The sequence below is a fragment of the Paraburkholderia sp. FW306-02-B genome (genome assembly GCF_058782725.1).
The window spans coordinates 4,403,707-4,634,392 of record NZ_JBYSXZ010000001.1 but is presented as its reverse complement, the minus strand read 5'-3'; the positions used below and the strand labels follow the sequence as shown (position 1 = coordinate 4,634,392).

The 230,686-nt window shown below is 62.9% G+C and carries 200 protein-coding genes, 1 tRNA gene, 3 pseudogenes and 2 riboswitches (2 of these 206 running past the window's edge); of the genes and pseudogenes, 120 read left to right on the top strand and 84 right to left on the bottom strand.

The annotated features are described in order from the left end of the window. From mnmE to AC3WOG_RS20825, 3 genes are all read left to right on the top strand, one after another. On the top strand, positions 1 to 406 hold the 3' portion of the coding sequence (gene mnmE / locus AC3WOG_RS20835; RefSeq protein WP_492579676.1) for a tRNA uridine-5-carboxymethylaminomethyl(34) synthesis GTPase MnmE. 995 nt of this gene lie to the left of the window's left edge; 406 of the gene's 1,401 nt are visible here — the last part of the coding sequence; its start codon lies off the left edge, out of view; its stop codon occupies positions 404 to 406. A gap of 174 nt (positions 407 to 580) precedes the next feature. Further along, positions 581 to 1,795, top strand: a complete 1,215-nt coding sequence (locus AC3WOG_RS20830) for a tyrosine-type recombinase/integrase (RefSeq protein WP_492579675.1) — start codon at positions 581 to 583, stop codon at positions 1,793 to 1,795. Positions 1,796 to 2,043: 248 nt separating this feature from the next. Then, complete coding sequence (locus tag AC3WOG_RS20825; RefSeq protein ID WP_492579674.1) at positions 2,044 to 2,205, top strand: hypothetical protein; 162 nt, start codon at positions 2,044 to 2,046, stop codon at positions 2,203 to 2,205. 96 nt (positions 2,206 to 2,301) lie between these two features. Here the strand turns inward: AC3WOG_RS20825 and AC3WOG_RS20820 are convergent, their stop codons facing one another. Continuing rightward, complete coding sequence (locus tag AC3WOG_RS20820; RefSeq protein ID WP_492579673.1) at positions 2,302 to 2,631, bottom strand: ecotin precursor; 330 nt, start codon at positions 2,629 to 2,631, stop codon at positions 2,302 to 2,304. Positions 2,632 to 2,930: 299 nt separating this feature from the next. Here AC3WOG_RS20820 and AC3WOG_RS20815 point away from each other — a divergent pair, with 299 nt between their 5' ends. From AC3WOG_RS20815 to AC3WOG_RS20785, 7 genes are all read left to right on the top strand, one after another. Then, a complete protein-coding gene (locus AC3WOG_RS20815; protein WP_492579672.1) occupies positions 2,931 to 4,556 on the top strand; it encodes a methyl-accepting chemotaxis protein in 1,626 nt (541 codons plus the stop codon). A gap of 47 nt (positions 4,557 to 4,603) precedes the next feature. After that, on the top strand, positions 4,604 to 5,065 hold the full coding sequence (locus AC3WOG_RS20810) for a chemotaxis protein CheW (protein ID WP_492579671.1): 462 nt from the start codon (positions 4,604 to 4,606) through the stop codon (positions 5,063 to 5,065). Continuing rightward, a complete protein-coding gene (locus AC3WOG_RS20805) occupies positions 5,062 to 6,444 on the top strand; it encodes a CheR family methyltransferase (RefSeq protein ID WP_492579670.1) in 1,383 nt (460 codons plus the stop codon). The genes AC3WOG_RS20810 and AC3WOG_RS20805 overlap by 4 nt, the downstream gene beginning before the upstream one ends. Further along, the gene (locus AC3WOG_RS20800; RefSeq protein ID WP_492579669.1) at positions 6,437 to 7,111 is read left to right on the top strand and encodes a chemotaxis protein CheW; all 675 of its coding nucleotides are present in this window, start codon (positions 6,437 to 6,439) and stop codon (positions 7,109 to 7,111) included. The genes AC3WOG_RS20805 and AC3WOG_RS20800 overlap by 8 nt, the downstream gene beginning before the upstream one ends. Next, entirely contained in the window at positions 7,108 to 9,471 is a 2,364-nt protein-coding gene (locus AC3WOG_RS20795) for a hybrid sensor histidine kinase/response regulator (RefSeq protein ID WP_492579668.1), read from the top strand. Before AC3WOG_RS20800 ends, AC3WOG_RS20795 begins: the two co-directional genes overlap by 4 nt. A gap of 17 nt (positions 9,472 to 9,488) precedes the next feature. After that, positions 9,489 to 10,505: a chemotaxis response regulator protein-glutamate methylesterase gene (locus tag AC3WOG_RS20790; RefSeq protein WP_492579667.1), complete on the top strand. Its 1,017-nt coding sequence runs from the start codon at positions 9,489 to 9,491 to the stop codon at positions 10,503 to 10,505. A 62-nt stretch (positions 10,506 to 10,567) separates the two neighbouring features. Beyond that, positions 10,568 to 11,680 carry a diguanylate cyclase gene (locus AC3WOG_RS20785; protein ID WP_492579666.1) on the top strand — a complete coding sequence of 371 codons (1,113 nt, stop codon included), beginning with the start codon at positions 10,568 to 10,570 and terminating at the stop codon, positions 11,678 to 11,680. A gap of 87 nt (positions 11,681 to 11,767) precedes the next feature. Here the strand turns inward: AC3WOG_RS20785 and mdeB are convergent, their stop codons facing one another. After that, on the bottom strand, positions 11,768 to 14,500 hold the full coding sequence (gene mdeB / locus AC3WOG_RS20780; protein WP_492579665.1) for an alpha-ketoglutarate dehydrogenase: 2,733 nt from the start codon (positions 14,498 to 14,500) through the stop codon (positions 11,768 to 11,770). 152 nt (positions 14,501 to 14,652) lie between these two features. Here mdeB and AC3WOG_RS20775 point away from each other — a divergent pair, with 152 nt between their 5' ends. Continuing rightward, a complete protein-coding gene (locus AC3WOG_RS20775; RefSeq protein WP_492579664.1) occupies positions 14,653 to 15,180 on the top strand; it encodes an Lrp/AsnC family transcriptional regulator in 528 nt (175 codons plus the stop codon). Here AC3WOG_RS20775 and AC3WOG_RS20770 read toward each other — a convergent pair. Next, a complete protein-coding gene (locus tag AC3WOG_RS20770; protein ID WP_492579663.1) occupies positions 15,177 to 15,989 on the bottom strand; it encodes an SDR family NAD(P)-dependent oxidoreductase in 813 nt (270 codons plus the stop codon). The two genes, AC3WOG_RS20775 and AC3WOG_RS20770, sit on opposite strands and share 4 nt — an antisense overlap. A gap of 180 nt (positions 15,990 to 16,169) precedes the next feature. Between AC3WOG_RS20770 and AC3WOG_RS20765 the strand changes: the two genes are divergently transcribed. Together AC3WOG_RS20765 and AC3WOG_RS20760 are read left to right on the top strand one after the other, a co-directional pair. Continuing rightward, on the top strand, positions 16,170 to 17,105 hold the full coding sequence (locus AC3WOG_RS20765; RefSeq protein WP_492579662.1) for a GlxA family transcriptional regulator: 936 nt from the start codon (positions 16,170 to 16,172) through the stop codon (positions 17,103 to 17,105). Between the two features lie 71 nt (positions 17,106 to 17,176). After that, complete coding sequence (locus AC3WOG_RS20760; RefSeq protein WP_492579852.1) at positions 17,177 to 17,602, top strand: HIT family protein; 426 nt, start codon at positions 17,177 to 17,179, stop codon at positions 17,600 to 17,602. A 57-nt stretch (positions 17,603 to 17,659) separates the two neighbouring features. On the opposite strand, the gene AC3WOG_RS20755 is transcribed toward AC3WOG_RS20760, so the two are convergent. Further along, positions 17,660 to 17,863: a hypothetical protein gene (locus AC3WOG_RS20755; protein WP_492579661.1), complete on the bottom strand. Its 204-nt coding sequence runs from the start codon at positions 17,861 to 17,863 to the stop codon at positions 17,660 to 17,662. A 192-nt stretch (positions 17,864 to 18,055) separates the two neighbouring features. Then, positions 18,056 to 18,235, bottom strand: coding sequence for a hypothetical protein (locus AC3WOG_RS20750; RefSeq protein ID WP_492579660.1), 180 nt, complete (start codon positions 18,233 to 18,235; stop codon positions 18,056 to 18,058). 264 nt (positions 18,236 to 18,499) lie between these two features. Here AC3WOG_RS20750 and speG point away from each other — a divergent pair, with 264 nt between their 5' ends. Further along, positions 18,500 to 19,042, top strand: coding sequence for a spermidine N1-acetyltransferase (gene speG, locus AC3WOG_RS20745; protein ID WP_492579659.1), 543 nt, complete (start codon positions 18,500 to 18,502; stop codon positions 19,040 to 19,042). A 454-nt stretch (positions 19,043 to 19,496) separates the two neighbouring features. Then, on the top strand, positions 19,497 to 19,835 hold the full coding sequence (gene sap1, locus AC3WOG_RS20740; protein ID WP_492579658.1) for a surface attachment protein Sap1: 339 nt from the start codon (positions 19,497 to 19,499) through the stop codon (positions 19,833 to 19,835). A gap of 249 nt (positions 19,836 to 20,084) precedes the next feature. Here the strand turns inward: sap1 and AC3WOG_RS20735 are convergent, their stop codons facing one another. From AC3WOG_RS20735 to AC3WOG_RS20715, 5 genes are all read right to left on the bottom strand, one after another. After that, entirely contained in the window at positions 20,085 to 21,818 is a 1,734-nt protein-coding gene (locus AC3WOG_RS20735; protein WP_492579657.1) for an IlvD/Edd family dehydratase, read from the bottom strand. A 53-nt stretch (positions 21,819 to 21,871) separates the two neighbouring features. Beyond that, on the bottom strand, positions 21,872 to 22,876 hold the full coding sequence (araH, locus tag AC3WOG_RS20730) for an L-arabinose ABC transporter permease AraH (protein ID WP_341313804.1): 1,005 nt from the start codon (positions 22,874 to 22,876) through the stop codon (positions 21,872 to 21,874). Positions 22,877 to 22,917: 41 nt separating this feature from the next. After that, a complete protein-coding gene (gene araG, locus AC3WOG_RS20725; protein ID WP_492579656.1) occupies positions 22,918 to 24,456 on the bottom strand; it encodes an L-arabinose ABC transporter ATP-binding protein AraG in 1,539 nt (512 codons plus the stop codon). An 85-nt stretch (positions 24,457 to 24,541) separates the two neighbouring features. Beyond that, a complete protein-coding gene (locus AC3WOG_RS20720) occupies positions 24,542 to 25,546 on the bottom strand; it encodes an arabinose ABC transporter substrate-binding protein (protein WP_492579655.1) in 1,005 nt (334 codons plus the stop codon). 115 nt (positions 25,547 to 25,661) lie between these two features. Further along, positions 25,662 to 27,110 carry an aldehyde dehydrogenase family protein gene (locus AC3WOG_RS20715; RefSeq protein WP_492579654.1) on the bottom strand — a complete coding sequence of 483 codons (1,449 nt, stop codon included), beginning with the start codon at positions 27,108 to 27,110 and terminating at the stop codon, positions 25,662 to 25,664. A gap of 166 nt (positions 27,111 to 27,276) precedes the next feature. Here AC3WOG_RS20715 and AC3WOG_RS20710 point away from each other — a divergent pair, with 166 nt between their 5' ends. Then, on the top strand, positions 27,277 to 28,254 hold the full coding sequence (locus tag AC3WOG_RS20710; RefSeq protein WP_492579653.1) for a LysR family transcriptional regulator: 978 nt from the start codon (positions 27,277 to 27,279) through the stop codon (positions 28,252 to 28,254). 232 nt (positions 28,255 to 28,486) lie between these two features. Continuing rightward, entirely contained in the window at positions 28,487 to 29,041 is a 555-nt protein-coding gene (locus tag AC3WOG_RS20705) for a YaeQ family protein (RefSeq protein ID WP_492579851.1), read from the top strand. Between the two features lie 75 nt (positions 29,042 to 29,116). Here AC3WOG_RS20705 and AC3WOG_RS20700 read toward each other — a convergent pair whose 3' ends face one another. Then, positions 29,117 to 29,542, bottom strand: a complete 426-nt coding sequence (locus tag AC3WOG_RS20700; protein WP_492579652.1) for a VOC family protein — start codon at positions 29,540 to 29,542, stop codon at positions 29,117 to 29,119. Between the two features lie 433 nt (positions 29,543 to 29,975). On the opposite strand from AC3WOG_RS20700, the gene ada reads away from it, so the two are divergent. The 4 genes from ada (at position 29,976) to AC3WOG_RS20680 (ending at position 34,703) form a co-directional block, all read left to right on the top strand. Further along, entirely contained in the window at positions 29,976 to 31,136 is a 1,161-nt protein-coding gene (gene ada, locus AC3WOG_RS20695; RefSeq protein ID WP_492579651.1) for a bifunctional DNA-binding transcriptional regulator/O6-methylguanine-DNA methyltransferase Ada, read from the top strand. Next, positions 31,133 to 32,050 (top strand): DNA-3-methyladenine glycosylase family protein, encoded by a 918-nt coding sequence (locus tag AC3WOG_RS20690; RefSeq protein WP_492579650.1) that lies wholly within the window; start codon positions 31,133 to 31,135, stop codon positions 32,048 to 32,050. The genes ada and AC3WOG_RS20690 overlap by 4 nt, the downstream gene beginning before the upstream one ends. A gap of 322 nt (positions 32,051 to 32,372) precedes the next feature. Beyond that, a complete protein-coding gene (gene gshA, locus AC3WOG_RS20685; protein ID WP_492579649.1) occupies positions 32,373 to 33,989 on the top strand; it encodes a glutamate--cysteine ligase in 1,617 nt (538 codons plus the stop codon). Positions 33,990 to 34,202: 213 nt separating this feature from the next. Continuing rightward, positions 34,203 to 34,703, top strand: coding sequence for a hypothetical protein (locus AC3WOG_RS20680; protein WP_492579648.1), 501 nt, complete (start codon positions 34,203 to 34,205; stop codon positions 34,701 to 34,703). An 88-nt stretch (positions 34,704 to 34,791) separates the two neighbouring features. Here AC3WOG_RS20680 and AC3WOG_RS20675 read toward each other — a convergent pair whose 3' ends face one another. Then, entirely contained in the window at positions 34,792 to 36,354 is a 1,563-nt protein-coding gene (locus tag AC3WOG_RS20675) for a DHA2 family efflux MFS transporter permease subunit (protein WP_492579647.1), read from the bottom strand. A gap of 135 nt (positions 36,355 to 36,489) precedes the next feature. After that, positions 36,490 to 37,032, bottom strand: a complete 543-nt coding sequence (locus AC3WOG_RS20670; protein ID WP_492579646.1) for a MarR family winged helix-turn-helix transcriptional regulator — start codon at positions 37,030 to 37,032, stop codon at positions 36,490 to 36,492. A gap of 251 nt (positions 37,033 to 37,283) precedes the next feature. On the opposite strand from AC3WOG_RS20670, the gene AC3WOG_RS20665 reads away from it, so the two are divergent. Beyond that, complete coding sequence (locus AC3WOG_RS20665) at positions 37,284 to 37,637, top strand: hypothetical protein (protein ID WP_492579850.1); 354 nt, start codon at positions 37,284 to 37,286, stop codon at positions 37,635 to 37,637. 540 nt (positions 37,638 to 38,177) lie between these two features. On the opposite strand, the gene AC3WOG_RS20660 is transcribed toward AC3WOG_RS20665, so the two are convergent. Then, the gene (locus AC3WOG_RS20660) at positions 38,178 to 39,308 is read right to left on the bottom strand and encodes an IS110 family RNA-guided transposase (RefSeq protein ID WP_492579645.1); all 1,131 of its coding nucleotides are present in this window, start codon (positions 39,306 to 39,308) and stop codon (positions 38,178 to 38,180) included. Positions 39,309 to 40,298: 990 nt separating this feature from the next. Here AC3WOG_RS20660 and AC3WOG_RS20655 point away from each other — a divergent pair. Further along, the gene (locus AC3WOG_RS20655; RefSeq protein WP_492579644.1) at positions 40,299 to 41,840 is read left to right on the top strand and encodes an efflux transporter outer membrane subunit; all 1,542 of its coding nucleotides are present in this window, start codon (positions 40,299 to 40,301) and stop codon (positions 41,838 to 41,840) included. A 228-nt stretch (positions 41,841 to 42,068) separates the two neighbouring features. Here the strand turns inward: AC3WOG_RS20655 and AC3WOG_RS20650 are convergent, their stop codons facing one another. From AC3WOG_RS20650 to gspG, 8 genes are all read right to left on the bottom strand, one after another. Further along, the gene (locus tag AC3WOG_RS20650) at positions 42,069 to 42,848 is read right to left on the bottom strand and encodes a type II secretion system protein N (protein WP_492579643.1); all 780 of its coding nucleotides are present in this window, start codon (positions 42,846 to 42,848) and stop codon (positions 42,069 to 42,071) included. A gap of 22 nt (positions 42,849 to 42,870) precedes the next feature. Beyond that, positions 42,871 to 43,374: a type II secretion system protein M gene (locus tag AC3WOG_RS20645; protein WP_492579642.1), complete on the bottom strand. Its 504-nt coding sequence runs from the start codon at positions 43,372 to 43,374 to the stop codon at positions 42,871 to 42,873. After that, positions 43,371 to 44,780, bottom strand: a complete 1,410-nt coding sequence (gene gspL / locus AC3WOG_RS20640; protein ID WP_492579641.1) for a type II secretion system protein GspL — start codon at positions 44,778 to 44,780, stop codon at positions 43,371 to 43,373. Before gspL ends, AC3WOG_RS20645 begins: the two co-directional genes overlap by 4 nt. A gap of 28 nt (positions 44,781 to 44,808) precedes the next feature. Further along, entirely contained in the window at positions 44,809 to 46,113 is a 1,305-nt protein-coding gene (gene gspK / locus AC3WOG_RS20635) for a type II secretion system minor pseudopilin GspK (protein ID WP_492579849.1), read from the bottom strand. Between the two features lie 521 nt (positions 46,114 to 46,634). Then, complete coding sequence (locus AC3WOG_RS20630) at positions 46,635 to 47,312, bottom strand: PulJ/GspJ family protein (RefSeq protein ID WP_492579640.1); 678 nt, start codon at positions 47,310 to 47,312, stop codon at positions 46,635 to 46,637. Further along, the gene (gene gspI, locus AC3WOG_RS20625; protein ID WP_492579639.1) at positions 47,290 to 47,694 is read right to left on the bottom strand and encodes a type II secretion system minor pseudopilin GspI; all 405 of its coding nucleotides are present in this window, start codon (positions 47,692 to 47,694) and stop codon (positions 47,290 to 47,292) included. The genes AC3WOG_RS20630 and gspI overlap by 23 nt, the downstream gene beginning before the upstream one ends. Before the next feature lies 1 nt (position 47,695). Next, a complete protein-coding gene (locus AC3WOG_RS20620) occupies positions 47,696 to 48,205 on the bottom strand; it encodes a GspH/FimT family pseudopilin (RefSeq protein WP_492579848.1) in 510 nt (169 codons plus the stop codon). A 148-nt stretch (positions 48,206 to 48,353) separates the two neighbouring features. Beyond that, entirely contained in the window at positions 48,354 to 48,818 is a 465-nt protein-coding gene (gspG, locus tag AC3WOG_RS20615) for a type II secretion system major pseudopilin GspG (protein ID WP_492579638.1), read from the bottom strand. Positions 48,819 to 49,066: 248 nt separating this feature from the next. Between gspG and AC3WOG_RS20610 the strand changes: the two genes are divergently transcribed. Continuing rightward, on the top strand, positions 49,067 to 49,480 hold the full coding sequence (locus tag AC3WOG_RS20610; protein ID WP_492579637.1) for a type II secretion system protein N: 414 nt from the start codon (positions 49,067 to 49,069) through the stop codon (positions 49,478 to 49,480). A gap of 97 nt (positions 49,481 to 49,577) precedes the next feature. Here AC3WOG_RS20610 and gspF read toward each other — a convergent pair whose 3' ends face one another. The 3 genes from gspF to gspD are packed head-to-tail and all read right to left on the bottom strand — an operon-like array spanning position 49,578 to position 54,668. Next, complete coding sequence (gspF, locus tag AC3WOG_RS20605; RefSeq protein ID WP_492579636.1) at positions 49,578 to 50,795, bottom strand: type II secretion system inner membrane protein GspF; 1,218 nt, start codon at positions 50,793 to 50,795, stop codon at positions 49,578 to 49,580. Positions 50,796 to 50,799: 4 nt separating this feature from the next. Continuing rightward, positions 50,800 to 52,368, bottom strand: coding sequence for a type II secretion system ATPase GspE (gene gspE, locus AC3WOG_RS20600; RefSeq protein WP_492579635.1), 1,569 nt, complete (start codon positions 52,366 to 52,368; stop codon positions 50,800 to 50,802). Continuing rightward, the gene (gspD, locus tag AC3WOG_RS20595) at positions 52,365 to 54,668 is read right to left on the bottom strand and encodes a type II secretion system secretin GspD (RefSeq protein WP_492579634.1); all 2,304 of its coding nucleotides are present in this window, start codon (positions 54,666 to 54,668) and stop codon (positions 52,365 to 52,367) included. The genes gspE and gspD overlap by 4 nt, the downstream gene beginning before the upstream one ends. A gap of 516 nt (positions 54,669 to 55,184) precedes the next feature. On the opposite strand from gspD, the gene AC3WOG_RS20590 reads away from it, so the two are divergent. Together AC3WOG_RS20590 and AC3WOG_RS20585 are read left to right on the top strand one after the other, a co-directional pair. After that, entirely contained in the window at positions 55,185 to 55,631 is a 447-nt protein-coding gene (locus AC3WOG_RS20590) for a lytic transglycosylase domain-containing protein (protein WP_492579633.1), read from the top strand. A gap of 209 nt (positions 55,632 to 55,840) precedes the next feature. Continuing rightward, a complete protein-coding gene (locus AC3WOG_RS20585) occupies positions 55,841 to 57,151 on the top strand; it encodes a GTP-binding protein (RefSeq protein WP_492579632.1) in 1,311 nt (436 codons plus the stop codon). 118 nt (positions 57,152 to 57,269) lie between these two features. On the opposite strand, the gene AC3WOG_RS20580 is transcribed toward AC3WOG_RS20585, so the two are convergent. Beyond that, the gene (locus AC3WOG_RS20580; RefSeq protein WP_006050811.1) at positions 57,270 to 57,548 is read right to left on the bottom strand and encodes an HU family DNA-binding protein; all 279 of its coding nucleotides are present in this window, start codon (positions 57,546 to 57,548) and stop codon (positions 57,270 to 57,272) included. Positions 57,549 to 57,962: 414 nt separating this feature from the next. Between AC3WOG_RS20580 and mnmC the strand changes: the two genes are divergently transcribed. The 7 genes from mnmC to AC3WOG_RS20545 all read left to right on the top strand — a co-directional run bounded on the left by mnmC (position 57,963) and on the right by AC3WOG_RS20545 (position 67,137). Next, positions 57,963 to 59,930 carry a bifunctional tRNA (5-methylaminomethyl-2-thiouridine)(34)-methyltransferase MnmC2/FAD-dependent 5-carboxymethylaminomethyl-2-thiouridine(34) oxidoreductase MnmC1 gene (mnmC, locus tag AC3WOG_RS20575; RefSeq protein WP_492579631.1) on the top strand — a complete coding sequence of 656 codons (1,968 nt, stop codon included), beginning with the start codon at positions 57,963 to 57,965 and terminating at the stop codon, positions 59,928 to 59,930. Between the two features lie 846 nt (positions 59,931 to 60,776). Next, the gene (locus tag AC3WOG_RS20570; RefSeq protein WP_492579630.1) at positions 60,777 to 61,982 is read left to right on the top strand and encodes a cation:proton antiporter; all 1,206 of its coding nucleotides are present in this window, start codon (positions 60,777 to 60,779) and stop codon (positions 61,980 to 61,982) included. Between the two features lie 104 nt (positions 61,983 to 62,086). After that, positions 62,087 to 63,202 (top strand): YbdK family carboxylate-amine ligase, encoded by a 1,116-nt coding sequence (locus tag AC3WOG_RS20565; RefSeq protein WP_492579629.1) that lies wholly within the window; start codon positions 62,087 to 62,089, stop codon positions 63,200 to 63,202. Positions 63,203 to 63,739: 537 nt separating this feature from the next. Continuing rightward, a complete protein-coding gene (locus AC3WOG_RS20560) occupies positions 63,740 to 64,378 on the top strand; it encodes a MarR family winged helix-turn-helix transcriptional regulator (protein ID WP_492579628.1) in 639 nt (212 codons plus the stop codon). A gap of 126 nt (positions 64,379 to 64,504) precedes the next feature. Then, on the top strand, positions 64,505 to 65,218 hold the full coding sequence (locus tag AC3WOG_RS20555; protein WP_492579627.1) for a glutamine amidotransferase: 714 nt from the start codon (positions 64,505 to 64,507) through the stop codon (positions 65,216 to 65,218). Positions 65,219 to 65,291: 73 nt separating this feature from the next. Continuing rightward, a complete protein-coding gene (locus AC3WOG_RS20550; protein WP_492579626.1) occupies positions 65,292 to 66,404 on the top strand; it encodes an NADH:flavin oxidoreductase/NADH oxidase in 1,113 nt (370 codons plus the stop codon). A 220-nt stretch (positions 66,405 to 66,624) separates the two neighbouring features. Next, a complete protein-coding gene (locus tag AC3WOG_RS20545) occupies positions 66,625 to 67,137 on the top strand; it encodes an SET domain-containing protein (protein ID WP_492579625.1) in 513 nt (170 codons plus the stop codon). A 48-nt stretch (positions 67,138 to 67,185) separates the two neighbouring features. Here AC3WOG_RS20545 and AC3WOG_RS20540 read toward each other — a convergent pair whose 3' ends face one another. Together AC3WOG_RS20540 and AC3WOG_RS20535 are read right to left on the bottom strand one after the other, a co-directional pair. Then, entirely contained in the window at positions 67,186 to 68,694 is a 1,509-nt protein-coding gene (locus tag AC3WOG_RS20540) for a sensor histidine kinase (protein WP_492579624.1), read from the bottom strand. Between the two features lie 134 nt (positions 68,695 to 68,828). After that, positions 68,829 to 69,515, bottom strand: a complete 687-nt coding sequence (locus AC3WOG_RS20535) for a response regulator (RefSeq protein ID WP_492579623.1) — start codon at positions 69,513 to 69,515, stop codon at positions 68,829 to 68,831. 161 nt (positions 69,516 to 69,676) lie between these two features. Here AC3WOG_RS20535 and AC3WOG_RS20530 point away from each other — a divergent pair, with 161 nt between their 5' ends. Then, the gene (locus AC3WOG_RS20530; protein ID WP_341313837.1) at positions 69,677 to 69,901 is read left to right on the top strand and encodes a DUF3717 domain-containing protein; all 225 of its coding nucleotides are present in this window, start codon (positions 69,677 to 69,679) and stop codon (positions 69,899 to 69,901) included. 87 nt (positions 69,902 to 69,988) lie between these two features. On the opposite strand, the gene AC3WOG_RS20525 is transcribed toward AC3WOG_RS20530, so the two are convergent. Continuing rightward, positions 69,989 to 70,279 (bottom strand): 4a-hydroxytetrahydrobiopterin dehydratase, encoded by a 291-nt coding sequence (locus tag AC3WOG_RS20525; RefSeq protein ID WP_492579622.1) that lies wholly within the window; start codon positions 70,277 to 70,279, stop codon positions 69,989 to 69,991. Positions 70,280 to 70,382: 103 nt separating this feature from the next. After that, a complete protein-coding gene (gene phhA, locus AC3WOG_RS20520) occupies positions 70,383 to 71,273 on the bottom strand; it encodes a phenylalanine 4-monooxygenase (protein ID WP_492579621.1) in 891 nt (296 codons plus the stop codon). Between the two features lie 147 nt (positions 71,274 to 71,420). Between phhA and AC3WOG_RS20515 the strand changes: the two genes are divergently transcribed. Next, positions 71,421 to 71,912 (top strand): Lrp/AsnC family transcriptional regulator, encoded by a 492-nt coding sequence (locus tag AC3WOG_RS20515; RefSeq protein WP_341313840.1) that lies wholly within the window; start codon positions 71,421 to 71,423, stop codon positions 71,910 to 71,912. Positions 71,913 to 72,011: 99 nt separating this feature from the next. Here AC3WOG_RS20515 and AC3WOG_RS20510 read toward each other — a convergent pair whose 3' ends face one another. Next, positions 72,012 to 72,548, bottom strand: coding sequence for a class IV adenylate cyclase (locus tag AC3WOG_RS20510; protein WP_492579620.1), 537 nt, complete (start codon positions 72,546 to 72,548; stop codon positions 72,012 to 72,014). A 270-nt stretch (positions 72,549 to 72,818) separates the two neighbouring features. Beyond that, entirely contained in the window at positions 72,819 to 73,718 is a 900-nt protein-coding gene (locus AC3WOG_RS20505; RefSeq protein ID WP_492579619.1) for a LysR family transcriptional regulator, read from the bottom strand. 131 nt (positions 73,719 to 73,849) lie between these two features. Between AC3WOG_RS20505 and AC3WOG_RS20500 the strand changes: the two genes are divergently transcribed. The 26 genes from AC3WOG_RS20500 to AC3WOG_RS20375 all read left to right on the top strand — a co-directional run bounded on the left by AC3WOG_RS20500 (position 73,850) and on the right by AC3WOG_RS20375 (position 105,463). Then, a complete protein-coding gene (locus tag AC3WOG_RS20500; protein ID WP_492579847.1) occupies positions 73,850 to 75,388 on the top strand; it encodes a CoA-acylating methylmalonate-semialdehyde dehydrogenase in 1,539 nt (512 codons plus the stop codon). A gap of 857 nt (positions 75,389 to 76,245) precedes the next feature. After that, positions 76,246 to 77,961, top strand: a complete 1,716-nt coding sequence (locus AC3WOG_RS20495; RefSeq protein WP_492579618.1) for a GMC family oxidoreductase — start codon at positions 76,246 to 76,248, stop codon at positions 77,959 to 77,961. 302 nt (positions 77,962 to 78,263) lie between these two features. Then, a complete protein-coding gene (locus tag AC3WOG_RS20490) occupies positions 78,264 to 79,043 on the top strand; it encodes an ABC transporter ATP-binding protein (protein ID WP_492579617.1) in 780 nt (259 codons plus the stop codon). Continuing rightward, a complete protein-coding gene (locus tag AC3WOG_RS20485; protein WP_492579616.1) occupies positions 79,040 to 79,798 on the top strand; it encodes an ABC transporter ATP-binding protein in 759 nt (252 codons plus the stop codon). The genes AC3WOG_RS20490 and AC3WOG_RS20485 overlap by 4 nt, the downstream gene beginning before the upstream one ends. 53 nt (positions 79,799 to 79,851) lie before the next feature. Further along, positions 79,852 to 81,066, top strand: coding sequence for an ABC transporter substrate-binding protein (locus AC3WOG_RS20480; RefSeq protein WP_492579615.1), 1,215 nt, complete (start codon positions 79,852 to 79,854; stop codon positions 81,064 to 81,066). A 177-nt stretch (positions 81,067 to 81,243) separates the two neighbouring features. Next, positions 81,244 to 82,128 (top strand): branched-chain amino acid ABC transporter permease, encoded by an 885-nt coding sequence (locus tag AC3WOG_RS20475; protein ID WP_492579614.1) that lies wholly within the window; start codon positions 81,244 to 81,246, stop codon positions 82,126 to 82,128. Then, the gene (locus AC3WOG_RS20470) at positions 82,128 to 83,099 is read left to right on the top strand and encodes a branched-chain amino acid ABC transporter permease (RefSeq protein WP_492579846.1); all 972 of its coding nucleotides are present in this window, start codon (positions 82,128 to 82,130) and stop codon (positions 83,097 to 83,099) included. The genes AC3WOG_RS20475 and AC3WOG_RS20470 overlap by 1 nt, the downstream gene beginning before the upstream one ends. Positions 83,100 to 83,598: 499 nt before the next feature. Then, entirely contained in the window at positions 83,599 to 84,765 is a 1,167-nt protein-coding gene (locus tag AC3WOG_RS20465; protein WP_492579613.1) for an ABC transporter substrate-binding protein, read from the top strand. 413 nt (positions 84,766 to 85,178) lie between these two features. Beyond that, positions 85,179 to 86,339, top strand: a complete 1,161-nt coding sequence (locus AC3WOG_RS20460; protein WP_492579612.1) for an ABC transporter substrate-binding protein — start codon at positions 85,179 to 85,181, stop codon at positions 86,337 to 86,339. 205 nt (positions 86,340 to 86,544) lie between these two features. Beyond that, a complete protein-coding gene (locus AC3WOG_RS20455) occupies positions 86,545 to 87,600 on the top strand; it encodes a branched-chain amino acid ABC transporter permease (protein WP_492579611.1) in 1,056 nt (351 codons plus the stop codon). 4 nt (positions 87,601 to 87,604) lie between these two features. After that, the gene (locus AC3WOG_RS20450; protein WP_492579610.1) at positions 87,605 to 89,389 is read left to right on the top strand and encodes a branched-chain amino acid ABC transporter ATP-binding protein/permease; all 1,785 of its coding nucleotides are present in this window, start codon (positions 87,605 to 87,607) and stop codon (positions 89,387 to 89,389) included. An 11-nt stretch (positions 89,390 to 89,400) separates the two neighbouring features. After that, positions 89,401 to 90,153, top strand: coding sequence for an ABC transporter ATP-binding protein (locus tag AC3WOG_RS20445; protein WP_492579609.1), 753 nt, complete (start codon positions 89,401 to 89,403; stop codon positions 90,151 to 90,153). A gap of 177 nt (positions 90,154 to 90,330) precedes the next feature. Beyond that, positions 90,331 to 92,292: a tRNA uridine-5-carboxymethylaminomethyl(34) synthesis enzyme MnmG gene (gene mnmG / locus AC3WOG_RS20440; RefSeq protein WP_492579608.1), complete on the top strand. Its 1,962-nt coding sequence runs from the start codon at positions 90,331 to 90,333 to the stop codon at positions 92,290 to 92,292. Further along, positions 92,289 to 92,972, top strand: coding sequence for a 16S rRNA (guanine(527)-N(7))-methyltransferase RsmG (gene rsmG / locus AC3WOG_RS20435; RefSeq protein ID WP_492579607.1), 684 nt, complete (start codon positions 92,289 to 92,291; stop codon positions 92,970 to 92,972). The genes mnmG and rsmG overlap by 4 nt, the downstream gene beginning before the upstream one ends. An 87-nt stretch (positions 92,973 to 93,059) precedes the next feature. Next, positions 93,060 to 93,851: a ParA family protein gene (locus tag AC3WOG_RS20430; protein ID WP_492579606.1), complete on the top strand. Its 792-nt coding sequence runs from the start codon at positions 93,060 to 93,062 to the stop codon at positions 93,849 to 93,851. Positions 93,852 to 93,869: 18 nt separating this feature from the next. Then, entirely contained in the window at positions 93,870 to 94,757 is an 888-nt protein-coding gene (locus AC3WOG_RS20425) for a ParB/RepB/Spo0J family partition protein (RefSeq protein WP_492579605.1), read from the top strand. A gap of 924 nt (positions 94,758 to 95,681) precedes the next feature. Further along, positions 95,682 to 96,227, top strand: coding sequence for an ATP synthase subunit I (locus tag AC3WOG_RS20420; RefSeq protein ID WP_492579604.1), 546 nt, complete (start codon positions 95,682 to 95,684; stop codon positions 96,225 to 96,227). A gap of 161 nt (positions 96,228 to 96,388) precedes the next feature. Beyond that, a complete protein-coding gene (gene atpB, locus AC3WOG_RS20415) occupies positions 96,389 to 97,240 on the top strand; it encodes a F0F1 ATP synthase subunit A (protein WP_492579603.1) in 852 nt (283 codons plus the stop codon). An 82-nt stretch (positions 97,241 to 97,322) separates the two neighbouring features. Continuing rightward, positions 97,323 to 97,592 (top strand): F0F1 ATP synthase subunit C, encoded by a 270-nt coding sequence (gene atpE, locus AC3WOG_RS20410; RefSeq protein ID WP_007180033.1) that lies wholly within the window; start codon positions 97,323 to 97,325, stop codon positions 97,590 to 97,592. Positions 97,593 to 97,730: 138 nt separating this feature from the next. Then, positions 97,731 to 98,201 carry a F0F1 ATP synthase subunit B gene (locus AC3WOG_RS20405; protein WP_492579602.1) on the top strand — a complete coding sequence of 157 codons (471 nt, stop codon included), beginning with the start codon at positions 97,731 to 97,733 and terminating at the stop codon, positions 98,199 to 98,201. Between the two features lie 2 nt (positions 98,202 to 98,203). Further along, entirely contained in the window at positions 98,204 to 98,743 is a 540-nt protein-coding gene (locus AC3WOG_RS20400; protein WP_492579601.1) for a F0F1 ATP synthase subunit delta, read from the top strand. 58 nt (positions 98,744 to 98,801) lie between these two features. Then, positions 98,802 to 100,343, top strand: a complete 1,542-nt coding sequence (gene atpA / locus AC3WOG_RS20395; protein WP_492579600.1) for a F0F1 ATP synthase subunit alpha — start codon at positions 98,802 to 98,804, stop codon at positions 100,341 to 100,343. A gap of 139 nt (positions 100,344 to 100,482) precedes the next feature. Next, positions 100,483 to 101,367: a F0F1 ATP synthase subunit gamma gene (gene atpG, locus AC3WOG_RS20390; protein WP_492579599.1), complete on the top strand. Its 885-nt coding sequence runs from the start codon at positions 100,483 to 100,485 to the stop codon at positions 101,365 to 101,367. A 115-nt stretch (positions 101,368 to 101,482) separates the two neighbouring features. Beyond that, a complete protein-coding gene (gene atpD / locus AC3WOG_RS20385; RefSeq protein ID WP_095417889.1) occupies positions 101,483 to 102,877 on the top strand; it encodes a F0F1 ATP synthase subunit beta in 1,395 nt (464 codons plus the stop codon). A gap of 107 nt (positions 102,878 to 102,984) precedes the next feature. Beyond that, complete coding sequence (locus AC3WOG_RS20380) at positions 102,985 to 103,410, top strand: F0F1 ATP synthase subunit epsilon (RefSeq protein ID WP_410832283.1); 426 nt, start codon at positions 102,985 to 102,987, stop codon at positions 103,408 to 103,410. Positions 103,411 to 103,732: 322 nt separating this feature from the next. Beyond that, the gene (locus AC3WOG_RS20375; RefSeq protein ID WP_492579598.1) at positions 103,733 to 105,463 is read left to right on the top strand and encodes an AMP-binding protein; all 1,731 of its coding nucleotides are present in this window, start codon (positions 103,733 to 103,735) and stop codon (positions 105,461 to 105,463) included. Between the two features lie 844 nt (positions 105,464 to 106,307). On the opposite strand, the gene AC3WOG_RS20370 is transcribed toward AC3WOG_RS20375, so the two are convergent. Continuing rightward, positions 106,308 to 107,105, bottom strand: coding sequence for a transporter substrate-binding domain-containing protein (locus tag AC3WOG_RS20370; protein ID WP_492579597.1), 798 nt, complete (start codon positions 107,103 to 107,105; stop codon positions 106,308 to 106,310). A 217-nt stretch (positions 107,106 to 107,322) separates the two neighbouring features. On the opposite strand from AC3WOG_RS20370, the gene hemE reads away from it, so the two are divergent. From hemE to AC3WOG_RS20355, 3 genes are all read left to right on the top strand, one after another. After that, the gene (gene hemE / locus AC3WOG_RS20365; RefSeq protein WP_492579596.1) at positions 107,323 to 108,423 is read left to right on the top strand and encodes a uroporphyrinogen decarboxylase; all 1,101 of its coding nucleotides are present in this window, start codon (positions 107,323 to 107,325) and stop codon (positions 108,421 to 108,423) included. Between the two features lie 464 nt (positions 108,424 to 108,887). Then, positions 108,888 to 111,134, top strand: a complete 2,247-nt coding sequence (locus AC3WOG_RS20360; protein WP_492579595.1) for a primosomal protein N' — start codon at positions 108,888 to 108,890, stop codon at positions 111,132 to 111,134. Between the two features lie 171 nt (positions 111,135 to 111,305). Continuing rightward, complete coding sequence (locus AC3WOG_RS20355) at positions 111,306 to 112,727, top strand: YeiH family protein (protein ID WP_492579594.1); 1,422 nt, start codon at positions 111,306 to 111,308, stop codon at positions 112,725 to 112,727. 358 nt (positions 112,728 to 113,085) lie between these two features. On the opposite strand, the gene AC3WOG_RS20350 is transcribed toward AC3WOG_RS20355, so the two are convergent. Continuing rightward, entirely contained in the window at positions 113,086 to 113,256 is a 171-nt protein-coding gene (locus tag AC3WOG_RS20350) for a hypothetical protein (RefSeq protein ID WP_492579593.1), read from the bottom strand. A gap of 312 nt (positions 113,257 to 113,568) precedes the next feature. Between AC3WOG_RS20350 and putA the strand changes: the two genes are divergently transcribed. Next, positions 113,569 to 117,498, top strand: coding sequence for a trifunctional transcriptional regulator/proline dehydrogenase/L-glutamate gamma-semialdehyde dehydrogenase (gene putA, locus AC3WOG_RS20345; protein WP_492579592.1), 3,930 nt, complete (start codon positions 113,569 to 113,571; stop codon positions 117,496 to 117,498). A gap of 87 nt (positions 117,499 to 117,585) precedes the next feature. Next, the gene (locus AC3WOG_RS20340; protein ID WP_341313870.1) at positions 117,586 to 118,734 is read left to right on the top strand and encodes a branched-chain amino acid ABC transporter substrate-binding protein; all 1,149 of its coding nucleotides are present in this window, start codon (positions 117,586 to 117,588) and stop codon (positions 118,732 to 118,734) included. Between the two features lie 140 nt (positions 118,735 to 118,874). Here the strand turns inward: AC3WOG_RS20340 and AC3WOG_RS20335 are convergent, their stop codons facing one another. The 7 genes from AC3WOG_RS20335 to AC3WOG_RS20305 all read right to left on the bottom strand — a co-directional run bounded on the left by AC3WOG_RS20335 (position 118,875) and on the right by AC3WOG_RS20305 (position 129,047). Further along, positions 118,875 to 120,584 carry a thiamine pyrophosphate-binding protein gene (locus tag AC3WOG_RS20335; protein WP_492579591.1) on the bottom strand — a complete coding sequence of 570 codons (1,710 nt, stop codon included), beginning with the start codon at positions 120,582 to 120,584 and terminating at the stop codon, positions 118,875 to 118,877. A 250-nt stretch (positions 120,585 to 120,834) separates the two neighbouring features. Then, positions 120,835 to 122,223 (bottom strand): L-serine ammonia-lyase, encoded by a 1,389-nt coding sequence (locus AC3WOG_RS20330; RefSeq protein ID WP_492579590.1) that lies wholly within the window; start codon positions 122,221 to 122,223, stop codon positions 120,835 to 120,837. Between the two features lie 27 nt (positions 122,224 to 122,250). After that, positions 122,251 to 123,381, bottom strand: a complete 1,131-nt coding sequence (locus AC3WOG_RS20325; protein WP_492579589.1) for an alginate lyase family protein — start codon at positions 123,379 to 123,381, stop codon at positions 122,251 to 122,253. A 125-nt stretch (positions 123,382 to 123,506) separates the two neighbouring features. Next, entirely contained in the window at positions 123,507 to 126,437 is a 2,931-nt protein-coding gene (gene gcvP, locus AC3WOG_RS20320; RefSeq protein WP_492579588.1) for an aminomethyl-transferring glycine dehydrogenase, read from the bottom strand. Between the two features lie 72 nt (positions 126,438 to 126,509). Continuing rightward, entirely contained in the window at positions 126,510 to 126,890 is a 381-nt protein-coding gene (gene gcvH, locus AC3WOG_RS20315; RefSeq protein ID WP_492579587.1) for a glycine cleavage system protein GcvH, read from the bottom strand. A gap of 171 nt (positions 126,891 to 127,061) precedes the next feature. Continuing rightward, positions 127,062 to 128,180, bottom strand: coding sequence for a glycine cleavage system aminomethyltransferase GcvT (gene gcvT, locus AC3WOG_RS20310; protein WP_492579586.1), 1,119 nt, complete (start codon positions 128,178 to 128,180; stop codon positions 127,062 to 127,064). An 80-nt stretch (positions 128,181 to 128,260) separates the two neighbouring features. Further along, a riboswitch (glycine riboswitch) is annotated at positions 128,261 to 128,418 on the bottom strand. A 22-nt stretch (positions 128,419 to 128,440) separates the two neighbouring features. After that, a riboswitch (glycine riboswitch) is annotated at positions 128,441 to 128,542 on the bottom strand. Positions 128,543 to 128,690: 148 nt separating this feature from the next. Continuing rightward, positions 128,691 to 129,047, bottom strand: coding sequence for a hypothetical protein (locus AC3WOG_RS20305; protein ID WP_492579585.1), 357 nt, complete (start codon positions 129,045 to 129,047; stop codon positions 128,691 to 128,693). 1,012 nt (positions 129,048 to 130,059) lie between these two features. On the opposite strand from AC3WOG_RS20305, the gene AC3WOG_RS20300 reads away from it, so the two are divergent. After that, positions 130,060 to 131,190 carry an IS110 family RNA-guided transposase gene (locus AC3WOG_RS20300; protein ID WP_492579583.1) on the top strand — a complete coding sequence of 377 codons (1,131 nt, stop codon included), beginning with the start codon at positions 130,060 to 130,062 and terminating at the stop codon, positions 131,188 to 131,190. Between the two features lie 455 nt (positions 131,191 to 131,645). On the opposite strand, the gene AC3WOG_RS20295 is transcribed toward AC3WOG_RS20300, so the two are convergent. Beyond that, positions 131,646 to 132,695: an oxidoreductase gene (locus tag AC3WOG_RS20295; protein WP_492579581.1), complete on the bottom strand. Its 1,050-nt coding sequence runs from the start codon at positions 132,693 to 132,695 to the stop codon at positions 131,646 to 131,648. Positions 132,696 to 133,278: 583 nt separating this feature from the next. Here AC3WOG_RS20295 and AC3WOG_RS20290 point away from each other — a divergent pair. Together AC3WOG_RS20290 and AC3WOG_RS20285 are read left to right on the top strand one after the other, a co-directional pair. After that, the gene (locus AC3WOG_RS20290; protein WP_492579580.1) at positions 133,279 to 135,369 is read left to right on the top strand and encodes a UvrD-helicase domain-containing protein; all 2,091 of its coding nucleotides are present in this window, start codon (positions 133,279 to 133,281) and stop codon (positions 135,367 to 135,369) included. A gap of 119 nt (positions 135,370 to 135,488) precedes the next feature. Further along, positions 135,489 to 136,079, top strand: a complete 591-nt coding sequence (locus tag AC3WOG_RS20285) for a hypothetical protein (protein WP_492579579.1) — start codon at positions 135,489 to 135,491, stop codon at positions 136,077 to 136,079. Between the two features lie 84 nt (positions 136,080 to 136,163). Here the strand turns inward: AC3WOG_RS20285 and AC3WOG_RS20280 are convergent, their stop codons facing one another. After that, positions 136,164 to 137,069, bottom strand: coding sequence for a c-type cytochrome (locus AC3WOG_RS20280; RefSeq protein ID WP_492579578.1), 906 nt, complete (start codon positions 137,067 to 137,069; stop codon positions 136,164 to 136,166). 296 nt (positions 137,070 to 137,365) lie between these two features. On the opposite strand from AC3WOG_RS20280, the gene AC3WOG_RS20275 reads away from it, so the two are divergent. Next, positions 137,366 to 137,441: transfer RNA gene (locus AC3WOG_RS20275), tRNA-Arg, on the top strand. A 65-nt stretch (positions 137,442 to 137,506) separates the two neighbouring features. Here AC3WOG_RS20275 and AC3WOG_RS20270 read toward each other — a convergent pair. Further along, positions 137,507 to 137,764 (bottom strand): annotated as a pseudogene (locus AC3WOG_RS20270) (tyrosine-type recombinase/integrase); the annotation flags it as partial. Here AC3WOG_RS20270 and AC3WOG_RS20265 point away from each other — a divergent pair. After that, positions 137,759 to 138,097: pseudogene (locus AC3WOG_RS20265) on the top strand (phage portal protein); the annotation flags it as partial. The pseudogenes AC3WOG_RS20270 and AC3WOG_RS20265 overlap by 6 nt on opposite strands. Positions 138,098 to 138,108: 11 nt before the next feature. Here AC3WOG_RS20265 and AC3WOG_RS20260 read toward each other — a convergent pair. Next, a complete protein-coding gene (locus AC3WOG_RS20260; protein WP_492579577.1) occupies positions 138,109 to 138,333 on the bottom strand; it encodes a hypothetical protein in 225 nt (74 codons plus the stop codon). A 1,811-nt stretch (positions 138,334 to 140,144) separates the two neighbouring features. Beyond that, positions 140,145 to 141,275 (bottom strand): alpha/beta fold hydrolase, encoded by a 1,131-nt coding sequence (locus tag AC3WOG_RS20255; protein WP_492579845.1) that lies wholly within the window; start codon positions 141,273 to 141,275, stop codon positions 140,145 to 140,147. A 493-nt stretch (positions 141,276 to 141,768) separates the two neighbouring features. On the opposite strand from AC3WOG_RS20255, the gene AC3WOG_RS20250 reads away from it, so the two are divergent. Both AC3WOG_RS20250 and AC3WOG_RS20245 read left to right on the top strand, forming a co-directional pair. Further along, the gene (locus tag AC3WOG_RS20250) at positions 141,769 to 142,350 is read left to right on the top strand and encodes a TetR/AcrR family transcriptional regulator (protein ID WP_492579576.1); all 582 of its coding nucleotides are present in this window, start codon (positions 141,769 to 141,771) and stop codon (positions 142,348 to 142,350) included. 246 nt (positions 142,351 to 142,596) lie between these two features. Continuing rightward, positions 142,597 to 143,118 carry a DUF2867 domain-containing protein gene (locus tag AC3WOG_RS20245; RefSeq protein WP_492579575.1) on the top strand — a complete coding sequence of 174 codons (522 nt, stop codon included), beginning with the start codon at positions 142,597 to 142,599 and terminating at the stop codon, positions 143,116 to 143,118. A gap of 145 nt (positions 143,119 to 143,263) precedes the next feature. On the opposite strand, the gene AC3WOG_RS20240 is transcribed toward AC3WOG_RS20245, so the two are convergent. Together AC3WOG_RS20240 and AC3WOG_RS20235 are read right to left on the bottom strand one after the other, a co-directional pair. Further along, on the bottom strand, positions 143,264 to 144,733 hold the full coding sequence (locus tag AC3WOG_RS20240) for an aldehyde dehydrogenase family protein (protein WP_492579574.1): 1,470 nt from the start codon (positions 144,731 to 144,733) through the stop codon (positions 143,264 to 143,266). A 117-nt stretch (positions 144,734 to 144,850) separates the two neighbouring features. Next, positions 144,851 to 145,549 (bottom strand): glutathione S-transferase, encoded by a 699-nt coding sequence (locus tag AC3WOG_RS20235; RefSeq protein ID WP_492579573.1) that lies wholly within the window; start codon positions 145,547 to 145,549, stop codon positions 144,851 to 144,853. Positions 145,550 to 145,673: 124 nt separating this feature from the next. Here AC3WOG_RS20235 and AC3WOG_RS20230 point away from each other — a divergent pair, with 124 nt between their 5' ends. After that, a complete protein-coding gene (locus tag AC3WOG_RS20230) occupies positions 145,674 to 146,249 on the top strand; it encodes a TetR/AcrR family transcriptional regulator (RefSeq protein ID WP_492579572.1) in 576 nt (191 codons plus the stop codon). 536 nt (positions 146,250 to 146,785) lie between these two features. Here the strand turns inward: AC3WOG_RS20230 and AC3WOG_RS20225 are convergent. Further along, positions 146,786 to 147,847 (bottom strand): HAD family hydrolase, encoded by a 1,062-nt coding sequence (locus tag AC3WOG_RS20225; protein ID WP_492579571.1) that lies wholly within the window; start codon positions 147,845 to 147,847, stop codon positions 146,786 to 146,788. A 539-nt stretch (positions 147,848 to 148,386) separates the two neighbouring features. Here AC3WOG_RS20225 and AC3WOG_RS20220 point away from each other — a divergent pair. Further along, positions 148,387 to 148,596, top strand: coding sequence for a hypothetical protein (locus AC3WOG_RS20220; protein WP_492579570.1), 210 nt, complete (start codon positions 148,387 to 148,389; stop codon positions 148,594 to 148,596). A gap of 253 nt (positions 148,597 to 148,849) precedes the next feature. On the opposite strand, the gene AC3WOG_RS20215 is transcribed toward AC3WOG_RS20220, so the two are convergent. From AC3WOG_RS20215 to AC3WOG_RS20170, 10 genes are all read right to left on the bottom strand, one after another. Continuing rightward, on the bottom strand, positions 148,850 to 149,587 hold the full coding sequence (locus AC3WOG_RS20215) for a class I SAM-dependent methyltransferase (protein ID WP_492579569.1): 738 nt from the start codon (positions 149,585 to 149,587) through the stop codon (positions 148,850 to 148,852). A gap of 4 nt (positions 149,588 to 149,591) precedes the next feature. Next, a complete protein-coding gene (locus AC3WOG_RS20210) occupies positions 149,592 to 150,377 on the bottom strand; it encodes a phytanoyl-CoA dioxygenase family protein (protein ID WP_492579568.1) in 786 nt (261 codons plus the stop codon). A gap of 34 nt (positions 150,378 to 150,411) precedes the next feature. Continuing rightward, positions 150,412 to 150,936 (bottom strand): GNAT family N-acetyltransferase, encoded by a 525-nt coding sequence (locus AC3WOG_RS20205; protein ID WP_492579566.1) that lies wholly within the window; start codon positions 150,934 to 150,936, stop codon positions 150,412 to 150,414. Beyond that, on the bottom strand, positions 150,933 to 151,910 hold the full coding sequence (locus AC3WOG_RS20200; RefSeq protein WP_492579565.1) for a hypothetical protein: 978 nt from the start codon (positions 151,908 to 151,910) through the stop codon (positions 150,933 to 150,935). The genes AC3WOG_RS20205 and AC3WOG_RS20200 overlap by 4 nt, the downstream gene beginning before the upstream one ends. Beyond that, positions 151,907 to 152,605 carry a WbqC family protein gene (locus AC3WOG_RS20195; RefSeq protein WP_492579564.1) on the bottom strand — a complete coding sequence of 233 codons (699 nt, stop codon included), beginning with the start codon at positions 152,603 to 152,605 and terminating at the stop codon, positions 151,907 to 151,909. Before AC3WOG_RS20195 ends, AC3WOG_RS20200 begins: the two co-directional genes overlap by 4 nt. Positions 152,606 to 152,610: 5 nt before the next feature. Beyond that, the gene (vioA, locus tag AC3WOG_RS20190) at positions 152,611 to 153,756 is read right to left on the bottom strand and encodes a dTDP-4-amino-4,6-dideoxy-D-glucose aminotransferase VioA (RefSeq protein WP_341313908.1); all 1,146 of its coding nucleotides are present in this window, start codon (positions 153,754 to 153,756) and stop codon (positions 152,611 to 152,613) included. Further along, positions 153,753 to 156,140 carry a tetratricopeptide repeat protein gene (locus AC3WOG_RS20185; protein WP_492579563.1) on the bottom strand — a complete coding sequence of 796 codons (2,388 nt, stop codon included), beginning with the start codon at positions 156,138 to 156,140 and terminating at the stop codon, positions 153,753 to 153,755. Before AC3WOG_RS20185 ends, vioA begins: the two co-directional genes overlap by 4 nt. Before the next feature lie 257 nt (positions 156,141 to 156,397). Next, positions 156,398 to 156,712 carry a flagellar protein FliT gene (locus AC3WOG_RS20180; RefSeq protein WP_492579561.1) on the bottom strand — a complete coding sequence of 105 codons (315 nt, stop codon included), beginning with the start codon at positions 156,710 to 156,712 and terminating at the stop codon, positions 156,398 to 156,400. A gap of 4 nt (positions 156,713 to 156,716) precedes the next feature. After that, entirely contained in the window at positions 156,717 to 158,222 is a 1,506-nt protein-coding gene (gene fliD, locus AC3WOG_RS20175) for a flagellar filament capping protein FliD (protein WP_492579560.1), read from the bottom strand. A 156-nt stretch (positions 158,223 to 158,378) separates the two neighbouring features. Further along, positions 158,379 to 159,527: a flagellin gene (locus AC3WOG_RS20170; RefSeq protein ID WP_492579559.1), complete on the bottom strand. Its 1,149-nt coding sequence runs from the start codon at positions 159,525 to 159,527 to the stop codon at positions 158,379 to 158,381. A gap of 267 nt (positions 159,528 to 159,794) precedes the next feature. On the opposite strand from AC3WOG_RS20170, the gene AC3WOG_RS20165 reads away from it, so the two are divergent. Both AC3WOG_RS20165 and rpsU read left to right on the top strand, forming a co-directional pair. Beyond that, positions 159,795 to 160,736: an aldo/keto reductase gene (locus AC3WOG_RS20165; RefSeq protein WP_492579558.1), complete on the top strand. Its 942-nt coding sequence runs from the start codon at positions 159,795 to 159,797 to the stop codon at positions 160,734 to 160,736. Positions 160,737 to 161,093: 357 nt separating this feature from the next. Beyond that, positions 161,094 to 161,306, top strand: coding sequence for a 30S ribosomal protein S21 (gene rpsU, locus AC3WOG_RS20160; protein WP_006050883.1), 213 nt, complete (start codon positions 161,094 to 161,096; stop codon positions 161,304 to 161,306). A gap of 221 nt (positions 161,307 to 161,527) precedes the next feature. Here rpsU and AC3WOG_RS20155 read toward each other — a convergent pair whose 3' ends face one another. Further along, complete coding sequence (locus AC3WOG_RS20155; protein WP_492579557.1) at positions 161,528 to 162,124, bottom strand: DNA-3-methyladenine glycosylase I; 597 nt, start codon at positions 162,122 to 162,124, stop codon at positions 161,528 to 161,530. 140 nt (positions 162,125 to 162,264) lie between these two features. Between AC3WOG_RS20155 and AC3WOG_RS20150 the strand changes: the two genes are divergently transcribed. Next, a complete protein-coding gene (locus tag AC3WOG_RS20150) occupies positions 162,265 to 163,146 on the top strand; it encodes a glucosamine kinase nucleotide-binding domain-containing protein (RefSeq protein ID WP_492579556.1) in 882 nt (293 codons plus the stop codon). Positions 163,147 to 163,232: 86 nt separating this feature from the next. Further along, positions 163,233 to 164,054: a Cof-type HAD-IIB family hydrolase gene (locus AC3WOG_RS20145; RefSeq protein WP_492579555.1), complete on the top strand. Its 822-nt coding sequence runs from the start codon at positions 163,233 to 163,235 to the stop codon at positions 164,052 to 164,054. A gap of 92 nt (positions 164,055 to 164,146) precedes the next feature. Here the strand turns inward: AC3WOG_RS20145 and AC3WOG_RS20140 are convergent, their stop codons facing one another. Together AC3WOG_RS20140 and aqpZ are read right to left on the bottom strand one after the other, a co-directional pair. Then, on the bottom strand, positions 164,147 to 164,842 hold the full coding sequence (locus AC3WOG_RS20140) for a histidine phosphatase family protein (protein WP_492579554.1): 696 nt from the start codon (positions 164,840 to 164,842) through the stop codon (positions 164,147 to 164,149). A gap of 142 nt (positions 164,843 to 164,984) precedes the next feature. Then, positions 164,985 to 165,724, bottom strand: a pseudogene (aqpZ, locus tag AC3WOG_RS20135) (aquaporin Z). A gap of 291 nt (positions 165,725 to 166,015) precedes the next feature. Here aqpZ and AC3WOG_RS20130 point away from each other — a divergent pair. Further along, complete coding sequence (locus AC3WOG_RS20130; RefSeq protein ID WP_341313919.1) at positions 166,016 to 166,318, top strand: H-NS histone family protein; 303 nt, start codon at positions 166,016 to 166,018, stop codon at positions 166,316 to 166,318. A gap of 293 nt (positions 166,319 to 166,611) precedes the next feature. Here AC3WOG_RS20130 and AC3WOG_RS20125 read toward each other — a convergent pair whose 3' ends face one another. Further along, positions 166,612 to 167,676 (bottom strand): glycosyltransferase family 4 protein, encoded by a 1,065-nt coding sequence (locus AC3WOG_RS20125; RefSeq protein ID WP_492579553.1) that lies wholly within the window; start codon positions 167,674 to 167,676, stop codon positions 166,612 to 166,614. Positions 167,677 to 168,392: 716 nt separating this feature from the next. On the opposite strand from AC3WOG_RS20125, the gene flhD reads away from it, so the two are divergent. The 20 genes from flhD to AC3WOG_RS20025 all read left to right on the top strand — a co-directional run bounded on the left by flhD (position 168,393) and on the right by AC3WOG_RS20025 (position 190,710). After that, the gene (gene flhD, locus AC3WOG_RS20120) at positions 168,393 to 168,713 is read left to right on the top strand and encodes a flagellar transcriptional regulator FlhD (RefSeq protein WP_006050893.1); all 321 of its coding nucleotides are present in this window, start codon (positions 168,393 to 168,395) and stop codon (positions 168,711 to 168,713) included. 51 nt (positions 168,714 to 168,764) lie between these two features. Beyond that, complete coding sequence (gene flhC, locus AC3WOG_RS20115; protein WP_341313921.1) at positions 168,765 to 169,325, top strand: flagellar transcriptional regulator FlhC; 561 nt, start codon at positions 168,765 to 168,767, stop codon at positions 169,323 to 169,325. Positions 169,326 to 169,540: 215 nt separating this feature from the next. Beyond that, a complete protein-coding gene (gene motA / locus AC3WOG_RS20110) occupies positions 169,541 to 170,401 on the top strand; it encodes a flagellar motor stator protein MotA (protein WP_408140147.1) in 861 nt (286 codons plus the stop codon). A gap of 21 nt (positions 170,402 to 170,422) precedes the next feature. Then, on the top strand, positions 170,423 to 171,424 hold the full coding sequence (motB, locus tag AC3WOG_RS20105; protein ID WP_492579552.1) for a flagellar motor protein MotB: 1,002 nt from the start codon (positions 170,423 to 170,425) through the stop codon (positions 171,422 to 171,424). An 81-nt stretch (positions 171,425 to 171,505) separates the two neighbouring features. Continuing rightward, entirely contained in the window at positions 171,506 to 171,883 is a 378-nt protein-coding gene (locus AC3WOG_RS20100; RefSeq protein WP_492579551.1) for a response regulator, read from the top strand. Positions 171,884 to 171,981: 98 nt separating this feature from the next. Further along, positions 171,982 to 174,309 (top strand): chemotaxis protein CheA, encoded by a 2,328-nt coding sequence (gene cheA / locus AC3WOG_RS20095; RefSeq protein WP_492579550.1) that lies wholly within the window; start codon positions 171,982 to 171,984, stop codon positions 174,307 to 174,309. Between the two features lie 60 nt (positions 174,310 to 174,369). Next, positions 174,370 to 174,906: a chemotaxis protein CheW gene (gene cheW / locus AC3WOG_RS20090; RefSeq protein WP_492579549.1), complete on the top strand. Its 537-nt coding sequence runs from the start codon at positions 174,370 to 174,372 to the stop codon at positions 174,904 to 174,906. Between the two features lie 43 nt (positions 174,907 to 174,949). Further along, positions 174,950 to 176,785 carry a methyl-accepting chemotaxis protein gene (locus tag AC3WOG_RS20085; RefSeq protein ID WP_492579548.1) on the top strand — a complete coding sequence of 612 codons (1,836 nt, stop codon included), beginning with the start codon at positions 174,950 to 174,952 and terminating at the stop codon, positions 176,783 to 176,785. A 204-nt stretch (positions 176,786 to 176,989) separates the two neighbouring features. Further along, complete coding sequence (locus tag AC3WOG_RS20080; RefSeq protein WP_492579547.1) at positions 176,990 to 177,970, top strand: CheR family methyltransferase; 981 nt, start codon at positions 176,990 to 176,992, stop codon at positions 177,968 to 177,970. Continuing rightward, on the top strand, positions 177,967 to 178,785 hold the full coding sequence (gene cheD, locus AC3WOG_RS20075) for a chemoreceptor glutamine deamidase CheD (RefSeq protein ID WP_492579546.1): 819 nt from the start codon (positions 177,967 to 177,969) through the stop codon (positions 178,783 to 178,785). The genes AC3WOG_RS20080 and cheD overlap by 4 nt, the downstream gene beginning before the upstream one ends. 5 nt (positions 178,786 to 178,790) lie before the next feature. Next, positions 178,791 to 179,885: a protein-glutamate methylesterase/protein-glutamine glutaminase gene (locus tag AC3WOG_RS20070; protein WP_492579545.1), complete on the top strand. Its 1,095-nt coding sequence runs from the start codon at positions 178,791 to 178,793 to the stop codon at positions 179,883 to 179,885. Positions 179,886 to 179,946: 61 nt separating this feature from the next. Next, complete coding sequence (gene cheY / locus AC3WOG_RS20065; protein ID WP_492579544.1) at positions 179,947 to 180,342, top strand: chemotaxis response regulator CheY; 396 nt, start codon at positions 179,947 to 179,949, stop codon at positions 180,340 to 180,342. A 1-nt stretch (position 180,343) separates the two neighbouring features. Further along, positions 180,344 to 181,054, top strand: coding sequence for a protein phosphatase CheZ (gene cheZ, locus AC3WOG_RS20060; RefSeq protein ID WP_492579543.1), 711 nt, complete (start codon positions 180,344 to 180,346; stop codon positions 181,052 to 181,054). A 269-nt stretch (positions 181,055 to 181,323) separates the two neighbouring features. After that, on the top strand, positions 181,324 to 181,866 hold the full coding sequence (locus tag AC3WOG_RS20055) for a DUF2844 domain-containing protein (RefSeq protein ID WP_492579542.1): 543 nt from the start codon (positions 181,324 to 181,326) through the stop codon (positions 181,864 to 181,866). A 15-nt stretch (positions 181,867 to 181,881) separates the two neighbouring features. Then, complete coding sequence (locus AC3WOG_RS20050) at positions 181,882 to 183,198, top strand: DUF3443 domain-containing protein (protein WP_492579541.1); 1,317 nt, start codon at positions 181,882 to 181,884, stop codon at positions 183,196 to 183,198. A gap of 312 nt (positions 183,199 to 183,510) precedes the next feature. Then, a complete protein-coding gene (flhB, locus tag AC3WOG_RS20045) occupies positions 183,511 to 184,722 on the top strand; it encodes a flagellar biosynthesis protein FlhB (protein WP_492579540.1) in 1,212 nt (403 codons plus the stop codon). Then, positions 184,719 to 186,821 (top strand): flagellar biosynthesis protein FlhA, encoded by a 2,103-nt coding sequence (gene flhA, locus AC3WOG_RS20040; protein WP_492579539.1) that lies wholly within the window; start codon positions 184,719 to 184,721, stop codon positions 186,819 to 186,821. Before flhB ends, flhA begins: the two co-directional genes overlap by 4 nt. Positions 186,822 to 187,195: 374 nt before the next feature. Then, entirely contained in the window at positions 187,196 to 189,085 is a 1,890-nt protein-coding gene (gene flhF, locus AC3WOG_RS20035) for a flagellar biosynthesis GTPase FlhF (protein WP_492579538.1), read from the top strand. Continuing rightward, positions 189,078 to 189,947: a MinD/ParA family ATP-binding protein gene (locus AC3WOG_RS20030; protein WP_492579537.1), complete on the top strand. Its 870-nt coding sequence runs from the start codon at positions 189,078 to 189,080 to the stop codon at positions 189,945 to 189,947. The genes flhF and AC3WOG_RS20030 overlap by 8 nt, the downstream gene beginning before the upstream one ends. Positions 189,948 to 189,975: 28 nt before the next feature. Next, entirely contained in the window at positions 189,976 to 190,710 is a 735-nt protein-coding gene (locus AC3WOG_RS20025) for an RNA polymerase sigma factor FliA (RefSeq protein ID WP_408499384.1), read from the top strand. Between the two features lie 48 nt (positions 190,711 to 190,758). Here the strand turns inward: AC3WOG_RS20025 and AC3WOG_RS20020 are convergent, their stop codons facing one another. From AC3WOG_RS20020 to flgA, 5 genes are all read right to left on the bottom strand, one after another. After that, positions 190,759 to 191,169, bottom strand: coding sequence for a type II toxin-antitoxin system HicB family antitoxin (locus tag AC3WOG_RS20020; RefSeq protein WP_492579536.1), 411 nt, complete (start codon positions 191,167 to 191,169; stop codon positions 190,759 to 190,761). Further along, positions 191,166 to 191,348, bottom strand: a complete 183-nt coding sequence (locus AC3WOG_RS20015) for a type II toxin-antitoxin system HicA family toxin (RefSeq protein ID WP_492579535.1) — start codon at positions 191,346 to 191,348, stop codon at positions 191,166 to 191,168. Before AC3WOG_RS20015 ends, AC3WOG_RS20020 begins: the two co-directional genes overlap by 4 nt. A gap of 318 nt (positions 191,349 to 191,666) precedes the next feature. Further along, entirely contained in the window at positions 191,667 to 192,113 is a 447-nt protein-coding gene (locus AC3WOG_RS20010) for a flagella synthesis protein FlgN (RefSeq protein WP_492579534.1), read from the bottom strand. Positions 192,114 to 192,207: 94 nt separating this feature from the next. Next, positions 192,208 to 192,564 (bottom strand): flagellar biosynthesis anti-sigma factor FlgM, encoded by a 357-nt coding sequence (gene flgM, locus AC3WOG_RS20005; RefSeq protein WP_492579533.1) that lies wholly within the window; start codon positions 192,562 to 192,564, stop codon positions 192,208 to 192,210. A 174-nt stretch (positions 192,565 to 192,738) separates the two neighbouring features. Continuing rightward, a complete protein-coding gene (flgA, locus tag AC3WOG_RS20000) occupies positions 192,739 to 194,253 on the bottom strand; it encodes a flagellar basal body P-ring formation chaperone FlgA (protein WP_492579532.1) in 1,515 nt (504 codons plus the stop codon). 227 nt (positions 194,254 to 194,480) lie between these two features. Here flgA and flgB point away from each other — a divergent pair, with 227 nt between their 5' ends. The 12 genes from flgB (at position 194,481) to flgL (ending at position 206,894) form a co-directional block, all read left to right on the top strand. After that, on the top strand, positions 194,481 to 194,975 hold the full coding sequence (gene flgB / locus AC3WOG_RS19995) for a flagellar basal body rod protein FlgB (protein WP_492579531.1): 495 nt from the start codon (positions 194,481 to 194,483) through the stop codon (positions 194,973 to 194,975). Between the two features lie 123 nt (positions 194,976 to 195,098). Further along, a complete protein-coding gene (gene flgC, locus AC3WOG_RS19990; protein ID WP_492579530.1) occupies positions 195,099 to 195,524 on the top strand; it encodes a flagellar basal body rod protein FlgC in 426 nt (141 codons plus the stop codon). 10 nt (positions 195,525 to 195,534) lie between these two features. After that, positions 195,535 to 196,266, top strand: coding sequence for a flagellar hook assembly protein FlgD (locus AC3WOG_RS19985; RefSeq protein ID WP_492579529.1), 732 nt, complete (start codon positions 195,535 to 195,537; stop codon positions 196,264 to 196,266). 43 nt (positions 196,267 to 196,309) lie between these two features. Beyond that, on the top strand, positions 196,310 to 197,815 hold the full coding sequence (locus tag AC3WOG_RS19980) for a flagellar hook protein FlgE (protein ID WP_492579528.1): 1,506 nt from the start codon (positions 196,310 to 196,312) through the stop codon (positions 197,813 to 197,815). Between the two features lie 20 nt (positions 197,816 to 197,835). Continuing rightward, positions 197,836 to 198,594 (top strand): flagellar basal-body rod protein FlgF, encoded by a 759-nt coding sequence (flgF, locus tag AC3WOG_RS19975; RefSeq protein WP_492579527.1) that lies wholly within the window; start codon positions 197,836 to 197,838, stop codon positions 198,592 to 198,594. Positions 198,595 to 198,653: 59 nt separating this feature from the next. Beyond that, positions 198,654 to 199,442 carry a flagellar basal-body rod protein FlgG gene (gene flgG / locus AC3WOG_RS19970; RefSeq protein ID WP_492579526.1) on the top strand — a complete coding sequence of 263 codons (789 nt, stop codon included), beginning with the start codon at positions 198,654 to 198,656 and terminating at the stop codon, positions 199,440 to 199,442. 30 nt (positions 199,443 to 199,472) lie between these two features. Next, positions 199,473 to 200,171 (top strand): flagellar basal body L-ring protein FlgH, encoded by a 699-nt coding sequence (flgH, locus tag AC3WOG_RS19965; RefSeq protein ID WP_492579525.1) that lies wholly within the window; start codon positions 199,473 to 199,475, stop codon positions 200,169 to 200,171. A gap of 2 nt (positions 200,172 to 200,173) precedes the next feature. Beyond that, positions 200,174 to 201,376 (top strand): flagellar basal body P-ring protein FlgI, encoded by a 1,203-nt coding sequence (locus AC3WOG_RS19960; protein ID WP_492579524.1) that lies wholly within the window; start codon positions 200,174 to 200,176, stop codon positions 201,374 to 201,376. Between the two features lie 12 nt (positions 201,377 to 201,388). Further along, a complete protein-coding gene (gene flgJ / locus AC3WOG_RS19955) occupies positions 201,389 to 202,366 on the top strand; it encodes a flagellar assembly peptidoglycan hydrolase FlgJ (protein WP_492579523.1) in 978 nt (325 codons plus the stop codon). Positions 202,367 to 202,798: 432 nt separating this feature from the next. Beyond that, entirely contained in the window at positions 202,799 to 203,578 is a 780-nt protein-coding gene (locus AC3WOG_RS19950) for a flagellar brake protein (protein ID WP_492579522.1), read from the top strand. A 96-nt stretch (positions 203,579 to 203,674) separates the two neighbouring features. Then, positions 203,675 to 205,651 carry a flagellar hook-associated protein FlgK gene (gene flgK / locus AC3WOG_RS19945; protein ID WP_492579521.1) on the top strand — a complete coding sequence of 659 codons (1,977 nt, stop codon included), beginning with the start codon at positions 203,675 to 203,677 and terminating at the stop codon, positions 205,649 to 205,651. 10 nt (positions 205,652 to 205,661) lie between these two features. Then, positions 205,662 to 206,894, top strand: a complete 1,233-nt coding sequence (gene flgL, locus AC3WOG_RS19940; protein ID WP_492579520.1) for a flagellar hook-associated protein FlgL — start codon at positions 205,662 to 205,664, stop codon at positions 206,892 to 206,894. Positions 206,895 to 206,990: 96 nt separating this feature from the next. Here the strand turns inward: flgL and fliR are convergent, their stop codons facing one another. The 13 genes from fliR to fliF all read right to left on the bottom strand — a co-directional run bounded on the left by fliR (position 206,991) and on the right by fliF (position 220,069). Next, complete coding sequence (fliR, locus tag AC3WOG_RS19935; RefSeq protein WP_492579519.1) at positions 206,991 to 207,773, bottom strand: flagellar biosynthetic protein FliR; 783 nt, start codon at positions 207,771 to 207,773, stop codon at positions 206,991 to 206,993. A 37-nt stretch (positions 207,774 to 207,810) separates the two neighbouring features. Beyond that, entirely contained in the window at positions 207,811 to 208,080 is a 270-nt protein-coding gene (fliQ, locus tag AC3WOG_RS19930) for a flagellar biosynthesis protein FliQ (RefSeq protein WP_011490196.1), read from the bottom strand. A 72-nt stretch (positions 208,081 to 208,152) separates the two neighbouring features. Beyond that, positions 208,153 to 208,932, bottom strand: coding sequence for a flagellar type III secretion system pore protein FliP (fliP, locus tag AC3WOG_RS19925; RefSeq protein ID WP_492579518.1), 780 nt, complete (start codon positions 208,930 to 208,932; stop codon positions 208,153 to 208,155). 44 nt (positions 208,933 to 208,976) lie between these two features. Continuing rightward, positions 208,977 to 209,588: a flagellar biosynthetic protein FliO gene (gene fliO, locus AC3WOG_RS19920; RefSeq protein WP_492579517.1), complete on the bottom strand. Its 612-nt coding sequence runs from the start codon at positions 209,586 to 209,588 to the stop codon at positions 208,977 to 208,979. Then, positions 209,585 to 210,043 carry a flagellar motor switch protein FliN gene (gene fliN / locus AC3WOG_RS19915; protein ID WP_492579516.1) on the bottom strand — a complete coding sequence of 153 codons (459 nt, stop codon included), beginning with the start codon at positions 210,041 to 210,043 and terminating at the stop codon, positions 209,585 to 209,587. Before fliN ends, fliO begins: the two co-directional genes overlap by 4 nt. Continuing rightward, the gene (fliM, locus tag AC3WOG_RS19910; RefSeq protein ID WP_492579515.1) at positions 210,036 to 211,034 is read right to left on the bottom strand and encodes a flagellar motor switch protein FliM; all 999 of its coding nucleotides are present in this window, start codon (positions 211,032 to 211,034) and stop codon (positions 210,036 to 210,038) included. Before fliM ends, fliN begins: the two co-directional genes overlap by 8 nt. A 65-nt stretch (positions 211,035 to 211,099) precedes the next feature. After that, positions 211,100 to 211,606, bottom strand: a complete 507-nt coding sequence (gene fliL, locus AC3WOG_RS19905; RefSeq protein WP_492579514.1) for a flagellar basal body-associated protein FliL — start codon at positions 211,604 to 211,606, stop codon at positions 211,100 to 211,102. Between the two features lie 1,279 nt (positions 211,607 to 212,885). Continuing rightward, the gene (locus AC3WOG_RS19900; protein ID WP_492579513.1) at positions 212,886 to 214,436 is read right to left on the bottom strand and encodes a flagellar hook-length control protein FliK; all 1,551 of its coding nucleotides are present in this window, start codon (positions 214,434 to 214,436) and stop codon (positions 212,886 to 212,888) included. Positions 214,437 to 214,498: 62 nt separating this feature from the next. Beyond that, positions 214,499 to 214,948 (bottom strand): flagellar export protein FliJ, encoded by a 450-nt coding sequence (gene fliJ, locus AC3WOG_RS19895; protein WP_492579512.1) that lies wholly within the window; start codon positions 214,946 to 214,948, stop codon positions 214,499 to 214,501. A gap of 2 nt (positions 214,949 to 214,950) precedes the next feature. Next, a complete protein-coding gene (gene fliI, locus AC3WOG_RS19890) occupies positions 214,951 to 216,621 on the bottom strand; it encodes a flagellar protein export ATPase FliI (RefSeq protein ID WP_492579511.1) in 1,671 nt (556 codons plus the stop codon). Then, complete coding sequence (fliH, locus tag AC3WOG_RS19885) at positions 216,615 to 217,298, bottom strand: flagellar assembly protein FliH (RefSeq protein WP_492579510.1); 684 nt, start codon at positions 217,296 to 217,298, stop codon at positions 216,615 to 216,617. Before fliH ends, fliI begins: the two co-directional genes overlap by 7 nt. Continuing rightward, a complete protein-coding gene (gene fliG, locus AC3WOG_RS19880; protein WP_492579509.1) occupies positions 217,285 to 218,280 on the bottom strand; it encodes a flagellar motor switch protein FliG in 996 nt (331 codons plus the stop codon). Before fliG ends, fliH begins: the two co-directional genes overlap by 14 nt. Next, positions 218,270 to 220,069: a flagellar basal-body MS-ring/collar protein FliF gene (gene fliF, locus AC3WOG_RS19875; protein WP_492579508.1), complete on the bottom strand. Its 1,800-nt coding sequence runs from the start codon at positions 220,067 to 220,069 to the stop codon at positions 218,270 to 218,272. The genes fliG and fliF overlap by 11 nt, the downstream gene beginning before the upstream one ends. A 235-nt stretch (positions 220,070 to 220,304) precedes the next feature. On the opposite strand from fliF, the gene fliE reads away from it, so the two are divergent. The 5 genes from fliE (at position 220,305) to AC3WOG_RS19850 (ending at position 223,493) form a co-directional block, all read left to right on the top strand. Further along, the gene (gene fliE / locus AC3WOG_RS19870; protein ID WP_492579507.1) at positions 220,305 to 220,655 is read left to right on the top strand and encodes a flagellar hook-basal body complex protein FliE; all 351 of its coding nucleotides are present in this window, start codon (positions 220,305 to 220,307) and stop codon (positions 220,653 to 220,655) included. 233 nt (positions 220,656 to 220,888) lie between these two features. Then, complete coding sequence (fliS, locus tag AC3WOG_RS19865; RefSeq protein WP_492579506.1) at positions 220,889 to 221,323, top strand: flagellar export chaperone FliS; 435 nt, start codon at positions 220,889 to 220,891, stop codon at positions 221,321 to 221,323. Next, entirely contained in the window at positions 221,320 to 221,646 is a 327-nt protein-coding gene (locus tag AC3WOG_RS19860) for a flagellar protein FliT (RefSeq protein ID WP_492579505.1), read from the top strand. Before fliS ends, AC3WOG_RS19860 begins: the two co-directional genes overlap by 4 nt. A gap of 81 nt (positions 221,647 to 221,727) precedes the next feature. Next, entirely contained in the window at positions 221,728 to 223,128 is a 1,401-nt protein-coding gene (gene fliK / locus AC3WOG_RS19855; protein ID WP_492579504.1) for a flagellar hook-length control protein FliK, read from the top strand. Further along, complete coding sequence (locus tag AC3WOG_RS19850) at positions 223,128 to 223,493, top strand: EscU/YscU/HrcU family type III secretion system export apparatus switch protein (RefSeq protein WP_492579503.1); 366 nt, start codon at positions 223,128 to 223,130, stop codon at positions 223,491 to 223,493. The genes fliK and AC3WOG_RS19850 overlap by 1 nt, the downstream gene beginning before the upstream one ends. Positions 223,494 to 223,594: 101 nt before the next feature. Here AC3WOG_RS19850 and AC3WOG_RS19845 read toward each other — a convergent pair whose 3' ends face one another. Then, positions 223,595 to 225,013 (bottom strand): coniferyl aldehyde dehydrogenase, encoded by a 1,419-nt coding sequence (locus AC3WOG_RS19845; protein WP_492579502.1) that lies wholly within the window; start codon positions 225,011 to 225,013, stop codon positions 223,595 to 223,597. A gap of 75 nt (positions 225,014 to 225,088) precedes the next feature. Then, positions 225,089 to 226,774 (bottom strand): isovaleryl-CoA dehydrogenase, encoded by a 1,686-nt coding sequence (locus AC3WOG_RS19840; RefSeq protein ID WP_492579501.1) that lies wholly within the window; start codon positions 226,772 to 226,774, stop codon positions 225,089 to 225,091. Positions 226,775 to 227,081: 307 nt separating this feature from the next. Here AC3WOG_RS19840 and AC3WOG_RS19835 point away from each other — a divergent pair, with 307 nt between their 5' ends. After that, positions 227,082 to 228,740, top strand: coding sequence for a GMC family oxidoreductase (locus AC3WOG_RS19835; RefSeq protein WP_492579500.1), 1,659 nt, complete (start codon positions 227,082 to 227,084; stop codon positions 228,738 to 228,740). A 125-nt stretch (positions 228,741 to 228,865) separates the two neighbouring features. On the opposite strand, the gene AC3WOG_RS19830 is transcribed toward AC3WOG_RS19835, so the two are convergent. Then, the gene (locus AC3WOG_RS19830) at positions 228,866 to 229,816 is read right to left on the bottom strand and encodes a LysR family transcriptional regulator (RefSeq protein WP_492579499.1); all 951 of its coding nucleotides are present in this window, start codon (positions 229,814 to 229,816) and stop codon (positions 228,866 to 228,868) included. A 113-nt stretch (positions 229,817 to 229,929) separates the two neighbouring features. Between AC3WOG_RS19830 and AC3WOG_RS19825 the strand changes: the two genes are divergently transcribed. Beyond that, complete coding sequence (locus tag AC3WOG_RS19825) at positions 229,930 to 230,388, top strand: CidA/LrgA family protein (RefSeq protein WP_492579498.1); 459 nt, start codon at positions 229,930 to 229,932, stop codon at positions 230,386 to 230,388. Positions 230,389 to 230,436: 48 nt separating this feature from the next. Further along, positions 230,437 to 230,686, top strand: partial view of an LrgB family protein gene (locus AC3WOG_RS19820; protein ID WP_492579497.1) — the 5' end (the start) only. The gene runs 473 nt beyond the window's last position; the window shows 250 of its 723 coding nt (coding positions 1–250); its start codon is at positions 230,437 to 230,439; the stop codon falls past the right edge of the window.

The following is a 230,686-nucleotide window of genomic DNA, read 5'->3' as shown; positions in this document are numbered from 1 at the left end:
CGGCGTGCCGGTGGTGAGAGTGCTGAACAAAACCGATCTGACCGGCCTCGCGCCGGAAGTGAAATCGCTCGCCGCGGCCACGGACATCGATCTGAGCGAGGTACGCCTGTCAGCGAAACAGGGCGACGGCGTCGCGCTGCTGCGCGAAGAACTACTGCGGATCGCCGGCTGGCAAGCCGGCGCGGAGAGCGTCTATCTCGCGCGCGAACGGCATCTGATTGCGCTGCGCGCGGCACAGGAGCATCTGGCGACGGCGGCCGCGCACGCCGATCAGAACTCTCAGGCGCTGGATCTGTTCGCAGAAGAACTGCGCCTCGCACAGGACCAGTTGAACTCGATCACCGGCGAATTCAGTTCGGACGACTTGCTCGGAGTGATTTTTAGCAGGTTCTGTATCGGCAAGTAAACGGCTTCCGGAATTTTCGCGGAAAGCCTTGATAGAACGGCAACATAAGCCTAATCGCGCACCCTTTCTGAAAACGTATTGGCCAGCTTCGTTGGCCCAAAACTGCGCGAATCTTTGGTACACAGAGGGTACACGGTTTAAAATCGCCACAGTCCGTGGATCAACGATTCGACAATGCCAAGACTAGCCGCTCCCCTAACCGAAGCCCAGATACGTGCACTAGAACCGCGCGAGACCCGATACTCCGTGGCAGACGGCAACGGCCTCGTGATCGAAGTCATGACGACCGGCACAAAGGTCTGGCGCTTCCGCTATTCGCTGAACGGCAAGCGGCAGCCTCTCGCTACGATCGGCGACTACAGAATGATCTCGCTGCGGGTCGCGCGCGCGAAGGCGCAGAAGTACGCCGAGATGGTCGCAAGCGGTATCTCACCCGTTGCTACGGCACGCAGGGACCGCGGTGCGGAAGGAAAGGCAGATGTTCTGCGGGAGGGTGCAGAGCTTTATCTCGCGACGGAGATGGCCGGCAAGTCGGAAGAATATCGGCGTACAACGCGGCGAGCGCTGGAAAAAGACGTCTTGCCGGCCATTGGCGCCAAGCCGATAAAAGCCGTGACTGCCGACGACATCCTCGCGATATGCGACAGGATCAAAAGCCGTGGCTCGCCCAAAATGGCGCTGCACACGCGCAACGTGGTGAAGCGGCTCTATGAGTATCTGATCGCTCGACAACTCGCAACGACAAACCCGGCGCAGATCATTCCGGCTCGCTCGATAGCAACATCGGACAGCCGCACCCGCGTTCTCTCTCCAGACGAAATCGGCTCAATGCTCAGATCGATTTACGCATCGAGTATCCGACGACCGTTGAAGTTAGCGCTACACCTGCTGGTACTGACGATGGTTCGGAAATCCGAACTCGTCGAGTCGAGATGGTCCGAATTCGACCTGGATGCCGCGCTATGGAAGATTCCGGCCGCACGGATGCGGCAGGACCGGGATCATGACGTGTATCTCCCGCACCAGGCGGTTGCGATGCTTCGAGAGCTTCGCAGCAGCATGGCGAGTCGAAATTTCGTATTCCCGACCGTGAGGGGCGACGACCGCCCCATCGCGAAGAGCACCCTTAATCAAGCCGTCAAGGCACTCGGGCTCGACGTGGAACATTTCGTCTTGCATGACTTTCGGCGCACCGCGTCGACACACTTGCGCGAGATGGGGCAGCCCTCAGACGCGATCGAAAAGACCTTGGCGCGTGCGATCAAGGACACTGAGCGTGTCGACGGTGAGGAGGATGCCGCCGAACGGCGCCGGACCTTGCAGCTTTGGGCAGACTTCGTCGATACCCAGATCCAGGACGGCCGAAAAGTAAGAGTCGCCCCGTTCTGAGGGCCTTAGGCCGGCCTCGCATTACCCGCCTAACAGAAGGCAGTGCTGGTGCGGTAGTTTGGTACACAACACTTTGCAACTCATGCACAAACTACTGTATATAAATGAAAAATTTGTTTTACACTAGGTTCTGTATCTCAAGATAACAGTCACGTTTGAATTTCTCCGCTGCCATCTCACAACGCCCTTTTCTCCCGCCGCCCATCGCCTAAACTGAAGCATTGGCGCAACCCGATACGGAGGCTCCCATGTCTGAATCGTTGATGGCTTATTTGCTGGGACCCCTGGTGATGCTAGTGGTCGGCGTTGCGATCTGGGCGGCGTCGCACTATAGCCGCAAGACAAGGCCAGAGCGCCTCGAGCGCTGGCTCGATACGCACTACGCGGAATGGTTGCATCACAAACACTGAGCGACGCAGGAAATGAAAAGGCCGTCGCGCGCTGCGACGGCCTTTCTGTGTAGCGCGCGCAAGCATCAGCTGCGCACGCCAACTCGCACCACCTGCTTACCACCCCGGCTGAGGCTGCTCCGGATAACCGTAATACTGTCCGGGCGGCGGCGCACCGCACGCGACGTACGCGCGCTGGTACTGGTCATAGCAGTATCCCGGCGGCGGCCCCGCGTAGACCGGCGCCGGCTGATACACCGGTTGCGCGTACACAGGCTGCTGGTAAGCAACCACAGGCGCCGGATTCAAAGCGGACGTCACCACGGCGCCGAGCAGCGCACCGCCGATCAGCGCGCCGACCACATCGCCGCCATTGCCATGAGCCGAAGCTTGCCCCGCCGCGCTCAGACTCCCGACCATCAACAACGCCACTGCAATCTTTTTCATCTCTGACTCCCGCCGTTTAGGCATGGAACAGATTGTGGATGGCGTGCGTGGAAATAGATGCTGCAAGTGGTAACGGGGGATTACCGGTGTAACGTCGGGGCCCGCTCCTCAAAGCCTTGCTGCAGCAGCTGCAAGCCCCACCCAAACCCACCTCCACTCCTCCGATCAATGTAGAATTCGCCGCATAACCCGTCGGGAAAATCTGACGAATGCAAAGCTTTCCGACCCTACAATTCCGCTGACAAATCAGCGCCGACAAACGGGTGTCGAGATCAAGCCAAAATGTAAGGGGCGTGCGCGTGAAACAATGGACCATCCGGCAACGGATTCTGTGCAGCTTCGGCATCGTGTTGATCGTGATGCTGGCAATGGCGATTGTCACCTTCGAACAACTCGGCGGCATCGACCGCGACGCGAAGAGTCAGCAGCAAGACTCCATGCCCGGCATCTACATCTCCACCGCGATGCGCGCCGCGTGGTTCGAGAACTACACGATCACGCAGCGCCTCCTCTATGTGGATGAGGATCCGGACTCGGTCAAACGCGACACCACGCGCCTGACCGAAACCCAGCAGACGCTTCAGAAGCTCCTCAACGACTACGCCAGTACCATCTTCCGCCAGACCGACCGCGACCTCTTCAACGATTTGCGGCAGCAGCACACGCAGTACATCCCCATCCAGGCATCGCTGCTGAACTCACTGCCGGGTTCGAAAGAGAACGCTGCGCGTATCTTCAACACGCAACTCACGCCGGTTTGGGAAACCGGCCGGGTGGCAGTGCTCAAGATCGTCGACGATAACAAGAGCGTCGCCGACCAATCCGCCGAGAACATCCGCAAGTCGGTCGAAACCACCCGCATCGTGCTGCTCGTGATGCTGCTGATCGCCGCGGTCGCCGCCGTGCTGGCCGGTTACTGGCTGTTGCGCGCGGTCACCACGCCGATGGCCAAGGTGCTGCAAGTCGTCGACATCATGCGCACCGGCGATCTCACGCAACGTCTGCAACTGAACCGCGCCGATGAAATCGGCGCGCTCGAAGCCGGCTTCAACCGGATGACCGACGAACTGACCGCACTGGTCGGCCAGGCGCAGAAGTCGGCGGTGCAGGTCACCACATCGGTCACGGAAATCGCCGCGACATCGCGCGAACAGCAAGCCACGGCGAACGAAACCGCCGCGACCACGACCGAGATCGGCGCGACCTCGCGCGAAATCTTCGCGACCTCACGTGATCTGCTGCGCACGATGAACGAAGTCTCCGAAGTCGCCGGCCAATCGGCCGCGCTCGCGGGCACCGGCCACGCCGGCCTGACGCGCATGGAAGAAACCATGCGCCTCGTGATGGAAGCGGCCGGCTCGGTCAACGCGAAGCTGGCGATCCTCAACGAGAAGGCCAGCAACATCAACCAGGTCGTCGCCACCATCACCAAAGTCGCGGACCAGACCAACCTGCTCTCGCTGAACGCTGCAATCGAAGCGGAAAAAGCCGGCGAATATGGCCGCGGCTTCGCGGTCGTGGCGACGGAAATTCGCCGCCTCGCCGATCAGACTGCCGTGGCGACCTACGACATCGAGCAGATGGTCAAGGAGATCCAGTCGGCGGTGGCCGCGGGCGTAATGGGCATGGACAAGTTCTCGGAGGAAGTGCGGCGCGGCATGCTCGACGTGCAGAACGTCGGCGGCCATCTCACGCAGATCATCCAGCAGGTGCAGGCGCTCGCGCCGCGCTTCTCGATGGTCAACGAGGGCATGCAGACGCAAGCCACCGGCGCCGAGCAGATCACCCAGGCGCTGACGCAGTTGTCGGAGGCCGCGCAGCAAACGGCCGAATCGTTGCGCCAGTCGACCCAGGCCATCGACGATCTGACGCACGTCGCCAATAGTCTGCGCACCGGCGTATCGCGCTTCAAGGTGACGGCCTGACGCGCCGCGGCGGGCTCATTGAAACCAATACCCGCGCCCACACGCCGATGCTCTTCATCCTCTTCACGCTCGATAGCGAACGCTATGTGATCGACGCGACGCAGGTAGAGCGCCTGATGCCGCTCGCCCCGCAACCGCCGAAGACGATTCCCGGCGCGCCGCCGTGGGTCGCGGGCGTGCTCGAGCACGAAGGCGCGCCGCTGCCGGTGATCGACTTGCCGGCGCTCGCGCTCGGCCGCCCCGCCGCCCAGTTGATGTCGACCCGCGTCGTGCTGGTGCGCTATCCGCACGCTGGCACAGTGCGCCTGCTCGCGCTACTGCTTGAAGGCGCGACGCGCACGATCCGGCTCGAAACCGATGCATTCCACGACACCGGCATCGACACGCCGCACGCGCGCTATCTCGGCCCCGTCGCGAGCGAAGCGGGCGGTCTGGTGCAGTGGATTCGCGTCGAGCATCTGCTGCCCGACGACGTCAAAGCGCTGCTGTTTCCCGAGGCACACGCATGAACGCGCATCATCAGAACGCGCCGCTCTATCGGCGCTTTGCGGATCTGCTGCAGCGGACCATCGGGCTCGACGCGGCGTCGGTCGGTCATAGCGCGATCGAGCGCGCGGTCGATCTGCACGCCGCCGCCTGGTGCGCGGACGGTCACGCCGACGCCACGCTCGACGACTACTGGGAAGCGGCGCAGGCGTCGCCCGCGATGGTGCAGGCGCTGGTCGAAACGGTCGTCGTGCCGGAGACCTGGTTCTATCGCGACGCCGACGCGTTCAAGGCGCTTGCGCGGCTCGCGCATGAACGCCTGTATCAGCGCGGCACGGCGATGCCGCTGCGCATCCTGAGCCTGCCGTGCTCGACCGGGGAAGAGCCGTACACGATCGCGATGACCCTGCTCGACGCGGGCATCGACGCCGCGCACCTGCGCATCGACGCGATGGATATCAGCGAACGTTCGCTCGCCCTCGCGCAGCATGCCGTGTACGGCCGCAATTCGTTTCGCGGCAATGCATTCCCGTTTCGCGACGTCCATTTCATCCGCACCGAAGACGGCTGGCGTCTCGCGCCGCGCATCGTCGAAGCCGTGCGATTCTCGCGCGCGAATCTGATGCAACTCGATACGGCGGCGCTCGGCGTCTACGACTTCGTGTTCTGCCGCAACGTGCTGATTTACTTCGGCCGCGAAGCGCAGCAAACGGCGTTGCAAGCGCTCAATAGCGTGCTCGCCGAAAACGGCACGCTGTTCGTCGGGCCGTCCGAAACCGGGCTGTTGATGCGCTACGGCATGCAGTCCGCGAAGATTTCGTTGGCGTTTGCATTCCATCGCGCCGCGCCCGCTGAAGCGCAGCGCGGCGGTGGCGAGCGGCACACCGCGCCGCTCGCCACCGCCGCGGCTCTCGCCATGACGCATTCGTTCGTACCCGCGCTTGCGCCGGTGCAAGTGTTCTCCGCACAGCCTTTCGCGTGGCCCGATCCGGTTGCACGCACGCCGTTCAATGGCGTTGCGCTGCAAACGCCGATGCCGTCAAAAACCGTCCCGCCGCCAGCGGATCACACACCGCCGACCACCACCGCACGCGACACTTTGCAAGCCGCGCACGCGTTGGCGGATGCTGGCCGCCTCACCGAAGCCGCCCATGCGATCACCGCGTATCTCGAACACCACGCGCCGCACGCCGACGCGTTCTACCTGCTCGGCGTCCTCGCCGACGCCAGCGGCGACGTGAACCAGGCGCGCGGCCACTATCGCAAGGCGCTGTACCTCGATCCGCAGCACGCGGAAGCGTTGGCGCATCTGGCGACGCTGCTCGAACTCGAAGGCGACCGCGCCGGCGCGCGTCTGCTGATGCAACGCGCGTCGCGTGCCCAAGGAGCGCAACGTGGCTGACGATCGCACGGTGGCGTTCGACGCTTGCTGGAATCGCATTGGCGTGCGCGGCGATTCGTCGTGCGAACGTCTTGTCGAATATGTACGTTGCCTGAACTGCCCGGTGTTCGAAACCGCGGCGGCCAGGTTGCTGGAGCGCCCGATTCCGCTCGTGGATCTCGCGCAGCATGACGTCAGCGCGCCCACGCAGCACACCACGCAAGGCGCGTCCGAATCGTTCCTCATCTTCCGCATCGGCGACGAATGGCTCGCGCTGCCCACGCCGATCTTCAAGCGTATCGTGCAGACGCGGCCGATTCATACGTTGCCGCATCGGCAGCATCGCGCGGTGCTGGGCGTCGTCAATGTGCAGGGTGAATTGCTGGTGTGCCTGTCGCTCGCGCATCTGCTCGGTTTCGAGCCGGACACCGCGGCACGCGACGACAAAGCACATCACGATCTGCCGCGCCTGCTGGTGGTCTCGCGCGCTGAAGAGCACGCGGTGTTTCCCGTCGACCAGGTCGACGGCGTGCATCGGATCGCGCTGTCCACGTTCTGCCCGCCGCCCGCGACGCTCTCGCACGCCGCCGCGTCGCATACGCGCGCGGTCGCGCCGTGGCGCGGCATGACGGTCGGCCTGCTCGACGCCGACGCGCTGTTCGACACCTTGAACCGGAGTCTCGGATGACGGACCCACGCCGCCCGTCGCTGATCGATCTGTTCCGCGAAGAAGCGCGGACCCAGGCGCGCGTGCTCAACGACGGCCTGCTCGCCCTCGACCGCGCGCCGCGCGATGCCGCCGCGCTGGAGGCCTGCATGCGCGCCGCCCATTCGCTGAAGGGCGCGGCGCGCATCGTCGGCGTGCAGGTCGGCGTCGACCTCGCCCACGCGATGGAGGATTGCTTCGTCGCCGCGCAGGAAGGGCGCGCCTTGCTCGACGCCGCGTGGATCGATGAACTGCTGCGTGGCGTCGATCTGGTCGCACGGATCGGCAACGATGAAGACGAGTCGGCGCGTGACGCGGTCAGCGCGTGCGTGGCGTCGTTGCAGGCGCGGATGGCGGGTGTCGTGCCGCATGGCGCGGCGACGCGGCGCGACGTGCCGCCGGCGGCCGTCTCCCCGCCGCTGGAAGCGCTCGCACCGCAGACCGCTTCCACTCACGATGACGCCGCGGTCAACCTGCTAGCCGACGCCCTGCGCGCGGAAGCGCCGCCTGCGGAAGCCGCACAGTTAGCCGCACTGGCAACCACGCCGGCAACCAGCTTAGCCACAGGCGACATCGCCAGCCCGGTGAGCGAATCCGGCCGCATGCTGCGCGTGCGCGCCGACAACCTCGACCGCCTGCTGTCCTTGTCCGGCGAATCGCTGGTCGAATCGCGCTGGCTCAAACCGTTCGCGCAATCGATGCTGCGCGTCAAGCGCGTCCAACGCGACAGCAACCGCGCCTTGGATCAGCTGCACGAAACGCTCGCCGACCTGCAACTCGATCCGCGCGCGCACGCCGCGCTCGAAGCGCTACGTCGTCTGACCGCGGAATCGCAGCATCTGCTCGCCGAACGTCTCGCCGATCTGGAGAGCTTCGACCGCCGCTCGACGCATCTGTCGCAACAGCTTTACGACGCCGCCTTGCAATGCCGGATGCGCCCATTCGGCGATGGCACCAGCGGTCTCGCGCGCATGGTGCGCGACGTCGCGCGTTCGCTCGGCAAGAAGGTCCGCTGGCAACTGGTCGGCGAATCGACCCAGGTGGACCGCGATATCCTCGATCTGCTCGAAGCGCCGCTCGGCCACATGCTGCGTAACGCGATCGACCACGGCATCGAGGCGCCCGCTGTGCGCATCGCGCGCGGCAAGCCGGAGGAAGGCACGCTCACACTCGACGCGCGCCACACCGCCGGCGCGTTGCTCATCACCGTATCCGACGACGGCGCGGGCATCGATCTCGATGCATTGCGTGCGTCGATCGTCCGCAAGAAACTGGCGAGCACGGAAACCGCCGCGCGTCTGTCGGACGCCGAGTTGCTCGACTTTCTCCTGCTGCCGGGTTTCTCGTTGCGCGACCAGGTCACCGACGTGTCGGGCCGCGGCGTCGGTCTCGACGCGGTGCACGACGTCGTCAAGCGCGTGCGCGGCGCGGTGCGCATCACGCACGAACCCGGCCTCGGCACGCGCGTGCAGTTGCAGTTGCCGCTCACGCTCTCGGTGATTCGCAGCCTGCTGGTCGAAGTCGCGGGCGAGCCGTACGCGGTGCCGCTCGCGCATGTGAACCGCACGCTGCACGTGAGCCGCGCAGATATCGAATTGCTCGAAGGCCATCAGCACATTGCCTTCGACGGCCGCCGCATCGGCGTCGTCACCGCGCATCAGATTCTCGACACCGCGCCGCTCGCCAATGAAGCCGACACCGTCAGCGTGATTGTGATCGGTGACGGTGCGCAGACCTACGGCGTGGTGGTCGATCGCTTTCTCGGCGAGCGGATGCTGGTCGTGCAACCGCTCGACACGCGCCTCGGCAAGATCAGGAACATCACTGCCGGCGCGCTGATGGAAAACGGCGATCCGGTGCTGATCGCCGATGTCGACGACTGGCTGCGCTCGGTCGAAAGGCTCGTCGCCGGCGGCGATCTGCAACACGCGCAGCACGGTGCGGCGCCCACGGCGCAGCGCGTCACGCGGCGCGTGCTGGTGGTCGACGATTCGCTCACCGTGCGCGAGCTCGAGCGCAAGCTGCTGGCCACACGCGGCTACGACGTGACGATCGCCGTCGACGGCATGGACGGCTGGAACGCGGTGCGCAGCGAGCGCTTCGACCTCGTCATCACCGACATCGACATGCCGCGGATGGACGGCATCGAACTCGTCAACTTCATCAAACGCGATCCGCAGTTGCAAGCGCTGCCGGTGATGATCGTCTCGTACAAGGATCGTGAAGAAGACCGCCGCGCCGGTCTGAACGCGGGCGCGGATTACTATCTGGCAAAAGGCAGTTTCCATGACGAAGCCCTGCTCGACGCAGTGCGTGATTTGATCGGCGAGGCTTACGGTTAAACCCACGGGTAAAACGGATGAAAATCGGAATCGTCAATGACTTGCCGCTTGCTGTCGAGGCGCTGCGCCGCGCGCTCGCGGCGCGCCACGACTACGAAGTGCTGTGGGTCGCGCAGGACGGCCAGCAAGCGGTCGATTTCTGCACCGCGCAGCGGCCCGACATCGTGCTGATGGACCTCGTGATGCCGAACGTGGACGGCGTCGAGGCCACCCGTCGCATCATGGCGCGCGCGCCTTGCGCGATCCTGATCGTGACCGTCGACGTGGGCGCGAACGCGTGGCGCGTCTACGAAGCGATGGGCGCGGGCGCGCTCGACGCGGTCGATACGCCGTCGCTGAGCGGCCCGGACGCACACAAGAGCATCGCCACGCTGATCGCGAAGATCGATTGCATCGATGCTTTGGTCAAGGAGCGCAATGCGCCCGGCACCGCGGCCGCGTCGAGCCCTAAGAGCGAAACACGTCGCGACACGCCGCTGGTCGCGATCGGCGCGTCCGCGGGCGGCCCGTCTGCACTGGCCACGTTGCTCGCCGGATTGCCGAAGGATTTCGCGGCGGCCATCGTTATCGTGCAGCACGTCGACGCGGCGTTTGCCGCCGGCATGGCCGACTGGCTGAATCAGCAGTCGGCGCTGCCGGTGCGGATCGCGCGCGAAGGCGACCGGCCGCAAGCGGGCGTCGTGCTGCTCGCCGCCACCGACGATCACCTTCACCTGAAGCTGCCCAACGTGCTCGGCTATACCCGTGTGCCGGAAGAGACGCCTTACCGGCCTTCCGTCGACGTGTTCTTTCATAGCGTGGTCGCGCGCTGGCCGGCGCGGGCGATCGGCCTGCTGCTGACCGGCATGGGCCGCGACGGCGCGATCGGACTCAAGGCGATGCGCACCAAGGGCTATCACACGATCGCCCAGGACGAGGCGACCTGCGCCGTCTACGGTATGCCGAAGGCGGCTGCGGCGCTCGACGCGGCCGCCGCGATCCTGCCGTTGCCACGTATTGCCGCGGCGCTGGTAACCGCGGTCGCCGCGCAATAGCCGCGTTCACGCCTACATTGAGCGCCGCTTCGATTCACTGACATTCATTCTGGCTGACCATCATGGACACTCGCAAACCGCACCAGGACGCCACCGCGCCGGACCTCGCAGAAGACGCCGCGACCGCGCCAGCGCACGCGCACGCGGTGGACGCGCCGAATCACGCAGTCGACGCGTTGGCCCGCATCCTCGCCAATCCGCCCGCGGCCGAGTGCCCGATCATGGTGTTGCTGGTCGACGATCAGGCGATCATCGCCGAGGCGATCCGTCAGGCGCTGGCCGGCGAACCGAGCGTCGATTTCCACTACTGCGCGTCGCCCGAAGAGGCGGTGCACTGTGCCGAGGAAACCCGTGCAACGGTGATCCTGCAAGATCTCGTCATGCCGGGCACCGACGGCCTCACGCTCGTGCGGCAATACCGGCAGAATCCGGCCACGCGCGATATTCCGATCATCGTGTTGTCGACCAAGGAACAGCCGCTCGTGAAAAGCGCGGCGTTCGCCGCCGGCGCCAACGACTATCTGGTGAAGCTGCCGGATCGCATCGAGTTGATCGCGCGGATTCGCTATCACTCGCGCTCGTATCTGAACCTCCTGCAACGCGACGAGGCGTATAAGGCGCTGCGCCAGTCGCAACAGCAATTGCTCGCGACAAATCTGGAATTGCAGCGGCTCACGCATTCGGACGGCTTGACGGGCTTGTCGAATCGCCGTTACCTAGATCAGTATCTGGCCGCCGAGTGGCGTCGCGGCACGCGCGATCAGGCCGGCCTCGGCTTTCTGATGATCGATGTGGATAACTTCAAGGCGTACAACGACACCTACGGACACGTGGCCGGCGACGAAGTCCTCAAGCGTATCGCGCGCACTGTCGAGTCCTGCCTCGGACGCTCGTCGGATCTCGCGGCGCGATTTGGTGGTGAAGAGTTTGCGATCGTGGTGCCGGGTACATCGTCGGGCGGATTGCGTTTGCTGGCCGAAAAGATCCGCCTCGCGATCGAGGCGCTGCAGATTCCGCATGCGGGATCGGCGAGCGGCGTCGTGACGATCAGCATCGGCGCGGCGATAATCGTGCCGTCCGCGTCCGACCCCGTGACGACGCTTATCGAAGCTGCCGACGTCGGGCTGTATCGTGCGAAGCGGGACGGGAAGAATCAGGTGGCGGTGAGCGATTGACCCGGTGCACGCGCAGTTGCAGCGCCGCTGGATCGCAACGCGCCCGGGCATCTCGCCGGGCGCGTTTTCATTTGAAGCGGCGTTGCTTCAGCATTGCCATGAAGCGGCGCCCACGGGCATCTCGCCGCGATATTTCTTGCGCGCTTCGGCGAGCACGTTGGCCTCGAGCGCGCCCTCGTCCATCAGTGCCTTCAACGCCGCGATCACGATCGCCGTGCGGTCCACTTCGAAGAACTCGCGCAACGCCTGACGCGTGTCGCTGCGGCCGAAGCCATCGGTGCCGAGCGTCACGTAGCGGCGCGGCACATAGGCGCGAATCAGTTCGGGCACCGCGCGGACATAGTCGGTCGCGGCGATCACCGGGCCTTTGGACGCCTCGAGCGCTTTCGTCACATACGGCGCTTCCGTCGTCTCGCCGTGGCGCGCAAGGTGTTCCGACGTCATACCGTCGCGCTGCAACTCGGTGAAGCTGGTCACGCTCCACACGGCGGCTTCGATCTGCCAGTCGTCCTTCAGCATCTGCTGCGCTGCGATGACTTCGCCGAGAATCGCGCCCGCGCCGAGCAGTTGCACTTGCGAAGACGCCGCCTGATTAGCCAGCGGATAAATGCCCTTCAGGATGCCTTCGCGCGCCGCGTCCAGATCGCCGCCGGGCGCCGAAGGCTGCGCGTAGTTCTCATTCATCACCGTCACGTAATAGAACACGTCGCGCTGTTGTTCGACCATCTCGCGCATGCCCTCGGCGACGATCGCGGCGACTTCATACGCGAACGCCGGATCGTACGCGCGGCAGTTCGGAATCGTCGATGCCGCCAGATGGCTCGTGCCGTCCTGATGCTGCAAACCCTCTCCGCCAAGCGTCGTCTTGCCCGAGGTCGCGCCGATCAGGAACCCTCTTGCGCGTTGATCCGCAGCGGCCCAGATCAGATCGCCGATGCGCTGGAAGCCGAACATCGAGTAGTAGATGTAGAACGGCAGCATCGGCAGGTTGTGCACGCTGTACGAGGTCGCCGCCGCAATCCACGACGACACCGCGCCCGCCTCCGAAATCCCTTCCTCGAGAATCTGCCCTTTAGTGTCCTCGCGGTAGTACAGCATCGAACCGAGGTCCTCCGGCTCGTACAACTGCCCGAGCGGCGAATAAATACCGACCTGACGGAACATGTTCGCCATGCCGAAGGTGCGTGCCTCATCGGCGACGATCGGCACCACGCGCGGGCCCACTTCGTTGTCCTTGAGCAGCGCGGTCAGCATCCGGACCAGCGCCATCGTCGTGGACATTTCGCGGCCGTTCGAATCCAGCGCGAATTGCCCCCAGGAGGACCTCGGCGGGACGATCAGCCCCTTCGATGCAACTCTCCGCCTTCTGGGCAGATAGCCTCCCAGGGCAGCCCGGCGAGCATGCAGGTATTGCATCTCCGGGCTGTCGTCCGCTGGCTTGTAAAACTTCACCTGTTCGACGTCCTCATCCGTGAGCGGCAGGCGGAAGCGGTCGCGAAACGCCTTGAGGTTGTCGAAGCCGAGTTTCTTTTGCTGATGCGTGGTCATCCGGCCCTGGCCCGAGGCGCCCATGCCGAAACCCTTCATTGTCTTCGCGAGAATCACCGTCGGCTGGCCGCGATGCGCGAGCGCCTTCGCATACGCCGCATGCAGCTTGCGCACGTCGTGGCCGCCGCGGCGCAGGCGGTCGATGTCGTCGTCGGAGAGCTGCGCGGCGAGCGCCGCGAGCGCCGGGTTCTGGCCGAAGAAGCGTTCGCGGTTGTACGCGCCGTCGTTCGCCGAGAAAGTCTGGAACTGCCCGTCGACGGTGTGCGCGAACGCGCGCAGCAACGCGCCGGTGCGGTCGCGTGAAAACAGCGCGTCCCAGTCCGAACCCCAGATCACCTTGATCACGTTCCAGCCGGCGCCGATGAAATGCGCCTCGAGTTCGTCGATGATGCGGCCGTTGCTGCGCACCGGACCATCCAATCGTTGCAGATTGCAGTTGATCACGAACACGAGGTTATCGAGCCCCTCGCGGGCGGCCAGCGACAACGCGCCGGTCGATTCCGGCTCGTCCATCTCGCCGTCGCCAAAGAAGCCCCACACCTTGCGCCCGTCCGTCTCCGCGAGGCCGCGGTTGGCGAGGTAGCGCATGAAGCGCGCCTGGTAAATCGCGTTGATCGGGCCGATGCCCATCGAGCCGGTCGGGAACTGCCAGAAGTCCGGCATGAGCCACGGATGCGGATACGAGCACAGCCCTGGCCCGGCAATCTCGCGGCGGTAGTGTTGCAGGTGCTGCTCGCCCAAAAATCCTTCGAGATAGGCCCGTGCATAGACGCCCGGCGACGAATGCGGCTGGAAGTAGACGAGATCGCCCGTGCCCTCCTCTCTGCCCGGCGCCGCAGCCCGGAAGAAATGGTTGAAGCCGACCTCGAACAGATCTGCCGCCGACGCATAGCTCGCGATATGGCCGCCGAGTTCGCCGTATGCCTGGTTTGCGCGCACCACCATCGCCAGCGCATTCCAGCGCAGCGCGGCGGCGAGGCGCTCTTCGAGTTCGAGATTGCCCGGATAACGCGGCTGCTGCTCGAGCGGGATCGTGTTCTGGTACGGCGTGACATTGGTCCGCGCCGATTCCACGCCGAGCGACAGCGCATGCGCTGCAAGCTTGTCGAACAGGAACTGCGCGCGATCGCGGCCGACGTGCGCGACCACTGCATCGAGCGCCTCCAGCCATTCGGTGGTTTCCTGCGGGTCGGTGTCGTCACGTTCCGCACCTTCCATGTGTTGAGCATTCAGAGACCGCACCTGGTCGCTACCGCTGGACAAATCCGTCATGGCACCACTCCCACAAGGAGGCGTTCGGCTCGACATCGAGTGAAATAATGGTACCCATCCGTCCGCAAAATGAGCGTCTCATTTGCTTGTGATCTCGCGCTGGGATAGGCTATTTATTCCGAATTTCGCACCCATCACGGAATATTTCATCTATGACCACGCCACCCAGACGGCTCGACCGCACCGACATCGGCATCCTGAGCCAGTTGCAGCAGAACGCGCGCATTACCAACGCGGATCTGGCGCGCTCGGTGAATCTGTCGCCGACGCCCTGCTTCAATCGCGTGCGCGCGCTCGAAAAACTCGGCCTGTTCAAGCAGCAGGTCACGTTGCTGAACCCGGAGCCGCTCGGGCTGCGCATCAACGTGTTCATTCAGGTGAGTCTGGAGAAGCAGGTGGAAGACGCGCTGCAGCGTTTCGAGCAGGCGATTGCGGAGCGCCCCGAGGTGATGGAGTGCTACCTGATGACGGGTGACGCCGACTATCTCTTGCGCGTCGTGATGCCGGACATGCAGACGCTGGAGCGCTTCATCGTCGATCATCTGACGAAGATTCCGGGCATTTCGAACATCCGCTCCAGCTTTGCCTTGAAACAGGTGCGCTACAAAACGGCGCTGCCGCTGCCGTCGTCGGGACTGACGCTGGTCGATCCCGACGACGTCGCGACCGACTGGCGTTAAACCGCCGTTGAAGCACGCGTATAGCGTTGGGCCGGCACCTTGTGCGAGAGGTTCGGTTGCAGTTGCAGGCGTGCGCTGTTGAAGCGCTCCCAATCGGCCACGTCCGGCAGCGACGGGATCGTCACCAGTTCACCTTGATCGAGGGCCACGAGCGCGGCGTCCACCATATCCTCGGCGCTCATCACGATCTGCGCGGGCAGATGCTCGACCGCGAGGCCGGCACGGTCCCAGAACGCGGTGCTGGTGGCGCCGGGCAGCACGGCTTGCAATTGCACGCCCTTGCCGCCGACTTCATGATGCAGCGACTGCGTCAGATTCAACACGTAGGCTTTGGTGCCGCTATAGGTGCCGTTCAGCGTCTCCGGCGACAGCGCGACGATCGACGAGATATTGATCACGATACCGTTCGCCCGCTCGACGAAGCCCGGTACCGCCGCCGCGGTGAGACGCGTAAGGGCCGTCACGTTCAGCTCGATCATCTTGTCGAGTTCGTCGACGTCCGAGTCGATCAGCGACGCCGTCGCGCCGACGCCCGCGTTGTTGACCAGCATCGTGATACTGCTATCCGTGCGCAGGCGCTCTTCGATGCGGCGCGTGTCGGCCTTGACGGTCAGATCGGCAGCGACGATATCGACGTGTCGGCCGGTCTCACGGGTGAGGCGCTCCGCCACGGCGGTCAGGCCTTTTACGTTGCGCGCCACCAGAATCAGGTCGTAGCCGCGCCGCGCGAGGCGGTCCGCGTAAACGGCGCCGATGCCGGACGATGCGCCCGTGATCAATGCCGTGCCTTTGTTTGCTTGCGTTGCCATGGAAACTCTCCTTGCGGGCGGTAGGCGTTGACGCTTGCGCCCTGATCGTTGAATGGGAAAACCGATGACTCCCCGCAGCCGCCGCTTTGCTCGAGGCGATCTTGCGGTGTTGACGAGCGAAGTCTAGACGCGTAGCCTGTTGTCTCAAATGTCGTATTTCCCTCGTTTTAGGACATCGCGATGAAACGTATCGGCGTGGTGGTTTTCCCCGGCTTCCAGATCCTCGATATGGTCGCGATCTCCGTCTTCGAGCTGGCGAACATGGAAGCGCCGCAGCCGGAGTACGAGGTGGAAGTCATCTCCGAGCACGGCGGGCTGGTGCGCAGTTCGTCCGGCGCGCAGATCGCGACGCAGCCGTTCGGCGATCCGTCGTACGACACGGTGGTCGTCACGGGTGCGCTGCTGATCGAGCCGTCATCGCCGGGGTTGCTGGCCTTTCTGGGCGAGGCGCTGGCCGCCTCCCGCCGCACGACCAGCATCTGCACCGGCGCCTTCGTGCTGGCCGAAGCGGGCATTCTCGACGGCCGGCACGCCACGACCCACTGGCGCTTCGCCCGCGAATTGCAGCAGCGCTTTCCCGAGGTGCGTATGGATGAAGACCGCATCTTTATCGTCGACGGATCGGTGTGGACGTCGGCCGGCATGACCGCGTGTATCGATCTGTGTCTGGCGCTCGTCGAAAACGATCTTGGCGTCGACGTCTCGCGCGCGATCGCCAGGAAAATGGTGGTCTATCACCGGCGCGCCGGCGGACAATCGCAGTTCTCGGCCATGCTCGATCTGGAACCCAAATCCGATCGGATACAGGACGCGCTCTCGTACGCCAGGACTCATTTACGCGAGCCGCTGACGGTCGAACAGCTCGCCGACGTCGCGCATCTGAGTCCGCGCCAGTTCAGCCGCGCCTTTCGCGATGAGACGCGGCAGTCGCCGGCAAAGGCCATCGAGGCGCTGCGCGTGGAAGCCGCGCGCTCGATGCTCGAAGCCGGCCGTCATTCGATGGAAGCGGTTGCCGCCGAAACCGGCTTTATCGATACCGAACGGATGCGGCGCGCGTTTCTGCGTGCGTTCGGCCAGCCGCCGCAAGCGATCAAACGGGCGGCGCGCGCGTTGTAACAGATGTGGTGGACAATACCGGCGAGAGCGGCAAAACCCTGATTCGTACCGGCAACCAGAGAGGACGCGTGATGAACTACGACGACAGCAATCCCTTCGCAAGGATTCTGCGTGGCGAACTACCCTGCATCAAAGTCGCGGAAACCGACGCGGCGCTCGCCTTCATGGACCTGATGCCGCAAGCCGACGGTCACGTGCTGGTCGTGCCGAAGGAGGCGGTGGTGGAGATTTTCGAGCTGTCGGACGCGTCGGTGGTCGCTTGCATGCGTATGACGCAGAAGCTGGCCATCGCCCTGCGCGCGGCCTTGCGCCCGGACGGCATGTTCATCGGACAGTTCAACGGCGGCGCCGCGGGACAAACCGTGCCGCACGTGCATTTTCACGTGATCCCCCGCTGGGAGGGAGAGCCGTTGCGCATGCACGCACGCGACGTCGCCGATGCCGCCACGCTCGAAGCGCTCGCCAAACGCATTCGCGAGCATTGGCGCGCGGACTGAGCGAGGCTCAGGCAGTGGCGCGCGCAAAAAAACCCCGCGTACAGCGGGTCGGGTCAATCACCGGTGGTATGGCGTCGGACGGTGATGCGGCGGGCGATGGTGATGATGGTGATACGGCACGCGGCGGCAATGCTTCACCAGACGGCCATGCACCCACACGCGCTTGCACACCACACGCGAACGCGAATGCGCCTCGGCGGTCGCCGGCACGAAAGCCGTGGTGGTGGCCGCCAGCAGCATCAATGAAATCAATTTGCGCACGAAACCTCCTGTTCGACGGGTCGCTATTTTAAGACGGCCGGTCGAAGATGTGCAGTTCAGGCACATAGGAAGGCGCAATAAGATCAAGCGCCGCGCGTTACAGCGTTTCGCGGCGCTGGGCAACATCGGGGAAAGGACGAGTCGGCAAATGCCATGCTGAAGGCATAACGTAGCGAACCGCGCCGCAACGGCTCAAGGACGATTCCGCATGCGACGCAACGGATGCCGCCAGTCAATACGGTGAGGCCGTACATCCATGTGTCGCAACTCCTGCTGATGCCTATGCTCTTGCCACAATTCGTCGGAGAAAAGGAACGCGACGATCACGAGCGGCACGACCAGAAACGCGCCCAGTATCAGTTGCTCGATCATGGTGGCCTCCGATCGCAAGTGCATGATTTCATTGTAGAGCAGCATGCGTACCCACACGGTGTCACACCGCCCATAATTTCGCGATAACCCGCCTGCAACAATGCGACGCCCTGCCCTCGCCGAATCCGCGCGCCGTCTCGCTCTTTGCAAAATCGCGCTGCTGCGGCTGCATGCGTTGCAAGAACTCCCTGCGCTGCGGCCGGACTAACAGAAACGCGCGCCTCGGCTCGCCTATTCAAACGAATAAGTCTCAAGGGGAATCCAATGACTACCGAACGCAGCAACGACCTCACGTTGCGCCCGCTCGAGCGAACCGATCTGCGGTTCGTCCACGAAGTGAACAACAACGCGAAAATCATGCGTTACTGGTTCGAAGAGCCATACGAAACGTTCTCCGAATTGACCCAACTGTACGACCAGCACGTGCACGATCAACGCGAACGGCGCTTCGTCGCCATCGATAACGCCGGTGAAACCATTGGCGTTGTAGAGCTGATCGAACTGGACTACATCCACCGGCGCGGTGAGTTCCAGATCATCATCGCGCCGCATGCACAGGGCCGCGGTTACGCCACCCTCGCCACCCGGCTCGCGATCGACTACGCGTTTTCAGTGCTGAATCTGCGCAAGATCTATCTGATCGTCGATACGTCGAACACGGCCGCCATCCATGTCTATGAGAAGTGCGGTTTCAAGCATGAGGCCGAGCTGATCGAAGAGTTTTTTGGCAATGGCCGGTATCACAACGCCTTGCGCATGTGCATGTTTCAGTCCGAGTTCTTCGCGACCCATCAGCGCGGCGATTGAGCCGCTGTCTCGCACGGCGCGCGCCGGCGCGTCGCCCGTGCGCGCCCGGTTGGCAGGCCTGGCACCGTTTATCTTCTGCACGTACACCGTTATTTCGCGATTTTTCTTTAGTCGGTTGAATGACTTTGTGTGCAATGCACCAAGTCCAGGCGTTAATTGTATTAATTCGCTTAATTGGCGCTGCGCGTTTACGCGAATACGAACCGCAAAGCTTTACTGGTTAAAGCGGTGCGCCCTGCCCATCTTTTAGTTATCCGTTTCAATCCTGCGTCTTTAAGACTTTGCCCGCCGGTTAACGAGGTGCGGCGGCGGGTGCGACAATTCGCCGCTGTTGCGACCGCACACAAGATGTGCTTGTCGTTCGCTCGCGTTCTTCTAAAGTGCAACATGCGGGTTCGACGTTAAAGTTAAATACATAGCTAACCTGAGTAATAAACCCGCACCGGAGGAACATATGAAATCGCGAATTGCCCTTCTTTTCGCCATTGCGGGTTTGGCTGCCGCATCCGTTCAAGCGCAAGACGTTGTCGTCAAGCCGCAGCAAACCATCCAGTTCAAGGCGAATGCGTATGGCTGCCTGTCGAAGGATAAGCTCGACGCCGCCGATCAGCATGCGCAAGCCGGTGAACAGCAAAAGATGCAGGAATTCTTCTCCGGATACCAGTGCATTTCAACGCCGGAAAATTCGAGTTTCCGCGTGGTCCGCGTGGTTGGGCATGACGTCGAATTCGTGAATGCCGCTAATAGCGATACGCAAGGCCTCTGGGCTAACGATCGATTCATCAAGCAATAAGCGCCCGCGCTCCGGTGAAACGCCGGACGCGGTTCGTTCTGTCAATCCTCTGACTTTAAAAGCCGGAGGCGGTGAATCTGTGAGTAATAAATCGGCTGGGCGGATTGCCCGGCCGTTTTTATTGGTGGCTCCGGCCTGATTGCTGAAGCGCATTAAAAAAACCGATGCGGATTGTCGGTCCGCATCGGCAGCACGCCTTCTCGCAAAGCGCAGGAACAACCGTCAAACGGTCAAACGGTCAAACGTCGATCAATGCGAATCGCGCGGCACCGGCGCGCCGCTCGATCCCACCAGGAAGTCGAGATCCGCGCCTTGATCCGCTTGCAGCACGTGTTCGACGTAGAGCTTGTAGTAGCCGCGCTTCGGCGGTTCCGGCGGCTGCCAAGCGGCGCGGCGGCGCGCCAGTTCGGCGTCGGAGACATCCAGATGCAGGCGCCGTACTTCGACGTCGAGCTCGATCATGTCGCCAGTCTGCACGAACGCGAGCGGCCCGCCTGCCGCCGCTTCCGGCGACACGTGCAACACCACCGCGCCGTATGCCGTGCCGCTCATGCGTCCGTCGGAAATGCGCACCATGTCCGTAATGCCCTTTTGCAGCACCTTCTTCGGCAGCGGCATGTTGCCGACTTCGGCAAAGCCCGGATAGCCCTTCGGCCCCGCGCCCTTGAGCACCATGATGCAGTGCTCGTCGATCTCGAGCGACTCGTCGTCGATCTTCGCGTGCAATTCCTCGATGTTCTCGAACACCACCGCGCGTCCGCGATGCTTCAGCAGATGCGCTGTGGCCGCCGACGGCTTGATCACCGCGCCGTTCGGCGCCAGGTTGCCCTTCAGCACCGCAATGCCCGCCTTCGGCTTGAATGGCTCCGCGAAAGTCGTGATGACCTTCTCGTCATGGTTCGGCGCGTTGCGCACGTTGTCCCAAATCGTCTTGCCGTTGACGGTCAGCGCTTCGCGATGCAGCAGCCCTTGCTCGCCGAGTTGCTTGAGCACGGCCGGCAGACCACCCGCGTAGTAAAAGTCCTCCATCAAATATTCACCTGACGGCTGCAGATTCACCAGACACGGCACGTTCGATCCCAGCTCCCAATCTTCCAGCGAAAGTTCGACGCCGATCCGCTTAGCCAGCGCGATCAGATGGACGACCGCGTTGGTCGAGCCGCCGATCGCCGCATTCGTGCGGATCGCGTTTTCGAACGCCTGGCGCGTGAGGATCTTGTCCATCGTCAGATCCTCGCGAACCATCTCGACGATGCGCCGTCCAGCGAGATGCGCGAGCACTTGCCGGCGTGCATCGACGGCGGGGATCGCCGCGTTGTGCGGCAAGCCCATGCCGAGCGATTCGACCATCGAGGCCATCGTCGATGCCGTGCCCATGGTCATGCAATGGCCGCGCGAGCGGTTCATGCACGACTCGGCTTCGGTGAATTCCTCCTGCGTCATCGAGCCGGCGCGTACTTCCTCCGACATTTGCCAGACGCCCGTACCTGAGCCGATATGTTTGCCGCGAAAACGACCGTTCAGCATCGGCCCGCCCGACACCGCGAGCGACGGCAGATTGCACGAGGCCGCGCCCATCAGCAGCGCCGGCGTGGTCTTGTCGCAGCCGACCAGCAGAATCACGCCGTCCATCGGATTGCCGCGAATCGACTCCTCGACATCCATCGACGCGAGGTTGCGAAACAGCATCGCGGTTGGCCGTAGATTGGTCTCGCCGAGCGACATCACCGGAAACTCCAACGGCAAGCCACCCGCTTCGTGCACGCCTTTTTTCACGTACTCGGCGAGCTCGCGAAAATGCGCGTTGCACGGCGTCAGTTCGGACCACGTATTGCAGATGCCGATCACCGGACGCCCGTCGAATTCGTCGTGCGGAATGCCCTGGTTTTTCATCCACGAGCGATGCAGAAAGCCGTCGCGGTCCTTGAGGCCGAACCACGCCTGGCTGCGCAGCGGCTTTTTAGTCTGGTTCGAATCAGCCATGAAATCTCCTGTTGGCAAACATCTAGAGGGGGGCGCCTAGCCCCGGGCGCGCGTCAGTGCACGCGCTTGCTGCGGCGGTACTGATCGAACAGCACCGCGAGCAGCAGAATCCCGCCGCGAATCAGGTATTGATAGAAGGTCGGCACATTCATCAGACTCATGGCGTCCTGCACGGAGCCCATGATCAGCACGCCGACCAGCACACCGGAAATCGTCGCGACGCCGCCCGTCAACGATACGCCACCGAGCACGCATGCGGAAATCACGCCGAGTTCGAGCCCGACCGACGTTTTCGGGTCGCCCAGACTCATCCGCGAGGCAAGCATCACGCCGGCAAAGCCGGTGACGAGCCCTTGCAATACGAACACTGTGATCTTGATGCGCGTGACCGGCAAGCCCGCGAGCAACGCCGCCTCGCTATTGCCGCCGACAGCGAGCACGTTCTTGCCGAACACGGTTTTCTTCAGCAGAAAACCGAACAGTACGAAGCCGACGATGTTGCTCCAGATCGGATACGAAATGCCGAGGAACGCGCCGCCGCCGAGGTCGAAGAAACGCTCTTCGGAGATCATTACCGCATCGCCGTTCGACGTGATGAACGCGAGGCCGCGCACGACCTCCATCATCGCGAGCGTGACGATCAGCGAGTTGATCTTGTAGCGCGCGACCAGTACGCCGTTCACGAGCCCGACCGCGCCGCCCGCGAGCACACCGGCTGCCACGCCGAGCAGCACGCTGTGCGTCGCGGTAATCAAGGTGGAGGCGACCACGCCCGCGAACGCAACGATCGACGCGACCGACAAATCCACTTCGCCCAGCGCAAGCACGAACATCATCGTCACGGAGATCGAGCCGATTAGCGTGACGGACAGCAGCAAGCCCTGGATATTTCGCGAACTCAGGAAATCGGGCACGGTGAACGATAAAGCCGCGAACAGGATGATGAACACCATCACGATGCCGGACTTGTTGATCAGATCCCACGTGCGCGCCGCGCGTGCGCCTAGACCCGCGGAGGCGACGGCTGGAGTAGAGGAGTCGGTGGAAGGTGTGTGCATGATGTCTATTCCGTTTTCAATGGCGCGATTCAGTTGGCGGCTTAGCGAGGCAGGGCGAGTTTGATCAATGCGTCGGGCGTGGCCTGCGCCTTCGGCAGGTCGCCGACGACACAGCCTTCCTTCATCACGATCACGCGATCCGCGACGCCGATCACTTCCGCCAGATCGCTCGACACGACGATCACGGTGCGGCCCGCTTCGGCAAGCCCATACAGCAAGCCGTAAATCTCGCTGCGCGCGCCGACGTCGATGCCGCGCGTGGGTTCATCCATCAGGAACACGTCGATGTCTTCGGCGAGCCAGCGCGACAGAATCACCTTCTGCTGATTGCCGCCGGAGAGCGTGCCGATCGGCGTCTCGCCGTTACGTGTCTTGATCGCGAGCTTGCCGATGAACTCTCTGGCCGTTTGCGCTTCCTTGCGGCCGTTGAGCACGTTGAAGCGGCTGAAGTGACGGCGGCAACTGATGTTGAGGTTGTCCGAGACGGAGGCGATCGACACGATGCCTTCCTGCTTGCGATCTTCCGGACACAACGCGACGCCCGCGCGGACCGCATCGCGCGGCGTGGTGAAACGCACGCGCTTACCCTTGAGCGTGATCTCGCCTGCGGTCGGTTTCTCGGCGCCATAGATCAGCTTCATCAACTCGGAACGGCCGGCGCCGACCAGTCCGAAGAAGCCGAGAATTTCACCTTTACGTGCCGCAAAAGTAGCCGGTTCGCGCAGGCCGCGTCCCATCAAACCTTTGACGTCGAGTTGCACGTCGCCGATATCGCGCGAGCGGTAGCCGTACACGTCGGCGATCGAACGGCCCACCATGCAGCTGATCAATCGATCGCGATCGAGTCCGGTACCTGCGTCGAACGTATCGATGCGGCGGCCGTCGCGAAACACCGTCACGCGATCGCACAGTTCGTAGACCTCATCCATTCGATGCGTGACGTAGACGATCGCGCGGCCCTCGGCCTTCAGCGCACGAATGATCCGGAACAACTGCGCGGTTTCACGCGACGACAAGGAACTGGTCGGCTCATCGAATGCAATCACGCGTGCATCGCGCATCAGCGCCTTGCCGATTTCGATCATTTGCCGCTGACCGATCGACAGATTCTTGACCTGCTGCGCCGGATCGATCTTTTCACCGAGCCGTTCGAGTTCGCGAACAGCCCGTGCAACCAGCGCTTTTTCGTCCAGCACGCCGAAACGATTGGGCAGGGCGCCGAGCATCAGGTTTTCCGCGACTGTCAGCTCCGGCACCAGATGCAGTTCCTGATAGATGATCGCGACGCCCGCCGCGATGGCCGCCTTGGTGGTGATGAACTGCTGCTCGACGCCGTCGAGCGACAAGGTGCCCGCGGCCGGCTGATTCACACCGGATAGCACCTTGAGCAGCGTCGATTTGCCGGCGCCGTTTTCGCCCATCAAGCCGTGCACTTCGCCGCGGCGCACGTCGAGCGACACCTGATCGAGCGCGAGTACGCCAGGAAAGCGCACGGTGATGCCGTCGAGTTGCAGATATGGCTCGGCGGGCGAGGGCGCTTGCGCGGAAAGCGCCGCTTCGTCAGTGTGGGAAACCGTCATCGAAAGCCTCTAGCTGGGGACAACCTGTGCGGGCCGATTTCGCGTAAGCGCGATTCGGCCCGCCACGTGCAGACTCGAATCCCGCTTAAATTCCGAGCTCTTTACGCACGTCCTGCCAATTGCCGCGCACCATCAGCTTGCCGGTGGTCTGCGTATCGGCGGGCGGCTGCTTGCCGTCCTTGATCCACCCGACGAGGTTCTCCGTGCTCTCCTTGCCGTGCATCGTCGAGCTCACGGCGATCGTGCCGTAGAAGCCCGTCGGTTCCTTCTTCTGGAATTCGGCGAAGGCCTCGCCCGCACCGTTGATGCCGACGCCGATCACGTCCGTCGCCGGAATGTGCAGTTGCTCAGTGGCGCGCACGCCGCCCAGCACGCTTTCCTCGTTGAGCGCGAAGACCACCCACTTCTTGATGTTCGGATGCTGCGCCAGCACCGGCGACGACGCGTTGAAACCGCCTTCGTCGTCGGTGGTCTTTTGCGGCGCGTCGAAGATGTTTTCCTTCTTGAAGCCGCCGGCGAGCAGCGTTTGCGTGGCGCCGTCGGTGCGCAATTTCGCGGTCGGCAATTCGTAGTTCGTGATGCGCAGCGCGCCGACTTCTTCCGGCTTCCAGCCGCGGCGCTTCATTTCATCGGAGATCGCCGTGCCGACCTGATTGCCGATCTTGAACGCGGACATGCCAAGGTGCGGGACGTTCGGCAGCGGCTTGCCGGTCGAGTCGACCAGTTGATCGTCGACGGTGACGAACTTCATGTTGTAGCGCTTCGCGCGCGCCTGAATCGCCGGTCCGAGGCGCACGTCGGGCGCGCAGATCACGAAGCCTTTGGCGCCTTGTGCGCCGAGGTTATCGATTGCCGCCAGCACTTTTTCGCCGTCCGGCGTGCCGATGTTGACCACCGAGAAGCCGTCCTTCTGGCCGAGCGCGGTGGCCGCTTTCTGTTCGTTGATGAACCAGGCCTGCTCCGGCATCTTCACGAGGAAGCCGACTTTGAGCGGCTGATCGGCACGCGCGGAAAGTTGCGCGGCAAAGGGTGCGGCGAGGGCGGCGGCGGCCATCGCGGATAGGGTCAAACGGCGAAGCTTGCTGGTCATCTCTGTCTCCTGAGGTTGAAAAGCTGCATTGATTTCGTTTAGTAGCAGCGGGGTCATGCGCGCCGGCGTCAGCCGGGTCGTGGATAGGCGCTCGGATGCGCGAATGTCATATCGATCAGCCCGCGACGTAGGCCGTTTTCACGGCCGTCCAGAACGCCGTGTCGGTTGCGCCGTAGGCCGATGCTTTGCGGCCGCCGGCGGGCGCGTGATGCTCGACGGCGGTGGTCGGCAGGTTGATCGTCACAAGGCCGCTATGCACGTGGCGCCGGAAATGCCGCGCGCGGGCAAGCGAGCGCGTGCAGATGCCGGCACATAGGCCGTAGGCGGTGTCGTTGGCGAGATGCAACGCGTGGTCGTAATCGTCGGCGCTCAGCACGACGGCAAGCGGCCCGAAAATTTCTTCGCGCGCGATGCGGTGCTCGGGTTCACCGATGAACAGCGCGGGTTCGAAAAAGTAGCCGCGCGTCGCGCGTTCCAACTGCCGGCCGCCGCGCAGCCATTGCGCGCCCTCCTGTTGACCGATGCGCACGTAGTCGAGATTGCGCTCCAGCTGCGCGGCGTTCGCGACCGGGCCGATATCGGTGCCGTGCTTCAACGCGTGATCGACGGTTAGCCTGGCGAGCTTCGCCTGCAACGCATCCACGAACGGCTCGAACACCGCGCGTTCGACAATCAATCGCGACGCTGCGGTGCTGCGTTGGCCAGTCGAGCCATATGCGCCGCTCAAGGCGGCCTCGATGGCGCCGTCGAAGTCGGCATCGGCGAGCACCACAAACGGATTCTTGCCGCCCATTTCCAGCTGCACGCGCGCCTGCCGGGCGGCGGCGGCTTGCAGAACCCGCGTGCCGGTTTCCGCCGAACCGGTGAAGCTGATCGCCGCTACCAGCGGATGCGCCGCAATCCGCGCGCCGACCTGCCGGCCGCTGCCCATCACGAGATTGAACACGCCTGCGGGCATTCCGGCGCGGCTGATGATCGTCGCCAGCGCCGCCGCGCATCCAGGCGCCGATTCGGCCGGCTTGAAGACGACGCAATTGCCGTGGGCGAGGGCGGCGCCGATCTTCGCCGCAGGGGTCGCCAGCGGCGCGCTCCACGGCGCGATGATGCCGACCACGCCGAGCGGCTCGCGCGTCACGTCGATTTCGACGCCGGCGCGCGCCGAGGCCATCGGCTCGGCGAACGCGCGCAACGCCTCGGTGGCGAAAAACTTGAAGATCTGGCCGGCGCGCGTCGCTTCGGCCAAGGCTTCCGGCAAGGTCTTGCCGACTTCACGCGCCAGCAACCGGCCCAGCTCGTCGCGGCGCGCCAGCATCTCGCTGCCGATCGCATCGAGCGCATCCGCGCGGCGCTGCACCGAACCCAGCGACCATTCACGGAACGCCGCGCTCGCCGCTTCGATGGCGGTATCGGTCTGCCGCGCATCGGCGCGCACATAGTCGCCGACCGGTTCGTCGAGGTCCGATGGATTGAGCGACACGCCGGTGGTCGCGCCCGTCTCCCAGCCGCCGTTGATGTAGTGGCGGAACGGACTTGCAACGAGAGGGACGAGCGGATCGCGATTCATCGAAAGCAGGAGGCCACATGAGGAAGCTCGGAAAGTTCACGAATGGTATGAGCCGCCCCAATAACTTTCCAATCCCTTTTTGGGCCATCGCGATATCAATTCCGGTATGGCATGATGAGGCCTTCGCCCCGACAGACGGCTTCGAGGCGCTTTATGGAGACAGGCCATGACCCGCAGCTACTCGAACTGGTTCGTGCGCGCGCGGCTGAAGACGCGGCAGTTGCTGTTGCTCGCGGCGATGGAAGAGGAGGGCAACGTCCGGCGCGCGGCCGACGTGCTCGGCATGACGCAGCCCGCCGCCTCACGCCTTCTGAAAGAGCTGGAAGACATGCTGGAGGTGAGCCTGTTCGACCGCACGCCGCACGGCATGCACGCTACGCTGTACGGCGAAGTGATGATCCGCCACGCGCGCATGGTGCTGTCGAACCTGAGCCACGCGCACGACGAAATTTCGGCCTTGCGCGCCGGTCTGGCGGGCCAGGTGCGCATCGGCGTGATTGCCGCCGCCGCCGCGACGATGGTGCCGCGCGCGATCGCCAGCGTGAAAGAGCGCTATCCGCAGTTGCAAATCTGGGCGGAGGTGGAAACCTCCGACGTGATGCTGCCCCTGATCGCCGAGGGCGAACTGGATATCATGGTCGGTCGCGTATTGGAGCGGCAAAATCAGTTCAAAACCGAAGTTCGCTATGAACCGCTCGCCGACGAACCGCTGTGCGTGGTCGCGCGTCCCGGCCATCCTCTCGAAAATGAGACAGGTTTGACACTGCGGGCAATCGTCAACGCGAGCTGGGTTTTGCATCCGCCAGGCAGTGTTTTGCGCCATCGCTTCGATCTGATGTTTTCGCAAATCGGGCTGAATCCGCCGCAAAACGTGGTCAATACCAACAATTTTCTGGCGATTTCGAGCTTGCTGCTACAAAGCGACATGCTGGCGGTTTTGCCCGACGAAGTGGCGCGTCAATACCAACAGTACGGTGTTCTGAAGCGGATGCCGATCGATTTACCGTGCAGGATGGATACATTCGGTATCATCACGCGCCAGTCCCACCTGCTTTCGCCGGCGGCCTCCGTGGTGCTCGAAGCCTTGCGGGAAGCCGCTGCAGAGGTGTACGGCACCTCCTTCGAGCCGGCAGTGGCGCGGTAAATGCTTCTCCCGTTGCAGAAAGCAGCCGGTAGCGCCGTCAGAATGCGAAATCCAGACGGCGCGCCGCGGCCCGTGGGCCGTATTCTCCGCTGCGATTCGAACCACAGCGGGGCGCCGGCGTTCGGCGCGGGAGGAGCAAGCGATGTACAAACAACACGGTAAGCGGCAACGAGCCGTCGACGATTCTTTTTCTGTTCGCTCCGGTGGAGCGAACGCCTGGTATAGCAACGGCATGGCTCTCAAATCGACGATTTACAAGGCGGAACTCCAGATCGCCAACATGGACCGGCACTACTACGCCGACCATTCGCTGACGATCGCCCGCCATCCCTCCGAAACGGACGAGCGCATGATGGTGCGCGTCGCCGCGTTTGCGCTGTTCGCGCAGGAACGCCTCGAATTCTGCAAAGGTTTGTCGGATGTCGACGAACCGGACCTGTGGCAGAAGGATCTGACCGGCGCAATCGAAACCTGGATCGAAGTCGGCCAGCCCGACGAACGGCGCATCGCCAAAGCGAGCGGCCGCGCGAACGAAGTGATCGTGATCGCCTACGGCGGCCGCGCCTCGGACATCTGGTGGCAAGGCGTGAAGAACAAGGTCGAACGCATGCGCAATGTGACGGTGTGGACGCTCGGTGAAGACGTCGCCGCCGCGCTCGGCTCGCTCGCCGAACGGACCATGCGTCTGCAATGCACCGTGCAGGACGGCGAAGCATGGCTCGGCAGCGCCGAGGCGGACGCGGTGCAGATCAAATGGACGGTGTTGAAGGCGCCGGCCAACGCTTGATAACGCCAGGTGCGTTTGCTGGTTGCGCTTGACCCCTACGTTTGAGCGTCGTCCGCAACGGCTGCGGGGCGTTCGTTAGAGCGAAGTCACACGCGCCGCTTCCGGCGGCCCTTTCAGCTCGACCATATTGCCCTCCGGATCGAACAGATACAGCGACGGCCCAAAGCCGTCCGCGCCGTAGCGCAGCGCCGTTTCGCCAAGCCGCGCGCCGTGTTCGGTCAGATGCGCCTTGAGCGCGTCGGCGTCGAACGGTTCGATCCGCAAACACACGTGATCCATGTTGCGTCCCGCGCCGGGCGTGCCGTTTTCGGCATGGTCGAGTTTTGCGCCGACCTGCAACAGGTCGATCAACGAGCGCCCGGCGCGCAATTGCGTCAAGCCCAGATCGCGCTGCTCCTTCTCGACGCTGCAACCGAGCACGTCGCAATAGAAGCGCGACATCCGCTCGACGTCCGCAGCCCGAATGACGATGTGATCGATCTCACGAATGTGGATTTTCATCTCGAACGCCTCCTGGATAGTTCGCTGGACGGGTGAATAGCCAGTGTAGGAGGAAAGGGAGGGCGCCGCCGTGACAGCGGCGTGTGATCGGCCGTGAATCACCCGCAAAGGGGCAGATCAGGAGGGGCAGACGAAAGATGCGGACGAAAACGCGGACGAAAAAAAGCCCGCTCTATGTGGAGCGGGCTGAATCCATATCAGGAGGAGACATGGAGGAGACAAGTACTAATATACACATCGGCTTGGTGCGACGCAATAACTTTTTAAGGGAAAACCCGATATCGCGCCAAATTGTCGCACTTTGCAGTGAAACGAGCGCCTGGTGGCACTTCCAGCCTACGAGGAAGCGCAATGACAGAGCAAGAACCGGAGCGTAGTGTGTCGGCATGCGGCCTACATTGGTGAGCATCGACACAGTCATTCCGGGACCATCATGAACCGCACCGACCACACCGCCACCACCGGTTGGACCAGCGACGCCGACCGCTGGGACGCCGTCACCCGCCGCGACCCGCAGGCCGACGGCGCGTTCTTCTACGGCGTCAAAACCACCGGCGTGTTCTGCCGTCCGTCGTGCGCGTCGCGCCAGCCGCGCCGTGAAAACGTCGATTTCTTCGTCGACGCAGACGCTGCGCGCGCCGCGGGTTACCGCGATTGCAAGCGCTGCCAGCCCGGCGGCCTGCCGCGCGAACTGGAGATCGTGAATCGCGCCTGCGCCGCGCTGGACGCCGATCCGCAACAACGCCTCACGCTCGCGCAGCTGAGCGACGCTGTGCATATCAGCCCGTTTCACTTGCAGCGTCTGTTCAAACGCGTGGTGGGCGTATCGCCGCGTCAGTATCAGGCCGCGCAGCGGGGCGCCGCGTTGCGCGATGCGCTCCAGCGCGGCTCGGACGTCACCCGCGCCACGCTCGACGCCGGCTTCGGCTCACCGTCGCGGATGTACGACAGCGCGTCGGCCGAATTGGGCATGGCGCCGTCCGCGTTTCGCCGCAAGGGCGCCGGATTGACCGTGCGCTACGCCAGCGCGCCGACCCCGCTCGGCTTCGTGCTGATTGCCGCCACCGACAAAGGCATCTGCAAGATCGGTTTCGGTGACGATGCGGCGGCGCTCGCCGACGACCTGCGCAGCGAGTTTGCCAATGCCGAACTGATCGACGATCCGGCGCGGCTTGCACCGTTCATCGCCCAGGTGGACGCCTATTTGCGCGGCACGCGCCAGCACTTCGATCTGCCGCTCGATATCGCCGCAACCGCGTTCCGGCAACGCGTGTGGGACGCGCTGCGGCGCATTCCGTACGGCGAGACGCGCAGCTATTCGGACATCGCCGAAGCCGTCGGTTCACCTCGCGCCGTACGCGCGGTGGCAAGCGCTTGCGCGACGAATCCGGTCGCGCTGGCGATCCCTTGCCATCGCGTGGTGCAGAAGAGCGGGGCGCTGGCGGGCTATCGTTGGGGCCTGCCGCGTAAGGCTGCGTTGCTCGACAACGAAGCGCAGCATGCACACGACGATCACGACGCGGCCGACCGCGAGCGCGAACGCGAGATCGCCACCATTGCCGTCATCACCTCCAACCTGGACCACGCCGCGTGAGCACGCTTGACGACGTCGCAACACTCGAACTGCCGTTCAAACCACCCTTCGACTGGCCCCGGCTGCTGCGCTTTTTCGGCGGACGCGCGACGCCGGGCGTCGAAGCCGTCGAAGACGGCGCCTACCGCCGCGCGATCGATTGGGCCGGCGACAGCGGCACGCTGACGGTGCGCCTGCATCCGCGCAAACGCTGCATCGTCGCGAGCATCGAGGGGCCTGTGAGCCGTCACGCCGACGCGCTCGCCGTGCCGATCGCGAAGATGTTCGACCTGCACGCCGATCCGAAAAAAATCGGTACGGAACTCGCCGCCGACCCGTGGCTCGCGCCATTGATCGAAGCCGTGCCGGGTCTTCGCGTGCCCGGTGCGTGGTCGGGCTTCGAACTGGTGGTGCGCGCGATCGTCGGCCAGCAGGTCAGCGTGAAGGCGGCGACCACCATCATCGGCCGGCTGGTGCAGCGCGCCGGCGAACGCATCGAGGGTCATCCGCACGAGAACACCGCGTGGCGCTTCCCGACACCCGCCGCACTGGCGGCCGTGGATCTGGAGAAGATCGGCATGCCGGGTAAACGCGTAGCCGCGTTGCAAGGCTTCGCGCACGCGGTGGCTTCAGGCGACGTGCCGCTCGACAGCAGCGTGGCCGACGCCACCAGCCTGCGCGCCGCGTTGCTCGCACTGCCTGGCATCGGCCCATGGACGGTCGAGTACGTCGCGATGCGCGCGTGGCGCGACGCCGACGCGTGGCCCGCATGGGACCTCGTGCTGATGCAGGCGATCTGCGCGCGCGACCCGTCGCTCGTGCGGCCCACCCAGCAGCGCACCCGCACCGACGCGTGGCGGCCGTGGCGTGCGTATGCGGCGATGCATCTGTGGAACGAGGTGGCGGACCGGGCGGGAGCCGCGCGCGGCGGGTAAAGGGTCTGTGAGCCTGTGCACGCCGTGCATGCAAGCGGTGTCGTGCGAGGTTGCGCAAGCCGCGCAGCTTGGGGAGAAACTTGGGGAGAAGCGCGGATCGCGCGTCGCGCGTTTGGCAAATAGAGTGACGAGGCACGCGGCGGGCCGATTCGGCCGAAAAATAGACGAGCTGGAGTGCCTCGAAGCGGCCTCAAGCAGCCACCGTGGCGAGATGTTAAAGTGCCCGCTACCTGAAAATTCCGCCGAACGTTGTCGACCGCGCAGTGCTGCATCGAATGCAGAGAAGCGGCACATGGCGGCCGACAACGCCCGACTTGCATCAATGCCAAACAACACACCTTCCCGCACGACCGACGCGTTCTCGCACCGCTTGTCCGTGCTGACTTCCGGCCCGCAGCGCGACGCGCTGATTCGCGGCCTGCGCGGCATCGAAAGGGAGAGCCTGCGCGTGACGCACCACGGCCAGCTCGCGCTGACCCCGCATCCACGCGCGCTCGGCTCGGCGCTCACGCATCCATCGCTCACCACCGACTATTCCGAAGCGCTGCTCGAACTGATCACGCCGGCGGAGCATGATGCCGCGATCACCCTCGAGAAACTCGATACGCTGCATCGTTTTGTCTACGCAGAGCTCGGCGACGAAATTCTGTGGAACAACTCGATGCCAGGCCTGTTGCCTGAACAGGACGAGGGCATTCCGATTGCGCGGTACGGCACCTCGAATATCGGCAAACTGAAGTACGTGTACCGTGTCGGCCTGGCGCTCCGTTACGGCCGCGCGATGCAGTGCATTGCTGGTATCCACTACAACTATTCGCTGAACGAAGAAGTGTGGCGGCTATTGCATGCCGACCAGCAATCCACGGCGAACGCCGTCGATTTCCAGTCCGAACGTTATCTCGCGCTGATCCGCAATTTCCGCCGCACCAACTGGCTGCTGATGTATCTGTTCGGCGCGTCGCCGGCGCTGGACCGCCGATTCCTGCGCGATCGAAAACACACGCTTGAGACCTTCGACGCCGACACGCTGTACCGCCCGTACGCGACCAGCCTGCGCATGAGCGATCTCGGTTATTCGAACACCACGGCGCAAGCCGCGCTGCACGCCGACTACGACACGCTGCCAGGCTACCTCGACGCGCTCGCGAAGGCCGTGAGCCAGCCTTATCCCGCGTACGAGGCGATCGGCACGCAGCGCAATGGCGAGTGGGTGCAGATCAACACGAACGTGCTGCAGATCGAAAACGAGTTCTACTCGACGATCCGGCCCAAGCGCGTCACGTATCCCGGCGAGCGTCCACTGCATGCGCTGGCCGCGCGTGGCGTGCAATACGTCGAAGTGCGCTGCATGGATATCGATCCGTTCGAGCCGACCGGCATTTCGCTGGAAACCGCACGTTTTCTCGATGCATACCTGCTGGTCTGCGCCCTCGAAGACAGCGCGCTGCTGCCGCCTGACGCCTACGCCGAAGCCAATCGGAACTTCGGCCGCGTGACGATGGAAGGGCGCAAACCGGCGCTCGAACTGACGCGCGACGGCCAGGCGGTTGCGATGACCGATTGGGCAAACGAACTGCTTGTCAAGATCGACAGGGCTGCGGCTACGCTCGACGCCTTGCAGGGCGGCGATGCGCACGCTCGCGCCGTGGCGGTTCAGAGGGCGAAACTGGCGGACCCGTCGCTGACGCCGTCGGCGCGCGTGCTGCGAGGCATGCGCGACAAGCAGCAGAGCTTCCTTGCATTTGGCCTTGAGCAAAGCGAAGCGCACGCCGCGTATTTTCGCGCGCGTCCGCTGGATGCTGCGCAAATGGAGGAATTCGCCGAACTCGCCGCACGGTCGCTTGCAGAGCAGGCCAAGCTCGAACAGGAAGAAGTGGGTTCGTTCGACGCATTCGTCGCGGCTTACCGGGCGTATACGTTGAACCGCTTCAGCGTCTGAACGGCGAGTATCCAGGATGTGGAAAAGGCGGCCTTCAAGGCCGCCTTTTTTATCGTTCGCAGGTAACGTCTACGCGAGCGGGCTGGGGCTTAACCGGCGCAAATCGGCAAAATTTCCGCATGCGTTGACGATTCGCTGGCGCATATGAAACACCGTGCCGACGTCGAGGTCCAACCTACGTGACACACTCCAGAGAGAGGAGGAATCAACGTGATGAAAAAAGGTCTGTTGGCCGTGCTGTGCGTTGCGGCGGCGGGGTGCTCGACGCAAGGGCAGGTCGATCCGGACGTCATGCAGATTGCGACGGCGCCGTTGACGTGTTCGAGCAAAGCCGAGTGCGACGCATGGTGGCAACGTGCGCAGACGTGGGTGACGGGTCATTCAAAATACAAGGTCGAATTCGCCACAGACACGCTGATCCAGACCGAGGGTCCAGACGGCGGAAAGCGTGCGTTGGCGTACCAGATTACGCGTGCACCGAATCCCGATGGCACATCGACGATTGGCTTTGCGGCGCATTGCGACGGCACGCTCGGCTGCAAACCGAACCCATGGGAAGCGGGCGCCGACTTCAAGCAGTATGTGCGCGGCACAACAACCGGCGCGCCGCAGAACGGAGCGAAACCCTCGCAACCGGCACCATCGGCGATGCACCCGGACGTATCACAGGGGCAATCGATCCCGGGAACGAATAGTGAGTCGATAACGCAGTAAAAGGCGAGGCAAAAAGCGCGCGACGCCCGAAAAGTACCACCGGAAGTACCGTTCGGCGCGCGCAGCGCCGCCGCAGGCAAAAAAAATCTCAATGCCCCATAGAAGGCCCAGCCCCTTTGCGCGGCTTAGTAATCCAAACAAGCATTGCCAACACAACAAACGCCGCACAAGAGATCCGAAAAAAATCATTCGTGGCCATCATATAAGCCTGAGCCGTGACGATCTGATTCAACTGCGCGGTGACGCCATCCCCGGAGAGCCCAATCCCGGCCAACGCATTCGTATAAGAATTGGTATTAGCCGTATAAACATTCACCGAATCAGTCAACATCGCATGATGATAAATCGTATCGTTCTCCCAATACGTAGTACTGACAGCCGTCCCAATCGCCCCCGACAAAGTCCGAAAGAAATTAGACAAACCCGAAGCACTGGCGAGCCGCTCATCCGACACGCTGGACAGCGTAATAGTGGTCATCGGCACAAAGAAGCAGGCGACCCCAATGCCTTGCACCAACCGAGGCCAGATCACGTGATTAAACGGCACATCGAGGGTAAAAGTGGAATTCCAGAACGACACAAAAGCAAACACGATGAATGCAAAACTCGCCACCACCCGCAGGTTGAGCCGATGCATATTCCGCCCGATCAAGGGCGACAAAAACAGCGCGAGCAAGCCGACCGGAGCGGTCGCGAGGCCAGCAAGCCCGGCGGTATAGCCCATCACCGTCTGCAGCCAGAGCGGGAAAATCACCACTGACCCGAAGAACGCCATAAAGCCGAACGAGATAATCAACACGCCGAGCGCGAAGTTTCGGTCCTTGAACAACGAGAGATCGACAACAGGTTCTTTCTCGGTCATCTCCCACACCAGCATGAACGCGATCGACACCACCGCGATAATCCCCAGCGCGACGATAAACGTCGAGTTGAACCAGTCGCGATCCTTGCCCAGGTCTAGCATCATCTGCAGGCACGACACGCCGATCACGAGCAACGCAAGGCCCACCGCATCGATGCGCTGTTTGGTGATTTTCGTCTCACGGCCGCGCAGCAGCAGGAACGCGCACACCGCCGAGAAAATCCCGATCGGCACGTTGATGTAGAAGATCCACGGCCACGTGTAGTTGTCGGTGATATAGCCGCCCATCACGGGGCCGAAAATCGGCGCGCAAATCACGGTCATCGCCCAGAGACCCAACGCGAGCCCGCGCTTTTCCGGCGGATAGGAGCGCATCAGGATTGTCTGCGAGAGCGGGACCATTGGCCCGGAGACGAGTCCCTGCACGAGCCGGAACGCGATCAGCGACTCGAAGTTATGCGCGAAGCCGCACAGCGCCGACGCGATCGTGAAGAGCAGCACCGACAAGGTAAAGAGCCGCACTTCGCCGACGCGCCGCGCGAGCCAGCCGGTCAGCGGCACCGCGATCGCCGAGGCCACCGAATAGGATGAAATGACCCAGGTGCCCTGGCTGGTCGCCACGCCGAGGCTGCCGGAAATGGTCGGCACGGCGACGTTCGCAATCGATGTGTCGAGCACTTCCATGAAAGTGCCGAGTGCGAGTCCGACGGTGAGCAAGGCCAGCGCACCGCCTTTAAGCGGAACGGGTTCGGCGGCGGGTAGGGCAGCGGCGGGAGCCGTGGCAGCCATGTGTATTTCTCCTCAGCTGGGAAAGCTTGTCGCGGCATCTTTATCGCGCATGCCGAATGGTGCGCTTACATGCCGGATCACCCTCTGCCCAGACAGATATTTGCAAATGACGACGCCTTCAAAAGCGCCGCTTGGTTACTGCTCGCCGTATTCCGGCGGCGTCGCTTCTGGTGATTCTTCCGATGATTCCTGCGATGGCCCCAGCCCGCACGCAGCGCTCGTTCCTCCGCTGATGCCGTTGGCGATAAAACGGCCTAGCAGGTCGAGCAGGGTGGCGTGGTCTGCCGCCGAAAATCCGCGCAACTGCTCGTTCAGCACGGCGGCGCCCAAGCCGGGCAATTGCCGCGCGGCCTCGTGGCCTTGCGGCGTCAGTTCCAGCTTGACCATCCGGCGATCGGCGTCGCTGCGCGTGCGGACGATAAAGCCTTTCTTTTCAAGGCGGTCCAGCAGACGGGTCATCGATCCGCTGTCGTACGACATGACCCGCGACAACTCGAACGGCGTGCTCGCGCGCTGCGCCGACAGCAGCAGGATCACGCCGATCTGCTGGGCGGTAAGCCCCAACGGTTTGACCGCGCGATCCATCCGCTCGACGAGCACGTTTCGCGCTTTCGTCAGGTAATAGCCGAGACTCGATTCGAGGTGAATCTCATCCGCGTTGTAGGGACCATCGGTCATCGTGTATCCGGGGACATCGCCAAGCAGATCGAATCTTAGCTGCCTAAGCAGACAAGTCAAATTTGATTTTGTGCGGAGCGGACGGCGGAAAAACAACACCGCCGCTGAGCGCGAGGCAAAGTATCTTGAAATTTAATTGCATAGTCAATATTATTTCAGGCAACGAGTTACGCGCGACCCGCGCCACCCGAGACCATGTTCTGACCGATTGCCTGCGCGCTGCGTGTGCGGTGTGTAAAAAGGATTCCGTGATGCTGTACCTGAAAAACACCCTTGGCGGCTTGAGCCGCTCCCTGACCGATTCCGCGCTGAGCAGCTTTCAAGGGCCGCATCGCTGGTGGAAGCTGGCGTTGTTTGCTGTACTGGTTGTGCTTCCCGGCGGGTCGGTGGGGGTGGCGGTGTTGGCCTGGTTTGAGCACCGGCGAGGGCAAAAGGGAGTTTCTTCTATGGCTGCGCCAGTGATCGGTCCGGCCGTCGCGGCGGGGAATATCGCTGCAGCGGTGACTGCCAGTCCGACTGGCGCCTGCCCGGCCCGGGGCGATGTGCCATGTCGGGCGGCTGCCGGTAAGTTGGCTCGGCACGCGAGCACCGATTCGCGTAGCTAATATTGGTTTCTGGCGGAGCCCAGTGATTATTGGGGGTTTGCGCCTTTGGCGGCGGCATTGGCTGTTTGCCTACGGTGTTGGTCTTTGCTTTCGTTTTTTATCGCCGCGGCGCTTTATCTCTGTGTGCCTGCGGTGTTGCCTTTCCTTGTTTTGTTATTGGTTTATTAGCGTTCCCCCTGTGCGGGGGAGCACCTACTTTTCTTTGCCTGCCGCAAAGAAAAGTAGGCAAAAGAAAGCGGCTCAAACCGCTGATATGACTCCCGGTGTCAATCGGGATCGGTTTTTCGGTTTCTCAAATTCATATTTACCTGAATTTCCTGAGGGCGACGTAGCAGTACATCTCGACGGTGGATCACGCTGATATCCGCGGGTTGGGTACCGCATTACAGAGGTCCGCCCAATGAGCCTGCCGCAATCTAAAGCCGCAAGTCGGATGCAATCCGTTGCGTAGCGGTGTCGCGGGTTACTCGTGTGCCGGGCTACGCCGCCTTCAGGAAACTCCTCCAGTGTCAGGTTGGGGCAACGGGGCTGGATGTTGCATCATGCCAGGCGCACCTCGTGCGGTACGGCCAGCGACATCGCGAGCCGGCTGACGTCCCAGATAAAACCTGCCAGTTCGCGGGCAACCGCGACCACCGCGATGTTCTTCTGCTTGCCGCGCGCGATGAGCTTGCGATAGCGTCGGCACAGCCGCACCTGTGCGTCCCAGGCGCGATCCACGATCGGCTTGGGGATACCTTCGTGGCGGCGCTGGATGTCGGGACTGACACGGGCCGTATGCCGGTAGCTCCAGGCCGCTTCGACGAGCAGCTTTCTCGCGTAGCTGTTGCCGTTCTTCGTGATACTGCCCTGCCGGCGCTTCTCGCCTGACGAGTGTTCCGAGGGCGTCACGCCCAGCCAGGCCATCAGCTGGCGCGGATGGGCAAAACGCGACAGGTCACCCAGCTCCGCGAGCATGCCCACGGCCGTGGTGAACTGCACGCCGCGCATGGTCTGCAGGCCCAGCACGGCCGGATAGAAGCGCCAGTTGGGGACCGCTTCGCGCAACGCGGCCTCCAGTCGCGCGCATTGAGCGAGGCGGTCCTCGATGGTGCGCCGATGTTCCTCGAACGCCAGCTGCTGCCATGCACTGTCGAATGCATGCGCGCCCAGCCAGCGCTGGTGCGCCGGTCCCCAGTCGGCACGGCCTGTATAGCGCACCCCATGCGAGAGCAGGAAAGCCTTCAGCCGTTGCCGTGCACGCTTCAGATCATCTTTGGCGCTGACCCAGGTACGCGCCAGATCGCGGAACGCTTCGTCGTCCACGCCGGGCACGTACACGGCTGACAGGTCGCCAGCGCGCAGTGAGCGCACGAGCTTCACGGCATCACGTCGATCGGTCTTCACACGTTCACCGGGCTTTCTGGGAATCAGTGATGGCGCGCACACCATGCAGTCGAAACCCTTGTTCACGAGTTGACGGTAAAGCCCGTAGCCGCACGGGCCTGCCTCGTAGACGAACCGGATGCGTGGCGCCTTTGACTGCAGGCGCTTGCACAGGCGATCGATATCGGCCTGCCTCGTACCGGTCTTGCCGAGCAGTTCAACCTCGCCCGCATCGAGTGCATAGGCAACTGTGATCGAATCCTTGTGAACGTCGCAACCGACGTACAGCGTGCTATCGTGTTCCATGCTGGCCTCCGTGCCGGAATTCGCCGGGTGCGGCCCGTCCGCACCGTGCGGCTCTGGTAGCAATGCTAACCCGCGTTTGATTCCTCACGGCAGGCCAGCCCTTGCCTCACGGGAGTCATACTGTCTAATTCTTAAGCGGGTCCCCTGGCTTGGAGGAGGCAGTGGAGCATCTGGAATCCGTGCCCTCGCGCACTCCGCGCTAGTGACAAGGCAGTCATCCTTCCGGCGGCGCTGCGCGCGCCGCAGCGGTACCTCATCAAACCACCTCCTGCTTTTGGCGCTCGCGTTTCGCCCGGCGCGTTGGCCTGCCGTTGCATCACCAACGCCCAACGTGGTACCGAAATTTCGCTCTGGGTGGGTTCGCACCTGCATAGAGCAGCGCCTCGCCGAGGCGCTACCTATGGCCCCCACCGCCCACAAACGAAGCCCCTGGTTTCTCCGGCAGACCGTTCCGACGAGCACGCAGTGCGAGGCGGGAAGAATGATGCCGGAGGCGCGTACGCGCTATCGGTGTTGAGAAGCACCGCTACGGCGCGCGCAGCGCCGCCGGAAGGATGACGGCCTTGTCACCAGCGCGGAGTGCGCGAGAGCACCGATTCCAGATGCTCCACTGCCTCCTCCAGGCCAGGGGACCCGCTTCAGAGCTAGCGGTTTGAGCCGCTTTCTTTTGCCTACTTTTCTTTGCGGCAGGCAAAGAAAAGTAGGTGCTCCCCCGCACAGGGGGAACGCTAATAAACCAATAAGAAATCAAGGAAAGGCCAACGCCGCAGGAACAACAACCAACAGCGCCGCCGCCAAAGGCAAAAAACCGGTAATAGCACGTAACCATCCCGAAACCCTAAGTAACACACCGCGAAGCCTCTGCGCATTACCCTTTCAGTTTCCCGCCCCCCCGGGGCCCATACGCTAACATTCCGGCAGAGCCATGATCTCTCCCGGCCGGCAGCGCCGCCATCGTCCGCACCACGGCGCCCAGAAGGAATCCATTGCATGCAGTTTGACCGAATCACGCGCGCGCGAACCATTACCCCTCGCGCCCTGACCCTCGCGGTGGCGGCGGCGCTCGCCAGCGTTCTGGCCGGCTGCGCGGTCGGCCCTGACTACAAGCGGCCGGCGGCGCAGATTCCCGCCTCGTACAAGGAAGCCGCGCCCGGCTGGAAAGTCGCTCAACCGGCCGATCAGCAAGACCGCGGCGACTGGTGGACCATCTACGAAGACCCTCAACTCAACACGCTCGAAGACAAGCTGAACGCCTCGAACCAGACCGTCGCCCAGTTCGCCGCCGCCTACCGGCAGGCGCGCGCGCTGGTCGGCGAGGCACGGGCGGCATATTTCCCGACCGTCGGCGCCTCGGCAGGCGCGACACGCTCCGGTAACGGTTCGTCGTCCACCAGCTCGAGCAGCTCCCGCGTCAGCAACAGCTTCACCGCGCAACTCGACGCCAGCTGGGAGCCGGATCTGTGGGGCTCGGTGAGCCGCTCGGTCAACGCCCAGAAAGCCGGTCAGCAGGGCGCCGCCGCCGATCTGGCGAACGCCCGGCTGTCCGCTCAGGCCACGCTCGCACAGACCTATTTCTCGCTGCGCACGCTCGATTCGACCCAAAAACTCCTCGACGAAACCGTCGCGGCCTATCAGCTCTCACTGCAACTCACGCAGAACAAGTACGCGGCAGGCGTCGCCGCGCGCTCCGACGTGATTCAGGCGCAAACGCAGCTGCAATCGGCGCAAGCCGCCGCGATCGACAATGGCGTGCAGCGCGCCCAGGACGAACACGCGATCGCCGTGCTGGTCGGCGAACCGGCCTCGACCTTCTCGATTCCGCCGACGCCGCTCGCCGCCACGCCGCCCGCTGTTCCCGCGCAAATGCCGTCGGCACTGCTGGAGCGACGCCCGGATATCGCGTCGGCGGAACGCAAGGCCGCGGCCGCCAATGAGCAGATCGGCGTCGCGATTGCGGCGTTCTTCCCAACGCTGACGCTGTCGGCCACCGGCGGCTTCCAAAGCTCGGTGTTCTCGCAATTGCTCACCGCACCGTCGCGCTTCTGGACGCTCGGCCCGCAACTCGCCGCAACGATCTTCGACGCCGGCTTGCGCCAGGCAAAAACCGAAGCCGCTCGCGCCACCTACGATCAGGATGTCGCAGCCTATCGTCAAACGGTGCTGGCCGCATTCCAGGATGTCGAGGACAACCTCGCGTCGCAACGCATCCTCGCACAGGAAATCGTCGTGCAGCAGCAAGCGGTGGATTCGGCCCGCCAAGCGGTGGCCATCGTCACGAACGAGTACAAGGCGGGCACGGTCGGCTACGTCAACGTGCTGACCGCGCAGACCACCGCCTTCACGGCCGAGCAAAAGCTGGAAAACATCGCCGGGCAGCGGATGGTGTCGTCGGTGGGTCTGGTGAAGGCGCTGGGCGGCGGCTGGGATGTCTCGCAAATGAATCGTGAAACCGGCGACGTAGCAGCACCTGCGTCATCCGCGACGCCCGTCGCGCAAAGTGGGACCGCGTCGCAACAGGCGCCCAGCCACTAAGCCCGCTCCTCGCGAAGACAAAAAAGAGGCATGGCCGCATTGCGCAGTCATGCCTCTTTTTTAATCGCACCGAATCCGAATCGTATTTGCTCGCACGGCGGCTGCGCGAGGCGACCCCGAGCCAGGGCGGCAAACGTGTTTCGAAACTTCGCGCTGCCCGAACCGCGGGCGCGGCGACGGCAAACGCCTCCCGGCACTTCACCCCCAGGCTCGGGCCGACCGCGCGCCTCAGTGCACGAACGTCAATGCGACCGTATCCGGCCCGCTCGGCCGCCCCAGCACATTCAGCAGTCCCGCGAGGTTATCGCGTGCTTCCGGTGCGGCACTGGCGGTCCCGCGGAACGATGTCGAGACTGCCGACACGGTGCCGTTACCGGTCAGCATCAGCGGGCCCTTGAACGTCGTCAGATCGAGCGTGGACGACGCGCCTTGCGCCTGGACTAGCAGCCGATACGACCCGAGCGGCTTGACCAGCGACACGCGCGAGCTGACGTCGTTCAGCGTCACCGTCAGCTGGCCGAACGCTTCCCTGTTGAAGCTGCGCCAGTCCGACCATGACAGCCGCACATCCCCTTGCAGATCGAGGGTATTGAACGGCGCGCCCAGGCCAGTCAGCAGCGAAGCCGGCACACCGATCGCGCCTTGTGTGACGGTCGCGCCACGCGGCGTGGCGTCGACGGTGATCGGATCGGGCATCGCTTCGCTTTGTCGCATCGTCATTCGCACCCGGCCGGTGAAGAGCGGCCAGAAAGACGTGTGCCATTCGATTCGTCCGGGCAGCAGCGTCGCCGCGCTCAGGTCGGCGCCGGCAGCGAGCATCAGTGTCGCCGAGCCGTGCCACAGCGAGCCGGCCGGATCCACAAGATTGACGTGGCCGCGGGTCTGTTTGGCGAACAGCGGGGTGATCCAGGCGGCCGGCAGTAACGCGAACATGACGGCGGCGCTCGACAGCACGGCGACCACCAGCCAGGGTAGCGCGACGCGCAGGCGCCGCATCCAGAAAGTCATGCGAGATCCTGTGACAGCACGGTCATTTGACGGTCGACGGCTGCAACGACGCCGTCAGATCCACCTGACCGTCTTCCTTGAGCGCGGTCACATGTGCCTCGGCGACCTGCACCTTGAACTGCTTGCGCGCGTCGTCGACCCAACTCGTCCACGCCGGAAACGACGCGTTTTTCATCTGGATCTGCACCGCATTGCCGATCACCTGCACCTGGGTCGCAGCGAGACCGTGATCGCTGAGCGACGCGGTCAGCGCGTCCTTTAGCGCACCGCCGGTCGGCGCGACGCCTTGAGCCGCCGCCGACAGTTGCCGAGCTTCATTCGCCTGCGCGGTCATCTGCGCCAACTGACGCTGCAGCGTCGGCAGCGATTGGCGCAGATGCGCGCGGCCGTCCTGCGCCGGCGCCCACAGCACCGACCACGCGATCACCACAGCCAACGCCCCGCCGCCCCACGTCAGCAGCGTTTTTTCGCGCTCGGTGCGCTGGTCCCAGAATCCGGCCCACGATTGGGCGAGTTCAGCTTTCATTGTCCGTTCCTGATGGTCCACTTGCCGGTGTTGCTGTCGATCGCGCCGGTCAGGCCGTTGCGCGCGAGGCGCTTCGCGAGATCGGGATCGACCTTGATCTCAGGCTTGAAGGTCACGTCGAGCCGGCGGTCGTGATAGTCGAGCGCGGCAATGCCGTTGACCGGCACCGGCGACAGCGAACGCGCGAGACCGTCTGCCAGCGACAGGAAATCGTCCGGCGACAGCTCGCCCGCCGCCACCCGCAACTGCTGCAACTGGCGCGACATCTGGTCGGGCGCATCGAGCACGACTGTCGTTTTCGGAAAGGCGTTGAGCAACAGTTCCGTCATCTGCGTGTTGATCGCGTCGCGCTGACGCGCGAGCATCAGCCACTGCACGTTCGCACCGACAATCGCGATCACGAGCGCGCCGGCCGCCAGCAGCACCGGCAGACGCAGGCGCCGCAGCGTCGCGCGATCGAGTCGCCACGGCTGGGAAGCGAACTCAAACTGGCAGAGGTCGAAGCGGCAATCCAGCGCGCGCCGCGCGAGTTGCTCGAACGGCAACGGACTGGCCCCATGCACGTGTGCGGCGAGAGCGGCGGGGCCGGTCGCACCGAGACGCGGCTCGTTGCCGGGCACTTCGGTCAGCATGTACAGCGTGACAGGGGCCGCGCCCGCCAGCGCGCCGAGGGTCGCGTTCACGGCGGTGGCCGGCACCGCCAGCCCTTCGCCTTGCACGCCGCGCGCGATCGCCAGTTCGACGCGCGGCACACCCGTTTCGATCGCGCCTTCAAGCAGCAGCGCCGGCGCGGTCTGGACCACGGCGCCGAGCACGGCGGCCACCATCGGCACCACCGGCGCGACGCCGGGCGCGGCCACCGGCGCGGCACCTGGCAACGCTGTCGCCGCGCTAGCCGAGCCTGCCAATACCGGCTCGCCAGCGTTGACCGTTTCGGCAACTTCGGCGGGCGTATCGAGCGCCACCGCTTGCGGCAGACAGCGCGTGACCGGCACGGCGCGCAAGCTGCGGTGTCCGGCAGCGGCGAAGCCTTCGCAGATGAAGCGGAACCAGCCGCGGTCGACGATCGCGAGCAACTGCCGGCCGCCCGCGACCGGTTGCGGATCGACCGCGATGTGACAGGTTTGCGGATCCTGAATCAGTTGATCCTCGACGACGTTCGGCAGTGCCTGACGCAGCCGCGGGCCACGCAGCGGCGGCAGCGTGGCGGGCATCATCAGCAGGTCGCGCGCGGCGACCATCAGCACCGTCGACGAGGCGCGCGGCAGCAACGCGAGCGCCGAGCGGCCTGCGCGTTGGGTGCGGCCCGACTTGTCGAGCAGCAGGAACGGCAGCTCCGGGAGTTGCCATTCCTGCGATGGCACCGCCGGGTCACGCGGCGGCAGTAGGACGATCAGCGTGCTCAAAGGCCACTCTCTCCGGGAAAAGCGTTATTCATAGTTGGTCCTGTACCCGCACGATACGCGTAGTGTGAGTCAATGCGTCGCGATAGACGAGGGTCGTGCGGTCCACTTCCGCGCGTTCGTGCTGCACGCGGCCGTGGATCAGAAAGTAGCTTGTGTTGACGTCGAGTTCACTTGTATCGACCGACACCGACTGTACGCCGGCGCCGCGCAAAGCGAGCTGCACGTCGCCGACGTTATGGAAAAACACCGTCTGCCGCCGCGCGACGAAGGCCTGCGCGCTCGACAGATTCATACCGGGCACGACTGCCGCGATGACTTCGGCGGAGGCCGTATTCATGTTGACCGCCGACGCTGTCGGCAGCACGGTAACGAACGGACGCAAGCGCGCAACCATCTCCGGCGTGTAGCCGGGGATGTCGAGCAGCGAATCGACGCTGGTCATTTGCAGCGGCGCGAGCGCTGCGTTGTCGTTGCTGTCTTCGAGTCCGGGGTTGTCGGTGAAATTGCCACCGCCGGTTGGGCCGCCCTGGATGGTCGGGGTGGCTGTTGCACCGGTGGTGGACGTGACGGTTTGAAAACGTGTCGCCGATTGAGCGAGGCTCACGCGCATCTGGACTGCTGTGTTTTTTGCCAACTGGCTGTTAACACCGAGCGATACGAGCAGGCGCTGGTAGGCGCCGATCTGTTCCATGTTCAGTTGCAATACGCCTGGCGCGGGGCTCGATACCAGGTTACGCAAGTTGAATTTTGCCTGGGCGTCTTCGATTGAACCTGACAGGTAGGTTTCCGCGCCTTGCTCGGCTCTGACTTCGCCGATTCGGCCCAGGAAATCCGATAGGCGTGTTTTGGCGATGGGGACGCCCCATAGGCCACCTAAGTACGTGATTCCTGCTGAGGTGTCGCCTTCTGAGCGAAGGATCAGGCGTGTCCAGTCCAATGCGCCTCGCGCTACCCATTGGGCTTGAGATAGCAGGCGCTGGTTTTCTATCCTTCGGATTTGGACTTGCTGGCGCCAGAGCATGCCGGAGACCAATATCGCTGATAGCGCGACTACTAATAAGGCGCTTATGATCGCCGCGCCTCGCTGGTTTGCCTGCGGCGCCTTGTGGTTTTTCTGTGTACCTACGGCGGTGGCTTTTTCTCTTCTTATTGGTTTATTAGCGTTCCCCCTGTGCGGGGGAGCACCTACTTTTCTTTGCCGGCCGCAAAGAAAAGTAGGCAAAAGAAAGCGGCTCAAACCGCTAATGCTAAGCGGGTCCCTCGCGCAGTCACGGTAGTGGAGCATCTGGAATCCGTGCCCTCGCACATCCGACGCCGGTGACAAGGCAGTCACGCTTCCCGCCTCGCGCTGCGCGCTCGCCGGAGCGGTCTGCAAGGGAGACCCGTGGCTTCGTTTTGGCTTGGTGGGGACCATCTGCTTTGCCTCGGCGAGGCGCCCGGCTTCTCGGTGGCATGTCGCACTAGCGTGTGCAACTGCACGCTGCGTTACTTGCGTGGAATCATGCGCCGGATCCGGCTGACGGTTTTCTGAATTACCGCTCGGCGCGCGCAGCGCCGCCGGAACGGACGACTGCCTTGTCACCAGCGCGGAGTGGGCGAGAGCACAGATTCCAGATGCTCCACTGCCTCCTCCAAGCCAGGGGACCCGCTTAAAAATTAGCGGTGTGAGCCGCTTTCTTTTGCCTACTTTTCTTTGCGGCGGCAAAGAAAAGTAGGTGCCCCCCCGCACAGGGGGAACGCTAATAAACCAATAAGAAAGCAAGGAAAGGCACCGCCGCAGGCACGCAGAGATAAAGCGCCGCGCAGGCAGCAGAGAAGAAGAGCGTCGCGGAGACAACAAAACAAAAACCATCTTCATTCTCCGACGAGAAAAACCCGCGTAACAGGCCGCGCCAACACCTTAGCCCCGATACTAACTTCAAGCCCAGTCACAGACCGCGGCAGCGGCGCATTCCCCAACTGGGGCACCTTAAGATTATTATCGTTCTCCGTAATAGCACCCTGCACATCCTTCATCTGCGCGGTCCAGCCGACCTTCGGCACATAAACGCGAGCAGAAATAGACCCCACTCCGCCCATCAAGGGCACCCCAGTCCATCCCTCACCCTCGCCACCGCGTAAAGCCCTCCGCAGATCGCCAACATTCCCCAACGGCGGCGACGCATATCGAATCACGCGTCCATCGGAAACCCGATACCGCACCACCTGCAAACGCGGCGCGCTCCCCGGTAAAATCATCTGCCGCACAATCTGCAGCACGCTGCCGCTAATCGACACGGCCGCCTGCCCAGACTCGTCATCCGACGCGGCCTGCCGCGCATCGATCCGCATCTGGTCGAACAGCTGCGCAAAGACGCGCTCGTCTTCCATCGCGCTCGTAATGGTCTGCCGCCCGCGGATGATCTGGTCAAGTCCGCGCCATGACAACACGGCGATCACCGCCATGATCGCAATCGCGACCAGCAGCTCGATCAGCGTAAAACCACGCACGCCCGATCGGCTGCGGCGCTCAGAGCGAACGGTTGTTTTCATTCGCGACCACCGTGACCATCTGAGCGAGATTGCCGGACTGCCCCGGCGTCGTCACCATCACTTCCACTCGACGAAACACCGGATTCGGCGTCGCCGTCACATGCTCGGTACAGGTCAATTCCAGATTGCCCTGCGAACAGTCAAAGCTGGTCTCGCCGACGTTCGGCCAGCCATGCGTGAGATGCAATTGCGCAAGCGTATTGTCCGCGCTCCAACCGGCCAGCAAACGCCGGTGCAAATCGGCTTCGCCGCTCGCCAGACTGCCCACCGCGCGCAACGATGCCGCCAACGCCACCGCAATGATCGTCAGCGCCACCAGCACTTCGATCATCGTAAAACCGCGCTGTCGTGCGCGACGGCTCAAACCCCTGCAACGACGCATCTTAGTGCACCTCATAGCGGCCATTGCCGGTGCCGACGATCGTCGCGCGCCCCGCCGCCGAAAACAGCGTGATCTGCACCGGCACGTCGATCGCTTCGGTGCCGAACACGACGCGGCTCGGCTGTGCATCCGAGCCGGGATAGTTGATTGTCACGCCGGTCACGCCACCTTCCCATTGGCGCGGCCCGAGCAGATCGTCATGCAGCGGACGCCAGCCGTCTTCGGTACGAAGATCGAAGCGAAAACCGCCGTCGAGCGGCTGCCAGGCGATCGGCCGCGCGCGCACCTGGGCTTCGTCGCCGGCCGATTCGAACAGCAGCGCCAAACGCTGCGCTTCTTCATTCAGATCGGTGCGCGGGTTGCGCGTCATCGTCAACGCGGTCAACGACACCAGCAAACCTGCAATTACCAGCACCACCAGCATTTCCAGCAAGGTGAAACCGGCCGCCCGCCTCGGTCCGCATTCACGCAGGCTACGCACGCGCGCGCAGGCACACGCCGCGCGCGGCATCGGCGCCGTACACGGAGTGTCCACACGGGACTTGCAAGCGGACATACGCATAGTGCCGGCCACGAACGATCAAAACCCGATGAGTCGATAAAACGCGCGGCGGATCGCTGAAGAGAAGGGCAATCCGGCGCGCCTGAAAATCAGTGCATTACTGCCACGAACCTATGTCGGCGTCGTTGCCTTCGCCGCCCGCTTTGCCGTCCGCGCCGTAACTGAACACGTCGATTTCGCCGTGCACGCCCGGATTCAGATACTGATAGCCATTGCCCCACGGATCGTTGGGCAGACGCTCGAGATAGCCGCCGTCCTTCCAGTTGTTCGGTACCGGGTCCGTGCCCGGTTTTTCGATCAGCGCGCGCAGGCCCTGCTCCTGGGTCGGATAACGGCCGTTGTCGAGACGGTAGAGTTTCAGCGCCTGCATCATTGTGCCGATGTCCTGTTTGGCGGCGACGCGCCGCGCTTCGTCCGGACGGCTCATGATCTTCGGTACGATCAACGCGGCCAGAATGCCCAGAATCGCGATCACGACCATGATTTCAATCAGCGTGAAACCGCGTTGACGGCGGCTGCGCAAACCCGCGATTTCAATACGGCGAGTGGTCGACAGTTGCATAGCTTGCTACCTCTTTTCAGGTGAAATTTTCGATCGGGCGGGATTCGCGCATTAGCAGGCACACTCGCAATCAGGGTGCCATTGAACACGCCCGGCCGGTCATTTTAATGTCATGGTGTTGAAGGGTTGCGAGAAAACGCCGGGCCGCCCCAAGTTTCTCGCCTCCCCTCGGGGGCCTGGCGCGAAGCGCCAGGTTAGGGGCACTTTCCCCCAACGCAATTTTCACAATAGTCCGTACAATGATGCGCATGAACGCTATCCAAATCCGCCTTCTGTCGCTCGCGCTGTTCGCCGTGTTCTGCGCGACGCTCACCTACTGGGTCATCACACTGTCCACGATGTCGGGCGCGCCGTTGCCCGCTGCCGCCGCGCATTCGCCGGTCTCGACCGAACAGGCGGCTACGCTGTTCGGCGGTCAGCTCGCGCGCAGCGTCAACCAGGACGTGCATCTGTTCGGCATCCTCGCTTTGCCGCAAGGCGCCGCGGCGATCGTCAGCGTGGGCGGCGAACCGCCGCATGCGGTGTCGCTCGGCAGCGCGCTGATGCAAGGCGCCAAACTCTCCGAAGTCCGCGCCCGCTCGATCATCATCGATCGCAATGGCGCGCATTCCGAAGTGTTCCTGCCGGCTAACGCGGCAGGTCCTACGATCTACGTGCGCTAAACCGACCTGTTCCGGTTCAGCAGATTGCGCGGCTGCAATAACCCGCATTAACCCGCCATAACCCGCGGTAGCCGCGCAATCAAAAAACTTCTCCGCTTTACTGCACCAGGTTGTTCAACTCGATGATCGGCAGCATCACCGCCAGCACGATCACCAGCACCACGCCCCCCATCGCCAGAATCAGCAGCGGCTCGAGCAGGCTCGTCAGGAACATCGTGCGGCGCTCCAGTTCGCGTGCTTCGCCGTCGGCTGCGCGGTCGAGCATCGTTGTCACATCGCCGGTCGCTTCGCCCGAACGGATCAGGTGAACCAGCACCGGCGGAAACGTCTTCGTGTTGCCGAGCGCGCGCGACAACGACGTGCCTTCACGCACGCGCACGATCGCATCGTCAATGTTCGCGCGCATCGCGTTGTTGCTGAGCGTTTCGGCCGCAGCTTGCAGCGCGCGCAGAATCGGCACGCCCGCTGCCGTCAGAATGCCTAGCGTGCTGGCGAAACGCACGGTGTTGTACCCGCGCACGAGTTTGCCGAGCAGCGGGGCGGTCAGCAGCCAGCGGTCGAATGCGAGGCGCGGGCCGGGTTGCTTCAAAATCGAGCGCACCAGATACACCAGCACGACCACACCGATCAGCACCGCCCACCACCAGTGCCGCACGAAACCGGACAGCGCCATCATCATGATGGTGAGAAAGGGCAGTTGCTGTTTGGTGCTGGCGAACACGTTCACCACCTGCGGCACCACGTAGCTCAGCAGAAACGTGACGATGCCGAAGGCGATGAGGGTCACGATTGCCGGGTACGTGAACGCGAGCACGATCTTCTGCTTGAGCGCGTTGCGTTGCTCGATGTAGTCGGCCAGACGCGACAGCACGAGACCGAGCTTGCCGGTATGTTCACCAGCGGCCACCAGCGCGCGATAGATTTCGGGGAAGTCACGCGGATGCTGCGTCAACGCATTCGCGAGCGAATGGCCGCCGAGCACTTCGGCGCGAATCGACGCCATCAGTTCGCGGATGTAATCGCGCTCCGATTGCTCGGTCAGCACGGCGAGCGCTTCGTCGAGCGGCAGGCCGGCGATCAGCAGGCTCGCCAGCTGGCGCGTCAGGATCGCCTGCTCGCGCTGCGACAGGCGCCGACCCAACGACAAACGTTGATTGCGCTCGCCACGCGTGCGCGTCGCGGCCGGTTCGACGACGAGCGGCGTCAGTCCTTGCGAACGCAGATTGGTCCGCGCGCCGCGCGCGCTGTCCGCGTCGAGCACGCCTTTTTGCGCCTTGCCCGCCGCGTCGATCGCTTCGAAACGAAATGCCGGCATGCGTTTATGCTCCGCCCGTCACGCGAATCACTTCTTCGAGCGACGTCAGCCCGGACGCAAGCCAGCGGTCCGAGTCTTCGCGCAGCGTGCGCATGCCTTGCGCGCGGCCGGCGGTGAGGATCTCCGCATCGGCGGCGTTGCGGTGAACCAGCGTGCGGATCTCGTCGTCGATCAGCAGCAGTTCGTACACGCCGCGCCGTCCCGCATAACCCGACTGGCCGCACTTGTCGCAGCCGACCGGATGCCAGTGCACACGGCCATCTTCTTCGACACGCTCTTCGCGGCACACCGGGCACAGGCGGCGCACCAGCCGCTGCGCCAGCACGCCGAGCAGCGACGACGCCAGCAGATACGGTTCGACGCCCATATCTGTCAGACGCGTGACGGCGGATGCCGCGTCGTTCGTGTGCAGCGTGGCCAAAACTAGGTGGCCCGTCAGCGACGCCTGCACCGCGATCTGCGCGGTTTCCAGATCGCGGATTTCGCCGATCATGATGACGTCCGGGTCCTGCCGCAGAATCGAGCGCAGCGCCCGCGCGAAGGTCATGCCGATCCGCTCGTTGACCTGCGTCTGGCCGATGCCGGACAGGTCGTATTCGATCGGGTCTTCGACCGTCATGATGTTGGTCGTCGCGGTCTCGAGCCGCGACATCGACGCGTACAGCGTGGTCGTCTTGCCCGAACCGGTCGGGCCGGTCACCAGCACGATGCCGTGTGGCCTGCCGATCAGCTTGTCGAATCTGACGAGCGTGTCGGACGCCATGCCAAGCGCTTCGAGATTCAGGCGCGACGCATCCTTTTCCAGCAGACGCAGCACCGCGCGTTCGCCGTGACCGGTAGGCAGCGTCGAGACGCGCACGTCGACCGGGCGGCCGCCGACGCGCAGCGTGATCCGGCCGTCCTGCGGCAGACGTTTCTCGGCGATGTCGAGCTGCGCCATGATCTTGATCCGCGAGATCAGCGCGCCGTGCAGTGCTTTCTTGGGCCGCACCACATCGCGCAGCGTGCCGTCGACCCGGAAGCGCACCACCGATGACGTCTCGAACGGCTCGATGTGAATATCCGATGCCTGCTCACGCGCGGCCTGCGTGAGCAGCGCGTTGATCATGCGGATGATCGGCGCGTCGTCTTCCGATTCGAGCAGATCCTCGACCTCGGGAATGTCCTGCATCAGGCGCGAGAGATCGACTTCGCCTTCCACTTCGCCGACCACCTGCGCGGCGCTGCCGTCCTGGCGCGCATACGCCTGGTTGATCGCCTGCGCGAGTTCGTCGGCGGGCAGACGTACCACGGACAACGCGCCGAAGTTGCGCGCGACTTCGGCGAGCGCGGCATCGCTGGTGCGTTCGCTGATCCAGACTTCGAGACTGTCCGCATGCTGATGCGCGACCAGAATCTGACCGCTGCGGGCGAAGCCGTACGGCACGAGGCGAGCCGCGACCGCCGACGGCGCGATGCGCTCAGCATGCTCCGCCACGACCGCGGGCGAAATCGCCGCGGCCTGTGCCGACGCACCGGCTCGCGCCGCTGCTGACGACGCAGAAGCTGACGGCGGCGTGGACGGCGTGCTCACGGCTGCACTCCGGGCGCCGCGGTGGAAGGCGCGACGGGCACAGGGTTAGCCTGGACAGCACCATTCGTCGCCGACGCGGGAGCCGACGGCGGCGGCGTCATCTGCTGGCGCCGCATCTGGTCAAGATTGAACAGGTTCATGGCGGCCGAGCCGCCCTCGGCCGGACCGATCGGCTTCGGCGGCACCACCGGGTCGTCCTTGTCCTTGATCAGGTTGTTGTCCGACTTGTATGCACCCTGCACGCCCTGGATGTAGTCGTAGCGGTTCGACGTCACGGCCTGCGCGGTATCGCGATCGCTGATGATCACGGGGCGCAGGAACACCATCAGGTTGGTCTTCTGGCGAGTCTTCTGTTCCGAGCGGAACAGCTGGCCAAGCCACGGGATATCGCCCAGCAGCGGCACCTTGCTGTTGCTGACCTGGTAGTTGTCCTGCATCAGGCCGCCCAGCACGATGATCTCGCCGTTATCGGCGAGCACCGTCGACTGGATCGAACGCTTGGTGAACTGCGGGCCGGCCGGGTTGGTCGCCACGTTGGTCGTGCCGTTCACGATCGCCGAGTCTTCCGTGTAGAGTTGCAGCTTCAAGATTCCGCCATCGGTGATCTGCGGCTTGATGTGCAGCGTCAGACCGACGTCGACGCGGTCGAACGTATTGAACGCCGAGCTCGGGGTGGCGCTCGTGAGGTTCGAATACGAACCCGTCTGGATCGGCACGTTCGTGCCGACGACGATCTTGGCTTCCTCATTGTCGAGCGTGATGAGGTTAGGCGTCGACAGCACGTTCGCGTCGGCGGTCTGCGACAGCGCCTGCAACAGCGCGCCGAGTCCCTGCACACCGAAAATGTTGTGCACCCACCCGACGTTGAGCCCCTGCTGGAGATTCTGGGTTGCGAGCGCCCCAGCGAGACCGCCAGTGGTCGCGGTCGCCGCGGCCGCCGTCAGATTGACGATGCTGTTGCCGGAGCCGGTCGCCAGGTTGGTGCCGGCAAGGACCGAACTGTTCGCAACCTGCCACTGAATGCCAAGATTGGCGTTCGTGTTCGAGTTCAGTTCGACGATCAGCGCCTCGATATAGACCTGTGCGCGCCGCGCGTCGAGCTGGTCGATCACCGCCCGCAGGTTGCGGTACACCGGGTCCGACGCCGTGATGATCAGCGAGTTGGTGGCAGAGTCCGCCTGGATCATGCCGCCCGGCTGATTGTCCTCGCTCTTCTCCTTGTCGCCGCCGAGCAGGCCGCCGGCACCGGAACCGCCGCTCGCGCCGTATGCTCCTCCCCCACCGCCGCCCATCGGCGACGCTATCGAGCTGCTCCCGAGTCCGCCGGACGGCAGCGGTGGCGTACCCGCTGTACCCGTCGAACTGCTGCCAAACGAGCCGCCGCCGCTCTGGCTGAACGAATTCGCTTCGTTCGAGCCGGTCGACGAGCTGGTCTCGCCGCCTTTGCCAAGCATCCCGCGCAGGGTCTTCGCGAGCTTCGTCGCGTCCGCGTTGCGCAGCGCCACGACGTGCATGTTGCCGGGCTGTCCGGTCGGCCCGTCGAGCTGTTTCGCGAGGGACTTCGCCGCGTTCAGCCGCCCGGCGTTCGAAGCGCGCAGCAGCAGCGAGTTGGTGCGGGGGTCGGCGGTGACCGATACCTTCAGTGTCGTGTCGGTGCTGCCGACCGAGCCCGGATCGAGCATCTTCGTGAGCTGCTGCGCGGCGTCAATCGCGTTCGCGTTTTTCAGCGGCACGACCTGGACCTGCTGGCCCGCCGCCGTATCGACACCCGCGATGATCTGCGCGATACGCCGCACGTTGTCAGCGTAATCGGTCACGACAATCGTGTTGTTGGCGGGATAAGCCGCCACCGTATTGTTCGGTGAGATCAGCGGACGCAAAACGGGCAGCAGATTATTGGCCGATTCGTTCCTCAGCTGGAACACCTGCGTGACCACCTGGTCGCCGCGCGCAACCGGCGCGTTGCCGACGTAGGTCGGCACGCCTTGCAGCTTGGCGTCGGCTTCGGGCACGACCTTCAGCACGCCGTGATCCTGCACCAGCGCGAAGCCCTGCATCCGTAAAGCAGATTGCAGGGTCTTCAGCGCCTGGTCTTCAGGCACCGCATTTTCGGACACGAGATTCAACTGACCTTTCACGCGCGGGTCGACGATGATCGTTTTGCCGGTTGCCGCGCCGATCGCCTTCGCCACCTGGTCGATGTCGGCGTTCACGAAATTGAGTGTCACCTGGGCCTGTGCTGTCTGCGCGGTGATCAATCCAGCCACCAGCAGCGCCGTTGCGACGCGACGCAATGCCATACGATTTCTTCTCATGGAATGTGGTTTCGATGTCGACAGCCGCAGCCGCCGACGGTCACGCAGTGCGGACATATGAGCAAGCCGCAGCCCCCTCGGTCTGCCAGCAGGCTTCACGGGCAATCACCGCCACGGATGCCAGCCACTCAATATCCGAAAAAAATGAACAGTAACAGTTTTTCATGTCGGATTTGTCACAAAACAAACAGCCCCGTGCGATTACTCTAAAGAGACTTCCAGATCGTTAAGTATTTGAAAGCTTTCGCGCTTCCGTGCGCGGTGCCGCATAAGTGCTTCTTTTTTAGCTGGATTATGTCGGTTAGCCAACTTGACGCTCGATTACCTGCCGGTATGATACGAGCCGTTCAGGGTACTGGTTGTAGCTTGACTACGCGGGTTTTCCCCCATGCCCGGCACACGCCCGACCAGCGCGGCTCAGCGGCTTGAAGCGACTGAAGTTTGGCCGACCGGTTACCTTACCAGACCTTACCCTTGCGATTTGCTTAGTCGTCTTGACCGATGAAACGAACCCTCGCCACTGTCGCCGCAGGACTTGCCGTGCTGACCGCAGCAGGGTCCGCGCGCGCCGACTGCTTTGATGCGGCGGCGGGGTATCAGAAGGTCAACCCCTTGATTCTGCGCGCGATTGCGTGGCAGGAGTCGCACAATCGGCCGGACGCGCAGCATAAGAACGCAAACGGCTCGACCGACTACGGGGTCATGCAGATCAATTCGGTCCATCTGCCCACGCTCGCGCAGTACGGCATCTCGCAAGGGACGCTGATGGAGCCTTGCAAGAACGTGTATATCGCCGCATGGCATCTGCGCCGCCAGATGAACAAGTACGGCAATACGTGGCAAGCAGTCGGAGCCTACCACTCCGAAACACCGGCGCTGCGTGATAAATACGCGCAGCAGATCGCCGCGATCCTGCGCAAGTGGAATCTGATGCCGGCTGCGCACTGATCGGCAGCGGTACCGGCGCAGGCCCCCAGCCAGCGCTTGTGCCCGAAGTTGTGCAAGCTCTCCATATCGGGCCCGTCACGCGGCCACTGTCCGTTTGATGCACAATGCGGCTTCGTGCTGCTGTCGGCGCATGGCCATCGTTCTGGTCAGGGAGTCATCGGACCCCGCGCCCGGCACGCCTTCCAATCCTCTTGCGTTTCCGTACTGCAATGAACCAGCCGCTATTGCCCGTCACCGTGCTCTCCGGTTTTCTGGGCGCCGGCAAGACCACGCTCCTGAACCACATCCTCGCGAATCGCGCGGGTTTGCGCGTAGCCGTGATCGTCAATGATCTGGCCGCCGTCAATATCGACGCGACCCTCGTGCGCGACGCCGCCGCGCTCTCGCATGTCGAAGAGCAACTCGTCGAATTGTCGAACGGCTGCATCTGCTGCACGCTGCGCGACGACTTGCTGATCGAGGTCAAGCGCCTGGCCAGTGAAAAGCGCTTCGACGCGATCCTGATCGAGTCGACCGGCGTGGCCGAACCGATGCCGATCGCCGAAACCTTCACCTTCGTCGACGACGACGGCGTATCGCTGTCCGACGTCGCCCGGCTCGATACGATGGTGACGGTGATCGATGCGTTCAATTTCCTGCGCGACTATGGTTCGGCCGATGCGCTCGCCGAACGCGGCATCGCCGCCACGGACGAAGATGACCGCACGCTGGTCGAATTGCTGATCGAGCAGATCGAATTCTGCGACGTGCTGGTGGTCAACAAGGCCGATCTGGTCAGCGCCGACGACCTCACGCGTTTGCAACGCATCCTCGCGCGCATCAATCCGCGCGCGGTGCAGGTGGTGAGCCGCTTCGGCGCGGTGCCGCTCGCTGAAGTGCTGAACACCGGCCGCTTCGATTTCGACGAGGCGTCGAGCGCGCCAGGCTGGTTGGCGTCGCTGAATCACGACCACGAGCACGGCCACGCTCACCACGGCGAAGCAGACGAATTCGGTATCGGCAACTTCATTTACCGCGCGCGGCGGCCATTTCATCCGGAACGTCTGTGGGCGCTGCTGCATCAGGAGTGGCAGGGCGTGTTGCGCAGCAAGGGCTTTTTCTGGCTCGCCACGCGTAACGACATCGCCGGTTCGCTGTCGCAGGCGGGCGGCGCTTGCCGACATGGTCCGGCGGGGATGTGGTGGGCCGCCCAGGAGCGCAGCGAATGGCCGGACGGCGACGACGAGCTGGCGGCCGAAATTGCCGGCGACTGGTACGGCGATCCGGACGATCTGAGCATCGGCGACCGTCGCCAGGAGCTGGTGTTGATCGGCATCGGCATCGACCCGGCCGTCTGGAAAGCGAAGTTCGACGCGTGTCTGCTGACCGATGCGGAATATGCGGCGGGACCGCAAGCGTGGCAACAGTTCGCCGACCCGTTCCCGGCATGGGGCTTCGACGAAGACGACCACGACCACGACCATCATGATCACGACCACGACGGTCATGGCCACGGCGAGATCGTGCATCGCCACGACTGAGCCCGTTTCCCCAGCCAGAAGGTTTAGCCGCGACGCCCGTCGCGGCTAAACCCAAACCGAATCGCGGACGAAAAAAAACCCGCCGTTGGCGGGTGTCAACTGCCAGGCAGTAATCTGCTTAGCGCTTGTTGACTGCGTCCTTGAACGCCTTACCAGCCGTGAACTTGACGGTCTTGGCAGCCGGGATCTTGATAGTTTCGCCGGTCTTGGGGTTACGACCCGTACGTGCTGCGCGCTTGCCCGAACCGAAGCTGCCGAAGCCGATCAACTGGACCGCGTCACCCTTCGACACAGACTTCTTGATCACTTCAAGCAACGTGTCCAGCGTCTCACCGGTTTGAGCCTTGCTGGCGCCCGTCTGACCTGCGACGGCGTCGATCAGTTCCTGTTTGTTCATTAAGGTTCCTTTCTGAGTTTAGGTTGACACGAACAGCGCGAACGCGCCGATTATACGTGCGCGCGCCGCGCCGTCGAGCAGCTGCGGCTCCGGATCCCCTCCGGACAATAGCGCCGGGCAGATGACTGTCCGGCGGCCGTGCTGCCGCTCCCTTCGCGGCGCTTGCTATGATAGCGCAGCGCAAACCCAATCAGGACAAGGGTTTCGAAGAATTAACGGTTCCGGGGCCGATACAGCAGGGAAATCGCTGTTTTTGCTGTTAGCGGGCTCGAACCGAGGGCTGAAACCCAGTATGGACGGGGCTTGGCGTTGGTTTTTGCCAACGTTCGGCGCGTCTTTTTCGCCGCCCGGCGACCTGCGCGCCCCGGTGGTAACGCTTGATCTGCTCTTCCGAGCGTCATTTTTCCGCCGCGCATGACCGATCCGCTGATCCCCGCCACCCTCGCGTTTCGCGACAACGGCACCCCTTTTTCGCCCCTTTACGACGACATCTATCACAGCGCCGTCGGCGGTCTCGAACAGGCCGAATACGTTTTCCTGCGAGGCAATGCGCTGCCGGACCGGTGGCGGGGACGCCGCATTTTCACGGTGCTCGAAACCGGCTTTGGCATGGGCATCAACTTCCTGACGACCTGGGCCGCCTGGCGCGCCGATCCCGCACGTTGCGAGCGGCTGCACTTCGTCTCGACCGAGAAGCATCCGTTCACGCGAGCCGATTTGCGCAGCGTGTACGCGAAAACGGTTTCCGATCCTTCAATTGCCGCGCTCGCAGACAAGCTGACCGAAGCGTGGCCGATGCTCGTACCCGGCACCCAACGGCTGGAATTCGAGGAAGGCCGGGTTACGCTGACACTGGTGTTCGGCGACGCCGCTGAAAGCTTGCCGACCTTGAGGCTGCGCGCCGATGCGTTCTACCTGGACGGCTTCGCGCCGGCCAGGAACCCGGAATTGTGGACACCGGCGATCTTCAAGGCCCTCGCGCGTCTGGCGGGCGAGGGCGCCACGTTCAGCACTTACAGCAGCGCGGGCGACATCAAGCGCGCACTGACGCAATGCGGCTTCGAATATCGGAAGGTGGAAGGCTTCGGCTGGAAACGGGCAATGCTGGTGGGCCACTTCGCGCCGCGCTGGCGCGTGCGCCGCTACGAGCCGCCGGCGCCGCTCGCGGTCGACGAGCGGCATGCCATTGTGATCGGCACCGGGCTCGCCGGCTGTGCGGTGATCGAGCGCCTTGCCGCGCGCGGCTGGCGCATCACGTCGCTGGAACGGCATGCATCGGTGGCGCAAGACGCGTCGGGCAACCCCGCCGGCGTATTCCATCCGATGATCTCGCGCGACGACAGCGTCGCCTCACGCATGACGCGCGCCGGTTTTCTTTACACGCTCGGACGCTGGGCGGCGCTCGAACGGCTGGGTCACCGGCCGCTACGCGGTGGCGGGGGCCTGTTGCAGATCGCCGCGAACAACGAAGAAACACGGTTGATGAGCGAGGCGCTCGCGGCATTCAACTATCCATCCGACTATGTGACACCGGTGTCGCTAGCCGAAGCACGACGCCTCGCAGGCATGCCGCTCGCGCAGAACGGCTGGCTCTTCCCGCACGGCGGCTGGATCGATCCGGCCTCGCTGTGCGCCGCGCAATGCGCGGCGGCGGGCGCGCAACTCGAACGCCGCTTCGGCGTGGACGTCGCGCGAATCGAGCGGTCGGAAAATCAATGGACGGTATTCGACGCAACAGGACACGCCGTCGCATGCGCGCCGGTGGTGATCGTCGCGAGCGCACACGATGCCGCGCGCATCGCCGGTTTGCAGCACGCGCCGACTCGCAGCATACGCGGCCAGCTGACCCTGCTGCCGCCGGGCAGCGTGCCGCCGTTGCGCATGCCGGTGATCGGCGAAGGCTACGCGGTCCCGCTCGCTGACGGCGTCACGCTAACCGGCGCCACCTACGATCTCGACGACCCCGACACCTCGCTGCGCGCGGACGGCCACCTGGAAAACCTGGAGCGTGTTGCGCAGATGCTGCCGGCGTTTCGCGACATCGTCGATCCGGCACGGGCGGCGTCGCTAGCCGGGCGCGTCGCCTTTCGCTGCGTCACGAGCGACCGGTTGCCGATGGTCGGCAACTTCGCCGACGAGGCCGCGGCAACGCGCGATGCCCAACGTCTGCGCGGCGCATGGCCGCTCGACTTGCCGCGTACCGAAGGCCTGTACGGCGCGTTCGCTTACGGTTCGCGCGGTCTGGTATGGGCGGCGCTCGGCGCGGAGTTGATCGCGTCGCAGATCGAAGGTGAACCGTGGCCGCTCGAGCGCGATCTGGCTGAAGACATCGATCCGGCGCGCTTCCTGTTGCGCGCATTGCGGCAAGGCACCCTAGGTTAGCGGCGCACCTTGCACGGGCGGCATCTAAAAAATGTTATCCACCGGAACATGTGGATAACTGCTCGGTTTACGTGCGCAACTCATGTGGAACCGTTGTGGACGTAAACGGGGTAACTTTGCCGCCGTTGGAAATCCCAAAAAGTTACCCCCGTATACCCGCCGCTGCCGCACACGCTGTGCATCCGGTTATGCGGCTGGCAAGCCGATGATTCGTTTCGGTAAACCAAGGTTATCCACAGAAACCGAGTCACCTTGTTAACTGTTACTACGTATACATACGGTAAACCAGTAAACAGAAAGGCCGTAGCCAGATCGACGTGCGTCGTCGTAGCCAAACCCCAAAAATCGGCGCGAAAAACATCGGCGCCGTCACCGCGAAAAGCCTATCTGTCGCACTCGGCGTGTACCCTGTGACGGCCCGATTCACCTGCAGAACGGTCGCTTTTTCCACCCATCGCGAAGATGACGTACGTTTTTACCGTTTTGCCAGCAAGATCGTGTGTTTTCGGTCGAGGCTGAAAAAGCTATGGCACAATCGCCGTTCTTCCCGCGTCGTGCCTCGCCTCAAGCGGCACACGCACCAACGGAACGGTGCCGGTCGATCAGAATCTGATTCAGAGTCGACGGCATTCTTTTCACCGTGCCGTGCCGGTTGCTGCGGCCGCACCCCAGAATGCGCTGCGCTCCTTGCGGCTGCGGCGCATTCAGATCATCCGATCGTTAGAAACTCGCAACGCTGGTCACGCGAAGCGATCGCGACAGTGAGCGACTCACGCGCTCACCCGTTCGCCGGTGTTTGCGCCGGTTCGTGTCGCCTGCCGTTGCAGCAAAGGAGAACCCACCACGATGAAGTCGGCGTTTTCGTTTTTTCCAGCTTGGCCACTTACGCCCGACGCCATTTTTTGGGCTGGTCTCGCATTGCTCGCCGCAGGTCTGTGCGGTGAACTTTGCTTTCGAGCCTGGCGTCTGCCGCGCATTTCCGGTTACGCGGTCATTGGTCTTGTGGCAGGCGCAGCCGGTTTCGGCGTGATCGACGCGGATTCCGCGAGCGACGCGCGGCCGCTGCTCGATGTCGCGCTCGGCCTATTGCTGTTCGAACTGGGTAGCCGGCTCGATCTGCGCTGGATTCGCCGCAATCCCTGGCTGATTCTGTCGAGCGTCGCCGAAGCCACGCTCACTTTTGCGCTTGTCTTGCCGGTTTTGCTGTTCCTGCACGTGCCGCTGATGGTGGCGACGGTGCTCGCCGCAATCGCAATGGCGACTTCGCCCGCCATGGTGATCCAGCTCAAAACCGAGTTGCGCGCCGAAGGTCAGGTCACCCAACGTTTGCTGACCTTGACCGCGCTGAACAGCATGTATGCGGTGGTGATCGAAAAGCTCGTATCGAGCTGGCTGCATCAGGAGGTTTACGGCAACGTGTATGCAACGATTCTGCAGCCGCTGTATCTGCTGGCCGGCTCGCTCGTGCTGGCCTATCTGCTGGCGCGAACCTGCACGTTTTTTTATCGCCGCCTGAACATGCAGGATGAGCATTCGTTTGTCGCACTAATCGGTCTCGTGCTGCTGGCAATCGCGATTGCCCATCTGTTCAAGCTGTCGACGATTCTTGCGCTGCTGGCCGCGGGCATCATCGTGAAGAATCTTGAAGCGCGTCCGCAATTATGGCCGCAACATTTCGGCACGGCCGGCTGGCTGTTAACCGTGATTCTGTTCGTGCTGACGCTGACTTCGTTCGAATGGAAACATATCGCGCTCGGCGGCGTCGCGGCGCTGGGCCTGATCGTTGCGCGGTTGGTCGCCAAGCTGGTGGGCGTCATGGCGTTCGCCAAACCGAGCGGCTTGAACTGGAAGCAGGGGATGGCGCTCGGTTTGTCGTTGTCGCCGATGTCCGCGCTCGCCTATCTGCTCGTCGACGATACCTACAACCTCTATCCGAATTTCGATCCGCAATTGCGGGCCATCGTGATGTGTTCGATTTTCGTGCTGCAGATTCTTGGGCCGTGGCTCGTGTATCGCAGCCTTGCTCTAGTGGGCGAACGGCGCGAAGAGTAAGCCCACACCGGTTCTCTACGCCGCATACGCTTTACCCAGACTTATTCGATTCAAAAACGGCCGGGCATCGACACGCGCCCGGCCGACCTGACTTAGGGGACGCCATGTCACTCGAACCCTTCATCGATTCGAAACCGTTCACTTTCGGTGTCGAACTCGAGATGCAGATCGTCAATACGCACGACTATGATCTGACAAAAGCCGGCTCGGATCTGCTGCGCCTCATCAAGGACGAAAAAATCCCCGGCAACATCACGCCGGAAATCACCGAAAGCATGATCGAGCTGTCGACCGGCATCTGCACGACGCATGAACAGGCCGTCGCCGATTTGCGCAAGATCCGCGACACCCTGGTCTCCGCCGCGGACCATCTGAACGTCGGCTTGTGCGGCGGCGGCACGCACGCGTTCCAGCAGTGGAGCGAGCGGCAGATTGTCGATACGCCGCGTTTTCAGTATCTGTCCGAGTTGTATGGCTACCTCGCCAAGCAGTTCACGGTGTTCGGCCAGCACGTGCACATCGGCTGCCCGAATCCGAATAGCGCGCTGTACCTGCTGCATTCGATGTCGCGCTTCATTCCACACTTCATTGCATTGTCTGCTTCGTCGCCGTTCGTGCAAGGCGTCGACACCGGTTTTCATTCGGCACGCCTGAATTCCGTGTTCGCGTTTCCGCTGTCGGGCCGCGCGCCTTTTGTGCTGACGTGGGACAGCTTCGAGGAATATTTCTCGAAAATGGTCCAGACGGGCGTGGTCAACAGCATGAAAGATTTCTACTGGGACATTCGGCCGAAGCCGGGTTTCGGCACGATCGAAGTACGCGTGATGGATACGCCGTTGTCGGTGGATCGCGCCGCGGCGATCGCCTGCTACATCCAGACGCTTGCACGGCATCTGCTGCTCGACAAACCGCTGACGCCGAAGGAAGACGATTACCTCGTCTACACGTTCAACCGCTTCGAAGCGTGCCGCTTCGGTCTGGCCGGCACCTGCATCAATCCGCAAACGGGCGAACGCAAGACGATTTCCGAGGATATCCTCGAAACACTCGACCTGATCGCGCCGCATGCAGAGGCATTGGGTTCAGGCAACGCGCTTGCCGAGATCGGCGCGATCGCACGCGGCCAGGTCAATGATGCGACGTGGTTGCGCAGCGTTGTCGAAAGGGAAAAATCCTTGCACGAAGCCGTGCGGCAGCAGTGTTTGCAGTGGCGAGCGTAGCCAGACGCAGGATTGCTTACGTTAAACTGTAAGGGAGACCCACTTCGAGCGGTTTTTTTCGTAAATTAATTTTCCAGCTCGGGGGGCTTCAGGTTTTTCTATAGTTTACGTATACAAACGTAGTAGTAGTTAACAAGCATTGCATTGGCCTGTGGACAACTGAATAATTCCCTGCAAAGTCAAAGCACTGCGTAAACCATAACCGGGCTGATCGGACGTGCATCGGCGCGGGGAAAGAAGGACAACTTCGGCAGGGGCTGGTGGGGCGAAGGGGCTTATCAAGAATCGGCACACACGCAGTCCCCCGCGTTTTCCCATGGTTATCCACAGCTTACGTTGGATAACTTAGCTGTACGATTCGCCGCTCTCGCATAGAATGTCGTTTTCGCCGCTTTGGCTTGCAGGGCGGTAAATTTTTGAGATAGTAGATTCCGTCTCGTCTGCAGTTGGGCGAGGCTACCCCACACAGGCTACGGGTGAGTTCGGCCGAGAATCGCCGGCATCGCACGCATGCTTTAAATAAACCAATCGAAGATTATGAGCGAAGGCGTATACGGAGAACAGGCAACCGGGCGAGTGACCCATAGCCTATTGCGACTGAGCACGGCGATGCGAAGCCAGGCTTGGGAATGGGCGGAAGGCGCGGGACTCACGCCGACTCAGGGTGAAATCCTGGTCTTGTTGATGCAGCGCAAGGGACCGATGCGTCTCGGCGAAATCGCCCGTGAAACGGCCCTGACCGCCGCGACCACGAGCGATGCGGTGAGCACGCTCGAAACCAAAGGCCTGGTTGAAAAGCGCCGCGCCCTCGACGACGGCCGCGCCCTGGCGGTTCGTCTGACGGCGCGTGGCCGCACGGCCGCCAAGCGCGCCGCACAATGGCCGGACTTTCTGGCCAAAGCAGTCGGCACGCTGCGTGACGAAGAGCAGTCGTTGTTCTATCGCACGCTGCTCAAGACCGTCCGCCAGCTGGAAGCGCAAGGCAACATTCCGCCGCATCGCATGTGCCTGAGCTGCACGCACTTCGAGCCCAGCAAGAATCCGAAGAAGACGCCGCATCACTGCGCGCTGCTCGATCTGAACATGGCGGATACGGATGTGCGTCTCGATTGCTCGGTGCATGAAACCGCCGACGTCGCCACCCAGAAGAAGACCTGGAAGATCTTCGCCCAATAAGGCGGCTTCTTTCGGGACAATCCGCTACACTGCGAAGCCGTGTTCCGGCAGGCGGCACATGCCGCCTGCCGGCCGGTTCGCGCCGCGTAGCGGCAAGTCTTTAGTCAACCTGAAGGTGACAGGCTGATGAATCGCGAAGTTCTGGCCATTCGCCACGTGCACTTCGAGGATCTGGGCAGTCTTGAACTGGTGCTCGGCGAGCGTGGCCGCCCGGTGCGTTATCTCGATGTCGGCTTTGCCCGTATCGAGGCGCCGAACCCGGTTGCGGCTTCGCTGATGGTGGTGCTGGGCGGCCCGATCAGCGCAACGGACGATGCGCTTTACCCGACGCTCGCGCCGCTCCTGTCGATGGTCGAAAAGCGCATTGCCGCCGGCTTGCCGACGCTGGGCATTTGCCTCGGCGCTCAATTGATCGCGCGCGCACTCGGGGCGCGCGTGTATCCCGCGGGTCATACCGAACTCGGCTGGACCCCGCTGACGCTTACCGATGCCGGCCGCGCCTCGCCGCTGCGTCATCTGGACGGCGCGCACACTTCCATGCTGCATTGGCACGGCGACACTTTCGATCTGCCCGAGCATGCCACGCGTCTTGCGTCGACGCCCGCCTGCGAAAACCAGGCGTTTGCCTGGGGCGATCACGTGCTGGGCCTGCAGTGTCATCCGGAGATTCGCGCCGACCGTTTCGAGCCATGGCTGATCGGCAATGCCGGTGAGATTGCCGGCCACGGTATCGACGCGCGCCAATTGCGGGCCGAGACCGCGCAGTTCGGTCCGGGGCTGGAAGCCGCGGCGCGCCGGATGTTCGGCGAGTGGCTCGATCAGGTCGAGTCGAAACCTTGAGCGGCGCGAGCCTGCAGTAATTCATCTGCGGTGCTATGCTCGACCGCTCTTGGGTTTTCACTGGACGTGATCCATGAGCGCGCTTTTTTCTCCGCTCACGCTGCGTAGCGTGACGCTTCCCAATCGTATCGTCGTGTCCCCGATGTGCCAGTATTCCGCCGACCGTGGCGAGGCTAACGCGTGGCACATGATCCATCTCGGCAGTCTCGCGTTATCCGGCGCCGGCATGTTGTGTATCGAGGCGACCTCGGTCGAAGCGGACGGCCGCATCACGCCGGGCGATCTCGGCCTGTGGGACGACGCGACCGAAGCCGCACTGGTGCCGGTGCTGGCCGCGGTCCGCAAGCATTCGCACATTCAGGTCACGATGCAACTCGCACACGCCGGGCGTAAAGCGTCGAGCCATGTGCCGTGGGAAGGCGGCCAACTAATCCCGGTGTCGCAAGGCGGCTGGCTGCCGCATGCGCCGTCGGCGTTGCCGCACAAGGCGGGTGAAGAGCCGCCGCTGGCGCTCGACACTGCGGGGTTAAACCGGATTCGCGAGGCGTTCGCGGCTTCTGCGCGACGCGCCGCGCGGCTCGGCATCGATGCATTGGAAGTGCATGCGGCACACGGCTATCTGCTGCATCAGTTCCTGTCGCCGATCGCCAATCAACGCAGCGACGACTACGGCGGTTCGCTTGAAAATCGCATGCGCTTTCCGCTCGAGATCTTCGAGATCGTGCGCGCCGCATTTCCCGCCGACAAACCGGTTGGCGTGCGGGTTTCCGCGACCGACTGGGTCGAAGGCGGCTGGACGCTGGAAGACACGATTGTGTTCGCGCACGAATTGGAAACGCGTGGCTGCGACTGGATCGATGTGTCGTCCGGAGGCGTCTCGCCGTTGCAGAAGATCCCGCTCGAACCGGGTTATCAGATACCGTTCGCGAAAGCCGTCAAACATGCAACGGGTCTCACCACCATCGGCGTTGGGCTGATTACCGACCCGTTCCACGCCGAGCAACTTATCGAAGCAGGCGACGCGGATCTGATCGCACTTGCCCGCGGGCTGCTCTACAACCCGCGCTGGCCGTGGCACGCCGCGGCGCAACTCGGTGCGACGGTTGAAGCGCCGCCGCAGTATTGGCGCTCTCAGCCACGCGATCAGAAAGCGCTGTTCGGCGACATTTCGTTCGGACAACGGTGAACCTGCCAGCGCGCCTCATGCGAGCACGTCTTTTTGACGGTTGAACGAAGCCGTCTTGAGCGTGTAGGATGCCGGTTGTGGCGCACGAGCGTCGCAGGTCGACGCGGCGCTCGCAAGGCGCCGCGTTTGCTATCCGCGTCAGAAAAAGCAGCGCGCCAGAGGCGGGCAATTCTGGCGGCCGTCGGAACTTCACCCCCAGTTCTTCACAAGGATTCATTCAATGAGTTCACGCAGGATCGCCGTGCGCCGTTCGGGTGTGCACGGCAAAGGCGTGTTTGCCCTCGAACCGATTGCGGCCGGCGAGCGGTTGATCGAATACAAGGGCGAGCGGATCACTTGGAAAGAAGCATTGCGTCGTCATCCGCACAATCCGGACGAACCGAATCACACCTTCTATTTCGCGCTCGACAGCGGCAAGGTGATCGACGGCAAGGTGAAAGGTAACAGCGCGCGCTGGATCAATCACTCGTGCGCGCCGAATTGCGAAGCCGAGGAGATCGACGGTCACGTGTACGTGCATGCGTTGCGCGACATCGCTGAGGGCGAGGAAGTCTTTTACGACTACGGTCTCGTGATCGACGCGCGTCAGACCAAGAAGCTCAAGAAGGAATACGAATGCCGTTGCGGCGCGCGTAAGTGCCGCGGCACGATGCTGGCGCTGCCGGAGAAAGAGAAGGTTGCCGCAAAATCGGCCAAGTCCGCCAAGGCGGCGAAGAAAGCGAAGAAGAAATAAAACACGGGCTGCCTGAAGCAAACAAAGGCAGCCCGCTGACCGCTATCGTTACAAATCGATCGGCGCCGAGTGCGCCGATTTTTTTGCCGGGAGCCGCTTGTCGGTTTCTCTGTCGGCGTCGTGCTGAACGCTGGCCGGCGCGAGCGGAATGCGCACGATAAAGCGCGCACCGCCATCCGGCGCGTCTTCGTAATGCACGCTGCCGTGATGCAGCACCATGATGTCGTGGACGATCGCGAGACCGAGACCCGCACCGCCATCCACGCCGCTGTCGCTTTGGCCGTCGCCGCGGAAGAACCGTTTGAACAGATCGGCCTGTTGCGTGAGCGGTACACCCGGCCCGTTGTCTTCGACGACGATCTCGGCCGTGCGTAGTTCGTCGATCACCGCTTGCGAAACCGTCACGGTGATGCGGCCACCGTCGAAGCGCGACGGCGGCACATACTTCAGCGCGTTATCCAGCAGATTGGCGATCACTTCGTGCAACAACACCGGATTACCGCGCACCATCAGCGGATGATCGTTGGCCGGGTCGTCGAGACGCTGGAAGCCCAGGTCGACGTGGGACGCCAACGCGCGCGGCACCCATTCCGCGCCGGTGTCGAACGCGAGCGCTGCCATGTCCACCGTGACGAACCGAGCCGCCTGTTCGCCTGGCTCGGCGCGCGCCAGCGAAAGCAACTGGTTCGACAGCCGCACGGCGCGGTCAGCCGCCGCTCGCAGTTCGCGCACCGCGGCGAGTGTCTGCTGCGGGTCGCGCGCGACCGCCGCCTGTTCCGCATGCAGCTTGACGGCGGTAAGCGGCGTGCGCAGTTGATGCGCGGCGTCGGCGATAAATTTGCGCTGGCCGTCGAGTGCGGTTTTCAGACGACCCAGCAGTGCGTTCAGCGCACCGGTGAGCGGCCGGATTTCAACCGGCACAAAGGTCTCGTCGACCGGCTCGAGCGACGTGTGGGTTTGCCGGTTCAACGAATCCGCGAGATCGGTCAGCGGATTGAGCTGCTGATTGACGACGCGCCACACGATGACCCAGCCGGCGAGCAGCAGCAGCAGCAGCGGCATCATGATCGCAACCAGAAACTCCGCGGCGATGCGAAAACGATGATGCACCGGCTGACCGACTTCGACGACGATCGGATTGCCGGTCGGCTGGTCGACGCGCACCTGGGCCACCCGCACCGTCACACCTTCGTGCTGCGTTTCGAATACGTACGCGTAGTGCATGCGACGCACACTCGTGCCTTGCAGCGGAAGGTTATGGTCGCCGGCGATTTCGGTTTCGCCGTTGCTGATCCGATAGACGAGTTGTTCGACCGGATCGGAGAACATGGCTTGCGCGAGAGGCGGCACCGTGATTCGTGCGTCGGGGCCGGCAATCTGGATCTGTTTGGAGATGGCGGTGGCGAGGTCGGCGAGCGAGCGGTCGACCACATGCTGCGTGTACTGCCACGCCAGCCAGTAAGCGATGAGGCCGCTCATCAGCGCGAGCAACGAAAGGGGAGCGGCGAGGCGCCGCAACAGCGTGCGGCGCAGACTATTGGCGGCCGGCTGGGGCATGATCGAACGCGCGGGAAAGAGGCAACGGCCAGTGTGCCGTGAAATGCCGCCGGATGCCGGCGAGCTGCGCACGGAGTGCGCGGCGCCGGCCCGGCGCCGTCAGGCCGCAACGAAGTTGGCGGTCTTCACGACGATTATGCGGCTTGGCGGATTTCCTGCAACAGGTAACCAAAGCCGCGCACCGTGACGATTTCGACACGGCAGGCCTCGAGTTTCTTACGCACCCGGTGCACGTAGACTTCGATCGCGGTATCGCCGAGATCGCCGCCGAAGTGCGTCAGATGGTCTTGCAGTTGGGCCTTGCTGACCACGCGGCCGTGACGCAGCAGCAGCATTTCGAGCACGGCGAATTCGCGCGGCGACAGCTCGAGCGGCTTGTCGTCGTTGAAGATGCGGCGATCGACGCCCGACAGACGCACACCGCCCAGCGATACTTCCGGACGCGGCATGTCGCCGTGCGGGCCACTGCGGCGCATCACCGCGCGGATGCGCGCTTCGAGTTCGGCGGGTTCGAACGGCTTCAGCAGGTAGTCGTCCGCGCCGGAATTCAGGCCTTGCACGCGGTCGTTCAACTCGTCGCGCGCGGTCAGGATGATCACCGGCGTGTGGCGATTGCTCTGACGAAAGCGCGACAGCAACGTCATACCGTCGATGCCGGGCAGGCCCAGATCGAGGATCACGAGTTCGTGGCGGTTTTGCGTGAGGGCCTGTTCGGCGAAAATGCCGTCATGGACCATGTCGACCGTGAAGCCGGCTTGTTCGAGACTGCTTTGGATGCCGCGTGCGATGGGGCGGTCATCTTCGATCAGAAGGAGTCGCATGGATTTCGCTCAAGTACAATGGGTTAGGCGTTTGGGCAAGCGGTTCGCCGGGGCGCCTGCTGCACAGCGGCGTGCGGCATGACCGTGCCGGACCAGCATGAAACGGCCATAAAGCAGCCATCGAGCAGCCATAAAGCGGCCGTGGAGCAATCACGAAAGTCATGTCCGAGATAACGATTCACGAACTGGAAGCCGCGATCAACTTCTGGCGCGCCCGCTCACCTTCGAGCGGCGACGAACTCGTTTTGTGCAAGGAGGCAAGCGCGCTCTCCAAGCCGTATGCGCTGATGATTGTACAGCGTCAGCACGTGCTATCGCCGGATCGTTTGGACGGGATTGCCCGGCAAGCGTGGGATTCTTACGTGCGCCTTAAGAATGGCCTGTAGAACTGAAGGTTTAGGCGCCGGATTGCCTGCAAAGCCCTTTCATTATCGCTGAATTCCTCTATGCGTGAATGCGCGTGAGCGCTTGTATTACGCGGTAATACTGTCGATAAATCGGGCCAGTTTGATGTCGCGCTCGGTCAAGCCATTTGCTTCGTGCGTCGACAGCGTGATCTCCACCTTGTTGTAGACATTGAACCATTCCGGGTGGTGGTCCATTTCCTGCGCCTTGATGGCCACACGCGTCATGAAGCCGAACGCTTCATTGAAGTCGGCGAACTTGAACTGGCGCTGGATCGCGTCGCGGCCGGCCACGGCTTGCCAGCCGCGCAGTTGCGCGACCTGTGTTGCGCGTTCTTCGGAAGTCAGTTTGTGAATCATGGTGCTACCTCATTGATCTGAACAGGCGCGCCGGTAGGCGTGCGCATCTGCTATTTTTTCACGGATGCCGCCAGCGCGCAGTCAGGCGATTCGGCTTTTGTCGTCAGATATCGCCATCGGCTGGCCAACCTTCCTGCGAGCCGCGCGTGATAACCTGGTCGCGCTCGAGCACGTCGCCTGCCGCGAATGCCGGCTCGGCGGCCAGCTTTGCCAGCAGCGGCGCGAAATCGGTTTGCGCGACGCCGAACAATTGCGCGAAGTCGTCGATCACGAAATAGGTTTTCTGGAACGTGTCGATGCGGTAACGGGTACGCATCACGCGTTCGAGGTCGAAGCCAAGCCGGTTCGGCGCCGCGCTTTGCTGGCTGTAGAGCGTTTCGCCTTTGCTGGATACGATCCCCGCGCCGTAGATTTTGACGCCGTTCGGACTTGCTGCGTCGCGGATCAGGCCGAATTCGACTGTGTACCAATAGAGCCGGGCGAGCAGCGGCAACGCGCCGGCGTCATGGGCGGCAAGCGCGGCGCGGCCGTACGCGTGCATATAGTCGGCGAACACCGGATTGATCAGCAGCGGCACGTGGCCGAACAGATCGTGAAAGCAGTCCGGCTCTTGCAGATAATCGAGCTGGTCCGGACGGCGCATCCACCATGTCACGGGAAAGCGGCGGTTGGCCAGGTGCTCGAAGAACACCTGATCGGGCACGAGGCCGGGCACGGCGACGATTTGCCAGCCGGTCGCGGGTGTGAGCTTTGCGTTGATTTCGTCGAACGAGGGCACGCGGTCAGCCGGCATGCCGATGCATTCGACGCCCGCCAAAAACTCGTCGCACACACGGCCTTTGAGCAACGCGGTTTGACGCGCGTAAAGCTGTTGCCACACCGCGTGATCGACCGCGCCGTAACGATCGGTCGGCTGGTCGATGGTGAAATCGGCGCGGGTTTCGAGGCCGGCGTCGAATTGCTCTTTCAGTTTGGCGGTGTTCGCTGCGGACATGGTGCTGCGCTCTACGGTGACTGCGAGGTTGAACCGGTGATGCAAGTGTAGAGCGGAGTGTGCGCGGAAAGGGCGCAATAATGGCATCTATCTATATGTATATGCAATAATCTCGCATAAAATCACGACTTCATGCGGATATCAATCATGTTGGAACTGGATCACTTCGATCTCGCGCTGCTGGACGTGCTGCAGCGCTTTGGCCGTGCCACGCATCAACAATTGGCCGAGCAGGTGCCGCTGTCGCCGTCGCAGATCGGACGGCGCTTGCAACGGCTGGAGCAGGTGGGCGTGGTGGACGGTTATCGCGTCGTGCTGCGTCCGGAGAAGCTCGGGCTCGGCGTGACGGCTTTTACGAGCCTGAAGTTGAAGCACCACGGCGATTCGATCATCGAACAATTCCAGCAACAGATCGACGTGCTGCCCGAAGTGCTCGAATGTCACGCGGTGGTCGGCGACGCCGATTATCTGCTGCGCATTGTCGCGCCGGATCTCAATGCGCTGTCGACGTTCGTGATGAAGAAGCTGATGCGCGTGCCGGGTGTCGATAGCGTGCGCTCGAATATTGTGCTGACTACATTCAAGCGCAACGGACCCCTGCCGCTTGGCCATCTATCGCCGGGCGCGACCGCTGCTTGATGCGGCGCCTTCTGCCGCAGGTTTCACCGCAGGCTTTATCGCAACCCGCGGCGGTGAAGATGGCCGTGAAGACTTAGGCAGCTTGTGCAGGCAGCTTGCTTAGGCAGTTTGTGCAGGCTCGCTGTCCGCGTTGAGCAAATCGACGTACGCCACCGCGACCAGATCCGATTCCGGCACCCCGAGGCGCGCGAACATGGCATGCGCTTCCGCATGGCCGCCTTCTTCGTCGTCATCCTGGGCGAGCACGACTTCGAGTTCGATGAAGTCGCCGAGGCCATCCACACGGTCCAGATGAATCCGTGTACGTCCGGTTAGGTACACGTGGCGCTCCTTCGTCACGATGCCGCGCGTGGTCAACGCGGTGGCGAGCAGCGAGTGCATCGCTTCGGCGTTTGTCACGGGGCTGCGCGTGTAGTACGACGCCTTCGGGCCGTCGCGGTCGTCGCGCTGATAGAAGATCAGTTCGGCCGGCGTGCCGTCGTCGAATTGGCGCAGCTTCAGGCGGCCGCGCGGCACGTCGTAGAAGAAGTCCTGCTGGCGGAAAATCAGCGGCGCGTCTGGCGCAAGCTGCGCAGCGCGCTCACGCAGTTGCTCGAAATGCTGGGCGCGGGCTTTGATTTCAATGTTGCGTGCCATGTCAGGCTCCTGTCGAAGGATGGAGTGGTCGGCGGCTGCCTGTGTTGCCAGGCGAAGCTGCCGCAAAGGACAAAGTCAAACGGAACCAAAACGTTGCGGGGTCGGCGCGTGAGCACAAACCCTCAATCTAACAAAAAGTGCGTGACGGTGTGGTTTCAGGCGAGGGCGCCCGGCCGGAGGGGACTATCGACTGTTGCCCGTACGAGGCCGCGCGAGGCGGTATGGTGCGAGGCTGTCATGAGAGCGGCTCATATCGCGCTCGCGCCGCTTCTAGGTCGCCCATTGCTGGTCGATCAGCTTCAACGCCGCCGCAATCGCGGGTTCGTCCTTGCGTTCGGCGAGCGTGATAAAACTGAGCTGGGTCGGCACGGTGACGCCTTCGACGATGGTCAACGCGTGCGCATGCGCTTCGGCGATCGCGGTAGCGTCGCGCGCGAGCGTGAGACCGACGCCTGATTTGACCAGATCGAGCATCGACGGCTCCTGATCCACTTCCGCCACCTTAACCGGTTTTACGCCTGCCTCGGCAAAGAGCCGCGATAACAATCTATTGTGCGCGGAGGCCGGCGGCGTCCAGATCCACGGCAGCGCAGCGAGTGAACGCCAGTCGCGCGCGCCTTTCACGCGATCTTTCCAGCCGGCCGGCGCCAGCACGCGGTACTGGAAGTGCGTGAGGGTGACGGCGTGGAACGCGGCGCCGTCGCGCGTATCGTCGTCGGCTGGCTGGCCGATGTAGTAACCGACGTCCAGCTCGCCGGCGCGAACCTGCTCCAGCACCCAGCCCGACATGCCGTGACGAAGGGCTGTTTCGATGTGCGGCCAGGTTTCCACCAGCTGCTTGAGAAAGCCGCCGAGGCGTAGAAAGGTCGGATCGAGAATCGTGCCGATGCGCAATCGTCCGCGTACCTCATGACGCAGCGAGGCCGCCGCGCGCTGCACGTCGCTGGCCGCGCCGAGCGCGCGTTCGGCGTGCGGCAGCAGCGCCTGGCCGTCGCGTGTCAGCGAAAGCCCGTGCGAGGTCCGGGTGAATAGCGTCACGCCGAGCGTCTCCTGCAAATGCTTGATTTGCAGGCTCACGGCCGGTTGGGTCAAATGAAGTTGCACCGCAGCACGCGTAAGGTTGCCCTCGCGTGCGACGGTGACGAAAGCCCGGAGCAGAATCAGATCCATATCCTGATATTAGCGCGGCTTATGGCGCAGTTGAGCATTACTCATTGGATTTGTCGTCCCGAAGCGCCGTAATCTTTGGCTCATCGCGCTGTGTGCAGCGGGCGAACGATTTCACAGGAAGAGGACAAAAAATGAGCGAGACATATCAGGACGAGACACTTCGGAGCGCGGCGAGCGCACGCGCGCTGACCCATTTCATCAACGGCAAGACCGTCGACGGCACGAGCGGGCGCTTCGGCGACGTCTTCAATCCGGCGGTTGGCAACGTGAGCGCGCGTGTACCGTTGGCGAGCGTTGCTGAAGTGGATGCGGCCGTCGCTGCCGCCAAGGCCGCCTTTCCCGCCTGGAGCGAAACGGCGCCGATCAAGCGGGCGCGCGTGCTGTTCAAGTTCAAGGAATTGCTCGACCGCCACCACGATGAACTTGCGGAACTGATTACGCGCGAACACGGCAAGGTGTTTTCGGACGCAAAGGGCGAAGTGATGCGCGGCATCGAGATTGTCGAGTTCGCGTGCGGCATTCCGAATCTGCTGAAGACTGACTTTACCGATCAGATTGGCGGCGGCATCGACAACTGGAATTTGCGTCAGCCGCTTGGCGTGGTTGCCGGCATTACGCCGTTCAACTTCCCGATGATGGTGCCGTGCTGGATGTTTCCGGTGGCGATTGCGTGCGGCAACACGTTCGTGCTGAAGCCGTCCGAGCGCGATCCGTCGGCATCGAACCGTTTAGCTGAATTGTTTAAAGAGGCCGGTTTGCCGGATGGCGTGTTCAACGTCGTACATGGCGACAAGGTTGCGGTCGATGCATTGCTTGCGCATCCGGACGTGAGCGCATTGTCGTTTGTCGGTTCTACGCCGATTGCCGAGTACATCTACACCGAAGGCACGAAGCGCGGTAAGCGCGTGCAGGCTCTGGGTGGCGCGAAGAATCACCTGGTGGTGATGCCGGACGCGGATCTCGACCAGGCCGTCGATGCGTTGATCGGCGCTGCGTATGGTTCGGCTGGTGAGCGCTGCATGGCGATTTCCGTGGCCGTTGCGGTTGGCCATATTGCTGATGAGTTGATCGAGCGTCTGACGCCGCGGGTGAAGAGCCTGAAGATTCTCAACGGTATGGATTCGGCAGCCGAGATGGGACCGTTGGTGACTGCTGCGCATCGGGAGAAGGTTGCCGGCTATATCGACGCCGGGGTTGCGGCTGGCGCGAAGCTGGTTGTGGATGGGCGTGGGCATCAGGTGGCCGGGCATGAGAAGGGGTTCTTTCTTGGCGGTACCTTGTTCGATGATGTCTCCACCGATATGAAGATTTATCGAGAGGAGATTTTTGGTCCGGTGCTATGTGTTGTTCGGGTGCCCGATTTTGCTTCTGCTGTCGAGCTCATTAACGCTAATGAGTTTGCTAATGGGGTTTCCTTGTTTACCTCCGATGGCGGTGTTGCCCGGGCCTTCTCCCGGCAGATCGAGATCGGGATGGTCGGGATTAATGTGCCTATTCCTGTGCCCATGGCGTGGCATTCCTTCGGTGGATGGAAGAGGTCTCTCTTCGGTGATCATCATGCCTACGGCGAAGAGGGTGTTCGGTTTTATACGAGGTATAAGAGCATCATGCAAAGGTGGCCCGATAGTATCGGGAAGGGGGCTGAGTTCACTATGCCTGTAGCTAAGTAGTTTGGTTTTTTGCCTGGGCGGCGCTGTTGGTTGTTATGCCTACGGTGTTGCCTTTCCTTGTTTTGTTGTTGGTTTATTAGCGTTCCCCCTGTGCGGGGGAGCACCTACTTTTCTTTGCCTGCCGCAAAGAAAAGTAGGCAAAAGAAAGCGGCTTTACACCGCCAGCTCGTAAGCGGGTCCCTTGGCTCGGAGGAGGTAGTGGAGCATCTGGAATCGGTGTTCTCGCGCACTCCGCGCTAGTGACAAGGCAGTCATGCTTCCCGCCTCGCACTGCGTGCTCGTCGGAACGGTCTGCCGGAGAAACCAGGGGCTTCGTTTGTGGGCGGTGGGGGCCATCGGCTGCGCCTCGGCAGGGCGCCGAAGTGATTTGCGGTTTGCGGCAAAAATAGCGCCGGGCGGTTAATACGGCGAAACGTAGAATACTGCTACGGTCTTGAGAAGTACCGCGTGGCGCTCGCATTAACGTGGCGCGGAAACGACCAGATGGTTTTATGAAGTACCGCCACGGCGCGCGCAGCGCCGCCGGAAGGATGACGGCCTTGTCACCAGCGCGGAGTGCGCGAGAACACAGATTCCAGATGCTCCACTGCCTCCTCCAAGCCAGGGGACCCGCTTAAAAACTAGCGGTGTGAGCCGCTTTCTTTTGCCTACTTTTCTTTGCGGCAGGCAAAGAAAAGTAGGTGCCCCCCCGCACAGGGGGAACGCTAATAAACCAATAACAAAGCAAGGAAAGGCAACGCCGTAGGCACACAGAGATGAAGAAAGCGCCGCAGAGGCAAAGAACAGCAAGGAAAGGCAACACCGCAGGCACACGGACACAAAGCGCCGAGCAGGCAAAAAGCTTAGGAGACAAAACCATGACCACCACAGAAAAAACATCTCTGGTTATCCGTCGCCTGGAAGGCGAATTCGACTACATCATAGTAGGCGCCGGCACGGCAGGTTGCGTGCTAGCGAACCGCCTGACCGAGGACCCGGAAATAACAGTGCTCCTATTGGAAGCAGGCGGCAAGGACGACTACCACTGGATCCACGTGCCGGTAGGCTATCTCTACTGCATAGGCAACCCTCGCACGGACTGGCTCTACAAAACCCAGCCAGAACCCGGCCTGAACGGCCGCTCCCTGTCATACCCGCGGGGCAGAGTATTAGGCGGCAGCTCATCAATAAACGGCATGATCTACATGCGCGGCCAGCGCGAAGACTACGATGAATGGGCCCGCGTGACCAACGACGCCTCCTGGTCCTGGTCCTCAGTCCTCCCCATCTTCAAACGCAGCGAAGACCATCACGCCGGCGCATCCGAATCGCATGGAGCAGGCGGCCCCTGGCGCGTCGAAAAACAACGCCTCAAATGGAAAATTCTCGAAGAGTTTTCAAAAGCCGCGCAGCAAACCGGCATCCCCGCCACGGATGACTTCAATCGCGGTGACAACACCGGAGTCGGCTACTTCGACGTCAATCAGAAACGCGGCATCCGCTGGAGTGCGTCGAAAGCATTTCTGCGTCCCGCGCTCAAACGTCCGAATCTCACGATCATCACCGGCGCACACACACAACGCGTCGTATTCGAAGGACGCCGCTGCACCGGCGTCGAATATCGCGGCGACAACACCGATTACCTCGCCAAAGCCCGCTGCGAAGTGATCCTCAGCTCAGGCGCGGTCAACTCGCCGCAATTGCTGGAACTGTCCGGCATCGGCAACGGCGCACGTCTGCAGAATCTGGGCATCGAGGTCGTCAAGGATCTGCGCGGCGTCGGCGAAAATCTGCAGGACCATTTGCAACTGCGTATGGCCTACAAGGTCGATGGCGTGCGCACGCTCAATACCGCGTCCGCACACTGGTGGGGCAAGCTGATGATCGGCGTGCAGTACGCGCTCTTCCAAAGCGGTCCTATGTCGATGTCGCCCTCGCAACTCGGCGCGTTCGCCAAATCCGATCCGGATGATCGATCGCTCACGCGTCCCGACCTCGAATACCACGTGCAGCCGCTCTCGCTCGATCGCTTCGGCGAACCGCTGCATCGCTTCAATGCGTTCACCGCGTCGGTTTGCCAGTTGCGACCGACCTCGCGCGGCAGTATTCACATTGAATCGACCGATCCTTCGGCGCCGCCGTTGATCGCACCGAACTATCTGTCGACCGATTACGACCGGCATGTCGCCGCCAACGCGCTGCGTCTCACGCGCCGTATCGCCGCTGCGCCTGCTCTCGCGCGCTATCGGCCGCAAGAGATCCTGCCCGGTATTCAGTATCAGACGGAGCAAGAGCTTCAGCAGGCCGCCGGCGCGGTCGGTACGACCATCTTTCATCCGGTCGGCACCTGCCGCATGGGTACGAGCGACGATCCGGGCGCGGTGGTCGATAACCGCTTACGCGTAATCGGTGTTGACGGGTTGCGCGTGGTCGACGCATCAGTCATGCCGACCATCACCTCGGGCAATACCAACTCGCCGACCCTGATGATCGCCGAGCGCGCCAGCGACATGATCCGCGAGGATCGCCGCGCGCGCGTGGCCGGCAGTGTCGCGCCGCAAACGAGCGGCTCGTCTTCGATGTCAGCCGTGTAACAACCGGCAGGACATCCCTGGCGAAAGCGAGCATGACAGCCCGGCGCCGAGGCCGTCGCGGGCCTCGGCCGCCCTGTGCGCGTGCATAAAGCAGGCGTCCTCCACTAAGTGCAAATCCCAATGAATGCGCTGCATCATTGGCGCGACAATGGCATCCATGCTGCGTGTGGCGCCATGGATTACCGTCCGGATTGGTGCAGCACGCCAACGAGCGCGCACGGGGTTGCCGCCGTCATCAAACGTCGCGCGGCGGTTCGCGCGGAAGATCGTAGTGCTTCGCCTTACTCCGTATGGAAGGGAACATGATTCTCGGCGATACGATTCTCGAAACGCGCGGCCTCACCCGCGAGTTCAAAGGCTTCATCGCCGTGAACGGGGTGAACCTGCGCGTGCGCCGTGGCTCGATCCATGCGCTGATCGGCCCTAATGGAGCAGGCAAGACCACCTGCTTCAATCTGCTCACCAAATTCCTCGAACCGACGGCGGGTCAGATCGTCTTTAATGGCATCGATATCACCGGGGAACGGCCGGCGCAGATTGCGCGGCGCGGCATCATCCGCTCGTTTCAGATTTCTGCTGTATTCCCACATCTGACAGCATTGCAGAACGTGCGCATCGGTTTGCAGCGCGTGCTCGGCACCGCATTTCATTTCTGGAAGAGCGAACGCACGCTGCGCCAACTCGACGATCGCGCCATGGACTTGCTCACGCAGGTCGGATTGACCGATTTCGCCGACGTGCTAACAGTAGAACTGTCCTACGGACGCAAGCGGGCGCTGGAAATCGCCACCACACTCGCGATGGAACCTGAATTGATGCTGCTCGACGAGCCGACGCAAGGCATGGGCCATGAAGACGTCGATCGCGTCACGGCGCTGATCAAAAAAGTATCGAGCGGCCGCACGATTCTGATGGTCGAGCACAACATGAACGTGATCGCCGGCATTTCCGACACGATCACCGTGCTGCAACGGGGCGAAGTGCTCGCCGAAGGCAGTTACGCCGAAGTGTCGAAGAATCCGCTCGTGATGCAAGCCTATATGGGCAGCGCCGACGCTGCGCTCGCCGGAGCCCACGCATGAATACGATTGCCGAGCGCGAAAGCCTCGAAGTGAGCGGCACGGCCGACGGGGCCCCCGCGCTGGAAATCGCGGGTTTGCAGGCGTGGTACGGCGAATCCCATATCTTGCACGGCGTCGATCTGACGGTGAACCGTGGCGAAGTCGTCACGCTGCTCGGCCGCAACGGCGCGGGCCGCACCACGACGCTGCGCGCGATCATGGGGCTCACCGGCCGCCGCACCGGCTCGATCCGCATCGGCGGACGTGAAACCATCAACCTGCCCACGCATCGCATTGCGCATTGTGGCATCGGCTATTGCCCGGAAGAACGCGGTATTTTTTCGAGCCTGTCGTGTGAAGAAAACCTGCTGCTGCCGCCGCCCGTCGGCGACACGGCGCACATGATGTCGCTCGAAGAAATCTATGCGATGTTTCCGAACCTGCACGAACGCCGCATGAGCCAGGGCACGCGTCTGTCGGGCGGCGAGCAACAGATGCTGGCGGTCGCACGCATTTTGCGCACCGGCGCGAGCCTGCTGCTCCTCGACGAAATATCCGAAGGCCTTGCGCCCGTCATCGTGCAAGCGCTCGCGCGCATGATCGTCACGCTCAAGGCGCGCGGCTACACGGTCGTGATGGTCGAACAGAATTTCCGCTTTGCCGCGCCGCTCGCCGATCGCTTCTACGTGATGGAGCACGGCGGCATCGTTGAACACTTCGAGGCGAGTGAACTCGAAAGCAAGATGCCGGTACTGCACGATCTACTGGGTGTATAAAAAAGCGCCCGATTGCCTCTGATAACCACAAGCCAGGAAACCAGGAGACAGGAATGAAAAAAAACCCACTCGCGCGGCTAGCCACACTTTGTTTCGCGGTCGCCGCCGGCGCCGCTTTGACGATGGGCAGCGCGCAGGCCGCTGACGATGCCGTGAAGATCGGCTTCGTCACCGACATGTCGGGTCTGTATGCGGATATCGACGGGCAGGGCGGTCTCGAAGCGATCCGCATGGCGGTCGCGGACTTCGGCGGCAAGGTCAACGGCAAGCCGATTACCGTGGTCTACGCCGATCACCAGAACAAGGCGGATATCGCTGCATCGCGCGCACGTGAATGGTTCGACCGCGACGGCGTCGATCTGCTGGTCGGCGGCACGAACTCGGCAACCGCGCTGTCCATGAACACGGTGGCCAGTGAAAAACACAAGGTGTACATCAGCATCGGCGCGGGCGCCGACACGCTGACCAACGAGCAATGCACGCCGTACACGATCCACTATGCGTACGACACAACAGCGCTTGCCAAGGGCACGGGCTCCGCGGTGACGAAGCAGGGCGGCAAGACGTGGTACTTCCTGACGGCTGACTACGCGTTTGGCAAGGCGCTCGAAAAGAATACCGCCGACGTGGTGAAGGCGAGCGGCGGCCAGGTGCTGGGCGAGGTGCGCCATCCGCTGTCGGCGTCGGACTTCTCGTCGTTCCTGTTGCAGGCGCAAGCATCGAAGGCGCAGATTCTGGGCCTTGCCAACGCCGGCGGCGACACGATCAACTCGATCAAGGCCGCCAAGGAATTCGGCATCACGAAGTCGATGAAGCTCGCCGCATTGCTGGTGTTCATCAACGATATCCACAGCCTGGGTCTGGAAACGACGCAGGGCCTGGTGCTGACGGACAGCTGGTACTGGAACAAGGACGCCACCACGCGCAAGTGGGCGCAGCGCTACTTCGACAAGATGAGGAAGATGCCGTCGAGCCTGCAGGCCGCCGACTATTCGGCGACCATGACGTACCTGAAGGCGGTGCAAGCGGTCGGTTCGACCGACTCCGACAAGGTGATGGCGCAACTGAAGAAGACCAGGATCGACGACTTCTACGCGAAAGGCTACATCCGTCAGGACGGCAGCATGATCCACGACGTGTACCTGATGCAGGTGAAGACGCCGGCCGAATCCAAAGAGCCGTGGGACTACTACAAGATCACCGCGACGATCCCTGGCGAGCAGGCGTTCACGACCAAGGCGGAAACGCGCTGCGCGCTGTGGAAGTAAGCGCGGACTGAAGGCTGTCTGCCTGCCTGCGTATCGCATTGCGTTGCATGCCATTGCGTAGGCGGGCAGGCGGCAAACCGTTTCACATGCCGCGCGGGGCCGGCGAATTTGCCGCCGATCGCGCGCCGGCCGGATCGTGGGTAACCGATCTCACCTTGACGATGGGTTAAGGCTTCAATGGAAATCTTTGGCGTTCCGCTACCGGCGATGCTGAGCCAGCTGCTGCTGGGGCTCGTGAACGGCTCGTTCTACGCGATTCTGAGTCTCGGGCTTGCGGTGATCTTCGGCTTGCTCAACGTGATCAACTTCGCGCACGGTGCGTTGTTCATGCTCGGCGCGATGCTCGCGTGGATGGGCTTCTCGTATTTCGGCCTGCCGTACTGGGCGATGCTGGTGCTCGCGCCGCTGATCGTCGGCGTGTTCGGGATGGTGATCGAGCGCTCGATGCTGCGCTGGCTGTATAAGCTCGATCATCTGTATGGCCTGCTGCTCACATTCGGACTGACGCTCGTCGTGGAAGGCGTATTCCGCTCGATCTACGGTTCTTCCGGCCAGCCGTACGACGTGCCGTCGGCGCTCTCCGGCGCGACCAATCTCGGCTTCATGTTCCTGCCGAACTATCGCGCGTGGGTCGTGGTGGCCTCACTGGTGGTCTGCTTCGCGACGTGGTTCGTGATCGAGAAGACGCGTCTTGGCGCCTATCTGCGCGCGGGCACCGAAAACCCGAAACTGGTCGAGGCGTTCGGCATCAACGTGCCGCTGATGATTACGCTCACCTACGGCTTCGGCGTCGCGCTTGCGGCATTTGCGGGGGTGCTCGCGGCACCCGTGATTCAGGTCTCGCCGCTGATGGGCCAGCCGATGATCATTACCGTGTTCGCAGTGGTCGTGATCGGCGGGATGGGTTCGATCATGGGCTCGATTCTCACCGGTCTGTTGCTCGGCGTGATCGAAGGGCTGACGCGCGTGTTTTACCCGGAAGCGTCGGCGACCGTCGTCTTCGTGATCATGGCGCTCGTGTTGCTGGTGCGCCCGGCGGGTCTCTTCGGCAAGGAAAAATGATGCAGAGAAAAGCGCTCTACGGTCTGCTGCTGATCGTGCTCCTCGCGGTGCCCGTGCTCGGCATCTATCCGCTGTTCGTGATGAAGGTGCTGTGTTTTGCGCTGTTCGCGGCGGCTTTCAATCTGTTGATCGGCTACACCGGCTTGTTGTCGTTCGGCCACGCGATGTTTCTCGCCTCGGCGGGCTATGTCACCGGCTATGCGATGCAGACGCTCGGTTTCTCGCCGGAGCTCGGCGTGCTGGCCGGCACCGCGTCGGCGACCTTGCTTGGATTGATCGTTGGGTTCTTCGCGATCCGCCGGCAGGGCATCTACTTCGCGATGGTGACGCTGGCGCTCGCGCAGATGGTCTACTTCGTGTTCCTGCAAGCGCCGTTCACGCACGGCGAGGACGGTCTGCAAGGCGTGCCGCGCGGCAAACTGTTCGGCTTGCTGAATCTGTCGTCCGACGTGACGCTGTACTTTGTGGTGCTCGCCGTCATGGTGCTGGCGTTCCTGCTGATCGTGCGGGTCGTGCATTCGCCGTTCGGTCAGGTGCTGGTGGCGATCAAGGAAAACGAGCCGCGCGCGGTGTCGCTCGGCTACGATACGGATCGCTTCAAGCTGCTCGCGTTCATTCTGTCGGCGGGCATTGCCGGGTTGGCAGGGTCGCTCAAGGTGCTGGTGCAGGGCTTCGAGACCCTGAGCGACGCGTACTGGACCATGTCCGGGCTGGTGATCCTGATGACGCTGGTCGGCGGCATGGGTACGTTGTTCGGGCCGCTGCTCGGCGCGGCGTTGATCGTCGCGCTCGAGGACCGGCTGGGCGATATTGGCGCCGCGCTGGCGTCGTCTACGGGCGTCGAATGGTTCCGGTCGTTGGGCGAATCGGTGACCATTGTGACCGGCGTGATTTTCATCGCATGCGTGCTGGCGTTCCGGCGCGGCATTGTTGGAGAGATCATCGCGCGGGTGCGGCCATTACGGGCGTGAAACCGGGCAGAATTCGAAATTGATTCGGGATCCGATATAAATCGGATAAGGTTGCGGTCGGCGCTGGCGGATGTCGATGCGACCGATTGGCGCGAAACGCGCCCCAATTCAGTGCCGCGGTGCACCACTAGGGTAATTGCTAGTTGTAGAGGGCCAGGTGCTCGTTTAACCTTCATGCAGTTCTGATGCACCACGAATTTTGCAGGTGGAGAACGAGGAGACAATGAGGCACTCAGTGCCCAGACGAAAGCGCTGTTGGATTGATATCCGACAGCGCTTTTTATTTTGGTTTTTCATAAAGCGCTATTCAATTCTTCCGCTAATTTGGTGACCCTTTTTTATTCACCGAATGACTCCCAATTTCGCACGCCGATACCCTGCAAAACGCTTGCAGCGCGTGGGTCCGGTCCGCTAAACTCGCTATTCACCGACCGCTGGGTCGGGATTTAAATCCGTGGATTTAAATTCAAATGAATAACGGGGTAGATAGAGGAGCGGGATGAAGTCGGCATTGCGTTGGATAAGCGCGGCATTGGTCGCCACCGGAGTGTCCGCAGCATGGAGCAGCCATGCGTTCGCGGACGTGAAAATCGGCGTCACCGTGTCGGCAACGGGCCCGGCCGCGTCGCTCGGCATTCCGGAAAAGAACACGATTGCGTTGTTGCCTAAAGAAGTGGCGGGCCAGAAAATCGACTACATCGTGCTCGACGACGCCACCGATTCGACCCAGGCAGTCAAAAACGCACGCAAGCTCACCAGCGAAGATCACGTGGATGCGCTGATCGGCTCGACCGTCGCGCCGAATTCGCTCGCCATGATCGATGTCGCGGCAGAAAGCGCCACGCCGATGATCTCGATGGCTGCGGCCGCAACCATCGTCGAACCGATGGACGCGAAGCGCGCCTGGGTCTTCAAGACGCCGCAAAACGACATTCTGATGGCCACCGCAATCGCGCAGCACATGGCGAATCACGGCGTGAAGACAGTCGCATTCGTTGGTTTTGCCGATGCCTACGGCGAAAGCTGGTTCAAGGAATTCGGCAAGGCCGCCGATCTCGCCAGGATCAAGATCGTCGCGAACGAACGTTTCGCGCGCAACGACGCGTCGGTGACCGGCCAGATTCTGAAGATCATGTCGCAGAATCCGGATGCGGTGCTGATCGCCGGCGCGGGCACGCCGGCCGCGCTGCCGCAAAAAACCCTGAAGGAACGCGGCTACAAGGGCAAGTATTATCAGACGCACGGCGTCGCCAATAACGACTTCCTGCGCGTGTGCGGCAAGGATTGCGAAGGCACCTATCTGCCGGCTGGCCCGTTGCTGGTCGCCGACCAGTTGCCTGATTCGAATCCGGTGAAGAAGACCGCGCTTGCCTACAAGCACGCATACGAAGCCACGTATGGCGCTGGCTCGGTTTCGACCTTCGGCGGTCACACATGGGATGCAGGCTTGCTGCTGCAGCGCGCGATTCCGCTGGCGTTGAAGAAGGGGCAGCCCGGTACGCCAGCCTTCCGCGAAGCGCTGCGTGCATCGCTTGAAAGCACCCAAGACAGGCCCGCTGCGCACGGCATCTTCAACATGAGCGCGAACGACCACGCTGGCCTCGACCAGCGGGCGCGCGTGATGGTGGAGATTGTCGGTGGCAAGTGGAAGCTGTCCGGCGACTGAGCGGAGGCGAAGCGATACGGAACCGAACCTGAAAGACGCGTGCAGTTGACGCGTCTTTTTTATTGTCCGCGCGCCATTGCGGTGTGGGGCGCGCGGCGGATTGACGATGGATGAGCTGTGGAAGCGGTCAGCTTCAGGACAAACCCGCATTCGGGAGAGAGTCTATTGACCGTGGATGATGCAGAACGCAATACTACTAACATGTTAGTGTTTTGTGGACGTAGGTATAGACGCGCACACGCACGAAATCGCAGTAGTGGTACGCAGCAGGGGAGTGGCACCAAAGCGGCGAGGGTATTCACGCTGAGCAGGGAAAACCATGCTTGGCATGCCTGAACCCTATAACTAGATTCAGACACCCGGTTCGTGAGCCGGATTACAGCTACGCGCTTCAAAGCGTTTGGAGACTTGCAATGAAAAAGACAAAGCAATGGGTGCGCACCGGCATCGCAATGGCGCTGATGTGCGGCGCGGGCGCTGCCTTCGCGCAGGTGAAAATCGGCGTCACGCTGTCCACGACCGGGCCGACCGCATCGCTCGGGATTCCTGAGAAGAACACGATCGCATTGCTGCCCAAAGAGATCGGCGGCAAGACGGTGCAGTACATCGTGCTTGACGATGCATCGGATACCGGCAAGGCCGTGCAGAACACCCGTAAGCTGATCGATGAAGACCACGTGGACGCTATCATCGGATCGACGACCACACCGAACTCGCTGGCGATGCTCGACCCTGCCGCGGAGGGCAAGACGCCGGTGATCTCGCTGGGGGCATCGGCCGCGATCATCTCGCCGATGGACGCCAAGCGCGCATGGGCCTTCAAACCGCCGCAGAACGACAGTCTGATGGCTGACGCAATCGCCGACTACATGGAGCGTCACGGCGTGAAGACGGTCGGCTTCATCGGCTTCGCGGATGCATATGGCGACGGCTGGAACAACGTGTTCGCCGCGGCGGCCGCCGCGCATCATCTGAAGCTCGTCTCCAACGAGCGCTTCAACCGAACCGACGCATCCGTCACCGGCCAGGTGCTGAAGACGATGAGCGCGAACCCGGACGCGGTGCTGATCGCGGGTGCAGGCACGCCGTCGGCGCTGCCGGCCAAAACGCTCAAGGAGCGCGGCTACAAAGGCAAGGTCTATCAGACGCACGGCGTCGCCAACAACGACTTCCTGCGCGTGTGCGGCAAGGATTGCGAAGGCGAGTTCCTGCCGGCCGGCCCGATCCTCGTGGCGGATCAACTGCCGGACTCGAATCCGGTGAAGAAGTCGTCGGAAGCCTACAAGGCAGCCTATGAGAAAGCGTACGGCGCGGGTTCGGTGGCGACCTTCGGCGGTCACGCGTGGGACGCCGGCCAGATGCTGCAACATGCGATTCCGGAAGCACTGAAAACCGCTCAACCGGGTACCGAAGCATTCCGCGTGGCACTGCGCGGGGCGCTGGAAAGCATCAAGGAGCTGCCGGTCTCGCACGGCATCATGAACACCACGACGACCGACCACAACGGCCTCGACAAGCGTGCACGCGTGATCGTGCAGATCGTCGACGGCAAGTGGAAGCTGCAGAACGACTAAAAACAAAAACGGTACGCGCCACTCGCGCAACGTGCGGCTGCCGACGCCGCATTGCCATTCTGTTCGATGACAATGGCAACGACCGCCGCGCCGTGTTCCGGCGCGGCGGTCGCCTTTTCAGGCATTGCAGGCCGATGGCCGGCCGCAGATTTTGCCGCCACGACGCATTCCCGGTTTCGATTTCGACGCTTCAGGACGAGGAAGTATGGATCTATCAATTGCGGCGATCCTCGCGCAGGACGGCATCACCACCGGCGCGATCTACGCGCTGCTCGCGCTCGCGCTGGTGCTGGTGTTCTCCGTGACGCGGGTGATTTTTATCCCGCAGGGGGAGTTTGTTTCGTACGGCGCGCTGACGCTCGCTGCACTGCAGACACAAAAATTTCCGGCGACGTGCTGGTTGCTGATGGCGATGGGCGCCGCCTGTTTCGTCGTCGAGACGGCCGGGCTGGTGCGGCATCCCGAACGGCGCCGGCATGCCGCGCGCACCTTGGTGATGCTGGTCAGCAAATATCTGCTGTTCCCGATCGCCGTGTATGCGCTCACGCGCGGTGTGTTCCTACAACCGCTGCCGATGCTCGCACAGATCGCGCTGACGCTGCTGATCGTGATTCCGATGGGACCGTTCGTGTACCGGCTCGCCTATGAGCCGATCGCGGAGGCGACCACGCTACTGCTGTTGATCGTCGCGGTGGCGGTGCACTTCGCGATGGTCGGCCTGGGGCTCGTGATGTTCGGCGCGGAAGGCTCGCGTACCACCGCTTTCTCCGATGCAACCTTCAATTTCGGCAGTCTGTCGATTTCCGGACAGAGCCTGTGGGTGGTCGGCACAGCAGTCGTGCTGATCGGCGCGCTGTATCTGTATTTCGACCGTTCGATCTCGGGCAAGGCTTTGCGCGCGACGTCGGTGAATCGCCTCGGCGCGCGACTGGTCGGTATCGGCACGACGCAAGCGGGGCGCCTCGCGTTCACGCTGGCTGCGGGGCTCGGTGCGCTGTGCGGCATTCTCGTCGCACCCTTGACCACCATCTACTACGACTCGGGCTTCCTGATCGGTTTGAAGGGTTTCGTGGGCGCCATTATCGGCGGTCTGGTTAGCTATCCGCTGGCGGCGGCCGGCTCGGTTCTGGTCGGCCTGCTGGAGTCGTATTCGTCGTTCTGGGCGAGCGCTTATAAGGAAGTGATCGTGTTCACGCTGATCATCCCGGTGCTGCTGTGGCGAAGTCTTGCCAGCCCGCACGCCGAAGAGGACGAGGAGTGACACGATGAAACGAATCATGCAAAACAAGTTCTTCTGGCTGTTCCTCGTGGTGCTGTTCGCGCTGCCGGTGTTGCCGCAGCCGATCCACGTGCCCGAGTACTGGGTGACGCTGCTCAACTACATCGGCTTGTATTCGATCGTCGCGATCGGGCTTGTGCTACTTACCGGTATCGGCGGGATGACGAGCTTCGGGCAGGCGGCGTTCGTCGGTATCGGCGCGTATGCGACCGCGTATCTGACGACGCGGTACGGTGTGTCACCGTGGCTCGCGCTGATCGCGGGCGTGGTGGTGACGGCGTTGATCGCGCTGATGCTGGGGCTCGTGACGATGCGCCTGTCCGGTCACTTTCTGCCGCTCGGCACGATCGCGTGGGGACTCGCGCTGTTCTATCTGTTCGGCAATCTGGAGATGCTCGGCAAGTACGACGGCATCAACGGCATTCCGGTGTTGAATGTTTTTGGCATCAATCTGGAGTCCGGCCGGCATATCTACTACCTGATCTGGCTGGTCGTGCTGGGCGCGGTGATCTCTGTTCAAAATCTGCTTAATAGCCGGCCGGGGCGGGCGATTCGCGCATTGCGCGGCGGCGGCATGATGGCCGAAGCGATGGGCGTGAACACGGGGTGGATGCGCGTGGTGATCTTCGTCTACGCAGCAGTGTTGGCGTCGATCTCGGGTTTCCTGTACGCACACCTGCAACGCGCGGTGAATCCGACGCCATTCGGGCTGAACCACGGCATCGAGTTTCTGTTCATGGCGGTGGTGGGCGGTGTGTCGCACGTGTGGGGCGCAGTGCTCGGCGCGGCGATCCTCACCGTGCTGCAGGACTACCTGCAAACGCTGCTGCCGAAGCTGCTCGGTGAAAACGGCAACTTCGAAGTGATCGTGTTCGGCATCCTGATGGTGTTGTTGCTGCAATACGCCCGCCAAGGCGTGTGGCCGTTCGTTGCGCGCTTTTTCCCGCGCGGGCCGCGCGCGCATCTGCCGGATCGTGCGGATCCGTTGCCGCAACGCAGCAAACCCGCAGCCGGCGAAAGCCTGTTGACCGTCAATAAAGCACGCAAGCAGTTCGGCGGACTGGTGGCGGTGAACGACGTCAGCTTCGACGTGAACGCCGGGCAGATCATCGGTTTGATCGGGCCGAACGGCGCGGGCAAATCTACGACCTTCAATCTGGTCACCGGTGTGCTGCAAGCGACCAGCGGTGAGATCACGTTCCGCGGCGAGCGGATCGACGCGCTGAGTTCACGTGAAATCGTTAAACGCGGGATCGGCCGGACCTTCCAGCACGTCAAACTGTTGCCGGGAATGACGGTGCTGGAGAATGTCGCGATCGGCGCGCATCTGCGCGGCCAGGCGGGCGTCTGGCGCAGCGTCGCCCGGCTGAACGGTGCGGAAGAAGCGCGCCTGATGGCGGAAGCGGCCCGGCAGATTCGCCGTGTCGGACTCGAGCAGCATATGTACGACGAAGCAGGCAGCCTGGCCTTGGGGCAGCAGCGGATTCTCGAAATCGCTCGGGCGTTGTGCTGCGATCCGACTTTGTTGCTGCTGGACGAACCGGCGGCAGGTCTGCGTTATCAGGAGAAATTGCAGCTCGCCGACCTGTTGCGCCGGCTCAAAGCTGAAGGGATGAGTGTGCTGCTGGTCGAGCACGATATGGATTTCGTGATGAATCTGACCGATCGCCTGGTGGTCATGGAGTTCGGCACCCGGATCGCGGAAGGCTTGCCGCAGGATGTGCAGCAGGATCCGGCCGTGCTTGAAGCGTATCTGGGCGGGGTGGAATGATGGAGACAACAATGAGTGACGCTGCACCCATTCTCGACGTCGATGGATTGTCGGTTCGCTATGGCAAGGTCGAGGCCCTGCATGGCGCGGGGATCAAAGTGCGGCCGGGGCAAATCGTCTCGGTGATCGGTCCGAATGGCGCGGGCAAGTCCACGCTGCTCAACGCGATCATGGGCGCACTGCCGTCGACTGGACACGCCAAGGGCGCAATCCGCTATCAGGGTGAAGACGTCAGCGCAGTGCCGGTTGAAAAAAGGGTGGCGCGCGGCATGTGTCTGGTGCCGGAAAAGCGTGAGCTGTTTTCGACAATGACGGTTGAAGACAATCTCGTCCTCGGCGCGTATCGGCGCAAGCGGGCGGGGGAGCGTAACTTTCTCGACCAGCTCGAGCCGGTTTTTGCGCTGTTTCCGCGGCTGAAGGAGCGCCGCAAGCAGGCGGCAGGAACGTTGTCCGGTGGCGAGCGGCAAATGCTGGCGGTTGGCCGCGCGCTGATGGGTAAGCCCGATTTGCTGATGCTCGACGAACCGAGCCTGGGTCTGGCGCCGTTGATAGTCAAAGAGATTTTTCACATCATTAGTGCGCTGCGGCAAACAGGCGTGGCGACGCTGTTGATCGAGCAGAATGCGCGCGCTGCGTTGCAAATTTCTGACTATGGCTATGTTTTGGAAACTGGGGAGCTGGCGCTAGAAGGGCCCGCAGTAGATCTGGCCCAGAATCCGCGGGTCATCGAGACGTATCTGGGGTTGGCCAAGAAAGTGGCTTAATTCCGCAGTCTGCGTTTGCTCGCTGTTGTTCAAAGCGGTGTGTTTCACGTGAAACACACCGCTTTTTTTTCATGGTGAGCCATTCGGCCGAAATTCGGGCCTAAACCGAACCCGTTATAATTCGCCCATACATTTTCCTTTGAAAGGCTCACGCGACGATCTGGCGTGAGATCCGCGATGCTCTTTCCCACAGAATTTGACGTAATCGTCGTCGGCGGTGGTCATGCTGGCACCGAAGCCGCCTTGGCCTCGGCGCGCATGGGCAACACCACCCTCCTGCTGACGCATAACATCGAAACCCTCGGTCAGATGAGCTGCAACCCGTCCATTGGCGGCATTGGCAAGGGCCATCTGGTGAAAGAAGTCGATGCGCTCGGCGGTGCGATGGCTGCGGCGACGGATGAGGGCGGAATCCAGTTCCGTATTCTCAATTCGTCGAAGGGTCCGGCCGTCCGTGCCACGCGCGCACAGGCCGACCGTCTGCTGTACAAGCAGGCGATCCGGCATCGTCTGGAGAATCAGCCTAACTTGTGGCTGTTCCAGCAAGCTGTCGACGATCTGATGGTGGAGGGCGACCGCGTCGTCGGCGCTGTCACGCAGGTGGGAATTCGCTTCCGCTCACGCGCTGTCGTGCTGACGGCCGGGACGTTCCTCGACGGCAAGATTCACGTGGGTTTGAACAACTACACCGGCGGCCGCGCCGGCGACCCGGCTGCAGTATCGCTGTCGGCTCGTCTGAAGGAATTGAAACTGCCTCAAGGCCGCCTCAAGACCGGTACGCCGCCGCGGATCGACGGCCGCACGATCGATTTCTCGAAGCTCGAAGAGCAGCCGGGCGATCTTGATCCGGTGCCGGTCTTCTCGTTTCTCGGGCGTGTCGAGCAGCATCCGCGGCAAGTGCCGTGCTGGGTCACGCACACGAATGAGCGTACGCACGACATCATTCGCGGCGGGCTCGACCGGTCGCCGATGTACACGGGCGTGATCGAAGGAGTGGGGCCGCGCTACTGTCCGTCGATTGAAGACAAGATCCATCGCTTCGCGTCGAAGGAATCGCACCAGATCTTCCTCGAACCAGAAGGGCTGACGACCAACGAGTTCTATCCCAACGGTATCTCGACCAGCCTGCCGTTCGATGTGCAGTTGGAACTCGTGCGTTCGATGCGCGGGTTGGAGCACGCCCATATCCTGCGGCCCGGCTATGCGATCGAATACGATTACTTCGATCCGCGCGGGTTGAAGGCATCGCTGGAAACCAAGGTGATCAACGGGTTGTTCTTTGCCGGTCAGATCAACGGTACGACCGGGTATGAAGAAGCGGCTGCACAGGGCCTGCTGGCGGGGATCAATGCTGGCTTGCACGTGCAGGGCAAGGAAGCCTGGTGCCCGCGTCGCGATCAGGCATACCTCGGGGTTCTGGTCGACGATCTGGTTACGCGCGGTGTGTCGGAGCCGTACCGGATGTTCACGAGCCGCGCGGAGTACCGCCTGAGCTTGCGTGAAGACAATGCAGATATGCGTCTGACGGAAATAGGGCGCGAACTTGGTGTCGTCGATGACGTTCGCTGGGATGCATTCAGCCGCAAGCGCGACGCTGTTTCACGTGAAACAGAGCGTCTTCGCGCGACGTGGGTTAATCCTAAGACGTTACCGGCCGACGAAGCGACTGCGTTGCTCGGCAAGCCGATCGACCACGAATACAGCCTCGCCGATCTGCTGCGTCGTCCGGGCGTCACCTACGACGGCGTCTGCGGTTTGCGGGAAGGTACATGTGCCGCGCCCGAAACGCTGGCTGAGGACGACGTGCTGCTCGCCCAGATCAAGGAACAGATCGAGATCGGCATCAAGTATCAGGGTTATATCGACCGTCAAGCTGACGAGATCGAGCGAAATGAGGCGCATGAAAGCACCCGTCTGCCGGAGGGATTGGATTATGCGGAAGTAAGAGGGCTGTCGTTCGAAGCTCGCCAGAAGCTGACGCAATTCCGCCCGGAAACCATCGGCCAGGCATCGCGGATCTCGGGCATTACGCCGGCGGCGATTTCGCTATTGATGGTCCACTTGAAGCGCGGCTTTGGACGTCGTTCGACGAAGCCGGCAGAACCCGGCACCGACAACGGCACGCCGGTGACGCAATGACGGTACGCCAGAGGGGAAGCGGCGGAGAAGCGTTGGCACCGTTGTTGGCGGACGGCGTTCGCGAACTTGGCCTCGATTTGACTGACGCCCAACTTGGCAAACTGCTCGACTATGTCGCCTTGTTGGGAAAGTGGAACGCGGTCTACAACCTGACGGCGATCCGCGATCCGCGTCAAATGCTGACTCAGCACATTCTGGATTCACTGTCGATCGTGCCGCATCTGGCGACGCGCGGCCCGTCCTCGGTGCTCGACGTGGGTTCCGGTGGCGGCTTGCCGGGAATCGTGCTGGCCATCGTCCTGCCCGAATGGACCGTCACCGTGAACGACATCGTTCATAAAAAGACGGCTTTTCAGGCCCAGGCGAAGGCCGAGCTCGGCCTTATGAATCTGTCGGTTGTCACCGGCCGGGTCGAAACATTACAGCCCGGCGCCGAAGTACCGGCAAAGTTCGACGTAATCGTCTCGCGCGCATTCGCAGAGCTCGCGGATTTCGTTACACTGGCCCGTCACCTGGTCGCGGAGCAGGGCGCGATCTGGGCGATGAAGGGTGTGCGTCCGGACGGCGAGATCGAGCGCTTGCCTGCAGGCACTCGCGTGGAGCAGATCATTCGCCTGAACGTGCCGTCACTCGACGCTGAGCGGCATTTGATCAAGGTGCTGGTGGATGCCGAGAGCTGACAAGGGCCGGTAGCCCGGTACCGCACCGAATACCAGAAGCGCAAGCGCTTTCCAATTTACTCAAGCAGCAAAAGGGACACACCAACGATGGCAAAAATCTTCTGCGTTGCGAACCAGAAGGGCGGCGTCGGCAAGACGACGACAACGGTCAATCTGGCCGCCAGCTTGGCAGCGCAGGGACAGCGTGTCCTTCTCATCGATCTGGACCCGCAGGGCAATGCCACGATGGGCAGCGGTATCGATAAGGCCGCTTGCGCGAACACCGTCTACGAAGTGCTGGTGGATGGCGTGTCGGTGGCAGATGCGCGGGTGCGTCCTGAGGCTGTCAATTACGACGTGTTGCCGGCCAACCGCGAGCTGGCTGGCGCCGAGGTCGAACTGGTCAGCGTGCAGAGCCGCGAGCGCCAATTGAAGGTTGCGCTGGCGCTTGTCGAAGGCGAATACGATTTCGTGCTGATCGACTGCCCGCCGGCTTTGTCGTTGCTGACGCTCAACGGCCTGTGCGCCGCGCACGGCGTGGTGATTCCGATGCAGTGTGAGTACTTCGCGCTCGAGGGCCTGTCGGACCTCGTCAATACGATCAAGCAGGTGCACGCAAACCTGAATCGGGACCTGAAGGTGATCGGCTTGCTGCGCGTGATGTTCGATCCACGCATCACGCTGCAACAGCAAGTCTCCGATCAGCTGAAAGAGCATTTCGGCGACAAGGTGTTCGACGTGGTGATCCCGCGCAACGTGCGTCTTGCCGAAGCGCCTAGCTATGGTTTGCCGGGCGTGGTGTTCGACCGGGCGTCGCGCGGTGCGCAAGCGTACGTGCAGTTCGGCGCAGAAATGATTGAGCGGGTGCGCGCGCTGAATGGCGCGTCCCAGGCATCCTAAGCGGATCGAGGAAGCACGATGAACGCAGTAGCAAGAAAAAAGGGATTGGGCCGGGGTCTGGAAGCATTGCTCGGTGGCAGCCCGGATATCACCGAGGCAGTGGTGATCGACGGTGCGCCCAATGTGCTGCCGCTCAGCAAACTTCAAGCCGGCAAGTACCAGCCGCGCACGCGCATGGACGAGGGCGCGCTGCAGGAGTTGGCGGCGAGCATCCGCGCGCAGGGGTTGATGCAGCCGCTCCTCGTGCGGCCCGTTTCGGCGGACAAGTACGAGATCATCGCCGGGGAGCGGCGTTTCCGTGCGGCGCGCCTCGCCGGACTCGACGAGGTGCCGGTGCTGGTGAGGGACGTACCGGACCAGGCTGCTGCCGCGATGGCGCTGATCGAGAATATTCAGCGCGAAGATCTGAACCCGCTCGAAGAAGCGCAGGGCATTCAGCGCTTGCTCGATGAATTCAACTTTACGCATGAGCAGGCGGCTGAATCGGTCGGCCGCTCGCGCAGCGCTGTGTCGAACCTGCTGCGCTTGCTGAACCTGGCGTCGCCCGTGCAAACGATGCTGCTGGCCGGCGACCTCGACATGGGACACGCGCGTGCGCTGCTTGCCGTCGACGCCGCGACACAGATCACGCTGGCCAATCAGGTCGTCAACAAGCGCATGTCGGTGCGCGAAACCGAAAAGCTCGTGACCACCACCACCAAGGCGGCGCCGGCGGTGAAGGCGCGCGCGAGTCAGGACGGCGGCCGTGATACACGACGCCTCGAAGAAGAATTGTCCGATTTGCTCGCCGCAACGGTAAAGATCAAGCTCGGCCGACGCGGCCGCGGCCAGGTGCTGGTGGATTTCGGCGACCTGGATGCGCTGGAAGGCATCCTGGTCCGGTTGCGCGGCAACGCCACGGCCTGATCGCGATGGCGAGTTGAACGTGAAGAACGCCGAACGTGCTTGCGAACCGTCTGGATGGATTTCACTCGCAAGCTGTTCGGCAGCGGTAGGTGCATTGCAGTGGCCGTAATCGCAAGCTTGGGCGGTTCACCACGCTCGCTGATTGTTTGCGGGCCGTATTGATATCTGACGGATTCCTAAATTCAAAACCAGCGGCAGATAGTCAGGATTCCTGATGCAATGGGTTTGTCGCACTTGCGCGGTCCTGTCTGGCCGTCGCGTAAGCGCCAACGCTGAGCCCATCGGATGGGGGAGGTGGACGCCGAATTCTGGATTTGCCTGGCAATTGCGCGAATGCTTCTCCTCCGACACGCGTCGAGTCCGTATCGGCGTCGTATGCTTCGTTAAGCACTTCCCGATCCGACACCGGCAAGATGGCCGCGATGCCGTGGGCGATTTAAACGCGGCAGGGCAGGCGAGGCGCGCCACACAGCCGAAAACCCAGTAGCCGCCGCGTAGTCATCGGGCAGCATCACAAACGTGTCCGCGGTAACCATGCGCGCTCTGTAAAAAGAGTCGACATCCGGTCGCGGCTTCACCGCTACCCGGTACTGTCCTACAAGTCCACCGTGCCACACCAAAATCTACTTCTGTTGCATTTTTGAGACGTACGCCATAGCGTCGAAACGACGCATCCGCGTGATCAAACCCGCTCAACGTATCACGCATATTTGGCCACCCCCCGGCCGCCTTACATTTGCCGTGAATAACCGCGCGAACACGCCGCTTCCGTATGGTGAAGGCCGGTTTCACACAGTTTATTGGACGGCCTAAAGTCTTGAATTGCCTGCAACTATCGCTTACAATCGCCCGGATTTAATTGCACGGCAACCCCGTAAGCGCAGCGTAAGCTCGCGGGCTGAACAAGACTTTCGGAACACTGCGATGGCGGTCAAAGCGTCGAATCAAGCGCCGAAGAATGGGCACGACGAACACCGCGCAGAACGCACCGTTTCCGATGCGTCCACCGGTCAGCCCGTTACAACTGACGATGCGTGGGATGTCGAGCAGCAAGATAACAATATCGTTCCGCTCACGCGGGCCGAGGCTGAAAAGCTGTTTGGTCCCAATGTGAGTCGTCCATCGCGCGTCACGCCTTCCAAGGTCGTGGCAGCGCAAATGGTTTTGTCCCTGGGTGCTACGCTGGTGTGGTGGCTGTTCTACAAGCCGCCGGGCGCTGCTGCGCTGTCCGCGTTCCTGGGGGGAGCGATCTGCTGGGTGCCGGGCGCGCTGTTCGCGGCACGCCTTAGAACGCTGAGCGGCGCCGAAACAGTAATGAGCTGGATGGTCGGCGAAGCGCTCAAGATGGGGACAACGATCGCGATGTTTGTAGCCATCGCCTTCTGGTACCACGACGTACGCTGGGTGCCGCTGCTCGTGACCTACCTCATCGCGCTCAAGACGTACTGGATCGCCCTGGCGTGGCGCTAAGGTAGCAGCACAAAGTAGTACCAAAGAATTCAGGCTGGCGCGCAGCGCCGCCACAAGGCGCGCGGATATGACACGATCCGCGCCCGGCATGTTCCCGCAATACAGAATTGCTGCGGGCGCGGCCTAAGACGATTTTCGACAATTTGGGTGGCTTTAACGATATGGCAGCTAGCGAAGGCACGCGCGCAATGGATCCGTCCGAGTACATCGCGCACCACTTGCAAAACTTTTCCACCGCGCACCAGACGTCGATTTTCGACATTCACGTGTGGAATCTGGACACCCTTTTCTGGTCGATCGTTTGCGGTTTGGCCACCATCCTCATTCTGCATCTCGCCGCCCGTAAGGCGACGTCCGGCGTGCCGGGCCGTTTCCAGTGCGCGGTCGAAATGCTGGTCGAAATGGTCGAGGATCAATCGAAGTCGATGATCCACGGCACGCGCACCTTCATCGCACCGCTCGCATTGACCGTGTTCGTCTGGGTCGCGCTGATGAACGCGCTCGACTTTATCCCTGTCGACCTGCCGGGCCACGTGATCGGCTGGCTGGGCCTCTCCGAAGTCATCCCGCACCACCGCATCGTCCCGACTGCCGACCTGAACGGCACGCTCGGCATCGCCCTCGGTGTGTTCGCGCTGATGATTTACTACAACTTCAAGATCAAGGGCGCCGGCGGCTTCGTGCACGAACTGCTGTCCGCTCCGTTCGGCGCGCATCCGCTGCTGTGGATCCCGAACCTTGCACTGAACATCATCGAGTTCGTCGCGAAGACGGTCTCGCTCGGCATGCGGCTGTTCGGCAACATGTACGCGGGCGAACTGTTGTTCCTGCTGATTGCCCTGCTCGGCAGCATCTGGAGCTTCGGCGCGGACACGACGGTGCTTGGCTTCATCGGCCACGTGATCGCCGGCAGCGTGTGGGCAATCTTCCACATCCTGATCGTGCTGCTGCAGGCGTTCATTTTCATGATGCTGACGCTGGTGTACATCGGCCAGGCACACGACACGCACTAACCTGCGCAGTCGACCAAAGAATCGTAGTTTTTTAAATCCCAGTTCCAACCAGTTCTAAAAGACTTTTCACAAAGGAGTGATCATGCAAGCTTTCATCGCCAACATCCAGGGTCTGACCGCCATCGGTATCGGCATCATCATCGGCCTGGGTGCAATCGGCGCCTGTATCGGTATCGGCCTGATGGGCGGCAAGTACATCGAAGCATGTGCTCGTCAGCCGGAACTGATGAACCCGCTGCAAACCAAGATGTTCCTGCTGGCTGGTCTGATCGATGCGGCGTTCCTGATTGGCGTTGGTGTGGCAATGCTGTTTGCGTTTGCGAACCCGCTGCTGTCGAAGCTGGCAGGCTGAGGTTCCTCGGAAGTTTGCGCCTGAGCTATAACTGTTAAAGGCGCAGGGCGGAACGGGCACTTAGGCGCTGATCGAATCCAGAATCGATGAGCGCCTTGCCGTTTCACTTTCCGAACTAGCAACGTTTAAGGAAACACCGTGAATCTCAACGCAACCCTGTTTGCGCAAATGGTCGTGTTCCTGATCCTCGCGTGGTTCACGATGAAGTTCGTGTGGCCGCCGTTGATCAACGCCCTCGACGAGCGCTCGAAGAAGATTGCTGACGGTTTGTCTGCCGCTGAAAAGGGCAAGGCTGAACTCGACGCCGCTCACAAGCGCGTCGACCAGGAACTCGCCCAGGCACGCAACGACGGTCAGCAACGCATTGCTGACGCCGAAAAGCGCGCTGTGACAGTCGCTGACGAAATCAAGGCTCAAGCACAAGCTGAAGCCGCTCGTATCATCGCGCAAGCGAAGGCCGACGCGGAACAGCAAGTCGTGAAGGCGCGCGAAACGCTGCGCGGCGAAGTCGCTGCACTCGCCGTGAAGGGCGCTGAACAGATCCTGAAGCGCGAAGTCGACCAGGCAGCTCACGCTGACCTGCTGAATCAACTGAAAGCCGAGCTCTGATCATGGCCGAACTTGCAACCATCGCCCGTCCGTACGCAGAAGCGCTGTTTGGCGTGGCCGAAGCTGGTGACATCGCCGCCTGGTCCACGCTCGTGCAGGAGCTGGCACAGGTTGCGCGTCTGCCCGAAGTGCTGTCGATCGCCTCGAGCCCGAAAGTGAGCCGCGCCCAGGTCAGCGAACTGCTGCTGGCCGCGGTCAAGTCGCCGCTCAAGGACAATGCGCAAGCGAAGAATCTGGTGCAAATGCTGGTCGATAACCATCGCCTGCAGTTGCTGCCGGAAATCTCCACGCAGTTCGAAGAGTTGAAGAACGCCCGCGAAGGGGCGGCAGATGTGCTGATCGTTAGCGCATTCCCGCTCGAAGGCGCGCAGTTGAACGACCTCGTCGCAAGTCTCGAACGCAAGTTCCAACGCAAGCTGAAGCCGACGGTCGAAGTCGACCCGTCGCTGATCGGCGGCGTGCGCGTGACGGTCGGCGACGAAGTGCTCGATACCTCGGTCCGCGCGCGGCTTGCCAGCATGCAAACGGCTCTAACGGCCTGAAGCGCGTGAAGCGCTTCAGCGGCTGGCACGCAACAGAATTGACTATCAGGAGCGAATAATGCAACTCAATCCCTCTGAGATCAGCGAGCTGATCAAGAGCCGGATCCAGGGCCTTGAAGCGAGCGCAGACGTTCGCAACCAGGGCACTGTGATCTCCGTGACCGACGGTATCGTGCGTATCCACGGCCTGTCGGAAGTGATGCAGGGCGAAATGCTCGAATTTCCGGGCAACACCTTCGGTCTCGCATTGAACCTCGAGCGCGACTCGGTCGGCGCCGTGATTCTGGGTGAGTACGAACACATTTCGGAAGGCGACATCGTCAAGACGACGGGCCGCATTCTCGAAGTGCCGGTGGGTCCGGAACTGCTCGGCCGCGTGGTCGACGCACTCGGCAACCCGATCGACGGCAAGGGCCCGATCAACGCGAAGAAAACCGACGCAATCGAAAAGATTGCTCCGGGCGTGATCTGGCGTAAGTCGGTTTCGGAACCGGTCCAAACCGGCCTGAAGTCGATCGACGCGATGGTGCCGGTTGGCCGCGGTCAGCGTGAGCTGATCATCGGCGACCGTCAGTGCGGCAAGACCGCAGTCGCAGTCGACGCGATCATCAACCAGAAGGGCAAGAATCTCTTCTGTATTTACGTCGCGATCGGCCAGAAGGCTTCGTCGATCATGAACGTGGTGCGCAAGCTGGAAGAAACCGGCGCGCTGGAATACACGATTGTCGTGGCCGCTTCGGCTTCGGAATCGGCTGCGATGCAATACCTCGCACCGTACGCCGGCTGCACGATGGGCGAATACTTCCGCGACCGCGGTCAAGACGCGCTGATCGTTTATGACGATTTGACCAAGCAAGCTTGGGCATACCGTCAGATCTCGCTGTTGCTGCGCCGCCCGCCGGGCCGCGAAGCATATCCGGGCGACGTGTTCTATCTGCACTCGCGTCTGCTGGAACGTGCCGCTCGCGTGTCGGAAGACTACGTCGAGAAGTTCACGAACGGCGAAGTGAAGGGCAAGAGCGGTTCGCTGACGGCACTGCCGGTCATCGAAACGCAAGCAGGCGACGTGACCGCATTCGTTCCGACGAACGTGATCTCGATTACCGACGGCCAGATCTTCCTGGAAACCGACCTCTTCAACGCAGGTATCCGCCCGGCAATTAACGCCGGCGTGTCGGTGTCGCGCGTCGGTGGTGCGGCTCAAACCAAGGTCGTGAAGAAGCTGTCGGGCGGTATCCGTACCGACCTCGCACAGTACCGTGAACTCGCCGCGTTCGCGCAGTTCGCTTCGGACCTCGACGAAGCCACCCGCAAGCAGCTGGAGCGCGGCCGCCGCGTGACGGAACTGCTGAAGCAGCCGCAGTATCAGCCGCTGCAAGTATGGGAACTGGCGATCTCGCTGTTTGCCGCGAACAACGGCTACCTCGACGACCTGGAAGTCTCGCAAGTGCTGCCGTTCGAAAAGGGCCTGCGCGACTACCTGAAGACGAAGCACGCTGACCTGATCAAGCGCATCGAAGATACCAAGGAACTCTCGAAGGACGACGAAGGCCTGCTGCATACGGCCCTCAAAGACTTCAAGAAGTCCGGCGCTTATTGATCCGCGAGTGATCCGCAAGGCATAAACGGACCTTGAAGCGGCGCGGGCCGCAGGCAACTGAACCCGCGCTGCTTCGATCGCTTTGCATGGGACCCGAGTAAGCGCTAAAGCGCTAACTCGGGCCGACAAGGAGCAAGCAATGGCTGGAATGAAGGAAATTCGCGGCAAGATCAAGAGCGTGCAAAACACGCGCAAGATCACGAAAGCGATGGAGATGGTGGCCGCATCGAAGATGCGCCGCGCTCAGGAGCGCATGCGCGCTGCTCGCCCGTATGCCGACAAGGTCCGCGATATCGCTGCACACATGAGCCGTGCGAACCCGGAGTATCGTCACCCGTTCATGGTGTCGAACGAAGGCGCGAAAACGGCGGGCATCATCCTCGTCACGACCGATAAAGGTCTGTGCGGCGGTATGAACACGAACGTGCTGCGTGCGTCGTTGCAGAAGTTCAAGGAACTGGAAGGCCAGGGCAAGACGATCGAAGCAACTGCGATCGGCACCAAGGGCCTGGGTTTCCTGAACCGTCTGCGCGCCAAGGTGGTGTCGAATGTCGTGCATCTGGGCGACACGCCGCATCTGGAAAAGCTGATCGGCGCGGTGAAGGTGCAGCTCGACCTGTACTCGGAAGGCAAGATTTCGGCGGTGTACCTGGCGTACACGCGCTTCGTCAACACGATGAAGCAGGAGCCGGTGATCGAGCAACTGCTGCCGCTGTCGGCAGAGCAGTTCGAGCGCAAGGAAGAAGACGGCACGACGCCGAGCACGCAGTGGGACTACATCTACGAGCCGGATGCACAGGCAGTGGTGGATGAGCTGCTGGTGCGTTATGTCGAAGCGCTGGTCTATCAGGCCGTCGCGGAAAACATGGCATCGGAGCAGTCGGCACGGATGGTCGCAATGAAGGCCGCTTCGGACAACGCGAAGACGGTCATCAACGAACTGCAGCTCGTGTACAACAAGAGCCGTCAGGCCGCGATCACGAAAGAACTGTCGGAAATCGTCGGTGGCGCAGCGGCAGTCTGACCTTGACTGTCGAACAAACCGCTTCGTGTGCGACCGTGAGGCGCACCCGTCTAGGCGACCCCATCGAAACTGCGCCTTTGCGCGAGTGAAGAATTGAGTATCTAAAGGAAAAGCGATGAGTACTACTGCTTTGGTAGAAGGCAAGATCGTACAGTGCATCGGCGCGGTGATCGACGTGGAATTTCCGCGTGAATCCATGCCGAAGATTTACGACGCGCTCATTCTCGAAGGTTCGGAACTGACCCTCGAAGTCCAGCAACAGCTGGGCGACGGCGTCGTCCGTACCATCTGTCTGGGTGCATCGGACGGCCTGCGCCGCGGCACGACGGTGAAGAACACCGGCAAGCCGATCAGCGTGCCGGTCGGCAAGCCGACCCTCGGCCGGATCATGGACGTGCTGGGTCGCCCGATCGACGAAGCCGGCCCGATCAATTCGGACGTGGTTCGCGGTATTCACCAGAAGGCTCCGGCGTTCGACGAACTGTCGCCGTCGACCGAACTGCTCGAAACCGGCATCAAGGTTATCGACCTGATCTGCCCGTTCGCCAAGGGCGGTAAGGTGGGTCTGTTCGGTGGCGCCGGTGTGGGCAAGACCGTGAACATGATGGAACTGATCAACAACATCGCGAAGGAACACGGTGGTTACTCCGTGTTCGCCGGTGTTGGCGAGCGTACCCGCGAAGGGAACGACTTCTATCACGAAATGAAGGACTCGAACGTTCTCGACAAGGTCGCGCTGGTGTACGGCCAAATGAACGAGCCGCCGGGCAACCGTCTGCGCGTCGCGCTGACCGGTCTGACGATGGCTGAGCACTTCCGTGACGAAGGCCTCGACGTGCTGTTCTTCGTCGACAACATCTACCGTTTCACGCTGGCAGGCACGGAAGTCTCGGCACTGCTCGGCCGTATGCCGTCGGCAGTGGGCTATCAGCCGACGCTGGCTGAAGAAATGGGTAAGCTGCAAGAGCGTATTACGTCGACCAAGACTGGCTCGATCACGTCGGTGCAGGCCGTGTACGTCCCTGCGGACGACTTGACCGACCCGTCGCCGGCTACGACCTTCGGCCACCTGGACGCAACCGTCGTGTTGTCGCGTGACATTGCTTCGCTGGGTATCTACCCGGCAGTGGACCCGCTCGATTCGACCTCGCGTCAGATCGACCCGAACGTGATCGGCGAAGAGCATTACTCGATCACGCGCGGCGTGCAGCAAACGCTGCAGCGCTACAAGGAACTGCGCGACATTATCGCGATTCTGGGCATGGACGAACTGGCGCCGGAAGACAAGCTCGCCGTGGCGCGCGCGCGTAAGATCCAGCGTTTCCTGTCGCAGCCGTTCCACGTCGCTGAAGTGTTCACGGGCTCGCCGGGCAAGTACGTGCCGCTGAAAGAAACGATTCGTGGCTTCAAGATGATCGTTGAAGGCGAGTGCGACCACCTGCCGGAACAAGCGTTCTACATGGTCGGCACGATCGACGAAGCCTTCGAAAAGGCCAAGAAGATCCAGTAAAGGTCGGGTGTAACGAAGCGGGCGCCGGCCTCGCGCGTATCGATACCTAACGGTGTCGGAACGCAAAGCCGGCGCCTCTTACTACGCTCAACCAGGAGTCGACATTTATGGCAACTATCAAGGTAGACGTCGTCAGCGCGGAAGAGCAGATCTTCTCGGGCCAGGCGAAGTTCGTCGCGCTGCCGGGCGAAGCGGGTGAACTCGGCATTCTGCCGGGCCACACGCCGCTCATCACGCGGATTCGTCCGGGTGCGGTGCGCATCGAAGCTGAAAACGGCGAAGAAGAGTTTGTGTTCGTCGCCGGCGGCATTCTCGAAGTCCAACCGGGTGCAGTGACGGTTCTCGCCGACACTGCTATCCGCGGTAAGGATCTCGACGAAGCCAAGGCCGAAGATGCGCGCAAGCGTGCGGAAGAAGCGCTGCAAAACACGGGTTCGAACCTCGAATACGCAACCGCGCAAGCGGAACTGGCGTATGCGACGGCTCAGCTCGCGGCGATCCAGCGTCTGCGCAGGCTGCGCGGTCAGAAATAAGCAATACGTATCAGAAAGAAAGCAGTCTTCGTGGCTGCTTTTTTTTGACTTCTACTTGACGTTTACGGAAAGGTCAGCAAAATCGTGTCTTCAGATAAGCGCGGTCCATCCATGCGCTGCGGGTAAGACTTGATGCCTCACGGACATACGCCGGTGGCACAATCGGTTTCAAATTGATTTCTCAAGAAAACGCCAGGCCGCCCCAAGTTTTCCGCCCTGCAGGAAGTCCCCTTGGGGGATTGACCCCCTCGGGGGGCCTGGCGCGAAGCGACAGGTTCGGGGGCACCCAATAGAGCGAGCTTCCGCTCACGGAGACAACACCATGGCAACGCAAGTGTCAGGCGAAAGAGCACTCATCGAGCCGAAGGACGGTCTTTCGTACGTCCGTGGTTCGACCGACATCCCCTTGAGCGAAGCAACGGTCGGCCAGTTTCTGCGCGACACCGCGCAGCGTTTTCCTGACCGTCCGGCTGTGGTGTTTCGCGAGCAGCGCATTCGCTGGACGTGGAAGGAATTCGCGGAAGAGGTCGACGTGCTGGCGGCCGGGTTGCTCGCGCTCGGCATTGAAAAAGGCGATCGCGTGGGGATCTGGTCGCCGAACCGGGTGGAGTGGCTGCTCACGCAGTTCGCCACTGCGCGCATTGGCGCCGTGCTGGTCAACATTAATCCGGCTTACCGGCTCGCGGAACTCGAATACGCGTTGAACAAAGTCGGCTGCAAGGCGATCATCGCCGCAGAGCGGTTTAAAACGTCGATGTACCTCGACATGCTGCGGGAACTCGCGCCGGAACTGGCCACCCAGGCGCTGGGCGAATTGCGCGCCGCACGCCTGCCTGATCTGCGCTACGTGATCCGCATGTGCGACACGGAAACGGCCGGCATGTTGACCTTCTCCGACGTAATCGAGCAAGGCCGCGCGACGCTCGACGTCGCGAGGCTCGACGCCATCGGCGCGACGCTGTCGTGCCACGATCCGATCAACATCCAGTTCACCAGCGGCACAACCGGCAATCCGAAGGGCGCGACGCTGACGCACAGCAACGTCGTCAACAATGCACGCTATATCGCGATGGCGATGCGCCTGTCCGAGCAGGACGCCCTGTGCATCCCCGTGCCGCTCTATCACTGCTTCGGCATGGTGCTGTCAGTGCTGGCGTGCGTATCGGTCGGCGCGAATATGGTGTTTCCGGGCGAGGGTTTCGACCCTGCCGCCACGTTGGCTGCCGTCGCAGAAGAACAATGCACCGCACTACACGGCGTGCCGACCATGTTTATCGCCGAGCTCGATCACCCCAATTTCGCCACCTACGACTTTTCGCATCTGCGCACGGGCATCATGGCCGGCTCACCGTGCCCAATCGAGACGATGAAGAAAGTCGTCTCGGCGATGCATCTGAACGAAATCACAATCGCGTACGGCATGACGGAGACCAGCCCGGTGTCGTTTCAGAGTTCGACCACCGATCCACTCGACAAGCGCACCACGACGGTCGGCCGCATCCAGCCTCATCTGGAAGTGAAAATCGTCGATCCACTTGGTCGAATCGTGCCGGTGGGCGAGACGGGCGAGTTGTGCACCCGAGGCTATTCGGTGATGCAAGGCTACTGGGGCGACGAGGCGAAGACGCGGGAAAGCGTCGTCGACGGCTGGATGCACACCGGCGATCTGGCGACGCTCGATGCCGAAGGCTACTGCAACATCGTTGGCCGTCTGAAGGACATGCTGATTCGCGGCGGTGAGAACATCTATCCGCGCGAGATTGAGGAGTTTCTGTTCCGCCACCCGAAGATCCAGAGCGTGCAAGTGTTCGGCGTGCCCGATCCGAAGTACGGCGAGGAGGTGTGTGCATGGATCGTCCTGCGCGCAGGCGAGCAGGCAACGGCCGAGGAGATCCAGCAATTCTGCCAGGGCCAGATCGCCCACTACAAGGTGCCGAAGTACATTCGCTTCGTCGACGAACTGCCGATGACGGTGACCGGCAAAGTGCAGAAGTTCATCATGCGCGAACGGATGATCGGTGAGTTGAAGATGAAGGAAGACAAAACGGCGTAACGCGCATGCGGGTTCGGCGCGGTGCAGATTCTTGCGCCGCGCCGGCCGACATTTGGGGGAAAACCATTTGCCGCCCGAGCCCAAAATGGCCCTGAAAAAAACGCGCAAACGTTTGACAAGACGAAAAAAAAGCGGGCCTGGAGCCCGCTAAAAACCACACGCTACGGGGTTAGCGCGAGGAGACCAAAGGAGGAACCGACTGAGACGACGCCCCAGCGCCGACTACGGCCCCAGCAGGGATGCCCCTTCACAGGGCTTCGGCGTACGCCGACCGGCAAGTGCATCGTATCCGCTCACACCACGCACCCAGCCACATCCGTGTTGAAACCGTTGAGGGCATTGTGGGCGAATTAACCTACGAGCGCGGTAACAAAGTGTTTCAGGTTGTAACGCCCGCCAGATAAGGCGTTGCGGGATTTATTGCCAATCGGAAACGTTTTAAACGTAAGTTTTACCGATGACTGACTCGCAATTTAATACGCCTGATTGATGCTATTCGCGACGCATATCGCGGGACCATCCGTTCAGTCGATTCCGCATGGAATGGTTGCATGATCATCTTTTTCGCGAACGATTGCCTGTGTTACAGGCCCTTGCTGGACCCATGCACCTCATCTTCCTGGTGTGAGTGACCGCGCTGCAATGCGGTACGCATGAAGTGCGGACAGCGCGAAAAACCGGTTGCCCCGGTTGCGTCGACCGTTCGACTGCATTGTTCTGCTTTTGCTTACATCCGGCGGTCCAGTTACACGATTGTGCTGGCGCAGTGGAATTATTTAAAAGGGCTATATCCACCCAGCTCGTCGAGCCGGGAGGAGTACAGGCAGCCTGCAAGCGACAAGCCTTACTTCAGCCATTTATCCGAGATTGTCTGGTACTCGCCGGTCGCCCGCGCCAGGTGCAGCCACTGGTCCACATACTGCTGGAACGCGACATCGCCACGCGGCAGCAACCAAGCCTTCTCACCGTACTGGAATGGCTTGTCCGGATGTACGGAGCAAAGACCCGGATTCAGCTTTTGCTGCAACAACGTCTCCGACGCGTCCGTCACCATCACATCGGCCTTGCCGGCGAGGATCTGCTTGAAGATTGTCACGTTGTCCGGATAGACGGTGACGTTCGCGTGCGGAAAATACTGCTTCGCGAAGCGCTCGTTCGTGCCACCCGGATTGACGATCACGCGCGTGGCTGGCTGATCGATCTGCGCAACCGTTTGATATTTGTCGACGTCATCGCATCGCACGATCGGCGTCTTGCCGTCGATCATGTATGCCTGCGTGAAGAACGCGCGCTTTTGCCGCTCGAGTGTCGGCGAAACGCCGCCCACACCGACGTCGCATTTCGCAACGAAGTCGTTCATCAAGTTCGGCCACGACGTCTTGACGAATTCCGCCTTCACGCCGAGCGACCTAGCGAGCGATTCGGTCATCTCGATATCGATGCCTTCGAACTGGCCGTCGGTTTTGTGGAACGAGTACGGCTTGTAATCGCCGGTCGTGCAGGCGCGCAGCGTGCCGCGCGCGAGAATTTCGTCGAGCCGCGAAGGCGCCGCGGCGGTTGCGCCGGTCTGCGCGTGGGCCGCGCCGCTTTGCATCAAAACGCCGGCCAAAACGCCGAGCAGTGCGAGTGCTGCCTTGTTCATCGAGTCTCCTTGATTGCGCGTAATTGTTTGATCAGGCCGTCGGATGATAGCCCGGCCAATTGCGGTTGAACATTGGCCGTTCAGCCGAGTCATGGCGTCGCAGACGAGGCGCCAAAGCCAGCCAAACACAATGTGCGATGCAGTTATTGCCCACATCAAGCGCGATGCAGCGAGCCGGGTCCGGTAAAATAACCCTTTGCCTCCAGTCGCACGCAACGTGGCCCATAAACTCCTGAACGACACTTTCCTGCGCGCGCTGCTGCGCCAGCCGACCGACTACACGCCGATCTGGCTGATGCGACAGGCGGGCCGCTACCTGCCGGAATACAACGCTACGCGCGGTCGCGCGGGGAGTTTCCTCGGTCTGGCGAAGAACCCCGCCTACGCAACGGAAGTTACGCTGCAGCCGCTCGAGCGTTATCCGCTCGACGCCGCGATCCTGTTCTCGGACATCCTGACGGTGCCCGACGCGATGGGCCTCGGCCTTGAGTTCGTCACCGGCGAAGGCCCGCAATTCGCCCGCCCGGTGCGCACGGAAGACGATGTGGCACGTCTCGCGGTGCCCGACATCGACGCCACGCTGCGCTACGTCACCGACGCGGTGCGCGAAATCCGCACCGCGCTTACCGACGCCCAAGGCCGTCAGCGCGTGCCGCTGATCGGTTTTTCGGGTAGCCCGTGGACCTTGGCGTGCTACATGGTCGAAGGCGGCGGCTCGGCAGACTTCCGCACCGTCAAGTCGATGCTCTACGCGCGCCCGGACCTGATGCACCGCATTCTCGATGTCAATGCGAAGTCGGTTGCGGCGTATCTGAACGCGCAGATCGAAGCCGGTGCGCAAGCCGTGATGATTTTCGACACGTGGGGTGGGGCGCTGGCAGACGGTGTCTATCAACGCTTCTCGCTGCATTACATTCAGCAGGTTGTGAGCCAGTTGAAGCGCGATCACGACGGCGAGAAAGTGCCGGTGATCACCTTTACGAAGGGCGGCGGCCTGTGGCTCGACGAGATCGCCGATACCGGTGTCGATGCCGTCGGGCTCGACTGGACGGTGAATCTGAGCAAGGCGCGCGAGCGTGTGGGCGGCAAGGTGGCGCTACAAGGCAATATCGATCCGTCGGTGTTGTTCGCGCCGCCGGCTTCGATTCGCATGGAAGCGCGCGCCGTGCTCGATAGCTTCGGCAACCATCCGGGCCACGTTTTCAATCTCGGCCATGGCATCTCGCAATTTACGCCGCCGGAGCACGTCGCCGAACTGGTCGATGAAGTTCACCGCCATAGCCGCGCAATTCGCAGCGGTGCTCATGCACCAACGTGACGCCGTAACCGTTACCAATTCTGCTGCAACGCAGCGAGCTGGGCTCTCGGTCTAAGGGCAAAACAGCAGGCTGCGGGCCGCCAGATGGCGATCTTGCTGTTGTCAAGACTTGACTTATGCACATTCATCGCGTTGCGGCGCGGTAGAAGCTTTCATCGTGCCCTGGCCCTTGCACTTTGCAGGCGCATTTGATCCAAGCCTTATCTGGCAAGGGTTTCACGACCTCACGACAAAATGTGCGGAATCCCACAGAAGGTAGCTGCGGCGCGGTTCTTGGCCCTTCAGAGCGAAGTTCTCAACAAAGTTATCCACAGGCACGCGGACCGATTGCAATTGTTCAGCCGAATCCAAAACTTAGCGCCGAAATTGAAGTTTTACTTTAACTTCGACGAGTTAGCCCTCTGCCCAATGCGCACTGCGGCGCGGCATCGTGCCGCATCAATTCAGCAAGCCCAGACCGCCGCGTGAGTGCCGTGTTCGTCCGCGTCGCGCTGGATCATCCGCTGCCGACCTTGTTCGACTACCGTTGCGACACGCCCGAGCGCGTCGCGCCGGGCATGCTGGTGAGCGTGCCGTTCGGCAAGCGTCACGTAGTGGGCCTTGTTTGCGAAGTGACCGCTCACAGTGACGTTCCCGCCGAGCGCCTGCGCGCGGTCGACCGTGTTTGCACTGCGTGCCCGCCGGTGTCGGCGGAATGGCTGGCGCTGGCAGCCTTCGCGGCCGACTACTATCAGCGCGGCCTCGGGGAAGTGGCCCTGCCCGCGTTGCCGCAAGCCTTGCGCGACGCATCGCGCTGGACGCGTCTGTTCGCCCCGGAAGAACGTTACCGGCTCAGGTCCGAGGGCCGCCACGCGTTGCCGGATGCGTTGCCCGTCCGAGCCAGCGTCCTGAGAAAGCTTGCGCAGGCGCTCGCCGGGACCGACTTCCTGCTGGCAGCCGATGCCCGTGCGATCCACCCCAAAGCAATCGCGACCCTCGACGCCTGGCAGGCCGAAGGCTGGGTCGCGCTGGACGTTATCGAAGCTGCCGCGGCGCTTGCCGCGCCAGAGTCGCCGGATGCGCCGGCGTCTACACTGCCCACGCTCACCGGCGAGCAAGCAGCCGCCGTCGAAGCGATCCGCGACGCGAACGGCTTTGCGCCGTTTCTGCTGCACGGCGTGACCGGCAGCGGCAAGACCGAGGTCTATCTGCGCGCGCTCGCCGAAATCCTCGCAGCGAAGCCCGACGCGCAGGCGCTTGTCCTCGTTCCTGAAATCAATTTGACGCCGCAGTTCGAAGCGGCCTTCCGGGCGCGCTTTGCCGCGCTGGAAGGCGCATCGATCGTCACGCTGCACAGCGGTCTCGCAGAAGGTGAACGCGCCCGCAACTGGTTTGCCGCGCACGCCGGGCGCGCCCGCATCGTGCTCGGCACGCGGCTGGCGGTGCTGACATCGCTGCCGAAGCTCGCCATCATCGTCGTCGACGAGGAACACGATCCGGCCTACAAGCAACAGGAAGGCCTGCGCTATTCGGCGCGCGACCTGGCGATCTACCGCGCCAAGCAACTTGGCTTGCCGGTGGTGCTCGGCTCGGCTACGCCGTCGCTGGAAAGCTGGTGGCAGGCCGATCAGGGGCGCTATACGCGTCTCACGTTGTCGCGCCGCGCCGTCGCTGAAGCCGTGCTGCCGACCGTCAAACTGATCGATCTCGAAGAAGAGCGGCGGCGTGGGCGGGCATCGGTGGAAGGGTTGTCGGGACCGTTGATCGCCGCACTGAAAAACCGGCTGGAGCGCGGCGAGCAAAGCCTGGTGTTTCTCAACCGCCGCGGCTACGCACCGCAACTTGCCTGCGACGCCTGCGGCTGGGTTGCCGGTTGCCCGCGTTGCAGCGCCTACGTCGTCCTGCACAAACCCGAGCGCGCGCTGCGCTGCCACCACTGCGGCTGGGAATCGCGCATTCCGCGCTCGTGCCCGGATTGCGGCAACGTCGACATCGCACCGATGGGGCGCGGCACGCAACGCGTCGAAGAAACGCTGGCGAGCGCGGTGCCTGGCGCCCGCGTGCTGCGTATCGACGCCGACAGCACGCGCCGCAAGGGCAGCGCGCAGGCACTGTTCTCCGATGTGCACGCGGGCGAGGTCGACATTCTTGTCGGCACGCAGATGATCGCAAAGGGCCACGACTTTCAACGGGTGTCGCTGGTCGGCGTGCTCAACGCCGATACCGCTTTGTTTTCGCACGACTTTCGCGCGAGCGAGCGCCTGTTCGCGCAACTGATGCAAGTAAGCGGCCGTGCCGGCCGCGCCGGTTTGCCGGGTGAAGTGCTGGTGCAGACCCGCTATCCGCGCCACGCGCTCTATCACGCGCTGGCCCGGCACGACTACGTCGGCTTTGCCAATTCGACGCTGGCCGAGCGTCGCGACGCGCACTTGCCGCCGTTCGTCTATCAGGCGCTACTGCGCGCCGAAGGGCGCACGCTCGAAGCGGCGCTCGCTTTCCTGCAGCAGGCGGCTGCGGCGTTGACGGAGATTCCGGCGGCTGAACGCGTGACCGTCTACGACGCCGTGCCGCTCACCATCGTCAAGGTGATGCACGTGCATCGCGCGCAGTTGCTGATCGAAAGCGCGTCGCGTGCGGCGCTGCAGGCGACCTTGCGTGCCTGGCAACCGATGCTGCGCGGCCTCAAGGGCGTGCTGCGCTGGAACCTCGAAGTCGACCCGCTCGACATCTAGCGCCAACACGCGCCTGACTTCGGCGTTACTCCTTTAAGTCATATTCATAGAGCGAATGGTCGTTTCGTTTTGCGACTTCGCTCGCCTATATTTCGCCGGATCGGCGCAAGTTTCACAACAATTCCAAAATCCGCGCGTCGATGCACCTCAACTTTTCCCGGGGGCATTGCGATGAGCGATACCAACCACACCCTTCCGACCGGCGCCGCGCCTGGCAGGCAGCAAAGCACGCGCGGCGGCGGTCTCTTTTCCACTGAAGACTGGTTGGCCGTGTGGGTCGGCCTATTAGTCATCGTCGTTGCCTGGGTGCTGTTCGCGTCGGGCAGCAGCATCAAATGGCTGGCGGTTGCGCCGGCCAAATGGTCGAGCGTCGGCCAGGCCGCACAGGACTTCGGCAAGCATCTGCCGAACTACGTCGCGCTGTTTATCGTGTTCTCGCTGCTGTTCGGCGTGAGCCTCGCCGCGCTGAAGCAGCGGGTCGGATCTTTTCTTGGCGCGTTCCTGATTCTGTTTATTGTGTCGACGCTGATCTTCACGCTCGGCGCGTGGGTCAACGCCTCGAAGTACAACCTCGAACCGCCGTTGGTGGCGCTGGCGCTCGGCCTGCTGATCTCGAACGTGTTCACGCTGCCCGAGTGGTTTTCGGCGGGTTTGCGTGTCGAGTTTTATATCAAGGTCGGTATCGTGCTGCTCGGCGCGACTTTGCCGTTCACGCTGCTGGTGTGGGCGGGCCCGGTCGCGGTCGGGCAGGCAACCATCGTGTCGCTCGTCACCTTTTTCGTTATTTTCTTCGCCGGCAAGGCGTTCGGCCTCGACCGCCGCTTTGCCGCCGTGCTGGGCGTGGGCGGCGCGGTGTGCGGCGTGTCGGCGGCGATCGCGATTGCCGGTGCGGTGCGGGCCAAACGTGAGCAGGCGTCGGTAGCGATCACTTTGGTGGTGCTGTGGGCGATCGTGATGATTTTCGTGCTGCCGTTCGCGTCGCGCTCGCTGGGACTATCGACGGCGGTCGCGGGCGCGTGGATCGGCACCTCCGAATTCGCCGACGCCGCCGGCATTGCCGCCGCGCAAGCCTACGGCGATTTCGCAAAACACGCCGGCGGCGCGATTGCCGGCGCACCGGAAGCGTCGTTGCAGGCGTTCACGCTGATGAAGGTGGTCGGCCGCGATATCTGGATCGGCATCTGGGCGTTCGTGCTGGCGATCGTCGCGACGACGCGCTGGGAGTCGCAGGACAGCGGCGTCCAGGCCAAAGCCAACGCCGGTGAGATCTGGGCGCGCTTTCCGAAATTCGTGATCGGCTTCGTGATCGCGTCGGCGCTGGTGACGTGGATCGCCAGCCACTATTCGCTGGCCGATTACCGCAAGGTCGTCACGCCGGAATTCGTCGCGCCGATTACCGCGCTGCGCACGTGGGCGTTCACGTTCTGTTTCCTGAGCATTGGACTGACCACGCGCTTGCGCTCGCTGACGGCCACCGGCCTGAAGCCGTTCCTCGCCTTCACGGCGGGCGTGGCGGTCAATATCGCCATCGGTTACGTGCTGTCCGCGCACGTGTTCGCACCGTACTGGAATAGCTTGGGGCAGGGCTCATGATAAGCGTGGCCGGGCGCGTTGCCGGCACCGCGGACGCACGCGATGAAGCGTGCGGGCCGTGCTGCGCAAGCTGCCGGTACCGCGCCGACGATCGGCATTCACTGGAGCAGAGCATTCCGGGCCTCGCCGTGTTAGGTTCCGGGTTTGGTGCGAGCGTGGCGGGCAGCCGGCTATGCCGTCTGCACGACCAGCTCGTTTCCCCCGACGACGCGTGCGCGCAGTTCGAGCCCGCAGTTCGAGCCGATCCCGCGGCACTGACGCGCGCGCTCCCATCGCCGCCTGGCTAAACCGGGCGGCGCACGCCGATCGGAAACCGGCGCCTCTACTTCTTCAATCCCAGGCCGCCGGACTCAGTCACTCAATCCCGCAAAGCCGTCCGCGTATCGCCAGCCGACGCGCGCGATGCCTGTCGCGTGCGTCCTTCCTCGGACGCGCGTTTGCCCGAGCCACCCGTCGCACCGCGGATGAACAGCACCGCGCAAGTCGCACACATTGCCCAGATGCCCAATACCACCAACCACTTTTCCATTTCGCTTGTCCTCTAAAACCCCGTACCGTTTTTATTTGCGTGCCCTGCGGCCGCGACCATCCAATCTGTATAACGGCGCGCCGCGCGATTCGATGAGGGTAGATGCAAAAAGAATCACGCCAGGGAAAGTACTGATCGCAACCGGTGTCGCCCGGCCCGGCACGATCCCACGGAAACCTCGGCTGCACAAGGCTTTCATCTAGGTGCAACCATGCGTCGTGCATGGTTGCACCTTTTTATTGGGAGGCGTACGATTCGGCGAACTTTTAGTCTTTCGCCAGCTTACGTTGACTGGTATCCGAAGAAGGAAACATGGCTAGCACCACCCTTGGCGTCAAGGTCGACGACCTCCTGCGTTCCCGGCTGAAAGATGCCGCCACTCGCCTCGAACGCACTCCGCACTGGCTGATCAAGCAGGCGATCTTCGCGTACCTCGAAAAGATCGAGCACGGGCAATTGCCGCCTGAACTGTCGGGCGCGACCGGCTCGGCCGATCTGGCCGATGGCGCCGCGGTCGAAAGCGAGGAAGACGGTGCGTCGCACCCATTCCTCGAATTCGCGCAGAACGTGCAACCGCAATCGGTGTTGCGCGCGGCGATTACCGCCGCGTACCGCCGGCCTGAGCCGGAATGCCTGCCGTTCCTGCTCGGCCAGGCGCGTTTGCCGGCGAACCTCGCGGGCGATGTCGAGGCGATGGCCGGCAAGCTGGTCGAAACGCTGCGCACCAAGAGCAAGGGTGGCGGCGTAGAAGGGCTGATCCACGAATTCTCGCTGTCGAGCCAGGAAGGCGTCGCGCTGATGTGCCTCGCCGAAGCGCTGCTGCGGATTCCCGACCGCGCCACCCGCGACGCGCTGATCCGCGACAAGATCAGCAAGGGCGACTGGAAATCGCATGTCGGCCAGGCGCCGTCGCTGTTCGTCAACGCTGCGACGTGGGGCTTGATGATCACCGGCAAGCTGGTGACGACCAACAGCGAAGCCGGCCTGTCGTCGGCGCTCACGCGCCTGATCGGCAAGGGCGGCGAGCCGCTGATCAGGAAGGGCGTCGATATGGCGATGCGCCTGATGGGCGAGCAGTTCGTCACCGGCGAGAACATCTCCGAAGCCCTGGCCAATAGCCGCAAGTACGAAGCACGCGGCTTCCGCTATTCGTACGACATGCTCGGCGAAGCGGCGACCACCGAAGCCGATGCGCAACGCTACTACGCGTCGTACGAACAGGCGATCCACGCGATCGGCAAAGCAGCCGGCGGCCGTGGCATCTACGAAGGTCCGGGCATCTCGATCAAGCTGTCGGCGTTGCACGCACGCTATTCGCGCTCGCAGCAGGAACGCACGATGAGCGAGCTGCTGCCGCGTGTTCGCGCTTTGGCGATCCTCGCGCGCCGCTATGACATCGGCCTGAACATCGACGCCGAAGAAGCCGACCGCCTCGAAATCTCGCTCGATCTGCTCGAAGCACTGTGCTTCGATCCTGAACTGGCCGGCTGGAACGGCATCGGCTTTGTGGTGCAGGCGTATCAGAAGCGTTGCCCGTTCGTGATCGAATACCTGATCGATCTGGCGCGCCGCAGCCGTCATCGCATCATGGTGCGCCTCGTGAAGGGCGCGTACTGGGACACCGAGATCAAGCGCGCGCAAGTGGACGGCCTCGAAGGCTATCCGGTCTATACGCGCAAGATCTATACGGACGTGTCGTATCTGGCGTGCGCGAAGAAGCTGCTCGGCGCGCCCGACGCGGTCTATCCGCAGTTCGCGACGCATAACGCGCACACGCTGTCGGCGATCTATCACCTTGCCGGTAACAACTACTATCCCGGCCAGTACGAGTTCCAGTGCCTGCACGGCATGGGCGAGCCGCTGTATGAGGAAGTCACCGGCCGCGACAAGCTGAACCGTCCGTGCCGCGTGTACGCGCCGGTCGGCACGCATGAAACGCTGCTCGCGTATCTCGTGCGCCGTCTGCTGGAAAACGGTGCGAACACGTCGTTCGTGAACCGCATCGCCGATGAAAGCGTCGCGATCAAGGACCTGATCGCCGACCCGGTCGACGAAGCGTCGAAGATCGTCCCGCTCGGCGCGCCGCACGCGAAAATTCCGCTGCCGCGCAATCTGTATGGCGCGGAGCGCCTCAATTCGATGGGCCTCGATCTGTCGAACGAACATCGTCTGGCGTCGCTGTCGTCGGCGTTGCTGGCGAGCGCGCATCATCCGTGGCGCGCGGCGCCGATGCTCGAAGACAACGAGATCGCCGTCGGCACCGCCCGCGATGTGCGCAATCCGGCCGATCATCGCGATCTGGTTGGCACGGTGGTCGAAGCGACCCCGGACCACGTGAGCGCCGCGCTCGCCCATGCGGTTGCCGCCGCGCCGATCTGGCAAGCCACGCCGGTCGATGCGCGCGCCGATTGCCTCGCTCGTGCCGCCGATCTGCTCGAAGCGCAGATGCATACGCTGATGGGGCTGGTGGTGCGTGAAGCCGGCAAATCGCTGGCGAACGCGGTGGCGGAAATCCGCGAAGCGATCGACTTCCTGCGTTACTACTCGACGCAGATTCGCGACGAGTTTTCCAACGACACGCACCGGCCGCTCGGTCCGGTCGTGTGTATCAGCCCGTGGAATTTCCCGCTGGCAATTTTCATGGGCCAGGTGGCCGCGGCATTGGCTGCGGGCAACACCGTGCTCGCGAAGCCGGCCGAACAAACGCCGCTGATCGCTGCACAAGCCGTGCGTATCCTGCGCGAAGCCGGCGTGCCGGCAGGCGCGGTGCAACTGCTGCCTGGCGACGGCGAAACCGTCGGCGCGGCGCTGGTGGCCGACCCGCGCACCCGCGCGGTGATGTTCACCGGATCGACCGAAGTCGCGCGTCTGATCAACAGGACGTTGTCCGGCCGTCTCGATCCGGACGGCAAGCCGATTCCGCTGATCGCCGAAACCGGTGGTCAGAACGCGATGATCGTCGACTCGTCGGCGCTGGCTGAACAGGTGGTGGCGGACGTGCTGCAATCGTCGTTCGATTCCGCCGGTCAACGGTGTTCCGCGCTGCGCGTTCTTTGTCTACAGGACGATGTTGCGGACCGTACGCTGGAAATGCTGACCGGCGCGATGCGCGAACTGGCAGTCGGCAATCCGGATCGCCTGTCGATCGACGTCGGCCCGGTGATCGACCTCGACGCGAAGCGCGGTATCGACGCGCATATCGCGGCGATGCGCGAGAAAGGCCGCAAGGTCGAGCAACTGCCGACGCCGGAAGGCTGCGCGCAAGGCACCTTCGTGCCGCCGACGCTGATCGAACTCGACAGCATCGACGAACTGAAGCGCGAAGTGTTCGGCCCGGTGCTGCATGTGGTGCGTTACCGCCGCAGCCAACTGGACAAGCTGCTCGAGCAGATCCGCACGACCGGCTACGGCCTGACGCTCGGCATTCACACGCGAATCGACGAAACGATCGCGCACGTGATCAGCCGCGCGCATGTCGGCAACATCTACGTGAACCGCAACGTGATCGGCGCGGTGGTGGGGGTTCAGCCGTTCGGCGGTGAAGGTTTGTCGGGCACGGGTCCGAAGGCGGGCGGCGCGCTGTATCTGCAACGCCTGCTGGCGACGCGTCCGGCCGGTTTGCCGAAGTCGTTGGCAGACGCATTGATGGTGGATGCACCGCAAGCTGCGGAAAACAGCGACAATCCGTCCGCGGCGCTGACGACGCTGCGCGACTGGCTGATCGCCGAACGCCAGCCGGTGCTGGCCGCGCGCTGTGATGGCTATCTGTCGCATGTGCTGGCGGGTGCGACGGCGGTATTGTCGGGTCCCACCGGCGAGCGCAACACCTACACGTTGGGCGCGCGCGGCACGGTGCTGTGCGTGGCGTCGACGGCAAGCGGCGCCCGGGTGCAACTGGCGGCGGTGCTCGCCACCGGCAACCGCGCACTGTTCGATGGCGCGGCCGGCGAGCAACTGGTGTCGATGTTGCCCGCCGCGTTGAAGTCTCATGCAAGCGTGAGGAAGAGCGCCGATACGCCTTTCGATGCGGTGTTGTTCGAAGGCGATAGCGACGAATTGCTGGCGCTGGTGAAGGAAGTCGCGCAGCGTCCGGGGCCGATCGTCTCGGTGCAAGGCGTCGCGGCTCGCGCGCTGGAAAGCGGCGATGAGGATTACGCGCTCGAGCGTCTGTTGACGGAACGCTCGGTCAGTGTGAATACGGCGGCAGCTGGCGGTAATGCAAATTTGATGACGATCGGTTGAGCGAACCTCATCGATCCTCTCAATAAAACGGAAGCGGTACGGCGACCCCGAAACCGCTCCATCCACACCTGGTACCAAGGAGAAGCTATGCAACACAAGATGAAACAGCTGGCAGGCGCGGCGCTGGTTGCAGCGATGTCGCTGGCGGGGACGGCCAACGCTCAATCGACGGAAGACGTGAAGATCGGCTTTGCCGGTCCGATGACGGGCGCGCAGGCGCACTACGGCAAAGACTTCCAGAACGGCATCACGCTGGCTGTCGAAGACATGAACGCGACCAAGCCGGTGATCGGCGGCAAGCAGGTTCGCTTCGTGCTGGATTCGGCCGACGACCAGGCTGACCCGCGCACCGGCACGACCGTTGCACAAAAGCTGGTGGATGACGGCATCAAGGGCATGCTCGGCCACTTCAATTCGGGCACCACGATTCCGGCTTCGCGCATCTACGCGAACGCGGGCATCCCCGAAATCGCGATGGCGACGGCGCCGGAATACACGCAGCAAGGCTTCAAGACCACGTTCCGCATGATGACGTCCGACACGCAGCAAGGTTCGGTCGCCGGCACGTTCGCGGTGAAGAGCCTGGGCGTGAAGAAGATCGCGATCGTCGACGACCGCACGGCTTATGGCCAGGGTCTGGCTGATCAGTTCGAGAAGGCAGCGAAGGCGTCGGGCGCAACCATCGTCGATCGTGAATACACGAACGACAAGGCTGTCGACTTCAAGTCGATCCTGACCAAGCTGAAGTCGGTCAACCCGGACCTGATCTATTACGGCGGCGCGGATTCGCAAGCGGCACCGATGGTCAAGCAGATGAAGGCACTGGGCATCAAGGCGCCGCTGATGGGCGGCGAAATGGTCCACACGCCGACGTTCATCCAGATCGCGGGTGACGCAGCGAACGGCACGGTGGCGTCGCTCGCCGGCCTGCCGCTGGAAGAAATGCCGGGCGGCAAGGACTACGTCGCGAAGTACAAGAAGCGTTTCAACGAAGACGTGCAAACGTACTCGCCGTACGCCTACGACGGCGCAATGGCCATGTTCGACGCAATGAAGAAAGCTAACTCGACCGATCCGGCCAAGTACCTGCCGCTGCTCGCGAAGACCTCGATGCCGGCCGTGACGTCGGCGAACCTCGCGTACGACGGCAAGGGCGACCTGAAGAACGGCGGCATCACGCTGTACAAGGTTGTCGACGGCAAGTGGACGACGCTGCAAAGCGTGGGTGGGAAGTAAGCGGTTTTCGCTTGAGCGTGCGGGTGTTACGTGCGGTATTGGCGTGGTGCTCGACGCACAAAAAAGCCCTGCGGCGTGTTTCACCGCAGGGCTTTTTCTTGATGCTTAGCTGTTGTGTGCGAATCGCGCTATCGCCGCCTTCACGACTCCCCTCTCAGCTTCCTTCCCTGTTCTCGAATCTGCTCCAACGTTGCGCCCGGCGTGCTCGCTTCCTGCGGCATACGAATCTCGATCACCGCCGCACGCCTGGCCTCCATCGAACGCTGAAGTGCAGGCAGAAAATCCTCGGTCCGCTCCACTGTTTCGCCATGCGCGCCGAACGAGCGCGCGAACGCCGCGAAATCTGGATTTGTGAGTCCCGTGCCATGAACGCGATTCGGATAGTGCCGTTCCTGATGCATCCGGATCGTGCCGAAGTGGCTGTTGTTCACCACGATGAAAATTACGTGCAAGTCGTACTGCATCGCGGTCGCGAGTTCTTGCGCGGACATCATGAAACAGCCGTCGCCAGCCAATGCGACCACCACGCGTTGCGGATACAGCGACTTCGCCGCAATCGCCGCCGGCACGCCGTAGCCCATCGCGCCACTGGTCGGCGCAAGTTGCGAGCGGAAGTGCCGATACGAGAAATGCCGATGCAGCCACGTCGCGTAATTGCCCGCGCCGTTTGTCAGGATCGCGTCCTCCGGCAGATGCGCGCGTAATTGCTGGATCACTTCGCCCATCTGCACGTCGCCTGGGATCTGACGCGGTTTGCGCCAGTCGAGATACGCGCGATGGGCTTCCTCTGTCGCTCCATCCCATGCGAGCTTGCCGGAGGACGGCTTTAAAGCTGCAAGCAGCGCTGCCAGCTCGGGCATTCCGGAGACGATCGGCAGATCCGCCGCGTAGACGCGCCCGAGTTCCTCCGCGCCTTGATGCACGTGCACCAGTGTTTGTCTGGTTTTCGGAATGTCGAGGAGCGTGTAGCCGTTCGTCGTTGCTTCGCCCAGGCGAGGGCCGAGTGTGAGTAGCAGGTCTGCATCGCGGATGCGTTGAGCAAGCGCCGGATTGATGCCGAGGCCGACGTCGCCGGCGTAGTTCGGATGTTCATTGTCGAGCGTGTCCTGGAAGCGGAACGCGAGGCCGATCGGCAGTTGCCAGGTCTCGACGAAGCGTTGAAGGTCCGCGCATGCTGCGGACGTCCAACCGCTGCCGCCTGCGATCACCATCGGCCGTTGCGCGCTTTCGAGCATTTGGCGCAGCTGTTCGATCTGCGCCGCCGACGGCGATGCCGCCACTCGTTTATACGCCGGCGCACCGGCAACCCTATCGCATGCATCGCTCAGGACATCTTCCGGCAACGACAGCACGACCGGCCCCGGACGCCCCGACGTCGCCGTGTGAAACGCATGACTCAGATATTCGGGAATGCGCTTGGGATCGTCGATTTGCGCGACCCACTTCGCCATCTGACCGAACATGCGCCGGTAGTCGATTTCCTGGAAGGCCTCGCGGTCGAGATGCTCGCGTGCGCATTGGCCGATCAGCAGAATCATCGGCGTGGAGTCCTGAAACGCGGTGTGCACGCCGATCGATGCATGGGTTGCGCCCGGGCCGCGCGTGACGATCGCGACGCCTGGGCGGCCGGTCAATTTGCCGATTGCTTCGGCCATGTTTGCCGCCGCTGCTTCGTGCCGGCAGACGATGGTCTGGATGCGGCCGGTTTCGTCGTGCAGCGAATCGAGCACGGCGAGAAAGCTTTCGCCGGGCACGCAAAAAACACGTTCGACGCCGTGCGTCAGCAAGGCATCGACTACGAGACGCGCGCCGGTGGTTTGGGTGGTGGGAGAATCAGAAGCGAGCGGCATTGCGATGAAGCCTCCAGTGTGACGATGGGTGCGATCGGTGCAGTCGGGTCGTTGCCGCATCGAGCGTGGATAAAAGCCGATGGGCGCTTCGACAGCGTACGCCGACAGCGCGTCCGATGTCACGGCGCAGCGCAACCGCATCCGCAACCGCATCCGCGAAGCGTCCGTCGACTGAGCACAAACGAAAACGCGGGCCGAAGCCCGCGTCATTGGCAGCGCAAACCGCTGCGCAACCCAAGCGCTCTCAACATCAACATTCCACAATATTCACCGCCAACCCGCCGCGCGACGTTTCCTTGTACTTCGTCTTCATATCCGCGCCGGTCTGCATCATCGTCTTGATCACAGAGTCCAGCGACACGTAATGTGTGCCGTCACCGCGAAGCGCCATTCGCGCGGCATTGACAGCTTTTACCGAGCCCATCGCGTTGCGCTCGATACACGGAATCTGCACCATCCCGCCGACCGGATCGCACGTCAGCCCAAGGTTGTGCTCCATGCCGATCTCGGCGGCATTCTCGACCTGCGCCGGCGTGCCGCCCATCACCGCTGCGAGCGCGCCCGCCGCCATCGAACAGGCGACGCCCACTTCACCCTGGCAACCCACTTCCGCGCCCGAAATCGACGCGTTCAGCTTGTACAGAATGCCGATCGCTGCCGCCGTCAACAGGAAGTCGATCACGCCTTGCTCGTTCGAGCCCGGCATGAAACGCGTGTAGTAATGCAGCACCGCTGGAATGATGCCGGCCGCGCCATTGGTCGGCGCGGTGACTACGCGCCCGCCCGCGGCGTTTTCTTCGTTGACGGCGATCGCGTACAGGTTGATCCAGTCGACCATCGACAGCGGATCGCGCAGCGCCAGTTCAGGATTGCCCGACAGCGCGCGATACAACTGCGGCGCACGGCGCTTCACCTGGAACGGGCCGGGCAGATTGCCGTCGGCATCGGGATTGTTGATGCCGCAACCGCGCGCCACGCACGACTGCATCACGTCCCAGATTTTCAGCAAACCCGCGCGCGTTTCTTCTTCCGTGTGCCAGACGCGCTCGTTTTCCCACATCAGCTGCGCGATGCTCTTGCCGGTCGATTGACATAGCGCGAGCAACTCGTTGCCGCTGCGGAACGAATGCGGCAGTTGATCGACGGCGCTCAGCACTTTCGTGTTCGGCGCCCCTGCGGTCACCACAAAGCCGCCGCCAACCGACAAATAGGTCGACTCGCGCAACGTCTCGCCTTGCGTATCGAACGCGCGCAGCTTCAGGCCGTTCGGATGCTCGGGCAGCGCCTGCCGATAAAACGAAATGTGATCTTTCTGCACGAACGGTACGTCGTGCGTGCCGAGCAGCGCGAGCTTGCGCGACACCCGCACCGCTTCGAGCCGCTGCACGATCGTGTCGGGGTCGACAGTGTCGGGTGCATCGCCCATCAGCCCGAGCATCACGCCGCGATCCGTACCGTGGCCCTTGCCCGTCGCGCCGAGCGAACCATACAGGTCCACTTTCACCGATGCCGTCGCGCCGAGCAGCCCGTCGCGTTCGAGCCCTTGAACGAACATCAGCGCCGCGCGCATCGGCCCGACCGTATGCGAACTGGACGGACCAATACCGATTTTGAAGAGGTCGAAGACGCTGACTGCCATTACTGCTCCCTGCTGATAAAAGTTAGTTTAGCGCGCCGGCAGCGGTAAACACACGGCAAGCCACGCGGGTGGCGTCGGTGCGAGCTGCAACGCGATCGGCGTATAGCGTCCATCGAGACGCGCCGCCAGGTGAAACAGTTCCGTCGCGTTCTTCGGATCCCACTGGCCCGAATAGCCAGACAAGCCGGCCTCGCGACGTTTGGCATCGAACGGGACGTTCGAATGCACGAATTCTTCATGCGTCTTGCTGCCGTCCGCATACGGCGTGAGCCAATTGAGCGCGCCCTCGAGCGACGCACCGTTCGTGCCCTTTTCCGGCAACCAGTTGCGGTTGTGGCGGCGCGCGGCGAGCGCGGCGGTCACAAGCGGTTGCAGGTCGTAGGTGACGTAATGCAGCGCGTCGCGTTCGCCGAAGTCGAACGTCGAACCGTCCGGCGCGATGTTGTCGCCGATATGCTCGTCAAACAGACGCTGAGCCGCGTTGATCATCTTGCGGTTATCGAGCGTGAACGCGGCCATTGCGATCAGCTTGATCCGGTGACTCTGCCAGTTGTTGCGATATGTGCCCTTGAGCGGGCGCGGCTGCGCGTCGATCTGCGTGATGTAGCCGTTCGCGAACTTCGTCAGAAACGCCATCGATGCGTTGCGGGTTTTCACCGGCAGCGCGCTCGCGGTCATGTCGTAGGCGAGGATCAGGCCTTCGAAATGGGTTTCGTCGATGGGATTGAAGCTCGGCTGGTAAGTCGTGACCCACGCAAACAGCAAACGGTCGACCAGCTTCAGATAACGGTCGTCGCTGGTCGCGCGCCATGCAAGCGCGGCGTCGCGCAGCAGATCCAGATCCTTCTCCGCCTCGACGCTCTGATCGTAGATGCCCTCGTGCGGCAGCGTGCCTTCGGTATGCAGTTTTGCAAGCGCTCGCGGCGGGTCGTTCAGATGCGCCTGCACATTGCTCACTAGTGCTTTGACGCCGGGATCGGCGTTGGTCCGCTCGCTGGTTTGCAGCGCGGGCGCCGCACAAAAATTCATCGCGGCCCGTGCCTGCCGCAGCGGCACCAGCACGGCTGCGCCAGCCAGCAATAGCGCGCAGGCCTGCTGCCACGTCTGGGCTCGCCTTATTGCGGTCCGGCTTTGCATCAATCGCACCTTTCGCGCCATGCGAAACTCCTCATTAGGCTGATTCGGTGTGTGATGTTAGCCGTTTGCGGGCACGAACGACAGAACCGCGCACCACCCGCTTACAACATGCGGGCGGTGCGCGGTCATGCAGGCAACGGCCAGAATTATTCGTAGTCGGCGACCGGCACGCAGGAACAGAACAGATTGCGGTCGCCATACACGTTGTCCGCACGGCCGACCGGCGGCCAGTACTTCTTCGCGATCAGCGTCGGCAGCGGATACGCGGCGGTTTCGCGCGCATACGCATGCTTCCATTCGTTCGCAATGACGACCGCTGCCGTGTGCGGCGCATGCTTGAGCGGATTGTCTTCGCGGTCCGAACGGCCTTCCTCGACCGCGCGGATTTCCTCGCGGATCGCGATCATCGCTTCGACGAAACGGTCGAGTTCTTCCTTCGATTCCGATTCGGTCGGCTCGACCATCAGCGTGCCCGGCACCGGGAAGCTCATGGTCGGCGCGTGGAAGCCGTAGTCGGCGAGACGCTTGGCGACGTCGTCGACGGTGATGCCGCTCGTCTCCTTGAGCGGACGCAGATCGAGAATACATTCGTGCGCGACCAGGCCGCCGGGGCCCGAATACAGCACCGGATAATGCGGCGCGAGTTTCTTCGCGACGTAGTTCGCGTTGAGGATCGCGGTTTCGGTGGCGGCGGTGAGGTTCTTCGCGCCCATCATCGCGATGTACATCCACGAGATCGGCAGGATCGAAGCGGAGCCGTACGGTGCGCCCGACACCGCGCCGATACCGTTCGGCGCGCGTTCGTAGCCCGACGAGATCTGGTTCGGCAGGAACTGCGCGAGATGCGCGCCGACCGCGACCGGACCGACGCCCGGGCCGCCGCCGCCGTGCGGAATGCAGAAAGTCTTGTGCAGGTTCAGGTGCGAGACGTCGCCGCCGAACTGGCCCGGCGCACACAGACCGACCATCGCGTTCATGTTCGCGCCGTCCACATAGACCTGGCCGCCGTGCGCATGCACGATCTCGCAGATTTCGCGGACGTTCACCTCGAACACACCGTGCGTCGACGGATACGTAATCATGATCGCCGCGAGCTTGTCGGCGTGTTGCGCGGCCTTGTTCTTCAGGTCCTCGATATCGACGTTGCCTTGGGCGTCGCACGCGACCACGACCACCTGCATGCCGGCCATCTGCGCCGACGCCGGGTTCGTGCCGTGCGCCGAGGCGGGAATCAGGCAGACGTTGCGGTGGCCTTCGCCGCGCGACGCGTGGTACGCGTGAATGATCAACAGACCCGCGTATTCACCTTGCGAGCCGGCATTCGGCTGCAGCGACACGGCTGCGTAGCCGGTAGCCGCGACCAGCATCTGTTCCAGCTGATCGATCATTTCGCGGTAGCCAACCGTTTGCTGAGCCGGAGCAAACGGGTGAATCTGACCGAATTCGGGCCACGTGACCGGCAGCATCTCCGAGGTCGCGTTCAGCTTCATCGTGCAGGAGCCGAGCGGGATCATCGAGCGGTCGAGCGCGAGGTCCTTGTCCGACAGGCTGCGCAAATAGCGCAGCATTTCCGTTTCCGAATGGTGGCGATTGAACACGTGGTGCGTGAGATATGCGCTGGTGCGTTCGAGTGCGGCCGGCACCGTGTTCTCTGCGGGGAGTTCTGCGTCGAGGGCGTCGATTTGCGGGACTTCGTCGACAAATGCCGCTTGCGCAAATGCTGCGAGCAGATCGGCCAGATCGCTGCGCTTGGTGGTTTCGTCGATCGAGATGCCGACGCGCGTGTCGCTCACGCGGCGCAAATTAATGCGCTTGGCCGTTGCCGCATCATGCAGTGCCTGGGTGCGTGCGCCGGTTTCGAACGTGAGCGTGTCGAAGAACGTGTTGTTGACGAGCGTGTAGCCGAGCTTCTTCGCGCCGGCTGCGAGCAGCGCCGCGATGCGGTTCACGCGCAGCGCGATCGTCTTCAGACCGTGCGGGCCGTGATAGACCGCGTACATGCTCGCCATGATCGCGAGCAGTGCTTGCGCGGTGCAGACGTTCGAGGTCGCCTTTTCGCGGCGGATATGCTGTTCGCGTGTTTGCAGCGCGAGACGCAGCGCCGGATTGCCTTGCGCATCGACGGTCACGCCGACCAGACGTCCCGGCATCTGACGCTTGAATTCGTCGCGCACGGCAAGGTAAGCCGCGTGCGGGCCGCCGAAACCGACCGGCACGCCGAAACGCTGCGTATTGCCGACGGCCACGTCCGCGCCCCATTCGCCCGGCGGCGTGAGCACGGTCAGCGCGAGCAGATCGGCGGCGACCACCACATGGCCGCCCGCCGCGTGAATCGCTTCAGTGAGTGCGCGGTAGTCGCGCACGTCGCCGTTCACGCCCGGATATTGCAGCAGCACGCCGAACGCGTTGGCGTTCGCCGCATCCGCAGCCGGGCCCACTTTCACTTCGATGCCGACCGGCGTCGCGCGCGTCTTCACCACTTCGATGGTTTGCGGCAGCACGTCGTCAGCGACGTAGAACACGTTCGACTTCGGCTTGCCGATGCGTTGCAGCAGCGTCATCGCTTCGGCGGCGGCGGTGGCTTCGTCGAGCAGCGATGCGTTCGAGATCGCCAGACCCGTCAGGTCGACGATCATCTGCTGGAAGTTCAACAGAGCTTCCAGACGGCCTTGCGAGATTTCCGGCTGATACGGCGTGTACGCGGTGTACCAGGCCGGATTTTCCAGTACGTTGCGCAGGATCACCGTCGGCGTGTGCGCGTTGTAATAGCCCTGCCCGATGTACGAGCGGAACACCTGGTTCTTGTCCGCCAGCTCACGCAGCGCGGCGAGCGCTTCGGCTTCGCTCTTCGGCTGGGCGAAGGGGCCGAGCGGCAACGTTTCGCTGCGGCGGATCGTCTTTGGAATGACGGCGTCAATCAGCGCGGCGCGCGAGGCGAAGCCCAAGGCTTCGAGCATCGCATGCTGGTCGGCCGAATCCGGGCCGATGTGCCGTTCGGCGAAGGCGTCATGCACTTCGAGCGCGGCGAGCGAGAGAGGAGTGCGGTTCATCAGACGATCCGGGTGTTCGAGCTTCATGGGGTGTTCCTGACGGTGCGGCGCGCCATGCCTGACGGACGCCGCACCTGACGGTTTAAACGAGTAGGTGGATCAGGCGCCGATCGACTTCGAGTACGCGTCGGCGTCGATCAAACGATCTTGCGTGGCGCCGTCGGCCGGCTTGATCTTGAAGAGCCAGCTGTCGTACGGCGCGCTGTTGACCGCATCGGGTGTGTCGGCGACGGCTGTGTTCGCTTCGATGATTTCGCCCGAGACCGGCGCATAGATATCGGAAGCGGCCTTCACCGATTCGATCACGGCGACGGTATCGCCTGCGTTCACGGTTTTGCCCAATTCCTGGACTTCGAAGAAGACGATATCGCCGAGCGCTTCCTGCGCATGGTCGGTAATGCCGACCGTCAGCGTGCCGTCCGCCTCGGTGCGGACCCATTCGTGCGATTCGGTGTATTTCAGATCGGCCGGGATGCTCATCGGATGCTCCTATGCGGTGTGATTCGGTATTGACTTAATAAAGGGGGCCCCCAAACCTGTCGCTTCGCGCCAGGCCCCCGAGGGGGACAATCCCCCAAAGGGACTTCCTGCGGGGCGGAAAACTTCGGGTAGCCCGGCGTTTTCTTGTGGGGAAACGAACGCGCCGGCCGCTTAAACCGCAAGCACTTTGCCGTTGCGCACGAACGGCAGTTTTACCACGCTTGCGGGAAGGGCTTTGTCACGAATCTGAACGTGAACGGTGTCGCCCGGCTGCACGCCTTTCGGCACGCGCGCGAAGGCGATCGATTCCTGCATCGTCGGGGAAAAAGTGCCGCTGGTGATTTCGCCGTCGCCGTGCGGCGTGAGGACTTTTTGATGAGCACGCAGCACGCCTGCCGCCTTGCCGTTGTCCTTCAGCAGGATCAGGCCGACGAACGCGGCTTGCGAGCCGTTTGCTTCGAGTTTCGATTTGCCGACGAAGTCGCGCGGCGAAGTCAGATCGACGGTCCACGCGAGGCCGGCGTCGAGCGGCGAGACGTTGTCGTCCATGTCCTGGCCGTACAGATTCATGCCGGCTTCGAGGCGCAGCGTGTCGCGCGCGCCGAGACCCGCGGGGCGCACGCCTTGCGCTTGCAACGCGCCCCACAGCGCTTCGACGTGATCCGCCGGGACGATGATTTCGAAGCCGTCTTCGCCGGTGTAGCCGGTGCGGGCGACGGTCAATTCGCCGAACGGCGTGTCGGCGACGCGCGCGGCGTTGAAGGGTTTGAGCGATTCGGTGGCGGCACGCGCGACCGGCACGGTTTGCCAGACTTTTTCGCGGGCGTTCGGGCCTTGCACGGCGACGATCGCGTAATCGCGGCGCGGCGCGATGGTCAGGCCGAAGCTGCCTTCGGCGTTGAGCTGGCCGAACCACGCGATGTCTTTGTCGGCGGTGCCGGCGTTGACGACCACGCGGAAGTGATCTTCGCTGAAGTAATAGACGATCAGATCGTCGATCACGCCGCCGTTCGGGTTCAGCAGACAGGAGTAGAGCGCGCGGCCCGGGGTTTGCAGCTTGGCGACGTTGTTCGCCAGTGCGTATGCGAAGAAGGCGCGTACGCGCTCGCCGGTGAAATCGACGACGCACATGTGCGAGACGTCGAACATGCCGGCGTCGGTGCGCACGGCGCGGTGTTCGTCGATCTGCGAGCCGTAGTTGACGGGCATATCCCAGCCGCCGAAATCGACCATGCGGGCGTTGAGCGCACGATGGGTGGCGTTGAGCGGGGTGTGTTTGAGTTCGGTCATGGGGCCTCGGGCGTCTCGCGAAACAAAAAAGGCCATGCGGCGCTACGCCTCGCGGCCTGATGCCTGCGAGCGATGCGTTGCATGACCCCTCTGTCCTCGATACCTGAGAGATTGCGCTACCGGGCGATGTGATTCGAATCGCTACGGTGAAACGCGCGCCCCTTCGGTGGGCAGCCTGCCTAAGTCTGAGTCATATGCACGACGCAGACGGCTACTGCCGCTCTCCAGAGTGCGAAAAACCTAAGCCGTGAGGCGGGTTTTTCGACGCGGCCGGTCCTTTTGCCTGAGAGTTTGCGGGTGTGCCCCTTCGGCGGCGCGGCCTACTGAAAAATGCGGCCAGCGCGCTCTCCCGACGCGTGCGGCGAATGTACGCGAGGGCCGGGGGCTTGTCAAATAAAGGCCCACAAGGGGCTTGGTGATTGGCGCGGCGGGATGGCGCGCGTCAAAAAAAGCGCGGGACGTGATGCCCGCGCGGTTGCTGCTGTTGTTTTCGTGCCTGAGATGGCGCGATTATTCGCCGATGGCGCGGGCTGCGTTGTCCAGTTCCTGGTTCAGCACGCGCTGTTCGTCGCCGGAGATGCCGCCGCCGTGTTGCGCGGCCATGTCGTGGGCTTCCTGACGGATCACGTCGAGCCGATGGTGCAGGGCGCCGCCTTGCGGGGGCGGGTAGTAGCCCTCGTTCACGCGGGCGTCGATGCGGTGGCTGAGGTTGTCGATGCGGCCGTCGACCTGATGGAGACGTTGGTCCGCGATTTGCTGCGGGGATGGGCGTGGTGCTGGCGCGGGTTGGGGTTGGGGGGCCACCACGCAGGCGGCCAGCGAGGTGAGCAATGCGCATGCAGTTAGCGCGCGGATAGAACGATGCATGGATTCTCCGGGTTTTGTTTTGTTGCTTGGAATAGGAACGGTTTTGCCTTGCCGGGGGCTGACGTTTTGGGTGCGTTTTTTTTGTAACTGGATATTCCTTTCGGGGTTGTTGGTTTTTGGTTTTTTTGCCTTTGGCGGCGTTTATTGTCTGTGTGCAGGCGGTGTTGGCCTTTCCTTGAATTCTTAGTGGTCTATTAGCTTCGCCCCTGTGCGGGGCAGGCACTTACTTTCTTTGCCGCCGCAAAGAAAGTAAGCAAAGAAAGCGGCTTCACACCGCTAACGCTTAAGCGGGTCCCCTGGCTTGGAGGAGGTAGTGGAGCATCTGGAATCGGTGCTCCCGCACACTCCGCGCCGGTGACAAGGCCGTCATACTTCCAGCGGCGCTGCGCGCGCCGCGGCGGTACTTCTCAACACCAAGTGGAGGTATGCGCTTCCGCCGTCATTCTTCCCGCCTCGCACGGCGCGCTCGCCGGAACGGTTTGCCAGGAAAACCGGGGGCCTCGCTTTTTCTCTGTGGGTGCCATCGGCTTTGCCTCGGCGAGGCGCCCAAATGTGCGAGTGTGAGCCACCACTCCGGATGACACGCTAGTGCCTCGGCGAGGCATTGGGGACGAGAGGGCGAGCCGCCGCAGCCGGGGGAAAAGTGCCGAACGAAGCGCAGCCGCGCGTTACGCTAGCGCAGCAAAGGCAAGCCACTACGCTTGAACAACCGCAGGCCCCGGAAGCACCCTACGGGCGACGGGCCCGACGGTTTTATGAAGTACCGCCACGGCGCGCGCAGCGCCGCCGGAAGTATGACGGCCTTGTCACCGGCGCGGAGTGTGCGGGAGCACTGATTCCAGATGCTCCACTGCCTCCTCCAAGCCAGGGGACCCGCTTAAGCGTTAGACAGTATGACTCCCGTGAGGCAAGGGCTGGCCTGCCGTGAGGAATCAAACGCGGGTTAGCATTGCTACCAGAGCCGCACGGTGCGGCCCGTCCGCACCCGGCGAATTCCGGCACGGAGGCCAGCATGGAACACGATAGCACGCTGTACGTCGGTTGCGACGTTCACAAGGATTCGATCACAGTTGCCTATGCACTCGATGCGGGCGAGGTTGAGTTGCTCGGCAAGACCGGTACGAGGCAGGCCGATATCGAGCGCCTGTGCAAGCGCCTGCAGTCAAAGGCGCCACGCATCCGGTTCGTCTACGAGGCAGGCCCGTGCGGCTACGGGCTTTACCGTCAACTCGTGAACAAGGGTTTCGACTGCATGGTGTGCGCGCCATCGCTGATTCCCAAAAAACCAGGCGAGCGGGTCAAGACCGATCGGCGTGATGCGCTCAAGCTGGTACGTTCACTGCGCGCCGGCGACCTGTCAGCGGTATACGTGCCCAGCGTGGACGACGAAGCGTTCCGCGATCTGGCGCGTACGTGGGTGAGCGCCCGGGATGACCTGAAGCGGGCGCGGCAACAGCTGAAGGCTTTCCTGCTCTCGCATGGGGTGCGCTATACAGGCCGTGCCGACTGGGGACCGGCGCACCAGCGCTGGCTGGGCGCGCATGCATTCGACAGTGCATGGCAGCAACTGGCGTTCGAGGAACATCGCCGCACCATCGAGGACCGCCTCGCGCAATGCGCGCGACTGGAGGCCGCGTTGCGCGAAGCGGTCCCCAACTGGCGCTTCTATCCGGCCGTGCTGGGCCTGCAGACCATGCGCGGCGTGCAGTTCACCACGGCCGTGGGCATGCTCGCGGAGCTGGGTGACCTGTCGCGTTTTGCACACCCGCGCCAGCTGATGGCCTGGCTGGGCGTGACGCCCTCGGAACACTCGTCAGGCGAGAAGCGCCGTCAGGGCAGTATCACGAAGAACGGCAACAGCTACGCGAGAAAGCTGCTCGTCGAAGCTGCCTGGAGCTACCGGCATCCGGCCCGTGTCAGTCCCGACATCCAGCGCCGCCACGAAGGCATCCCCAAGCCGATCGTGGATCGCGCCTGGGACGCACAGGTGCGGCTGTGCCGACGCTATCGCAAGCTCATCGCGCGCGGCAAGCAGAAGAACATCGCGGTGGTCGCGGTTGCCCGCGAACTGGCAGGTTTTATCTGGGACGTCAGCCGGCTCGCGATGTCGCTGGCCGTACCGCACGAGGTGCGCCTGGCATGATGCAACATCCAGCCCCGTTGCCCCAACCTGACACTGGAGGAGTTTCCTGAAGGCGGCGTAGCCCGGCACACGAGTAACCCGCGACACCGCTACGCAACGGATTGCATCCGACTTGCGGCTTTAGATTGCGGCAGGCTCATTGGGCGGACCTCTGTAATGCGGTACCCAACCCGCGGATATCAGCGTGATCCACCGTCGAGATGTACTGCTACGTCGCCCTCAGGAAATTCAGACAATATGAATTTGAGAAACCGAAAAACCGATCCCGATTGACACCGGGAGTCATATCAGCGGTGTGAAGCCGCTTTCTTTGCTTACTTTCTTTGCGGCGGCAAAGAAAGTAAGTGCCTGCCCCGCACAGGGGCGAAGCTAATAGACCACTAAGAATTCAAGGAAAGGCCAACACCGTAAGCGTACAACCCAAAGCGCCGAGCAGGCAAACAAACCTAAACCCTTTATCGAATTCGTTCGAACGCCAACCGCACACCCTCATCCGAGCTCCGAGCAGCAAGCTCGACAACAGTCATAACATCAACTGCATCCTGTGCGCTAACAGGAAACTTCACGCCATTCTGAATGGCATCAACCAAGGCAATATAAAACCCTGCATAGTCCCCATTGCGAGTGGGAACCTCGCGCTCAACCTCTTGCGCGCCTTCGAGCACCCGCAGCACCCCCGCCGCGTTGCCGGCGCCAAAGCCGTCATTGCCGGGCCGCAGTCCGGCCTTCAACTGATCTTCCTGCGTATCGAGCCCATATTTCACATAGCTCCCACGCGTGCCGTGAATCGCAAACCTCGGCGCGACCAGCGCTGTCAACGCGCTCGCATGCAGTACCACCTCGAATTCGCCATACCCCAACTGAATATGCACGTAATCCGGCGCGCTCGCCTGATCGCGGTGCGTCCGAACCGTGGCGCACACGGTCTGAGGCGTACCAAACAAAGCCAACGCCTGGTCGATCAGATGCGGCCCGAGATCGAACAGCAAACCGCCCCCCCGCGAAGCCTCCTCGCGCCAACGCTGCCGAACCTCCGGCCGGAACCGGTCGAAATGCGATTCATATTGCGTGACGCGCCCCAACTCGCCGCTGGCGAGCAGATCCCGTACGGTCAGAAAGTCACCGTCCCAGCGGCGGTTGTGAAAGGGCACGAACAACTTGCCACGTGCAAGCGCGATGTTGGCAAGGGTGTGGGCGTCGGCGGCCGTGAGCGTCACCGGCTTGTCGACCACCACGTGCTTGCCCGCTTCGAGCGTGCGGCGCGCGAGGTCGAAGTGCGTGTCGTTGGGCGTCGCGATCACGACGCAGTCGATTTCGTCGAGCGCGAGCAGCGCGTCCAGGTCGGCGACCACCTTCGCGTGCGGGTAGTCGGCCAGTGCGTGCTCGGCCTGGCTGGTCGCGATCGCGGCGACGTTCGCCCGCCCGCAGTGCTCGATCACCGGCGCGTGGAAGGTCGCGCCGGCAAAACCATAACCCATCAATCCAATCTTCAGCGATGCGGACATGCGTGTCTTCCTGCAAAAACGGCGCGCCGCTTTGCCACCACGGCGGCGGCGCGCAACGACGTAATTGTGGCATGTCCTGAACACGGACTGTCAGCGTCGTCGCGGGTGTCTGTCAGAGACATCTGTCGCTGCGGTTGTTAAGTCAGCCACCGCAGTCGTAAGCGTGGGCTGCTGGCGCGGTCATGCGTCGCGGGGCGCCATCGCCGTCACCCGTAGCGATCACCCGTAGCGATCACCCGTAGCGATCACCCGTAGCGATCACCCGTAGCGATCACCCGTAGCGATCACCCGTAGCGATCACCCGTAGCGATCACCCGTAGCGATCACCCGTAGCAATCACCCGTAGCAATCACCCGTAGCAATCACCCGTAGCAATCACCCGTAGCCGTCACCCGCAGCGGCATCCATCGCAGGCTTCCGTGTTAACATCGCTCCTCTCGCGCGGATTGCTGCGAGCCGGAACGCCCTTCGCACCACGAGAGGCACCCGTTCCAGCCGCCCGCCCCGCGCAGCATGCCCCCGGGCCTTCGGTCCAGCGACTCCGCACCCAAGCGCCCTCAACCGCATTACCCATCCACAGACGATGTCCGCAGGCCTGAACCCCGCTCAAAATGAAGCGGTCCGTTATCTCGACGGTCCGTGTCTCGTGCTCGCCGGTGCAGGCAGCGGCAAGACGCGCGTGATTACGCAGAAGATCGCGCACCTGATCGAAGCCAAAGGTTTCGAGCCGCGCCACATCGCCGCCGTTACGTTCACGAACAAGGCCGCGGCGGAAATGCGCGAGCGCGTCGGCAAGCTGCTCGAAGGCAAGACGCTCACCACGCCCGGCAAGGAAGGCCGTAAAGTGCCGGTCAATCAGTTGACGGTCTGCACCTTCCACTCGCTCGGCGTGCAGATTCTGCGGCAGGAAGCGGAACACGTCGGCCTGAAACCGCAGTTCTCGATCATGGATTCGGACGACTGCTTCGGCATGATCCAGGAGCAGGTCGGCTCGACGGACAAGGGCTTCATCCGCAAGATCCAGTCGATCATCTCGCTGTGGAAAAACGGCCTCATCATGCCGGAAGAGGCGATCGCGATCGCCGCGAACGAGGACGAGCACCAGGCCGCGATCGTCTATCGCAACTACGTGGCGACGCTGCACGCGTATCAGGCGGTCGATTTCGACGATCTGATCCGGCTACCCGCTGAACTCTTCGCGAAGAACGAGCCGGTGCGCGACCGCTGGCAGAACAAGCTGCGCTATCTGCTGATCGATGAGTATCAGGACACCAACGCGTGCCAGTACGAGCTGCTCAAGCAGCTGGCCGGTCCGCGCGCGGCGTTCACCGCGGTGGGCGACGACGATCAGGCAATCTACGGCTGGCGCGGCGCGACGCTCGAAAACCTTGCGCAGCTCGGCAAGGATTTTCCGAAGCTGCATCTGGTGAAGCTCGAGCAGAACTACCGTTCGACGGTGCGCATCCTGACCGCCGCCAACAACGTGATCGCGAACAACCCGAAGCTGTTCGAAAAGAAACTGTGGTCCGAACACGGCATGGGCGACACGATCACCGTCACGCCGTGCAACGACGAAGAACACGAAGCCGAATCCGTGGTGTTTCGTCTCTCCGCGCACAAGTTCGAGCGGCGCGCGAATTTCCGCGACTACGCGATCCTGTATCGCGGCAATTTCCAGGCGCGCATCTTCGAACAGGTACTGCGGCGCGAACGCATTCCGTATGTGCTGTCCGGCGGCCAGTCGTTCTTCGACAAAGCCGAGATCAAGGACATCTGCGCGTATCTGCGCCTGATCGCCAACGCGAACGACGACCCCGCCTTCATCCGCGCGATCACCACGCCGCGCCGCGGGGTCGGCAATACGACGCTCGAGGCGCTTGGCTCATTCGCGGGCCAGGCCAAGGTGTCGCTGTTCGAGGCGGTGTACATGGGCGGCATCGAGGCGCGGCTGTCGCCGCGTCAGATCGAACCGATGCGCGTGTTCTGCGATTTCATGCAGCGTCTCACCGATCGCGCCGAAAAGGATGCCGCAGGCACCTTGCTCGACGAACTGATGGACGCGATTCACTACGAGGCCTATCTGTACGATGCGTTCGACGAACGCCAGGCGCAGTCGAAGTGGCAGAACGTGCTGGAGTTCATCGAGTGGCTCAAGCGCAAGGGTACGAAGGCTGAGCCTGACGGTTCTGAGAAGGGCGAAGCAACCGGCTTTGACAACGCCGATGGCCTCGCCGACACCGGCAAGAATCTGCTCGGCCTGATCCAGACCGTCGCGCTGATGTCGATGCTCGAAGGCAAGGAAGAAGATCCGGACGCGGTGCGGCTTTCGACGGTGCATGCATCGAAGGGGCTGGAGTATCCGCACGTGTTTCTGGTGGGCGTCGAGGAAGGCATCATGCCGCACCGCGGCGGCGCCGACGACGCGCCGATCGACGACGCGCGTATCGAGGAAGAGCGCCGCCTGATGTACGTCGCGATCACGCGGGCGCAGCGCAGCCTGCATCTGAACTGGTGCAAGAAGCGTAAGCGGGCGCGCGAAACGGTGGTGTGCGAGCCGTCGCGCTTCATCCCCGAAATGCTGCTCGACGACGCGCCGCCGCCGACCCCCGAGGAAGCGCCGATGTCGCCGAAAGACCGGCTAGCGAGTTTGAAGGCGTTGTTGCAGAAACCTTGAGCGCGAATGCGAGCGAGCGTCCGCGTTCGCTTGCAAGACCTCGCGCGCGGCAGGTGCATCGGCGGTTTTCACGAGCACTCGCGTTACAGTGGCACGGCTCGTTCACCGGAGACCGTTGCATGTCCACGCTGCCCCTCGCGCACTGTCGCCGCGCACTCGAAACCTACATCGACGCGAAGGACAACACGCGTGCCGAACGCATCGCCGAGGCGTTTGCGCCGGACGCGGTGCTCACCATTTCGTTGGCGACGTCGAATATTGCGTTTCCGGCGCGCACTGTCGGAATCGATGCGATTGCGAAAACGCTCGTGAGCGATTTCGGCGCTCAGTATGCGCAGTGCCGGACCTATTACGTGTGCGACTCGCTGGCGGTGAATGACCGCACGATCGAGGCATTACCGTGGCTGGTGGTGATGCGCGAGCTCGCGACCGGTGCCTTACGCGTCGGCCACGGCGCGTATCGGTGGATGTTCGACGAGACTGCACGCGTGGCGCAATTCCACATCCACATCGCGCGCATGGACGTCGTGCCCGATGCCGACGGTGCGTTGCTCGCAGCGTTGCAAAATGGCTTGAGCTATCCATGGCTCGCGCCGGCTGCCATGCAACGGCATTTCACGTCGCTCGCGCGCAGTACGCCGGCGTTGGCGTTCGTCGATGCGTTCAGCCTTCCGGCGGTCACGCCGGACGATACCCGCACCGGTGCGTAAATCGAATCGCGCATAAAAAAATCCCTGCTCGTGTAATCACGGCGCAGGGATTTTTCGTTTTGCCAGAAGCGCTAGAGAAGCGGGTTATTTCGCCGCGCTGACCATGTAATCGACGGCGGCCTTCACGTCCGCATCCGACGCGGTGGAGCCGCCTTTCGCCGGCATCGCGCCCTTGCCGTGCAGCGCATAGTTGTAGACGGTGTCCATCGGTTCCTTCAGACGCGCGGCCCAGGCGTCTTTGTCGCCGAATTTCGGTGCGTTCAGCACGCCTGCCGCATGACACGCCTGGCAAACCTGTTGATACAGCGCCTTGCCGGCTTGCGATGCGTCCGCGCTTTGCGTCGCGCCTGCTGCCGGCGCGGCTGCTTGCGGCACGCTCGCCATCGCCGCCATGGCCACTGCGGCCTGGGCGGCAGACGCGTCCGAGGCGCCGGCCGGCGCCGCGGCGGCTGCGCCCGAAGCTGCGGCCGCACCCGAAGCCGCCGCTGTGGGCTGCGCCGGTTCAGGGAAGCTCGCGCCGGAATTGTTCGCCATATAAGCTACCGCGCGGGCGATTTCGAAGTCGCTGTAGTCGTCCGGGCTGGTGCCGCCGCGCGCGGGCATCGCGCCCTTGCCGGTCAGCGCCGTGTGCAGGAGCGTGTCGAAGCCTTGTGCGATGCGCGGCGCCCAGTCGGCGGTATTGGTGAATTTCGGCGCGCCAGCCGTACCCGCCGCGTGACACGCGGAGCAAACGGCCTTGTAGACCTCTTCGCCGGATTTGTAGACGCGCGGCGCATTGGCGTCGCGGATGTCGACCTGCGCAAGCGGCTTGATGCGGGCGCCGACCTCGGCTTCGGAGAGACTGTCTGTGCCGGCGCCGGTACGAGTCGAGTTATCGACGTAGACCGCCAGCAGAACGATGATGACGATCGGTACGGCAAACCCCGCGATGATCGCTGCGACGAGCTGCTTGGGGGTTTTGATCGGGGCTCCGTGTGGTGCTTCGCTCATGCTTGTCTCGTCTCCGTGGGTATGTGAGCGGTACAGCGTGACGGCAACTTCTTGTTCTTGAATCAGCCACGGACGATTATAGACGCAACGTTTCGGCGGCGGCGAGCGGCGCGGCGAGGTGTTCAGCAGGCGTTTACCCGCATCGCGGGGCGCTCCTTGCGGCGCTCGGGCGGCGGTTTTGAAGCGCCAAATACCGCCATGCAGGCCGTCCGGTGGACGGTTTGGACGAAACCGGGTATCCTTGCGGTCTCGCTTTGGCGTCGCTCCCGCTCAGGTTGCCGCGCTTTCGTGTTGAAGCGCCCGTAGCTCAATGGATAGAGTACTGCCCTCCGAAGGCAGGGGTTGCTGGTTCGATCCCAGCCGGGCGCACCAATAGCCGTAAGGCTTTCAGCGGTTTCTCTGCTTCATCGTTTCTCCCCAGTACAGTGAAAATACAGTTAGCCGGCGGCCGTCTGCAGGTCGACGACCTGTGTGTGCGGCTGAACCCAGCGTGCCAGGTGATCGGCTGACAGTTGCGCGTAGCGTTGCACCATTTCCAGCGTTTCCCATCCTCCCAGCTCCTTGAGTACCTGCAACGGCGTGCCGCGCTGCACTTGCCAGCTCGCCCACGTATGCCGCAGATCGTGCAGCGGAAGCCGCGGATACCGGCGCGCTTCAACGCCTTTTTTCCACGCGGCAGTAACGGTCTGGTTAACCAGGAGGTGTATGGCTTGCCCGAATATCTCGGCGCGCTGCACGCGGCATGGTTGAACGAGTCGGCGACGCTCTTTCGCCGACGGTATTACGAGAATGGTTCACACGCCGGATTCATCCTGTACACGACGGACGCGGCGCATCGCATCCCGCCGCAGCTCATGGGGATCGTGCCGAGCAACACGGGAGGGTTTGGCGCGGCAGACACGGCTGCCCAAGTCTTCGGAGTGAACGAAATCGAACCGCTGCAACGGCGGTTCGCGCAGATTAACGAATGGCTTGGCGACGAGATCGTGCGATTCATTCCGTACACCATCGGCGCGGCAGCAGCGTAAGTTGGAGGCCTTCAGTGACGCAGCAACAGGTAGGCGGTGAAAGTGCCAATCAGCACAGCCCCCGCGCTATAGAACGCAGGTCTGTTTCGCAAGACATCCAGCCTGGACACAGGAGGCTTGTTCTCACCATCGAGGTTCCAATAGGCAATGCCTGGGTCTCCCGTTAGATTGCTGATAATCAGCCCGGCCGCACCGACGAACAGCACGAGCAGAATCACAAATGTTGGTGTTGACATGTCTTTATGCCTTGCTTAATCGTTGGCCCAATGCATGAAGACGGGTAGTTCTTCCTGATACATGTCGTTCGCAGCTTCACCGGCCATCCCGCCCAAGTTGCTACCGATAAACACGAGGGCGACGGCACATGCAGGTTCAGCCGGACCGCACACAAAGGAAACCGCGAGCCCTGCGAGGCTTCCCCCAATCATGCCGCCTCTTTGACTTTATCCTTGGCCGCGACCACTTCACCCGTCGCGAGAATACCTGTGCTGCTGTATTGAATCTGCTCGAAGCGGCAACTTAACGGTCTGCGCGGTGCCTACGCAAATGGCGCGCCTTGCGATCAGATGCACGTCCTCAGCACGGGATCCGGCTGTCCTCCGGCGACTCTGCTGCCCCGCGCCGCGCTGTTCCGTCCGGCTCCGTGAACCGTGTCTCCGGGGCGTCGTCCTTGCTTGCTCGAAGCATTGCTGCGACCAGCACACCAAGGCACGCGCCAAAGGATCCCCCTACACCAAAGCCAAATAAGAATTCCATCGTTTTTCCCCGTTGCAATTATTGAAGGATAGAAGCCAACCAGTCGTTCGCTGTCGGTGAGGGGCGCGCGCTCGAAATAACGCACCCGGTGCAGCACTATCCTGATTCCCCGAGCGCATCACATCATCCTCGCCAATGTCGACCGCGATCACGCCGCGCTGATAGCGCTCGCGGTTGCTGTCTTTCAATCGTCGCGCGTGACGCGAGAGACTAAATGACAAGGATCACGTTGAGGACGCGAGACGTATTTTCGTTTCCCGTCCTGCGGGAAATGCGAATGACGCGTTGCGGGCCTGGTGACGCGTTCATCCAGAGCGTCATCGAACGGGTTTGTTGCGTCTGTGTTCTGACGCGGCGATAAGAAACGGATTGCTGAGCCGCCATGATGGCAGCCGGCGTGTATGGACATAGTTTTCCCCCGGTTCGCGTATTGCCTTTTTACTGCTTGTGCTGCTGTATTAAATTTGCTCGATGCAGCGTCTTGATGGTCTGTAACATGCCGACGCAAATAGCGGGCCACCCCTGATTTCCCAAGGCGAGCATTTGAGGCAGGGGCGGGGGCGTTTTTCCAATGCTCCACGCCGGCACAAACTGTTTCAGTCATGTAACACGCTTGAGCGGAAGCGGCCGCCAAACCGGTCGACTCGGACGCTCTAATGATGCGTTTTTTATTTCCGTGGGCGCCTGCGAGCGGTACTCGTGCGCGGCATGGACACGAACGCCGAAGATGTTGCAAAAATGAAAACAAGGTGCGCTGCCGCGAGCGCTGATGTCCCGATCCGGCCCGGGCAGTTGCGATCAATTGCAGGGTGGGTACCCGGTCGTCAAGTTCGGGTCCGGCTTCCCTTCGGGCCACGCCAGCTCTGTCGGCATAATGGCGCTGTGTGCTGTGTGCTGTGTGCGAATCAGCGCCCCTCAGTACCGAAACGGTACAGCGTAACTCTGTTACGTAAGTGTGCGATTTTCGCGTGTGAGCGCCAATTCCACAGATTTGAGTGTGCAATTGCCGGAATGCCGAATGCGCACTATCGACCCACTGCGGTCCTTGGGACCGAAGCGAAGTAGGTGTCCGGTGTAGAACGTCTTTCGGTCGTTAAGTGAATCTAGCCCCGAGACGTCGTTCAACATCGGGGAGCATGTCACTCCCCGATCGAGGGCAGCGGAGCCGGAAGCTAATGCCAGACCTGGACCATCCAACCCAAAGCGCTTCACTGAAACGTGACGGACCTGACGGGACGGTGGTCTGGAAGCCGGGCGATATTTTCAAGAGCAATGATAGGCATTCCCCGACCTACCCGCTGATGTGATCCGCCCCGCCCGCCTCCTTGATGAAGGCGAGCAGGAGCTCGCTGAGCCGAACCGGCTGCTCCTGTTGGATCCAGTGACCGGCGCCGTCGATCAGCTCGATGCCCCCCATTCTCGTCGTCGCCTTCGTCCTCATAAGATCGAGCGCGCCCGGCGCCGAGTAGGTGCCCCAATCGCTCTTCCCGCCAATGAAGAGCGACGGGACATCGATCGTCTTGCCCGAAAACAGGCGCAACTCAGCGTTCAGGTCAGGATCGGAAAAGACGCGATAAGCCTGCAGGGCGCCTTGAAACCCCGTGCGGCCATACTCCTCCGTGTACACCCCAAGTTCCGTCTCGGTGAGCCATTTGCTGGCCAGGACCTCGGCGGAGGAAGGTTGGAATGGAGCGACGGTCTCGGGCATCGTCTTGCCGAGATCCATGACGTAATAGGTGGGCATTTGTGCAAGTTCTGCGGCGGTTAGCGCCTTCAACGGATGCGGCTTATTACCCGGCCAGTCGGCGCTCTTGACGTAGAAAAATGCACGAAGAAACGCGTGTAAGCCTTGAGGGGGGTGCCACATGTCATGGTTCGCCTCCCGTGTGCTCAGGTATTGCTGGTAATACTCTCTTGGCGGGTCGAGCGCCGCCAGCGCGGCCGCTAACTTTTGATTGCCAGTGTTCGGTTGAACCGACGATACCTCGCTTTCCGCAATGTTGAACGGAAGCGTCGGCGGACCGGGGAACGGTGCGCTCATCAGCACCACCGAGGGAAAGACGTCAGGTCGGGCTAGCGCACAATAGGCCGCCACGGGCGAGCCGAGGTCGTGCCCGACGAGCATTGCCGTACGCCGATACCCCAACGCCAAAACCAATCCAAGGGCGTCACGCGTCATATTCAAAAGGCTGAAGGGCGCTAGCTGGGCGTCATAGTCGTTCACCCAACCGGTGGTGCGGCCAAAACCCCGCTGGTCGGGCGCCACGACATGGTAGCCGGCGTCCGCCAGAATTGGGATGAGGTGTCGCCAGCCGTAAGCCAAATCGGGAAACCCGTGCAGAAGCAGCGCGAGTGGCCGGCCGAGGCTTTCGTAACCGGCCTCGAGAATATGGACATCGAGGCCGTTGACCCCACGGATCATGCGCGAGCGGACCCCCTTGGGAAGCGTTCCCTCGCCATATGTTGATGTGGTCAAGTCAATTCCTCCTACGAGGTTTGCGCGGGCGGGTCGAATTAAAGCCGCAACGAGGCTGACCGCGCCCATCGCTAAGACGGCTCGTCGGGACGCCGATGGCTTGAAGCTAGGTGGATGACTCATGACGGAACGCCACGTCCGCGTGCAAGCGTTGTCTTCAGCTTCAGCGAAAACGCACGCGACGAATAATTCGCACGGCGGCCGGGCAATCGAGGACGATCAGCCCCGACATGAAGACGCTCTGCATAGGGTGAGCGAGGAAACCCGCACGTTTCGTCTTCAGTTATTCCTGCCGCAATCTGGGCAGGCTGCGCATCACTGAACGAACCTTCTTGGCTTGCGATTGGGTCGGGGGGCATCGCCGGGCTCCTTGTATGGTGATCACCATAGTATGTCGATCACCATAGAATAATCAAGCGAAACGTGCTATGTTCTCGGCATGCCACGTAAGACTGACGCCCGCGCTCGCGCGATTGCCACGGCCGAACGACTGTTTCGCATCCAAGGCTACACTGCGACGGGATTGATCCAGATCCTTGAAGAAAGCGGTGCGCCTAAGGGATCGTTCTACTTTCACTTTCCACGCGGCAAGGCACAACTCGCAGAAGAAGCAATCGATAATTACGTTGCGAATCGAATTGCTGTATTACGGGACATCTCGGCGAATACGACGGGTGATGCTCTGAATTTTGTTCATCAGATTTTCAGGACATTCGCGGCCGAAATGGTCGCCTCTGATTTCCAGTATGGATGTCTAATGCAAAATCTGGCGAATGAGTTGCCCGCGCTCGACGCTGAGCTGACCAAACGGGTAGCGCGCGGATTTGCTGAGTCGACCGAGATTCTTGCGGAGCATTTTAGGGGGTGTGGTTTCGCTCCCGCGCGCGCGTCCTCTACCGCAGCCGCATTGGTAGCCGCCCTCGAAGGCGCGCGGACGATCGCCCGCCTGGAACGCACGCCGGCTATATTCGAGGCGCTCGCAGAGGTTAGTGTCCAACGGTGGGCTGCCTCCGGAGGGTGATCCGGTCCAATGTTCTCGGTCGGACGAAATTGGCACCGATCATCCTACGAAGAGCGTCGGTCTTTCGCGAATGTCCGTTCGCAGACGCCCAGCCGCCGGATGAATGTCTTGGCATTGTCCATTGCCGGACCGCCACAATCAGTTTGGCTTCGGCTTAAGCAGGAATATGTCACGCTAATTCTCTCGACTGCGTTCGCTTGGGTCGCGCTGAGGCAGTCGGGCGACTTGAACGCAAGGAGAATGGGCATGCAGACGAATTCGAAGAAGGCTGAACAGGTCGGCCTGCCGGCGACCTCACGGCTGAGCCGGTCGTACGGCAAGGCTGATTTTGTCGACGCATTTTCGGTGGACTTGCCAGCGACTGCTTGCAACGACGCAGAGTCTCTCGCTCGATACATCTTTGCAGGGCAACCCAAGTGGATCGCGATGCTGCTGGGAGTTCGAGACATTGCCGTTTGGCCATTCGGCCTTAAAAGAACGATCGATCTGAAAGTCGCGAAGGACGACCGGCTAAGTATTTTCCGCGTGTTCGAACGGCATAAAGACGAGATCATTCTGGGAGAGGACGACACGCATCTTGATTTCCGCGTGTCGGTTCTCGTGCAGCCTGCATCTGAGGACCGGTCCCAGCGACTGATAGTCACTACGCTTGTCTTCTACAATCGTCTGCTGGGTCGGGCCTATCTTGGCCTTATCGCTCCTTTCCATCGCCTCGTCGTGCGAGCCTCGCTCGACCGGGCACAGAAGCTCGGATGGCCCGGCCGGTAGCGGCGATTCCGATCAACGCGCCTTCCAGCGGGCCGTAGATGGCCAGACGCTCAAAGTCGCGGGTTCCTGAGAGCGGCCAGGACTAGGCGTAGCTATCCATTTCCACCTGATCAGTCACGCGCTCGCCCCCTTCACTAGCAGGCACTCATGGCTGCCTGACGGTTTTCCTTATCAACACCGTCTTCGGATTGGTAAAGAGTTGACGACCTTCAGCACCATGTTCCGTACCGAGGCCTGATTGTTTGTGTCCGCCAAACGGAATGTCAACGCCTTGGGTATGGATCTCGTTCACCCAGACCATTCCCGTTTCCAGACGGTTCGCTACCGCAACTGCGGCTTGGGTATCGCGGCCCCAGACCGAGCCGCCGAGGCCGAACGGGCTGTTATTGGCGCGATCGATTACATCGTCTACATCGTCGTAGGCGATGATCGGTACTATCGGGCCAAACTGCTCCTCCTGTACGATTTTCGCGTTCTCCGGTGGGTTGTCGACAACCGTAACCGGAATAAAATAGCCGGGGCGGCTTTCGTCGACGTTCCCACCAAGAACAATCTTCTGGCCGTTAGCCTTGATGTCGTCGAGAAAATCTTTCACCTTTTCGTACTGCATTCTGTTCTGCACCGGTCCGATCGTAACCTCAGGATCGAGCCCGTTGCCAAGCTTTTGTTGCCGGGCATAGTCGACGAAGGTCTTCACGAAATCGGAATAGAGCGACCGGTGAACGTAGAGACGCTTGATACCGACACACCACTGGCCTGAGTTACCGATAGCCCCCCAAAAGAGTTGTGGGATGATCGATCTGTAGTCTGCGTCGGGAAGCACAATCGCTGCGTCGTTACCACCCATTTCAAGCGTCACGCGTTTGACCGTTCCAGCGGCAGCGCGCAACACGTGCTTTCCCGTCTCTGTAGAACCTGTGAAACTGATCTTGGCGATGTCTGGATGATTGGTCAGCAGCGGGCCAAGTTCATTGCCGCCCGAAACAACCGACAGCACGCCTGGCGGCAGGACGGATTGCGCAATCTGCCCAAAGCGCAGTGCTGATAACGGAGTAAAGGGCGAAGGCTTGATCACCACGGTGTTGCCAGTAATCAGCGCAGGCGCCACCTTCCAAAGTGCAAGCAGCACCGGAAAATTCCACGGTGTGATGGCACCGATCACGCCGAGCGGCGTATGGTGCAGTTCGACAATATGTTCTTCGGTCTCCTCGACGATCTCGACCGGAATTCGACGGGCGGCAATCTGACGAATCCACGAGATAGACTGATCGACCTCCGGCTCCGCCATGGTCTTCAGCGGCTTCCCCTGTTCAAGGGTCAGCAGGCGTGACAGCTCGTCCCGATGTACTTCGAGTGCGTCGGCGTAGGCGTTGAGGTACTTCTGGCGCCCGTCGTAGCCAAGCGCAGACCAGGCTTTAAACGCATGCCTGGCCGCTGCGACGGCTTCTTCAAGCTGCTCGGCTGAGGCTGCCGGAGCCTTGGCGAATACTTCACCAGTAGCCGGGTTGATTACGTCAAAGCTATCTTGCGACTTCACAAGATTACCAGCGATGCTGAGGTAATACGGGCCGTTGAAAATGCCAACGGACTGAACTGCTTGTGGTAATGCAGACATGAATTGTTCTCCGAGGTATCGACGCTGAGGTGCCGCTGCCGCGAATCCCTGCAACAAAAAGGCGCGGTCTTTCGGCGCTTGGTAGGACTACTGACTTTGAAAAAATCTAGTGTTTTTTCAGTCAGCCGCTAGTACGGAAAACGCCGGCTGGGTGCTTACGCTGGGCCGCTCCTGCATTCTTTCGTACCACGCCAGCAGCGCGGTGCACTCGGCTGGCACTGGCAGCTTGACGATAGAAGCGAAGACCAGGCCGCCGATTACGGTGATGTCCGCCATCGAAAATTCGTTGCCGGCAACGTACGGCTGGTTTCGTAGAACAGCATCGAAGTAATGCATCCCGCGCAGGGCCTTGTCGCGCTGCCTGAATCCCCATTCGGGGTTCTGGTACAGCTCGACCTGCGGCCCCAGCCCCGGCGTCCCGTGATGGAAATACACGCTTATTGCGTCGAGCAGTTCCAGTTCGGCACGCTTGCTCATCATGTGGATCAAGCCTTTTTCGAGCGGCGCCCTGCCAGTCAGCGTCGGCACGCCATCGAGTCCATCAAGGTACTCCGTGATGGCCGTGCACTCGGCAATGCAGGTCCCGTCATCGAGTTCGAGCACCGGCAGCGTGCCCGAGTAGTTCTTGCTCGCCATAAATTCGGGCTTCTTGTGCTCGCCCGCATACAGATCGACCAGCACGAACCGCACTCGCGAGTGCAGATTCTTCTCCGCCAACGCAATGCGAACACGCGTCGGATACGGCCCTTGCGGGAAGTCATAAATCGTCATCGTCGACAACTGATTGTCATTGATGCTCGTCGCAATAGCACTCATTTGGCTTTCCTTCCGCAGTTGTGTTGTGACGAACGGCTTGGCCTACCTAACGTTCGTTAGGTTTACGATATGCGTTACAATCCGGGTTGTCAACACTGAGTAGTCGATGCGGAGAACCGTACAAGTGAGGAACGAATCGAACACAGGCTCCAGGGAGCGGATCCTGGCGGCGGCCACGAAGATTGCTCAGGCCCACGGCTACAGTGGGTTGAATTTTCGGGATCTCGCGGAAGACGTCGGTATCAGACCCGCTAGCATCTATCACCACTTCACGAACAAGGCCGACCTCGGTGCAGCGGTGGCACGACGCTATTGGGAGGACTCGGCAGCGGTTCTTGAAGCCCTCCAGGCCGAATCCCCGGACCCGTTGCACTGCCTGCACCGCTATCCCGAAACGTTTCGCAAGGCGCTGGAAAACGCAAATCGCATCTGCTTGTGCAGCTTCATGGCTGCCGAAAGCGATGACCTTCCCGGTGACGTGATGAAAGAAGTCCGAACCTTCGCTGAGGTGCACATTGCTTGGCTGAGCAAGGTTCTCTCAGCGGCGGAGGTTGTTGACTCAAAAGGGAGTGATCAACGGGCCCGCGCTATCTTCGCCGCCGTAGCTGGCGCACAGCTCATTGCGAGGAGCCGTTCGGACGTCTCCCTCTACGACACATTGATCGACGGCTATCGTGCGGCCGGTCTACTTCCTGCCTAGCACGCTTATGAATTGCGGGATACACCCTCGCCCCGCATTGTTGCCGCAACTGGGGCGGCTCTTGCGTGAAGATACATCAGTGCTCGCGAACTGATTTCGTTGGCTGAACCAGGGGTGGTGACGGTGAACGGATGAACCGCTTCCAAAAGCTGCAGGTGGGAAGGGTGCCAGGTAGCCGGCCCCATAGGGGCGTTTTTACGGGCGATCGTCGCCTGTATTTCGCAGTCCCCTCCCCGCCTGCGGCGTTCGCTTAGCCGCCCGGTTTTGATTCGCACGCCAGGGTGCCCGGTGTGGCCATACTGCGAGGCGACTGACGTTGTTTTGTTAGGCTGAACAGTGATGCATATTGATGCGAGGTGACACGTTTTGGTAAGCGGATCGGGATGAGGTCAACATCGAAGGCGCGTCGAAATAGGAAAGGCTAAACGCGGGTCTTAGAAGACTATTCCTTGCCAGGAAAGATGCTGTCTCCGCCAGCGGCGATATTGCCGCCGGATGGTTCGAAGCTCATATGAAACTGCCCTCCCACATAGCATCTAGTTCGCCGGCGCAGCCGCCGCCGCCGTCGCAACATCTGCTTTGAACACCGTATTCCAGTCGTCCTTCATATCGATCACGATCCAGCCTTTCGTGTTGGCTTCGTCCAGACCCTTGTCGAGTTTGCCGCTTTTCGACGTGCGGTCGTACGCATATTCCCGCTCCCCGTCCGTGTGATGAAGCAGCGCCGAGAGGCGTGGGCCGTCGCCCGCCGAGGTCCATTCGAGCATCGGCACGTCGCCGTCCGCGTTGCCGAACGCGATCACCGGACGCCTGCCGATCACGCGGTCGATGGCGAGCGGCTTGGCCGCGCCATCGACCAGGTTGTCGACCTGCGCGAGGCGAGTCAGCGACGCCGCGCCGTTGGTCTGGCTGTACTTGTACTTGACGGTGCTGCCGATCACCTGCTCGGGCGGAATGCCATACACACGCTGCGCCATCTCGCGGACGAACTCGACGTCGCCGCCGCTCACCAGATAGGTCTTGAAGCCGTTGGCGCGCAGATAGCCGAGCAACTCGAGCATCGGCTGATACGCAAGCCCGGTGTACGGGCGGTTAAAGCGCGGATCGCTCGCGGTGTCGAACCATTCGTGGACGAGCGCGCCGAATTGATCGCGGGTCATGCCGGCATGCGCCGCCGCCAGCACCTTCATCGAGCCCGCATCGCCGCTCGCCGCGACGCCTTTCAGATTGCCTTTCAGAATCGAGCGGAACGGGTCCTGCCGTTTCCACTCCGGATGCCGTGCGGCGACGGCCTTCACACGCTGCAGTGCGAACACCATTTGTACCGATGCGGGCTGTTCGGGCCATAGCGTGCCGTCGTTATCGAATACGGCGATCCGGTCGGCGCGCGCAATGAAGTCTTTCGACTCGGGCGTCGTCACCAGCGTGACGAAATCGACGATCGAGCGCCTGGCCGCGGTGTCGTTCCATGAAGCAAGCGCGGCGCCCGTCGATGCGCTAGCCGACGATTCGCCCGCGTCGTGGCGCGGCGTAACGGCGCAAGCTGAAAGAACTACAACGGTCAAAGCAACGCAATACCGGTGCATCGTGCGAATCATGAAAGCCTCATCAATAACAGTGACAGTGGGTCGTCCTGAAGCGAGCGCAAGTCTAATGGCGCGCAGCGATTATTGCAGCCCCTAACTGTTGCTTTTTTGAACAACGGCTTTGATGCCTGGCATTAGCAATGGCATATACGGCGATGCGGCCTTTACAAATTAGCCAAACAATCGCTCATGTTGACGACAAATAATGCGATTGGAATATATAAAAAGACAGTCCAGTCGGAAATTGACTGGCTTTCGTTCGTACGCGCGGCGTCTCTGTCCGGGGAGCGTCCATGCAAGCTCTATATCCGGCTATACCCCCTTCGTAGGCTAACCGCAAGACTTGGCAGGATTGAGCCGCGCATCTTATACGTTTTGCATACTTTCCCGTCTGCATGAGGCTAACGGGCTAGGCAAACTCGCTCCGGTGATTAAATCGATTCAATCGAAGAAAAATGTAGCGCCCGTTCTTTGTCTGTTCTTTGTCTTTATTTGCGTATGCAAAGGGATCAGGTCACCTATAAGAAATATTCCGTAGACGAGGCAGGAGAATGCGTAGCAAACGCATGCTTTGGCCGGTAGCGTTATGCGTCGCCGCGGTACCGGTGTCGTCAACGGTATTTGCGCAGGCGGGCGCCGACACCGGCTTCTCGCAAGGAAATATTCCGTATATCGCGCAATCGTATGTGTCGTTGCGCGGCGCGTCCGACGCCAGGTTCGAGGACAACAGCAACAACAACACCCGTAACGCGCTCGTGTGAAACAACGGCCATGTGTATGCGGGTAGTAAGGGGAGCGTCTACCGTCATCTGCAAGACGGCGGCAGGGAGCGGCGCAGCGCGAACGGGTGGCAGCCGGTTCAGCAGAGTGCGAATCAGACCCAGCAGTTCGAATCGCTAAAGCAGGACCATGATCTGGGCAATGCCAGGGCGAGTGGGCAGTTTCAGGCGGAGCGGCACTTCGGCGGCGGGGGGCGGGCGGTTCAGGTGGTGAGGTGGCACGCCCGCAATCCGATCAGACGCTCGGGCCGCGTTCACAGATCGCGTATATGCTCGAGCACAAGTCGGGGTAGACGCGTCCCAACTCGAAGCAGCCGTCCAGATACGCCCTGGATATGATGCCGGCCTGTAGCGCGGCGTCGATCTGGAAGTTGGCAAGGCCCTTGAAAAAGATCCCGCCTTCCGTAACCGGGCGGAGCTTCGCGGCTCGCAGATCCGCCCTCAGCGTGTCGATCGAATAGGTCACTCTATGGCCGTGTGCCGCCTCCGCCGCCGTTACCGCGGCCGGATGATCGATCAGCCCCATGTTGACGGCGATCTGCCGCGATCCCGCGCGTGCGTTCGGCGCGGCCACGAACAGGCGTCCACCCTCGGACAGCCAGCTACCGATCCGGCTTAACACATCGACCGGATGATCGAGGTGTTCCAACGTGTGGATCAGGAAAATATTGTCATAGCGTTGTGCCGGCTCGAAGGTCTCGAACGTCGAGTTGTGAAATTTGACTGTGCCGTCGACCTTGCCTGACGCGACCGCGATGCAGTCCGCCGATGCCTCGACCACTTCAAGCGCGTCGAAGCGCTGGGCGAGCAATCGCGTGTAGTTGCCCTCGAAGCATCCCAGCTCGAGCGCATTGCCTTTGACGAGGAACGGAGTAAATGTCCGAAGCATGTACTCATGCATCAGGTAGTCGAAATCGTATGCGTAGCGGTGTTCGGGATGATCTTTCGCTTCCGCGTTGTAGTCTCTGCTCATGAATTCAATCCTGTCCACGTTGATAGAAACGCAGGTCGACCGGAACGTAAAACTCCTCGAGCGACTCAGGCACCCGGGCGTTGAAGCCTAGTACCTGGCGCATCCACGCATTACATCGATCGAGATTGTCGTAGCCGAAAAGCCGGGCGTAGTCGAGCTGCGGTTTAAAGAAGGGGCTGGTGAAGGTCAATGTCAAAGCGCGCCTTGGCGCGTTGGTAGCATTGCGGCCAGTTGCATGCCACATCCGCGAATCAAACAGCAAAACGGAGCCACGCTCGCCGGTGGCACGCGATGCCTGTGCGTAAAACGTTTCGTCGTCGGGCTGCTGCGCGATGTTTTGCGAGCGCGAAAGGATATGTGTCGCGCCATTGTCCAGCGTGAAATCGTCGAGCATCACCAACGCATTCAGCATGAAGCGCCGCGTGTCGGAGCCGAAGCGGATATCGCGGTGTACGTTCTGCACGTAGGAGCGCGAGTCGCGCTCGTTGATTACGCCGCCGTACGAATTGAGGACAAAGTTGCCGTCGAAGAATCGTTTGAAAACCGGCTCCAGGACTGAGAGCTCCGTCAGCAGTTCGACATAACACTCGCTATCCATCAACAGGTGATGCAAGGTGCCGGCGCTGTTTTCCTGCACGCCATTGCGTTGCCGGATCTCGTCGCGCAACTTGAGGGAGGGGGCTAGTGCCTCGACCAGCGAGTCTATCAAATCGGTGCGAATCAGCTGGGGAAGGATGGTCCAGCCTGCCGTTGCAAGCGCAGTGTCGTGTCGGGCATCAATCGTATTCATGAATGGGGCGAGGCAACGGGAAAGGGTGAATGGCTCAGAACCGATCAGCAGCGAGCATGGCCATCGGAACGACGTCGACGTAGTGCCCGGCTTTGAACGCCGCCTGCCGCATCAGGCCCTCGGCGCGAAACCCCACTTTCTCGTAGAGCGCAATGGCGCGCGCATTGGACGAGAGTACGGTCAACGAAACACGGTGCAGATTGAGGTCGCTGAATGCATGCTCTAGCGTCAAGCGTGTTGCGGCCTCTCCGATCCCCTGGCCGCGCGCCGACTCTGCGCCGATCTGGATCGAGAACTCCGCGCATCGGTTCACCCAGTCGATTCCCAGCAGATACGTCACGCCAATCACTTCCTGAGTAGACGCCAGACACACCGCGAGACGAACGTTATTCGCGCGGGAACCGAGATAGCTATCGAACCATTTGCCGTCGATCTCGGGGCCCACATGCCGGAAGGCACCGCCGAGCAGACTTACCAGCGCCTGATCGGCGCGCCATGCATTGATGGTCGGAAGGTCGCCGCGTTCGATCTCACGTAGGAATATCTTGTCGTTGATCATCCGAGTCGGTCCAGTAAGCGTTGCACTATCGACGCCAAATCATCGCGCGTGAGCCGCTGATCGCACGGTAAGAAAAGCGTCGAGGCAGGAAGATCGCGTTCGAACTCCGGCACTCCTTCGGCGGTCCCGACGTCCGGCCAGTAGCTTGGCGTGTAGACGCGTTGCGCCCGAAGCGCTTCGCGAAGTCCTGAGGGTGCGCCGAAATAGGGGTAGCAAAGCGGCACGGCACCTTCGCTATGGTGAAACGTGAAGCGGTTGTGGCGCTGCAGCTTCTGGTGCAAGAAGGCAAAGTTCGCCGCTCGCCTTGCGCGCACGGCGTCGTAGTCGACGCTCGCGAGCATGCGCTGTGTCAGTCGCGACATCTGCAACGGCTCCTGATTTTTCAGGCTTTCTTCGGCTGCCGCGTAGTCTGCGTAACCTGCCTCCGCATCTTGCGCCAGTCGGCTCAACAGATGCGTGCAGCGTTGTACCGAGGCATGGTCGATCGAATTCGGCATATCAACCGGCTGCTGCGTGATGAGATACCCACCATCCGGCACACCGAGGAATTTGCGCGGTGAGTACAGCGTCGCTAGGCAATCGCGTGGCTGCGCGAACAATGCCTGGGCATTGTCGATCACGACACGCTCGCGCGGAAACCGGTTGAGCACGTCGTCGACCTGGCGCTCGCACAGGCCGAAGTAATTCACGTAGAGAAGCCACTCATCCTGCGCGAGGTCGACGGATTGCACGCGCAAATCCGAGTCGAGCCGATAGCGTTTGACCGGTGTGCCGGCCATGCGCAGCGGCTCGATCATGGCATCGCAGATGTACCAGGGTATCCAGACAGCCGTGGGGCGCAGCGAGCGAAGCATGGCTAAGAACGCTGCTCGCGACGACTGAAAACACAGCGCGCCGTCGTGAAGGGTCGACCCGGCCTGTGGCAGTTCCAGCTCGAAGTATCCGCCGATTGCGCGTGACTCGTCGGCGTTCATGCGGTCACCTGCACGCAAAGCATGTCTCTAACGCAGTCTTTGCTGTTGAACATCAGCACGTCGAGAATCGATAAAGCCGGGTGGAATGCATCGTCGAATTGCGAGTACGGACAGAGGTTTGGCTCGATGAAGGCGAGCTCGACGCCGCGCGCAGAGAACGCTTTGCTGTCGTAAAGTGCCCGGCCGCCCGGCAGGTTCAGATAGATGCGCGCTTGCTCCTTCGCGCAGATGTCGATCACCCGGGCCGCGCCTTTGAGCTGCGCATTGTTGTATGTTGCCGAGGTAGCGACGAACTCGGTGTCGATCTCCAGGTACTTACAGATTTCCACGACGGTGTGCGACGCAAGCAGCGAGATATGCTCAAAAGGCGCCGACAGAATCTGCTGGACCAGTTCACTGATACGTAGATAGTGGGGCGCTTTCGCATACGCGTGGCGAATCGATTCGAGCAGCTTACGGAGCCAATGCTCGCGCGGCTGGATCAATACCTCGTTGATCTTAAGCGAAGGGCTTGCTCCGGCAAGCGGCACAGTCACATACCGGACCTCTGAGCCCAGCAACATTCGGTTGCGGTTGATCCAGCCGTTCTTGATAAAGTTCACGTCGTCGTAAAAGACGAACTTGTCGACTGCGGCCGCCAGCTGGAAATATCCGATATACGGAAACAGGTAGGGCTGCATGATCGCGAGCTTCATGACGTTCAGCAATCCGCAATGAGTCCGATGATGCGATCGAGCATGTTGTCCGTCAGCGCCGGGAAAATCGGCAGACACAACACCTGCTGCGCGGCGGCATGCGCGACCGGCAGGTTTTCGCGGCGCGCGGACGGCAGGCCACGATAGATCGGAAAGTCCGAGATCAGCGGGTAGAAATAGCGGCGTGCGTAGATGTCGTGGTCCCGAAATTTCTGATACAGCGCGTCACGGCTGATCGGATATTCCGGACCGACGAGAATCGGAAAGTACGAGTGGTTCGCCACTTTTTCGCCCGCTTTCGGCAGGCAACGGATGCCTGGCACGTCGCGCAGCCGTTCTCGATAGATCGCGTCGATCTGCGCGCGCCGTGCCAGCGCTTCGTCAATATGCTGCAATTGCAACAGCCCGAACGCGGCGTTGATTTCGCTCATCTTGCCGTTGATGCCGGACGCAACTACTGTCACTTCGTCGACAAAACCGAAGTTCTTCAGATGATCGATGCGCTGCTTCGTCTTCGCGTCCTGGCAGATGATCGCACCGCCTTCGAATGTGTTGAAGACCTTGGTCGCGTGAAAGCTCAGCACTGCGAGGTCGCCGTGTTCGAGTACGCTGCCGGCTTCGGTTTGCACGCCGAAAGCATGTGCCGCGTCGTAAATCACCTTCAGGTTGTAGTTATCCGCGATCTTCTGGATCGCTTCGACGTCGCATGGCTTACCGTAGCAATGCACCGGCATGATCGCGGTGGTTTGCGGCGTAATCGCCGCCTCGATCTTGGCAGGGTCGAGGTTCAGCGTCGTCGGATCGACATCGACGAATACGGGCTTGATACCGTTCCAGACCAGCGAGTGCGCAGTCGCAACGAACGAATATGGCGTCGTGATCACTTCACCGGTCACGCGCAGCGCCTGTAGCGCGGTGAGCAGCGCCAGCGTGCCGTTGGTGAACAGCGCCAGATGGCGCACGCCGAGGTACTTGCACAGGGCCGCTTCGAACTGTTGGTGAAACGGACCACCATTGGTCAGGACTTTGCTATCCCAGATCTGCCGAAGATAAGGAATGAATTCTTCGAGCGGCGCGAGATGCGGCTGGGTGACGTAGATGCGCTCATCGGTCTGCGACTCGACGGCGCCAAGCGGTAAGGCTGCGTTCACTTGTTTTCCCCTGTTTCGGAGGGTGCGGTCGTGTCGGCTGCGGCGCCAGTAGCGTCCTCTGCCGATACGCCGAAGGCAGTGGCCGGTTGGCCGTCGCACCAGCGTTGCCACATGATCCGCAACGCGCGCGACAGGCCCGCGGCCACCACCTCGGGCCGGAATGCCGCCGATGCCAGGCAGCGCTCGCGCAAGCCGGTCCGGAGTGCCGCGAGTGCGGCAATGTCGGAGGACAGCGCGACGCCTTTAGCGACGAAGTCCGCCTTATCCGTTGCAAGAAAATCTTGCAGTCCGACGTGGGACATCCAGGTCGCGCCGGCGCGGCTCGGGAGTGTGTCGCCGGCGATCGTCAGTGTCGGCACGCCCATCCACAGCGAGTTCAGGACCGTGGTCGAACCCGTGTACGGGAACGTATCGAGGCAGATATCGACGTGGAAATGCTGCTGCAGATAGACCGGAATACTCGAACGGCGGCGGAACAGGAGGCGCTCCCGTGCGATGCCCGCGTTGGCGAACCAGTCGATCAGCAACTGTTCGTCTTCGTCGCTCCCGATAGCGCCGAGCAGCATTCGTGACGAAGGTTGCGCATGCAATAACTCCGCCCACAGGGCGATCACGTCGGGACGCAGTTTGTTCAGCCGGTTGAAACTGCCGAAGGTCACGTAGCCGTTGTGCATGGCCGGCAGGATGTTGACCGGCGGCGCGCTTTTTTCGGGCAGGAAGGTCGCGTTGGCTGGCAAATGGACGATTTTCTCCGAGAACATGCGCTCCGCGGGGCCGAACGGCACGCCGAATCTGTCCACGAGGTAATAGTCCATCGCGCTCAGGCCCGTGGTGGCTGGATAGCCTAGCCAGCTCACCTGGATCGGTGCGGGCTTGCGCGCAAACGTGAGAAGCCGGTTGCGGCCCGTGTGCCCCGAGAGATCGAACAGGATATCGATCCGCTCGTCGCGGATTTTGTTGGCCAGCTGCGCGTCGGGCATGCCGGTAATCTGGTGCCATTCATCGGCGCAACCGCGCAGCAATTGGGTGTAATCGTCTTCCGCGATGTGGTTGGTGTAAATGTGCAGAGACACGCTCGGATCTTTCGCCAGGTGCTCGACGATCGGCAGCAGGTAAGACGACACGGCGTGACGGAACAGATCCCCGGAAACAAGGCCGATTTTCAGTTTGCGGTTCGGCGCGCGCTTGTTCACGTGACGCGGCCACTGCGAGCGTACCGGTGCCTCATGAATCTGGGCGAAGTTAATGTGTTCGGCGAATAGCGTGTCCTGATCGATCTCAGGATTGTGAGCCAGCGTAAATAGAAAGTTGTCCGCGGCGATTGCATCTTTCGGGTTTTTCTCCACCGCTGTGCGGAAGCTCCGCTCGGCCTCGGTCACCAGACCCAGATCGAGTTGCAACACGCCAAGTGCGCTATGCGTGCCGGAACTGTCAGGCGCTAGTTCGACTGCACGCCGTGCCGCGGCCAAACCCTCTGCCACACGTCCCTGGTGTACCAGAACCATGCCGAAGATCCGTTGTGCTTCGGCATAGTCGGGATTGATCGCGATGATTGCTCGACAGACTTCATCCGCTTCCTTGAGCATGCCTTTCAGTCGCAGCGTGTCCGCAAGGACGGTGCGGCTTTCCAGTTCCTCCGGCAGCAGTTCGGCTGCTCTGCGCAAGGGGGCAAGCGCGTCGTCGTACCGGCCCAGACGATGCAGCGAAATCCCGAGCCAGCGCCACGTGTTACCGTCGGCAGGAAAGCGCTCGGTAAGCGAGCGGCTGAGTTTAACTGCTTCAGAGATCTGGCCTTTGTTATACAGCGAAGTGAAGCGCGTCGTTTCCTGCTGGCTGACCCGCCGTCCTGACGCAATGCTGGACTTGCCCGCCTCCGTGGCCGCAGACGTCGCCGGGGCGACCGTTTCAGCGGCAGCGCCGTTTTCAGTCGTGGGTCTTTCGATTGGCACCTGAAACGTGGGGATGACCTTGTCCGGATGCGACATTCGCACGATCAACCCATCCACCGCCGGCCCCTTTAACCCTTGTTTCTGGCCCATTTCCAACGCCAGCCACGCGGCGGCTACTTCGTTGGCGTCGATCAACGCGTTGACATAGGCCACCCAATACTGGCCGTTACGCGGCTGGAGACCGAGGCTCTGCTCGAAATGTGGCAATGCGTCTGCCGGACGGCCGATCTGGACGAGCAGCACGCCGAGGTTGTAAAGCACGTCGGCGTGGTTCGGCCGCGCATCGAGAATTGCCCGGTACAGCGCTTCGGCATCATCGAATTCGCCCTTGTGATGGTGCTCCAGCGCCGTTTGCAAGACGAGCGCGATGTCATGCTCGAGTTGTTGTTCGGGCGTCAAGGGCTCAGCGGTCGGCTGCTCGTACAGGAGAGTCATGGTCTCAGCGCAGAATGGTCTATGAAGGAAATTGTGCGACGAGGCGAGGGTTTCCGATGCGAGGAGATGACGGTGAAAAAGCCGCCTGTTTGCCGTATGGAGGGGGGCGCGGAAACTCGGAAGACAAGAAAAAAGCCCGCACGAGGCGGGCTGAGGGAACGAGCGCGCCCTCACTTCAGCGCGTAGTTCTTATTGTTGGGTCAAGCGGGTTGTCCGACTCTTTTTGGCAGGACAATGGCCATCCGGTCCAGGGTTGCCTACATGCGGGCGATGCGCTGATATTCGCCGGCGGCCTTGGTGCGCCCGATCGCCGCGTCGAACTCGATGTGCAGTTCGTTTTGGGTGGTTTGCGCATCGGCGAGAAGCGCCTCATCGATCGCCCGGATCCGCCGGATCATGTCGAGCGCGGCCGGCTCCTGATTCGCGGTCAGCAACATCAGCAGCGGCGAGCGCGCTTCGGTCAGTCGCGCCGCTTCCGGCCAGTCGGCAAGCGAGACCGCCTGCTCGATCGCCCGGGTCATCGACAGCAGACGTTCGACCAACTCCGTCTGGTTCATTTCGGTCGCGTCCATTTATTTAGGCCTTGTTGGTGGCCAAAGCACCGGCGCTGTTGGTGCCGCCGAACAGGGCGGTCAGGTACTGCGAGTTGTTGTTCATCGTCGCCATCAACGTGTTCAGCGCGGTGAATTGCGCCTGATACTGGTTCGTCAATTGCGTCGTGTAGGTGGCGAGCGAGGTTTGCTGCGCGGTGATGCTCTTCAGATCGGCGTTCAGCGCGGTGTTGCGCGTATCGATGATGCCGCCGGTCTGCGTGAAGGTGGTGATGCTTTTATTCAGCTGCGCGGCAATGCCGTTGGTCGAGTTGAACAGCGAGGCGATCGTCGCCGGGCTGCTGGTCAGCGCGGTGGTGAGCTTGCTGCTGTCGACCACCAGCGTGCCGTCCGCCGGGCTGTCCTTCAGCGTAATGCCGATCGACGCCAGCGTGGTGCCCGAGCTGCCCGAGCCGACGGCGCCGCCGACGATCGTGGCCAGCGTGTTCTTGATCGTCTGCAGCGTCGAATCGCCCAGCAGCGGGCCTTGCGAGCTGGACCCCGCGGTGTAAGACGAGAGCGAGGCCATCGTCGTGACGACGGTGTTGTAGAGGCTGACGAAATTGGTGATCGCGGTGTTCTGCGACGTGGTGTCCTGCGAAACGGTCAGCGTCTGCGTAGTGCCTGCCGAAGCTGCCGTCAGGTTCATCGTGACGCCCGAAATCGCGGTTGTGACGGCGTTGCTCGAGCTGCTCGCCGCGATCCCGCCGACCGTGAACTCCGCGTCCTGGGCCGACGCGCTTTGCGTCCAGGCCTTGGAAGTGTTCGACGAGACGATCGACGATGCGCCGCCGGTGGTGCTCGCGGTCGACGTCACGCCGAGGCTCGACAGGCCGTTGTCGGTCGTCACGTTGCTGGTCGAGACGTTGACGACGTTGGCTGCGCCCGTGCTCGCGGAGCGCAGCACGAGGTGGGCGCCGTCCGTACCGGTCACGATGGTTGCGGTGACGCCGGGGTTGCTGCTGCTGGCGTTGATCGCGGAGGCGATGCCGGCGAGCGTGTTGTTAGTGCTGTCGACGTTGACGTTCATCGACTTGCCGCCGAGCGAGATCGTCAGCGTGCCGGTGCCCAGTTGCGTAGTGGCGCCGAACGCCGCCGACGACAAGGCCTGCGAGCTGGCGATCTGCGTCACCGCGACCGAATAGCTGCCCGCTGCCGCGCCCGCGCCCGCCGTTGCCGTCAGGCCGGTGCCGCTCGCGGTTGCCGCGAAAGTCGACAGCGTGGTGCCGTTGGCGAGGTTCGTGATGCCCGATTGCAACGCGCTCAGCGCTGAACTCAGTGCGCCATACGCGGACAGCGTGGTGTTGTCTTTGGTTTGTTGTGCCGTCAGAGCCGCGGTTTGTCCTGCGGTCTTCGCGTTCACGAGTGCCGAAACGAGCGTCGACACGTCCATCGACGAATTGCCGGTCGAGCCGCTGATGATCGATTGAGCGGCCGACTGCAGCGCAGCATTGGCGCTTGCCGTAGAAGACGTGGTTGAGATCGAGGACATGCAGAGGCTCCGGGCGTCGAGGAATCTGTTTTTGGTGTTGCGCGATGCTACATCACTACGGAACGAAAATGCACAGCGGGAGGCATGCCTCCCGTTGCTTGAAACCCGGTGATGCGCCGCACTTGCGCGCGGCGCATCATCTTACTCTGCCAGCTCTTACTGCAGGAGCTTCAGAACTTGCTGCGGCAACGAGTTTGCTTGCGCCAGAACCGAGATGCCGGCCTGTTGCAGCACTTGCGCCTTGCTCAGGTTCGCCGTTTCTTGTGCGAAGTTGGCGTCCGTGATTTGCGATTGTGCCGACGACAGGTCGGTCGACTCAGCTTGCTGCGACGTTGCGATTGAGGTGAAGCGGTTTTGTGCTGCACCCAGCGAAGCTTGCAGGGTGTTCACGGTCTGCAGTGCATTGTCGATCGAGACCATTGCTTGGTTCGCGCCAGTGACCGTGCTGATGTCCAGGTTCGAAACCGTCGGCGGGCTGTTGATTGCGTTGATCTGGTTGACCGATGCGGTTGCAACGCCGGATGCCGTTGCACCCATTGCCGTAGCAAACGTCGAGTTCAATGCCAGCGAGGTCAGCGCGGTACCTGCACCCGTGTACGTGCTTGCCGCGAAGATGTTGCCAACCGCAGCCGCCGAGATAGCCTGGTTGTTCTGGTCGGTGAAGGTGTAGCCGCCCTGGCCGTCCGACAGCACGTTGACCGACGTGATCGTCGCGCCCGTGCTGGTGTACGTGCCGGTCGAAGCCGCGCTAACAGCGATCGTGCCGACCGTTGCGCCCGTTTGCACGAGTCCGCCGCCGATCTTCGCAGCCGACATCGACTGGCTCAGGTTCAGGTTGATCGTCTGACCGACGTTCGCGCCGACCTGGAACGAGATGCTGCCGGCCGTGCCGTCCAGAATGTTCGTGCCGTTGTACGTCGTTTGCGACGCGATACGGTTCACTTCCGAGATCTGCGCCGAAACTTCCTTCTGCAGTGCGGCCTGGTCGCTCGACGACAGCGAACCGGTCGATGCTTGCACGGCCAGTTGGCGGATACGTTGCAGGCTGGAGGTCAGCGAGGACAGTGCGCTCGATGCGGTTTGAATCATCGACACGCCGTCGTTCGCATTCGACACGCCCTGGTTCAGGCCGTTGATCTGCGATTGCATACGCGTCGAGATTGCCAGACCTGCTGCATCGTCAGCTGCGCTGTTGATGCGCTTGCCCGACGACAGGCGGGTGATGGCTTGCGAGAGGGCGCTTTGCGAGCCACTAAGGTTTTGCTGTGCAACCAGCGAGTTGATGTTGCTATTGATTCCGAGCATGAAAATCTCCTAAATAAGCCTTGAGCCCAATACGCCACGTTGGCATCGGCGGAAGCACTCGTTCATTGCTGGCCGCCTCAGTGAAGGTTGACGGCGTCCCTAAAAAAAACTTGAGGGACTTTCTGCAATTGCGACCCAATTGTTTTTCAGACCGGCTGGCGCGGCGCCCGTCTGGAAGCTGCTCCCAGCCTTGTTCGGCAGATGCAATGCAGGTATTGAAAAGACGGTGTATTCTCTTTTTCTCTTGTGACAAACGCCGGAGAAATCATGCAAAAGCGCAGGATTGGACGTTCCGAATTAGAGGTTGCACCGCTTATGTTCGGCGGCAATGTATTCGGCTGGACCGCCGATGAAGCCACCTCGTTTTCGATTCTGGATGCGTTTGTCGATGCCGGTCTCGACTTTATCGATACCGCCGACGTCTATTCCGCGTGGGTGCCGGGCAACCAGGGCGGCGAGTCGGAAACCATCATCGGCAAGTGGTTTCGGCAGAGCGGCAAGCGCGACAAGATCGTGCTCGCCACCAAGGTCTCCAAACACCCGCAGCGCAAGGGCTTGTCGTCGGCCAACATCCAGGCAGCCGTTGAAGATTCGTTGCGGCGCTTGCAAACCGATTACATCGACGTCTATTTCTCCCACGACGACGATACCGAAACGCCGCTGGCCGAGACGCTTGGCGCTTATCAAAAGCTGATCGAGGCGGGCAAGGTGCGGGTGATCGGCGCGTCGAACTACAGCGGCGCACGGGTGGAGGAGGCGCTTGCCGTGTCCCGCCAGCACGGCCTGCCCGAATATCAGCTGTTGCAACCGGAATACAACCTGTACGATCGCGCGGAATATGAAAGCGACATCGAGCCGGTGGCGCTCGCCAATCAGCTCGGCGTGGTGGTGTATTACAGCCTTGCAAGCGGCTTTCTGTCCGGCAAGTACCGCTCGCCGGCAGATCTGGCCAACAAGGCGCGCGGCAGCCGGGTTGAAAAGTATCTGAACGAGCGCGGCTTGCGGATTCTGGGCGCGCTCGACCGGGTCGCCGAGCGGCACGGCAGCACGCCGGCCACGGTCGCATTGGCGTGGCTGATCGCGCGGCCGAGCGTCACGGCCCCAATTGCCAGCGCCACCTCGGTCGAACAGCTCAAAAGCCTCGCCGCCGCCGTCCATCTGATGCTGAGCGGCGCTGATATCCGCGAACTGGACGAAGCGAGCGCCTGATTGTACAAGTGACCTGGCGCAATCCCTAAACCCCTGGTAGGATGGACAATTTCCTGATATTATCGGGAGTGAATTGAGATCTTTGCCTGTTTCGTCAGTGTTTTTCATTGATGAAAGGTTGGCGAAACGGCAGCAGACGCGGTTTTGTATTACGTCTGTCCGCGTTGCGCGGTGAGCTCCCCACCTCTCTTTTCCGGCCTCCGTGGCCGCTTTGCCTCTCGTTTCATTCGTGGTTTGGCCGGGTTCTGCCCGCGTTTGCCTGTTACTGGCCATGAATCGGAACGACCGGAGGGCCGGCGCGTGGGCGGTTTCCCGCCACGCAATTAACCCGTATCAAGTGATTGAGTTAGGAATTACATGACGACGATTCTTCTGAAGGAAAACGAGCCGTTCGAAGTGGCGATTCGCCGCTTTCGTCGCGCAATCGAAAAGAACGGCCTGATCGCTGAACTGCGTGAGCGCCAATCGTACGAAAAGCCGACGACGGCACGTAAGCGCAAGAAGGCTGCTGCTGTGAAGCGCCTGCACAAGCGCCTGCGCAGCCAGATGCTGCCGAAAAAGCTGCACTAAGCACGGTTTTTCTGCACGGCCGAACGGCGGTGTGAGCTTCGAAAGAAGCCGCATCGCCGTTTTGCTTTTAGGGCGCGGATTTGATGCGAGGCGGGCGCATGACAGCCCTTGCCGCTTCCCGCGCAGCCTTGTCGCGCAAGGCGAACGCCGCTCGGGCGTTTCCCTCGGTCTCCAGCCTTTGTTAGACGTGCGGCACTAAGCAAGCCGGCAGTGTTGCCGCGTCAGCCGGCTTTGCGATTGCGTCCCTTCTTGCCGAGCGCCGCGCATCGCGCGCGGCACATGCAGTTCGTTTCGTGATCGTTCACCATGCCGACCGCCTGCATGAACGCGTAGCAGATCGTAGAGCCGACGAATTTGCAGCCGTAGCGCTTCAGCGCCTTGCTGAGCGCGTCCGAGACCTCGGTCGATGCCGGCGCCTGTTTGTACGAGGCCCAATCGTTCTGGATCGGCGTCTGATCGACGAACGACCACACGAAGTTGGCGAGCGAACCGTGCTCCGCCTGAATCTGCTGCACGGCGCGTGCGTTGTTGATGGCGGCTTCAATTTTGCCGCGGTGACGCACGATACTTTCGTCCAGCACGAGCGCATCGACATGCTTGGGCGCAAAGCACGCTACTTTGTCGATGTCGAAGTCGGCAAATGCGCGGCGATAGCCGGCCCGCTTGTTGAGAATCGTCGACCATGACAAGCCCGCCTGCGCGCCTTCCAGCACCAGCATCTCGAACAGATGTTGGTCGTCGCGTGAGGGCACGCCCCACTCGGTGTCGTGGTAGTGTGCGAGCGCTTCGCTGGATACCCAGTTGCATCGCTGTGTCACTTTCTTGCTCCTGCGTTGTCATGTCGCCCGTCAGCATAGCGGAACGCCTGCGCGCTGCAAGCTGGCCGTTCAGCCGATTGCCGAATTGAAATCGACCTGCCACGCTATGCACTATTCACCACCTGAACTCACTCGATTCGATGACTACAGATTTCTTTCTGCTCGGCGTTGACGGCGGCGGCAGCGGTACGCGCGTCGTGCTCGGCGACGCGCAAGGCCGCGAACTGGCGCAGGCGGCAAGCGGGCCGTCAGGCTTGGGCCTTGGCGTAGAACGCGCATGGCAGGCCATTCAGGCAGGCTGCCACGAGGCGTTTGTACGCGCCGGCGTGACACTGGACTGGTCGCGTTGCGTACTCGGTTGCGGGCTCGCGGGCGTCAACAACCGCGACTGGTTAGCAGCGTTCCGCGTGCTGGCGCCCGGGGTGGCCGGACTCGCAATTGAAAGCGATGCCTACACCACGCTGCTCGGTGCGCACGGCGGCGCGCCCGGCGTGGTCGTCGCGCTCGGCACCGGCAGCGTGGCGGCGGCGCTCGACGGCGACGGCGCATGCCGCATCGTCAGCGGTTACGGTTATCCGTCGGGCGACGAAGCGAGCGGCGCCTGGCTCGGCCTACGGGCCATTGCGCACGCGCAACAGGCGCTCGATGGACGGGGGGCCAACGACGATCTGGCGCAGGCGCTGCTCGCCCACGTCGGCGCGCATGACCGCGACGGTCTTGTCGTGTGGCTTTGCGAGGCTAACCAGACCGCTTATGCGAGGCTCGCGCCGATTGTCATCGCGCATCGCACGCATCCGTTTGCGGCGCGTTTGCTCGGCGAGGCAGGCACAGAGGTGGGCAAGATGATTGCGGCGCTCGACCCCGCGGCGAGCCTGCCAGTCGCGCTGTGCGGCGGCCTCGGCGCGCCGTTGCGCGAGTATGTGCCGCAGGTCTACCAGGCCCGTCTACGGGCGCCGCTGGCCGATTCGGCGCACGGCGGATTGCAACTGGCGCAACGCGAAGCCGCCCGCATCGCCGGCTGAGAATGGCGGGGTGGCCGGCGAGCACCCTGCGGATGCGGCGGGCAACGGTAAAATACGTTCTTTGACGCTGCCCGGCTGCTCACACTATGTATAAAGTCATCGCCACGGATCTGGACGGCACGCTGCTCAACGCCGATCACCAGGTGGACCCGTTCACGATTTCCACCGTGCGCAAGCTGGAAGCCGATGGGCTGCACTTCGTGATCGCCACAGGCCGCCACTATTGCGACGTCGCGGGCATTCGCGACCTGCTGGGCATCAGTCCGTATCTGATTACGTCGAACGGCGCGCGTATCCACGCACCGGACAACACGGTGATCCATGCGGACGACCTGCCGGCGGCCATCGTGCAGCGTCTGGTGCAGCCGGAAATCGCGGGCGAGCATGGCCGCGTGATCGTCAACCTGTTCGCCGACCAGGCGTGGTTGATCGATCGCGATGCGCCGGACCTGTTGAAATTTCATCAGGATTCCGGCTTCACCTACGAGGTGACCGATCTGCCCGGGCACGACGGCGTCGACATTGCGAAGGCTCTGTATATCGGTGAGCCCGACGATCTCGCGCAGGTCGCGGCAAATCTGGCGCGCGAATTCGGTGACGCGCTCTATGTCACCTATTCGTTGCCGGATTGCCTGGAAGTGATGACGTCGAATGTCTCGAAAGGGCGAGCTTTGCAGATCGTGCTCGAACGCCTTGGCGTCGATGCATCGCGCTGCGTAGCGTTCGGCGACAACATGAACGATATCGACTTGCTGGAAACAGCCGGCCATCCGTTCATGATGAACAACGCCAATCCCGACCTCATGACACGCTTGCCGAACGTGCCGCGCATCGGCAATAACTTCGAAGCAGGCGTTGCGCATCATCTGCGCAAACTTTTCTCGCTCGATGACGAATTGATGTCGTGAAACGGAATCGGCCCGAATCCACTTTCGCGGACGCGGGCCGGTTTTTCGTTTGAACCTCCGGTCGAAGGCCGCTTTAAATCTTTATTACCCGATTAGTCTGCCGTGCCGGCGGAAGCGCCCGCGGCGGCCGCCGATGGAGCGCCGGGCAGCGCCGCACAAGGACAATCGGCGGTGCGGCCGTCCAATCCCTGGTGGTCGTGCTTGAAGCTGGCGCGCGCCGTGCCGTTTTGCCAATTAAGTCGAACGACATAAATACTGTCGAAGTCGTCGCTTTGCCAGGTGGGGACGTCGGCGGCATTCCCGCCGTGCGCGCTCAGCATCTGGCGCAGCAACTTCACAATCAGCTTGTGTTCCCAGGCAACGACAATCAGCTTGTCGCGATTGGCCGGATTGACGAGCGTGGCGCCGAGCTGGTCGATCTGAGCGAAGCCGTACGGCGTTTGCACCGGCGTCTCGAATTGGATCGCAGTCGGCTCGATGGTCGCCAGTGGCCGAACGTAATAATAAGAATGACCGCTGTCGTCCTTTTGCTGGCCGGGATCTGGCGCGTAGATCGCGTCGGGCTTGCCGAACTTGGCCGCGATCACCGCCGGCAGCGCAAGCGCACGATTGAGCCCCTGGCAATTAAGTTGGCCGAAGCCTTGCGCGGGTTTCTCGCCGTGGCGCACGAACACGAGCGTTTCTATATTGCCGTCGGCTGCATGCGCGGCCGGCGGCGCCAATACGCCAATACAGAAGCTGCCGAGGGAAAATGCAACGCCATGCAGGAATCCGCGGAAACGGTTCATCGGTAGGACCTGTGCGAGCCGGGGAAAGTCGCACGATTCTAGCAGCGGGCACAAGCGGCTATTGCGCGGCTCGCCTCGTTCGCACCAAAACAAAGCGGGCGCCGTAGCGCCCGCTTGACTGCAAGGATAAGCGCCGCGCCTATCAGTCGAGAGCCAGTTCCTTCGAATCGGCGCGACGGCTTCCGGCGAGCGCCGGATACAGCACGCCTGCGATCACTGCACCAATGATCGGCGCGACCCAGAACATCCACAGTTGATCCACCGCCGCGCCGCCGACGAACAGAGCCGGGCCGGTCGAGCGCGCCGGGTTGACCGACGTGTTCGTAACCGGAATCGAGATCAGGTGAATCAGCGTGAGACACAGGCCGATCGCGATCGGCGCGAAACCGGCCGGTGCGCGCTTGTCAGTCGCACCGAGGATGACGAACAGGAAGAAGCCGGTCATCACCACTTCGCAAATGAACGCGGCGGCGAGCGAGTAATGACCCGGCGAGCGCTCGCCATAGCCGTTGCTGGCGAAACCGCTTGCGACGAGATCGAAGCCCGGCTTGCCCGACGCGATCAAGGACAGCACCAGCGCCCCGAGCACCGCGCCGATCACTTGCGCGACGATGTACGGCAGCAGATCGCGCGCAGGAAAGCGTCCGGCGACGGTCAGGCCGACGCTCACGGCCGGATTCAGGTGCAGCCGGAGATGTGGCCGATCGCGTAAGCCATTGTCAGGACGGTCAAGCCGAATGCGAGCGAGACGCCCACGAAGCCGATGCCGAGCCCGTGGACCGGGCCGGCGAAATTAGCGGCGAGGACGGCGCTGCCGCAGCCTCCGAGCACGAGCCAGAAGGTGCCGAACAGCTCGGCAGCGAGGCGCTTTGACAACTGCATGATTGGTAATCCTGAAAAGTTTGACGCGCTGGGTAACATGCACGGCCGAGCGCGGATGCATGCTTTTGAGCGCGCAATTCTAGACAATGGCTGACAAATCGGGTGTCAAGAATTGTCAAAGTGGAGTCGACTTTACCTATTATTTCGAGATAAAGATGTCATTTAACAATTCATCGACGCTTAATAATTATCAGAGGATATCTTCCTAAATCGGTATTATTGTCCATTGCGAATTTTTATAATTGCAGTTAGTCTGCGTGCCAATGAGTTCTAGAAAAGGGGAGAACCGAAATGTCTCAATACGCGGACCTCAAGGCGCAGATCGCCAAATTGCAGGCACAAGCAGAAGAAGCCCGGCGCACGGAAATCGACAATGTAGTCGCCGACATCCGCCAAAAGATCGCTGAATACGGTCTAACCGCGCAAGACCTCGGCTTCGCGGTCGCCGCCAAGCGCGGACGCCCGCCCAAGAAGGCACCGCTGCCGGCCAAGTATCAGGATCCGAAGTCGGGCAATACATGGAGCGGGCGCGGCAAGCCGCCTAAGTGGATTGCCGGCAAGAATCGCGAACGCTTTCTGATCGGCGCGGTTTGAACGGGGCACGGGGCGCATCGAAAGCCAATTGAAGGATTATTGGTACTCGATCGTTTATTCGCTTCGCGGAAATTCTGACATGGCAGCGCATCCACGCAGGCATTAAAAAAGCCGCCCTCGAAGGCGGCTTTTTCTTAGAAGAAGCGGGGTTAACTCTGACATATCCGCTCGCGCAAACGATTCACATGACAATTTTGCTCATGAGTGGCGTGGGAATCGTGCAATCGGAAAGCAGCGGAAGCGGACCTAAGCGGCTGAGTGCAAAAAGAGTGTCAGCCGCTTTAGGGCGTGAATCAACCCACTGCGACCTTGCGCAGCACCGGACGGCGAGTCGCTTCGATCAGTGCCGAATAGCCGTCGACATAATTCTGCGCCATCGTTTTCGAGCTGAAGCGGCGCTCGAACTGCGCCCGAATCTCGGTGCGCGACAGTTCGTCCAGACGTTGGAGCGCGGCAACCGCGCCCTGCACGTCTTCGACGATATAGCCGGTCACGCCGTGGTCGATCACTTCCGGCACCGAGCCGCGGTTGAACGCGATCACCGGCGTGCCGCAGGCCATCGATTCGATCATCACAAGGCCGAACGGCTCCGACCAGTCGATCGGGAACAGCAACGCCTTGGCGCCCGACAGGAACTCGGGCTTCTGCGCCTCGTTGATCTCGCCGACGAACTCGACGTGCGCCAGCGACAGCAGCGGCTCGATTTCCTTCTTGAAGTATTCCTGGTCGACCTTGTCCACCTTGGCGGCGATCTTCAGCGGCAGACCGCTTTGTGCAGCGATCCTGATAGCTGTATCGACGCGCTTCTCGGGACAGATACGGCCGAGGAACGCCAGATATTCCGGCTTCTTGTGCGTTTGCGGCGTCAGCAACTGGTCCGGCAGACCGTGATAAATCGTGTTCAGCCAGTTCGCCTGCGGCAGTGGCGCACGTTGCGAGTCGGAAATCGACACCACCGGCACATGCGAGAAAGCGTCGAACACCGGCTGAAGCTCCGGCAAGTCCAGGCGGCCGTGCAGCGTCGTCACGAATGGCGTGTCCATTGTGGTGAACAGGGGAAACGGCATGTAGTCGAGGTGGAAGTGCAGCACGTCGAATTCGTGCGCGACCTTGCGCACCTTTTCCATCATCAGGACATGCGGAGCCAGCGCGTCGCGGATCGTCGGATCGAGGCGCAGCGCTCGCGGCCAGCAGGCGTCGAGGTTGGCGGAGGTGACCGAGTCGCCGCTCGCAAACAGCGTAACGTCGTGGCCGAGGTCGACCAGCGCTTCGGTCAGGTACGACACGACGCGTTCGGTGCCGCCGTAAAATTTCGGCGGGACGGCTTCGTACAACGGCGCAATTTGTGCGATTCGCATGCGTTTTCTCCTGTTCACAACGGCTTCGCACAACGGCGCTCGAATGGAGCGAGGAGCGAATGCCGGACGGACGGTTGGGCGCGGTAAGCCGCCGCCCGGGGGTGCTCCGAACCTGTATCGGGTAATCCCTGACGCTCATTATCGGGGTTGGCTGGGCCAATTCGAGTTATTTTTCAAACGCTTAATGTTGTTACAGCGCGAAACATGATGCGTTACAGGTCGGCTGGATGGCTGCCCCGATAGTCGGGAAGCAAGAATGGCTGAGTAGCCCAGCGCTTTAAACGCTTCGGAAAGCGATGGAAGGACGCCCGGCGGGCTGGAAACGGCGCCTATATCGGGCGCGTTGCATAGAAGTGAAAACGTCTTATAATTCTTACTCACCGTTGCACGGTGCGGATCGTAAGCCTTCGGTGGCTCACCATTCTGTACACATCGTACCGGCCGCAGAAATCCCCCAGGCGCATCGCAACTTGCGAACTACGCGCTTTTTCACTCCGAATATTCCTTTCCGATGGGTTCGTTGTAGGAAAAATTCCTACAACAATGACGGATTAATCCGTCAAGCAGGCTGGGTGTCTGTCCGCTTTTTTTCCGCTCCCCCTTTCGACACAATGCTCGCAACACCAGAAACGAGCCGATTCGTGCGGTTTAAGTGCGCGCGTTCGAGCAAACGTTTCCGCAACGGCCTGACCAGCCAGATACACCCCGGGGGAATCATGAGCGCGACAAGCGAAATGCTCAATGAGATCAGAGAAGTAAACCTGTCTTATCTCCTGCTCGCGCAGCGTCTGTTGCGCGAAGACAAGCCGATGGGCATGTTCCGCATGGGGATTTCGGACCAGTTAGCCGACGTGCTCGCCAATCTGTCGTTGGCGCAGACCGTCAAGCTGGCGGCGTCCAATCAGGTGTTGTGCCGCTTCCGTTTCGATGACCATGCCGTGCTGTCCGCGCTCGCGGACAAGGGCAAATCCAGCGCCGTGGCTCAGGCGCATTCCGCGATCCTGATGGCCAGCCAGCCGGTCGAACAACTCGGCTGATGGCGGCTTGCATCTCAAATAAAGCGCTCAGGACGTGGGAAATGCAAACGGATGGCCTATAAAAGCGTAGTGCTCGAAGTCAGGGAAATCACCCTGGCGATCGAATTGATCGAACTCGGCGCGCGTTTGCAGTTGCTGGAAGCGGAAACGAGTCTGTCGCGCGACCGGCTCATCAAGCTGTACAAGGAACTGAAAGGGGTTTCGCCGCCCAAGGGCATGCTGCCGTTTTCGACCGACTGGTTCATGACCTGGCAGCCGAACTTTCACTCCTCCCTGTTCTACAACATCTACCGTTTCATGGCCGGCCACGGCGGCTGCCTGACGATCCAGTCGATCGTGAAGAGCTACCGGCTCTATCTGGAACACGTCCACCTGCACGACGACGAACCCGTGCTCAGTCTGACGCGCGCCTGGACGCTGGTGCGCTTTTTCGACTCCGGCATGCTGCAAATGACCGCCTGCTGCCGTTGCGGCGGACACTTTGTCGCGCATGCGCACGATCCGCAGCACGCTTTCGTCTGCGGGCTGTGCCAGCCGCCCTCGCGCGCCGGTAAGACAAAGAAATTCGCCGACGCCCGGGCCCGCGAGAGCCTGGCCGCCCTCGCGGTTTGAGCGGCGCGCCGGCCGCCAACCCGGCGCCAACCCGCGCCCGCAACGCGCATCCCCGTCCGGCCGGCCTCGCAGCCTGATCGCGCGGCGCCCGCCCTGTTTAACGCGCCTGTGGTTTACACCGGGGTGACAAGCTGCTTTTCCGTCAAAGTTTTCTGCTCCGTTGCCGTAAACCAGATTAACGACGGTGACCGTCGCTTCTTTGTGAGGGCTCGGCAGTGCTGATTTTCGTGGGAACACTCGTGACGCTGTTGTCTGTCTTCGGCGGGTATGCGCTGGAAGGCGGCCATCTCGGCGCGCTGTTGCAACCCGTCGAAGTGCTGATGATCGTCGGCGCCGGTCTCGGTGCGTTTATTCTCGGCAACGGGATGAAGACCATCAAGGCGACGGTGCGCGTCATTCCAACCCTCTTCAAGGGCGCGAAGTACAACAAGGACGTCTATATGGAGCTGATGGCGCTCCTCTACGTCCTGCTGGCCAAGGCGCGCAAGGAAGGCACGCTGACGCTGGAAGCCGACATCGACGATCCGTCGAAGAGCCCGATTTTCACCCAGTATCCGAAGATCCTCGCCGACAAGCACATCATCGAGTTCCTGACCGACTACCTGCGTCTGATGGTCGGCGGCAACATGAACGCTTTCGAGATCGAAAGCCTGATGGACGAGGAGATCGAGACGCATCACCAGGAAGGCGAAGCGCCGGCGCACGCCCTGAACAAGGTCGGCGACGCGATGCCGGCGTTCGGGATCGTCGCCGCGGTGATGGGCGTGGTGCACACCATGGCCTCCGCCGACAAGCCGCCCGCCGTGCTCGGCGAGATGATCGCCCAGGCGCTGGTCGGCACCTTCCTCGGGATTCTGCTTTCCTACGGGCTGATCGGGCCGCTCGCGAGCGTCGCCGAACAGCGCGTGACCGAATCGACCAAGATGTTCCAGTGCATCAAGGTGACGATTCTCGCCAGCCTGAACGGCTATGCGCCGGCGATCGCCGTCGAATTCGGCCGCAAGGTGCTCTTCTCGACCGAACGCCCGTCGTTCGCCGAGCTGGAAGAGCACGTGCGCCGCGTCAAAGCCAAGTAACGGGCGCCGGGAACCGAATCGATGAGCAAGGACAAAGACCGCGCCATTGTCGTCAAGCGCTCCGCGCCGGCCAGGAAAGGCCATCACGGCGGCGCGTGGAAGCTCGCGTATGCGGACTTCATGACCGCGATGATGGCGTTCTTTCTGCTGATGTGGCTGCTGAGTTCGGCCTCCACCGTGCAGTTGAAGGGCATCGCCGATTACTTCAACCAGCCGTTGAAGATCACGCTGTGGGGCGGCGATCGCAGCGCGGAGGATTCGAGCATTCTGAAGGGCGGCGGCCGCGACATCTCGACCGACGCGCAAGGCGTGACGCGTTCCACCGACGGTTCGAGCAGCCGCGCCGAGCGTACCGCGTCGCATAACAACGAGGAATCGGTCAAGCAGTTGCAGGGCGAACTGGAGCGCCGCGAGCAGGTCCGCCTGCACGATCTGCAGGTCAAGCTGATGGCCGCGATCGAAGCGAATCCGGTGCTGCGCCAGTTCAAGCAGCAGATTCGCATCGACTCGACGCTGACCGGCCTGCGCATCGAAATCGTCGACTCGCAGAAGCGGCCGATGTTCGCGACCGCGAGAGATGTGGTCGAACCGTACATGCGCGACATCCTGCGCGAAATCGGCCACACGCTAAACGACGTGCCGAACCGCATCATCGTGCAGGGTCACACCGACGCGGCGCAATACGCGGGTGGCGAGAAGGGCTACAGCAACTGGGAATTGTCCGCGGACCGCGCCAATGCGTCGCGCCGCGAGCTGATCGCCGGTGGCATGGACGAAGCGAAAGTGATGCGCGTGCTCGGCCTGGCGGCGACGCAGAACCTGAACAAGGCGGACCCGATGGATCCGGAAAACCGCCGCATCAGCATCATCGTGTTGAACAGGAAGTCGGAAGAGGCGCTTGACCATGATGACTCCACCACGACCACCTTGTCGGACGACGCAGCCGGCTCGAAGCCGCTGCTGCAAAAGCTTGTGCAACCGGTGACGGTTGCGCCGAAGGCGCCGGCAACGGCGGCCCGGTAACAGACAGCGATTGCCCGGTGCGCGTTTCCTGCCAGGCGGGAAACGCCCGGCGATCCATAGCGTAAGTGCAGCGAGGTTTTCATGATCAGGCACATTCTGGCAATCGACGATTCGGCATCGATGCGGCAAATTCTCGCCGCCACGCTGACGACGGCCGGCTATGAAGTGACGCTCGCGGCGGACGGCAACGAAGGGCTCGAGAACGCGCTCGCCATGTCGTTCGACCTCGTGCTGACCGACCAGCACATGCCGGGCAAGACCGGCCTCGATCTGATCGCCGCGCTGCGCGGCAACCCGGCCTACCAGGCGACGCCCATCCTCGTCCTCACGACGGAATCGGGCGAGCCGTTCAAGGCGGCGGCGCGGGCTGCGGGTGCGACCGGCTGGATCGAAAAGCCGCTCGACCCCGACATGCTGACCGAACTGGTGGCGGCGTTAGGCGAATCAGACCAGGCATGAGCGCCAGATGAACGCCACCTTTACACAAGTTATAGAAGCTTTCGACGCGGCGGCACGGCAGCCCAAGCCTAGACAGGAACTCTCGCGGTGACCCAGGCATGACACTCGACATCACTCAGTTCTATCAGACGTTCTTCGACGAAGCGGACGAATTGCTCGCGCAGATGGAGCAGTTGCTGCTCAATCTGGACATCGCGCACCCGGACCCCGAAGACCTCGCGGCGATTTTCCGCGCGGCGCATTCGATCAAGGGCGGCGCGGCGACGTTCGGTTTTACCGCGCTGACGGAAACGACCCACATTCTCGAATCGCTGCTCGACCGCGCGCGCAATAACGAACTCGTGCTGCGCAAGGACATGATCGACACGTTCCTCGAAACCAAGGACGTGTTGTCGGGCCAGCTCGCCGACTACCGGGCGAGCGCCGAGCCGGACGCGGCGCTCGCCAAGGCGATCTGCGCGAAGCTCGAACAGTTGCACGCGGAGAGCCGTTTCGGCGGCGCGCCGGCGGCGGCAGTTGCAACGGCAGCACCAGCAGTACAAGCAACACCGGTAGAACCACCGGCAGCAGTACAAGGCGGCACCCCGCCGGAGCACGTCGTCGAACAGGCGGTGCAGGCGGCGGGTGAATGGACTGACGGCGAACCGGCACAGACCGGGCAAGCCGCGGGAGCCGGCGATGCAAACGAAAGCGCCGGTCCCCATCTGAAAATTACGCTACGGGGCGTGGATGAGAAGGACCAGGAGCTGCTGGCCGAAGAGCTCGGCAACCTGGGGAACATCGTCGGACGGGTCAAGAGCGGCGGCGATCTGACGCTGTGGCTCGCGACCGATGTGAGCTCCGACGACATCGTCGCCGTGTGCTGTTTCGTGATCGACGAAAGTCAGATCTCGATCAGCCGCGGTGCGGCGCCGGCCGACGATACCCAGCAAGGCGAACCTGGAACGCCGGACGCTGAGCATTCGACGCCGGTGCAGGCAGCACAGGCAGCATACGCAGCACCGGTGGAGCACGCAGCATCGTCGGCACCGGCGGCCGACTCCGCTGCGTCCACTCACTCCGCCACGCGCGGTCTGTTCGACGCGCCGGCGCAACAGCCGAATGCGCCGGCAGCCCACGCAGCGGCACCCGCGGCAGCGGCCGGCGCACCGGCGGCGAATGCGGCCGCATCGGTCGCCCCGGCCGCTCCGGCCGAACAGGACCGCAAGGCGCGTCCGGCCGCGGCGGCTGGCGGCGCGGAAGGCAGCTCGATTCGCGTCGGCGTCGAGAAGGTCGATCAGCTGATCAACCTGGTCGGCGAACTGGTGATCACCCAGGCGATGTTGGCCGAGACCACCAGCACGTTCGATCCGGCTTTGCACGACCGCCTCTTCAACGGCATGGCGCAACTCGAGCGCAACGCGCGCGACCTGCAGGAAGCGGTGATGTCGATCCGCATGATGCCGATGGATTACGTGTTCAGCCGCTTCCCGCGTCTGGTGCGCGATCTGGCGGCGAAACTCGGCAAGGAAGTGGAACTCGTCACCTTCGGTCAGGCGACCGAACTCGACAAGAGCCTCATCGAACGGATCATCGATCCGTTGACTCACCTCGTGCGCAACAGTCTCGACCACGGCATCGAAACCGTGGAAGCCCGGCGTGCGGCGGGCAAGGACTCGACCGGCCAGCTGGTGCTGTCGGCCGCGCATCACGGCGGCAACATCGTCATCGAAGTCAGCGACGACGGCGCCGGTTTGCGCCGCGACAAGATTCTCGCGAAGGCGGCCAAGCAGGGCATGCAGGTCAGCGAAAGCATGACCGACGATGAAGTCTGGAACCTGATCTTCCTGCCGGGCTTCTCGACGGCGGAGCAGGTGACGGACGTGTCGGGCCGCGGCGTCGGCATGGACGTGGTGAAGCGCAACATCCAGTCGATGGGCGGCCACGTGGAAATCACCTCGCATGCGGGCAAGGGCAGCACCACGCGGATCGTTTTGCCGCTTACGCTGGCGATTCTCGACGGCATGTCGGTGAAGGTCGGCAACGAGATCTTCATTCTGCCGCTGAACTTCGTGATGGAGTCGCTGCAACCGCGAGCCGAAGACATCTACACGGTGGCCAACGGCGAACGCGTGGTGCGCGTGCGCGGTGAATATCTGCCGCTCGTCGCGCTGCACGAAGTGTTCTCGGTCGAAGACGCGAAGCGGGAACCGACGCAAGGCATCGTCACCATCATGCAAACCGAGGGGCGCCGCTTTGCGATGCTGATCGACGAGCTGGTCGGCCAGCAGCAGGTGGTCGTGAAGAATCTGGAAACGAACTACCGCAAGGTGCACGGCATTTCCGCCGCAACCATTCTCGGCGACGGCAGTGTCGCGCTGATCGTGGACGTGGCGGCGTTGAACCGCGAGACCCGCCACGCGCATGGCGCGATGAGTCTCGCGTGACGTTCATGACACTCGCAACACTTACTCAACTCATTTCATCCCAACCGTTTGGGGGCTAACGTGGCAGAAGTCCAATCCATCAATTCGAGCGTCGCGAACGCGAGCGGTACGAATGGCCGCCGCGACGCGCAGCAGGCGGACGCCGGCGGTCAGGAATTCCTCGTCTTCACGCTCGGCGCCGAAGAGTACGGCATCGACATCCTCAAGGTGCAGGAAATCCGCGGCTACGACAACGTGACGCGTATCGCCAATGCGCCGGAATTCATCAAAGGCGTGATCAATCTGCGCGGCATCATCGTGCCGATCGTCGACATGCGCATCAAGTTCCATCTGGGCCGCGTCGAGTACGACCACCAGACTGTCGTGATCATTCTGAACGTCGCGCATCGCGTGGTCGGGATGGTGGTGGACGGCGTGTCGGATGTGCTGACGCTCGCTGCCGATCAGATTATGCCGGCACCGGAATTCGGCGCCACGCTGACGACCGAGTACCTCACGGGTCTGGGCACCGTCGACGGCCGCATGCTGATCCTGATGGACATCGAGAAGCTGATGACCAGCCGTGAAATGGCGCTGATCGAAACGCTCGCCGGCTAAGCGGCTGCTGCACGAACGAAAGACTGGAAGAGGGAGCATTGAAATGCTGAGCAGGTGGTCGATTCGCACGTCACTGACGATGGTGGGGATCATTCTGGTTGCGCTGACCGTGGTGGTCGGCGCGCTCGGACTGACGGCGCTGAACGGCGCCAGCCAATCGCTCGATCGCATTGCGCGCGGCGATCTGGTGGCGATTCACGCGCTCGACGAGGCGTCGGCGTACCTGTTGCGTTCGCGCGTGACGCTGGACCGCTTCATCGCATTGAGCACCGCCGGCGACGCCGAGCAGGCGAAGAAGGCGCTCGATCGTGCGCAGGAGTTGCTCGGCAAGTCAAACGAGAACTGGCAGGGGTTTCTCAACGCACCGAAGAACGGCGTTGACCAGGCGCTGCTCGACGATCTGACGGCGCGCCGCACGACCGTGATGCGAGACGGCGTCGAGCCGGAGTTCGCCGCGTTGCGCGCGAACGACCTGGCGGCCTATCATGCGATCGCCGATACGAAGATCAGCCCGATGTTCCTTGCGTATGACAACGCCGCGTCCGTCGTCGTCAAGGGACTGCAGCAACACGCAGTGGACCAGCAGGCGAGCGCGCAATCGAACATCTCGCTGATGACGACGCTGATCATCGCCGTCACCGTGCTGGCTTTGCTGCTGGTGGTGGGCATCCGCTTCGCGCTGCGCGGCCTGATCGTGCAGCCGCTCGCCGACGCAACCGCCTGCTTTGAACGGATCGCTTCGGGCGATCTGTCCGAGACGATCGAGGTGTTCAGCCGCAATGAAATCGGCCGGTTGTTCAGCGGCATCAAGCGGATGCAGGAAAGCATGTCGACGATGGTGAAGGCGGTTCACAGCAGCACCGAATCGATCGACACCGGCGCGCGCGAAATCGCGATGGGCAACACCGATCTGTCGCAACGCACCGAACAACAAGCCGCTTCGCTGCAGGAAACCGCCTCGAGCATGGAGCAGCTGACCGGCACCGTGCGGCAGAACGCCGAGAACGCGCGGCAGGCGAGCCAGTTGGCCGTCAACGCGTCCGATATCGCGACCCGCGGCGGCGACGTGGTGAGCCAGGTCGTGACGACGATGCAGGATATCGCGACCAGTTCGAATAAGGTCGTCGACATCATCGGGGTGATCGAAGGGATTGCGTTCCAAACCAATATTCTTGCGCTGAATGCGGCGGTCGAAGCCGCGCGCGCAGGCGAACAGGGCCGCGGTTTCGCCGTGGTCGCCGGCGAAGTGCGCAGCCTCGCGCAGCGCAGCGCCAGCGCCGCGAAGGAAATCAAGGAGCTGATCGGCGACTCGGTGGACAAGGTGCAAAGCGGTTCGACGCTGGTCGGCCGCGCGGGCACCACGATGGAAGAGATCGTGCAGGCGGTGCGCCGCGTGACCGACATCATGGGCGAAATCAGCGCGGCTTCCGAAGAGCAGTCGGGCGGCATCGAGCAGGTGAATCGCGCGGTCGTGCAAATGGACGAAGTGACGCAGCAGAACGCCGCGCTGGTCGAACAGGCAGCCGCTGCGGCCGCGTCGCTCGAAGATCAGACGCGTCAGTTGCAATCCGTGGTGAACGGCTGGAAGGTGGCCGGCGGCGGGCAAACGCGGGAAGCCACGCGCAGCGTGACGACGGCCGCGCGTCCGCAAAAGGCGCGCAGCGCAGGCGTGAAAGCGACGCCGGCCGCCAAAGCCTTGCCGCAACCGGCAGCACACACAGCAACAGGCACGGCGGCAGCGGCCGCGCATGACGCAGGCACCGCACGTGTCGAACCGGCTCTGAAGCCGAAGACGACGCGTGCAGCGTCCGAATCCGCAGCACGCCCGGCCGCTGCAAGCGCGGCCACGGCATCGGATGCGGACTGGGAAACGTTCTAGGAAGCAGCAGGCAGACATGCAGTCATTCGGCATCTCGCTCCATGAGGGGCGAATCATCGAAGCACGCTTGGACAGCGTGTCGCGGGCCGACTGCAGGTGGGCAGAACTCGCGGGCGGGCGCGACCCCGCGAACACAATCCCTTGCGCCAAAGGATATCGCTTTGGCGGCAAGCGGAATGGCTCGTATCGCAGGCAGGAACTTTCATGATGGCAACGCGCGCACAGCAACGTCCGCAACCGGCACGTCCGCAACCGGCACGTCCCGAGCGGGCGGAACCGGCCAGATCCGGCGAACAAGGACGGGATTTCGAATTCACGTCGGCGGATTTCGCTCGTATTCGCGAACTGATTCATCGCAGCGCGGGCATTTCACTGTCGGATCACAAGCGCGACATGGCGTACAGCCGTCTGGCGCGCCGGCTGCGCGCGCGTGGCCTCGAGGCCTTCAAGCAGTATCTCGATCTGCTCGAAGCGGAGAACGATCCGGCCGAGTGGGAAGCGTTCACCAATGCGCTGACCACCAACCTGACCGCGTTCTTCCGCGAAGCGCATCACTTTCCGATCCTCGCCGACTTCGTGCCGCGCCGGCCGCAGCCGGTGTCGGTGTGGTGCTCGGCGGCGTCGACCGGTGAAGAGCCGTATTCGATCGCCATGACGCTGATCGAAGCGCTCGGCGACAGCGGCGCGCGCCAGGCGAGCGTACTTGCCACCGACATCGACACGCAGGTGCTGGCGAAAGCCGAAGCGGGCATGTATCAGTTCGATCAGGTCAAGCATCTTTCGCCTGAGCGGCTCAAGCGCTTCTTCCTGAAAGGCACCGGCGCGCATGCCGGGATGGTCAAAGTGCGCCCGGAAGTGCGCGCGATGGTGCGCTTCGAACAACTGAACCTGACCGACCGGGACTATGCGCTGCGCTCGCAATTCGACGCGATCTTCTGCCGCAACGTGATGATCTATTTCGACAAGCCGACCCAGGCGCAGGTGCTCGCGCGCTTCGAGCCGTTGATGAAATCGGGCGGTTTGCTGTTTGCCGGCCACTCGGAAAACTTCACGTATGTGACGCAGGCGTTCAAGCTGCGCGGCCAGACTGTTTATGAACTGACGCGCGACGCCACCGGCGCGCGCACGCCGTCTCGCCAGGCGAGCCATTCCAGTAGCACGCCGGCGAGCGGGGTGACGGTATGAGCGCCGCCCTGCCGATCGCCACCAATCTGTATTTCGACAACCACTTCCAACGTCCCGGCGTGAAGCTGTTGCCGAACGAGTTTTACACGACCAACGAAGACATGGTGCTGGTCACCGTCCTCGGGTCCTGCGTCGCGGCCTGCATTCAGGACCGCACGGCGGGCATCGGCGGCATGAATCACTTCATGCTGCCCGACGACGGCGCGGACGTCGCGCAAGCCGCGTCGGATTCGATGCGCTACGGCGCGTACGCGATGGAAGTGCTGATCAACGAGCTCATCAAGGCGGGCGGCCGGCGCGAGCGCTTCGAAGCCAAGGTGTTCGGCGGCGGCGCGGTGTTGGCCGGCATGACGACGATGAACATCGGCGATCGTAATTCGGAATTCGTGCGCCGCTATCTGGCGCTCGAAAAGATCCGCATCGTCGCCGAGGACTTGCAGGGCTCGCACCCGCGCAAAGTCGCCTTCATGCCGCGCACCGGCCAGGTGATGGTGAAGAAACTGCGCCTGCAGCAGGAAGCGGGTGTGGCCGAGCGTGAACAGGCGCTGGTGCGGCAAAGCCCCGAAGCGCGCGCCGAGCGCCTCGCGGCGGCGCGCAAACGGGTCGAGCTGTTTTCCACGCCGGCCGCTGCAAGGCCGAAGGTCGAGTTGTTCGGCTCGAATACAGGCAGCGGTATGGGTAGCCTCGCAGGCAACTTCGCAGCATCCGCAGGAAGCAGCGCGACCGCAGGCGTAGCGAAGCCGCGCATCGAACTATTTGGCGCGAGCCCGCGCCCCATTAATCCAAACAACGCCAGAACCGCAGAGGAGGCGTGAGCGCTGTGCAAAAGATCAAAGTATTGTGTGTCGACGATTCGGCGCTGATCCGCAGCCTGATGACGGAAATCATCAATGGCCAGCCGGACATGACCGTCGTGGCGACCGCGCCCGACCCGCTGGTCGCGCGCGATCTCATCAAGCAGCACAATCCGGACGTGCTGACGCTCGACGTCGAAATGCCGCGCATGGACGGCCTCGACTTTCTCGAGAAGCTGATGCGCCTGCGGCCGATGCCGGTCGTGATGGTGTCGTCGCTGACCGAGCGCGGCAACGAAATCACGTTGCGCGCGCTGGAACTCGGCGCGGTCGATTTCGTCACCAAGCCGAAAGTCGGCATTCGCGACGGCATGCTCGACTACTCGGAAAAGCTCGCCGACAAGATTCGCGCCGCAGCCCGGGCGCGGGTACGGCAGGCCGCGCCGGCGCACCATGCGGCTGCACATGCAGCGCATGCGCCCGCCGCCGCAGCCGCCGCGCCGCTCTTCAACAACCCGCTGCTCAGTACCGAGAAGCTGATCATCGTCGGCGCGTCGACCGGCGGCACCGAAGCGATCCGCGAAGTGCTGGTGCCGCTGCCGCCGGATGCGCCTGCCGTGCTGATCGCGCAGCATATGCCGCCGGGTTTCACGAAATCTTTTGCACAACGCCTCAATGGTTTGTGCCGAATTACCGTTAAAGAGGCAGAGCACGGCGAACGCGTGCTGCCCGGGCATGCGTATATCGCGCCCGGCCACGCTCACCTGTTGCTGGCCCGCAGCGGCGCGAACTATATTGCGCACCTGTCGGACGAGCCGCCGGTGAACCGGCATCGTCCGTCGGTCGATGTGCTGTTCCGTTCGGTCGCGCAGCACGCGGGCAAGAACGCGGTCGGGGTGATCCTGACCGGGATGGGCCGCGACGGCGCCGCCGGGCTGCTGGACATGAAAAAAGCGGGGGCGTATACCCTTGCGCAGGACGAAGCGAGCTGTATCGTCTTCGGCATGCCGCGCGAAGCGATCGCGCTGGGCGCCGCCGACGAGATCGCCTCGCTGCCGGAAATGAGCCGGCGCGTGATGGCGCGTCTGTCATCGATGGGCGAACGCGTTCAGCGGGTATGATGCGCGCCGGATAGATTGAAGCGGTCATGCGCCGCACCGTGGATCAAGCAAAGGGAATGAAATGGATAAGGGAATGAAGATTCTGGTAGTTGACGACTTTCCGACGATGCGCCGGATCGTCCGCAACCTGCTCAAAGAGCTGGGCTATAGCAACGTCGACGAGGCGGAAGACGGCCAGGCCGGCCTCGCGCGTTTGCGCGGCGGCAGCTACGAGTTCGTGATCTCCGACTGGAACATGCCGAACCTCGACGGTCTGGCGATGCTCAAGGAAATCCGCGCCGACGCCAACCTCGCGCATCTGCCGGTGCTGATGGTGACGGCCGAGTCGAAGAAGGAAAACATCATCGCGGCGGCCCAAGCGGGCGCGAGCGGTTATGTCGTCAAGCCGTTCACGGCCGCGACGCTCGACGAGAAGCTCAACAAGATTCTCGAGAAGATGGCCAAGACCGGGAGCTGATGTGAATTTGCCGACCAACGCGCAAGGGGCCGAAGCGGTCCACGAGAGCGGCGACTTCGCGTCGGACCGCATCCTCGCCCGCATCGGCCAGTTGACGCGCACGCTGCGCGACTCGATGCGTGAGCTGGGGCTCGACAAGCATGTCGAGCGCGCGGCGGAAGCCGTACCCGATGCTCGCGACCGTCTGAAGTACATTGCGGACATGACCGAGCAGGCCGCCGAGCGCGTGCTGTCCTCGATCGACATCGCCAAGCCGATCCAGGAGCAGTTGCGCCAGGACGCGGGCGAGCTCGATGCGCGCTGGGACAAGTGGTACGCCGCGCCGATCGAGCGCGAAGAAGTGCGCGCGCTGATGAACGACACGCGTGCCTTCTTGCACGGCGTGCCGGAGGCCACCACCGCGACCAACTCGCAGCTGATGGAAATCATGCTGGCGCAGGACTTCCAGGATCTGACCGGCCAGGTCATCAAGAAGATCACGGAGGTCGTGTACCTGATCGAGCAGCAATTGCTCGGCGTGCTGGTCGAGAACATCGCGCTTGAACGGCGCGAGCAGTTCGCGGCGACCGCGGCGGCGCTGGCGGCCGAGCCGTCGTCGACCGGCAGCCCCGAACACCTGCTGAACGGTCCGCAGATCAATCCGGAAGGCAAAACGGACGTGGTGCAGGACCAGTCGCAGGTCGACGATCTGCTGGCGAGCCTCGGGTTCTAACCCACGGCTAATCCGCCAAAGCGACAGGCCGAACCAGTATGCATAGCAAGCCACGCGCCCGCGTGCGCTTGCTGTCTGTCGACACAAACCACAGGCATACTACGACCTCGAGCAGCGGCACGGTTTTCCGGCAAGCAATGGCGCCGGGCGGTGGCACGGCGAGGATCCCTCCCATCGTGCGACCGCGACGGTGCCGTATGATCTGCCTACATGCAGCCGGTTCGCGCGACGTGCGGACCGAGCAGCAGTCGCTTGGGAGGAGTTTTGTCATGTCGAGTCGTGTACGCCGCGCCGGGTTGGTTATGGCGCTAGTCTTACCCTGTTCGTTGTTCGCCGTGCAGTCCGCCTACGCTGGGCTGGGCGGCACGCCGATGACGCCGCCCGCGGATGCGTCGGTTTCTTCCCGCACCGTGCAGCCTGCCGCCGGCGCAGCTTCGGCGGCACAGAGCGTGATGCGTTCCGCATCCAACGCCGCTTCCGCTACGAGCGCCTCCGCGTCCTACACCGTGCGTGAAACCACGCTCGGCAACGGCACGGTCGTGCGCGAATACCTGGCGGCGGACGGCTCGGTGTTCGGCATTGCGTGGCGCGGTCCGCAAATGCCGGATCTGAGCGATCTGCTCGGCAGCTACTTTCCGCAGTACGTCGCCGGCGTGAAGGCCATCCGCGCGACGCGCGGCGGACGCGGCCCGGTCGCGGTCGATCAGAGCAGCCTCGTGGTCCATTCCGGTGGCCACATGGGCGGATTCAACGGTCAGGCGTGGTTGCCGCAGGCGCTGCCTGCCGGCGTCAGCGGTTCCGACATCCAGTAAGGGCGAGGACGAACGATGCGAACCATGCATATTGCGGTAAAGCTCAAGGGTTGGACGCAGGCCGTCGCAGCCGTGGTGCTGGTGTCGGTTCTGGCCGCTTGCGGCGGTGGCGGCGATTCCGGTTCCAGTTCGAGCTCCAACTCCAACTCGAACTCCAACTCGTCGACCACGCTGAACGGCGGCTCGCTGCCGGCGAGCCCGACACAGCAGCCGATCGCCGCGACTGCGGCGAATACGGTGCCGATTACGGTTGGCGTGGGCGTGAAAGGCGTGATCAACATTCCTACGGTCAGCGTGACCGTGTGCGCGCCCGGCTCGACCACCAATTGCCAGACTATCAACAACATCCAGGTCGACACCGGGTCGTTCGGTTTGCGTGTGGTTAGCTCGGTGCTGAACACGTCGGTGCTTGGCGCGTTGCCGGTCACCACGGTGGCAGGCGGCGCGCAGCTCGCCGAGTGCGCGACTTTCGCCGACGGCTACACGTGGGGCTCGGTGCGTACTGCGAGCGTGACGATCGGCGGCGAGTCGGCGGCAAGCATCCCGGTGCAGATCATCGGCGACATGGCCGCGAGCACGGTGCCGGCGAAGGGTTGCACCGGCGTGGCGGAAAATACGGCCAACGATCTTGGCGCCAACGGCATTCTCGGCGTCGGCACGGCGCCCAACGATTGCGGCGCCACTTGCGCGAACGCGTCGACGGCCATCACCTACAGCAACTACTTCGCCTGTCCGGGCGGCACGTCCTGCACGCGCAGCGCAGTGCCGCTCACGCAGCAGGTCGCCAATCCGGTCGCGCACTTCGCCACCGACAACAACGGCGTGATCGTGCAGATGCCGCCGGTTGCCGATACCGGTTCATCGTCGGCGACCGGCACGCTGGTATTCGGTGTCGGCACCCAGTCGAACAACACGATGGCCGCCGCGCAGATCTTCACCACCGACGCCTATGGCGATCTGAACAACAGTGTCTTCAACGGCACGACGGTGCAGGCGTTTCTCGACTCGGGCTCGAACGGCTACTTCTTCGCCGATAGTTCGCTGACGCTGTGCAGCAGCACCTACGCGGGCTTTTACTGCCCGTCGTCGGCGCAAACGCGCTCGATCAGCCTGGTCGGGCTGAACGGCGCGAAAACGACCGCCAATATCGGCATCCTGAGCGCGGCCACCCTGTTCGGCAGCGGCAACAACTACGCGTTCAACGATCTGGCCGGCCAGATCAGCGGCAACGGCAGCTTCGATCTCGGCTTGCCGTTCTTCTATGGCCGTCACGTGTACTACGGCATCGATCAGACGGCGAGCGGCGGCCAGGCGCCTTACGTCGCTTTTTGATGCACATGACTGAAGGGTGACAACCGGCAGGTACTCGCGCAAACCGCGCGAGTACCTGCCGTGCGTCTTCCGCCACCGGCAGCCTGCGGGTGCCGCCCCCCGCTACCGTCCGTCCGTCGGCGGCTCTCCACGGCCGGTCCATCCAAGCCGCTCGCGCCTCCAGCAAGCCCGCCCTGGCGGTTCGCCGGCTGTTCCATCCCTCGAAATACCCCCCTTTCTCCGCCCTTATCCGCCGATCGTCCGTTGCGCGCAACGGGAATAATCGCTGTCACTGGAACCAGGCAGCGTGCCTCGACCGACTGGAGAGCTTTAGTGGCAGAGGATAGCGACCTCGAAAAAACCGAATCGGCCACTCCCCGGCGCCTGCAAAAGGCGCGCGAGGAAGGGCAGATCGTGCGTTCGCGGGAGCTCTCGACGTTTGCGCTGCTGGCGGCAGGCTTTTTCGGCGTATGGGGCATGTCCAGCAGCATCGGCGAGCATTTGCAGGGCATGCTGCGCGCCGCCTTCACGTTCGACCACGCCAGCGCGTTCGAAACGCGCCGCATGATGATCGGCGCGGGCGCCGCGAGCCGCGAAGGGCTCTACGCGTTGCTGCCGATTCTCGCCTTTACCGGTGCGGCCGCCTTGCTCGCACCGATGGCGCTGGGCGGCTGGCAGCTGTCGTCGAAAGGGCTCGAACCCAAGTTCAACCGCCTCAACCCGATCGCCGGTCTCGGCAAGATGTTCTCGATCAACGGGCCGATCCAGCTCGGCATGTCGCTCGCGAAGACGCTGGTGGTGGGCGGCATCGGCGGCACGGCGATCTGGAATCGCCGCGAGGAAATTCTCGCGCTGGCCACTCAGCCGGTGCATATCGCGCTCGCCAACACCATGCATCTGATCGCCGTCTGCTGCGGCATGACGGTGGCGGGCATGTTCGTCGTGGCGGCACTGGACGTGCCGTATCAACTCTGGCAGTTCCACAAGAAACTGCGCATGACGAAGGAAGAAGTGAAGCGCGAACATCGCGAAAGCGAAGGCGATCCGCATATCAAAGGCCGGATTCGTCAGCAGCAACGGGCGATTGCCCGCCGCCGCATGATGACCCAGGTGCCGAAGGCCGATGTCGTGGTGACCAACCCGACGCACTTCGCGGTCGCGCTGCAATACACCGACGGCGAGATGCGCGCGCCGAAGGTGGTCGCCAAGGGCGTGAACCTGGTGGCCGCGCGGATTCGCGCGCTTGCCGCGGAGAACAACGTGCCGCTGCTCGAAGCACCGCCGCTGGCGCGCGCGCTGTATCACAACGTCGAACTGAACCGCGAGATTCCCGGCCCGCTGTATGGCGCGGTCGCCGAAGTGCTCGCGTGGGTATATCAGTTGCGGCGCTTTAACACCGAAGGCGGCGTCGCGCCGGTCGCACCGACCGAGTTCGACGTGCCGGCGGATCTCGACAAGGGCGGTGTATCGGACGACGAAGCCGATCAGGAAGCCGCCGACACACTTAACGACGCTAACGACGACGCTTCAGGAGCCTCCGCATGAACGCTCGCGCCGGATTCCTGTCCCGACGGCCCGATGCCTTGAGCAGCACCAATTTGCGCGCCCTCGCCGGGCCGGTGCTGATCTGCATGATCCTCGGCATGATGATTTTGCCGTTGCCGCCGTTTCTGCTGGACCTGCTGTTCACCTTCAACATCGCGCTTTCCGTGATGGTGCTGCTGGTCAGCATGTACACGATGAAGCCGCTCGACTTTGCCGCTTTCCCGAGCGTGCTGCTGTTCTCGACGCTCTTGCGCCTGTCGCTGAACGTGGCGTCGACGCGGGTCGTGCTGCTCGAAGGCCACACTGGGCCGGATGCCGCCGGTCAGGTGATCGAGTCGTTCGGCCACTTTCTCGTAGGCGGCAACTTCGCGGTCGGCATCGTCGTCTTTATCATTTTGATGGTGATCAACTTCATGGTGATCACCAAGGGCGCGGGGCGGATCGCGGAAGTGTCCGCGCGCTTCACGCTCGATGCGATGCCCGGCAAACAGATGGCGATCGACGCCGACCTGAACGCCGGCATCATCAACGAAGATCAGGCCCGCAAGCGGCGCCTTGAAGTCGCGCAGGAGGCCGAGTTCTACGGGTCGATGGACGGCGCGAGCAAGTTCGTGCGCGGCGACGCGATCGCCGGTCTGCTGATCATGGTGATCAACATCCTGGGCGGCCTGATCGTCGGGATGGTGCAGCATGGGATGGACTTCGCGTCCGCGGGCAAGAATTACACGCTGCTGACGATCGGTGACGGCCTCGTCGCGCAGATTCCGTCGCTGGTGATTTCGACGGCGGCCGGTGTGATCGTCTCGCGCGTCGCCACCAATGAAGACATCGGTACGCAATTGACCGGCCAGCTGTTCACGAACCCGCGCGTGCTGGCGATCACGGGCTGCATTCTCGTGCTGATGGGCCTGATTCCGGGCATGCCGCACTTCGCGTTTCTGATTCTCGGCGGCGGCTTGATCCAGCTCGGCCGCACGATGAAAAAGCGCAGCGAGGAACGCAAGAACGCCAACGCGCTGGTCGATGTCGCGCCGGCTGCGATGACCCCGGTGGAAAACACCGAAGCCAGCTGGGACGACGTGACGATGATCGACACGCTCGGCCTCGAAGTGGGCTACCGGCTGATTCCGCTCGTCGACAAGAACTCGGACGGCGAATTGCTCAAGCGAATCAAGAGCATCCGCAAGAAGTTCGCGCAGGAAATCGGCTTTCTGCCGCCGGTGATCCATATCCGCGACAACCTCGAATTGCGGCCGAACGGTTACCGGATTGCGTTGAAGGGCGTCGAAGTCGGCGTCGGCGAAGCGTATCCGGGGCAGTGGCTGGCGATCAATCCGGGGCAGGTTTCCGCCGCGCTGCCGGGCACGCCGACGCAGGATCCGGCGTTCGGCCTGCCGGCGATCTGGATCGATACGAATCTGCGCGAACAGGCGCAGGTGTACGGCTACACGGTGGTCGATTCGAGCACCGTAGTGGCGACGCACCTGAATCACCTGGTGGTCACCCATGCGTCCGAATTGCTCGGCCGCCGCGAAGTGCAGGCGCTGATCGAGCGGATGCAGAAAGACACGCCGTCGCTGGTCGACGATCTGGTGCCGAAGACGTTGCCGCTCACCACGCTGCAAAAGGTGCTGCAAAACCTGCTGGAAGAAGGCGTGCCGATCCGCGACATGCGCACGATTCTCGAAGCCTTGTCCGAGCACACGCCGAAGATCAGCGACGCACACGATCTCACCGCCGCCGTGCGCCTCGCGCTTGGCCGCGCGATTACGCAGCAGTGGTTCCCGGGCGTCGGCGATATGCAGGTGATGGGCCTGGATTCGAATCTGGAACGGGTGTTGTCGCAGGCGCTTTCGACCGGGGCCAATCCCGGTCTCGAGCCCGGTCTCGCGCATACGCTGCTGACCGAAACGCAGAAGGCGATGACGCGTCAGCAGAACCTTGGGTTCGCGCCGGTGCTGCTGGTGCAGCACGCGTTGCGGCCGATGCTCGCGCGCTTCCTGCGTCGCAGCCTGCCGCAGTTGAAGGTGCTGTCGTACGCGGAGGTGCCGGACACGCGCAATATCAAGGTCGTGAATCTGATCGGCGCGCATGGTTAAACCGCGCAATTAACCCGCAGTTAACCCGCAGTTAACCCGCAGTTAACCTCTACGCACCGAGTCCATGTCTTGTTGCCGGCGCTCCTTCGAGCGCCGGTTTTCATTTCAGCTTGCGGTTTTTCTTGCCGCAGGCGGGCTGAGACGCGGCTTGAAACGTACGCGCCCTGGACCCAAAACGACCACCGGCGGCGCCCGGAAAGCCCGTTTAAAACCGGCGTCCGCGCGGCTTACACCGCATTTCCATCGCCCGAATTGCCCACCTTTACCCGTCTTTATCCATCGATCGTCACTCGACGGCTTTCGCAATAATTGATCTCAATGGGAAGCGGTATGTTGCCGGTCCGTTAGTCCGTTTACCTCATCGGGGGTCCAGCTTGAACATTCGTAAATTTGTCGGTGCTACCAGTCGTGACGCGCTGCGTCTCGTGCGCGAAGCCCTGGGCCCGGATGCGGTTGTGTTGTCCAATCGAACGATGGACGACGGCAGCGTCGAGATCGTCGCGCTGGCCGACAGCGATCTCGCAGCCATCGCGCCGAAGGCTCGCACCGGAGCAAGCGCACCGCAGGCCGCGCCGACGAATGCAGCGACTGGAATGCCTTCGCTCCCCGCACCGCGCGCCACGACGATGCAGGCGAACCCGTATGCGAGCGGCATGCCCGATGTGTTCTCGTCGGTGTTCGGCGCAAGCCCGGAAGCCGGCGCCGAGGCCATGGCCGCAAGCGATGCGCCGGTTGCCGCACCGAAACCCGCTGCCGCGCCGAAAGCCTCGCTGCCGGGCGCCGCCAAAGCCCCGTCGATGACGCCGGTCATGCCTTCCGCATCCGCTCCGTCGCAACCGATCGCCATCGACCAACCCAGCGCGCGCGCCGCGGCGACGCGTCTTACCGAAGACATCCGCGCCGATCTGCTCAAGGCCGCCGGCGTGCCGGCAGCCGATGTTGAAGCGCCGCGCACGATGGCCGAATCGAACCCCTGGCTGATCGACCACGCCCGCCGCATCGCCGCCGAGCAGCAACAGCAAGGCGCCTACAGCGCGCGGCCCGCGGCGATGACGCCTGCCGCCGCGATGGCCAAGGGCCTCGGCGCCGCAGTCGAGCCAGGCAAGGCCGCGGCGCAGACGGCCGCGGCGCAAGTCGGCGATACGCCCGAATGGGCCCGCGAAGCCGCGCAAGTTGCCGCGCGCCGCGCCGCGCAGAAGATCGCGCCGTCGCTGCCCACCGGCGACGACGCCCGCACCCCCGCCTCGGTCGCCGAAGCGATCAAGGCGCGCATGGAGCAGGTCGTCAACGAAACCGTGATGCACGAACTCGCGTCGATGCGCGGGATGATGGAAGAACACTTCGCCGGTCTGTTGTGGGGCGAGCGCCAGCGCCGCAGCCCGGTGCGCGCCGCGCTCACCAAGCATCTGTTCGCCGCCGGTTTCTCCGCGCAGCTCGTGCAGATGATGGTCGACAACCTGCCGGAAAACGTCGAAGACATGGACGGCGGCATGGCGTGGATCCGCTCGGTGCTCGAATCGAACCTGCCGGTGATGGAAGACGAAGACGCGCTGATGGAGCGCGGCGGCGTGTTCGCGCTGATGGGCCCGACCGGCGTCGGCAAGACGACGACCACCGCCAAGCTCGCGGCGCGCTGCGTGATGCGCTTCGGCGCCAGCAAGGTCGCGTTGCTCACCACCGACAGCTACCGGATCGGCGGCCACGAACAACTGCGCATCTTCGGCAAGATTCTCGGCGTGTCGGTTCACGCGGTGAAAGACGGCGCCGATCTGCAACTCGCGCTCTCCGAGCTGCGCAACAAGCACATCGTGCTGATCGACACGATCGGCATGAGCCAGCGCGACCGCCTCGTGTCCGAACAGATCGCTATGCTGTGCCGCGCCGGCCAGCCGGTGCAGCGTCTGCTGCTGCTGAACGCGACGAGCCACGGCGACACGCTCAACGAAGTCGTGCAGGCCTATCAACGCGCGCCGGATCAGCAGCCGCTCGCCGGCTGCATCCTGACCAAGCTCGACGAAGCCACCAATCTGGGCGGCGTGCTCGACACGGTGATCCGCTACAAGCTGCCGGTGCACTACGTGTCGACCGGTCAGAAGGTGCCGGAAAACCTGTACGTCGCGACGAAGAAATTCCTGATCAAGAGCGCGTTCTGCATTCCGCGCGACAACTCCCCGTTCGTGCCGCACGACGACGATATTCCGGCGTTGCTGTCCGCGTTGTCCGCGCGGTCGACGGCCGAACTGCACGAGGTCCGCTTTGGATAAATTCATCGCGGATCAGGCAGAAGGACTGCGGCGCTTGTTGGCGAGAAGCGGCTCGCGCGTGATTGCGGTGACGGGTGGATCGGCCGGCGTCGGCTCGACGACGACAGTGGTGAACCTCGCCGCGGCGCTCGCGCAGCAGGGCAAGGACGTGCTGGTGATCGACGAATGTCTCGGCGACAAGTCGGTGAGCGCGATGCTCGGCGGCGTGCGCGGCGTGGGCAATTTTGCGGCCGTGATACGCGGCGAGATGACGCTCGACGACGCCACCGCACGGCACGCACTCGGGTTCTCGGTGCTGGCCGCCTCGCGCAACAACCGCGAAGGCCACACGGCCGCGCAGTTCGGCGCGGTGCTGCACGGTTCCGCCGACATCGTGCTGATCGACGCGCAACTCGACGAGCAAGGCCACTTGTCGCCGCTCGCGATGCAGGCGCACGACCTGATGATCGTCACGCGCGTGGCCGCGCAGGCGATCACCGACGCGTACGCGTGCATGAAACGTCTGCACTACGCGCACGCGACCGCACAGTTTCGCGTGCTGGTGAACCACGTGCAGAGCGTGGACGACGCGCATACCGCTTTTGCAAACCTGGCCGGCGTGGCCGGGCGCTACCTGACGGTGGCGCTGGAAGACGCCGGTTGCATTGCCGCCGATGTGCGGATGGCGCGAGCCCTGGAGTTGTCGCGCTGTGTCGTCGATGCATTCCCGTCGACACCGGCAGCGCGCGACTTCCGGCATCTTGCCGCCGAATTGCAGTACTGGCCGATGCGGCCAGCGATGTCGTCGCAAACGCCGTGGATGGCGCCTGCGACAGTTACAGCGGCGCAACACGCCGACCAACCGTCTGCGCAGCACGCCTGAGAGGCGGCACATGGACAAGGGGAGCACGATGTATAACGCTCAGGGAAAGATTTCCCAAGCCGACGTTCTGACGAAGTACGCGCCGCTGGTGCGCCGCCTCGGCTTGCAACTCGTCGCCAAGATGCCGGCGAGCGTCGATCTCGACGATCTGATCCAGGCCGGCATGATCGGACTGCTGGACGCCGCGGGCCGCTACAAGGAGGACCAGGGCGCGCAGTTCGAGACTTACGCCAGCCAGCGGATTCGCGGCGCGATGCTCGACGAGTTGCGCAGCAACGACTGGCTGCCGCGCAGCTTGCGGCGTACCTCGCGCGAGGTCGAAACGGCGGTGCACAAGGTCGAACAGAACCTGGGCCGTTCGGCAAGCGAGACGGAGATCGCCGAGCATCTGCAAATGCCGCTCGACGAGTATCAGTCGATGCTCCAGGATCTGCATGGCAGCCAGCTGATCTATTACGAAGACTTCGACCGTTCCGCGGACGACGAGCCGTTTCTCGACCGCTACTGCGTCGATCATTCGGACCCGCTGTCGGCGCTGCTCGACGACAGCTTGCGCTCGGCGCTGGTGGAGGCGATCGACCGTCTGCCGGAGCGCGAGAAGCTGCTGATGTCGCTGTACTACGAGCGCGGCATGAACCTGCGCGAAATCGGCGCGGTGATGGAAGTCAGCGAATCGCGAGTGTGCCAGTTGCACAGCCAGGCGGTGGCACGCTTGCGTACGCGACTGCGGGAGATGGCTTGGGCGAATGCCGAGGCGACTTGAGCTCAGAAGGGTCGGTGTTTGACCGGCGGCGTACCGGCGCACGCCTTCTCACGCATCCGCCATCTCATGCTCCGCGGCCAGCGCGAGAAACGCCGAACGCGACATGCCGCGTGCCTGCGCGTAAGCGTCGATGTCGTGGACCAGCGCCTCGGGGAGCGAGATATTGATGCGCACCGCTTTCTTCAACGCCGGAATGTTCCGGGTTGTCACGAAACCCCACGTAAAGCCTGCATAGTCCGGATTGCGCCGATGCTCTTCGAGCGTCAGCCGTTCCGGGATCGGCATACCTTCGTCGAGCAGCGTATCGAGATGCGCCTCAATCGCTTCTTTCGCGTTCGCGTAAGCCTCCTCCAGCGTATCGCCCGCGGCATGACAACCCGGAATGTCGGGAACCACCACGCCGAACGCATGGTGTTCGTCACCTGGCTCGATCGCGATCGGGAAAATCAAGTTCTTCATTTCAGGCCTGCCTGTTTCAGAATGCTGTTCAGTGTGCCGGGCGGGAGATCCTTTTTTGGGTGCGGGATGGTCACAAGACCGGCTTTTACCGCGTGCCGGAAGTGATGGTGGCTGCCTGATATACGGATCAGCCGCCAGCCATCCGCCCGTATCAGTTTGACGACCTCGGCACTGTTCATATCGCACTCCTCGAACTATACACACGATTACACAACCTCGCTAGTGGATAACGCTTCGCCGCCTGCTCGCCGAGGCAGCGCTAAAGCTGCACGGAGCGGCGAAGAACCTCAGTGGGGGAACCGGTGATTTCAACGCGGTGGACAAATTCGCGCTACCTGGCCGGATGGCCAGCGCATATTGGAGGTGATCGTGAACGGCCTTTTGCGGACGTCGGAAAAACAAAAAGGGCCCGTCAAAAGACGAGCCCTTCGTTCAACGCAATCTAATCAATACTCAGCCGGATCGGCGCCTGAAACGCGCCAGCGCCAGGAAAATCGTCATGCCGCGCTACGCGCCGGAATCCGTCCATCCGGTCCATAGAAGCCGGCCTTCTGCGGCACCGCCACTTGCAGCGCCGTCAGCGCGCGCTGGTTGTAGTCCATCCGTACGCGGATGAGTTCACCGTTACTCGTATTGGAGCGCCGTGCGCGATCGGCCGCTTTTTGCAGCAGCGACCATTGCGCCGCGAGCCGCGCGTCGGTGCTCGCCGCGAGCTCCATGCCGGGCCAGCCGGCCGGAAAGCCCAGTTCGGCCAACTGCGCGTCGCGCGCGCTTTCGAGCTTGGCAAGCACGCCGATTAGTTCAGTTTTCTTCTCGATGATCGGCGGCAGCTGTTCAAGCGGCGACAAGGCGGTCAGTGCACGAGTCTCGAGCGCCAGAATCGAGGCGAAGGCCTCGACGGCCGAATATTCTTCGATGAGGGTGGCAAGCAGGGCGTCTTTCATCTCAACAACTCGCTAAACACGACGGCTCGCGCGTGATTCACGAGCCGAGTTTGTCGAATGCCGCCCGGCAATTCACCGTACTTCGATGTGTCGATCAGTTGCCGGTCGACGAGGTTTTGCTTTGCAACAGGCTGCGCGCCGTTTCCAGCACGCCGTCGGCGATCTTGCCCGAGTCGATTTTCAGCGAGCCGTCCTTGATGGCCTGCTTGATCGACTCGACGTGCGCCGTGTCGATATCGGCCGAGCCGGACGCCGCGAGACTGCGCAGATGCTGCGACAGACCCGACAGGCTGACGCTGGCGTCGCCCGAACCGCTGCTGGTAGTGCCCGGCGAGCCCGTGCCCGCACTCTGCGCGCTGCTGGCCGCGGCCGTCGCGTCGCTGTTCTGCGAGCGGGACAGGGCGTCTTTCAACGTCGGCAGATTCGAATTGGTTGTGGAATCGACTTTCACGATTGGCTTCCTGAACGATTTGATCCTGATAACGGCAACCGGTGATCAAAACTTTAGCGCAATCGCTCGACGTGTTGCCCTGCCTTTCGGGCTGATCCGGCCCCACGGGCATCGCACCCGTGAACGCTGCCGTCGCTCCTGAATCCGGCGCGGCGCACGTCCCGCCGAGCCGGTTCATAGCTGAATCTCCACCGTCGACCCATCCTTGACGATGCCGGAGATGATCTGGCCATTGGCCGTCTTTACCCGCACTTGCTGGCCCGGCGACGCGTTGTTCATCGCGCTGCCTTCGGCCGAAATCGCGAAGCCTTCGCCAGCTGCGACGACCCGCACCGTCTGTCCGATCGACACCGCCGACGCGCTTTTCAGCATGTCGCGGCGCAGCGGCATGCCGCCCGCGATGCGCGTGAGCGACACTGAACCGACCACCTGCGACGGGTCCGTGACGATCGCCTGCGGCAAGCCGGTCAGGTCGCCTTCGCGTGCGACGAGGTCGGCGGCGGTGAGCACTTCGCCCGGCGCCATCGCGCGGGCGGCCAGATAGTAGGTGGCGCGCAGCGAGATGCGTGCTTGCAGATAGAGGGTCCACGGCCGCTCGCCGGCGCAGCGCACGCCGACCGTCATGCGGCCCCAGAGGCGTGCGCCGCTCGGCATAAAGGGTTCGAGCATCGTGCAAGCCGTGAGGCCGCGCGGAAAAGCCTGCGCGACGGTGATTTCGACCTTGCCGGGCAAGCCCGCGGATTGCTGTTGCAGGAAGGCGAGGGCGGCGCCGCGGATCGCTTCGGGGTCTTGCTGACCCGGCGGCGTCACAGGTTGCGCCACGGGTTGCGTCACAGGTTGCGTTACTGCTGCGGCCTGGAGGTTCTGTTGCGCGACGGCCGGCGCGACCTGCCGCACTGAAGGCGTACGAGCGAGGGTCGGACGGGCCGGCATGGGCGCCGCCGCTGCGACCGTCGTCGTCACGACCGGTTTGCCGTTCGCGCCCAGCTGCGGCGGCTCGCCGCGCGACGCAAGACTGTCGAAACCGCTGACCGCGGGGGCATTGGCGGCCACCGGCTGCACCGCTGCGCCCTGCCGCCCTGCATTCGACGACGGCGCCGGCGTGACGGTGACTGGCACCGCCTGACGCGCGCCCGGCACGACGCTGATGCTTGCAACCCCGGCCGTCGCGGGCGGATTCGCGTTCACCGGCGCGGGAATCGTCACAACGCCGTTCGCGTCGGGCTTGAAGCTGGTACGAATCATTGCCGGCGCGGCAGGCGGTTCACCCGCGCCCGGAATCACAATCGAGCCGCTCGCATTGGCCGCGCGCGTGAATTGATCGGCGTCGCGTGCGACCGGGCCGGGCGTCATCGACTGCGCGGTGGCGGCGGCCAGGGTCGCTGCGGAACCGGCGCGCTTCGCGGGCGCCGCGGCTTGCATGTGTTCGGCCAGATCGGCGAGCGCAGCAGGATTCTTCTCACCCGGCCCAGGAATCACGATCGGGCCACCGGCGTCCTCAGCCTGTGCGGCGTTCGACAGCAGCAAGGCGCCGGCCGTCACGCATAACGTCGAACTCACACATAACGTCGAACTCACCACCAGCCGTGCTGCCAGGCGCGAAGCGAGCCGTACCGCGCCCGCACCCACGCGATGCGCCGCCGCCGCGCGGCTTGCGCGGTGCGTCAGATCGAAAGTGGGCTGGTCCATCGCGTTTCTCCATCGAATGCATCAGTACGCTTTGCATTCTAGTGAGCGCCTCCTTTGCGCAAACGTTGAATAGAAGCCCCCTTTCCCGGTTATTCGTCCGATTGCCACTTGCGTTCGGCCCATAAGATGGACCTCATGCAAAAAGGTCTTCCCGGCCGATGTGGTCCTCGCGCGAGGCACAACCAGGCACAAGCGGGAAGCCTCGGGAACGTTCTCCGGAGATTTCTATGCTGGACAAACTCGATGCCGAATTCGCCTTTGGCCGCCAGGCGCTCGATGTACGCGCTTACCGCCAGGAGCTGTTGTCTTCGAATATCGCCAACGCCGATACCCCAGGGTACAAGGCGCGCGATGTCGATTTCGCTTCGTCGCTGGCCGGCGCGCTGAAAAAGAGCGGCGGCGGAGCCGGCCAGGGCGCGTCGAACAGTTCGACGCTGGCCATGACGCAGCCGGTGGGCGTGACGAGCGGCATGTCGATGGTCTCGACCGCACCGGGCCATATGACCGGCAAGACGACGCTCACGCCGACCGGCGGCTCGCCTGACGACTACGGCAATCTGCAATACCGCATTCCGACGCAACCCGCGCTCGACGGCAACACGGTCGATATCGATACCGAGCGGGTGCAGTTCGCCGACAACACGTTGCATTTCGAATCGGGCATGACGGTGCTGTCGGGCCAGATCAAAACGATGCTGGCGGCGATCCAGTCGGGCTCGTAAGTCAGCTGCAAGGCGGCTGCGGGATAGCTAAGGCAGCCAAGGCAGCGCAGGCAGTGACGCAGGAACAATCGCTACGGGATTTAACGTAAGCCGGGTCGAACCGGCAGGAGAGGTCGGGAAACCATGCCATCCCTGATGAATATTTTTGGTGTTGCAGGCTCCGCGATGTCGGCGCAGTCGCAACGGCTCAACGTGACGGCGTCCAATCTCGCCAACGCGGACAGTACGACCGGCCCGGACGGCCAGCCGTACAAAGCCAAGCAGGTCGTGTTCGCGGTGAACCCGATCGGCGGCGCGCGTTCGGGCTCCGGTCAGCAGATCGGCGGCGTGCAGGTCACCGGCGTGGTCGACGACCCGACGCCGATGAAGACGGCCTACGAACCCGGCAATCCGGCGGCCAACGCGGACGGCTATGTCACGCTGCCCAACGTCGACCCGGTGCAGGAAATGGTCAACATGATCTCGGCCTCGCGCTCGTACCAGGCCAACGTCGAGACCCTGAACACCGCCAAAACGCTGATGCTGAAAACGCTCACGATCGGAACCTGAGGAGAGCTCCTTGACCACCAATACCACCATCGGCAGCAACGGCACGAACGTGTCGCAGACGCTGCTCGATACGATGAACGGCACGAACAGCGCATCGAGCGCGAGCAGCGCCACCAGCTCGACCAGCAGCGCTTCGAGCACGTCGGCGACCAATCTGCAGAACACCTTCCTGCAACTGCTCGTCGCGCAACTGAAGAACCAGGATCCGACCAATCCGATGGACAGCTCGCAGATGACCTCGCAGCTGGCGCAGATCAACACGGTGTCGGGCATCAGCCAGCTGAATACGACGCTGACCTCGCTGTCGACGCAACTGTCGGCCGGCCAGCAGTCGCAAGCCGCGATGCTGATCGGCTCGACCGTGCTCGCGCCGGGCAGTTCGGTGACGGTCGCGAGCGGCAAGGCCAGCTCGTTCGGCGTGCAGCTCGCCAACTCGGTGGGCGACCTGCAGGTGGTCGTGAAGAACTCGGCGGGCACGATCGTCAACACGATCGACCTCGGCAAGCAATCGGCCGGCACGGTTCCGGTGGGCTGGACGCCGACCGACTCGGCCGGCAACACGCTGCCCGACGGCACCTACACGATCAGCGCGGTCGGCACGATCAACGGCAAGCAGGCCACGGCCACCACGCTCGCGGGCGCGACGGTGCAAAGCGTCGTCATGCAAAGCAGCGGTACGCCGGGCCTCGTGCTGTCGAACGGCACGACCGTCGGGCTGACCAGCGTCGCCGCCATCCTCTGATTCAGATTCAGTCAGTTACGACTTTCCAGATACGGAGACCGTCATGGGTTACCAAACAGGTTTGAGTGGGTTGGCGGCATCGTCGAGCGATCTCGACGTGATCGGCAACAACATCGCCAACGCGAATACGGTTGGCTTCAAGAGCGGCGCCGCGCAGTTCGCGGACATGTACGCCAATTCGGTGGCGACCGCGGTGAACAACCAGGTCGGCATCGGCACGAAGCTCGCCGAAGTGCAGCAGCAGTTCGCACAAGGCACGATCACCAGCACCAATCAGGCGCTCGACGTCGCGATCAACGGCAACGGTTTCTTCCAGCTGTCGAACAATGGTTCGCTGGTCTACTCGCGCAACGGCGTGTTCCAGCTCGACAAGAACGGCTTCATCACCAACGCGCAAGGCCTGCAACTGATGGGCTACGCCGCGAATAGCTCGGGCATCATCAACACCGCGCAAACCGTGCCGCTCTCCGTGCCGACCGCGAACATCGCGCCGCAAGCGACCACCAAGATCGCTGCCGGCCTGAACCTGAACGCGCAGGATCCGCTGATGCTCGGCACGCCGACGGTGACGGCCGGCGCCAACACGGGCACGCTCACTACCACCGGCGCGACCATCACGAACACCGCTTCGGGCACGAACAACGACAACTACACCGTCAAGTTCACGAGCGCGACCGCCTACACGGTGACCGACAACACGCTCGGCACGTCGACGACCGGCACGTACACGGCGGGCACGGCGATTTCGCTCGGCAACGGCCAGACCATCACGTTCAACGGCGTGCCGGCCACCAACGACAGCTACACGATCGCGCCGACTCCGGTCGCGTTCAACCAGAACAGTTCGTCGACCTATAACTACTCGACCAGCACGACGGTCTACGACTCGCTCGGCGGCTCGCAGACGGTCAACATGTATTTCGCCAAGACGTCGGCCGGCACGTGGAACGTGTACGCGGGCACCTCGACGGGCACGGCGAACCTGGTCGGCCATGCGAACTTCAATTCGTCGGGCACGCTGCTCGGCACGACCGACGCTGCCGGCACCGCCACCACCACACCGTTCGTGTTCAACTTCTCCGTCCCGACTACCGACGGTTCGTCGACGCCGCAGAATCTGACGCTGAACATCGCCGGCACGACGCAGTACGGCGGCAAGGACGGTGTCAATACGCTGCAGCCCGACGGCTACGCAGCCGGCACGCTGACGAGCTTCACGATCGGTGCGGACGGCACGCTGACCGGCAACTACTCGAATCAGCAAACCGCGGCGCTCGGCCAGGTCGCGCTCGCGAACTTCGCCAACCAGAACGGTCTCGTGAACCTCGGCAACAACGAATTCCAGCAGACCTCCGCTTCGGGCGTCGCGCAGATTTCCGCGCCGGGCGCGACCAACCACGGCGTGCTGCAAGGCGGCGCGGTGGAAAACTCGAACGTCGATCTGACGAGCGAACTGGTGAACCTGATCACCGCGCAACGCAACTATCAGGCGAACGCGCAGACGATCAAGACCCAGCAGGCCGTCGACCAAACCTTGATCAACCTGTAAGCGACCGGGATTGACCCATCATGGATCGGCTGATCTACACCGCGATGTCGGGCAGCACACAAGCGCTCGAACAGCAGGCTATCGTTGCGAACAACCTGGCGAATGCGTCGACCACCGGCTTTCGCGCGCAGCTTGCGACTTTCCGCGCCGTGCCGATGGCGTTCGGCGACGGCAGCTCGATCAACGACAACACCACGCGCACCTTCGTGCTGTCGTCGACGCCGGGCGCCGACTACACACCGGGGCCGATCCAGCAGACCGGCAACCCGCTCGACGTCGCCATTCAGGGGCCGGGCTGGCTGGCGGTGCAAACCGCCGACGGCAACGAGGCTTACACGCGCGCCGGCAATCTGCACATCGACGAAAACGGCCAGCTGGTGAACGCCATGAACCAGACGGTGCTCGGCAACGGCGGCCCGGTGTCGGTGCCGCCGGGTGCGCAAATCACCATCGGCAAGGACGGCACGGTGTCGGCATTGACGCCGGGCGATCCGCCCACCGCGGTGGTGACGGTCGATCAGTTGAAGCTGGTGAATCCGGATCCGCAAGCCCTGACGCGCGGCGACGACGGCCTTTTTCGCACCGCCGACGGCAATCCTGCCGACGCCGATCCGGCCGTCACGCTGGCGCCGGCATCGCTTGAAGGCAGCAACGTGAATCCGGTCAGCGCCATGGTCTCGATGATCACCAACGCGCGCCAGTTCCAGATGCAAACCAAGCTGCTGGAAAGCGCCGACAAGAACGATCAGACCGCCAACCAGCTGCTCAGCTTTAGCTAACGGGATGGGACCGGACTAAGCGCTAAAGCGCTAACTCCGGTCGACATAGGAGAAGAATTGTGAATCGCTCACTCTATATCGCCGCTACCGGCATGAATGCGCAACAGGCGCAGATGGACGTGATCTCGAACAACCTCGCGAACGTCAGCACCAACGGCTTCAAGGGCTCGCGCGCGGTATTCGAGGATCTGCTGTACCAGACCATCCGCCAGCCCGGCGCGAACTCGACGCAGCAAACCGAACTGCCGTCCGGCATCCAGCTCGGCACCGGCGTGCAGCAGGTCGCCACCGAGCGTCTGTACACGCAGGGCAACCTGCAGCAAACCGGCAACTCGAAAGACGTCGCGATCAACGGCCAGGGCTTTTTCCAGGTGCAGATGCCTGACGGCACGACCGCTTACACCCGCGACGGTTCGTTCCAGACCAACGCGCAGGGCCAGCTCGTCACATCCAGCGGCTACCAGGTGATCCCGGCGATCACGATCCCGACCAACGCGACCTCGATGACGATCGGCAGCGACGGCGTGGTGTCGATCACCGTGGCCGGTTCGACCAACAGCCAGCAGCTCGGCTCGATGCAGCTCGCCACCTTCATCAACCCGGCCGGTCTGGATGCGAAGGGCGAAAACCTGTTCTCCGAAACCGCTTCGTCGGGCGCGCCGAACATCGCGCAACCGGGCCTGAACGGCGCCGGCACGCTGAGTCAGGGTTACGTGGAAGCATCGAACGTGAACGTGGTGCAGGAACTGGTGAACATGATCCAGACGCAGCGCGCGTACGAAATCAACAGCAAGGCCGTGACGACCTCCGACCAGATGCTGCAGACCCTCAGCCAGATGCAGGTTTGAGCGGCTGGGAATTAACAGGCGGTAATCAAGATGTCGCACTTCACTCGTAATCCGGTTCATTCGCGCACTGCTGTAGCGCTCGTGCAGCTCACGCTGCTCGCGGCGCTGGGCGGCTGCGGCCTCGTGCCGAAGCAGCCGATCACCCAGCAACCGATGACGGCCATGCCACCGATGCCGCCTTCCGTGCAATCGCCGGGCTCGATCTACAACCCGGGTTACGCTGGCCGGCCGCTCTTCGAAGACCAGCGGCCGCGCAATGTCGGCGACATCCTGACGATTGTGATTCAGGAAAACGTCAACGCGACGAAGTCTTCGGGCGCCGCGACCAACCGCAACGGCACCACCAACTTCGACGTGCCGACAGCCGGCTTTCTCAGTGGCTTTTTCGGCAAGGTCAACCTGAACGCGAACGGCGGCAACAAGTTCGCGGCAACGGGCGGCGCGAACGCATCGAACACGTTCAACGGCGTCATCACTGTGACCGTGACGGGCGTGCTGCCGAACGGCAATCTGATGGTCAGCGGCGAGAAGCAGATGCTGATCAACCAGGGCAATGAATTCGTGCGCTTTTCCGGGGTGGTGAATCCGAACACGATTTCGAACCTGAACGCCGTGTACTCGACCCAGGTTGCCGACGCGAAAATCGAATATTCCGCGAAGGGTTATATCGACGAAGCCGAGAACATGGGCTGGCTGCAGCGCTTCTTCCTCAACGTGTCGCCGTGGTGATCATGCGTACCGTCTTCTCCAGCACCGGCCGTTTCGCGCGACTCGTTCATGTCGGCCGTGCGCTCGCCTTCGCCGCACTCGTCTGCGCCGCACTCGTCTGCGCCGCGCTGCCGGCGGCGACGCCCGCGCATGCCGAACGTCTGAAGGACCTCGTGCAGATCCAGGGCGTGCGCGACAACCCGCTGATCGGCTACGGTCTCGTGGTCGGCCTCGACGGCACGGGCGACCAGACCACGCAAACGCCGTTCACCACGCAGACGCTCGCCAACATGCTGGCGAACCTCGGCATCTCGATCAACAACCAGGCGGCCGGTTCGAGCAATTCGCAGTCGTCGCTGTCGAACATCCAGTTGAAGAACGTCGCCGCGGTGATGGTGACGGCGGTGCTGCCGCCGTTCGCGCGTCCCGGCGAAGCGATCGACGTCACCGTGTCGTCGCTCGGTAACGCGAAGAGCCTGCGCGGCGGCACGCTGCTGCTCACGCCGCTCAAGGGCGCCGACGGCCAGGTGTACGCGCTCGGCCAGGGCAACCTCGCGGTCGGCGGCGCCGGCGCGAGCGCGAACGGCAGCAAGGTGCAGGTGAACACGCTTGCCGCGGGCCGCATTGCCGGCGGCGCGATCGTCGAACGCGCGGTGCCGACCTCGGTGTCGCAAGCGGGCACCATGCAGCTCGAACTGAACGAGATGGATTACGACACCACGCAACGGGTGGTGGCGGCGGTCAACAACGCGTTCGGCGGCGGCACCGCGATGGCGCTCGACGGCCGCACGATTCAACTGCGCGCGCCGGCCGATCCGGAGCAACAGGTCGCCTTCATGGCGCAATTGCAGAACCTCGACGTGAAGCCGGCGCAAGCCGCCGCGAAGGTGATCCTGAACGCGCGCACCGGCTCGATCGTGATGAACCAGATGGTCACGCTGCAAAACTGCGCGGTGGCGCACGGCAATCTGTCGGTGGTGATCAATACGCAGCCGGTGGTGAGCCAGCCGGGCGCATTCTCGAACGGCCAGACGGTGGTGGCCAAGCAGTCGCAGATTCAATTGAAGCAGGACAACGGCGCACTGAAGATGGTGACCGCCGGCGCCAACCTCGCCGATGTGGTGAAGGCGCTCAACGCACTGGGTGCGACGCCCGCGGATCTGATGTCGATCCTGCAGGCCATGAAAGCGGCGGGCTCTTTGCGCGCCGACCTGGAAATCATCTAAGGAAGACACCAGATGAATTCGGATACGACCAATTCCGCGAACGCCGCGAACGACCTGACTCAGCGCTTTGCGCTCGACGTGCAGGGTTTCGCCAAGCTGAGCGCGCAGGCCAAGGCTTCGCCGCAAGCCGGCATGAAGATGGCCGCGCAGCAGTTCGACGCGGTGTTCACCCAGATGATGCTCAAGAGCATGCGTGACGCGACGCCGCAGGACGGTCCGTTCGATTCGCACGACAGCGCCACCTTCACGTCGATGATGGATCAGCAGTTGTCGCAGCAGATGTCGCAGAAGGGCATCGGCGTGGCCGATGCGATGCTCAAGCAGATGATGCGCAATCAGGGCATGCAGGTGAGCGGCGGCGCGGGCGCCGTGAGCGGCCTGGCCGGCGGCAGCGGCGGCGATGAAGGCCAGACCGCCGCGCTGAACGCGCTCGCCAAGGCTTACGGCAATGCGCAGGCCAACGGCCAGCTGGCGATGGGCAAGGGCTACTCGGCCAACAGCGCGCTGACCCCGCCGTTGCGCGGCGACGGCAGCTCGCCGAAGGTCGACGCGTTCGTCGACAAGCTGGCCGCGCCCGCGCAGGCCGCCAGCGCGGCGACCGGCATTCCGGCGCGCTTCATCATCGGCCAGGCCGCGCTCGAATCGGGCTGGGGCAAGAGCGAGATCAAGAAGGCCGATGGGACGACCAGCCATAACGTGTTCGGCATCAAGGCGTCCAGGGACTGGACCGGCAAGACCGTCTCGACCGTCACGACGGAATACGTGAACGGCAAGCCGCAGCGCACTGTCGAGAAATTCCGCGCATACGACTCGTACCAGGAAGCGATGACCGACTACGCGAGCCTGCTTAAGAGCAATCCGCGTTATGCGCAGGTCATCAATTCTTCGCATGACGTGAACGGCTTTGCCAACGGCATGCAGCGCGCGGGTTACGCGACCGATCCGCATTACGCGAAAAAACTGATGTCCATCATGCAGAAAATGGCCTGAGCCGCTGTTAATGCAGATGCGTGCAGTTTGATTTTCTCCGAATAAAACCCATGCACGCGACGGGGCCAAGTGCATAATAAGACGGAGCAGGCCGATCGCCCACGGGCGGTCGGCCGAGCCGCAATACCGGGTATCTCGTGTCCTATTTCATTGCTGATTCACGGTTTATTCGTTGTCTAAATGATCGTTGCCCGTATTTGATGCGCCCGGTTTCCACTGGATGCTTATCGGCGTTTTAACGTTTGCGGCAAATATTTCATTACCGGCCCCTAAATTTTGGCCGGGCGCTGCCGCTAATCAGTTAGACCCGATACCGGAAGGCGCTGTAACGTCCGGTTGAATGCGCGTGCCGCGGCCTCGATGAAGACCGCGCGAAAGCCCCGGCAGGAGCCTTGGGCACGCGCCCGCAAGAACAAGCATACCGGCAAGCCCATGGATACTAACCAGTCGAACGGCCAGATCGAAGCGCCCGGCCAGCCGCACGCCGCGCTAGACGAAAGCGAAAGCGCTTACGATTTCGGCCGTCGCAATCCGCTGGAGATCGGCGTTCAGTTACGCAATCTCGTCAATCGCGGCGATTTCCTCACCGTGCAATATGCGAGCGGCCAGCTCGTCACGCGACTGCTCGACGTCGACGTGCGCGGCCGTACGTTCACCTTCGATTGGGGCGCGCTGTCGGAGCAGAACAAAGGTTTGCTGGCGGCGCCGCGTTGCCAGTTCCACGCGTCGCCGGACGGCGTGCGCGTCGAGTTTTCCACCGGCACGCCGCGCGAAACCCGTTACGAAGGATTGCCCGCATTCGAGGCGGACTTCCCCGAAGTGCTGTTCTACGTGCAGCGCCGCGAATATTTCCGCGTCGATGCGCCGATTCTCGACCCGTATATGTGCAGCGGCCGCTTGCCCGAAGGCGACACGTTCCGCTTCGAAGTGCACGACCTGTCGCTCGGCGGTGTCGGCATGCGCACCGCGGATGAGCGCGTGGCCGAACTGCCGATGGGCACCCGGCTGCAAGACTGCGAACTGTCGCTTGGCACGCTCGGCCGCCTGTCGCTCGATCTGCAACTGGTGTCGCACCGCTCGACCGCTTTGCCGAACGGCACGCAGCGCTATCAACTTGGCTTTCGTTTTCTGACGCTGCCAGGCAGCGCCGAAAACACGCTGCAGCGGCTGATCACGCAACTCGAAATGAAGCGCCGCTCGTTGGTGCGCTGAGGAAAACGGCCCTCAATTTTTCCCGGCGCGGGCCGTTAAACAGGATGTTCAAGTAACGTGGCGGCAGGTGTCCGATGTCGCCCTTCAGGATGACGCATGTCCAGCTCCCTCATCAATCTCGGCCTCAGTGGACTGAACGCAGCCCAGTGGGGACTCACGACGACCGGCCAGAACATCAGCAACGCGTCGACGGCGGGCTATACGATCGAACGGCCCGTCTACGCCGAAGCCGGCGGCCAGTACACCGGCTCGGGTTATCTGCCGCAGGGCGTCTCGACCACCACCGTGACGCGCCAGTACAGCCAGTACCTGACCACTGAACTGAACAATGCGCAGTCGTCGGGCAGTTCGCTGTCGACCTACAACACGATGATTTCGCAGCTGAACAATCTGATCGGCAGCCCGACCTCCGGCATTGCGAGCGCGATCACCAGCTATTTCACCGGCTTGCAGAACGTCTCGAACAACGCCTCCAGTCTGGCCACTCGCCAGACCGCGATGAGCGGCGCGCAGACGCTCGCGAACCAGATCAACGCCGCGGGCCAGCAGTACGACGCGCTGCGTCAGAGCGTCAACACGCAGCTCACCAATACCGTTTCGCAGATCAACAGCTACACGCAGCAGATCGCGCAGTTGAACGGGCAGATCGCCGCGGCCAGCACGCAAGGGCAACCGCCGAATCAGCTGCTGGATCAGCGCGATCTCGCCGTGTCGAATCTGTCGCAACTGGTCGGCGTGCAGGTCGTGAACAGCAACGGCAGCTACAGCGTGTTCATGGGCAATGGCCAGCCGCTGGTCTCGAGCGGCAACAGCTACAACCTGGGCACGGCGCCTTCGACAGGCGACACCAGCGAACTGTCGGTGCAATACCTCGGCCAGGCGGGGGCGAATCCGGCGGCAGCGCCGCAAAACCTGCCCGACAGCAAGATCACGGGCGGCACGCTCGGCGGCCTCGTCGCGTTCCGCAGCCAGACGCTCGATCCGGGTGAAGCGCAACTCGGCGCGATTGCCGTGAGCTTCGCCACGCAAGTGAATGCGCAGAACGCGCTCGGCGTGACGCTGAGCGGCGGCCAGGGCGGTGCACTGTTCTCGGTGGGCGGCCCGACGGTCTACGCGAACACGCAGAACACCGGCAACGCGTCGCTGAACGTCTCGTTCGCGAATTCCGCGCAGCCGACTACCGGCGACTACACACTCGCCTATAACGGCACCACCTACACGCTCACCGACAATTCGACCGGCAGCGTGGTCGGCTCGGCCACCAATCTGACCCAGCCGATCAACGGCCTGCAGTTTTCGACCACCGGCACGATGAACCCCGGCGACTCGTTCACGGTCGAACCGACCCGCGGCGCGCTGAACAGCTTCGCCACCGCGACCACGGACGCCTCGGCGATCGCCGCCGCGGCACCGGTGCTGGGCGCGGCCGCGTCGGCCAACACCGGCACCGGCACGATCACGCAAGGCACGGTGACGGCCGGCTACACGATGCCGAACGCGACCACCACGCTGTCGTATAACGGCACGGGTCTGTCGGGCTTCCCGGCGGGCTCGACGGTGACGGTGGCAGGCTCGCCCGCCACTACCTACCCGATCGCCAGCGCGGCGACCGTGGTGCCGTATTCGTCGAGCACCGGCGCGACGCTGACGATCAACAACGCGACCGCCGGCCAGATGAACAACGTGTCGGTGACGATCAGCGGTGCACCGGCCGCCGGCGACAAGTTCACCATCGGCCCGAACACCGGCGCGACCAACGACGGCCGCAATGCGCTGGCCCTGTCGAACCTGTCCACCGCGAAGTCGCTGGCGGGCGGCACCGTCACGCTGACGGGCGCGTATGCGAACTACGTCAACCAGATCGGCAACCAGACCAATCAGATCCAGACTTCGAGCACGGCCCAGGCCTCGCTGGTGACGCAGATCACCACCGCGCAGCAATCGGTTTCGGGCGTGAACATCAACGAGGAAGCAGCCAACCTGCTTCAGTATCAGCAGCTCTATCAGGCCAACAGCAAGGTCATCCAGACCGCGCAGACCCTGTTCCAGACGTTGATCGGCATCATTCAGTGAGGCGTTGAACATGCGCATCTCCAGCACGCAGTACTTCAGCATGAACGTGGCGACGATGAGCGATCAGCAAGCTCAGTTGTCGCAGTTGTACGCGGAGATTTCGAGTGGCGTGAGCCTTTCCACACCGTCGGACAATCCGCTCGGCGCGGCGCAGGCCGTGCAACTGAGCTCGACGGCGACGACGCTCGCGCAGTACACGAGCAACCAGAGCACCGCGCTCGCCTCGCTGCAACAGGAAGACTCCACGCTCGGCAGCGTCAACACCGTGCTGCAAAACATTCATACGCTGGTGCTGCGCGCGGGCGACGGCTCGCTGAACGACGGCGACCGCGGCTCGATCGCGACGCAGCTGCAGAGCATGCGCAGCCAGTTGATGACGCTCGCCAATTCCACCGACCCGCAGGGCAATTACCTGTTCGCCGGCTATCAGAGCACGGCGCAGCCGTACACCACCAATTCGGCCGGCGTCGTGACCTATTCGGGCGACACCGGCACGCGCGCCGTGCAGATCACCGATTCGCGCACCATCCAGACGGCCGACAACGGCAACGCGATCTTCGGCAGCGTGGCGTCGATCGGCACCAGCGCGGTCCCGGCCGCGACCACGGGCAACGGCGGGACCGGCGTGATCAGCGGCGTCAGCCTGACGAACCCGACCGATCCGACCAACGCGGACAAATACACGATCACCTTTGCGGGCGCCGGCGCGACGAGCACCTACACGGTGAGCGCGACCAATCCGGCGACCGGCGCGGTCACGACGGGTACGCCGCAGACTTTCACGTCGGGCTCGGCGATCACGCTCGGCGGCCAGTCGGTGACGATCACCGGCGCGCCGAACGCGGGTGACAGTTTCACCGTGACGCCGGCCACGCAAGGCAGCACGGACCTGTTCGCGAACCTGAGCCAGTTGATCGCGACGCTGCAATCGCCGGTCGCGGGCGCGGCCGCGACGGCCAGTTTCCAGAGCGCGCTGACTACCAGCATGACCCAGCTCGAAAACACGATGAACAACGTCGTGACGGCCCAGGCCGCGGTGGGCGGCCGTGAGCAGGAAGTGCAGGCGTTGCAGACGGTCACGCAGACCAACACGTTGCAGACGGCGAGCAACCTGTCGGATCTGACTTCGACCGACCTGACCAAGACGATCAGCAAGTACACGATGACGCAAGCCTCGCTGCAAGCGGCGCAACAGGCGTTTGCGAAGGTGCAGAACATGTCGCTGTTCCAGTACCTGAACTAAGCGGGCGGGATACGATATGAAGAAGGGCGGAACCGGCGTGAGCCGGTTCCGCCCTTCTTTGTTTCGAGTGAGCAATCGCCGGCGCGGAGGAAGGCGCTACTTCAAACCCGCCGCGACGCGCCCCATCTGATCGATGCCGATGTCGAACATGCGCGTGAAGAACGGAATCATGTTCGGAATCATCAGCTGCAACAGCAGCAGGCCGATCAGCATCGTGAGCGGAAAGCCGATCTGGAACACGCCGATTTGCGGCGCGGCGCGGTTGAGAATGCCGAGCGCGAGGTTGGTGATCAGGAGTGCCGCGACCACCGGCAGCGACAGCAGCAAACCGGCCGAAAAGATCGTGCCGCCGAAGCCTGCCAGCGTGCGCCAGCCGGGTGCGCCCAGTATGTTCGCCGACACCGGCACCGACTGGAACGTCGTCAGCAACGCGCTGATCATCTGCAGATGCCCGTCGATCACCAGAAACACCAGCATCGCGATGGTGTTCATGTAGCTCGACAGCACCTGGCTCGAGCTGCTTGCCTGCGCATCGAAGAAAGTCGCGAAGCCGAGGCCCATGCCCAAACCGACGAAATCGCCGGTGGCGCTGATCGCCTGGAACACGATCTGCATCGTCATGCCGAGCGCGATGCCGATCAGGAACTGGTTGACGATGATCCACACGCCTGCGGCGGAAAACACCGTGACTTGGGGCAGTGCGCCGAGCGTCGGCGCGACGATGATCGTGATGAAGGCCGCGAGGCCGATTTTCACGCGCGTCGGCAGCGAGCGGTTGCCGAGCAGCGGCGCGGTGGCGACCAGCGCGAGAATCCGCACGAACGGCCACAGGAACGCGGTGAGCCAGGCGTTCAGTTGCGCGTAGGTAACGGAAAACATCGCGGCGGGGACCGGTGAGGGGAGGCCGGGGCGGCGCTCAGTTGACGAGCGTCGGAATGTTGGTGAGCGTCTGGCGCAGATAGTCGAGCATGGTCGTCAGCATCCACGGACCGGCGATCACCATCGTGACGGCAATCGCGAGCAGCTTCGGAATGAACGAGAGCGTGCTTTCGTTGATCTGCGTGGCGGCCTGGAACAGGCTCACCACCAGACCGACCACCAGCGCGACCAGTAGTAGCGGCGCGGCGAGCAACAGGCCGACATACATGGCCTGGTGCGCCAGCGTCATGACGGATTCTTGATTCATGGCGATTCGACCGGAAGCGTGAAGGGTTGAACGAACGCGTTAAGCCAGGCTCAGCCAGGCCGGGCGTGGCGGTTATACGAAGCTCTGTGCGAGCGAGCCGAGCAGCAACTGCCAGCCGTCGACCAGCACGAACAGCATCAGCTTGAACGGCAGCGAGATGGTGGCGGGCGACACCATCATCATCCCCATCGACATCAGCACGCTCGCCACCACCATGTCGATGATGAGGAACGGGATGAAAATCGTGAAGCCGATCTGGAAGCCGGTTTTCAATTCGCTGGTGACGAACGACGGCACCAGCAGCGACAGCGGCACGTCTTCCGGACCTTGCATCGGCGCGGCGTGCGAAATGCGGGCGAACAGCGCGAGATCGCTTTCGCGGGTCTGGCGCAGCATGAAGGTCTTGAACGGCGCGAGGCCGCGCGAGACCGCCTGCTCCATCGGCATCGAGCCTTCGGAGAACGGTTTGTAGCCGTCGGTATAGGCCTTGTCGAGCACCGGCGACATCACGAACAGGGTGAGGAACAGCGCCAGACCGACCAGCACCTGGTTAGGCGGCGTGGTGGTCGTGCCGAGCGCCTGGCGCAGCAGCGACAACACGATGATGATGCGCGTGAAGCTCGTCATCATCAACACCATTGCCGGCAGGAACGACAGCATCGTGAGCAGCAGCATCGTCTGCACGCTCAGCGAGTACGTGGTGCCGCCGTTCGGGCCGGGGCTCGTGTTGAAGGCCGGCAGGCCGGCGGTTTGCGCGAACGACAGCGTCGGCAGCGCGAGCATCAGCGCCGGCAGCGCGATAGGTGCGAGACGGCGCAGCACGGGGACAACTTTCGAAACGGCGGAAGACATGCGGGTGGATTGCGCGTCACGCGCTGATTGAACACTGAACTGCATTACCGGTCCCCGCTGCCTTGCCCGTTGAAACGTTTGCCCACTTCAGCTTTCAAAGCATCGCGAAAGCGTTGGCCGAATGTGCCGGGCAACGGCGCGCGTGGGCCAGGGGCGGCGGGTTGCGTGCCCGTGCCTGCAAGCGCATCGACCGCGGCCGAACCGGCCGGCATCGTATGCAGCAGGCGCACATTGCCGGGCGCCGTGCCGAGCACCAGCCAGGTATCGCCGATCTCGACCACCGCGACCCGCTCCTTGCCGCCGAGCGAGGCGCCGCCGATCGTCTTCACCAGAGCGCCGCGGTTCGCCGGCTGCAAGCCGAAGCGGCGCGCGAGCCAGGCAAAAGCGAATACCAGACCGATCACGACCAGCAGGCCGACGATCGTTTGCAATACCGCGCCGACGCCGAGCGCCGGAACGGTCGTGCCGGCACCGACACCCGAAGCAATTTTCGCGGCGTTGTTGACCGCGTTCATGTCGGCGGCGTGCGCGGCCGACGGTGCGAACGTCAGCGTGACCATGAGCGCCGAAGCGGCCGCGGCCGTCGCTGTGAGCGCTGCGCGATGGAGAACATGGCGCGACGCATGCAGCACGGCGCGACCGGCAACGCGTTTCATCGATTCAGTTTCCGGATGCGTTCGGACGGCGTGATGATGTCGGTCAGACGAATACCGAACTTGTCGTTGACGACCACGACTTCGCCCTGTGCGATCAGACAGCCGTTGACCAGCACGTCCATCGGTTCGCCGGCCATGCCGTCGAGCTCCACCACCGAACCTTGCGCGAGTTGCAGCAGGTTGCGGATCGCGATCTTGGTGCGGCCGAGTTCGACGGTCATCTGGACGGGGATGTCCAGGATCATGTCGATGTCGTTGCGCGTCGAGGCCGGCTCGACCTTCGACAGCGGCTGGAACACGCCGGCCGTGGTGGCGCTGACTTCCGTGTTGTCGTTCTGCTCGGCAAGCGCGCTGGCCCAGTCGGCCATCGCCGCTTCGTCGTCGGCGGATGCCGCGGCAGCCAGTTGTTCGGCTTCCGGCAATTGCGCCGCGGGCTTTGCGTTCAGGTCACTCATATCCACCTTCCTTCATCGTGTCGGTTGCGCTGATCATCTTCTGGACCCGCAACGCGTACTGACCATTGAAAATTCCGTAGCCGCATTCCATCACTGGCACGCCGTCGACTTTCGCCGTGATGTGTTCGGGAATATTGATCGGCAGAACATCGCCTTTGCGCATGTTCAGGATCTGTTCGAACGTGACCGGCACCTGCGCGAGGTCGGCGGTCAGTTCGACTTCCGCGGCCTGCACCTGCTGCGACAGCACGCGGACCCAGCGGCGGTCGACTTCGAGCGCCTCGCCCTGGATCGGCGACGACAGGATGTCGCGGATCGGTTCGATCATCGAATACGGCATGCAGATATGCAGCGTGCCGCCCGTGGTGCCGAACTCGATCGAGAACTGCGTGACGATGACGATTTCGTTCGGCGTCGCGACGTTGGCGAACTGCGTATGCATTTCCGAGCGCAGGAATTCGAACTGCAGCGGGCGCACGCTTTTCCACGACATCGCGTAGTGCTCGAACGTGAGGTTGAGCAGCTTCATGATGATGCGCTGTTCGGTCTGCGTGAAATCGCGGCCTTCGACGCGGGTATGGAAGCGCCCGTCGCCGCCGAACAGGTTATCGACCACGAAGAACACCAGGTTCGGGTCGAACACGAACAGCGACGTGCCGCGCAACGGCTTCACGTGGACCAGGTTCAGGTTGGTCGGGATCGGCAGGTTGCGGGTGAACTCGCTGTACTTCTGCACTTTCACCGGACCGACGGAGATTTCCGCCGAGCGCCGCATGAAGTTGAAGATACCGACGCGCAACAGACGCGCGAAGCGGTCGTTGATGATTTCGAGGCCGGGCATCCGGCCGCGGACGATGCGTTCCTGCGTCGCGATGTTGTACGGGCGGACGCCCGCGCGATCGGTTTGCTCGGCGACCGAGTCGGACTCGCCGGTTACGCCCTTGAGGAGGGCATCGACCTCCTCCTGGGACATGAACTCTTCGTGGCCCATTCCTTATTCCTCGTGCGTCCCGTGGCGGTTGATGATGGCAGCGCTAAATAACGTCACTGCGGACGTCACTGCACGACGAATTCGGTGAACAGCACGTCCTGGACGTGGATCGGCGCGGCGCCCTTATCGGTCGGCTGTTCGATCAGGGTTCGGAGTTCGGTGGCCAGCGCGCGTTTGCCGTCGAGCGGCGCGAGTTCTTCCGGGTGTTTGTTCGACAGCGCGAGCAGGATGCGGCTGCGCACTTCCGGCATATGGTCGGTGAGTTCCTGCTGGGTTTTCGGGTCGCCCAGTTTGAGCGTGAGGCCGATACGCAGGAAGTGTTGCTGACCGTCGTCCGATTGGAGGTTGACCGTCATCGATTCAAGCGGGAAGAACAGGGGCGCCGGCAATGGGGCGGGCGCGCTGGCGGTTTCCGCTGAGGCGGGGGCGGGGGCGCGTTTGGACATGAAGAACCACACACCCGCGCCGGCTGCGCCTGCGGCGAGGATCGCGATGAGGACGATCAGGATAATGCGCTTCAAGGGGCCCGGGGAGGCGGGCGCGGCTTGCTGGTTTGCGGTCGTGGATGCCATGAGGTGTGCTTTGCTTGCCTTTAGTGCTGGTGATGGTGATTGTTGTTGATTTGCCTGCGGCGCGATGGGTCGAAAAGAAGGGTTAATGCGGGCTATCTCTTGTTTTTGCCTTTCAGGCTTGGGAGTCGCCTGTCGGCCGGTTCTGGTTTTTTTTGCCTACGCGGCGCTATTGGTTGTTGCGCCTGCGGCGGTGGTCTTTGCTTTCTTTTTTGCCTTTCGAGGCGCTTTTTGGCTGTAGGCCTGCGGTGTTGGCCTTTCCTTGAATTGTTAGTGGTCTATTAGCTTCGCCCCTGTGCGGGGCAGGCACTTACTTTCTTTGCCGCCGCAAAGAAAGTAAGCAAAGAAAGCGGCTTCACACCGCTAACGCTTAAGCGGGTCCCCTGGCTTGGAGGAGGTCGTGGAGCATCTGGAATCGGTGTTCCCGCACACTCCGCGTTGGTGACAAGGCCGTCATACTTCCGGCGGCGCTGCGCGCGCCGTGGCGGTACTTCACAAAACCAGCGGGCCGTTTTCGCGTCAGTGTCTTGCCTGGTACGGTGGCTCGTAGTTGCATGGATCTGTACCGATCGGCGAGTGCCTTTCTCAATACCGTCGCGGCTTCGGCGTCTCGCCGAATTAACCTCCGGGCGTTACTTTTCCGCAAACCGCAAACCGCAAACCACAAACCACTTCGGCGCCTCGCCGAGGCAAAGCCGATGGCTCCCCCAGCAAAAGAACAAAACCACGGGTTTCCCTGGCAAACGATTCCCGCGAGCACGCAGTGCGAGGCGGGAAGGATGATGCCGGAAGCGCGTACGCCCCATCGGTTTTGAGAAGTACCGCTGCGGCGCGCGCAGCGCCGCCGGAAGAATGACGGCCTTGTCACCCGCGCGGAGTGTGCGAGAACACTGATTCCAGATGTTCCACTATCTCCTCCAAGCCAGGGAACCCGCTTAAGCGTTAGCGGTGTGAAGCCGCTTTCTTTGCTTACTTTCTTTGCGGCGGCAAAGAAAGTAAGTGCCTGCCCCGCACAGGGGCGACGCTAATAGACCACTAAGAAATCAAGGAAAGGCCACCACCGCAGGCACACGGACAATAAGCGCCGCGAAGGCAAACAGCAGAGGGGCGAAGCTAATAGACCACTAACAAATCAAGGAAAGGCCAACACCGTAGGCATACAGACAATAAGCGCCGCGAAGGCAAACAGCACAGGGGCGAAGCTAATAGACCACTAACAAAACAAGGAAAGGCCACCACCGCAGGCGCACAGAAATAAACCGCCACGAAAGGCAAAAAAACCTCAAGCAAAAGTATCAACCAACCCCACACCCCGCCGCACGGCAACATTAGCAACACTCGCAACAGAATCCCCAGCGCCGCCGGCAAAAGAACCTGCAGCCTTCCCGCCGGACCGGCCAGAATCCGCACTTTGCTGCTGCCCACTGCCCTGACGGGCAAAACCGTCACTAACACTAGCGCTTCCAAGCCCAATGCCATTGGACTCCATCGCTTCGCGAAGCTTCGGCAGGGCTGCCTCGACAGCCTCCCGCACCTGCTGATGCTGGGAAACAAAAAGCGCATGCGCATGGTTATCGGCAACCTGCAACACGACCTGCAGCGGTCCCAAATCCTTCGGATTCAAAGTCAGCTCGGCGCTCTGCGAATGCGCATTCGATAAAAACACCACCTTCTGACTCAGTGCGTCTTCCCAGTCAGTCGTGCCCACATGCGGCGCCAACGTATTCGCGGCCTCGGCCGCGCCAGCATTGCCAGTCGTCTGCACAGCCGCAGTCGTGCTAGCGGCGCCAGCCGCCGCCTGTGTGGCGGCCAGAGCAGCCGTCGCCGCATCGGCAGCACTCTTGAAGGACGCCAGATCGTCAGCCTGGGCAGAGCCGGCAGCCGTCGCGGTCAACGCGTCAGCAACCGTCTTCGCCGCCGTCGACGGATCCGCCACAGTCGTGGCCAACGCCGTCAGCGAGGCGGCCTTGGCCGTATTCGATCCCTTGCCGTCGCCGAACAAACCGGCTCCCAGCGTCTTGCCGCTTGTCGCGGCGCTCAATCCGCTACTCGCATCGCCAGCCAGGTCGCTCGCGCCGTTCGACGCACTCGACACGTTCGCCGCCGCGCCGCTCGCCAGCGCCTGGGCCTGAGCCTGCGCCGGAACCGCGCCCTGGGCGCCTGACAGCGCAGCCAACGCCGCCTGCAAAGCGTCCTGCACCGACTTCGGATCGGTTGCGCCGGTCTTTTTGCCTGTGGTGCCGCCAGTCGTGGTGTCCGTGGTCGCGCCGGCCAGCGAGGTCGCGGCGTCGGTCAACGCGGTGGCAGGGTCGGTGGCGGCTGGGACGGTCGCGCCGTTCGCGTTGGCCTGAGCCTGAGCCTGAGCCTGGGCGGCTGCCGCGGCAGCGGTGCCGGCGTCGGTCGGCGTGGCCGTGCCGGCGGACTTCGCCGGCGTCGCGGCAGTCTTGTCTGTGGCGGCCTGTTGCGTATTGTCGGACGCGGCGGACGACGACGAACCGGACGATGCCGCGCTCGTCGTGTTGCTGTTGTCCTTGTTGCCGCTCGCGGCGTCCGTACTTTGGGTCGACGGGTCGGGCGGCGGCGGCGCGTCATGCACGCTCGACGAAGAGGGCGAAGACGCCGGCGCCGAGGATGACGAGGAAGCCGAAGATGAAGCAGACGATGACGGCGCCTGCTTGCTCGCGCTTTGCGCGGCGGCATCGTTTTGCGACACGATGCTTTGCTTGAGGGTTTGCGAGAACGGCGTGGCGTTCGCCGCGGCGGCCATGGCCGCGCTGGTGGACGTGCTGCTGGCGGAGCCGAGCAGCGAGCCGATCGGTGAAAGTGCTGACATAGATGATCCTGTCAATCCGTCAAAACGATGTGTTCGGTCAGCCGAAGCTGCGTTCGGGCGTGTCAGATGCCCTCGGCGCGCATCCTCAGAATTCGGGCGGCATGTTCGTCGGCGTCGCGCTGATCGCGCCGCGCCGTTTGTCTGGCTTCGACGGCTTCGCCGCGCGCCTGCAACACTTCATACGAGCCGAGTTTCTGCTTCTGGCGCTGCCAGTCGGGCTTGGCGGCCTCGACGCGCGCGTTGGCCGCCACCAGCAGGTTGCGCTGCTGTTCGATGGCGGCGTCGAGCGTGTCGATGAACGCCTGGAAATTGCGCATGTTGCCGGCGGGCATGCCCGTTTGGGCGGTCGCCGTGAAGCGCGCGTGATATTCGTCGCGGTACTGCACCAGCGAGTCGAGCTGCGATTGCACGTCGCCGCGCTCGCGCTGCGCGCGGCCGAGGCGCTGCGCAGCGGCGTCCACATCGTCCTTCGCCAGGCCAATGAGCGTCTTGATCGGAAAGTGTTTCGCCATCGTCAGCCTCCTTGGGCAAACAGCGCGTCCAGCATCTCGATACTCGGTTCAAAGTTTGCGCACTCGCGAAAACCTTGCTGCAAAAACGCTTCCATCCGCGGATACAGCGCGATTGCACGGTCGAGCAGCGCGTCGCGCCCGCTCGAATAGGCGCCGACGTTGATCAGATCGCGGTTGCGCTGATAGCGCGACAGCATCTGCTTGAACATACGCGTCTTGTCGAGATGCTTTTCGTCGATCAGCGCGGTCATTGCCCGGCTAATCGACGCTTCGATGTCGATCGCCGGATAGTGGCCAGCCTCGGCGAGCGAGCGCGACAGCACGATATGGCCGTCGAGAATCGCCCGCGCCGAGTCTGCGATCGGATCCTGCTGATCGTCGCCTTCGGTCAGCACGGTGTAGAACGCGGTGATCGAGCCGCCGCCCGCCGGGCCGTTGCCGGTCCGTTCGACAAGCGCCGGCAGCTTGGCGAACACCGAAGGCGGATAGCCCTTGGTGGCGGGCGGCTCGCCCACGGCCAGTGCGATTTCGCGCTGTGCCATCGCGTAGCGGGTCAGCGAATCCATCAGCAGCAGTACGTGCTTGCCCTGATCGCGGAAATATTCGGCAAGCGAGGTCGAGTACGACGCCGCCTGCATCCGCAACAGCGGCGAAACGTCGGCCGGTGCGGCGACGACAATCGAGCGCGCCAGACCTTCCTCGCCAAGAATCTGTTCGATGAATTCCTTCACTTCGCGACCGCGTTCGCCGATCAGGCCGATCACGATCACCTCGGCGCTGGTGTAGCGCGCCATCGTGCCGAGCAGCACCGATTTACCGACGCCGGAACCGGCGAACAAGCCCATCCGCTGCCCGCGACCCACGGTCAGCAGTGCGTTGATCGCGCGCACGCCGACGTCGAGCACCTTGTGAATCGGCTCGCGGTTCAGCGGATTGATTACCGGCGCGGACAGCGGCGCGTCGGCGTGCGCGCCGAGCGGGCCGAGGCCGTCGAGCGGACGGCCCGACGCATCGAGTACGCGCCCCAGCAATTCCCAGCCGACCGGCAAGCGCTTGGCACCCGCCATCGGATCGGCGATCGGCGCGCTTTCGAGCGGATAAACCCGCGCGCCGGGCAACAGGCCGATCACTTCGGTGGTCGGCATCAGAAACAGTTTGTCGCCGGAGAAGCCCACCACTTCGGCTTCCGCCATCGGCAACGAACTGCCGGGCGGCAGTTCGATCATCACTTCGGCGCCCACCGACAGGCGCAGGCCGACGGCTTCGAGCACCAGACCGGCGGCGCGCGTCAGGCGTCCGCAGGCGCGCATCGGCTTGGCGATCGCATTGCGCGCGCGCAGCGCGTCGAGCCGGCCGCGCCAGGCCTGCATGTGCGGGTTGCTGTCGAGTGCGGGATCGTACGAGGCGTGGGCGGCGGGGGTTGAAGCGGGGCTCGAAGTCACACTTGAAGCAGCTGAGGCGGCAGACTCGCGGCTCGCCGCCGCGCCCGTCGCAGGGTGGCCCAGGCTCGGATCGCGCAACGCGGCTTCGATGGCCGCGACTGCAGCTGCAGCAGATGTCACCGCAGCCGGCTCGTCCGCCAGCGCCTCGGCGCCGAACGACGCCAGCGCGAGCTCGCGTTCGAGCGGCGTCAGATCGCTGGCGCGGATCTCTTCGAGCGTCGGCTTCACCATGTGCTCACCTTGCCGAGCGCCGCGGCAACGCGCTCCCAGCGCGTGTCGATGCCCGCATCCACCTCGCCGCTGCCGGCCTGCGCGCGGCAGCCGCCGCGTTCGACCGACGCATCGGTGCGCACAGTCCAGCCGCGCGTTTGCAGCTCTTCCATCAGATAGGCTTCGACGACCGGCAAGTCGGCCGGACTGACGATCAGCGCGGGCGCGCCGACCAGCGCCGGTTCGGCGGCTAGCACCTCACGCGCGGCGGCGATCAGCGCGGTCGGATCGTGTTGCACGTGCTGGCGCACCACCTGCTGCGCGATGTCCAGCGCCAATCCGACCAGGGTCTCCGAGATCGCGCCCTGGGCGCCGTCGAGCGCCGCCTTGAACGTCTCGGCGAGCGCGGCGAGACGCGCCGCTTCTTCGCGCGCTTCGCTTTGGCCTTGCTCGAAACCCTGCGCGTGACCTTGCTCGTAACCGGCCTGATACCCGAGCGCCTGCCCGGCCACGTGCCCGGACGCGGTGCCCTGTGCATGCGCGGCCTCGCGCAGGCGTTCGAGTTCGGCTTCGAATGCGCCGTCGTCGACTTCGGGTTCGGGCGGCGCCGGCGGCACCGGATCGAACGAGGCCATCTCCCAGCGCTGGTAGGCCGAGAGGCGCTCCTTCGCCGCGGAGTTCTGATCAGACATAGGCATCTTCCGCCTTGCCGCCTAGAACAATCTGGCCGCTTTCCGCCAGGTTGCGCACGATCTGCAGGATGCGGCGCTGTTGCGTTTCGACTTCGGACACGCGCACCGGACCGCGCGCGTCGAGGTCTTCGGCGAGCAGTTCGGCGGCACGCTGCGACATGTTCGACAGGAACTTCTGGCGCAGCGCGGGCGGCGCGCCCTTCAGCGAAATGATCAACGCCTCGGACTCGACTTCCTTCAGCAGCAGCTGGATCGCGCGGTCTTCCAGATCGAGCAGGTTCTCGAACACGAACATCTGATCGATGATCTTCTGCGCCAGTTCGGCGTCGTATTGGCGAACGTTCTCGATGACGCCTTCTTCATGGTTGCTCGACATGAAGTTGAGAATTTCGGCCGCCGTGCGGATGCCGCCCATCGGGCTGCGCTTGAGGTTGTCGCTGCCCGACAGCAGGCCCGTCAGCACGTCGTCGAGTTCGCGCAGCGCGGCCGGCTGGATGCCGTCGAGCGTCGCGATTCGCAGCAGCACGTCGTTGCGCAGCCGCTCGGTGAAGCAGGCGACGATTTCCGACGCCTGGTCGCGGTCGAGGTGAACGAGGATCGTTGCGATGATCTGCGGGTGCTCGTTCTTGATCAGCTCGGCCACCGCCGCGGAATCCATCCACTTGAGGCCTTCGATCCCGCTGGTATCGCTGCCCTGCAGAATCCGGTCGATGATCGCGCCGGCCTTGTCGTCGCCGAGCGCCTTGGTCAGCACCGAACGGATGTAGTCGCTCGAATCGAGCGACAGCGCTGTATGCTTTTCGGCCTCGCGCACGAACTCCTGCAGGACATCGTCGATCTGTTCACGTGTGATGTTCTTCAGCGCGGCCATCGTGACGCCGATCTTCTGGACCTCACGCGGCCCGAGGAACTTGAACACCTGCGCGGCTTCTTCCTCGCCGATCGACATCAGCAGGAGCGCGCTCTTCATTACGCCTTCAGCGCTCATCGGACACCCAATTTTTCACGACGGTTGCGACGATCTTCGGATCCTGGCGCGCGATGTTGCGCGCGAATTCCAGGTTCCGTTCGTATTTGTGCTTCTCGTTCTCGAACGTCAGCAGCTCGACGTCGCTTTCTTCCGCGACGGCGCCCGCGCGCTCGGCGGCCGGGATGCCGTCCAGCAGGATCGGCTCGTCCGGCGACGGCAGCGCCGCGGCGGCGATCGGCTCCGGCGACGGGAAAGCGCGGCGCAGCGCCGGCTTCACCATCACGAAGTAGAGGAACAGGGCGACGGCGCCGATCCCGAGGTAGGTCGCGATCTGCCTGGCGAGCGCGATCATGTCCGGCGTGCGCCACCACGGCAGGTCGGCGCTCGGGTCGACGTCGGCGGTGAACGCGCTGTTGACCACGTTGACCGAGTCGCCGCGCGCAGCGTCGAAGCCCATCGCGTCCTTCACCAGCTGATTGACCTGCGCGAGCTTGTCGGCGGTGACCGGCTGCATTGTCGCGTGGCCCCCGGCGTCCACCACCTTCAGATAGTTGACCACCACCGCCACCGACAGACGCTTGATGCCGCCCATCGGCTGCTCCAGATGCTGCACGGTCTTGTTGAGTTCGTAGTTGGTGGTCGAATCCTTGCGGTCGCTGACCGGCGTGGTGGTCGCGCCGCTCGCGCCGTTGCCCGCCGTGATCGGCGCGGAAGCCGGCTGCGGCGGCTGGTTCGACAGCGCGCCCGGCACGCCCGAGGCGGCCGCCTGCGACATTTCGGTGGCGGAGCTCGATTGCTGGCTGCGGATCGCCGCCTGTTGCGGGCTGCCGTTCGGGCCGTAGTTTTCCGAGGTCTGCTCGCTGCGCGAGAAATCGATATCGGCGCTGACCTGCGAATGCGCATTACCGGCGCCGAACAGGGGCGCGAGGATCGCGTCGATGCGCTGCTGGGTGTTGCGCTCGATCTGCTGGCGATACTTCAGTTGCGAGGCGTCCAGACCGCTGCCGGAGGACGGGTTCGTCAGCAGGTTGCCGTCCTGGTCGAGGATGGTCACGCCGCGCACCGGCATATCCGGCACCGCCGAGGACACCATATGGGTGATCGCCAGCACTTGGCCCTCGTCGAGCGCACGGCCCGGATACAGGTCGACCAGCACCGAGGCGGAGGGCGCTTCCTTGTCGCGCACGAACACGGAAGGCTTCGGAATCGCCAGATGCACGCGGGCTGACTTCACCGAGGAAATCGATTCGATCGTGCGTTGCAGCTCGCCTTCCAGGGCGCGCTGATAGTTGATCTGCTCGGCGAACTGGCTGATGCCGAACTTCTGGTTGTCCATCAATTCGAAGCCGACCGAGCCGCTCTTCGGCAGGCCTTGCGAAGCCAGGCGCAGACGCATTTCATGCACCTGCTCGGCCGGCACGAGGATCGCGCCGCCGGCGTCGGAGAACTTGTAGGGAATGTTGGCCTGCTGGAGCGCGGTGATGATCGCGCCGCCGTCGCGGTCCGACAGGTTGCTGTAGAGCACCTTGTAGTCCGGTGCGCGCGACCACAGGAACAGACCGGCCACGATCGCGACCAGCAGCGCGACGGCAAAAATCAGCGGGGCACGCGGGTTGCCGCGCATTTGCGCGAGGCCCGACAGGCGCTGACCGAAGTTGCCGCCCATGCCGCCAAGGTTGCCGCCCAAGCCGCCGAGGTCCGCTGCGCCGCCGGGCTGGCCGGTGCCGGGCGCACCGGCGCCCGGCTGCGCGCCGGCGAGGCCCATGCGGGCGTCGGGGTTGATCAAAGAGTTGGCTGACGAATCCATGCGTCGGGTTTCTCCGGGATGCCTTTGCGTTCTGCCGCCTGGCCGCACCGAGGGTCGGCGGGCGCACGAACAGAGACTTTCACCATTGAAATTATCCGCAGGGCCGCTCAACCCGATTGCTTGAATAGAGCCGGGTTTTCCCCCTAGTTTCGGGGCTTTCCAAAGAGGCCCGCTGCTATGCTTTCGCTCAGATCGGTACGGCTTTGGTGCGCCGGTCATCATTCCTGGAGAGAACATGACTTTGCCCGTGAACGCGCTCTCGTCGGCGCTGCAACAGATGCAGTCGATGGCGGCTCAAGCGGCCGGCAGCAACAACTCGGCGGCCGGCGCTCCGGCGGCCGGCCAGTCCGGCGCGGCGACGGCCGGCGGTTTCGCCTCGGCGCTGAAGGCTTCGTTGGACAAGATCAGCGGCGATCAGACCAAGGCGGCCGGCGAGGCGCAGGCGTTCGAGCTCGGCGCGTCGAACGTCTCGCTGAACGACGTGATGGTCGACTCGCAGAAGGCGAACATCGGTTTCCAGTTCGGCCTGCAGGTGCGCAACAAACTGGTAACGGCCTATAACGACATCATGCAAATGTCGGTGTGAGCGCGGCTCGGGCGGCTTGGTCAGGCGGCAAGGCTATTCCGCCCGCCTGCCCGAACGCCTGAGCATCGTGTCGCCGGCGTGGCTCGCCCCATTCGCCCATTAATCCTCCTTACACCAGCCTAAAGCTTTCCCGTTGCCTATCCGATAACCAGGTACAGGCAGAGATCGGCGCGCGGCAACGCGCCCGGATGGGCTACCACGACCAACCGCAATGCAAGACAGGAGGAGCGCCGATGTTTTCCCCAGGACACTCTGGAGCCAATGCGTATGCACGCGTGGGCGTCGAGACAGGGGTGATGGGCGCGAGTCCGCATCGTCTGATCGTGATGTTGTATCAGGGCGCCCGGCAAGCCATCGCGCAGGCGCGCATGCATCTGCAGCAAGGCAATGTGCCGGCTCGCGGAGAGGCGATCGGCAAGGCGATTCAGATCGTCGAAAGCGGGCTGCAGCAGTCGCTCAACCTTGAGGCGGGCGGCGAGATTGCGGAGCGGTTGAACGCGCTATACGGCTATATGTCGCGCCGGCTGCTCGAAGCCAACGTAAAACAAAGCGAGGCGATGCTGGTCGAGGTCGATGGCCTGCTGGCGACGCTCGAAGAGGCCTGGATCGGGATTGCCCCGGAGATCGCGCGGATGGCTGTGCAGCCGGCCGCGGAAAGCATGAGATGACATCGAACACAGAATATTTCGCCCGCTACGAGGCGATTGCAGCGATTTCCCGCCGCATGCTGACGGCTGCGCGATGCGCCCTGTGGAACGATCTGGTACGCCTGCAGGAAGAATACCGGCTTCTGGTCGATGCGTTGCGGGATGCGGAAACCGGTGTCAAGCTGGACGAACCCGAGCGCCAGCGCAAATACGCGCTGATCCGGCAGATCCTCGCGGACGACGCCGCGATCCGCGATCTGGCGAATCCGCGCATGGCCAACCTGTCGGCCCTGTTCGCCGGACGGCAGACGCGCGTGCTCAAGGAACTGTACGGGGCGCGCTGAGTGTGCCCGCGGGCAACACGCTGCGTGAGTCCGCCTGACTGTATTTGAGCGCGTCGCTGCCAATGTGACCAAGGAATCGGTATGAACGGAATCGACGCGGTCGTCACGTCGCTGCTTGCGAACCGGGTCGACAGTCTGCTCAATCTCGCGCCGGGCAGTGCGACGGCCTCGCAGACTGGCGCGGCGGGTGTCGATACCGCGCCTGCCACCGCCACACCCGTCACGACACCCACGCCACCGGCTTCCGCGCAAACCGCGCTGTCCGCCGTCGCGCTGACGCTCAATGCGATCGTGAGCTCGGGCGGCGAGGCGACCCCGGCCGTGCTCGGCCAGACGCCGATCTGGCCGGCCGCGCCGGCGCTCGACGTCGAGACCGGCGCTTTGCCGCTCTTCGATACCGCTGCCACGCCCGCTGCTTCGTCCGCGAATCCGAATACCGCCGGTACCGCGGCCACCGCCAATGTGGCGGCGGCTCAGGTGCCGGTCGCGGCGCTCGCGGCCGCGCTCAAACAGACGGTCGGCGACAGCGGCCTGTTTTACGAATCCCATCTCGCGCAATGGCTGGCCGGCCAGCGCCCGCCCGCCGCCCTGGCCGGCGAGGCGCAAAACAAGCTGGTGGCCGCCGCCACGCAATTGCCGCTCGACTGGGCGAGCGATGCCGAGCCGTCTTCTGCCGCGACTGCCGCGCCGCGTCAGGGTATGGGCGCTCCGGCCAACGGTACGTCTGACGGCAACGCCGCCGCGCGCGCCACGCCGGCGATCCAGACGGCGCAGGCGGCGCGCTTCGTGGCCGGCGAAGTGCTGGCGAACTCTCTTTCCGATCTGAACAGCCAGCCCGCGCACACCTTGCACAACGCCGCGGCGTCTTTGGCCGACGGCACACCGTCACAAAACTCGCCATCGATGGCGGCCGCGGTTCATCCCGCGACGGTTCCTTTAGTGCGTCAGCAACTCGATCTGCTCGCGACCGGGCAGTTTCGCTGGACCGGCGAAGCGTGGCCGGGCGCCAAGCTCGACTGGACCATCGAGCAGGACGGCGACGAATGGGATCGCAGCGGCGGCGGCGCGGCGAGCGAGGACGATCAGCCGTGGCGCACGCGTCTGACGTTGTCGCTGCCGACGCTCGGCACTGTCGATGCGGAATTGACGCTGACCGGCACGCGGCTGGTGGCGCGCGTGCAGGCGAGTCCGGGCGGCGCGGCGCGACTGGCGATGCAGGGCGAGCGCTTTCGTCAGCGGCTGGCGGCGGCGGGCATCGAGTTGAACGGGCTGACGATCCGCGAAATCGGCGGTGGCGCGCCGGCTACCGCGGCGGGTGCTGCTGGCGCTGCGGCCGCCGGGCAGGCGGCGGCTTCGGCGTACGCGCGTTCGGCTTCGGCGGCATCATCGGCATCCGCGGCTGACAAGGGGGCGGGGCGCCGCACGGCCCGCGTTACCCGCCCGGGCGCCGCGCCGCTCGACGATTTCGATTGGGATATGTGATGAGCCGCAAACATCGCCGCAGCGCGGCCGCGCTCGTCTACGACGCAAACGGCGGCGATCCCGCACCGCGCGTGATCGCCAAAGGCTACGGCATGCTGGCCGAGATGATCGTGCAGCGGGCCAAGGAAGCCGGGCTGTACGTGCACGAGGCACCGGAAATGGTGTCGCTCCTGATGCAGGTGGACCTCGATACGCGGATTCCGCCACAGCTTTATCAGGCGGTGGCGGAGTTGCTGGCCTGGTTGCATCGGCTGGAAAGCGGCGCTGAGAATGAGCCGGTGGACAGCGTCGGCGCCGATGCCGGCGAGCAGGACGTGACCGACGTGGTCGCCACCGAGGTCGGCGGCGGAACATCCGCGGACTGAGCGGGCTGATATCGTCGGCTTCACCCGGCGACTGAGCGGGCTATTTCCGTTGACTTCACCCAGGCGGTTCCGGCCGACTTCGTCGCCCGCCGGCGGTCCCCTCAGAACCGCATCATCAGCTTTAGCAGCGCATTCACCCGCTTGCCATACGGCGGCGAGATCAGTCCGCGCGCGTTCAGACGCGCCTGCGTCAGCACCGGCTTCATCTTCGAGAAGGTGACGAAGCCTTCGTAGCCGTGATACGCGCCCATCCCGCTCGCGCCAACCCCGCCGAACGGCAGGCTTTCGCACGCCAGATGCATCAGCGTTTCGTTGATTGCCATGCCGCCCGCGATGGTTTCGTGCGTGACGCGCTCGATGGTGGCGGCGTCGTCGGCGTACAGATAGAGCGCGAGCGGCCGAGGCCGCGTGTTGATCCACGCGATCGCGTCGTCGAGCGTGTCGTACGGGACGATCGGCAGCAGCGGCCCGAAGATTTCCTCCTGCATCAGTGTGCTTTCATCCGGCGCGTTCGTGACGGCGATCAGCGGGAAGCGGCGGCTGGCCGGATCGGGCGAGGCGTCGGTCAGCGCGTGGAGTTGCGCGCCGGCGGCCTGCGCTTCGTCGGCGAGGCGTTCCAGGCGCGCGAAATGGCGCGCCGAGATGATCGACGTGTAATCGCGGTTGTGCGCGAAGTCGGGATACATCTTCGCCATCCGCGCGCGCGCCCGTTCGATGAATGCGTGCTCCTGGCCGCGCGGCACCAGCACGTAATCGGGCGCGATGCAGGTCTGGCCGGCGTTGAGCGTCTTGCCGGCGACGAGGTTGTCGACCGCGTTGTCAAAGCGCGCATGCGTGCCGATGATGGCCGGGGACTTGCCGCCCAGTTCCAGCGTCACCGGCGTCAGATGCTCGGCGGCGGCGCGCATCACTTCGTGGCCGACCTTGGTGGAGCCGGTGAACAGCAGATGGTCGAACGGTTGCGAGCTGAACGCAGCGGCCAGCGCCGCGTCGCCGTTCACCACGGCAACGTGATCGCGCGCGAAGGTCTGGCCGATCAACTGCTCGAACAGCGCCGAGGTGCGCGGCGTCAATTCGGACATTTTGACGATCGCGCGGTTGCCGGCGGTCAACGCGCTGATCAGCGGACCGACGGCCAGCAGCACCGGATAATTCCACGGCACGATGATGCCGACCACGCCGAGCGGCTGCGGCACGACTTTCGCGCGCGCCGGCAGCAGCCATTTGTTGGTGCTGCGGCGCTGCGCTTTCATCCAGCGCTTGCCGTGTTTCAGCGCGGCGTCGATCTCTTCCTTGATCAGCAGGAATTCGGCGAGCAGCACTTCCTGTTTCGCACGGTTGCCGAAATCGGCGTTCATCGCGTCGGCGAGCGCGTCGCGGTTGTCGAGCATCGCCGCGCGCAGCGCTTTCAGATGCACGGCGCGCGCTTCCCACGACGGATACGGCGCGCGCAAATAAGCATGGCGTTGATCGCGGAGCAGCGCTTCGAGCGCGGCGACCTCGGTCAGATCGTTCTTCATGTGTGTCCACTCCCTGATGGATGTCGGTGCGCGTAGGCCGCGCTTATCGGTTTGTTGTGTTCCGGCTTGCTGGTATCAAGCGGCAAACGCCCGCTCGACGATCGCCGCATGGTCAAAGGTGGCGGGCAGCGTGCCGTACACGCGGCCGCTTTCGCCGCAGCCGTCGGCGAGCCGCGTCGCGATGAAGGCGTCGGCGACTTCGGACGGCGCGTGCCTGACGAGCAAGCTTGCTTGAGCAATCAGCACGATTTGCTGCGCGATACGCCGCGCCGATGCTTCCCGATGTTCGGCCGGTCCGTTAAGCGTGGCGGCCAGCTTGGCGAGCGCGGCGCCCAGCGCCGGGTGGCCCTGCGCATCCGCTTGCCAGGTGGCGAACAACGCCTGCGCCGCGTCGGGTTCGCGCTCCATGGCGCGCAGCACGTCGAGGCACATCACGTTGCCCGACCCTTCCCAGATCGAATTCACGGGCGCTTCACGATAAAAACGCGCCATCGGCGCAGTCTCGACGTAGCCATTGCCGCCCCAGACTTCCATCGCCTCGCCGGTGAATTCGAGCGTGCGCTTGCAGACCCAATACTTCGCCGCCGGCGTGACGATGCGCCGCCATGCGCGCTCAGCCGGCGAGGCGTTAGACGAATCGGCCGATGCTTCGAAAGCACGCGCGAGCCGCATGAACAGCACGGTCGCCGCTTCCGACTCCAACGCGAGATCGGCCAGCACGTTGCGCATGAGCGGCTGATCGGCGAGATGCCGCCCAAACGCGCTGCGATGGCGCGCGTGATGGATCGCCTGCACCAGCGCCGCGCGCATCAACGCCGCGCTGCCGATCACGCAATCGAGCCGCGTGTAGTTCGCCATCTCGATGATGGTCGGCACGCCGCGGCCTTCATCGCCGATCAGAATGCCGAACGCGTCGAAGAATTCGACTTCGCTGCTCACGTTCGAACGGTTGCCGAGCTTGTCCTTCAGACGCTGGATCTGCACCGCGTTCTTGCTGCCGTCCGGCGCGAAGCGCGGCACGAAGAAGCACGACAGACCCGCGTGATCGCCGGTGCGGGCGAGCACCAGATGCGCGTCGCATTGCGGCGCGGAGAAAAACCATTTGTGGCCGACGAGGCGATAGTCGGCGCCGCGGCCGCTGCCGCGTGTCGCATAGGCGCGCGTCTGGTTGCTGCGCACGTCGGAGCCGCCTTGCTTCTCGGTCATGCCCATGCCGATCATCGCCGAGCTTTTCTGCGGGAGCGGGACATCGCGCGGATCGTGTTCGCGGGCGTAGAGCTTGTCGCGCAGCGTGTCGAACAGGGCGGGTTCGCGCTGCAACACCGGAATGCTCGCGAAGGTCATCGTCAGCGGGCACAGCGAACCGGATTCGAGTTGCGCGTGCAGGAAGTAACCGGCGCAGCGCGCGACCATCGCGCCGGGCTGCGGATCGGAGAACGGCAGCGCGTGCAGGCCCTCGCGGCGCAACAGCGACAGCAGCGTATGCCACGACGGATGAAACTCCAGCGCGTCGATGCGTTCGCCGCGCGGGCTGTGCGTGAAGAGTTCAGGCGTGTGGCGATTCGCCAGTTCGGCGAGCGCGAGCGTTTCCGGCGTGGTGAGCGCGGCGCCGTCGCGCAGCAGCGCGTCGCGATGCCACGCGGCGCCTTCGCGTTCGAGGGCGGCGGATAAAGCGGCGTCGCTGGAAAACAGGTTGTAGTCCGCCAGCGGCGGAACCTGATTTGTCACGTCGTGGGTGTGGCCGATGCTGAGCCGTTCCATCTGCTGTCTCCGTTCACCGGATGCGCTCCGGCACTGATCGACGGTGTGCTGTTTGATCGCCGCGTGTCGTGCCGCACGCTGACAGGAAGGCGCGCGCGGCGCCGTGTTTGAATGCCGCATCCACCGCCTCGGCGGGCGCACGCGCGTCTTTCATCATAGGGTCGCGGCGCCTCTTTCGTTTAGAGGGATCGCTCTGACCGGAACGCGCCGTGGCGGCGCAACGCTCCCTACAATGCCGATAAAACACACGTAGACAAGTGTGCACGAGACAGGGTCCGCCAGCAACGCGGCCCATCAGGAGGAGCGGATGCAATACGACTACATCATCGTCGGTGCAGGCTCGGGCGGCTGCTCGCTTGCGAGCCGCCTCGCGGATAGCTGTCCCGACGCGACGATCGCGCTGATCGAAGCCGGCCCGCACACGGACCGCAATCTGCTCGTCAATATGCCGGTCGGCGTGGCGGCCATCGTGCCGCACAAATTCAAGACCAACTACGGCTATCTGACGACCCCTCAGCCCGGGCTCGGCGGACGCCAGGGCTATCAGCCGCGCGGCCGCGGTTTCGGCGGCTCGAGCGCGATCAACGCGATGATCTACACGCGCGGCCATCCGCTCGATTACGACGAATGGGCGCAACTCGGCTGCGACGGCTGGTCGTGGGCCGAGGTGCTGCCGTATTTCCGCCGCGCCGAGGGCAACGAGCGCGGCGCCGACGCGTGGCACGGCGCGGACGGTCCGCTGACGGTGTCCGATCTGCGCTATCACAATCCGTTTTCGAAGCGTTTCGTGCAGGCCGCGATCGAAGCAGGCTACCGGCCGAACCGCGACTTCAACGGCGCGGAGCAGGAAGGCGTCGGTTTCTATCAGGTGACGCAGCGCGACGGACGCCGTTGCAGCGCCGCGCGCGCCTATATCTACGACCGTCAGCGGCCGAATCTGCACACCATCGCGGATGCGACCGTGCTGCGCGTGACCTTCGACGGCAAGCGCGCGAGCGGGGTCGAGATCGTGCGCGGCGGGCGCACCGAACAGCTTGAAGCGCGCGCCGAAGTGGTGATGGCAGCGGGCGCGTTCAATTCACCGCAACTGCTGATGTGCTCGGGGATCGGGCCGGCCGCGCATCTGCAATCGCTCGGCATTCCGGTGCTGCACGACGCGCCCGAGGTCGGCCAGAACCTGATCGACCACGTCGACTTCACGATCAACAAACGGGTGTCGTCGATCGAACCGACCGGCTTTTCGGTGCGCGGCATGGCGCGGATGCTGCCGCAATTCGTCACCTTCATGCGGCACGGGCGCGGCATGCTGTCGAGCAACGTCGCGGAAGCAGGCGGTTTTCTGAAGAGCCGACCGACGCTCGAGCGGCCGGATCTGCAACTGCATTTCTGCGCGGCGCTGGTCGACGATCACAACCGCCACATGCACTGGGGTCACGGCTATTCGCTGCACGTGTGCGTGTTGCGGCCGCATAGCCGCGGCACCGTGACGCTGGCGAGCGCCGACGCACGCACGGCGCCGGTGATCGATCCGCGTTTTTTCAGCGATTCGCGCGATCTGGATCTGCTAGTGGAAGGCGCGCAGATGGCGCGCCGCATTCTCGACGCGCCGTCGCTTGCGCTGCACGGCGGCAAGGAGTTGTACACGCGTCCCGGTCAGACGGAGGCGGAACTGCGCCGGACCATCGCCGAGCATGCCGACACGATCTATCACCCGGTGGCCACCTGCCGGATGGGCGGCGACGCGCAATCGGTGGTCGATCCGCAACTGCGGGTGCGAGGCGTGACGGGGCTGCGGATCGTCGATGCATCGGTGATGCCGACGCTGATCGGCGGCAACACCAATTCGCCGACCGTGATGATCGGCGAGCGCGCGGCTGAGCTGATCGTGGCGGCGCGGCGCAGGGTGGAAGGGGTGCCGTCGGCGGCGCCGGCAGGTCTTACGGGCCTGGCGGCGAATGCGGCTTGAACGGGGCGTCGTATGTGCTCGCCAGGCGCCGCATCGAATTCGTCGCGCAGCAGTAGCGGCGAGAGTCTGCCGCATTTGACCCACTAATCAAACATGCCGCCCGGTTCGCGCCGGGCGGCATGTTTTTATCTGGAAATAGGCGCGGTGATACCGGTCATGCCGATGCCCGGCCCCAGCATGAAATCGTCGCCGGCCTGACCCGGCAGCGCCTCGCGCGCAACCTCGAGCCACGCGCGTGCGGCATGCGACAGATAGCCGTTGCGACGCCAGCCGATCGCCATCTCCCACGGAATTTCCGGTTCGACGACCGGCCGGCAGGTGAACTGCGCCGCGTCGAGCCGTCGGCAATACGGCGCCGGCAGCAGCGCAATGCCGACCCCGGCCAGCACCAGCGCCGCCATGAAATCCCAATGCCCGCTGCGCCCGACGATGGTCGGCGCAAAGCCGGCCGTGCGGCACGCGTTCAGAACGACATCATTGAGCGCAAGGCTTTCGCCATAGAACACGAACGGCTCGCTTGCCAACTGGCCGAGCGGCACCTCGTGCAGGTCGTCCCAGCGCGAGCCGGTGCGCGCGACCAGCCAGAGCAATTGCCGCGTCATCGGCAGCACGTCGATATTCTCGGGGTCGACCGGTTGCAGCACGCCGCCCAATTCCAGTTCGCCGTTGATCAGCGCCGCTTCGATCGCGCGCGAACCCTGCTCGAACAGCTTCAGTTCGATTTTCGGGTAGCGCTGGCGGAATGCGGCGATCGCGGGCGTGAAGAGCGAACCGCCCATCGGCGGAATGCCGATCGTCAGCTCGCCGCGGCCGAGCGTGTCGAGATCGTTCAGCTCGGCCTGCAACTGCGCATGCGCGGCCAATACGTCCTGGCCGCGCTGATAGACGATCCGGCCGGCGTCGGTCAGCACCATCTGGCGTCCGTCGCGCAGCAGCAGCGGCGAGCCGATTTCGTCTTCCAGCGACTTGACCATCTTGCTGATGGTCGGCTGCGTGACGAACATCTGCTCGGCGGCGGCGGTGAAGCTCTGTTGACGCACCACTTCGACGAAATAGCGCAGCGCACGTAGTTCCACGATCTCGGGCTCCGAAATTCCAAATTGGAATGGTTTTGATGGTAGTAAGTCATTATATTTATGTTGCGTTGCAACCTATACTGACTTTCATCAAAAGTCACCTAGGGATTGCCATGACGACGCAACTTCTCTCCCGATTCGCCAACGCCGGTCGCGCAAGCGGCGCGATGCGCGTTGCGCGGATCGCCGTGCAGAGCGCCGCGCTTGCCGGTCTCTGGTTGGTCGCCGATTTCGTCGTGCGTCAGCTTCATTTGCCGGTGCCCGGCGGTGTGGTCGGTCTGGTCGTGTTGCTCGCGCTGCTGTTTTGCGGCGGTGTCGCACCGCGTTGGATCAAGGCCGGCGCCGACTGGCTGCTGTCGGACATGCTGCTGTTCTTCATTCCGGCCGCGGTTGCCGCGGTGCAATACGGCGGGCTGTTTCGCGAGGACGGCTGGCGTCTCGCGCTGGTGGTGGTCGCCGGCACGTTGATGGTGATGGTCGCGGTGGCCTTTGCGGTCGACCAGGCCGCACGGCTCGAGCGCCGGCTGGCGCTGCGCCGCGTGATGGTCGCGCGGCATGCGGCGCGCGCCTGATTTTTCCTCGACCTGTCTTCAACCTCTATTCCAGTCTGAGGCCCGCCCATGAACGCGCTCTACTCGTCCCTGTTTGCCGACGATGCGTCGCGTCTGATCGCGGCGGGCTGTTTCGTGCTGACGGTGGCGCTGTATTTCGCGTCCAAGGCGCTGTACGCGCGCTTCAAGTCACCGTGGCTGACGCCGCTGGTCGCCGTGCCGGCGGTGCTCGCGGCGATTGTCGTGCTCGCGCATATTCCGTATCCGGTCTATTTTCAGGACACGCGCTGGTTGATGTGGCTGCTCGGGCCTGCCACGG

Coding starts and splice junctions, on each gene's coding strand:
- AC3WOG_RS20100 (WP_492579551.1), top strand. CDS start 171,506: ATGATCAGGCACATTCTGGCAATCGACGATTCGGCATCGATGCGGCAA.
- AC3WOG_RS20420 (WP_492579604.1), top strand. CDS start 95,682: ATGGCGGTCAAAGCGTCGAATCAAGCGCCGAAGAATGGGCACGACGAA.
- AC3WOG_RS20675 (WP_492579647.1), bottom strand. CDS start 36,354: ATGGCTGCCACGGCTCCCGCCGCTGCCCTACCCGCCGCCGAACCCGTT.
- AC3WOG_RS20715 (WP_492579654.1), bottom strand. CDS start 27,110: ATGAATCGCGATCCGCTCGTCCCTCTCGTTGCAAGTCCGTTCCGCCAC.
- AC3WOG_RS20150 (WP_492579556.1), top strand. CDS start 162,265: ATGACTACAGATTTCTTTCTGCTCGGCGTTGACGGCGGCGGCAGCGGT.
- AC3WOG_RS20505 (WP_492579619.1), bottom strand. CDS start 73,718: ATGGATCTGATTCTGCTCCGGGCTTTCGTCACCGTCGCACGCGAGGGC.
- fliJ (WP_492579512.1), bottom strand. CDS start 214,948: ATGGCGAAACACTTTCCGATCAAGACGCTCATTGGCCTGGCGAAGGAC.
- AC3WOG_RS20350 (WP_492579593.1), bottom strand. CDS start 113,256: ATGGAAAAGTGGTTGGTGGTATTGGGCATCTGGGCAATGTGTGCGACT.
- rpsU (WP_006050883.1), top strand. CDS start 161,094: ATGACGACGATTCTTCTGAAGGAAAACGAGCCGTTCGAAGTGGCGATT.
- fliP (WP_492579518.1), bottom strand. CDS start 208,932: ATGTCTTCCGCCGTTTCGAAAGTTGTCCCCGTGCTGCGCCGTCTCGCA.
- AC3WOG_RS20785 (WP_492579666.1), top strand. CDS start 10,568: ATGGACACTCGCAAACCGCACCAGGACGCCACCGCGCCGGACCTCGCA.
- flgK (WP_492579521.1), top strand. CDS start 203,675: ATGTCCAGCTCCCTCATCAATCTCGGCCTCAGTGGACTGAACGCAGCC.
- AC3WOG_RS20620 (WP_492579848.1), bottom strand. CDS start 48,205: ATGCCGCGCGCGGCGTGTGCCTGCGCGCGCGTGCGTAGCCTGCGTGAA.
- cheY (WP_492579544.1), top strand. CDS start 179,947: ATGGATAAGGGAATGAAGATTCTGGTAGTTGACGACTTTCCGACGATG.
- gspF (WP_492579636.1), bottom strand. CDS start 50,795: ATGCCGGCATTTCGTTTCGAAGCGATCGACGCGGCGGGCAAGGCGCAA.
- AC3WOG_RS20465 (WP_492579613.1), top strand. CDS start 83,599: ATGAAGTCGGCATTGCGTTGGATAAGCGCGGCATTGGTCGCCACCGGA.
- AC3WOG_RS20700 (WP_492579652.1), bottom strand. CDS start 29,542: ATGAAAATCCACATTCGTGAGATCGATCACATCGTCATTCGGGCTGCG.
- AC3WOG_RS20660 (WP_492579645.1), bottom strand. CDS start 39,308: ATGGAACACGATAGCACGCTGTACGTCGGTTGCGACGTTCACAAGGAT.
- flhD (WP_006050893.1), top strand. CDS start 168,393: ATGAGCGCGACAAGCGAAATGCTCAATGAGATCAGAGAAGTAAACCTG.
- AC3WOG_RS20425 (WP_492579605.1), top strand. CDS start 93,870: ATGAACGCAGTAGCAAGAAAAAAGGGATTGGGCCGGGGTCTGGAAGCA.
- AC3WOG_RS20185 (WP_492579563.1), bottom strand. CDS start 156,140: ATGACTCTCCTGTACGAGCAGCCGACCGCTGAGCCCTTGACGCCCGAA.
- AC3WOG_RS20080 (WP_492579547.1), top strand. CDS start 176,990: ATGATGGCAACGCGCGCACAGCAACGTCCGCAACCGGCACGTCCGCAA.
- flgH (WP_492579525.1), top strand. CDS start 199,473: ATGTCGCACTTCACTCGTAATCCGGTTCATTCGCGCACTGCTGTAGCG.
- flgF (WP_492579527.1), top strand. CDS start 197,836: ATGGATCGGCTGATCTACACCGCGATGTCGGGCAGCACACAAGCGCTC.
- gcvH (WP_492579587.1), bottom strand. CDS start 126,890: ATGAGCATCCCGGCCGATCTGAAATACACCGAATCGCACGAATGGGTC.
- flgB (WP_492579531.1), top strand. CDS start 194,481: ATGCTGGACAAACTCGATGCCGAATTCGCCTTTGGCCGCCAGGCGCTC.
- AC3WOG_RS20585 (WP_492579632.1), top strand. CDS start 55,841: ATGAACCAGCCGCTATTGCCCGTCACCGTGCTCTCCGGTTTTCTGGGC.
- AC3WOG_RS20450 (WP_492579610.1), top strand. CDS start 87,605: ATGAAACGAATCATGCAAAACAAGTTCTTCTGGCTGTTCCTCGTGGTG.
- gshA (WP_492579649.1), top strand. CDS start 32,373: ATGCCAAACAACACACCTTCCCGCACGACCGACGCGTTCTCGCACCGC.
- flhC (WP_341313921.1), top strand. CDS start 168,765: ATGGCCTATAAAAGCGTAGTGCTCGAAGTCAGGGAAATCACCCTGGCG.
- AC3WOG_RS20555 (WP_492579627.1), top strand. CDS start 64,505: ATGAATCGCGAAGTTCTGGCCATTCGCCACGTGCACTTCGAGGATCTG.
- AC3WOG_RS20790 (WP_492579667.1), top strand. CDS start 9,489: ATGAAAATCGGAATCGTCAATGACTTGCCGCTTGCTGTCGAGGCGCTG.
- motB (WP_492579552.1), top strand. CDS start 170,423: ATGAGCAAGGACAAAGACCGCGCCATTGTCGTCAAGCGCTCCGCGCCG.
- AC3WOG_RS19845 (WP_492579502.1), bottom strand. CDS start 225,013: ATGAAGAACGATCTGACCGAGGTCGCCGCGCTCGAAGCGCTGCTCCGC.
- AC3WOG_RS20495 (WP_492579618.1), top strand. CDS start 76,246: ATGACCACCACAGAAAAAACATCTCTGGTTATCCGTCGCCTGGAAGGC.
- AC3WOG_RS19860 (WP_492579505.1), top strand. CDS start 221,320: ATGACATCGAACACAGAATATTTCGCCCGCTACGAGGCGATTGCAGCG.
- AC3WOG_RS20380 (WP_410832283.1), top strand. CDS start 102,985: ATGGCAACTATCAAGGTAGACGTCGTCAGCGCGGAAGAGCAGATCTTC.
- AC3WOG_RS20325 (WP_492579589.1), bottom strand. CDS start 123,381: ATGGCGCGAAAGGTGCGATTGATGCAAAGCCGGACCGCAATAAGGCGA.
- AC3WOG_RS20630 (WP_492579640.1), bottom strand. CDS start 47,312: ATGAAAACAACCGTTCGCTCTGAGCGCCGCAGCCGATCGGGCGTGCGT.
- AC3WOG_RS20255 (WP_492579845.1), bottom strand. CDS start 141,275: ATGATCCGTGGGGTCAACGGCCTCGATGTCCATATTCTCGAGGCCGGT.
- AC3WOG_RS20210 (WP_492579568.1), bottom strand. CDS start 150,377: ATGAATACGATTGATGCCCGACACGACACTGCGCTTGCAACGGCAGGC.
- AC3WOG_RS20290 (WP_492579580.1), top strand. CDS start 133,279: ATGTCCGCAGGCCTGAACCCCGCTCAAAATGAAGCGGTCCGTTATCTC.
- AC3WOG_RS20795 (WP_492579668.1), top strand. CDS start 7,108: ATGACGGACCCACGCCGCCCGTCGCTGATCGATCTGTTCCGCGAAGAA.
- AC3WOG_RS20570 (WP_492579630.1), top strand. CDS start 60,777: ATGAAGTCGGCGTTTTCGTTTTTTCCAGCTTGGCCACTTACGCCCGAC.
- AC3WOG_RS20535 (WP_492579623.1), bottom strand. CDS start 69,515: ATGCGACTCCTTCTGATCGAAGATGACCGCCCCATCGCACGCGGCATC.
- AC3WOG_RS20735 (WP_492579657.1), bottom strand. CDS start 21,818: ATGGCTGATTCGAACCAGACTAAAAAGCCGCTGCGCAGCCAGGCGTGG.
- AC3WOG_RS20500 (WP_492579847.1), top strand. CDS start 73,850: ATGAGCGAGACATATCAGGACGAGACACTTCGGAGCGCGGCGAGCGCA.
- AC3WOG_RS20610 (WP_492579637.1), top strand. CDS start 49,067: ATGAACGCTATCCAAATCCGCCTTCTGTCGCTCGCGCTGTTCGCCGTG.
- AC3WOG_RS20550 (WP_492579626.1), top strand. CDS start 65,292: ATGAGCGCGCTTTTTTCTCCGCTCACGCTGCGTAGCGTGACGCTTCCC.
- AC3WOG_RS20250 (WP_492579576.1), top strand. CDS start 141,769: ATGCCACGTAAGACTGACGCCCGCGCTCGCGCGATTGCCACGGCCGAA.
- AC3WOG_RS19825 (WP_492579498.1), top strand. CDS start 229,930: ATGACGACGCAACTTCTCTCCCGATTCGCCAACGCCGGTCGCGCAAGC.
- AC3WOG_RS20055 (WP_492579542.1), top strand. CDS start 181,324: ATGTCGAGTCGTGTACGCCGCGCCGGGTTGGTTATGGCGCTAGTCTTA.
- AC3WOG_RS20200 (WP_492579565.1), bottom strand. CDS start 151,910: ATGAACGCCGACGAGTCACGCGCAATCGGCGGATACTTCGAGCTGGAA.
- fliQ (WP_011490196.1), bottom strand. CDS start 208,080: ATGAATCAAGAATCCGTCATGACGCTGGCGCACCAGGCCATGTATGTC.
- AC3WOG_RS20830 (WP_492579675.1), top strand. CDS start 581: ATGCCAAGACTAGCCGCTCCCCTAACCGAAGCCCAGATACGTGCACTA.
- fliF (WP_492579508.1), bottom strand. CDS start 220,069: ATGGATTCGTCAGCCAACTCTTTGATCAACCCCGACGCCCGCATGGGC.
- atpG (WP_492579599.1), top strand. CDS start 100,483: ATGGCTGGAATGAAGGAAATTCGCGGCAAGATCAAGAGCGTGCAAAAC.
- AC3WOG_RS20750 (WP_492579660.1), bottom strand. CDS start 18,235: ATGATCGAGCAACTGATACTGGGCGCGTTTCTGGTCGTGCCGCTCGTG.
- AC3WOG_RS20025 (WP_408499384.1), top strand. CDS start 189,976: ATGTATAACGCTCAGGGAAAGATTTCCCAAGCCGACGTTCTGACGAAG.
- flhA (WP_492579539.1), top strand. CDS start 184,719: ATGAACGCTCGCGCCGGATTCCTGTCCCGACGGCCCGATGCCTTGAGC.
- AC3WOG_RS20525 (WP_492579622.1), bottom strand. CDS start 70,279: ATGATTCACAAACTGACTTCCGAAGAACGCGCAACACAGGTCGCGCAA.
- AC3WOG_RS20490 (WP_492579617.1), top strand. CDS start 78,264: ATGATTCTCGGCGATACGATTCTCGAAACGCGCGGCCTCACCCGCGAG.
- AC3WOG_RS20545 (WP_492579625.1), top strand. CDS start 66,625: ATGAGTTCACGCAGGATCGCCGTGCGCCGTTCGGGTGTGCACGGCAAA.
- AC3WOG_RS20370 (WP_492579597.1), bottom strand. CDS start 107,105: ATGAACAAGGCAGCACTCGCACTGCTCGGCGTTTTGGCCGGCGTTTTG.
- fliI (WP_492579511.1), bottom strand. CDS start 216,621: ATGGTGAAGCCGACGCTCGAAGAGATCCGCGCCAGCGATCTGACGCCG.
- AC3WOG_RS20300 (WP_492579583.1), top strand. CDS start 130,060: ATGGAACACGATAGCACGCTGTACGTCGGTTGCGACGTTCACAAGGAT.
- AC3WOG_RS20720 (WP_492579655.1), bottom strand. CDS start 25,546: ATGACCAGCAAGCTTCGCCGTTTGACCCTATCCGCGATGGCCGCCGCC.
- AC3WOG_RS20645 (WP_492579642.1), bottom strand. CDS start 43,374: ATGAAAGCTGAACTCGCCCAATCGTGGGCCGGATTCTGGGACCAGCGC.
- AC3WOG_RS20825 (WP_492579674.1), top strand. CDS start 2,044: ATGTCTGAATCGTTGATGGCTTATTTGCTGGGACCCCTGGTGATGCTA.
- gspD (WP_492579634.1), bottom strand. CDS start 54,668: ATGGCATTGCGTCGCGTCGCAACGGCGCTGCTGGTGGCTGGATTGATC.
- AC3WOG_RS20590 (WP_492579633.1), top strand. CDS start 55,185: ATGAAACGAACCCTCGCCACTGTCGCCGCAGGACTTGCCGTGCTGACC.
- fliK (WP_492579504.1), top strand. CDS start 221,728: ATGAACGGAATCGACGCGGTCGTCACGTCGCTGCTTGCGAACCGGGTC.
- AC3WOG_RS20485 (WP_492579616.1), top strand. CDS start 79,040: ATGAATACGATTGCCGAGCGCGAAAGCCTCGAAGTGAGCGGCACGGCC.
- AC3WOG_RS20280 (WP_492579578.1), bottom strand. CDS start 137,069: ATGAGCGAAGCACCACACGGAGCCCCGATCAAAACCCCCAAGCAGCTC.
- AC3WOG_RS20400 (WP_492579601.1), top strand. CDS start 98,204: ATGGCCGAACTTGCAACCATCGCCCGTCCGTACGCAGAAGCGCTGTTT.
- phhA (WP_492579621.1), bottom strand. CDS start 71,273: ATGTCCGCAGCGAACACCGCCAAACTGAAAGAGCAATTCGACGCCGGC.
- AC3WOG_RS20445 (WP_492579609.1), top strand. CDS start 89,401: ATGAGTGACGCTGCACCCATTCTCGACGTCGATGGATTGTCGGTTCGC.
- AC3WOG_RS20140 (WP_492579554.1), bottom strand. CDS start 164,842: ATGAACCGTTTCCGCGGATTCCTGCATGGCGTTGCATTTTCCCTCGGC.
- mdeB (WP_492579665.1), bottom strand. CDS start 14,500: ATGACGGATTTGTCCAGCGGTAGCGACCAGGTGCGGTCTCTGAATGCT.
- AC3WOG_RS20565 (WP_492579629.1), top strand. CDS start 62,087: ATGTCACTCGAACCCTTCATCGATTCGAAACCGTTCACTTTCGGTGTC.
- atpA (WP_492579600.1), top strand. CDS start 98,802: ATGCAACTCAATCCCTCTGAGATCAGCGAGCTGATCAAGAGCCGGATC.
- AC3WOG_RS20770 (WP_492579663.1), bottom strand. CDS start 15,989: ATGGCAACGCAAGCAAACAAAGGCACGGCATTGATCACGGGCGCATCG.
- speG (WP_492579659.1), top strand. CDS start 18,500: ATGACTACCGAACGCAGCAACGACCTCACGTTGCGCCCGCTCGAGCGA.
- gspI (WP_492579639.1), bottom strand. CDS start 47,694: ATGCGTCGTTGCAGGGGTTTGAGCCGTCGCGCACGACAGCGCGGTTTT.
- AC3WOG_RS20195 (WP_492579564.1), bottom strand. CDS start 152,605: ATGAAGCTCGCGATCATGCAGCCCTACCTGTTTCCGTATATCGGATAT.
- AC3WOG_RS20460 (WP_492579612.1), top strand. CDS start 85,179: ATGAAAAAGACAAAGCAATGGGTGCGCACCGGCATCGCAATGGCGCTG.
- AC3WOG_RS20580 (WP_006050811.1), bottom strand. CDS start 57,548: ATGAACAAACAGGAACTGATCGACGCCGTCGCAGGTCAGACGGGCGCC.
- AC3WOG_RS20305 (WP_492579585.1), bottom strand. CDS start 129,047: ATGCATCGTTCTATCCGCGCGCTAACTGCATGCGCATTGCTCACCTCG.
- AC3WOG_RS20430 (WP_492579606.1), top strand. CDS start 93,060: ATGGCAAAAATCTTCTGCGTTGCGAACCAGAAGGGCGGCGTCGGCAAG.
- AC3WOG_RS19840 (WP_492579501.1), bottom strand. CDS start 226,774: ATGGAACGGCTCAGCATCGGCCACACCCACGACGTGACAAATCAGGTT.
- putA (WP_492579592.1), top strand. CDS start 113,569: ATGGCTAGCACCACCCTTGGCGTCAAGGTCGACGACCTCCTGCGTTCC.
- AC3WOG_RS20220 (WP_492579570.1), top strand. CDS start 148,387: ATGCGTAGCAAACGCATGCTTTGGCCGGTAGCGTTATGCGTCGCCGCG.
- fliH (WP_492579510.1), bottom strand. CDS start 217,298: ATGCCTATGTCTGATCAGAACTCCGCGGCGAAGGAGCGCCTCTCGGCC.
- AC3WOG_RS20375 (WP_492579598.1), top strand. CDS start 103,733: ATGGCAACGCAAGTGTCAGGCGAAAGAGCACTCATCGAGCCGAAGGAC.
- araH (WP_341313804.1), bottom strand. CDS start 22,876: ATGCACACACCTTCCACCGACTCCTCTACTCCAGCCGTCGCCTCCGCG.
- AC3WOG_RS20085 (WP_492579548.1), top strand. CDS start 174,950: ATGCTGAGCAGGTGGTCGATTCGCACGTCACTGACGATGGTGGGGATC.
- ada (WP_492579651.1), top strand. CDS start 29,976: ATGAACCGCACCGACCACACCGCCACCACCGGTTGGACCAGCGACGCC.
- AC3WOG_RS20680 (WP_492579648.1), top strand. CDS start 34,203: ATGAAAAAAGGTCTGTTGGCCGTGCTGTGCGTTGCGGCGGCGGGGTGC.
- AC3WOG_RS20020 (WP_492579536.1), bottom strand. CDS start 191,169: ATGAAGAACTTGATTTTCCCGATCGCGATCGAGCCAGGTGACGAACAC.
- araG (WP_492579656.1), bottom strand. CDS start 24,456: ATGACGGTTTCCCACACTGACGAAGCGGCGCTTTCCGCGCAAGCGCCC.
- AC3WOG_RS19835 (WP_492579500.1), top strand. CDS start 227,082: ATGCAATACGACTACATCATCGTCGGTGCAGGCTCGGGCGGCTGCTCG.
- AC3WOG_RS20480 (WP_492579615.1), top strand. CDS start 79,852: ATGAAAAAAAACCCACTCGCGCGGCTAGCCACACTTTGTTTCGCGGTC.
- AC3WOG_RS20180 (WP_492579561.1), bottom strand. CDS start 156,712: ATGGACGCGACCGAAATGAACCAGACGGAGTTGGTCGAACGTCTGCTG.
- AC3WOG_RS20650 (WP_492579643.1), bottom strand. CDS start 42,848: ATGACTTTCTGGATGCGGCGCCTGCGCGTCGCGCTACCCTGGCTGGTG.
- AC3WOG_RS19950 (WP_492579522.1), top strand. CDS start 202,799: ATGGATACTAACCAGTCGAACGGCCAGATCGAAGCGCCCGGCCAGCCG.
- flgC (WP_492579530.1), top strand. CDS start 195,099: ATGCCATCCCTGATGAATATTTTTGGTGTTGCAGGCTCCGCGATGTCG.
- AC3WOG_RS20515 (WP_341313840.1), top strand. CDS start 71,421: ATGTTGGAACTGGATCACTTCGATCTCGCGCTGCTGGACGTGCTGCAG.
- AC3WOG_RS20170 (WP_492579559.1), bottom strand. CDS start 159,527: ATGCTCGGAATCAATAGCAACATCAACTCGCTGGTTGCACAGCAAAAC.
- AC3WOG_RS20510 (WP_492579620.1), bottom strand. CDS start 72,548: ATGGCACGCAACATTGAAATCAAAGCCCGCGCCCAGCATTTCGAGCAA.
- AC3WOG_RS20215 (WP_492579569.1), bottom strand. CDS start 149,587: ATGAGCAGAGACTACAACGCGGAAGCGAAAGATCATCCCGAACACCGC.
- AC3WOG_RS20765 (WP_492579662.1), top strand. CDS start 16,170: ATGAAACGTATCGGCGTGGTGGTTTTCCCCGGCTTCCAGATCCTCGAT.
- fliR (WP_492579519.1), bottom strand. CDS start 207,773: ATGTTTTCCGTTACCTACGCGCAACTGAACGCCTGGCTCACCGCGTTC.
- mnmG (WP_492579608.1), top strand. CDS start 90,331: ATGCTCTTTCCCACAGAATTTGACGTAATCGTCGTCGGCGGTGGTCAT.
- AC3WOG_RS20820 (WP_492579673.1), bottom strand. CDS start 2,631: ATGAAAAAGATTGCAGTGGCGTTGTTGATGGTCGGGAGTCTGAGCGCG.
- AC3WOG_RS20705 (WP_492579851.1), top strand. CDS start 28,487: ATGGCTCTCAAATCGACGATTTACAAGGCGGAACTCCAGATCGCCAAC.
- AC3WOG_RS20670 (WP_492579646.1), bottom strand. CDS start 37,032: ATGACCGATGGTCCCTACAACGCGGATGAGATTCACCTCGAATCGAGT.
- AC3WOG_RS20165 (WP_492579558.1), top strand. CDS start 159,795: ATGCAAAAGCGCAGGATTGGACGTTCCGAATTAGAGGTTGCACCGCTT.
- gcvT (WP_492579586.1), bottom strand. CDS start 128,180: ATGACCGAACTCAAACACACCCCGCTCAACGCCACCCATCGTGCGCTC.
- AC3WOG_RS20285 (WP_492579579.1), top strand. CDS start 135,489: ATGTCCACGCTGCCCCTCGCGCACTGTCGCCGCGCACTCGAAACCTAC.
- AC3WOG_RS20710 (WP_492579653.1), top strand. CDS start 27,277: ATGACCCGCAGCTACTCGAACTGGTTCGTGCGCGCGCGGCTGAAGACG.
- AC3WOG_RS20470 (WP_492579846.1), top strand. CDS start 82,128: ATGCAGAGAAAAGCGCTCTACGGTCTGCTGCTGATCGTGCTCCTCGCG.
- gcvP (WP_492579588.1), bottom strand. CDS start 126,437: ATGAAGCTCGAACACCCGGATCGTCTGATGAACCGCACTCCTCTCTCG.
- rsmG (WP_492579607.1), top strand. CDS start 92,289: ATGACGGTACGCCAGAGGGGAAGCGGCGGAGAAGCGTTGGCACCGTTG.
- AC3WOG_RS20805 (WP_492579670.1), top strand. CDS start 5,062: ATGAACGCGCATCATCAGAACGCGCCGCTCTATCGGCGCTTTGCGGAT.
- AC3WOG_RS20260 (WP_492579577.1), bottom strand. CDS start 138,333: ATGTCAACACCAACATTTGTGATTCTGCTCGTGCTGTTCGTCGGTGCG.
- atpB (WP_492579603.1), top strand. CDS start 96,389: ATGGCAGCTAGCGAAGGCACGCGCGCAATGGATCCGTCCGAGTACATC.
- AC3WOG_RS20665 (WP_492579850.1), top strand. CDS start 37,284: ATGCTGTACCTGAAAAACACCCTTGGCGGCTTGAGCCGCTCCCTGACC.
- AC3WOG_RS19850 (WP_492579503.1), top strand. CDS start 223,128: ATGAGCCGCAAACATCGCCGCAGCGCGGCCGCGCTCGTCTACGACGCA.
- AC3WOG_RS20530 (WP_341313837.1), top strand. CDS start 69,677: ATGTCCGAGATAACGATTCACGAACTGGAAGCCGCGATCAACTTCTGG.
- fliD (WP_492579560.1), bottom strand. CDS start 158,222: ATGTCCTCGATCTCAACCACGTCTTCTACGGCAAGCGCCAATGCTGCG.
- sap1 (WP_492579658.1), top strand. CDS start 19,497: ATGAAATCGCGAATTGCCCTTCTTTTCGCCATTGCGGGTTTGGCTGCC.
- AC3WOG_RS20340 (WP_341313870.1), top strand. CDS start 117,586: ATGCAACACAAGATGAAACAGCTGGCAGGCGCGGCGCTGGTTGCAGCG.
- AC3WOG_RS19980 (WP_492579528.1), top strand. CDS start 196,310: ATGGGTTACCAAACAGGTTTGAGTGGGTTGGCGGCATCGTCGAGCGAT.
- AC3WOG_RS20130 (WP_341313919.1), top strand. CDS start 166,016: ATGTCTCAATACGCGGACCTCAAGGCGCAGATCGCCAAATTGCAGGCA.
- AC3WOG_RS20205 (WP_492579566.1), bottom strand. CDS start 150,936: ATGATCAACGACAAGATATTCCTACGTGAGATCGAACGCGGCGACCTT.
- AC3WOG_RS20455 (WP_492579611.1), top strand. CDS start 86,545: ATGGATCTATCAATTGCGGCGATCCTCGCGCAGGACGGCATCACCACC.
- AC3WOG_RS20225 (WP_492579571.1), bottom strand. CDS start 147,847: ATGATTCGCACGATGCACCGGTATTGCGTTGCTTTGACCGTTGTAGTT.
- AC3WOG_RS19960 (WP_492579524.1), top strand. CDS start 200,174: ATGCGTACCGTCTTCTCCAGCACCGGCCGTTTCGCGCGACTCGTTCAT.
- AC3WOG_RS20655 (WP_492579644.1), top strand. CDS start 40,299: ATGCAGTTTGACCGAATCACGCGCGCGCGAACCATTACCCCTCGCGCC.
- mnmC (WP_492579631.1), top strand. CDS start 57,963: ATGACCGATCCGCTGATCCCCGCCACCCTCGCGTTTCGCGACAACGGC.
- AC3WOG_RS20760 (WP_492579852.1), top strand. CDS start 17,177: ATGAACTACGACGACAGCAATCCCTTCGCAAGGATTCTGCGTGGCGAA.
- AC3WOG_RS20245 (WP_492579575.1), top strand. CDS start 142,597: ATGCAGACGAATTCGAAGAAGGCTGAACAGGTCGGCCTGCCGGCGACC.
- cheD (WP_492579546.1), top strand. CDS start 177,967: ATGAGCGCCGCCCTGCCGATCGCCACCAATCTGTATTTCGACAACCAC.
- AC3WOG_RS20330 (WP_492579590.1), bottom strand. CDS start 122,223: ATGGCAGTCAGCGTCTTCGACCTCTTCAAAATCGGTATTGGTCCGTCC.
- AC3WOG_RS20335 (WP_492579591.1), bottom strand. CDS start 120,584: ATGCCGCTCGCTTCTGATTCTCCCACCACCCAAACCACCGGCGCGCGT.
- AC3WOG_RS20015 (WP_492579535.1), bottom strand. CDS start 191,348: ATGAACAGTGCCGAGGTCGTCAAACTGATACGGGCGGATGGCTGGCGG.
- flgA (WP_492579532.1), bottom strand. CDS start 194,253: ATGGACCAGCCCACTTTCGATCTGACGCACCGCGCAAGCCGCGCGGCG.
- fliS (WP_492579506.1), top strand. CDS start 220,889: ATGTTTTCCCCAGGACACTCTGGAGCCAATGCGTATGCACGCGTGGGC.
- AC3WOG_RS20810 (WP_492579671.1), top strand. CDS start 4,604: ATGCTCTTCATCCTCTTCACGCTCGATAGCGAACGCTATGTGATCGAC.
- AC3WOG_RS20145 (WP_492579555.1), top strand. CDS start 163,233: ATGTATAAAGTCATCGCCACGGATCTGGACGGCACGCTGCTCAACGCC.
- AC3WOG_RS20355 (WP_492579594.1), top strand. CDS start 111,306: ATGAGCGATACCAACCACACCCTTCCGACCGGCGCCGCGCCTGGCAGG.
- AC3WOG_RS20125 (WP_492579553.1), bottom strand. CDS start 167,676: ATGCGAATCGCACAAATTGCGCCGTTGTACGAAGCCGTCCCGCCGAAA.
- AC3WOG_RS20235 (WP_492579573.1), bottom strand. CDS start 145,549: ATGAGTGCTATTGCGACGAGCATCAATGACAATCAGTTGTCGACGATG.
- fliO (WP_492579517.1), bottom strand. CDS start 209,588: ATGAAACGCGTTGCCGGTCGCGCCGTGCTGCATGCGTCGCGCCATGTT.
- AC3WOG_RS19900 (WP_492579513.1), bottom strand. CDS start 214,436: ATGTCAGCACTTTCACCGATCGGCTCGCTGCTCGGCTCCGCCAGCAGC.
- flgL (WP_492579520.1), top strand. CDS start 205,662: ATGCGCATCTCCAGCACGCAGTACTTCAGCATGAACGTGGCGACGATG.
- AC3WOG_RS20010 (WP_492579534.1), bottom strand. CDS start 192,113: ATGAAAGACGCCCTGCTTGCCACCCTCATCGAAGAATATTCGGCCGTC.
- fliG (WP_492579509.1), bottom strand. CDS start 218,280: ATGAGCGCTGAAGGCGTAATGAAGAGCGCGCTCCTGCTGATGTCGATC.
- AC3WOG_RS20560 (WP_492579628.1), top strand. CDS start 63,740: ATGAGCGAAGGCGTATACGGAGAACAGGCAACCGGGCGAGTGACCCAT.
- fliN (WP_492579516.1), bottom strand. CDS start 210,043: ATGAGTGACCTGAACGCAAAGCCCGCGGCGCAATTGCCGGAAGCCGAA.
- fliL (WP_492579514.1), bottom strand. CDS start 211,606: ATGGCATCCACGACCGCAAACCAGCAAGCCGCGCCCGCCTCCCCGGGC.
- fliM (WP_492579515.1), bottom strand. CDS start 211,034: ATGGGCCACGAAGAGTTCATGTCCCAGGAGGAGGTCGATGCCCTCCTC.
- AC3WOG_RS20475 (WP_492579614.1), top strand. CDS start 81,244: ATGGAAATCTTTGGCGTTCCGCTACCGGCGATGCTGAGCCAGCTGCTG.
- AC3WOG_RS20240 (WP_492579574.1), bottom strand. CDS start 144,733: ATGTCTGCATTACCACAAGCAGTTCAGTCCGTTGGCATTTTCAACGGC.
- AC3WOG_RS20775 (WP_492579664.1), top strand. CDS start 14,653: ATGACCACGCCACCCAGACGGCTCGACCGCACCGACATCGGCATCCTG.
- cheA (WP_492579550.1), top strand. CDS start 171,982: ATGACACTCGACATCACTCAGTTCTATCAGACGTTCTTCGACGAAGCG.
- flgJ (WP_492579523.1), top strand. CDS start 201,389: ATGAATTCGGATACGACCAATTCCGCGAACGCCGCGAACGACCTGACT.
- AC3WOG_RS20295 (WP_492579581.1), bottom strand. CDS start 132,695: ATGTCCGCATCGCTGAAGATTGGATTGATGGGTTATGGTTTTGCCGGC.
- AC3WOG_RS20540 (WP_492579624.1), bottom strand. CDS start 68,694: ATGCCCCAGCCGGCCGCCAATAGTCTGCGCCGCACGCTGTTGCGGCGC.
- fliE (WP_492579507.1), top strand. CDS start 220,305: ATGACTTTGCCCGTGAACGCGCTCTCGTCGGCGCTGCAACAGATGCAG.
- atpE (WP_007180033.1), top strand. CDS start 97,323: ATGCAAGCTTTCATCGCCAACATCCAGGGTCTGACCGCCATCGGTATC.
- gspG (WP_492579638.1), bottom strand. CDS start 48,818: ATGCAACTGTCGACCACTCGCCGTATTGAAATCGCGGGTTTGCGCAGC.
- atpD (WP_095417889.1), top strand. CDS start 101,483: ATGAGTACTACTGCTTTGGTAGAAGGCAAGATCGTACAGTGCATCGGC.
- AC3WOG_RS20050 (WP_492579541.1), top strand. CDS start 181,882: ATGCGAACCATGCATATTGCGGTAAAGCTCAAGGGTTGGACGCAGGCC.